At 67.8% G+C, this 227445-nt stretch carries 209 protein-coding genes, 4 tRNA genes and 2 pseudogenes (2 of these 215 cut by a window edge); 103 read left to right on the top strand and 112 right to left on the bottom strand.

The window, feature by feature from the left end; all coding sequences use genetic code 11:
• Nucleotides 1-244, bottom strand: the start of a protein-coding gene (locus ACPCUW_RS04115) for a GAP family protein (protein ID WP_423423710.1). It extends 437 nt beyond the left edge of the window; only the first 244 of its 681 coding nucleotides appear in the window; it begins with the start codon at nucleotides 242-244; the stop codon falls past the left edge of the window.
• A 168-nt stretch (nucleotides 245-412) separates the two neighbouring features.
• Nucleotides 413-781, bottom strand: a complete 369-nt coding sequence (locus ACPCUW_RS04110) for a DoxX family protein (RefSeq protein ID WP_423423709.1) — start codon at nucleotides 779-781, stop codon at nucleotides 413-415.
• A 176-nt stretch (nucleotides 782-957) separates the two neighbouring features.
• Here ACPCUW_RS04110 and ACPCUW_RS04105 point away from each other — a divergent pair, with 176 nt between their 5' ends.
• Entirely contained in the window at nucleotides 958-2181 is a 1224-nt protein-coding gene (locus tag ACPCUW_RS04105) for an oxygenase MpaB family protein (protein WP_423423708.1), read from the top strand.
• A gap of 23 nt (nucleotides 2182-2204) precedes the next feature.
• On the opposite strand, the gene ACPCUW_RS04100 is transcribed toward ACPCUW_RS04105, so the two are convergent.
• Both ACPCUW_RS04100 and ACPCUW_RS04095 read right to left on the bottom strand, forming a co-directional pair.
• The gene (locus ACPCUW_RS04100) at nucleotides 2205-3431 is read right to left on the bottom strand and encodes a cytochrome P450 (RefSeq protein ID WP_423423707.1); all 1227 of its coding nucleotides are present in this window, start codon (nucleotides 3429-3431) and stop codon (nucleotides 2205-2207) included.
• Nucleotides 3432-3474: 43 nt separating this feature from the next.
• The gene (locus tag ACPCUW_RS04095; RefSeq protein ID WP_423423706.1) at nucleotides 3475-4212 is read right to left on the bottom strand and encodes a hypothetical protein; all 738 of its coding nucleotides are present in this window, start codon (nucleotides 4210-4212) and stop codon (nucleotides 3475-3477) included.
• Nucleotides 4213-4374: 162 nt separating this feature from the next.
• Between ACPCUW_RS04095 and ACPCUW_RS04090 the strand changes: the two genes are divergently transcribed.
• Entirely contained in the window at nucleotides 4375-7662 is a 3288-nt protein-coding gene (locus tag ACPCUW_RS04090) for a BTAD domain-containing putative transcriptional regulator (protein ID WP_423423789.1), read from the top strand.
• On the opposite strand, the gene ACPCUW_RS04085 is transcribed toward ACPCUW_RS04090, so the two are convergent.
• From ACPCUW_RS04085 to ACPCUW_RS04070, 4 genes are all read right to left on the bottom strand, one after another.
• Nucleotides 7646-8413, bottom strand: a complete 768-nt coding sequence (locus tag ACPCUW_RS04085; RefSeq protein WP_063026675.1) for an ABC transporter permease — start codon at nucleotides 8411-8413, stop codon at nucleotides 7646-7648. The genes ACPCUW_RS04090 and ACPCUW_RS04085 overlap by 17 nt on opposite strands.
• Complete coding sequence (locus ACPCUW_RS04080) at nucleotides 8410-9354, bottom strand: ATP-binding cassette domain-containing protein (protein WP_423423705.1); 945 nt, start codon at nucleotides 9352-9354, stop codon at nucleotides 8410-8412. The genes ACPCUW_RS04085 and ACPCUW_RS04080 overlap by 4 nt, the downstream gene beginning before the upstream one ends.
• Nucleotides 9355-9440: 86 nt before the next feature.
• Nucleotides 9441-10454: an alcohol dehydrogenase catalytic domain-containing protein gene (locus ACPCUW_RS04075; RefSeq protein ID WP_423423704.1), complete on the bottom strand. Its 1014-nt coding sequence runs from the start codon at nucleotides 10452-10454 to the stop codon at nucleotides 9441-9443.
• 873 nt (nucleotides 10455-11327) lie between these two features.
• On the bottom strand, nucleotides 11328-12287 hold the full coding sequence (locus tag ACPCUW_RS04070) for a helix-turn-helix transcriptional regulator (RefSeq protein ID WP_423423703.1): 960 nt from the start codon (nucleotides 12285-12287) through the stop codon (nucleotides 11328-11330).
• Nucleotides 12288-12348: 61 nt separating this feature from the next.
• On the opposite strand from ACPCUW_RS04070, the gene ACPCUW_RS04065 reads away from it, so the two are divergent.
• Nucleotides 12349-13500, top strand: coding sequence for an epoxide hydrolase family protein (locus ACPCUW_RS04065; RefSeq protein ID WP_423423702.1), 1152 nt, complete (start codon nucleotides 12349-12351; stop codon nucleotides 13498-13500).
• A gap of 37 nt (nucleotides 13501-13537) precedes the next feature.
• Here the strand turns inward: ACPCUW_RS04065 and ACPCUW_RS04060 are convergent, their stop codons facing one another.
• The gene (locus tag ACPCUW_RS04060; RefSeq protein WP_423423701.1) at nucleotides 13538-14131 is read right to left on the bottom strand and encodes a TetR/AcrR family transcriptional regulator; all 594 of its coding nucleotides are present in this window, start codon (nucleotides 14129-14131) and stop codon (nucleotides 13538-13540) included.
• 69 nt (nucleotides 14132-14200) lie between these two features.
• Here ACPCUW_RS04060 and ACPCUW_RS04055 point away from each other — a divergent pair, with 69 nt between their 5' ends.
• The 5 genes and pseudogenes from ACPCUW_RS04055 (at nucleotide 14201) to ACPCUW_RS04035 (ending at nucleotide 16555) form a co-directional block, all read left to right on the top strand.
• Entirely contained in the window at nucleotides 14201-15094 is an 894-nt protein-coding gene (locus ACPCUW_RS04055) for an NADP-dependent oxidoreductase (RefSeq protein ID WP_423423700.1), read from the top strand.
• A 132-nt stretch (nucleotides 15095-15226) separates the two neighbouring features.
• A pseudogene (locus ACPCUW_RS04050) lies at nucleotides 15227-15481 on the top strand (class I SAM-dependent methyltransferase); the annotation flags it as partial.
• 74 nt (nucleotides 15482-15555) lie between these two features.
• A complete protein-coding gene (locus tag ACPCUW_RS04045; RefSeq protein ID WP_063012442.1) occupies nucleotides 15556-15813 on the top strand; it encodes a type II toxin-antitoxin system Phd/YefM family antitoxin in 258 nt (85 codons plus the stop codon).
• Nucleotides 15806-16075: a Txe/YoeB family addiction module toxin gene (locus ACPCUW_RS04040; RefSeq protein WP_063012445.1), complete on the top strand. Its 270-nt coding sequence runs from the start codon at nucleotides 15806-15808 to the stop codon at nucleotides 16073-16075. The genes ACPCUW_RS04045 and ACPCUW_RS04040 overlap by 8 nt, the downstream gene beginning before the upstream one ends.
• Nucleotides 16076-16138: 63 nt before the next feature.
• Nucleotides 16139-16555 (top strand): nuclear transport factor 2 family protein, encoded by a 417-nt coding sequence (locus tag ACPCUW_RS04035; RefSeq protein ID WP_197516721.1) that lies wholly within the window; start codon nucleotides 16139-16141, stop codon nucleotides 16553-16555.
• A gap of 10 nt (nucleotides 16556-16565) precedes the next feature.
• Here ACPCUW_RS04035 and ACPCUW_RS04030 read toward each other — a convergent pair whose 3' ends face one another.
• The 3 genes from ACPCUW_RS04030 to ACPCUW_RS04020 form a co-directional block, all read right to left on the bottom strand.
• Entirely contained in the window at nucleotides 16566-17507 is a 942-nt protein-coding gene (locus tag ACPCUW_RS04030) for a sigma-70 family RNA polymerase sigma factor (RefSeq protein ID WP_423423699.1), read from the bottom strand.
• 10 nt (nucleotides 17508-17517) lie between these two features.
• Complete coding sequence (locus ACPCUW_RS04025) at nucleotides 17518-18708, bottom strand: NAD(P)/FAD-dependent oxidoreductase (RefSeq protein ID WP_423423698.1); 1191 nt, start codon at nucleotides 18706-18708, stop codon at nucleotides 17518-17520.
• Nucleotides 18709-18917: 209 nt separating this feature from the next.
• Nucleotides 18918-19256, bottom strand: a complete 339-nt coding sequence (locus ACPCUW_RS04020; RefSeq protein ID WP_064907596.1) for a hypothetical protein — start codon at nucleotides 19254-19256, stop codon at nucleotides 18918-18920.
• 233 nt (nucleotides 19257-19489) lie between these two features.
• Here ACPCUW_RS04020 and ACPCUW_RS04015 point away from each other — a divergent pair, with 233 nt between their 5' ends.
• Nucleotides 19490-19690 (top strand): hypothetical protein, encoded by a 201-nt coding sequence (locus ACPCUW_RS04015; protein WP_423423697.1) that lies wholly within the window; start codon nucleotides 19490-19492, stop codon nucleotides 19688-19690.
• Nucleotides 19691-19961: 271 nt separating this feature from the next.
• Nucleotides 19962-21707: a pentapeptide repeat-containing protein gene (locus tag ACPCUW_RS04010; protein WP_423423696.1), complete on the top strand. Its 1746-nt coding sequence runs from the start codon at nucleotides 19962-19964 to the stop codon at nucleotides 21705-21707.
• A 62-nt stretch (nucleotides 21708-21769) separates the two neighbouring features.
• Here ACPCUW_RS04010 and ACPCUW_RS04005 read toward each other — a convergent pair whose 3' ends face one another.
• Complete coding sequence (locus ACPCUW_RS04005; RefSeq protein ID WP_423423695.1) at nucleotides 21770-22672, bottom strand: LysR substrate-binding domain-containing protein; 903 nt, start codon at nucleotides 22670-22672, stop codon at nucleotides 21770-21772.
• Nucleotides 22673-22822: 150 nt separating this feature from the next.
• On the opposite strand from ACPCUW_RS04005, the gene ACPCUW_RS04000 reads away from it, so the two are divergent.
• Both ACPCUW_RS04000 and ACPCUW_RS03995 read left to right on the top strand, forming a co-directional pair.
• Nucleotides 22823-23134 carry an EthD family reductase gene (locus ACPCUW_RS04000; protein WP_423423694.1) on the top strand — a complete coding sequence of 104 codons (312 nt, stop codon included), beginning with the start codon at nucleotides 22823-22825 and terminating at the stop codon, nucleotides 23132-23134.
• Nucleotides 23135-23568: 434 nt separating this feature from the next.
• Nucleotides 23569-24156 carry a hypothetical protein gene (locus ACPCUW_RS03995; RefSeq protein WP_423423693.1) on the top strand — a complete coding sequence of 196 codons (588 nt, stop codon included), beginning with the start codon at nucleotides 23569-23571 and terminating at the stop codon, nucleotides 24154-24156.
• Between the two features lie 243 nt (nucleotides 24157-24399).
• On the opposite strand, the gene ychF is transcribed toward ACPCUW_RS03995, so the two are convergent.
• Nucleotides 24400-25479: a redox-regulated ATPase YchF gene (ychF, locus tag ACPCUW_RS03990; protein WP_104367225.1), complete on the bottom strand. Its 1080-nt coding sequence runs from the start codon at nucleotides 25477-25479 to the stop codon at nucleotides 24400-24402.
• A 509-nt stretch (nucleotides 25480-25988) separates the two neighbouring features.
• Between ychF and ACPCUW_RS03985 the strand changes: the two genes are divergently transcribed.
• The gene (locus tag ACPCUW_RS03985) at nucleotides 25989-26426 is read left to right on the top strand and encodes a GlcG/HbpS family heme-binding protein (RefSeq protein ID WP_423423692.1); all 438 of its coding nucleotides are present in this window, start codon (nucleotides 25989-25991) and stop codon (nucleotides 26424-26426) included.
• 100 nt (nucleotides 26427-26526) lie between these two features.
• On the opposite strand, the gene ACPCUW_RS03980 is transcribed toward ACPCUW_RS03985, so the two are convergent.
• On the bottom strand, nucleotides 26527-26949 hold the full coding sequence (locus ACPCUW_RS03980) for a GlcG/HbpS family heme-binding protein (RefSeq protein ID WP_181064036.1): 423 nt from the start codon (nucleotides 26947-26949) through the stop codon (nucleotides 26527-26529).
• 100 nt (nucleotides 26950-27049) lie between these two features.
• Here ACPCUW_RS03980 and ACPCUW_RS03975 point away from each other — a divergent pair, with 100 nt between their 5' ends.
• The gene (locus ACPCUW_RS03975; protein WP_423423691.1) at nucleotides 27050-27511 is read left to right on the top strand and encodes a MarR family winged helix-turn-helix transcriptional regulator; all 462 of its coding nucleotides are present in this window, start codon (nucleotides 27050-27052) and stop codon (nucleotides 27509-27511) included.
• Here ACPCUW_RS03975 and ACPCUW_RS03970 read toward each other — a convergent pair.
• The gene (locus ACPCUW_RS03970; protein ID WP_064907585.1) at nucleotides 27484-28098 is read right to left on the bottom strand and encodes a TIGR03086 family metal-binding protein; all 615 of its coding nucleotides are present in this window, start codon (nucleotides 28096-28098) and stop codon (nucleotides 27484-27486) included. The two genes, ACPCUW_RS03975 and ACPCUW_RS03970, sit on opposite strands and share 28 nt — an antisense overlap.
• A gap of 100 nt (nucleotides 28099-28198) precedes the next feature.
• On the opposite strand from ACPCUW_RS03970, the gene ACPCUW_RS03965 reads away from it, so the two are divergent.
• Entirely contained in the window at nucleotides 28199-29152 is a 954-nt protein-coding gene (locus tag ACPCUW_RS03965) for a helix-turn-helix transcriptional regulator (RefSeq protein ID WP_423423690.1), read from the top strand.
• Between the two features lie 59 nt (nucleotides 29153-29211).
• On the opposite strand, the gene ACPCUW_RS03960 is transcribed toward ACPCUW_RS03965, so the two are convergent.
• Entirely contained in the window at nucleotides 29212-30153 is a 942-nt protein-coding gene (locus ACPCUW_RS03960) for a hypothetical protein (RefSeq protein WP_423423689.1), read from the bottom strand.
• Nucleotides 30154-30491: 338 nt separating this feature from the next.
• On the opposite strand from ACPCUW_RS03960, the gene ACPCUW_RS03955 reads away from it, so the two are divergent.
• From ACPCUW_RS03955 to ACPCUW_RS03935, 5 genes are all read left to right on the top strand, one after another.
• Nucleotides 30492-32777: a carbon starvation CstA family protein gene (locus ACPCUW_RS03955; protein WP_423423688.1), complete on the top strand. Its 2286-nt coding sequence runs from the start codon at nucleotides 30492-30494 to the stop codon at nucleotides 32775-32777.
• Between the two features lie 14 nt (nucleotides 32778-32791).
• Nucleotides 32792-32986 carry a YbdD/YjiX family protein gene (locus ACPCUW_RS03950; RefSeq protein ID WP_369829502.1) on the top strand — a complete coding sequence of 65 codons (195 nt, stop codon included), beginning with the start codon at nucleotides 32792-32794 and terminating at the stop codon, nucleotides 32984-32986.
• Nucleotides 32987-33355: 369 nt separating this feature from the next.
• Complete coding sequence (locus tag ACPCUW_RS03945; RefSeq protein ID WP_423423687.1) at nucleotides 33356-34999, top strand: AlkA N-terminal domain-containing protein; 1644 nt, start codon at nucleotides 33356-33358, stop codon at nucleotides 34997-34999.
• Complete coding sequence (locus tag ACPCUW_RS03940) at nucleotides 34996-35523, top strand: methylated-DNA--[protein]-cysteine S-methyltransferase (RefSeq protein WP_423423686.1); 528 nt, start codon at nucleotides 34996-34998, stop codon at nucleotides 35521-35523. The genes ACPCUW_RS03945 and ACPCUW_RS03940 overlap by 4 nt, the downstream gene beginning before the upstream one ends.
• Before the next feature lie 84 nt (nucleotides 35524-35607).
• Nucleotides 35608-37110, top strand: a complete 1503-nt coding sequence (locus ACPCUW_RS03935; protein WP_423423685.1) for a carboxylesterase/lipase family protein — start codon at nucleotides 35608-35610, stop codon at nucleotides 37108-37110.
• Here the strand turns inward: ACPCUW_RS03935 and ACPCUW_RS03930 are convergent, their stop codons facing one another.
• Together ACPCUW_RS03930 and ACPCUW_RS03925 are read right to left on the bottom strand one after the other, a co-directional pair.
• Nucleotides 37111-40476 carry an AAA family ATPase gene (locus ACPCUW_RS03930; RefSeq protein WP_423423684.1) on the bottom strand — a complete coding sequence of 1122 codons (3366 nt, stop codon included), beginning with the start codon at nucleotides 40474-40476 and terminating at the stop codon, nucleotides 37111-37113.
• A gap of 22 nt (nucleotides 40477-40498) precedes the next feature.
• Nucleotides 40499-41671 carry an exonuclease SbcCD subunit D gene (locus ACPCUW_RS03925; RefSeq protein ID WP_423423683.1) on the bottom strand — a complete coding sequence of 391 codons (1173 nt, stop codon included), beginning with the start codon at nucleotides 41669-41671 and terminating at the stop codon, nucleotides 40499-40501.
• Between the two features lie 120 nt (nucleotides 41672-41791).
• On the opposite strand from ACPCUW_RS03925, the gene ACPCUW_RS03920 reads away from it, so the two are divergent.
• Nucleotides 41792-42928, top strand: a complete 1137-nt coding sequence (locus tag ACPCUW_RS03920) for a DNA recombination protein RmuC (RefSeq protein ID WP_305779183.1) — start codon at nucleotides 41792-41794, stop codon at nucleotides 42926-42928.
• Nucleotides 42929-42986: 58 nt separating this feature from the next.
• On the top strand, nucleotides 42987-43871 hold the full coding sequence (locus ACPCUW_RS03915) for a DUF6542 domain-containing protein (protein ID WP_030518615.1): 885 nt from the start codon (nucleotides 42987-42989) through the stop codon (nucleotides 43869-43871).
• Nucleotides 43872-44194: 323 nt separating this feature from the next.
• Here the strand turns inward: ACPCUW_RS03915 and ACPCUW_RS03910 are convergent, their stop codons facing one another.
• A complete protein-coding gene (locus ACPCUW_RS03910; RefSeq protein WP_423423682.1) occupies nucleotides 44195-45202 on the bottom strand; it encodes a 4-hydroxy-3-methylbut-2-enyl diphosphate reductase in 1008 nt (335 codons plus the stop codon).
• A gap of 139 nt (nucleotides 45203-45341) precedes the next feature.
• Here ACPCUW_RS03910 and ACPCUW_RS03905 point away from each other — a divergent pair, with 139 nt between their 5' ends.
• The 4 genes from ACPCUW_RS03905 to ACPCUW_RS03890 all read left to right on the top strand — a co-directional run bounded on the left by ACPCUW_RS03905 (nucleotide 45342) and on the right by ACPCUW_RS03890 (nucleotide 48053).
• Nucleotides 45342-46118: a lipid droplet-associated protein gene (locus ACPCUW_RS03905; RefSeq protein ID WP_423423681.1), complete on the top strand. Its 777-nt coding sequence runs from the start codon at nucleotides 45342-45344 to the stop codon at nucleotides 46116-46118.
• A gap of 116 nt (nucleotides 46119-46234) precedes the next feature.
• Nucleotides 46235-47482, top strand: a complete 1248-nt coding sequence (gene xseA / locus ACPCUW_RS03900; RefSeq protein WP_423423788.1) for an exodeoxyribonuclease VII large subunit — start codon at nucleotides 46235-46237, stop codon at nucleotides 47480-47482.
• Entirely contained in the window at nucleotides 47479-47706 is a 228-nt protein-coding gene (locus ACPCUW_RS03895) for an exodeoxyribonuclease VII small subunit (protein WP_305779186.1), read from the top strand. The genes xseA and ACPCUW_RS03895 overlap by 4 nt, the downstream gene beginning before the upstream one ends.
• Nucleotides 47707-47708: 2 nt before the next feature.
• Nucleotides 47709-48053, top strand: a complete 345-nt coding sequence (locus ACPCUW_RS03890) for a VOC family protein (RefSeq protein ID WP_030518610.1) — start codon at nucleotides 47709-47711, stop codon at nucleotides 48051-48053.
• An 18-nt stretch (nucleotides 48054-48071) separates the two neighbouring features.
• Here ACPCUW_RS03890 and ACPCUW_RS03885 read toward each other — a convergent pair whose 3' ends face one another.
• A complete protein-coding gene (locus tag ACPCUW_RS03885; protein ID WP_063016961.1) occupies nucleotides 48072-48635 on the bottom strand; it encodes a DUF4245 domain-containing protein in 564 nt (187 codons plus the stop codon).
• Between the two features lie 184 nt (nucleotides 48636-48819).
• Between ACPCUW_RS03885 and glpX the strand changes: the two genes are divergently transcribed.
• Entirely contained in the window at nucleotides 48820-49866 is a 1047-nt protein-coding gene (gene glpX / locus ACPCUW_RS03880) for a class II fructose-bisphosphatase (RefSeq protein WP_063017010.1), read from the top strand.
• An 87-nt stretch (nucleotides 49867-49953) separates the two neighbouring features.
• On the opposite strand, the gene ACPCUW_RS03875 is transcribed toward glpX, so the two are convergent.
• Complete coding sequence (locus ACPCUW_RS03875; RefSeq protein WP_423423680.1) at nucleotides 49954-50943, bottom strand: hypothetical protein; 990 nt, start codon at nucleotides 50941-50943, stop codon at nucleotides 49954-49956.
• 561 nt (nucleotides 50944-51504) lie between these two features.
• On the opposite strand from ACPCUW_RS03875, the gene ACPCUW_RS03870 reads away from it, so the two are divergent.
• Together ACPCUW_RS03870 and ACPCUW_RS03865 are read left to right on the top strand one after the other, a co-directional pair.
• A complete protein-coding gene (locus ACPCUW_RS03870) occupies nucleotides 51505-54978 on the top strand; it encodes a beta strand repeat-containing protein (protein WP_423423679.1) in 3474 nt (1157 codons plus the stop codon).
• A 117-nt stretch (nucleotides 54979-55095) separates the two neighbouring features.
• Nucleotides 55096-56502, top strand: coding sequence for a class II fumarate hydratase (locus ACPCUW_RS03865; protein WP_104393299.1), 1407 nt, complete (start codon nucleotides 55096-55098; stop codon nucleotides 56500-56502).
• A gap of 61 nt (nucleotides 56503-56563) precedes the next feature.
• Here ACPCUW_RS03865 and ACPCUW_RS03860 read toward each other — a convergent pair whose 3' ends face one another.
• Entirely contained in the window at nucleotides 56564-57748 is a 1185-nt protein-coding gene (locus ACPCUW_RS03860; protein WP_423423678.1) for an FAD-dependent monooxygenase, read from the bottom strand.
• Between the two features lie 96 nt (nucleotides 57749-57844).
• On the opposite strand from ACPCUW_RS03860, the gene ACPCUW_RS03855 reads away from it, so the two are divergent.
• On the top strand, nucleotides 57845-58558 hold the full coding sequence (locus ACPCUW_RS03855; protein WP_063016968.1) for a TetR/AcrR family transcriptional regulator: 714 nt from the start codon (nucleotides 57845-57847) through the stop codon (nucleotides 58556-58558).
• 80 nt (nucleotides 58559-58638) lie between these two features.
• Nucleotides 58639-59082 (top strand): limonene-1,2-epoxide hydrolase family protein, encoded by a 444-nt coding sequence (locus tag ACPCUW_RS03850; protein WP_036505026.1) that lies wholly within the window; start codon nucleotides 58639-58641, stop codon nucleotides 59080-59082.
• A gap of 99 nt (nucleotides 59083-59181) precedes the next feature.
• Here ACPCUW_RS03850 and ACPCUW_RS03845 read toward each other — a convergent pair whose 3' ends face one another.
• From ACPCUW_RS03845 to ACPCUW_RS03835, 3 genes are all read right to left on the bottom strand, one after another.
• Nucleotides 59182-60039 (bottom strand): acyl-ACP desaturase, encoded by an 858-nt coding sequence (locus ACPCUW_RS03845; RefSeq protein WP_423423677.1) that lies wholly within the window; start codon nucleotides 60037-60039, stop codon nucleotides 59182-59184.
• 120 nt (nucleotides 60040-60159) lie between these two features.
• Nucleotides 60160-60753 (bottom strand): LGFP repeat-containing protein, encoded by a 594-nt coding sequence (locus ACPCUW_RS03840; RefSeq protein ID WP_423423676.1) that lies wholly within the window; start codon nucleotides 60751-60753, stop codon nucleotides 60160-60162.
• Nucleotides 60754-61009: 256 nt separating this feature from the next.
• Nucleotides 61010-62389: a PhoH family protein gene (locus ACPCUW_RS03835; RefSeq protein WP_030518600.1), complete on the bottom strand. Its 1380-nt coding sequence runs from the start codon at nucleotides 62387-62389 to the stop codon at nucleotides 61010-61012.
• A 302-nt stretch (nucleotides 62390-62691) separates the two neighbouring features.
• Between ACPCUW_RS03835 and ACPCUW_RS03830 the strand changes: the two genes are divergently transcribed.
• Nucleotides 62692-62964 carry a hypothetical protein gene (locus ACPCUW_RS03830; RefSeq protein ID WP_030518599.1) on the top strand — a complete coding sequence of 91 codons (273 nt, stop codon included), beginning with the start codon at nucleotides 62692-62694 and terminating at the stop codon, nucleotides 62962-62964.
• A 109-nt stretch (nucleotides 62965-63073) separates the two neighbouring features.
• On the opposite strand, the gene glyA is transcribed toward ACPCUW_RS03830, so the two are convergent.
• On the bottom strand, nucleotides 63074-64372 hold the full coding sequence (gene glyA, locus ACPCUW_RS03825; RefSeq protein WP_030518598.1) for a serine hydroxymethyltransferase: 1299 nt from the start codon (nucleotides 64370-64372) through the stop codon (nucleotides 63074-63076).
• Nucleotides 64373-64931: 559 nt separating this feature from the next.
• Complete coding sequence (locus tag ACPCUW_RS03820) at nucleotides 64932-66128, bottom strand: DUF885 domain-containing protein (protein ID WP_423423675.1); 1197 nt, start codon at nucleotides 66126-66128, stop codon at nucleotides 64932-64934.
• Between the two features lie 264 nt (nucleotides 66129-66392).
• On the opposite strand from ACPCUW_RS03820, the gene coaA reads away from it, so the two are divergent.
• Entirely contained in the window at nucleotides 66393-67325 is a 933-nt protein-coding gene (gene coaA, locus ACPCUW_RS03815; protein ID WP_063016977.1) for a type I pantothenate kinase, read from the top strand.
• A 27-nt stretch (nucleotides 67326-67352) separates the two neighbouring features.
• On the opposite strand, the gene ACPCUW_RS03810 is transcribed toward coaA, so the two are convergent.
• Complete coding sequence (locus tag ACPCUW_RS03810) at nucleotides 67353-67958, bottom strand: hypothetical protein (protein ID WP_305779192.1); 606 nt, start codon at nucleotides 67956-67958, stop codon at nucleotides 67353-67355.
• Nucleotides 67959-68051: 93 nt separating this feature from the next.
• On the bottom strand, nucleotides 68052-68846 hold the full coding sequence (locus tag ACPCUW_RS03805) for an isoprenyl transferase (RefSeq protein ID WP_063016981.1): 795 nt from the start codon (nucleotides 68844-68846) through the stop codon (nucleotides 68052-68054).
• A gap of 304 nt (nucleotides 68847-69150) precedes the next feature.
• Here ACPCUW_RS03805 and trhA point away from each other — a divergent pair, with 304 nt between their 5' ends.
• Both trhA and ACPCUW_RS03795 read left to right on the top strand, forming a co-directional pair.
• Nucleotides 69151-69774 (top strand): PAQR family membrane homeostasis protein TrhA, encoded by a 624-nt coding sequence (gene trhA, locus ACPCUW_RS03800; protein WP_064902154.1) that lies wholly within the window; start codon nucleotides 69151-69153, stop codon nucleotides 69772-69774.
• A gap of 105 nt (nucleotides 69775-69879) precedes the next feature.
• Nucleotides 69880-71391: an adenylate/guanylate cyclase domain-containing protein gene (locus ACPCUW_RS03795; RefSeq protein ID WP_036526294.1), complete on the top strand. Its 1512-nt coding sequence runs from the start codon at nucleotides 69880-69882 to the stop codon at nucleotides 71389-71391.
• Nucleotides 71392-71569: 178 nt separating this feature from the next.
• Here the strand turns inward: ACPCUW_RS03795 and ACPCUW_RS03790 are convergent, their stop codons facing one another.
• Nucleotides 71570-73648 carry a thioredoxin domain-containing protein gene (locus ACPCUW_RS03790; RefSeq protein ID WP_423423674.1) on the bottom strand — a complete coding sequence of 693 codons (2079 nt, stop codon included), beginning with the start codon at nucleotides 73646-73648 and terminating at the stop codon, nucleotides 71570-71572.
• Nucleotides 73649-73848: 200 nt separating this feature from the next.
• On the opposite strand from ACPCUW_RS03790, the gene ACPCUW_RS03785 reads away from it, so the two are divergent.
• Nucleotides 73849-74409 carry a hypothetical protein gene (locus ACPCUW_RS03785; RefSeq protein WP_423423673.1) on the top strand — a complete coding sequence of 187 codons (561 nt, stop codon included), beginning with the start codon at nucleotides 73849-73851 and terminating at the stop codon, nucleotides 74407-74409.
• A 267-nt stretch (nucleotides 74410-74676) separates the two neighbouring features.
• Nucleotides 74677-75207, top strand: a complete 531-nt coding sequence (locus tag ACPCUW_RS03780; RefSeq protein ID WP_423423672.1) for a class IV adenylate cyclase — start codon at nucleotides 74677-74679, stop codon at nucleotides 75205-75207.
• Between the two features lie 60 nt (nucleotides 75208-75267).
• On the opposite strand, the gene ACPCUW_RS03775 is transcribed toward ACPCUW_RS03780, so the two are convergent.
• From ACPCUW_RS03775 to mca, 15 genes are all read right to left on the bottom strand, one after another.
• Complete coding sequence (locus ACPCUW_RS03775) at nucleotides 75268-75564, bottom strand: gas vesicle protein K (protein WP_030518151.1); 297 nt, start codon at nucleotides 75562-75564, stop codon at nucleotides 75268-75270.
• A complete protein-coding gene (locus ACPCUW_RS03770) occupies nucleotides 75557-75808 on the bottom strand; it encodes a gas vesicle protein (protein ID WP_423423671.1) in 252 nt (83 codons plus the stop codon). The genes ACPCUW_RS03775 and ACPCUW_RS03770 overlap by 8 nt, the downstream gene beginning before the upstream one ends.
• Nucleotides 75805-76593, bottom strand: coding sequence for a GvpL/GvpF family gas vesicle protein (locus tag ACPCUW_RS03765; RefSeq protein ID WP_423423670.1), 789 nt, complete (start codon nucleotides 76591-76593; stop codon nucleotides 75805-75807). Before ACPCUW_RS03765 ends, ACPCUW_RS03770 begins: the two co-directional genes overlap by 4 nt.
• Nucleotides 76590-76988, bottom strand: a complete 399-nt coding sequence (locus ACPCUW_RS03760; protein WP_423423669.1) for a gas vesicle protein — start codon at nucleotides 76986-76988, stop codon at nucleotides 76590-76592. Before ACPCUW_RS03760 ends, ACPCUW_RS03765 begins: the two co-directional genes overlap by 4 nt.
• Complete coding sequence (locus ACPCUW_RS03755) at nucleotides 76985-77308, bottom strand: gas vesicle protein (RefSeq protein WP_423423668.1); 324 nt, start codon at nucleotides 77306-77308, stop codon at nucleotides 76985-76987. Before ACPCUW_RS03755 ends, ACPCUW_RS03760 begins: the two co-directional genes overlap by 4 nt.
• A gap of 28 nt (nucleotides 77309-77336) precedes the next feature.
• Nucleotides 77337-77564: a gas vesicle protein GvpG gene (locus ACPCUW_RS03750; RefSeq protein ID WP_063016993.1), complete on the bottom strand. Its 228-nt coding sequence runs from the start codon at nucleotides 77562-77564 to the stop codon at nucleotides 77337-77339.
• Between the two features lie 3 nt (nucleotides 77565-77567).
• Complete coding sequence (locus tag ACPCUW_RS03745; RefSeq protein ID WP_423423667.1) at nucleotides 77568-78329, bottom strand: GvpL/GvpF family gas vesicle protein; 762 nt, start codon at nucleotides 78327-78329, stop codon at nucleotides 77568-77570.
• On the bottom strand, nucleotides 78329-78742 hold the full coding sequence (gvpJ, locus tag ACPCUW_RS03740) for a gas vesicle protein GvpJ (protein WP_174553898.1): 414 nt from the start codon (nucleotides 78740-78742) through the stop codon (nucleotides 78329-78331). Before gvpJ ends, ACPCUW_RS03745 begins: the two co-directional genes overlap by 1 nt.
• Nucleotides 78739-79818 (bottom strand): SRPBCC family protein, encoded by a 1080-nt coding sequence (locus ACPCUW_RS03735; protein WP_423423666.1) that lies wholly within the window; start codon nucleotides 79816-79818, stop codon nucleotides 78739-78741. The genes gvpJ and ACPCUW_RS03735 overlap by 4 nt, the downstream gene beginning before the upstream one ends.
• Nucleotides 79819-79823: 5 nt before the next feature.
• A complete protein-coding gene (locus ACPCUW_RS03730) occupies nucleotides 79824-80438 on the bottom strand; it encodes a hypothetical protein (protein ID WP_423423665.1) in 615 nt (204 codons plus the stop codon).
• Nucleotides 80439-80610: 172 nt separating this feature from the next.
• Nucleotides 80611-80922 carry a hypothetical protein gene (locus ACPCUW_RS03725; RefSeq protein ID WP_423423664.1) on the bottom strand — a complete coding sequence of 104 codons (312 nt, stop codon included), beginning with the start codon at nucleotides 80920-80922 and terminating at the stop codon, nucleotides 80611-80613.
• Nucleotides 80923-81839: 917 nt separating this feature from the next.
• Nucleotides 81840-82751: an alpha/beta hydrolase gene (locus ACPCUW_RS03720; RefSeq protein WP_063017000.1), complete on the bottom strand. Its 912-nt coding sequence runs from the start codon at nucleotides 82749-82751 to the stop codon at nucleotides 81840-81842.
• 108 nt (nucleotides 82752-82859) lie between these two features.
• Nucleotides 82860-88313: a carboxyl transferase domain-containing protein gene (locus tag ACPCUW_RS03715; protein WP_423423663.1), complete on the bottom strand. Its 5454-nt coding sequence runs from the start codon at nucleotides 88311-88313 to the stop codon at nucleotides 82860-82862.
• A 324-nt stretch (nucleotides 88314-88637) separates the two neighbouring features.
• On the bottom strand, nucleotides 88638-89012 hold the full coding sequence (locus ACPCUW_RS03710; RefSeq protein WP_423423787.1) for a hypothetical protein: 375 nt from the start codon (nucleotides 89010-89012) through the stop codon (nucleotides 88638-88640).
• Nucleotides 89013-89017: 5 nt separating this feature from the next.
• A complete protein-coding gene (mca, locus tag ACPCUW_RS03705) occupies nucleotides 89018-89950 on the bottom strand; it encodes a mycothiol conjugate amidase Mca (protein ID WP_063017006.1) in 933 nt (310 codons plus the stop codon).
• A gap of 184 nt (nucleotides 89951-90134) precedes the next feature.
• On the opposite strand from mca, the gene ACPCUW_RS03700 reads away from it, so the two are divergent.
• Complete coding sequence (locus ACPCUW_RS03700) at nucleotides 90135-90632, top strand: DUF4307 domain-containing protein (protein WP_030518167.1); 498 nt, start codon at nucleotides 90135-90137, stop codon at nucleotides 90630-90632.
• A 275-nt stretch (nucleotides 90633-90907) separates the two neighbouring features.
• Nucleotides 90908-91402 carry a transcription elongation factor GreA gene (greA, locus tag ACPCUW_RS03695; protein WP_030518168.1) on the top strand — a complete coding sequence of 165 codons (495 nt, stop codon included), beginning with the start codon at nucleotides 90908-90910 and terminating at the stop codon, nucleotides 91400-91402.
• A gap of 176 nt (nucleotides 91403-91578) precedes the next feature.
• Here greA and ACPCUW_RS03690 read toward each other — a convergent pair whose 3' ends face one another.
• The 3 genes from ACPCUW_RS03690 to ACPCUW_RS03680 all read right to left on the bottom strand — a co-directional run bounded on the left by ACPCUW_RS03690 (nucleotide 91579) and on the right by ACPCUW_RS03680 (nucleotide 95473).
• On the bottom strand, nucleotides 91579-92727 hold the full coding sequence (locus tag ACPCUW_RS03690; protein ID WP_063017008.1) for a cystathionine gamma-synthase: 1149 nt from the start codon (nucleotides 92725-92727) through the stop codon (nucleotides 91579-91581).
• Nucleotides 92728-92831: 104 nt separating this feature from the next.
• Nucleotides 92832-93470, bottom strand: a complete 639-nt coding sequence (locus ACPCUW_RS03685; RefSeq protein ID WP_064923118.1) for a transglycosylase SLT domain-containing protein — start codon at nucleotides 93468-93470, stop codon at nucleotides 92832-92834.
• A 608-nt stretch (nucleotides 93471-94078) separates the two neighbouring features.
• Nucleotides 94079-95473, bottom strand: a complete 1395-nt coding sequence (locus ACPCUW_RS03680) for a cystathionine beta-synthase (protein WP_030518171.1) — start codon at nucleotides 95471-95473, stop codon at nucleotides 94079-94081.
• Between the two features lie 106 nt (nucleotides 95474-95579).
• Between ACPCUW_RS03680 and ACPCUW_RS03675 the strand changes: the two genes are divergently transcribed.
• The 4 genes from ACPCUW_RS03675 to ACPCUW_RS03660 all read left to right on the top strand — a co-directional run bounded on the left by ACPCUW_RS03675 (nucleotide 95580) and on the right by ACPCUW_RS03660 (nucleotide 98989).
• On the top strand, nucleotides 95580-96032 hold the full coding sequence (locus ACPCUW_RS03675) for a hypothetical protein (RefSeq protein WP_227462953.1): 453 nt from the start codon (nucleotides 95580-95582) through the stop codon (nucleotides 96030-96032).
• Between the two features lie 168 nt (nucleotides 96033-96200).
• Entirely contained in the window at nucleotides 96201-97073 is an 873-nt protein-coding gene (locus tag ACPCUW_RS03670) for an SGNH/GDSL hydrolase family protein (RefSeq protein ID WP_423423662.1), read from the top strand.
• Nucleotides 97074-97152: 79 nt separating this feature from the next.
• Nucleotides 97153-98373: an acetyl-CoA C-acetyltransferase gene (locus ACPCUW_RS03665; protein WP_063009423.1), complete on the top strand. Its 1221-nt coding sequence runs from the start codon at nucleotides 97153-97155 to the stop codon at nucleotides 98371-98373.
• Nucleotides 98374-98653: 280 nt separating this feature from the next.
• Nucleotides 98654-98989: a DUF1330 domain-containing protein gene (locus ACPCUW_RS03660; RefSeq protein WP_063009421.1), complete on the top strand. Its 336-nt coding sequence runs from the start codon at nucleotides 98654-98656 to the stop codon at nucleotides 98987-98989.
• A gap of 116 nt (nucleotides 98990-99105) precedes the next feature.
• Here ACPCUW_RS03660 and ACPCUW_RS03655 read toward each other — a convergent pair whose 3' ends face one another.
• Together ACPCUW_RS03655 and ACPCUW_RS03650 are read right to left on the bottom strand one after the other, a co-directional pair.
• Entirely contained in the window at nucleotides 99106-99957 is an 852-nt protein-coding gene (locus ACPCUW_RS03655) for a Bax inhibitor-1/YccA family protein (RefSeq protein ID WP_030518176.1), read from the bottom strand.
• Between the two features lie 128 nt (nucleotides 99958-100085).
• Complete coding sequence (locus ACPCUW_RS03650; RefSeq protein ID WP_423423661.1) at nucleotides 100086-101237, bottom strand: class I SAM-dependent methyltransferase; 1152 nt, start codon at nucleotides 101235-101237, stop codon at nucleotides 100086-100088.
• 72 nt (nucleotides 101238-101309) lie between these two features.
• Here ACPCUW_RS03650 and ACPCUW_RS03645 point away from each other — a divergent pair, with 72 nt between their 5' ends.
• The 3 genes from ACPCUW_RS03645 to ACPCUW_RS03635 all read left to right on the top strand — a co-directional run bounded on the left by ACPCUW_RS03645 (nucleotide 101310) and on the right by ACPCUW_RS03635 (nucleotide 103226).
• Nucleotides 101310-101900, top strand: a complete 591-nt coding sequence (locus ACPCUW_RS03645; RefSeq protein WP_104393322.1) for an AMIN-like domain-containing (lipo)protein — start codon at nucleotides 101310-101312, stop codon at nucleotides 101898-101900.
• A 53-nt stretch (nucleotides 101901-101953) separates the two neighbouring features.
• Nucleotides 101954-102499: a hypothetical protein gene (locus ACPCUW_RS03640; RefSeq protein WP_423423660.1), complete on the top strand. Its 546-nt coding sequence runs from the start codon at nucleotides 101954-101956 to the stop codon at nucleotides 102497-102499.
• An 85-nt stretch (nucleotides 102500-102584) separates the two neighbouring features.
• Nucleotides 102585-103226: a DUF305 domain-containing protein gene (locus tag ACPCUW_RS03635; protein ID WP_064902069.1), complete on the top strand. Its 642-nt coding sequence runs from the start codon at nucleotides 102585-102587 to the stop codon at nucleotides 103224-103226.
• A 132-nt stretch (nucleotides 103227-103358) separates the two neighbouring features.
• Here the strand turns inward: ACPCUW_RS03635 and ACPCUW_RS03630 are convergent, their stop codons facing one another.
• The 3 genes from ACPCUW_RS03630 to ACPCUW_RS03620 form a co-directional block, all read right to left on the bottom strand.
• On the bottom strand, nucleotides 103359-103646 hold the full coding sequence (locus ACPCUW_RS03630) for a hypothetical protein (protein ID WP_030518181.1): 288 nt from the start codon (nucleotides 103644-103646) through the stop codon (nucleotides 103359-103361).
• A 201-nt stretch (nucleotides 103647-103847) separates the two neighbouring features.
• The gene (locus ACPCUW_RS03625) at nucleotides 103848-105194 is read right to left on the bottom strand and encodes a lipase family protein (RefSeq protein ID WP_423423659.1); all 1347 of its coding nucleotides are present in this window, start codon (nucleotides 105192-105194) and stop codon (nucleotides 103848-103850) included.
• Nucleotides 105191-106321, bottom strand: coding sequence for an esterase/lipase family protein (locus ACPCUW_RS03620; protein ID WP_305779210.1), 1131 nt, complete (start codon nucleotides 106319-106321; stop codon nucleotides 105191-105193). The genes ACPCUW_RS03625 and ACPCUW_RS03620 overlap by 4 nt, the downstream gene beginning before the upstream one ends.
• 188 nt (nucleotides 106322-106509) lie before the next feature.
• Between ACPCUW_RS03620 and ACPCUW_RS03615 the strand changes: the two genes are divergently transcribed.
• From ACPCUW_RS03615 to ACPCUW_RS03605, 3 genes are read left to right on the top strand one after another with little or no spacing between them, the layout of a single operon-like run.
• A complete protein-coding gene (locus ACPCUW_RS03615) occupies nucleotides 106510-107739 on the top strand; it encodes a PucR family transcriptional regulator (RefSeq protein ID WP_423423658.1) in 1230 nt (409 codons plus the stop codon).
• 22 nt (nucleotides 107740-107761) lie between these two features.
• Nucleotides 107762-108997, top strand: a complete 1236-nt coding sequence (locus ACPCUW_RS03610; RefSeq protein WP_063009409.1) for a PucR family transcriptional regulator — start codon at nucleotides 107762-107764, stop codon at nucleotides 108995-108997.
• 11 nt (nucleotides 108998-109008) lie between these two features.
• Nucleotides 109009-109662 carry a hypothetical protein gene (locus ACPCUW_RS03605; protein ID WP_423423657.1) on the top strand — a complete coding sequence of 218 codons (654 nt, stop codon included), beginning with the start codon at nucleotides 109009-109011 and terminating at the stop codon, nucleotides 109660-109662.
• Here ACPCUW_RS03605 and ACPCUW_RS03600 read toward each other — a convergent pair.
• From ACPCUW_RS03600 to ACPCUW_RS03590, 3 genes are all read right to left on the bottom strand, one after another.
• Complete coding sequence (locus tag ACPCUW_RS03600; RefSeq protein WP_063009474.1) at nucleotides 109560-111086, bottom strand: amino acid permease; 1527 nt, start codon at nucleotides 111084-111086, stop codon at nucleotides 109560-109562. The genes ACPCUW_RS03605 and ACPCUW_RS03600 overlap by 103 nt on opposite strands.
• A gap of 88 nt (nucleotides 111087-111174) precedes the next feature.
• Entirely contained in the window at nucleotides 111175-112284 is a 1110-nt protein-coding gene (locus ACPCUW_RS03595; RefSeq protein WP_423423656.1) for a phosphotransferase enzyme family protein, read from the bottom strand.
• A gap of 47 nt (nucleotides 112285-112331) precedes the next feature.
• Nucleotides 112332-113696, bottom strand: coding sequence for a purine-cytosine permease family protein (locus tag ACPCUW_RS03590; protein WP_104406734.1), 1365 nt, complete (start codon nucleotides 113694-113696; stop codon nucleotides 112332-112334).
• Nucleotides 113697-113780: 84 nt separating this feature from the next.
• On the opposite strand from ACPCUW_RS03590, the gene ACPCUW_RS03585 reads away from it, so the two are divergent.
• Both ACPCUW_RS03585 and ACPCUW_RS03580 read left to right on the top strand, forming a co-directional pair.
• Nucleotides 113781-115085, top strand: coding sequence for a glycosyltransferase 87 family protein (locus ACPCUW_RS03585; RefSeq protein WP_081879853.1), 1305 nt, complete (start codon nucleotides 113781-113783; stop codon nucleotides 115083-115085).
• Between the two features lie 136 nt (nucleotides 115086-115221).
• Nucleotides 115222-116085 carry a hypothetical protein gene (locus tag ACPCUW_RS03580; protein WP_423423655.1) on the top strand — a complete coding sequence of 288 codons (864 nt, stop codon included), beginning with the start codon at nucleotides 115222-115224 and terminating at the stop codon, nucleotides 116083-116085.
• A 22-nt stretch (nucleotides 116086-116107) separates the two neighbouring features.
• On the opposite strand, the gene ACPCUW_RS03575 is transcribed toward ACPCUW_RS03580, so the two are convergent.
• On the bottom strand, nucleotides 116108-116932 hold the full coding sequence (locus ACPCUW_RS03575) for an alpha/beta fold hydrolase (RefSeq protein ID WP_063009399.1): 825 nt from the start codon (nucleotides 116930-116932) through the stop codon (nucleotides 116108-116110).
• Nucleotides 116933-117054: 122 nt separating this feature from the next.
• On the opposite strand from ACPCUW_RS03575, the gene ACPCUW_RS03570 reads away from it, so the two are divergent.
• Nucleotides 117055-117909: a DUF1266 domain-containing protein gene (locus ACPCUW_RS03570; RefSeq protein ID WP_063910627.1), complete on the top strand. Its 855-nt coding sequence runs from the start codon at nucleotides 117055-117057 to the stop codon at nucleotides 117907-117909.
• A 6-nt stretch (nucleotides 117910-117915) separates the two neighbouring features.
• Here ACPCUW_RS03570 and ACPCUW_RS03565 read toward each other — a convergent pair whose 3' ends face one another.
• Entirely contained in the window at nucleotides 117916-118797 is an 882-nt protein-coding gene (locus ACPCUW_RS03565) for a hypothetical protein (RefSeq protein WP_290049307.1), read from the bottom strand.
• Between the two features lie 268 nt (nucleotides 118798-119065).
• Between ACPCUW_RS03565 and ACPCUW_RS03560 the strand changes: the two genes are divergently transcribed.
• Nucleotides 119066-120070, top strand: coding sequence for a phosphatase PAP2 family protein (locus ACPCUW_RS03560; protein ID WP_064902079.1), 1005 nt, complete (start codon nucleotides 119066-119068; stop codon nucleotides 120068-120070).
• A gap of 239 nt (nucleotides 120071-120309) precedes the next feature.
• A complete protein-coding gene (locus ACPCUW_RS03555) occupies nucleotides 120310-121779 on the top strand; it encodes an MDR family MFS transporter (RefSeq protein WP_423423654.1) in 1470 nt (489 codons plus the stop codon).
• A 55-nt stretch (nucleotides 121780-121834) separates the two neighbouring features.
• Here the strand turns inward: ACPCUW_RS03555 and ACPCUW_RS03550 are convergent, their stop codons facing one another.
• Nucleotides 121835-123052 carry a cytochrome P450 family protein gene (locus ACPCUW_RS03550; RefSeq protein ID WP_423423653.1) on the bottom strand — a complete coding sequence of 406 codons (1218 nt, stop codon included), beginning with the start codon at nucleotides 123050-123052 and terminating at the stop codon, nucleotides 121835-121837.
• 227 nt (nucleotides 123053-123279) lie between these two features.
• On the opposite strand from ACPCUW_RS03550, the gene ACPCUW_RS03545 reads away from it, so the two are divergent.
• A complete protein-coding gene (locus tag ACPCUW_RS03545; RefSeq protein WP_063009391.1) occupies nucleotides 123280-124497 on the top strand; it encodes an acyl-CoA dehydrogenase family protein in 1218 nt (405 codons plus the stop codon).
• A 180-nt stretch (nucleotides 124498-124677) separates the two neighbouring features.
• Here the strand turns inward: ACPCUW_RS03545 and ACPCUW_RS03540 are convergent, their stop codons facing one another.
• Nucleotides 124678-125058: a DoxX family protein gene (locus tag ACPCUW_RS03540; protein ID WP_423423652.1), complete on the bottom strand. Its 381-nt coding sequence runs from the start codon at nucleotides 125056-125058 to the stop codon at nucleotides 124678-124680.
• 129 nt (nucleotides 125059-125187) lie between these two features.
• Between ACPCUW_RS03540 and ACPCUW_RS03535 the strand changes: the two genes are divergently transcribed.
• Nucleotides 125188-125904 carry a class I SAM-dependent methyltransferase gene (locus ACPCUW_RS03535; protein ID WP_423423651.1) on the top strand — a complete coding sequence of 239 codons (717 nt, stop codon included), beginning with the start codon at nucleotides 125188-125190 and terminating at the stop codon, nucleotides 125902-125904.
• Nucleotides 125905-125997: 93 nt separating this feature from the next.
• Here the strand turns inward: ACPCUW_RS03535 and ACPCUW_RS03530 are convergent, their stop codons facing one another.
• On the bottom strand, nucleotides 125998-126849 hold the full coding sequence (locus ACPCUW_RS03530) for an alpha/beta fold hydrolase (protein WP_423423650.1): 852 nt from the start codon (nucleotides 126847-126849) through the stop codon (nucleotides 125998-126000).
• Between the two features lie 206 nt (nucleotides 126850-127055).
• Here ACPCUW_RS03530 and ACPCUW_RS03525 point away from each other — a divergent pair, with 206 nt between their 5' ends.
• A complete protein-coding gene (locus ACPCUW_RS03525) occupies nucleotides 127056-127637 on the top strand; it encodes a DUF308 domain-containing protein (RefSeq protein WP_423423649.1) in 582 nt (193 codons plus the stop codon).
• Between the two features lie 171 nt (nucleotides 127638-127808).
• On the opposite strand, the gene ACPCUW_RS03520 is transcribed toward ACPCUW_RS03525, so the two are convergent.
• Entirely contained in the window at nucleotides 127809-128231 is a 423-nt protein-coding gene (locus ACPCUW_RS03520) for an endonuclease domain-containing protein (RefSeq protein WP_423423648.1), read from the bottom strand.
• 1047 nt (nucleotides 128232-129278) lie between these two features.
• Between ACPCUW_RS03520 and ACPCUW_RS03515 the strand changes: the two genes are divergently transcribed.
• The 3 genes from ACPCUW_RS03515 (at nucleotide 129279) to ACPCUW_RS03505 (ending at nucleotide 132579) form a co-directional block, all read left to right on the top strand.
• Complete coding sequence (locus ACPCUW_RS03515) at nucleotides 129279-130541, top strand: helix-turn-helix domain-containing protein (RefSeq protein ID WP_423423647.1); 1263 nt, start codon at nucleotides 129279-129281, stop codon at nucleotides 130539-130541.
• A gap of 872 nt (nucleotides 130542-131413) precedes the next feature.
• Nucleotides 131414-131710, top strand: a complete 297-nt coding sequence (locus ACPCUW_RS03510; RefSeq protein WP_423423646.1) for a hypothetical protein — start codon at nucleotides 131414-131416, stop codon at nucleotides 131708-131710.
• 155 nt (nucleotides 131711-131865) lie between these two features.
• A complete protein-coding gene (locus ACPCUW_RS03505) occupies nucleotides 131866-132579 on the top strand; it encodes a DUF3558 domain-containing protein (protein ID WP_423423645.1) in 714 nt (237 codons plus the stop codon).
• Nucleotides 132580-132620: 41 nt separating this feature from the next.
• Here the strand turns inward: ACPCUW_RS03505 and ACPCUW_RS03500 are convergent, their stop codons facing one another.
• From ACPCUW_RS03500 to ACPCUW_RS03480, 5 genes are all read right to left on the bottom strand, one after another.
• On the bottom strand, nucleotides 132621-133016 hold the full coding sequence (locus tag ACPCUW_RS03500) for a hypothetical protein (protein ID WP_423423644.1): 396 nt from the start codon (nucleotides 133014-133016) through the stop codon (nucleotides 132621-132623).
• Between the two features lie 12 nt (nucleotides 133017-133028).
• Nucleotides 133029-133520 carry a DUF3558 domain-containing protein gene (locus ACPCUW_RS03495; protein WP_423423643.1) on the bottom strand — a complete coding sequence of 164 codons (492 nt, stop codon included), beginning with the start codon at nucleotides 133518-133520 and terminating at the stop codon, nucleotides 133029-133031.
• Between the two features lie 160 nt (nucleotides 133521-133680).
• Nucleotides 133681-133754: transfer RNA gene (locus tag ACPCUW_RS03490), tRNA-Leu, on the bottom strand.
• A gap of 153 nt (nucleotides 133755-133907) precedes the next feature.
• Nucleotides 133908-134300 (bottom strand): hypothetical protein, encoded by a 393-nt coding sequence (locus tag ACPCUW_RS03485; RefSeq protein ID WP_195073589.1) that lies wholly within the window; start codon nucleotides 134298-134300, stop codon nucleotides 133908-133910.
• A gap of 12 nt (nucleotides 134301-134312) precedes the next feature.
• The gene (locus tag ACPCUW_RS03480) at nucleotides 134313-134804 is read right to left on the bottom strand and encodes a DUF3558 domain-containing protein (protein ID WP_423423786.1); all 492 of its coding nucleotides are present in this window, start codon (nucleotides 134802-134804) and stop codon (nucleotides 134313-134315) included.
• 160 nt (nucleotides 134805-134964) lie between these two features.
• On the opposite strand from ACPCUW_RS03480, the gene ACPCUW_RS03475 reads away from it, so the two are divergent.
• Nucleotides 134965-135492, top strand: a complete 528-nt coding sequence (locus ACPCUW_RS03475; protein WP_195073591.1) for a DUF6998 domain-containing protein — start codon at nucleotides 134965-134967, stop codon at nucleotides 135490-135492.
• Nucleotides 135493-135944: 452 nt separating this feature from the next.
• On the opposite strand, the gene ACPCUW_RS03470 is transcribed toward ACPCUW_RS03475, so the two are convergent.
• From ACPCUW_RS03470 to ACPCUW_RS03435, 8 genes are all read right to left on the bottom strand, one after another.
• Entirely contained in the window at nucleotides 135945-136649 is a 705-nt protein-coding gene (locus ACPCUW_RS03470; RefSeq protein ID WP_423423642.1) for a tyrosine-type recombinase/integrase, read from the bottom strand.
• A gap of 251 nt (nucleotides 136650-136900) precedes the next feature.
• Nucleotides 136901-136974 (bottom strand) — tRNA-Leu (locus ACPCUW_RS03465).
• Between the two features lie 56 nt (nucleotides 136975-137030).
• Nucleotides 137031-138506 (bottom strand): peptide MFS transporter, encoded by a 1476-nt coding sequence (locus ACPCUW_RS03460; RefSeq protein ID WP_063009369.1) that lies wholly within the window; start codon nucleotides 138504-138506, stop codon nucleotides 137031-137033.
• A 100-nt stretch (nucleotides 138507-138606) separates the two neighbouring features.
• On the bottom strand, nucleotides 138607-139554 hold the full coding sequence (locus ACPCUW_RS03455) for a Ppx/GppA phosphatase family protein (protein WP_030515253.1): 948 nt from the start codon (nucleotides 139552-139554) through the stop codon (nucleotides 138607-138609).
• On the bottom strand, nucleotides 139547-140140 hold the full coding sequence (locus ACPCUW_RS03450; protein WP_423423641.1) for a DUF501 domain-containing protein: 594 nt from the start codon (nucleotides 140138-140140) through the stop codon (nucleotides 139547-139549). Before ACPCUW_RS03450 ends, ACPCUW_RS03455 begins: the two co-directional genes overlap by 8 nt.
• Nucleotides 140137-140790, bottom strand: coding sequence for an FtsB family cell division protein (locus tag ACPCUW_RS03445; RefSeq protein ID WP_423423640.1), 654 nt, complete (start codon nucleotides 140788-140790; stop codon nucleotides 140137-140139). The genes ACPCUW_RS03450 and ACPCUW_RS03445 overlap by 4 nt, the downstream gene beginning before the upstream one ends.
• Nucleotides 140791-140916: 126 nt before the next feature.
• Entirely contained in the window at nucleotides 140917-142206 is a 1290-nt protein-coding gene (gene eno, locus ACPCUW_RS03440; RefSeq protein ID WP_063009361.1) for a phosphopyruvate hydratase, read from the bottom strand.
• Between the two features lie 164 nt (nucleotides 142207-142370).
• On the bottom strand, nucleotides 142371-143177 hold the full coding sequence (locus ACPCUW_RS03435) for a lytic transglycosylase domain-containing protein (protein WP_082976328.1): 807 nt from the start codon (nucleotides 143175-143177) through the stop codon (nucleotides 142371-142373).
• 156 nt (nucleotides 143178-143333) lie between these two features.
• Here ACPCUW_RS03435 and ACPCUW_RS03430 point away from each other — a divergent pair, with 156 nt between their 5' ends.
• From ACPCUW_RS03430 to ACPCUW_RS03400, 7 genes are all read left to right on the top strand, one after another.
• On the top strand, nucleotides 143334-144431 hold the full coding sequence (locus tag ACPCUW_RS03430; protein ID WP_423423639.1) for a TauD/TfdA family dioxygenase: 1098 nt from the start codon (nucleotides 143334-143336) through the stop codon (nucleotides 144429-144431).
• A gap of 25 nt (nucleotides 144432-144456) precedes the next feature.
• Complete coding sequence (locus ACPCUW_RS03425; RefSeq protein ID WP_195073599.1) at nucleotides 144457-145446, top strand: ornithine cyclodeaminase family protein; 990 nt, start codon at nucleotides 144457-144459, stop codon at nucleotides 145444-145446.
• A gap of 160 nt (nucleotides 145447-145606) precedes the next feature.
• Nucleotides 145607-146983: a Y4yA family PLP-dependent enzyme gene (locus ACPCUW_RS03420; protein WP_423423638.1), complete on the top strand. Its 1377-nt coding sequence runs from the start codon at nucleotides 145607-145609 to the stop codon at nucleotides 146981-146983.
• A 35-nt stretch (nucleotides 146984-147018) separates the two neighbouring features.
• Complete coding sequence (locus ACPCUW_RS03415; RefSeq protein WP_423423637.1) at nucleotides 147019-148065, top strand: PLP-dependent cysteine synthase family protein; 1047 nt, start codon at nucleotides 147019-147021, stop codon at nucleotides 148063-148065.
• Nucleotides 148066-148093: 28 nt separating this feature from the next.
• Nucleotides 148094-149488: an MATE family efflux transporter gene (locus ACPCUW_RS03410; protein WP_423423636.1), complete on the top strand. Its 1395-nt coding sequence runs from the start codon at nucleotides 148094-148096 to the stop codon at nucleotides 149486-149488.
• 133 nt (nucleotides 149489-149621) lie between these two features.
• Nucleotides 149622-150098, top strand: coding sequence for a pyridoxamine 5'-phosphate oxidase family protein (locus tag ACPCUW_RS03405; protein ID WP_030515243.1), 477 nt, complete (start codon nucleotides 149622-149624; stop codon nucleotides 150096-150098).
• A gap of 5 nt (nucleotides 150099-150103) precedes the next feature.
• Complete coding sequence (locus ACPCUW_RS03400) at nucleotides 150104-150403, top strand: MTH1187 family thiamine-binding protein (RefSeq protein WP_423423635.1); 300 nt, start codon at nucleotides 150104-150106, stop codon at nucleotides 150401-150403.
• A gap of 34 nt (nucleotides 150404-150437) precedes the next feature.
• On the opposite strand, the gene ACPCUW_RS03395 is transcribed toward ACPCUW_RS03400, so the two are convergent.
• From ACPCUW_RS03395 to ACPCUW_RS03380, 4 genes are all read right to left on the bottom strand, one after another.
• Nucleotides 150438-151106, bottom strand: coding sequence for a MazG family protein (locus tag ACPCUW_RS03395; RefSeq protein WP_423423785.1), 669 nt, complete (start codon nucleotides 151104-151106; stop codon nucleotides 150438-150440).
• Nucleotides 151107-151201: 95 nt separating this feature from the next.
• Nucleotides 151202-154816, bottom strand: a complete 3615-nt coding sequence (gene mfd, locus ACPCUW_RS03390; protein WP_423423634.1) for a transcription-repair coupling factor — start codon at nucleotides 154814-154816, stop codon at nucleotides 151202-151204.
• 245 nt (nucleotides 154817-155061) lie between these two features.
• Nucleotides 155062-155709 carry a TetR/AcrR family transcriptional regulator gene (locus ACPCUW_RS03385; protein WP_040721767.1) on the bottom strand — a complete coding sequence of 216 codons (648 nt, stop codon included), beginning with the start codon at nucleotides 155707-155709 and terminating at the stop codon, nucleotides 155062-155064.
• A gap of 217 nt (nucleotides 155710-155926) precedes the next feature.
• A complete protein-coding gene (locus tag ACPCUW_RS03380) occupies nucleotides 155927-156541 on the bottom strand; it encodes a TetR/AcrR family transcriptional regulator (RefSeq protein ID WP_063009351.1) in 615 nt (204 codons plus the stop codon).
• A 351-nt stretch (nucleotides 156542-156892) separates the two neighbouring features.
• Between ACPCUW_RS03380 and ACPCUW_RS03375 the strand changes: the two genes are divergently transcribed.
• From ACPCUW_RS03375 to ACPCUW_RS03355, 5 genes are all read left to right on the top strand, one after another.
• Nucleotides 156893-156963, top strand: a tRNA-Gln gene (locus tag ACPCUW_RS03375).
• Between the two features lie 201 nt (nucleotides 156964-157164).
• Nucleotides 157165-158655 (top strand): bifunctional UDP-N-acetylglucosamine diphosphorylase/glucosamine-1-phosphate N-acetyltransferase GlmU, encoded by a 1491-nt coding sequence (gene glmU, locus ACPCUW_RS03370; protein ID WP_063009349.1) that lies wholly within the window; start codon nucleotides 157165-157167, stop codon nucleotides 158653-158655.
• Nucleotides 158652-159632 carry a ribose-phosphate diphosphokinase gene (locus tag ACPCUW_RS03365; RefSeq protein ID WP_030515237.1) on the top strand — a complete coding sequence of 327 codons (981 nt, stop codon included), beginning with the start codon at nucleotides 158652-158654 and terminating at the stop codon, nucleotides 159630-159632. The genes glmU and ACPCUW_RS03365 overlap by 4 nt, the downstream gene beginning before the upstream one ends.
• 276 nt (nucleotides 159633-159908) lie before the next feature.
• Nucleotides 159909-160223 (top strand): hypothetical protein, encoded by a 315-nt coding sequence (locus tag ACPCUW_RS03360; RefSeq protein WP_051043132.1) that lies wholly within the window; start codon nucleotides 159909-159911, stop codon nucleotides 160221-160223.
• Nucleotides 160224-160284: 61 nt separating this feature from the next.
• Entirely contained in the window at nucleotides 160285-160920 is a 636-nt protein-coding gene (locus ACPCUW_RS03355) for a DUF2461 domain-containing protein (protein ID WP_423423633.1), read from the top strand.
• A gap of 27 nt (nucleotides 160921-160947) precedes the next feature.
• Here ACPCUW_RS03355 and egtD read toward each other — a convergent pair whose 3' ends face one another.
• The 5 genes from egtD to ACPCUW_RS03330 all read right to left on the bottom strand — a co-directional run bounded on the left by egtD (nucleotide 160948) and on the right by ACPCUW_RS03330 (nucleotide 166632).
• A complete protein-coding gene (gene egtD / locus ACPCUW_RS03350; RefSeq protein WP_064901795.1) occupies nucleotides 160948-161919 on the bottom strand; it encodes an L-histidine N(alpha)-methyltransferase in 972 nt (323 codons plus the stop codon).
• A complete protein-coding gene (gene egtC, locus ACPCUW_RS03345) occupies nucleotides 161916-162761 on the bottom strand; it encodes an ergothioneine biosynthesis protein EgtC (RefSeq protein WP_423423632.1) in 846 nt (281 codons plus the stop codon). The genes egtD and egtC overlap by 4 nt, the downstream gene beginning before the upstream one ends.
• A complete protein-coding gene (egtB, locus tag ACPCUW_RS03340; RefSeq protein ID WP_423423631.1) occupies nucleotides 162761-164098 on the bottom strand; it encodes an ergothioneine biosynthesis protein EgtB in 1338 nt (445 codons plus the stop codon). Before egtB ends, egtC begins: the two co-directional genes overlap by 1 nt.
• A gap of 70 nt (nucleotides 164099-164168) precedes the next feature.
• Nucleotides 164169-165455, bottom strand: coding sequence for an ergothioneine biosynthesis glutamate--cysteine ligase EgtA (gene egtA, locus ACPCUW_RS03335; protein WP_423423630.1), 1287 nt, complete (start codon nucleotides 165453-165455; stop codon nucleotides 164169-164171).
• A gap of 202 nt (nucleotides 165456-165657) precedes the next feature.
• Nucleotides 165658-166632: a zinc-binding dehydrogenase gene (locus ACPCUW_RS03330; protein WP_064901797.1), complete on the bottom strand. Its 975-nt coding sequence runs from the start codon at nucleotides 166630-166632 to the stop codon at nucleotides 165658-165660.
• A 142-nt stretch (nucleotides 166633-166774) separates the two neighbouring features.
• Here ACPCUW_RS03330 and ACPCUW_RS03325 point away from each other — a divergent pair, with 142 nt between their 5' ends.
• The 3 genes from ACPCUW_RS03325 to ACPCUW_RS03315 all read left to right on the top strand — a co-directional run bounded on the left by ACPCUW_RS03325 (nucleotide 166775) and on the right by ACPCUW_RS03315 (nucleotide 170327).
• Nucleotides 166775-167326 (top strand): TetR/AcrR family transcriptional regulator, encoded by a 552-nt coding sequence (locus tag ACPCUW_RS03325; RefSeq protein WP_030515229.1) that lies wholly within the window; start codon nucleotides 166775-166777, stop codon nucleotides 167324-167326.
• A gap of 18 nt (nucleotides 167327-167344) precedes the next feature.
• A complete protein-coding gene (locus tag ACPCUW_RS03320) occupies nucleotides 167345-168532 on the top strand; it encodes an aminotransferase class V-fold PLP-dependent enzyme (RefSeq protein ID WP_423423629.1) in 1188 nt (395 codons plus the stop codon).
• 148 nt (nucleotides 168533-168680) lie between these two features.
• Complete coding sequence (locus ACPCUW_RS03315) at nucleotides 168681-170327, top strand: fatty acyl-AMP ligase (protein WP_423423628.1); 1647 nt, start codon at nucleotides 168681-168683, stop codon at nucleotides 170325-170327.
• 3 nt (nucleotides 170328-170330) lie between these two features.
• Here the strand turns inward: ACPCUW_RS03315 and ACPCUW_RS03310 are convergent, their stop codons facing one another.
• From ACPCUW_RS03310 to ACPCUW_RS03295, 4 genes and pseudogenes are all read right to left on the bottom strand, one after another.
• The gene (locus ACPCUW_RS03310; RefSeq protein WP_393525825.1) at nucleotides 170331-171437 is read right to left on the bottom strand and encodes an ADP-ribosylglycohydrolase family protein; all 1107 of its coding nucleotides are present in this window, start codon (nucleotides 171435-171437) and stop codon (nucleotides 170331-170333) included.
• A 25-nt stretch (nucleotides 171438-171462) separates the two neighbouring features.
• Nucleotides 171463-172041 (bottom strand): aminoacyl-tRNA hydrolase, encoded by a 579-nt coding sequence (pth, locus tag ACPCUW_RS03305; protein WP_063009329.1) that lies wholly within the window; start codon nucleotides 172039-172041, stop codon nucleotides 171463-171465.
• Nucleotides 172042-172076: 35 nt separating this feature from the next.
• Nucleotides 172077-172685 carry a 50S ribosomal protein L25/general stress protein Ctc gene (locus tag ACPCUW_RS03300; RefSeq protein WP_063009327.1) on the bottom strand — a complete coding sequence of 203 codons (609 nt, stop codon included), beginning with the start codon at nucleotides 172683-172685 and terminating at the stop codon, nucleotides 172077-172079.
• 330 nt (nucleotides 172686-173015) lie between these two features.
• Nucleotides 173016-173102 (bottom strand): annotated as a pseudogene (locus ACPCUW_RS03295) (1-acyl-sn-glycerol-3-phosphate acyltransferase); the annotation flags it as partial.
• A gap of 165 nt (nucleotides 173103-173267) precedes the next feature.
• Here ACPCUW_RS03295 and ACPCUW_RS03290 point away from each other — a divergent pair.
• Nucleotides 173268-174887: a peptide chain release factor 3 gene (locus tag ACPCUW_RS03290; RefSeq protein WP_063023561.1), complete on the top strand. Its 1620-nt coding sequence runs from the start codon at nucleotides 173268-173270 to the stop codon at nucleotides 174885-174887.
• 207 nt (nucleotides 174888-175094) lie between these two features.
• Here the strand turns inward: ACPCUW_RS03290 and ACPCUW_RS03285 are convergent, their stop codons facing one another.
• Both ACPCUW_RS03285 and ACPCUW_RS03280 read right to left on the bottom strand, forming a co-directional pair.
• Complete coding sequence (locus ACPCUW_RS03285; RefSeq protein ID WP_036524295.1) at nucleotides 175095-175655, bottom strand: nuclear transport factor 2 family protein; 561 nt, start codon at nucleotides 175653-175655, stop codon at nucleotides 175095-175097.
• Nucleotides 175656-175744: 89 nt separating this feature from the next.
• A complete protein-coding gene (locus ACPCUW_RS03280) occupies nucleotides 175745-176617 on the bottom strand; it encodes a DUF4393 domain-containing protein (protein ID WP_030515219.1) in 873 nt (290 codons plus the stop codon).
• A 494-nt stretch (nucleotides 176618-177111) separates the two neighbouring features.
• On the opposite strand from ACPCUW_RS03280, the gene ACPCUW_RS03275 reads away from it, so the two are divergent.
• Nucleotides 177112-178434 (top strand): hypothetical protein, encoded by a 1323-nt coding sequence (locus ACPCUW_RS03275; protein ID WP_082856617.1) that lies wholly within the window; start codon nucleotides 177112-177114, stop codon nucleotides 178432-178434.
• Complete coding sequence (locus ACPCUW_RS03270; protein WP_423423627.1) at nucleotides 178431-179369, top strand: Abi-alpha family protein; 939 nt, start codon at nucleotides 178431-178433, stop codon at nucleotides 179367-179369. The genes ACPCUW_RS03275 and ACPCUW_RS03270 overlap by 4 nt, the downstream gene beginning before the upstream one ends.
• A 79-nt stretch (nucleotides 179370-179448) precedes the next feature.
• Here ACPCUW_RS03270 and ACPCUW_RS03265 read toward each other — a convergent pair whose 3' ends face one another.
• Nucleotides 179449-181251 carry an ABC-F family ATP-binding cassette domain-containing protein gene (locus tag ACPCUW_RS03265; protein WP_423423626.1) on the bottom strand — a complete coding sequence of 601 codons (1803 nt, stop codon included), beginning with the start codon at nucleotides 181249-181251 and terminating at the stop codon, nucleotides 179449-179451.
• 636 nt (nucleotides 181252-181887) lie between these two features.
• On the opposite strand from ACPCUW_RS03265, the gene ACPCUW_RS03260 reads away from it, so the two are divergent.
• Nucleotides 181888-182832 carry an LLM class flavin-dependent oxidoreductase gene (locus tag ACPCUW_RS03260; RefSeq protein ID WP_423423625.1) on the top strand — a complete coding sequence of 315 codons (945 nt, stop codon included), beginning with the start codon at nucleotides 181888-181890 and terminating at the stop codon, nucleotides 182830-182832.
• Nucleotides 182833-182901: 69 nt separating this feature from the next.
• On the opposite strand, the gene ACPCUW_RS03255 is transcribed toward ACPCUW_RS03260, so the two are convergent.
• Nucleotides 182902-183828, bottom strand: a complete 927-nt coding sequence (locus tag ACPCUW_RS03255) for a 4-(cytidine 5'-diphospho)-2-C-methyl-D-erythritol kinase (protein WP_030515215.1) — start codon at nucleotides 183826-183828, stop codon at nucleotides 182902-182904.
• Between the two features lie 285 nt (nucleotides 183829-184113).
• Here ACPCUW_RS03255 and ACPCUW_RS03250 point away from each other — a divergent pair, with 285 nt between their 5' ends.
• From ACPCUW_RS03250 to ACPCUW_RS03230, 5 genes are all read left to right on the top strand, one after another.
• Nucleotides 184114-184320, top strand: coding sequence for a heavy-metal-associated domain-containing protein (locus tag ACPCUW_RS03250; protein WP_423423624.1), 207 nt, complete (start codon nucleotides 184114-184116; stop codon nucleotides 184318-184320).
• Nucleotides 184321-185202, top strand: a complete 882-nt coding sequence (locus ACPCUW_RS03245; protein WP_423423623.1) for a hypothetical protein — start codon at nucleotides 184321-184323, stop codon at nucleotides 185200-185202. It begins immediately after the preceding gene.
• Nucleotides 185199-187436, top strand: a complete 2238-nt coding sequence (locus ACPCUW_RS03240) for a heavy metal translocating P-type ATPase (protein WP_423423622.1) — start codon at nucleotides 185199-185201, stop codon at nucleotides 187434-187436. The genes ACPCUW_RS03245 and ACPCUW_RS03240 overlap by 4 nt, the downstream gene beginning before the upstream one ends.
• Before the next feature lie 150 nt (nucleotides 187437-187586).
• Nucleotides 187587-187985, top strand: a complete 399-nt coding sequence (locus tag ACPCUW_RS03235) for a hypothetical protein (RefSeq protein ID WP_423423621.1) — start codon at nucleotides 187587-187589, stop codon at nucleotides 187983-187985.
• Between the two features lie 99 nt (nucleotides 187986-188084).
• The gene (locus ACPCUW_RS03230; RefSeq protein WP_423423620.1) at nucleotides 188085-188771 is read left to right on the top strand and encodes a VOC family protein; all 687 of its coding nucleotides are present in this window, start codon (nucleotides 188085-188087) and stop codon (nucleotides 188769-188771) included.
• 269 nt (nucleotides 188772-189040) lie between these two features.
• Here ACPCUW_RS03230 and rsmA read toward each other — a convergent pair whose 3' ends face one another.
• Nucleotides 189041-189922, bottom strand: coding sequence for a 16S rRNA (adenine(1518)-N(6)/adenine(1519)-N(6))-dimethyltransferase RsmA (gene rsmA, locus ACPCUW_RS03225; protein ID WP_423423619.1), 882 nt, complete (start codon nucleotides 189920-189922; stop codon nucleotides 189041-189043).
• A gap of 22 nt (nucleotides 189923-189944) precedes the next feature.
• The gene (locus ACPCUW_RS03220) at nucleotides 189945-191102 is read right to left on the bottom strand and encodes an alpha/beta fold hydrolase (protein WP_423423618.1); all 1158 of its coding nucleotides are present in this window, start codon (nucleotides 191100-191102) and stop codon (nucleotides 189945-189947) included.
• A gap of 220 nt (nucleotides 191103-191322) precedes the next feature.
• On the opposite strand from ACPCUW_RS03220, the gene ACPCUW_RS03215 reads away from it, so the two are divergent.
• Nucleotides 191323-192084 carry an SDR family NAD(P)-dependent oxidoreductase gene (locus ACPCUW_RS03215; protein ID WP_030515203.1) on the top strand — a complete coding sequence of 254 codons (762 nt, stop codon included), beginning with the start codon at nucleotides 191323-191325 and terminating at the stop codon, nucleotides 192082-192084.
• Between the two features lie 39 nt (nucleotides 192085-192123).
• On the opposite strand, the gene ACPCUW_RS03210 is transcribed toward ACPCUW_RS03215, so the two are convergent.
• Both ACPCUW_RS03210 and ACPCUW_RS03205 read right to left on the bottom strand, forming a co-directional pair.
• A complete protein-coding gene (locus tag ACPCUW_RS03210; RefSeq protein WP_064901815.1) occupies nucleotides 192124-193251 on the bottom strand; it encodes a resuscitation-promoting factor in 1128 nt (375 codons plus the stop codon).
• 196 nt (nucleotides 193252-193447) lie between these two features.
• The gene (locus ACPCUW_RS03205) at nucleotides 193448-194284 is read right to left on the bottom strand and encodes a TatD family hydrolase (RefSeq protein ID WP_423423617.1); all 837 of its coding nucleotides are present in this window, start codon (nucleotides 194282-194284) and stop codon (nucleotides 193448-193450) included.
• Between the two features lie 113 nt (nucleotides 194285-194397).
• Here ACPCUW_RS03205 and metG point away from each other — a divergent pair, with 113 nt between their 5' ends.
• Nucleotides 194398-195960: a methionine--tRNA ligase gene (gene metG, locus ACPCUW_RS03200; RefSeq protein WP_423423616.1), complete on the top strand. Its 1563-nt coding sequence runs from the start codon at nucleotides 194398-194400 to the stop codon at nucleotides 195958-195960.
• A 17-nt stretch (nucleotides 195961-195977) separates the two neighbouring features.
• Nucleotides 195978-196625 (top strand): TetR/AcrR family transcriptional regulator, encoded by a 648-nt coding sequence (locus ACPCUW_RS03195; RefSeq protein ID WP_423423615.1) that lies wholly within the window; start codon nucleotides 195978-195980, stop codon nucleotides 196623-196625.
• Nucleotides 196626-196701: 76 nt separating this feature from the next.
• Here the strand turns inward: ACPCUW_RS03195 and rsmI are convergent, their stop codons facing one another.
• On the bottom strand, nucleotides 196702-197547 hold the full coding sequence (rsmI, locus tag ACPCUW_RS03190; RefSeq protein ID WP_423423614.1) for a 16S rRNA (cytidine(1402)-2'-O)-methyltransferase: 846 nt from the start codon (nucleotides 197545-197547) through the stop codon (nucleotides 196702-196704).
• Between the two features lie 169 nt (nucleotides 197548-197716).
• Between rsmI and ACPCUW_RS03185 the strand changes: the two genes are divergently transcribed.
• Nucleotides 197717-199303 (top strand): dolichyl-phosphate-mannose--protein mannosyltransferase, encoded by a 1587-nt coding sequence (locus tag ACPCUW_RS03185; RefSeq protein ID WP_423423613.1) that lies wholly within the window; start codon nucleotides 197717-197719, stop codon nucleotides 199301-199303.
• A 12-nt stretch (nucleotides 199304-199315) separates the two neighbouring features.
• Here ACPCUW_RS03185 and ACPCUW_RS03180 read toward each other — a convergent pair whose 3' ends face one another.
• The gene (locus tag ACPCUW_RS03180; RefSeq protein WP_030515196.1) at nucleotides 199316-199681 is read right to left on the bottom strand and encodes a GntR family transcriptional regulator; all 366 of its coding nucleotides are present in this window, start codon (nucleotides 199679-199681) and stop codon (nucleotides 199316-199318) included.
• Nucleotides 199682-199687: 6 nt separating this feature from the next.
• Nucleotides 199688-200914, bottom strand: coding sequence for an arginine deiminase (arcA, locus tag ACPCUW_RS03175; protein ID WP_063009294.1), 1227 nt, complete (start codon nucleotides 200912-200914; stop codon nucleotides 199688-199690).
• Between the two features lie 147 nt (nucleotides 200915-201061).
• On the opposite strand from arcA, the gene soxR reads away from it, so the two are divergent.
• Nucleotides 201062-201622, top strand: a complete 561-nt coding sequence (soxR, locus tag ACPCUW_RS03170; protein WP_063009292.1) for a redox-sensitive transcriptional activator SoxR — start codon at nucleotides 201062-201064, stop codon at nucleotides 201620-201622.
• 7 nt (nucleotides 201623-201629) lie between these two features.
• Here the strand turns inward: soxR and ACPCUW_RS03165 are convergent, their stop codons facing one another.
• From ACPCUW_RS03165 to ACPCUW_RS03140, 6 genes are all read right to left on the bottom strand, one after another.
• On the bottom strand, nucleotides 201630-202526 hold the full coding sequence (locus tag ACPCUW_RS03165) for an SDR family oxidoreductase (RefSeq protein ID WP_064901808.1): 897 nt from the start codon (nucleotides 202524-202526) through the stop codon (nucleotides 201630-201632).
• Between the two features lie 84 nt (nucleotides 202527-202610).
• Nucleotides 202611-203738 (bottom strand): glycosyltransferase, encoded by a 1128-nt coding sequence (locus tag ACPCUW_RS03160; protein WP_423423612.1) that lies wholly within the window; start codon nucleotides 203736-203738, stop codon nucleotides 202611-202613.
• 98 nt (nucleotides 203739-203836) lie between these two features.
• Complete coding sequence (locus ACPCUW_RS03155) at nucleotides 203837-204883, bottom strand: GAF domain-containing protein (RefSeq protein ID WP_423423611.1); 1047 nt, start codon at nucleotides 204881-204883, stop codon at nucleotides 203837-203839.
• A 9-nt stretch (nucleotides 204884-204892) separates the two neighbouring features.
• On the bottom strand, nucleotides 204893-206707 hold the full coding sequence (locus ACPCUW_RS03150) for a putative bifunctional diguanylate cyclase/phosphodiesterase (RefSeq protein ID WP_051755924.1): 1815 nt from the start codon (nucleotides 206705-206707) through the stop codon (nucleotides 204893-204895).
• Between the two features lie 554 nt (nucleotides 206708-207261).
• Nucleotides 207262-207693, bottom strand: coding sequence for an effector binding domain-containing protein (locus ACPCUW_RS03145; RefSeq protein ID WP_030515189.1), 432 nt, complete (start codon nucleotides 207691-207693; stop codon nucleotides 207262-207264).
• Nucleotides 207690-208133, bottom strand: a complete 444-nt coding sequence (locus ACPCUW_RS03140; protein WP_030515188.1) for a GyrI-like domain-containing protein — start codon at nucleotides 208131-208133, stop codon at nucleotides 207690-207692. Before ACPCUW_RS03140 ends, ACPCUW_RS03145 begins: the two co-directional genes overlap by 4 nt.
• A gap of 460 nt (nucleotides 208134-208593) precedes the next feature.
• Here ACPCUW_RS03140 and ACPCUW_RS03135 point away from each other — a divergent pair, with 460 nt between their 5' ends.
• Together ACPCUW_RS03135 and ACPCUW_RS03130 are read left to right on the top strand one after the other, a co-directional pair.
• The gene (locus ACPCUW_RS03135; protein WP_063009455.1) at nucleotides 208594-209310 is read left to right on the top strand and encodes a uracil-DNA glycosylase; all 717 of its coding nucleotides are present in this window, start codon (nucleotides 208594-208596) and stop codon (nucleotides 209308-209310) included.
• 89 nt (nucleotides 209311-209399) lie between these two features.
• A tRNA-Ala gene (locus tag ACPCUW_RS03130) sits at nucleotides 209400-209472 on the top strand.
• A 68-nt stretch (nucleotides 209473-209540) separates the two neighbouring features.
• On the opposite strand, the gene ACPCUW_RS03125 is transcribed toward ACPCUW_RS03130, so the two are convergent.
• Entirely contained in the window at nucleotides 209541-210176 is a 636-nt protein-coding gene (locus tag ACPCUW_RS03125) for an NAD(P)-dependent oxidoreductase (protein WP_423423610.1), read from the bottom strand.
• Nucleotides 210177-210254: 78 nt separating this feature from the next.
• Between ACPCUW_RS03125 and ACPCUW_RS03120 the strand changes: the two genes are divergently transcribed.
• Nucleotides 210255-210827 carry a TetR/AcrR family transcriptional regulator gene (locus ACPCUW_RS03120; RefSeq protein WP_423423609.1) on the top strand — a complete coding sequence of 191 codons (573 nt, stop codon included), beginning with the start codon at nucleotides 210255-210257 and terminating at the stop codon, nucleotides 210825-210827.
• A gap of 2 nt (nucleotides 210828-210829) precedes the next feature.
• Here the strand turns inward: ACPCUW_RS03120 and ACPCUW_RS03115 are convergent, their stop codons facing one another.
• Together ACPCUW_RS03115 and ACPCUW_RS03110 are read right to left on the bottom strand one after the other, a co-directional pair.
• Complete coding sequence (locus ACPCUW_RS03115) at nucleotides 210830-211000, bottom strand: hypothetical protein (RefSeq protein ID WP_423423608.1); 171 nt, start codon at nucleotides 210998-211000, stop codon at nucleotides 210830-210832.
• 66 nt (nucleotides 211001-211066) lie between these two features.
• Nucleotides 211067-211696 carry a TetR family transcriptional regulator C-terminal domain-containing protein gene (locus tag ACPCUW_RS03110; RefSeq protein ID WP_423423607.1) on the bottom strand — a complete coding sequence of 210 codons (630 nt, stop codon included), beginning with the start codon at nucleotides 211694-211696 and terminating at the stop codon, nucleotides 211067-211069.
• A 33-nt stretch (nucleotides 211697-211729) separates the two neighbouring features.
• On the opposite strand from ACPCUW_RS03110, the gene ACPCUW_RS03105 reads away from it, so the two are divergent.
• Genes ACPCUW_RS03105 through ACPCUW_RS03095 form a run of 3 tightly spaced genes read left to right on the top strand, consistent with a single transcriptional unit; the run spans nucleotide 211730 to nucleotide 213754 of the window.
• A complete protein-coding gene (locus tag ACPCUW_RS03105) occupies nucleotides 211730-212251 on the top strand; it encodes a hypothetical protein (protein WP_423423606.1) in 522 nt (173 codons plus the stop codon).
• Nucleotides 212248-212700: an RDD family protein gene (locus ACPCUW_RS03100; RefSeq protein WP_423423605.1), complete on the top strand. Its 453-nt coding sequence runs from the start codon at nucleotides 212248-212250 to the stop codon at nucleotides 212698-212700. Before ACPCUW_RS03105 ends, ACPCUW_RS03100 begins: the two co-directional genes overlap by 4 nt.
• A 55-nt stretch (nucleotides 212701-212755) precedes the next feature.
• Nucleotides 212756-213754, top strand: coding sequence for a hypothetical protein (locus ACPCUW_RS03095; RefSeq protein WP_423423604.1), 999 nt, complete (start codon nucleotides 212756-212758; stop codon nucleotides 213752-213754).
• A gap of 156 nt (nucleotides 213755-213910) precedes the next feature.
• Here ACPCUW_RS03095 and ACPCUW_RS03090 read toward each other — a convergent pair whose 3' ends face one another.
• Both ACPCUW_RS03090 and ACPCUW_RS03085 read right to left on the bottom strand, forming a co-directional pair.
• Nucleotides 213911-214432 (bottom strand): MarR family winged helix-turn-helix transcriptional regulator, encoded by a 522-nt coding sequence (locus tag ACPCUW_RS03090; RefSeq protein ID WP_063009232.1) that lies wholly within the window; start codon nucleotides 214430-214432, stop codon nucleotides 213911-213913.
• Nucleotides 214433-214769: 337 nt separating this feature from the next.
• A complete protein-coding gene (locus ACPCUW_RS03085) occupies nucleotides 214770-215387 on the bottom strand; it encodes a hypothetical protein (protein ID WP_227463022.1) in 618 nt (205 codons plus the stop codon).
• Between the two features lie 364 nt (nucleotides 215388-215751).
• Here ACPCUW_RS03085 and ACPCUW_RS03080 point away from each other — a divergent pair, with 364 nt between their 5' ends.
• The 7 genes from ACPCUW_RS03080 (at nucleotide 215752) to ACPCUW_RS03050 (ending at nucleotide 225148) form a co-directional block, all read left to right on the top strand.
• A complete protein-coding gene (locus ACPCUW_RS03080) occupies nucleotides 215752-216345 on the top strand; it encodes an SDR family NAD(P)-dependent oxidoreductase (RefSeq protein ID WP_423423603.1) in 594 nt (197 codons plus the stop codon).
• Between the two features lie 292 nt (nucleotides 216346-216637).
• The gene (locus ACPCUW_RS03075) at nucleotides 216638-217000 is read left to right on the top strand and encodes a hypothetical protein (RefSeq protein WP_423423602.1); all 363 of its coding nucleotides are present in this window, start codon (nucleotides 216638-216640) and stop codon (nucleotides 216998-217000) included.
• Nucleotides 217001-217309: 309 nt separating this feature from the next.
• Nucleotides 217310-218074, top strand: coding sequence for an amino acid hydroxylase (locus tag ACPCUW_RS03070; protein WP_195049962.1), 765 nt, complete (start codon nucleotides 217310-217312; stop codon nucleotides 218072-218074).
• Nucleotides 218075-218136: 62 nt separating this feature from the next.
• Nucleotides 218137-222087, top strand: a complete 3951-nt coding sequence (locus tag ACPCUW_RS03065) for an amino acid adenylation domain-containing protein (RefSeq protein ID WP_423423601.1) — start codon at nucleotides 218137-218139, stop codon at nucleotides 222085-222087.
• Nucleotides 222088-222257: 170 nt separating this feature from the next.
• On the top strand, nucleotides 222258-222992 hold the full coding sequence (locus tag ACPCUW_RS03060) for an O-methyltransferase (protein ID WP_064901681.1): 735 nt from the start codon (nucleotides 222258-222260) through the stop codon (nucleotides 222990-222992).
• A gap of 156 nt (nucleotides 222993-223148) precedes the next feature.
• Complete coding sequence (locus tag ACPCUW_RS03055) at nucleotides 223149-224111, top strand: ferritin-like domain-containing protein (RefSeq protein ID WP_423423600.1); 963 nt, start codon at nucleotides 223149-223151, stop codon at nucleotides 224109-224111.
• 194 nt (nucleotides 224112-224305) lie between these two features.
• Complete coding sequence (locus tag ACPCUW_RS03050; RefSeq protein ID WP_423423599.1) at nucleotides 224306-225148, top strand: hypothetical protein; 843 nt, start codon at nucleotides 224306-224308, stop codon at nucleotides 225146-225148.
• 19 nt (nucleotides 225149-225167) lie between these two features.
• Here the strand turns inward: ACPCUW_RS03050 and ACPCUW_RS03045 are convergent, their stop codons facing one another.
• Nucleotides 225168-227445 carry the 3' portion of a M48 family metalloprotease gene (locus ACPCUW_RS03045; protein WP_423423598.1) on the bottom strand. 560 nt of this gene lie beyond the right edge of the window, so the window shows 2278 of its 2838 coding nt (coding positions 561-2838); its start codon lies beyond the right edge, outside the window; it ends in the stop codon at nucleotides 225168-225170.

The following is a 227445-nucleotide window of genomic DNA, read 5'->3' as shown; positions in this document are numbered from 1 at the left end:
GGCGTACGAGCGAGGTCGCGGTCGAGGCGTGATGGGGATGCAGATGCCGGCCCGCGGACGCGCCGATCAGCCAGGCCACCGCGGTGACGAGCACCGCGAACCCGCAGATCCGGCCGAGCAGGTATCCACTGCTCTTCGCCCGCGCCTGCCCCGACACCAGCATCAGCACCGCCACGATCAGCGGCAGTGGACTCACCGCGATCGCGGCGGCCAAGGGCAGGGTCCTCCCGATCACGGTGCCCATCCGCCGTTCCTTTCGGCCGCACGAGCGATTATTTGCCACAGGCTCGCTGCCATTCGGTCACGAGTTCCGAGCCACGACCGATTTCTGCAATCTACTTGGGGCTATAGGTAATTTCGAGGCACCATACCGAATTGCCGGCAATTCCCCAGCCGGAGTTTCGAACCCTGCTCACAACCACACGGTGGACAACCACGCGGCGACGACGGCCAGCGCCAGCAGGGCCACATTCAGGCCGATCAGCTTCACCTCGCCGCGGCGCAGATGCACGACGATCGCACCGACCTGCACCAGCGCCAATCCGATGGCGGCGACGAGCGCGAGAACCACGGCGATCCCGGTCAGCGGCGGCAGGATCAGCCCGGCCGCGCCGAGGACCTCGCTCGCGCCGATGCCTCGCACCAGGCCCAGCGGCACGGTGTCGATCCACCCCATCATCGGGCGCAGCCGGTCCTTCGACCGCAGCATCTTGATCCCGCCCGAGTAGAGGTAGAACACCGCCAGCAGCGCGCCGACGATCCAGTACGCGATCTCCACCATGACCTCCGATGACGACGAATGGTAAGCAGCATCATCCGCCGGAATCGGACGGCGTACAAAAGGAACATCGACCGAGACTCACGGTGGGACTGGGGGTCGCCGCTTTTGGTAGGGGGTCTTGCCAAAAGTCGATTTCTGGTAGAGGATCTTGCCAGATCTTCGACGAGGAGGACATCGTGACGCCGACCGTTCCGCTCCGGCACCCGAGCTCACCCCGGCCCGTCCCCGGGCCCGGTCTCGGCACGCTCGCCCGGATGCTCGGGCTCGGCGCACCGGGCCCGGCCGAATTTCGCGAACTGGGCGAGGCACTGACCGTCGGCGACCGGCCGATGGACGAGCTCGTGGACTGGATGTATCGCGAGGGCATGGCCACGACCCGGCCGCTGTTCGACCGCGCCCTGCGGGAGGGCATCGCCGCGGTACCGGATGCCCCGGCGCCCCTGCGCGAATTCTTCGAATACGTCGAAGCGGTACCCGAGTGGGTGGATCGGCGAAAGATCCGCCACGCGGAGCGCGTCTCCTGCCTGGGCGGCCGCGACGGGATCTACGTCGCCCGCGACATGTCGTTCCTGGGCGGATACCTGGCCTCCGGTTTCAACAAGACCCTGCTGCGCACCGGCGCCCTGGAAAAGGGCCCCGCCAAGCGATTCGCCGAGACCACGCAGTGGGCGATGGATGTCACCGCGGCCGGCGGAATGGCGCCGGGCGGCAACGGTTTTCGCTCGACCGTGCACGTCCGGCTGATCCACTCGCTGGTGCGCCGCCACGTGGCCGCCATGCCGGACTGGCGGGCCGAGGAGTGGGGACTGCCGATCAATCAGACCGATATGGCCGCCACACTGGTCGGCGCGCTGATCGCCCCGATGATCGGCGCCATCGGCATGGGCGTCGTGATCACGCCCCGCGACGCGGAGGCCATGGCCCACCTGGCCCGCTACGTCGGCTGGGTGATGGGTGTCGAGGAACGCTTCCTGCCCAACGACTTTCGCGACAGCGTCCGCATTCTCTACCACACGATGACCGCCATCACGAACCCGGACGACACCTCCCGCCAACTCGCGATCCCGATGCGTGACGAACCGCTCGGCTGGCACTACGACCGGCTGCCGGGACTGCGGCGGCGGATCGCCCGGTCCCAGCACCTGTCGATCGCGATGATGTATCTGGGCCCGTCCGCCATGAAACGACTCGGCCTGCCCAGTCGCACCCTGCCCTGGTATCCCGTGCTGCGCATACCCGTCAACCTCGCGCGGTCGGCGCGGGCCCGGCTGATCCCGGGCCAGTTCGAGCGCGTCGTCACCGAAGGCCGGGCCGCGCAACTGGCCTTCATCCGCACCCTCGCCGGACCCGATGCGGCTGTGATCGGCGGATCGGCCGAGCACATCACCCCGGCCGCCTGAATCGCCGCGCCCGACCGCTCCGGCTACTCCGCGACATCCGTCCACGTGACCGGAAGTTCGTGCACCCCATAGATATTCATATCGGTCCGCAACCTCACCGCATCGGCCGGGACAGCGAGGGCCAGGGTCGGGAAGCGGCGTAGCAGGCCGGCGAATCCGGCGCGCATTTCGATCCGTGCCAGTTGCTGACCGAGGCACAGGTGCATGCCGTGGCCGAAGGACAGGTGGCCGCGGGCCGTGCGGCGCACGTCGAGAGTGTCGGGTTCGTCGAAGCGGCGCGGGTCTCGGTTGGCGGCCAGCAGCGAGACGACGACGGTCGAGCCCTTGCCGATGGTTTCACCGCCCAGTTCGATGTCGTCGGTGGCGTAGCGGTAGAAGATGTCGGCGACGGAGAGATAGCGCATCAGTTCCTCGACCGCATCGGGAACCAGAGCCGGATCCGCGCGCAGTTCGGCCGCCTGCTCCGGATGCTCGAGTAGCGCGAATGTGCCGAGCCCCAACATATTCGCGGTGGTCTCGTGCCCCGCCAGCAGGAGCAGGAAGGCGATGCCGGTCAGCTCCTCGACGGTGAGGTCGTCGTGGCGGGCCAGGTCGGACAGGATGTCCTCACCCGGTTCGGCGCGCTTGCGGACGACCAGTTCGGCCAGATAGGACGTCAGCGCGCCGTAGGCCGCCATCTTCTCCTCGAGCGCCTGGTCCTTGACGAGGAACTTGGCCGAGTTGACCTGGAAGGTGTCGCGGTCCTCGTAGGGAACGCCGAGCAGTTCGCAGATCACCAGCGAGGGCACCGGCAGCGCGAACTCCGCCACCAGGTCGACCGGCGGGGTCAGCCGGGCCATCACCTCCAGTTGCCGCTCGACCACGTCCACGATGTGGTCTTCGAGCTGCTTCATCCGTTTGACGGTGAAGGCGCCGACGAGCTTGCGCCGCAATCGGGTATGGTCCGGCGCGTCCATCGCGATGAAGACGCCCGGGATCTGCGGCGACGGCTCGGTGGCGACCGGCATGCCCGGAATCTCGTATGGCACATGCAGAACGCCGATGTCCTGGCGCGAACTGAAGCGCGGGTCGGCCAGCAGGCTGCGCACCTCGTCGTATCCGGTGACCAGCCAGCCCTCGTGCCCGTCGGGGAAGATCATCGGGCCGACGGGGTGAGCATCACGCAAGCGGGTGATCTCGCGGGGCGGATCGAAGGGGCCCGCATCGCGTTCCATGGGCAGGCCGTGCGGGACGGGAACCGTTCGGGTCATGGCGTTTTCCTCTCGGGAGACGGATCGGCGGATATCGAGGGAACTAGGCGGCGGACGCGTGCTGGATGACGACGTTGCCGAGGGCGCTGCGCGCATACACCCGCACGGTGTGCTCGTAGTCCTGCGCACCGTCGACCGGCCCGAGTTGGTTGTGCACGGCGCCGCTCGCGACGGTGGTCTCCAGCCGCGCCGCGCTACCCGGACGGATGCCGACCTCCAGATCGCCCACCGAGGTCTCCAGCCGCAGCACACCGCGGGTGGCCTCGCCGATCCGGATATTGCCCTGGGCGGTCTTCGCGGTCACCGAACCGAGCGGACGCTCGACGACGATGTCCCCGGCCGACACCTCCAGCACGCAGTCGCCGAGTTCGCCGGCGCCGAGGATTCGGCCCACACCGGCGGTACCCCGGAAACCGGAACCGGTCGGCACCTCGACGGTCACCTCGATCGACGGGTTGCCGCCGAAGGGGGTGTAGGTTCGCCAGTCCTTCGGCGTCGTCACGGTCAGGGCGCCGTCGGCGAAATCGACCCGCGTCTGCTCGGCGGCGCGGACGTCGGCCTTCTTGGCCGCGTCGGCGGGACGGACCGCGACGACGGTGTCGGTGCGGTCGGAGGCGATGACAGTGACGGTGCCGGACAGCACCTCGACGGCGACGGCGATCGGTTCCGGGGTCTGGAAGGTAGGCATGGTGTTCTCCTGTGCTCTGCTGGGAATCGGGCGGCGGGATCGGGGGATCCGGCCGGTGAACCGGTCCGCGGCGCGGATCGCTGTGCTGTTCACGAGAACTACTGTCGCCAACCCGGCTGATATCGGGCTGATGCCGGGCTGACACGCCCGCTGACATACTGTTTCCGCTGGTCACCCAGGTCGATTCCGGTTTCTCCGGTGTTCTTGTCAGCCGTGGACCGGGCGATCTCACACGGGCCGGCCGACCACGGCAGAATGATCCGGGTGCGAATCGGGATGCTTGGAACGCTCGACATCCGGGCAGATGACGGTGAAGTGATCGAGGTACCGGGCGCCCGGTTGCGGGCGCTGTTGATCGCCCTCGCACTCGAACCCGGCCGCGCGGTCCCCAAAGCGACGCTGGTCGACTGGATCTGGGGTGAGCAACCGCCCGCCGACGCCGCGAATGCGTTGCAGGCGTTGGTTTCCCGGCTGCGCCGGGTGCTGCCGGACGGTTCGCTCGACGGGCAGGCGGGCGGCTACCGGCTGGCGGTGGATCCGAACGCGGTCGACGCGTTGCGGTTCGAACGGCTCCTCGATCAGGCTCGTGGCGGCGACGTCGTCCGGCAGACGCACCTGCTGCGCGAGGCCCTCGCGCTGTGGCGCGGGGCGCCGATGCAGGACATCGATATGCGCGACAGTCCGGCGGTCGAGGCGGTGGTCACCCGCTTCGAGGGGCTGCGGCTGGCAGCGCTGGAAGACCTGTACGAAGCGGAGATTCGCCTCGGGCGCGGACCGGAGCTGGTCGCCGAACTCACGGAGTTGGTGGCCCGGCATCCGGTCCGGGAACGACTGGTCGCCGCGTTGATGCGGGCCCTGGCCGCGGCGGGCCGCGGCGCAGAGGCCCTGCTCGTCTACCAGCGGGCCCGCGAAGCACTCGCCGACACCCTGGGTGTGGATCCCGCACCGGAACTGTCCGATCTGCACGTGGCCCTGCTGCGCGGCGAAGCGGGACCGCGAGACAGCGAACGCAAGACCAACCTGCGGGCCGAATTGACCAGCTACGTCGGCACATACGCCGACGTCGCCGCCGTGCGCGAACTCATCGCGAACCACCGGCTCACCACCTTGACCGGTCCGGGCGGCTCGGGGAAGACCCGGCTGGCGCTGGAAACCGCACGCACCCTGCTCGACGATCTGCCGGACGGGGCCTGGCTGGTGGAACTGGCGTCCGTCGGCGCCGGCGGTGACGTGGCGCAGTCGGCGCTGGCCGCATTCGGGCTGCGCGACGCACTGCTCGGCGGCGCACCGGACGCGGAACCGGTCGACCGGCTCGTCGCGGCGATCCGCGACCGCGAGACGCTGCTGATCCTGGACAATTGTGAGCACGTGATCGACGCCGCGGCGGCCTTCGCCCACCGGGTGCTCGGAGAATGCCGGGGCCTGCGGATTCTCGCCACGAGCCGCGAACCGCTCGGCATCACGGGCGAGGCGCTGTGGCAGGTGGCGCCGCTGGCGCTGCCGGACGAGGACGCCGGACCGGCCGAGATCGAATCCTCCCCCGCCGTGCAGTTGCTGCGCGACCGGGCCGGCGCGGTCCGGACCGATCTGGATATGACGAATCCCGCCACCCTGTCGACCATCGCGCGCGTCTGCCGTGCCCTCGACGGCATACCGCTGGCCATCGAGCTGGCCGCGGCCCGGCTGCGCACCATGTCCCTGGACCAGCTCGCCGACCGCCTCGACGATCGGTTCCGCCTGCTCACCGGCGGCAGCCGCACCGCCATCCCGCAGCACCGTACGTTGCGCGCGGTGGTCGATTGGAGCTGGGAACTGCTCACCGACGCGGAGCGGACGGTGCTGCGCAGGCTGGCGGTCTTCGCGGGCGGTGCGAGTCTCGAAGCGGCCGAGCAGATCTGCGCCATCTCAGACGCACCGGGGGAAGTCGAGCAGTGGGAGGTGCTCGACTTGCTGACGGCACTGACCGAGAAGTCGCTGCTGCTCAACACGGCCGACAGCGAACCCCGCTACCGGATGCTCGAAACGATCAGACAGTACGCATACGACCGCCTGGTCGCGGCCGGCGAATCGGAATGCGTTCGTCGGCAACATCTTTCGTACTTCACGACCCTCGCCGACACCGCGGAGCCGCATCTGCGCCGCGCCGAGCAGCTGGAGTGGCTCGCCAGGCTCGAGGCCGAACACGACAATATCGCGGCCGCCCTGCGTGGCGCGCTCGCCGACGACGACCCGGCGGGCGCGCTGCGGCTCGCGGCGGCCGCCGGCTGGTACTGGTGGCTCGGCGGGCACAAAGCCGAGGGGATGGAACTGATCACCGCCGCGGCACGAATCGGCGGGCACGAAGGCGGCAGCGAAGCATCACCACGCAGTGCCCTCGAGAGTGCCGCCGACACAACCGCACGAATCGGCGGGCACGAAGGCGGCAGCGAAGCATCACCACGCAGTGCCGGCGCCGCGGCGGAGACCGGCGACGACGAATTCCGGGCCAGGGTCTACGGCCTGATCGTGCATTTCATGAGTTCCGGGCCGAACGACGAGCACCAGGTCGCCGAATGGGTCCACAAGGCCTACCACCTCGGCCGGAACAGCGAATCCGACTATCCGCTCCTGGCATTCATCGGCGCCCTGCAACGCATGTTGCGCGGCGGAGACGAGTTCCTGACCGCCTTCGAACCGTTGCTCACCCACGACGATCCGTGGGTGCGTGCGCTGTCCCGGTTACAGGTGGGTAAGGCGCGGATCGCCCTCGGCTTCCCCGGCCGGGAGGCGGACGAGCATCTCGAGACGGCACTGGCCGAATTCCGCGCGCTCGGCGAGCGCTGGGGAATGTCGTTCGCCCTGACCGAGCTGGCGAACAGGATCGCCATGCGCGGCGAATTCGCCACCGCCTGCGCACATCTCGACGAGGCCATCGCGGTCGTCACCGAGGTCGGCGCCATCGAGGACGTCTTCCTGATCCGCGCGCGCCAGGCTCAATTGTATTGGCTGCTGGGCGATGCGGGGGCGAGCGCCGACGCCATGACCGAGGCGCAGCGGTACGCGGACCGGTCCGCCTGGCCGAACGCTCTGGCCGAATTCGCCTTCACCAAGGCAGAACTGGCCCGCTGGCAAGGCGATACGGAACAAGCCCGCCGGCAGATCGAGATCGCGACATCCATGCAGGGCGGCGACACCGACCGGAACTACGTCGACGCGTTGACGAACCATCAACTCGGTTGTCTCGCAACAGATTTGGATGTCGCGCGCCCACTGCACGCCGCCGCGTTGCGAGCCGCGACCGGCGCCGGCTACGCACCGCTCACCGCCTTGATGCTGGTGGGGATCGCGGATCTGGCGTCGCGGGCCGGACAGGACGAACAGGCGGTCCGGTTGCTGGCGGCCAGTGCCGCGGTTCGCGGACTGGTCGACCGGTCCCAGCCGGATGTGGAGCGGATCGAGCAGACAGCACGACGTCGCCTCGATGACCAGCGGTTCACCGAGGCGACGACGGAAGGGACACAAGCGAATTGGGAGGAATTGGCGGCGGCTACGCTCGCTTGTTGAACGTGGCACGCGACCAGAAGAATCCGACCACGGCGAATCCGGCGCACCAGGCGAGCGCGGCGGCGGTGTAGCCGCCGGACGGGTGTCCTTCGAGAAATCCGCGCAGTGATTCGATGATCGGCGTGAACGGCTGGTACTGCGCGAACTGCCGGATGCCCTGGCCCATCTTGTCGGCCGGCACGATCGCGCTGCTCACGAAGGGCAGCATGATCAGCGGCACCACGCTCATACCGGCGGATTCCGGCGTCTTCGCGGCCATTCCCAGCGCGACGGTGAGCCACGACGCCGCGAACGAGGTCGCGACCATGATGCCGATGGCGGCCAGCCAGTCCGTCGCACTCGCCGGCGGGCGGAAGCCCAGCGCGAAGGCCACACCGATGACGGCCGCGATGGCCACCAGGTTGGTCAGCATGGTCGCCGCCACGTGACCGATCAGGATCGCGCTGCGGGAGACGTCCATGACCTTGAACCGGTTGATGATGCCCTTCGCCATGTCGGAGCTCACCGACACCGCGGTGCCGGACAGTCCGTAGCTGATGGCCAGCAGGATCAAACCCGGTGTGGCGTAATCGATGTAGTGGCCGCCGACATCGAAGGCATTGCCGAAGACGTAGACGAAGATCAGCATCATCACGACCGGCATCAGTGCCGCGTTGAAGATGGTGACGGGAGTGCGGGCGATGTGGGTGAAGTTGCGGCCCAACATCATCGACGCATCGGACAGGGGTGCGGGCAGGGTGATCGTACTCATCGCGGGGAAACCTCCGTGGTCGCGTGACCGGTCAGGGAAAGGAAAACGTCGTCGAGATCGGGGGTGTGGACGGTGACCTCTTCGGCCTCGATCGAGGATTCGGCGAGCCGGTCCAGCAGGTGGCGCAGCGATTTCGTGCCGCCGTTGCCGGGCACGCGCAAGGTCAGCGCGCTGTCGTCGCGGGTGGCGCCGGGCAGGCTGTGCGCCGCCGTGTCCAGTTCCTCGGGTTGTGCGAACCGGAGCTGGATGTGGCTGCCGGGCACCAGGCGCTTGAGGTCGTCGGGGGTGCCTTCGGCGACGAGGCGGCCCTGGTCGAGTACCGCGATCCGGTCGGCCAGCTGATCGGCTTCCTCGAGATACTGGGTGGTGAGGAAGATCGTCACGCCCTCGGATGTCAACTCCCGCACGATGTCCCACATGGTGCGCCGGCTGCGCGGATCCAGGCCGGTCGTCGGCTCGTCGAGGAAGACGATCTGCGGTTTGGTGACCAGCGTCATCGCCAGATCCAGCTTCCGGCGCATACCGCCGGAGTAGGTCGCCGCCCGCTTACCCGCGGACTCCACCAGATCGAACCGCTCCAGCAGTTCGGCCACCACCCGCTTGCCGGCCTCCCCACGCAGGCGATGCAGCCCCGCCATCAGCCGCAGGTTCTCCTCCCCCGTCAGCAGATCGTCGACCGCCGCGAACTGCCCGGTCACCCCGATCGCCGCCCGGACGGCCTTGCCCTCGGTGGCCAGGTCGTGTCCCGCGATCCGAGCCGTTCCCCCGTCGGCCTTCGCCAACGTGGTCAACACGTTCACGGTCGTCGTCTTCCCGGCCCCGTTGGGGCCGAGCAGCGAGAAGATCGTCCCGGCCTCGATGGTCAGGTCGATCCCGTCGAGGATCGTCTTGTCCCCGTATGCCTTCCGCAACCCGTAGGCGGCAATTGCTGTGCTGTTCATGGGGACAACTGTGCGGTGGCCGGCTGATACGCCCCTGACGTCGGCCTGACACGATCGCTGATATGGAGTTTGCGCTGGTCACCGCATTACATCGTGAGGACCATACGGTAGCGGGCGCGGCCCTGCTCCATATCGGCGTAGGCCTGCGCCGCCTGCTCGAGCGGTAGTTCCTGAATGCGCGCGCGGACGCCCGATCGCACCGCGAACTCCATCGTTTCCTCGACATCGCGCGCGGTGCCGGACGGATGGCCGATGACGCGCAGGCCGGGGACGATCAGCTGCATCGGGCTGATGGGCAGTGGATCGGCCGTGACGCCGATGGTGATCAGTTCACCGCGCGGCTGCAGCCCGCCGACTGTATCGGCCATGGCGGCGGAATTGCCCGCCGTCGCGAGGACGACCGCCGCGCCCCCGAGTTCCCGCAATGCCTCGCCGACCTCGACCGCGGTCGAGTCGATGTAGTGGTGGGCGCCCAGCGCGCGGGCATCCTCGGCCTTGCCCGCACCGCGCGCTATCGCGATCGTTTCGAAGCCCATCGCACGCGCGAATTGAACGCCCAGGTGCCCGAGTCCGCCGATGCCGAGGATCGCGACGCGGTCGCCGGGCCGTGCCCTGCTCTCACGCAGGGCGTGGAAGGTGGTGACGCCGGCACACCCCATCGGCGCGGCCTCGCTGAACGAGAGCTCGTCGGGGATGCGGGCCGGCGCGTTGGCCGGGACCGTCACCGACTCGGCATATCCGCCGGGGTAGTGCCAACTGGGAACCCGCAGATTCACGCAATGAATGAAATCTCCCTGCCGGCAGGGAACGCACTCGCCGCAGTGCCCGCCGAACCAGCCCACCGCGACGCGGTCGCCGAGAGCGTAGTTGTCCACACCGTCGCCGAGTTCGGCGATGGTGCCCGCGATCTCGTGTCCCAGGGTGAGCGGCCAGGACATGCCGGGAAATCCGCCACCGGCGAACGCCCGATCCGTGCCGCAGACACCACACGCCGAGACCCGGATCCGCACATGGTCGCGGGGCGGCGCAGTGGTGTCGACCTCCACCACTTTCAACGCGTCACCGGCGGATCGGATGTGCACAGCCTGATGAGTGGACATCGGGAATCATCCTCACTTTCCTCGAAACGGTGATAACGACAACGGCGCTCATCGGCCAGTATCGCTGTTCACAACCGGTGGTTGCTCCACCGTTCGGGGTGAATCCGAGGTCTTCCGGGCGTGTGTCCGCCGTCGGCCGATGCCCTCGGCCGAGCCGACGATGACTCCCTCCGGTCCGCGAATCATGACGCGCCGCCGGACCGAAACTCATCTGCGGGTTCGGCGACGGGAAGAACGGCCGATCCGATGGCAGGCAGGAAACCCCAATTTCTTAAGCTTTGCTGTGAACAGAATCAGCCTCCGGAAAATGCATTCCCTGGGTTTCGCAGTCGATTGATTGGGTAAAGGCATCCCGGGGACGGGAGATCGGAATCAGCACGACGGCCAGGGGTTCCGTGCACCGGAATTACGCCGTCCGAATTTTCTGAAACGCCTCTCCAGCTGCGATTATGGTGCGACGACACGCTGCCGAGATTTCATCACCCGCATCGTCACCGAGGGCGGTTCTACAAATTCTGGACACATGACCGAATTACACGAACAGCCGACCCGAAGGCCGCCGGATGTGATCCGAACCATTTTTACGAAACGCTGCTAACAGCGCGCGACTCCGGGTCGATAAACGCCATACAACTGAAAATCGTATCGGAAAGAAATGATGTACCGACAACGACAGGAGAAGTCCGATGGACCTGTCCACCGCATTCAACCTCTTCCTCAGTGCACTCGGCATCAACCTCGGTGCGGGCGGCCAACTGGGCGCCGGCACCGGGTCGTCCTGAGCGCCCATAATCGAGCCGGGCCGGGCAGGGATGCACTCACCCTGCCCGGCCCGCCTTCGGCTGCACGGTACGGGTTGTTACGTGCCGCGATCTATCCACCTGCCGCGCGGGTGAATCGGCCCGCGAGTGCCCGTACGTGTTCCACCAGTTCCACCGGCGATTCGACCTCGAATTCCACATCGAGCATGCCGACCACCAGGGCCACCAAAGCATAGGAGTCCGAACCCATTTCGAGTCGGCAGGTGTGCTCGTCGATGGGGGTGACCAGACCTTCGATGCGGCCGGCGAGCCGCTCGGCCGGGACATGGACGCGCATGACCGACCGGTACGGCCACATCGCGAAGCCCATGGTGCGGCGCAGGTAGGCCACCACATCGCCGTCGGGCGACGGCCGGTGCGCGAAGCGCGGGCCGTTGGGCGTCCGCAGCGACATGCGGTCGACGCGGAAGGTACGCCAGTCGGCCCGGTCGCGGTCCCAGCCGACGAGATACCACCGATGGCTCCAATGCGCGATGCGGTGCGGCTCGACGCTACGCCGGGAGTCGTCGCCGGTGTGGCTGCGATAGTCGAAGCGCAGCGTCTCGGCGGCGCGGATGGCGGCGGATATGACGGTGAGCTGATCGGCGTCGACGGCGGGACCGGGGTCGTAGCGAGGCGGCATCGCGACCACCGCGCCACGCAGTGTGTCGACGCGGTGGCGCAACCGGGCCGGAAGTACCTGTTCCATCTTGGTGAGCGCGCGCAGCGAGGTCTCCTCGATGCCGGCGACAGTGCCGGTGGTGTTGGTCTGCAGTCCGATCGTGACGGCGACCGCCTCGTCGTCGTCGAGGAGCAGCGGCGGCAGTGACGCACCCGCGCCGAGTCGGTATCCGCCGACCGGTCCCAGCACGCCGTGCACCGGATATCCCAACTCGCGCAGCCGATCCACGTCGCGCCGGATGGTGCGGGTGGTGACGTCGAGTCGTTCGGCCAGTTCCGTTCCGGTCCAGTCGCGATGTGTCTGCAACAGCGACAGCAGCCGCAACAGCCGCGCCGGCGTGGTTTCGGGCATGAATCGATCATCGCGCATGTGTAGGACCGTTTCCGTCCTATACGGGACGGATGCTCTTCTCATGACCGATACGACGATCACCCCGTTCCGCATCGATATCCCGCAGGAAGACTTGGACGAACTGAATTTCCGGCTCGCCCGCACCCGTTGGACCGATGCCCTGCCCGGTGTCGGCTGGTCCTACGGCGTGGATCGCGACTACCTGATCGATCTGGCCGAGTACTGGCGCACCGGCTACGACTGGCGCGAACACGAGGCGAGGTTGAACAAGGTCCCGCAGTTCGTCACCGAAATCGACCGCCAGACAGTGCATTTCATGCATGTTCGCTCCCCCGAGCCCGACGCGACGCCGCTGATCGTCACGCACGGCTGGCCCAGCACGCCCGCCGACTTCCTCGACATCCTCGGACCGCTGACCGATCCACGCGCATACGGCGGGGATCCGTCCGACGCATTTCACGTGGTGGCGCCGTCGGTACCGGGATTCGGATTCTCCGGACCCACCCACGAAACCGGTTGGGACGTACCGCGAGTCGCGCGCGCCTGGGCAACGCTGATGGCACGACTCGGCTACGAACGCTACGGCGCCCAGGGCGGCGACTACGGCAGTCTCATCTCCCCGGCCCTGGGGCGGGTCGCACCGGACAAGGTGATCGGTGTGCATGTGAACGCGCTGGCCGACGCCGCGACCGCGAGCGGCTCCGGCCGGGAACTCGCCGACCTGTCGGAGGCGGATCGCGCGAAGGCGATCGCGAACCAGATGTGGTGGTACGGACACAACGGCTACGCGACCCAGATGGCCTTGCGGCCCCAGACCATCGCCTACGCCCTCAACGACTCACCCGTGGGCCAACTCGCCTGGAATCTCGAATGGTTCGTCGATTGGGATCCGACTGCCACCGATCAATCGCCGATCGACCGCGACATGATCCTCACCGATGTCACGACCTACTGGCTCACCGGCACCGCCGGCTCCGCGGCCCGGATCTACCGGGAGTCCGGGGCGTCGTGGGGCAGCAAGCCTGAGCCCTCGGGCGTGCCCACCGGGGTCGCGAACTTCCGGGGCGATCGGGCCGTGCGGGGCCTGGCGGAGGCGGCCAACACGGTCGTGCGCTGGAAGGAATACCCCGCGGGCGGCCACTTCGCTTCGCTCCAGGCGCCGGCGGAGCTTGTCGCCGATATTCGCGAATTCTTCCGTTCGGTCGCCGGCTGAACCCACCGGAGCCGATTCCGCGGCGGCACGTAATCGCTTATCCCGCAGCGGAATCGGCCCCGGTTGCGACCGCCCACGCTCCCTCGATCATCGCGAAGATCTCGTGCACCGCGGCATCCGGATCGGCCGACTCGCGGGCCAGAGAGTAGGCGTCGATCACGAATCTCGCGATCGTCCGGCAGGCCGTCGGGGTGCGGGCCGGTTCGGGGTCCGCGGCGATGGCCGCGGCCAGCGACTCGGCGTGCCGCAGCCGCATCGATTCCTCGTACTGCCGCAGGGCCGGCGATTCGTCGATCATGCGCCAGATCGGGTCGGCGCCGGCTGCCGTGCAATGTCGCACCAGCGCGAGGATCTCGCGACGCAGCGCGGGCACGAGCGGCTCATCCGCCGCCCGCTCGGCCACCGCCCGCGTAAGGCGCTGTTCGAAGTCGTCGTCGCGCTCGAATACCAGCGCTTCCTTCGAGGGGAAGTGGGAAAAGAGCGTGGTCACGGCCACATCGGCTTCCGCCGCGACATCCCGGATGCCCACCGCGTCGTACCCCCGCTCGAGGAAGAGCCGCAACGCGGTATCGGCGATCTTCTGGCGGGTCGCGGCCTTCTTCCGCTCACGACGTCCGGTCGGCGCAGTCACCTCTGGATGCTATCAACTATGAAAAGCTAACGACTGCAAAACACTAACGGTTAGTGTTATCGTCGCCGTATGAAGAAAGTGAGCTTCGCCGAGTTCGGCGGTCCGGAAGTCCTGCGACTCGTCGATGCCGAAGAGCCCCACGCGGGTCCCGGGCAGATCCGCATCGCCGTGCGCGCGGCAGGCGTGAACCCCGTCGACTGGCGGATACGCGAAGGCCAGTTCCAGCAGGCCCATCCCATCGAGTTGCCCGCCGGAGTGGGACAGGACGCGGCCGGCGTGGTAGACGAAATCGTCCAGGGCGTAACGGGTTTCGCGATCGGCGACCATGTCTTCGGCGAAGGTTCGAGCACCTACGCCGAGTTCGCGGTGCTGACCGCCTGGGCCCACATGCCCGACGGGCTCTCGTTCGACGAAGCGGCCGGCTACCCCTCCGTGGTCGAGACGGCGTTGCGCATCATCGGCCAGGTGGGCGTGCGGCCCGGACAGACTCTGCTGGTCAGCGGCGCATCCGGCGGCGTCGGATCGGCCGTGCTCCAGATCGCCCGCGAGCGCGGCATCACGGTCATCGGCACGGCCGGGGCGGCCAACCAGGACTATCTCCGCGGCCTCGGCGCCGCCGCCACCACCTACGGCGAGGGCTGGGTCGAGCGCGTGCGCCGACTCGGGCGTATCGACGCGGCCCTCGATCTGGCCGGCTCGGGCGTCCTCCGCGAACTCGTCGAACTGACCGGAGACCCACGGCGGGTGATCACCATCGCCGACCTCCGCGCACCCGAGTTCGGCATCCGGTTCTCCGGCGTAGCGGGAAGTATGCCGGACGCGCTCGGCGAGGCCGCCGATCTCATCGCGCGGGGAAGGCTGCATATCCCGGTGGAGCAGTCGTACACGCTCGCCGATGCCGCCGCGGCACACATCGACAGCCGGGCCGGGCACGCTCGCGGGCGCCGGGTCATCGCCGTATGAGCGTTCGAGAATCTCAGCGGCTCGGACGATCGGCGGGCGTATCGTGGCGTGACCACGGGAATCGTTCCCCGACAACGCAATAGCTCACATCCGTACCGGTGACAGCGAGCTACGGTGCAGACAAGGGAGACCATGACTTCCAGGCACGACGGAGACACCTGGGATCCGGCGACGGGCGTCGGTTCGACCGCCACCATGGCTGCGGCGGCCCGGGCGATTGCGACGCGCGCGGATCCGGAGCTCATCGACGATCCGTTCGCCGCACCGCTCGTCCGGGCGGTCGGCATCGACCTGCTCACCCGGCTCGCGACCGGCGAGACGCCGCCCGGCGACTTGGTCGAACAGGTATGGACCAGCGCCGGCCTGCTCGACACCGCGAGGACCCGCTCGCCGGCGATCGTTGCGTCACCCACCGCGTCGTCTTGTACGATATCTTGTACAAGATAGACGAAGGGGCCGCCATGACCGCATTACCGATCTCCACCGTGCGCCAACAGCTGTTTTCTCTGGTACAGCAGGTCAACGACGACCACGACACGGTCACCGTCGTGACGAAGAGCGGCGAAAACGCGGTTCTGGTCGCGGAATCGGATTGGAATTCCATTCAGGAGACGCTCTACGTACTCGCGACCCACGGCGGGGTTCGCTTGCTGGAGTCGGCGCGCGAAGCGCAACGAGGCGAGATCGAAGCGCGAGAGTTGCTGGACCCGGATGCCTGACCGGAAGCTGGTCTTCACATCCTACGGCTGGGAAACCTACTCGTCGTGGCTCACTCGGGATCGAACGGTTTTGCGGGCGGCGAACAAACTGATCACCGCAGTCCTCGCCGACCCTTTCCGAGGTATCGGAAAACCCGAGCCACTCAAACACCAGCTCGCCGGAAACTGGTCGAGGCGAATAACCCGGGAACATCGCTTGATCTACTACGTGACCGAGACCGAGATCGTCATCATCGGTGTGGGCGGACATTACGACGATTGATCGCCCATCACGACGTCGAATTCTCGCCAGCACGGTAAGGCGGCGAACACCAAGATCGTGGGCATGACGGCGGATGTGATGACCACCTTGCGAGCGTTCTACGCGGCCGAAGCGGCCTATCTCACGGAGGGGGCCGAGTTCGGGGAGATGGCTCGGCATCTGGCATCCGATGTCGTCATGTACCAGGCATCGAGCCTGCCCTACGGGGGCGAATGGCGCGGACACGACGGCTTCCGCCAGTTCATCGCCGCAATGGGCGACAGCTGGGACGGACTATGGTTCGACGACCAGCAGTTCCTCAGCGACGGCGACCGAGTCGTCGTCTACAGCCGGGGGCGCTTGCGGGCGCGCCGCACGGGACGCGAACTCGAAACCTCACTGCTGCAATGGATCAGCTTTCGAGACGGCCTCATCACCGAGTTCCGGCCGTACTATCACGACACCTCGGCGGTCCTGGCGGTGCTGGACGAGCAGGTGTAGGCCGCTCGTATCACCACGATTCGATCAGCGGGACATCGTGTTCCTGCCGCTGCCATTCCTCGGTGAGGCGGCCGAGTCGCTGCCGGGCGGCGATACCGCGCACGCCCGCGATCTTGTCGTCGCGGACCTCCAGGATCAGCACACCCACAACGCGATCGTCGAGCGTGGCGAGCATGGCCGGACAGGCGTTGACCACGGCGGCATGGATGGCGGGCGAGCCGCCGGCGAGTTTGCGCTTCGCCGGAGTCGGTTTGAAGCCGGCCCGCACCGCACTGGCGATCCGCTGCGGCGTCGCGTACCGGATGAATTTCGCGGCCCATCCCAGACCGGCGCCGTCGGAGATGCCGGTCGCGTCGTCGGTCAGCAGTGCCACCAGCTGTTCGGTCCGGCCCGAGGAGGCGGCGGCGACGAACGCGTCGACGATCCGGCGCGCAGTTGCCCGGTCGGTTTCGGTGGTCGTGCCGGCGGCGGCGATTCGACGTCGCGCCCGGTGCAGATATTGCTGACTCGCGGATTCGGTGATGTCGAGGATTTCGGCCGTCTCGGCGTGGCTGTACGAAAAGGCTTCGCGCAGTACGTAAACGGCACGTTCGATCGGCGACAGTCGCTCCATGAGCATGAGGACCGCCAGGGTCACCGATTCGCGCTGCTCGACGGTATCGGCCGGGCCGAGCATCGGGTCGCCGTCGAGCAACGGTTCGGGCATCCAGGCGCCGACCGCGCGTTCGCGCCGCGTTGTCGCCGAACGGAGGCGGTCGAGCGCCAGATTGGTGACGACCTTGGTCAGCCACGCCTCGGGCACCTCGACGTACCCTCGGTCGGCGGCCTGCCACCGCAGGAACGCGTCCTGCACCGTGTCCTCGGCGTCGGCGGCCGAGCCGAGCAGACGGTAGGCCAGCGAGGCCAGCCGATTCCGACTGGCCTCGAAACTCGCCACGGTGGCGGTATCCATGAGCACGACTCTAGGCGGCGACCACCGGCGCCGAGTTCTCTCGGGTACCGGCCCAGCGGTACTTGTGACTCGGCTTCCCGAAGGTCGGGTGGCTCAGGCTCCATGCGGCGGTGTCGAGAATTTTCGACTTGACGACCGCGGCCGGCCGGCCACACAGGGCCCACGACTTCGCGTGCGCGTCGTCGTCGACCAGCTGGAAGATCCCGTCCCTGCGACCGAGGCTGATGTGGTTGCCGACATACGACAGCGAGGTCGTCGGTATCTTGCGTCCGGTCCGGTCGCCGATGATCGCCGCGGTCGCCTGCATGCCGGTGAATCCGGCCGAAGCACAGGACATCGGCAACGGGCGGCCGTTCTCGCCGATGACGAAGACGCTGTCCCCGGCGACGTAGACGTCCGGATGCGAGACCGACCGCATCTGACGGTCGACGGTGATCTGACCGTTGGCGACCACCTCGAGACCGCTGGCGGCGGCGATCGGGTGGACGGCGAAGCCCGCGGCCCACACCGTCGCGTCGGACGTGAAGACGGTGCCGTCGGTCGCGACCGCGGCGTCCTTCCCGACGCGCCCGATCGTTGTCTGCTCGTGAACCGTGATGCCGAATCGGTCGAAGGCGCGCAGCAGATGACCGCGGCCCTTCGCGCCCAGCCAGCCGCCCAATTCACCACTGGTGACGAGGCCGACTCGAAGTCCCGGCCGTGATTCGGCCAGTTCGGTGGCGGCCTCGATCGCGGTCAGGTTACCGCCGACGACCAGCACTTTTCCGTCATCGCCCAGCTCGTCGAGACGGGCGCGCAGACGCAGGGCCGCCGGGCGCGCGGTCACGTGGAAGGCATGCTCGTGGACGCCGGGAACCCCTTGATCGGCGGCGGTACTGCCGAGCGCGTAGAGCAGTGTGTCGTATTCGAGCCGATCGAGGCCGCAATCGTCGGCGACAGTGACGGTCCGGGCCTCGACGTCGACGGCGGTCACCCGTGCCACGCGCAACCGGACGCCCGTACCCGCGAATATCTCCGCCAGCGGCCGATGGCGCAGTTCCTGCCCAGCGGCGAGCTGATGCAGCCGCAACCGCTCGACGAAATCGGGTTCGGCATTGACGACGGTGATGTCGAAGTCGTCGGCGTGCAGTTGGCGGGCCAGGTATCCGGCGCAGAAGGTTCCGGCATATCCGGCCCCGAGAACGACGATGCGGTGCTTCATGATTCGCTCCTGTCTGGTTCGCGTGCTGCCTGAACGAGACAGAGCGCGAATTTCTGACAGGACCAGACAGTGATCTGCGTCACTTTCCGTCGTCGCCGTGCGCCGGCATTTCACAGCGGCCTTCGAAGTGGTCTCTTCGCGTGGCGAACGGGAGGCCGAGCACCGCCCGCAGCCGCCTCGGCGGTAGGCGGCTACGGCGCGATCGTTGGTCAGTCCTTGCTCGCCGGTTCAACGGTCTTGCTGTCCCCGGCCGTCCGTTCCGCACGCTGCGCTTTGAGGTCGGCCTGCCACTTCTGGAAATCGGCCCGCATCGCATCGATCTGGCGTTCCAGGGCGTCCTGAGTGTCCGACCACCAACTCTGCGCGGCCTTCCGTAGGTCCGCGGCGGTCTTCTCGAACTCGTTTCCCTCGTTCTGAAGGGTCTCGCTCAGCTCCTCCCGCCGAGCCTGCAACGCGGTGCGACTCCGTTCCCGCGCCGCAGCGGACGACTCTTCGAACTGCTTCACCCGAGCGGCGAGATCCGTCAGCGATTCCGACAACGGCTTCATCTTCCTTGTCCTTTCGGATCGGTTCGACCCTCGACCGGGCCACCATTCGTCACTGTCGAGCGTGACGTCCCCGCCCGGCCCAACCAAGGGCAGAATGTCATCTGATATCCCGCGCTCGATACCGCTTCCGGTCCGGCCTGCATGCCGAAGCGCCCTTTCGGCGGCGAGCGCATGCTCCGGGCAGCACCGGGTATGCGCGAGACAAGAACAGTCGTCCGACGAGGAGTAATCCGATGTCAGGAGTTGCGGCCCACCTGGGACAGCGAATATCGGCAGCGGCACATTCTGCGTGGGCCATGGTCCACCACCCCCGCCGCGAACCGAACACCGATTTCGCCGCCGAACACCACTCGACCACGAGCGATCCCACCGGCGGCAAACAGCCCGGCGAACCCGAATCCTCGCCCCGCGGGCTCGGAGGCATGGACTTCTAGCGCCGCCGGCCCGGTGCTGAACAAATCGTGCAAACCGCCTCGCATTCGGCGGTTTTCGCGCATCAACGCGGAGGTTTGCACGAAAAGTTCGGGGCATGCCTGTTGTTGCGATAGTCGCGAGTGAAGTAGTCGTCGAGGCTCTCGAGTCGCCACCGGTTGCCGTGAAGGCCTCCGGACGGGTCTGGTGAACGCCGACGGCGGAGGAGGTCTCGCGCGGTGCCCGTTCCCACGCTCGATGGCGCTTACTTTCGGTATCGAGCAGAATCGTGCAGTGACCAGGAGGGTGAGCGCGTTTCGCGCACAGGCACATTCGAGAATGACCGCGCTGCGGGCGGCGTCGACCAAGGAATCCCGCGCGGCATTCAGCCGCCGGGCGGGACGAATACGGCTGTTCCCCGCAGTCACCGCAGCGCTGCTCGCCGGACTGGCTGTGGCCTTCGCGGCCTACGGATTCCTCCGCTGGCTCACGCCCGTCGATGAAACCAAGCAAGCCGCCGAAATCGATATCACTCGTGTCGCATTGACCGTTGTCGCCGGTGTCGGCGGCGTAGTCGCCCTGGTCATCGCCTACCGGCGTCAACGCGATCTGGAACAGAGCCGATTTGTCGAACGCTTCGGCGCCGCAGCCGCCCAACTCGGCGCGACGGATGTCGCGGTCCGAATCGCCGGGGTCTACGCGATGGCCGGTGTCGCCGACGAATCCGACGGCCTGCGCCGCCAGCAATGCATCGACGTGCTGTGCGGATACCTCCGCTTGCCCTACAGCCCGGAGCTCGGCGCCAACCACCAGAGCAAACTGGTCGTCAAACAGCACCGCGCGACGGCGGACAACACCCGCGCCGACGACCGGGAGCACCACCACGAATATCGGCACAATGACCGAGAAGTTCGCGCAACCATCCTCCGCGTCATTACCGACCACCTTCGGCCCAAGGCCGCATACAGCTGGTCGACAGTCGATTTCGACTTTCGCACGGCCTATCTCGAGAACGTCGACTTCAGCCGTGCACAGTTACTGGGTTCTGCGCGGTTCGGCGGCGCGACCTTCTCCGGCGACGCCTGGTTCGGTAGCGCCACCTTCGCCGGCAACGCCGAGTTCGACGACGTAACCTTCTCCGGCAATGCGTGGTTCGACAGCGTAACCTTCTCCGGCGACGCCCGATTCGGCAACGCAACCTTCTCCGGCAACGCCCGATTCGACGGCGCGACCCTGTCCGGCGACGCCCGATTCGACGACGCGACCTTCGCCGACCACGCCGCGTTCGCCGGCGCGAACTTCTCCGCCGACGCCCGGTTCGGCGGCGCGACTTTCGCGGGCGCCGCAGGATTCGGCGAGACGACCTTTTCCGGCAACGCCCGGTTCGACGGCGCGACCTTCACCGGCAACGCCCACTTCGACGGCGCCACCTTCACCGGCAACGCCCGGTTCCGCAACGTAACCTTTTCCGGCAACGCCCGATTCGACGGCGCGGCCTTCTCCGCGAATGCCCGGTTCGGCGACGCGACCTTCGGCGGCGACGCGGGATTCGGCGACGCCACCTTCGCCGGCAATACAGGATTCGACAGCGCGACTTTTTCCGGCGACGCCGAGTTCGGCGAGGCGACCTTCTCCGGCAGCGCCGAGTTCGGTGACGCAACCTTCGCCGGCAACACAGGGCTCGGCGGCGCCACCTTCGCAAGCGACGCAGGATTCGGCGACGCCACCTTCACCGGAAACGCTCGATTCGACCGAGTGAATTTCGCCGGCAATACATGGTTCGGCAGCGCGACTTTCGCCGCCGAGGCCCGGTTCGATCGTGTGACCTTCGCCGGCAACGCCCGGTTCGATGAGGCAGACTTCGGTAGCGGCACCATCTCGTTCGACGAACCGAGACAGTGGGGACCTCCGATACCTACATTCGACTGGAGCCAGGACCACAGTCGGAAGCCCGCCAACATCGAGCCTCAGAATTGGCCGCCCGCGGTGGCGGCACCAACTCTCTCGACAGGCTCAGCAAGTCGCCACCAGCAGCAATAGATGGGTCTCACGCACCACCGATGACACGCGGCCGATGTCGGTCTCGCGTGACCTCCTGCGCGTCAGTCCGGCAGCCAGTGCAGCTCGTGTGCCAGGGTTTTGGCGACGGTGCGCACGCGGCGGTGTAGTGGTGACTGCACGCGCGGGAGGACCAGGTGGATTGTCAAGGTGGGCGCGCCCAGCAGCGGTCGCCACGTGAGACCGGCCGGTTGTGTCGTGACCGCTACTTCACCGGCCGGAGCGAGGGTGAGCCCGTCGCGTAGGTCGCGCTGAGAGATATCGAAAGAGACTGCGGGCGTGATGAATCGGGGGCTCGGCCGGGTGTCGCGGAACAGTGCGGCGAGCTGATCGTGGATCACGGGGTTGGCCGCACGGTCGGGAAGTCGCAGCGGATACGCGGCCGCGTCGGCGATCTCGATCTCCGGGTGTCCGGCCAGCGGATGATGCTGCGCCAGTTGGACCCCGACGCGCTCGCGCCGCAGCAGGAACCGGCGCACGCCACGGCCCGGCTGTTCACCGCGAGTGATCCCCGCATCGATGCGGCCGTCGGCGACCGCTGGGGAGATCTCCGGTGTCGCCATCGGGACCGCGCCGACGTCGAGTCCCGGGCTGCTGCGAATGAGCTTGTCCACCAGGGCCGGTGCCGTCTCGGCTCCCGTGCTGAGGCTGTATCCGATGCGCAGCGTGCCCAGTTCACCGGCCCCCGCATTCCGGGCGGTGTCCCATGCCCGATCCAGCGCCGCCAGCGCGGGTGGCGCGGACTCCGCCAAAGCCGCACCGGCCGTGGTCAATACGACGCTACGCGTGTTTCGAACCAGCAGGCTCGTACCGAGTTCCGCCTCCAATCGGCGCATCCGGGCACTGAGTGCGGGCTGCGCGATACCGATCCGTGCGGCCGCGCGGGTGAAGTTCAACTCCTGCGCCAGCACCAGAAAGTACCGCAGGCTCACCGTATCCGGCGCCACATACCCTCCCTGCCGATTGATAACGATCCGTTCTGAGTCTATCCCGTTCCGGCCTTTCCCTCGACCATGCATCAAGCCCTAACCTGCGCATATGACGATTCAACCGACCGCGGTACCGGACACCGCAGCCACACACGCCGGGAGGCAGTCATGCACAAGTTGGTAGTCCTGTATCCCGAGCCCGCCGACCCCGACCACTTCCGCGACTACTACGTGACCAACCACCTTCCACTGGTCACGAAAATGCCCGGCCTGCTTGCCTGGCGCTACAGCTTCGACGTGGCGGCCCCGAACGGAGATTCGCCGTATTTCGCGGTCTTCGAAGCCGACTTCGCCGACGCCGCCGCCGTGGCCGCGGCACGGGCATCACAGCCCGGCCGGCGGGCGGCCGCCGATGTCGTCAACTACGCCACCGGCGGTGCGGTCGTCATCGACTATCCGGTGCACGACGGCACCATCTGAGGCAGGACCGCGCTCCGGGTCGCGTTCGGCCGAGCGTTGCGTCCTCGGGGCTCGACTCGCGTTCCGAAGCCGAATAACCTCTGCACGCACCCCACCGATCCAACCGATGCCGGCAGCGACCCAAGGCCGCCCCTCTGGCCGCATCACCCAGCTAGTGGACCCAAGTGCGCACCCATGCCGATTATCAAGTGGTGGTTGCCGAACGAACGTTGGTACCGTGCGGGTGATATCCCGGCGATCGTCGGGGTGGACCGCGACACGGGCACGACGCCGTCCACTCTCGGCTGCGCACTCGGCAGCAGATCGAGGAGGAGTGCGCGCATATGTCGATGGTGCGACGGTTCTGGATCGAATTCGACGTGCGGGACTGCCCTGCCCCATGGTTCGGAAAAGCTATCGGTGTGACCGGATTCGACGTGCGGGACTGTTTGTCGATGGCGGCAGATCTGGCGACCGACGGACCGTTGCCACCCGTGCGTCGAATCACGGTCGACATCTCACTGGCCGCGCCGCTGCCGCTGAATCCTCGCCATCTCGGAGTCCCGGTGTGGCGCGGCGTGTGGTACCCGCCGGTGAACCTCGGAACCGGACCGATCCGCGCCATCGACAGCAAAGGCGTATCCGGCGACTACCCGACACCAGTTCCGCCATCCCGCCGCCGAACGCGGACCGAAGAGCCCCTGCGCTCCATGTGGTGGGACGAAATCCCGCATTTCGATGCCCTGTGGTGGCCGCTGATGGACGTTCACCGCGACGGCAGAATGCGATATCACGCCCCGCAGGTGCGTGATATGTGCGTGAGGGATCCGACCTACGGGTTGCTGGTGCGCGAAGCCCTGGACTACATGATCGTGCGACGCCCGACACCGCAGGAATGGTTCGACCCGACCGGGATCAGGTTCGCCGACGAGCGGGAACTAGGCGAGTATCTGCGAGCCTTCCGCGACTACGTGGCCGGAATCCGCCCGGAGCCGATCTACCTTCCCGCCGGCGAACAGCTTTCACGCGACGCGCAACCATGACCTCCCGACGACGAGTGAAACCCCTTGGGACACGTCCTGCGACAGCCGCTGGGCACGCGCCTGAACAATGCGGACGCGCCGCAGCTCGGGACATCCGGCAATGCCGCTTACCGCGCTGACCGAACCGGCCATCGCACAGCACCGGCGAAACGACCGAGCGCCCGAATACCGGATGGGCCTCAGCAAAGTCTCTACCAGGAGCGATACATGCGCCGCCCCTACTTCTTCTCAGACGCTGATCCGCTATACGTTGAAGCGGAACTCGACCACGTCGCCGTCGTGCATGACGTAGTCCTTACCTTCCATCCGTACCTTGCCCGCGGCCTTGGCGGCGGACATGGAGCCGGCTTCGACCAGGTCGTCGAAGGCGACGATTTCGGCCTTGATGAAGCCGCGTTCGAAGTCGGTGTGGATGACGCCGGCTGCCTTCGGGGCGGTGTCGCCCTGGTGGATGGTCCAGGCGCGGGCCTCTTTCGGGCCGGCGGTGAGGTAGGTCTGGAGGCCGAGGGTGTGGAAGCCGGCTCGGGCCAGGGCGTGCAGGCCGGGTTCGGTTTGGCCGATGGATTCCAGCAGCTCGAGGGCGGACTCGGCGTCCAGTTCCAGGAGTTCGGCTTCGACCTTGGCGTCCAGGAAGACCGAATCCGCCGGGGCGACTGCGGCTTTCAGCTCGGCGACGCGCGCCTCGTCCGTCAGGACCGACTCGTCGGCGTTGAAGACGTAGAGGAAGGGCTTGGTGGTCAGCAGCGACAGTTCGCGCAGGAGGTCGGCGTCGAGCTTGTCGCGGACCGCGTACAGGGTCTTGCCCTCGTTGAGGAATTCCTGGGCCTGCTTGGCGGCGTCGGCCACCGGCTTGCGGTCCTTCTTGACCTTGGCTTCCTTGTCGAGGCGGACCACCGCCTTCTCCAGCGTCTGCAGGTCGGCGAGGATGAGCTCGGTTTCGATGACCTCGATATCGCTGAGCGGGTCGACCTTGCCGTCGACGTGGACCACGTCGTCGTCGGCGAAGACGCGGACCACCTGGCAGATAGCGTCGGCTTCGCGGATGTTGGCGAGGAACTTGTTGCCCAGGCCCGCTCCTTCGGAGGCGCCCTTCACGATCCCGGCGATGTCGACGAACGACACGGTCGCGGGGACGATGCGCTCGGAGCCGAAGATCTCGGCGAGCTTGTCCAGCCTCGGGTCGGGCAGCGGCACCACGCCGACGTTCGGCTCGATGGTGGCGAACGGGTAGTTCGCCGCGAGCACGTCGTTGCGGGTCAGCGCGTTGAACAGCGTCGACTTTCCGACGTTGGGCAGGCCGACGATACCGAGGGTGAGACTCACGAGTGCAAGAGTCTACGCGGCGCACGTTCGGCAACCGAATCTGCCCAGGTCGCGACCACCGGATGGAGTGTCCGGTATCCGGACGTGTTCTGTCACCCGCGCGGCTACTCAGAAAGTGGCGGGCAGCGCGAGCGCGCTCTCGATCGCCGCATCCAGAAACGCGAGAGTGTCACGGCGGCGTGTGAGCGGATTGCGATAGGAGCGGCACCCTCGGCGCCGCGCGTGCGGAGTGGAGGCTCTCGGCGATGATCGGCTGCCAACGCGGGTCGAACGACCGCAGCGCATAGCGGCCGGCTCCGCATTTGGAGGTCATCGTTCCGGTCGCGAGAACTTTGTGAAGGCGACTCACCCCGAGAACTGCCCTCGACCACAGGAACGAATCGGAAGACTCACTCACCGGAGCGCGCGTTCGCTCCGCTGTGCAGCTGAACAAACATACTCTGCCGCAACGGATTCGACGATCCACACCGCAGCCCGCACATGCGACCACACCGGGCTAAGGTCGTTTCATGGCGCAGATCCCTCGACTTCCCGGATTGGGCTTGGCCGATGCCGATTGGCTGGTGACCGCCGCGCTGGCGGTGGCCTCCGAACATCGATTTCCGCCGCTGGCGGTGGCGGTTACCGATGTGAGCGGTGCGGTGATCGCGCTGCGCCGGGCGGACGGCGGGATGCCGATGACGAGTCGCCTCGCGGTGGCCAAGGCGCGCACCGCGCTACTGACACTGCATTCGTCGGGACAACTCCCCCTGCCGGGTGAGATCGTCGACAGCATTCAGCATCTCTACGACGGTGATTACATTCCGTTCGCGGGCGGGGTGCTCGTCACCGAGAACGGGGTGATTCTCGGGGCCGCCGGGGCCTCGGGTGCGCATGCGACACAGGACGAAGAGGCCGTGCAGGTCGCCGTGCAGCGCTGGCACGAATATCGTTCGCACACAGCCTGATCGAGACGCTCGCACATGCTCTGGTAGCCGGCGACGCAGCGGGATCCGACCATGCGACCGGCACAGTTCCGCGCGTGGCACCACGCCCGCCGGCGTTCTGCTACACCGGGTCCGGCGTCGGCCGGGCACAAGCCAGCCCGAACTCGGCGCACTCGTCGTCCTGTTCGGGCCGACCGCCGCTGACCGCGACCGCACCCACCACGACACCGTCGCGACGGATCAGCCGAGAGCCCGCACCCACCACGATCGGCGTCGGCGACAGCTGATCGATTCGATCGAACAGGGCGGGCCACGCCGCCTGGAGTTGCTGCAGTTCACCGCCCTCGCGATGAAACAGGGCGACCCCGGCCGCCTTCGCGGGAGCGATCCGGGCCGACAGCGGTGGCGCACCGTCCATCCGGTCCAGCACTCGCACGTGTCCACCCTCGTCCACGACGGCCACGGTCACTCGGGCACCCAATTCCCCAGCGCGAGAGCGTATCCGAGTGCTGATGGCGTGCGCTTCATCCAGCGTGAGCAACATCTTCTCCACCTCCGATAATCGTTGGCTGTACCAACGGTTCGCCCAGGCGACGCTACCCCACATTCGTTGGCTCGTCCAACGAATCCAGTAGACTTCACGCATGGACGACACGCCCGCACGCCTGCGCGGCAAACCGAGCTGGCTGGTCAGCAAGACCGCCGCACTCGCCCAGCGGTGCATCGGAGAAGCCGTGTCGGCGGTCGGCGCCCGCGGCTACCATTTCTCGATTCTGGCCGCACTCGACGAGTTCGGGCCCGCCAGTCAAGTGGCGATCGGCCAGCGCTGCCGGATCGACCGCAGCGATATGCACGCCATGCTGGCCGAGCTCGAGGCGCAAAAATACGTTGCGCGAGAGCCGGATCCGGACGACCGCCGCCGCAACCTCATCACCCTCACCGCGGCCGGCGAGCGGCGACTGCACGAACTGGATGCCACGTTGACTGCCGCCCAGGACGAGATATTCGGCGAGCTGACGAAGGCGGAGCGCGAACACCTGGTCGAGCTGCTGACCCGCGTGCTGGACAACCGGCAGACTCAGACGCGCGGGTCGCGGCCGAGGTAGCGCAGCAGTGTGTCGACGGCGGTATCGCCGGGCTCGGCATCCAGCACGGCCGCGTACGCGCCCCACTGGCGCAGCGGTTCGATCAGATCGGTTGCGGCAGTGAGGAGATGGGTGGCCAGGGTGTCGGTCAGCGGAGACGGCCGGCCGGTGGCGACCGCGATGTCCCAGGCGTGGACGGCAGCATCCAGGGCGGCCATGACGGCGGCGACGGGGGTCGGGAGGACGCCGTGCGGGAGCGGGGTGGGAACGGTTTCGGCGTCGTCGGTGACGGTGGCCCAGGCGGCGGCGGTCTGCTCGATGGCAGCGGAGACAAGCTGTGTGCCGGTGCCGTCGAGCGAGCCGGAGGGGGCGAAGGGGTCGTAGGCGGGGCCGGTGCCCAGCCCCAGGGCCGCGGCGAAGGCGAGCTGATCACCGGCGGCGTGCTGCACGACCTGGGTGACGGTCCACTGCGAGCAGGGAGTCGGCAGGTCCCACTGGGCGGCGCCGATTCCCGCGACCGCGTCGGCGAGGGCACGGTAGGACTCGGCGACGACGTCACGCCAGACCGGGGCGAGAGCGGCGGCGGGGGAAACGGAAGTGCTGTTCATCGGAGGGCCTTTCGTTCTTCGTTTTCGGCGTTGAACTCAGGTTATGCTCCAATTAGGCTTGTTTTCTTCCTAATAATTCGCCGACGGAAAGCGCTTCGATGTGACCTCCACCACAACCCGTGTGCTGCGGCTGCTGTCGCTGTTGCAGGACCGCACCTATACCGGTCGGGAGCTGGCACAAAGGCTCGATGTCAGCGACCGGACTCTGCGTCAGGACATCGCACGGCTGCGGGAACTGGGGTATCCGGTCCATGCCGAGCGCGGTGCGGTCGGCGGCTATCGGGTCGGTCAGGGCAAGACCATGCCGCCGCTGCTGCTCGACGACGACGAGGCCGTCGCGGTGGCGGTGGCGATCGGCCTCGCCGAGGACGGCTCCACCGGGATCGCGGATATCGACGAGAACGTGGCGCGGGCGCTCGCCAAGCTGGAGCGAATTCTGCCGGTTCGGTTGCAGCGCAAGGTGACAGCGTTGCGCACGGCCACCGAGATCGGTCCCGCCACGACCGGCTCACGCGAACCCGATGCCCCCGTGCCGGCGCAGACTCTGGCCACCATCGCGTCGGCGATACGCGGTACCCGGGTCCTGAACGTCGACGGCGGACGCCTCGAGCCGTATCGGCTGATCAATTGGCAACGCCGGTGGTATCTCGTCGCCTACGATCTCGAAAGCCATTGCTGGCGCGCCCTTCCCGTGGCCTCCGTCGACGGCGTCGCGACCGGCTCCCACCACTTCGCGGCCCGCACGCTGCCCGATGACGATCTGGTGGCCTTCGTCCTGCGGGAAATCGCCAGGGCCGGTTGGCGAGTCCACGCCCGGGTCACGGTGCTGGCGCCCGCCGAGACCGTGATCGCGCGCATCAACCCGGCCGTCGGTGTGGTGGAAGCCGTCGACGCGCAATCGTGTGTGTTGTACACCGGTGCGGACACTCTGGAGACCATCGCGATCTACCTGAGCATGTTGATGATGGACTTCCGCGTCGACGAGCCGCCGGAACTCGTGGACCACATCCGGACACTGGGCCGTCGTTATTCGTCGGCTGTCCCGCCCGAATAGCGCTTCCGATGGCCCCCGGAAAGGGCCCGAGGACAGCCCTGTGAGGTGCCGATACGGCACTAACAGCGTTCGTACAGACGAACGAAGGGCTCCGCCTCGGCCGAAACTTTTCGGCCTGGATCCGGGCAACCGCCTACCAGGACCTCGAAGCGGAAGCCTTGGTGCCCGCGGAGGGTGTACTCGACCACGGCACCGGACCGAGCGAGGCGGGGAAGGTGCTGACCGGCCAACTGTGCGGCCTGCTCCGCACTGAACACCTCGCCCGCCGGCGGAAGAATCGCGACGCCCAGTGTGCGGCCACCCACACCGGGCGGGTCGTACACACGGATGTCGGCGAAGTACGGGAAAGGTTGATCGGTAACCAACCACTCCCACAACTCGAGTTCACTGTCGGACGGGAAGCGGGTACGGCGGCTCGTGCTCGAGTCGGGTCCCAGACTCGAGCCGACGATCGAGAGATCGTGGTAACCGGAGGCCACCGTCCAGTCACGGGCCGCCAGTTCGGGAAACTCGCCGGCGATCTTTCGCATCGCCGCGGTGGCGCTCGAGGGTTCGGTACCAGAACTCGCGGCCACGATGACCTTCTCGGCCGGGCCTTCGACGTTGGCCGCGTATGTTCCGCCGTCGCTCCAATGGATCTCGGCTCCAGGCCGGCTCGCCGACACTCGGGCCCAGGTGTTTGCTGCCTCGGCTTTCCTGGTGGTGTCGCCACCGAAACGCCAGGACGCGAAGTACGAGTCCGTCATCCGGACCATTTTCAGCACGGTCGAGTCGCCTCGGTATTGCGGCGGTAGCTGCTGGGTGGCCATCACGCGCACCACAGCCTCTGCCTGCGGGGCCGTTGCGTCGTCCTTCAACCGAACATCGAGGCCGGAGCTGTAGTCACCGTACCGGTGGTACTGGAACGTGTGCGATGCGTCGGCCACCCCCGGCAACGCCTGTATCGCGGATTCGATCGCCCGCGACCAGCTATCACGCTCGGCTTGGTCAGGCCCCTGCATCGGTCTCGAGCACCCGATCGCCGAAGCCGCTGCGAGCAGCATGGCGATCGCCGACAACACCGAACGCGCAGTCCTCACCCACCTATACAACCGCAGACCAGGTTCGGAGTTACGGATAGCACCCGCGTCCGGCCCGAACGACACGCGGCCACCTGCGGTTTCGCCTCGGACGCCGGGATCCGGTCCGATGAACAGTTTCTGAACGGAGTGCGGATCCCACAGTGGGCTCGCCCGATTCGGCGGGATTCCGCTACCTTGAGTCAGTTCCACCTGATGTCCGGGCGGGCGGGGAAACTCGTCGCCGATCGGACCTACACCAGCACGGGAGAGTAGCTCGCATGGCGACCATCGAATACCTCCGAACCGAGCCGGACCTGCCTCCCGTCGGGATCGTCGACCGCCGGCCGATCACGCCGGCCAAGAAGGCGATCTTCGCGGCCGTCGCCGTCTTCGGTGCGGTCGCCTGGGCGATTCTCGCCATCGCTCGTGGCGAGGACGTCAACGCGGTGTGGATCGTCATCGCGGCGGTGTGCACCTACATCATCGCCTACCAGTTCTACGCCCGGCTGATCGAATGGAAGATCACCACACCGCGCGACGACACCGCTACTCCGGCAGAGGAACTGGAGAACGGCACCGACTACATGCCGATGGACCGGCGGGTCCTGTTCGGTCACCATTTCGCCGCCATCGCCGGCGCCGGGCCGCTGGTCGGGCCGGTCCTCGCGGCGCAGATGGGGTATCTGCCGGGCACGCTGTGGATCGTGATCGGCGTCGTGCTCGCCGGTGCAGTCCAGGACTATCTGGTGCTGTGGGCATCGGTGAAGCGCCGCGGCCGCAGCCTCGGGCAGATGGCCCGCGACGAACTCGGTGTGGTGGGCGGTATCGCGGCGCTGATCGCGGTGCTGGTGATCATGGTGATTCTGCTGGCCGTGCTGGGCATCGTGGTGGTCAACGCGCTCGCCGCGACCAAGGGGGCCGACGGGCAGCTGCACGGCGGCAGCCCGTGGGGTGTGTTCTCGATTTCGATGACGATTCCGATCGCGCTGCTGATGGGCCTGTACCTGCGCTATGTGCGGCCGGGCAAGGTCGGCGAGATCTCCGTCGTCGGCTTCGCGCTGTTGCTGCTGGCCATCGTCTCCGGGCGCTGGGTGTCGGAATCCGGCTGGGGCCGTGACGTGTTCACCCTCTCGGGCACCACCATCGCGTGGATGCTGATCATCTACGGCTTCATCGCCTCGGTGCTGCCGGTGTGGCTGCTGCTGGCCCCGCGCGACTATCTGTCGACGTTCATGAAGGTCGGCACGATCGTGCTGCTGGCGCTGGGCGTGGTGATCACCATGCCGGTGCTGCACGCGCCCGCGGTCTCCCAATTCGCCGGCAACTCCAAGGGTCCGGCGTTCGCCGGCAGCCTGTTCCCGTTCCTGTTCATCACCATCGCCTGCGGTGCGCTCTCCGGATTCCACGCACTGGTCTCCTCGGGTACCACGCCGAAACTGCTCGAAAAGCAGTCGCAGGCACGGATGATCGGCTACGGCGGCATGCTGATGGAGTCGTTCGTCGCGGTGATGGCGATCATCGCGGCCAGCATTCTCGACCAGCATCTGTACTTCGCGATGAACACCGGCGGCCTCACCAGCGCGCAGGCCGCCGCCGACAAGGTGAACGCCCTCGGGCTCGGCGGCACACCGATCACCGCGAACGAGTTGAACCAGGCCGCTCACGACGTGGGTGAGCAAGCGATCTACTCCCGCACCGGCGGCGCGCCCACCCTGGCGGTCGGTATGGCCGAGGTGATGCACAACTTCATCGGCGGCGCCGCGATGAAGTCGTTCTGGTACCACTTCGCGATCATGTTCGAGGCGCTGTTCATCCTCACCACCATCGATGCGGGCACTCGCGTCGCGCGCTTCATGCTCTCGGACACGCTCGGCAACCTCGGCGGCCCGGCGCGCAAATTCAAGGATCCGTCCTGGCGGCCCGGAGCCTGGCTGTGCACGTTCGTCGTGGTCGCGGCCTGGGGTTCGGTGCTGCTGATGGGCGTGACCGATCCGCTCGGCGGCATCTACACGCTGTATCCGCTGTTCGGCATCGCCAATCAGCTGCTGGCCGCGGTCGCGCTGACGGTGGTACTGGTGATCGTGATGAAGAAGCGGCTGTGGAAGTGGGCCTGGATTCCGGCGCTGCCGCTGATCTGGGATCTCATCGTCACCATGACGGCCTCGTGGCAGAAGATCTTCTCCGGCGACAAGAACATCGGCTACTGGACCCAGCACCGCATCTACAGCGACGCTCGTGACGCCGGGAAGGTGCTGGCGCCGGCCAAGAGCATGGCCGATATGGACAAGGTCGTGCGCAACACGTTCATCCAGGGCTCACTGTCGATCATTTTCGCGGTGCTGGTGCTGATCGTGGCGGCGGTCGGTGTGATCGTCTGTGTGCAGGCGGTGCGCCGCGGCGGTGGGGCCACCACCGAGACTCCGGAGGTGCCGTCGAAGATCTTCGGGCCGTCGGGTTTCGTGACGACGAAGGCCGAGAAGGAGGTGCAGCGCGAATGGGCGGAGTACGAGCGTTCGGGCGCGGCGAAGGTCCCCGGCGCGGCGACACCGGAACCGGCTTCTTAGCAAGCGAATTCGCTGTGCTGCGGGCGCCGCTGCGCGCGGTCCGGGCGGGAGCCCGCTATATGAACGCGGTGCTCGGCGGGCAGGACTACCCGCGATATGTGGAACATCTGCGGCGTCGGCATCCCGACCGGCCGATTCCGACCGAGAGTGAATACTGGCGCGAACGGCACGCGGCGGCCGATCGCAACCCCGGGACCCGGTGCTGCTGAGCTCGCCCCGCCGATGATCGGCGGCGAGCCGGTCGACCGGGCAACCGGAAGCGGTTCCAGGCATCCGGCTCGCCTCGGCCGCCGCACCCCTCCAGCGAGCGTACGGTTCCGGTGCGATTCGCCAGTCCGCACGCGGCGCCGGTGGCCGAAACGTTCGCGTGTGATCTGCGACCAACCGTTCACACCTCACCCGCCCGCCCGGCCGACCCGAAAACCTTGCGACGCTGCGGAATAGGCCCTTTACGGCGGTTATATCCAGCTGCTCTCACCCAGCGCACCGTTGATAGCCGACGGCTATGTCGCTGAAACGTTGACCATCCGGGCTAGTTGTCTGATTCCCGCTAGCGCAGGCGGCCTCGGGCTGACAAGGTGGACTGCGTGAGTGTGAACGGTCTGGACTTCGAGCGCTGTTATCGAGCGGTGGCCACCCGCGATGCCCGTTTCGACGGGCAATTCGTCACGGCGGTGCGCACCACCGGAATCTACTGTCGGCCATCGTGTCCTGCTATCACTCCGAAGCGTACGAATGTCACGTTCCTCCCCACCGCGGCCGCCGCGCAGCAGAACGGATTCCGCGCCTGCCGCCGGTGCCTGCCCGATGCCGCGCCCGGCTCACCCCTGTGGAACACCCGCGCCGATCTGGCCGCGCGGGCGATGCGGCTGATCGCCGACGGCGTGATCGAACGCAGCGGCGTCCCCGGCTTGGCCGACAAGCTCGGCTATTCGCAACGGCAACTGACCCGGGTACTCACCGCCGAACTCGGCGCCGGTCCGCTCGCCCTGGCTCGCGCCCATCGCGCTCACACCGCCCGGCTGCTCATCCAGACCACGCGAATGCCCATGTCCGACATCGCCTTCGCGGCCGGCTTCGCCAGCATCCGGCAGTTCAACGACACCGTGCGCGAGGTGTTCGTGGTGAGTCCGACCGTGTTGCGCGAGGAGGCGCGGCGGCTACGCGGCGACGCACTGCCCGCCACCAACGGCGCCCTCACCCTGCGCCTGCCCTATCGCGAACCGCTCGACGCGAGCTGGCTCGAATGGTTCCTCTCCGCGCATGCCGTCCCCGGGCTGGAGAGCTGGGAGGACGGCGTCTATACGCGCAGCCTGCGCACTCCGCACGGGCATGCCACGGTGCGCGCGAGTATCCACCCCGGCCATGTGCGGGCGAGCCTGGCGCTGCACGATATGCGCGATCTGGCGCCGACCGTCGCGCGGATCCGGCACCTGCTCGACCTGGACGCCGATCCGGTCGGGATCGATGCCGCCCTCACCGAGGGCTTCGGGCCCGGGGCGCCGGCCATCGGCGCGGGCATCCGCGTACCGGGCTGCCTGGACGGCTCGGAGTTGTTGCTGCGCACCATGATCGGACAGCAGATCTCGGTGTCGGCGGCGACCACGCACACCGCCCGCTTGGTCGACGCGCTGGGTGAGAACGTCAACGGCCCGATGCCGCGCCTGTTCCCCACCGCCGAAGCCATCGCGGAACGGGGCGCCGACGTACTGACCGGACCGGCCCGGCGGACCGCCTCGATCGTGGGCGCCGCCCGTGCCCTCGCCTCCGGTGACCTGCGTCTGCATGCCGGCCGGACCGCCGCCGACGTCCGCCGCGATCTGCTCGCCCTCGACGGGGTCGGCCCGTGGACCGCCGACTACGTGACGATGCGCCTGCTCGCCGACCCCGACATCCTGCTGCACACCGATCTTGTGGTCCGGCAGGGCGCGGCCCAGTACGGCATCGATCTCACCGATACGTCGCGATGGGCGCCGTGGCGGTCGTACCTGTCGATGCATCTGTGGAAGCGCGCGCTCTCCGAACGCACCGCGGTGCCCGGCGCCGCAACCGCGCGAGCTGCCCTCGCACGCAACGGTGGATACCCCGCCGGCCGCGACGACGCCACCACCCGGCCCGCGCCCGCGCGCAGCACGCTCGACCGTCGTGGCGACGCCGCGCGCACCGGAGTCGCGGCCGCCGAGGCCGGCCGTCGCGCGGCCTATCTGGGCGCGCGGCGATGAGCACCGCCGATTATGCGACCGTCCCGACCCCGATCGGGCCGTTCACGGTCATCGCCGATGCCGACGGCGCGGTCCTGGCCTCCGGCTGGACCGCCGACGCGGAAGGTCTGCGCGGTCTCGTCCATCCGCGGCTGCGGCCGGACGTGTTGCGCCGCTACGATGCGCTGGACGAGCTCACCGACACCGTCGAGCGGTATCACCAGGGCGAGCTGGATGCCGTCGACGGAGTGGCGGTCCGGCAGGTGTCCGGTCCGTTCCTCGAACACGCGTGGTCGGTCCTGCGAGCGGTGCCGGCCGGCGCACCGATCACCTACACCGCCTTCGCCGTTCGGTCCGGTCGCCCGGAGGCCATCCGCGCCGCCGCCAACGCCTGCGCGCGCAATGCCGCCGCCCTCTTCGTTCCGTGCCACCGGATTCTCCGCACGGACGGCTCGCTCGGCGGCTTCCGCTGGGGGCTCGGCTGTAAGCGCTGGCTGCTCGCCCACGAGCGCGCGGCGCAGGACAGCGCCCACCTCGGCCGCTGAACGCTCTCCCAGGATCCCCCGCGCCGAACTCGTGTCGAACCCTCGCTTCGGCGGGCAGAATGCGGAACGACGAAGGAGTTCTGCATGGAAACGATCGTGTCGGTCACAGGTGGCAAGGTCCGGGGCAACACCGAGAACGCGGTGAGCACATTCCTCGGTATTCCCTATGCGGCCGCGCCCGTCGGTCCGGCCCGGTTCGACCTACCGCGGCCGGTTCCGGAGTGGGACGGCGTGCGCGATGCGCTGACCTACGGGGCGACCTGTGTGCAGTCGCAGTACCCCGCGCCGATCCACGCCCTGATCGGCAGCGACGGGCTGCCCGGAGACGAGTACCTGAACCTGAACGTGTGGACGCCCGAGGTCGGCGGCTCCGGTCTGCCGGTCATGGTCTGGATTCACGGCGGTGCCTTCACTCGCGGCTCCAACGCCCGGACCATGTACGACGGAAGTACGTTCGCCCGCGACGGGGTCGTGGTGGTGTCGATCAACTATCGGCTCGGGATCTCCGGCTTCGCCGCCGTGCCCGGCGCGCCGCTCAACCGCGGGCTGCACGATCAGATCTTCGCGCTGCGCTGGGTGCACGACAATATCGCGGCGTTCGGCGGGGATCTCGACAATGTGACCGTCTTCGGTGAATCGGCGGGCGGGATGAGCGTGGTCGATCTGCTGACCGCGGCTCCGGCGCGGGGACTGTTCCGTCGCGCGATCGTGCAGAGCGGCAACGGATCCGCGGTCGCCGAGGCCGAAGACGCGGTCAAGGTCGCCGAAAATCTCGCTCGCACACTGGGAATCGAGCCGACGGCGGCAGCCTTCGGCGAACTCGGACCGGATCGGCTGCGAACCGCACAGGACGCGGTGGCACTGGAGTTGATCACCAATCCCGATCCGAATCGGTGGGGCCGCACGATCATCGACCACGGTCTCGGGCTTCTGAGTTTCTTCCCGGTGATCGACGGTGAACTCATCGAGAACCGGCCGATCGATGTGCTGGAGCGCTCCACCGCCCACGCGGTGCCGTTGCTCATCGGCTGGACGGCCGAGGAATTCCGGTTCTTCACCTTTCCGACCGGCATCGCGGCCACGCTCACCGACGAGACGCTGGAGCCGGTGCTGTCCCGCTACGGCGTCGATCCCGCCGTGGTGCGGGTGTATGCCGAGCATCGGCCGCGGGCCACAGCCGCCGACCTGTTCGCGGCCGTGATCACCGACGTGGTCTTCCGCGACGATTCGATGCGCATCGCGGCGGCCAACGCCGCCGCCGGTGCGCCGACGCACGTGTACGAATTCGGCTGGCGCAGTGGGGTTCCCGATCTAGGTGCCTGTCACGTGCTGGAGATCCCGTTCGTCTTCGACAAACTCTCCGAGGCGCATCCGCTGACCGGACCGAACCCGCCGCAACCACTGGCCGACGACGTCCACCGGGCCTGGGTGGATTTCGCGACGCACGGCGACCCGGGGTGGGCGCCGTTCGGAACGGACCGGCAGGTGCGGATGTTCGACTTCCCGAGCTCGGCCACCGTGCCCGACCCGCACGCCGCGGAACTGCTGGCACTGCGCGAATCGGGGAGCAGATTGCGCCGCGGGTGATCAGGCGACGATCGTACGCAGCCGCGAGCCGGTCGGTTCCCGGATGACGTGGAGCCGGCTGGGGATGCGCTGTCGCATCTCGTCGACGTGGCTGACCACGCCGACAACCCGTCCACCCGAACGCAATTCGTCCAGTACACCCATCACGGCGTCGAGGGTATCGGCGTCGAGGCTGCCGAAGCCCTCGTCGATGAACAGGGTGTCCAGTACCAGGCCGCCGGATTCCGCCGCGACCACATCGGCGAGGCCGAGCGCCAGTGACAGCGAGGCCATGAAGGTTTCACCACCGGACAGGGTTTTCGCGGGACGGACCGCGCCGGTGTAGTCGTCGCGGATGTCCAGGCCGAGACCGCCGCGGCGCCCGCGCGGGCCGGCCGCATCGGAATGGACGAATTCGTATCGGCCACCGGACATCCGGCGCAGACGTGCCGAACCGGCGATCGCGACCTCTTCCAGTCGCGCGGCGAGCACATAGGAACGCAGGGACATACGGCGGTTGTTGGCACCGCGGCCCGCGACCACGTCGGCGAGACCCTCGAGTTCGGTGTGCGCCTGCTGCAGGGGGGCGATGCGGTCGGCCGCGGCCCACAGCTGACTGCCGAGTTCCTCGAGTTTGGCCACGCGGCGGGTGCTCTCGGCGTGCGCGGCGACCGCGGCGTCCAGCGCGCGGCGGGCCTCGGCCACGGCCGCCTCGACCTCGGTGAGGTCCACGGCGTCGGCATCGGCCGCGGCTCGGACCTCGGGTTCGGCCAGAACCGCTTCGGCGTGGGCGCGACGGCGGTCGGCGGCGACGAGCTCGGCCTCCATCTCCTTCTGCTGCTGCGGTGTACGGGTCGCGGCCGCAACGACTTTCGCGTAGGCCGCGAGCACGGCATGGTCGGGCGCGCCGGACGCGGGACGCTCGGGTTCCGGAGCCGCCGGCAGGTCGGCGGCGCGGGCGGTCTGTTCGACGCGGCGGGCGAGGTCGGCGAACTGGTCGTCGGCGACGGCGGCGTCGGTGCGGGCGGTGAGCAGATCCGTGGCGTCGGCGATGAGCGCGTCCAGCCGGGCACGGCGACGCTCGACCGTGCCGTCGGCGCCGGCCGCCACCCGGACTCGATCCGTCAGTTCGGCCAGCCGGCGGTCGGCGGCCAGGATGCGTTCCTGCACTGCGCTGGACCGGCTTTCGAGTTCTCGAAGGCGGCTGTGCAGTTCGGTTTCGGCGGTGCGCAGCCGCTCCACCTCGGCGCCGCGATCGGCGGCGGCGCTCGCCTTCTGCCGTGCGGAGCGGAACTGCTCGGTCGCCGCGTTCACGGCGGCGGCCAATTCCGCGGGGTCGCCGTTGCCGCCGCGCTCCCCGAGCAGTTCGATCCGGCGTTCCAGTTCCGTGCGACGGGTGAGGGCGCGGTCGCGTCGTTGTTCGGCGGCGCGTTCGGCCTGCACCGCCGCGTCCTCGTCGGATTTCGCGACAGTGACGGCGGTGGGCCGGGCGGGAGCCGGATGGTCGGCGGAACCGCACACGGTGCACGGCTGCCCTTCGACGAGTGCACCCGCCAGCTCCGCCGCCATTCCGGCGAGGCGACGTTCGCGAAGATCGAGGGTGCGCTCGCGCGCATCGGTATGGTCCGCCCGGGCTCGCTCGAATTCCTCGGTCGCTGTGGCCAGTTCCTTCCGCGTGCCCACGAGCTCGACCGCCGCCTGCGCCGCGGCGCGGGTTCGCTCGCATTCGCGTTCCAGACCCGGCAGCGCGGCCTTGGCATCCGCCGCCTCGCGCAGCGCCACCTCGGCCGATCGAATGGCCTGCGGCAACTGCTCCCTGCGCTGCGACAGCTGTTCCAGTTCTCGCGATACGGTGGCGTATTCCGTTCGCAGTCCGGCCAATTCGGCGGTCACGCGGACGGCCGACTCGGCGTCCGCGCGAACCTCTTCCAGCGAGCCGATATGCGCGGACCACCGTTGTACCGCGGCGTCGAGACCACGGTCCGCTCCTGCTGCATCGGTGCCCGAGTCGTCGAGTGCGCCGGCAACCTTCTGCCCGCCCGACCGGCCCGGCTGGTTCTGCGCACCCACATCGGAGCGAGTCCGGTTACCGCGCGACTCCGGCGCCGCTGCGGTCCGGACCAGATCGATGGAGAACAACTCCCATTCGATCGGTTCGTCCACCGCACCGGGCTCCTCCGGCAAGGGTGTCGTGGCAACCACACCGTCGTCGGCGGCGGTGCGACCGGTGTCCGGAATGGCCGGAATGGCGGAGAGCTCCTCGGCCATATCGGTATCCGCCAATTCGGCGGCAGCGAGCTCGGTTGCGGCCCATGTCGTTCCCGGAAGCTCGGCGGATTCGGGTTCGAGCAGGCGGACGGCCAGGCGTTCGGCCAGGTCGCGGGCTTCGTCGGTGCGGCGGCGCAGGGTGACCGCGGCCGTGCGGGCGTCGGCGAGCGCGGCCGCCACCGGCTCGACGCGGCGGGCGCGGTCCAGATCGGCCTGGACGCGATCGCGGGCGGGCGCGCCGGCGGCGTAGTCGTCGAGTTGGCGGCGGGCGATCGCGGCGCGTTCGCGACGCTCCTGAACCCGGCGGTGTTCCTCGGCAGCGGTGTGCCGCTGGGCCGAATCCTCTTGGCGGCGAGCCAAATCCGTCGCGGAGAGCTCGGCCTCGGCGCGAGCCTGCGCGAGGAGCTGCTGTGACCATTCCACGGCCTCGAGCGGCCCGACGGCTTCGGTGGCCCCCAGGCCGGCGGTGATCGCGACCTGAGCGATCAGGCGGTCGACGCTCTGGCGGTGATTGTCCAGTTGCGCGGCGCTCTCGCGTCGTCGCTGCGCCAGCCATTGCTCGGCCGTGCCGAAGCGTTCGGTGTCGAACAGCCGCTCGAGCAGCTTCTCCCGATCTTCGTTGTCCGAGCGCAGGAACCGCGCGAAATCGCCTTGCGGAAGCAGCACGACCTGGAAGAACTGATCGGCGCTCATCCCCAGCAGCCGGCTCACCTCGTCGCCGATATCGGGGATGCGGGACAGATGTTGCCCGCGCCCGTCGAGCCACTCCAGTGTCGCCGCGGCCTGTTCGGTCCGCATACCGGTGCCGCGCTTCTTCGGCCGCTCGAACTCCGGCGACCTGGTCAGGCGCAACCGGCGGCCGCCGAGCGTCGCCTCCAGCACCACCCGGGGCGCGGTCTGCGGATCGGCGTGGTCGGAATGCAGGCGTTTACTCTCGCCGCGGGCCCCCGGCACTCGGCCGTAGAGGGCGAAGGCGATCGCGTCGAGCACCGTCGTCTTCCCGGCGCCGGTATGACCGTGCAGCAGGAACAGCCCGTCGGCGCCGAGCTCGTCGAAGTCGACCCGCGCCGTCTCGGCGAACGGTCCGAAAGCCGTGAGCTCCAGCCGATGCAGCCTCATACGCCACCCGCCCGGGCGCCGGTCATGCCGACAACTCCGCCGAGGCCGCCACCACTTCGGAGACTGGTTCGCGCCGAGCCGCCGACAGTGCCTGCTCGATCAGCGCCATCTCCCCCGCTGTCGGTTCACCGCGCACATCGCTGAGGAAGCTGTGCGCGATCTCGCTGTCGCGGCGGCCGTGCACCCGCTCGCGGTAGCGCAATTGCGAATTCGCCTCCGGGCGGGTCCATTCCACATGCACCGCGTGCGGGAAGCGTCCGCGCAGCCGGCGCAGCGCGTCGACCGGGCGCGCGTGATCGGTGAGCACCGCCGAGACGTAATCGTGCTCGGCATCGGCATATTCGGCCGCGGACAGCAGCTCGTCCAGCACGCCGGTCAGCTGGCGCAGGCCTCGTACCACCGGAAGATCGTGGCGCTGCACCGATGCCAGCCCGTCGGCGTCCAGATCGACGATCCACACCGCCTTGCGATGCGAACGCTCCGCGAACGAATACGGCAGCGGCGAGCCGGAATACCGGACCGACTCCGACAACGTCTGCGGCGAATGCAGATGACCCAGCGCCACGTAGTCCATACCCTCGAACGCGCTGAGCGGCACCGTCTCCACACCGCCCACGGCGATCGAACGTTCCGAACCGGTCGCCTCGGCACCGACCACGAAGGCGTGTGCCAGCACCACGGTTCGCGGATCGCCGCGGCGTTGCCGGTCCGCACGGATACGGGCCAGCGCGGCATCCAGGATCTCGGCGTGCGAACGCGCCTGCGGCACATCCAGTTCCGCGCGGGTGATTTCGGGTTCCAGATACGGGATGCCGTAGCAGGCGATCGGTCCGTGCTCGTCGGCGAGCATCACCGGCCGGTCCACCTCCGCCACCGACGTGCGCAGATGCAGTCCGCCCGCCGCGGCGAAGCTGCCCAGGGCGCCCAGTCGCGTCGGCGAATCGTGATTGCCCGAGGTCGCGACGATCGTCGCCCCCGCGGCGCGAATGGCCTCGAAGCCCTTGTTGCACACCGCTATAGCGTCCGCGCTCGGAATCGACCGGTCGTAGACGTCGCCCGGCACCACGACCACGTCGACCTGCTGCGCGGTCACCAGCTCCGCCACCGCCTCCAGCGCACGCGCCTGATCGGCCAGCAGGTCGACACCGTGAAAGGTGCGCCCGATGTGCCAGTCCGAGGTATGCAGCATCCGCATGTGGCAAGAGGCTAAGCCATCTCACCGACAAGGTTGAATCGCTCCGGCGTGTCGACGAGTGGTGCTGGGGAATTGCCGGGATTCGCGAACTTGTCGGTGGGATAGGGCACTATCGGGCACATGACCGCACCGATGCTGTTCGCGTTGTTGTTGGTGTTCTGCGCGGGGGCCGGCCTCGGGTGGCTGGGGCACGCCGCCCGGGCGGGGCAGCGGGCGGCCGCGGCCGAAGCTCAACTCGCGGCGCTGCGGGAGAACGAACAGCTGCTGCGGCACTCACTCGGCGCCGCGAGCGCCGATGCGGCACGGCACAATTCGCAGGCCATCGGCACGCTGGTCGAGCCGCTACGCGAGGCGCTGGGCAGTTTGAACCAGCACATCCAGCAGGTCGAGCACAATCGCATCAACGCCTACTCCGGGCTGCGCGAACAGGTCGCGGGGATGCAGCGGATCTCCCAGCAGTTGTCCACGCAGACCGGTGAGCTGGTGTCGGCGCTGCGGGCGCCGCAGGTGCGCGGGCGCTGGGGGGAAATACAACTCGAGCGGGTTGTCGAACTGGCGGGCATGGCCAAACACTGCGACTTCGACACGCAGGTCACCGCGAGCGGCCGCGACGGCCTGATCCGCCCCGACCTGGTGGTCCGGCTGGCCGGTGACCGCCAACTGGTGGTCGACGCCAAGGTGCCGCTGACGGCCTATCTGGACGCCACCGGCGAGACGGATCCGCGCCGGCGCACCGAGCATCTGGCCCGGCACGCCAAACACCTGCGGGCGCATGTCGACCAGCTGGCCGGCAAGGCCTATTGGGAGGCCTTCGATCCCAGCCCGGAATTCGTGGTCCTGTTCATCCCCGGCGATCCGTTCCTCGACGCCGCGCTGACCGCCGATGCCGGTCTTCTCGAGTACGCCTTCGGCCGCAACGTGATCCTCGCTACACCGACGACTCTGATCGCATTACTGCGCACCGTCGCGTTCGGCTGGCGACAGGAAGCACTTTCCCGAGATATGGCAACCGTTCAGCAATTGGGTCGGGAGCTGTACAACCGGCTGTCCACCACGGGCAACCATCTCGACAAGCTCGGCACCCAACTCGGTAAGGCCGTCGACGCTTTCAACCACACAGTGGCGTCGATCGAATCCCGCGTGATGGTCACCGCGCGCCGGCTGCACGAACTCGATATCGGCGATCGCGCCGTACCGGCAATTGCTCCCGTCCAGTCGTGGCCACGCGCGGTAGGCTTCTCGGACACCAACGAGTAACTCCGGCAGCAGCCCGGCCTCGACACACGTTCCGGCCGCGGCAGATAGTGTGCTTCACGTGGCAGCTACCCAACGCGAGCGATCCGATGTACCCGCCTCGCACCTCTCGATCGTCCCGTCGGTGCCCGGCATCCCCGCCGGCGCCGCGGTATTGATCGCGGTGGCGTGCACTTTCATCGGATTCTTCATCGACTCCGGAAACAGCGGTAAGGAGCTGACCCATGTGTTCGCCGCGTTCTACATCATCGGATGTGTGATCGCGGCGTGCGTGGTGCGCTATCGCGGCCTGTTCACCACCATGGTGACTCCGCCGCTACTGCTGTTCATCGCCGTCCCGCTGGCCTATCAGCAGCTCACCGGGCACAGCTCGACCTCGGTGAAGGACATTCTGCTGAATCTGGCGATTCCGCTGGTGAACAGATTCCCGACCATGGCACTGGCGACGGTCCTGGTGCTGGGCGTGGGCGCCCTGCGAGTGTGGCTGTACCGCAATGCCGACACCACCGCGCGCCCTGGCCGGGAACGCACGCGCGGCAGCGACAGCTGGAATCCGCGCTCGGCCGCCGGCCGGGCTCGTCGCACGCGGAGCGAAGCCGGCGCCGAGGACACCCTGCGGCGCAGTTCCCGGGGTCAGAAGCGCGGGGCGGAGGCCACCAAGACCGCCAAGACTCCCAAGCGTGGCGATTCGGCCGCTCGCGGGTCCGGGGCGGCCAAGCGGAGCGCGGAGCCGGAACCCGCCCGCGCGGCGCGCCGCGCGGGCGGCAAGGTGGCCGAACGCCCGCCGCGCGTCTCCGCCGCCGCGGCCTATCCCCGCACGGGTGAGCGCACCCGGACCGCCGAACGCACGCGAGTCGCCGAACCGCAGCCCCGTCGCGGCCGGCCGCAGCCGCCGAGTGATGTGCCCCCGCATCCTCGGCCGAACGTGCGCTACCGCGACCGCTGAGCCGAACGTCGCGAGCGCCGAACCGGTTACGGCTGCGCCCGCAGTGGTCATCCCCGAATTCCCCACGCCCACTCATCGTCTCGATGGCGCGCGCCGTTACCGGTGCCGCAAGACAGCACGCTCCCAACGTCGTTCGAGGTCGGGAAGCAGCGGCATCGACGAGCCCCGCGCCCAGCTGAGCGACACGTCCCGGACGTGAACGGCGGCCGCATCGTCGGACGGCGCCGACCGTGCCGCGAGCGCCATCGCGACCGCCACGCGAGCGTCGCCGGACAATGGCACGGGCCCTGGCGTTGCGAGGGTCTCGTAGGACCCGCGCTCGCTCAGCGGCGGCCGGTGGTGCGCAGTTCGCGCGGGAGGGCGAAGACCAGGGTTTCGTTCGCGGTGGTGACGGGCTGGACCTCGCCGTAGCCGTGTTCGGCGAGCAGGTCGAGTACGCCACGCACCAGGATCTCGGGCACCGAGGCACCGGAGGTGACGCCGACGGTCCGCACGCCCTCGAACCAGGCCGGGTCGACCTCGCGGGCGAAATCGACCAGGTGGGACGCGCGGGCGCCCGCGTTCAGGGCGACCTCGACCAGCCGCTTGGAGTTGGAGGAGTTGCGGGAGCCGACGACGATCACCAGATCGCATTCCGGCGCCATCGCCTTCACCGCGACCTGGCGGTTCTGGGTGGCGTAGCAGATGTCGTCACTGGGCGGGTCCTGCAGATTCGGGAAGCGCTTGCGCAGCCGCTGCACCGTCTCCATGGTCTCGTCCACCGAGAGCGTGGTCTGCGACAGCCAGATCACCTTGTTCTCGTCGCGCACCTCGACGCCGTCGACCGCGTCGGGGCCGTCGACCAGCTGCACGTGGTCGGGCGCCTCACCGGCGGTGCCCTCGACCTCCTCGTGGCCCTCGTGGCCGATGAGCAGGATGTCGAAGTCGTCGCGGGCGAAGCGCTTGGCCTCCTGGTGCACCTTCGTCACCAGCGGGCAGGTCGCGTCGATGGTGTGCAGGTTGCGAGCCGCCGCGGACTCGTGCACCGCCGGCGACACGCCGTGCGCGGAGAAGACCACCACCGCGCCCTCGGGCACCTCGTCCGTCTCGTCGACGAAGACCACGCCGCGCTCGCGCAGGGTCTCCACCACGTGGCGGTTGTGCACGATCTCCTTGCGCACGTAGATCGGCGCACCGTGCTTCTCGAGGGTGCGCTCCACGGTTTCCACCGCCCGGTCCACACCCGCGCAGTAGCCGCGTGGTTCCGCGAGCAGCACCCGCTTGCCCGCGCCGACGCCGGCCGCATCGGCCGACCGGGCGATTCCGACATTCAGGGGGATAGCCGAGGACATGTCCACAGCTTACGTGCGCCGGCCGACGGGGAAAGTCCCGCCCGCGCACAGCGGGTGCGGCGGTGTGGCGGGACGCGCGAGAATGGAACACGTGAACTCTGTTCTTTGCATCACCGGCCGTTTCGGGCAGGCTAGGGACATGTTCCGACCTCCCTACCTGGCCCGGGTCGCCGCTGGGGCCGCCGTCTACGCCCTCGAGGAAACTCGCCGGTTACCCACTGTGGCAATCCATCTGCCGATCACGGCGATCAGCCAGTTGCTGCAGACCTCGATGCATCTGCAGCAGTTCGTGACCAGCCTCGCCCTCAAGGGTGACGAGGTCTTCGACAGATTGGCCAATCGCCCGGTGGAGCAGCCGGAATGGGCCACGTTCGACGAGGATCTCGACGACGAGCAACCGTTCGGCAGCGGCGATTTCGCTGCGCGGAGCGACAGCGATTTCGCCGCACGGCTCAGCCGCTTCGATCTGTTCGCCGAATCCGACCCGGCCGAAGGCGTCCCGGAACCGACGGCCTCGATCACCCCCTCGCCGACCAACGGCTATGCCGCATCTCACACTGCGGAGTCGGACACTACCGAAGCGGCCACCGCGGAAACGGTCGCAGCGGAGAGCACCGCCGCCGAGGCGGCCGACGCGGAGGCCACCGAGGCGACCGGCGAGGACACGGACACCACCGGAACGGGCACCGCCGGCACCGCGGCGTCCGCACCGGCGCAATCTCGCGGTGTGATCGAACCCGAGGTCGCCGGGCGGTACGACTACGCGAACATGACGCTGGCTCAGCTGCGGGCCCGGCTGCGCATGCTCAGTGTCGAGGAACTGGCCGACCTGCTGGCCTACGAGCAGCAGACCCTCGACCGGGCGCCGTTCGTGACCATGCTGACGAACCGGATCGCCACCGTGCAGGCCAAGTGACCGACTCACACGCCGACGCGCCGGCCGCCGGGGCCCGAGCCTCCGGGGAACCGGCGCGTTCTGCTGCCCGCCCCGCCAACTCGGCCGAACAGCCGTGGCCGGTGCGCACCATCGCGATGAAGGTCGCGCAGTGGATCGATCGACTGGGCAGCGTCTGGGTGGAGGGACAGATCACCCAGATCAATCTGCGGCCCGGCACCCGCACCGCGTTCCTGGTGCTGCGCGATACCGCCGCCGACATGTCGCTGTCGATCACCTGCGATCCGCAACTGCTGCGCGCCTCGGCCGTCCCGCTGCAGGAGGGCAGCCGGGTGGTGGTCTACGGCAAACTGTCGTATTTCACCGGCCGGGGCACGATCTCGTTGCGCGTCACCGAGATTCGACCCGTCGGTATCGGCGAACTGCTGGCCCGCATCGAACGGCTGAAGGCGCTGCTGGCGGCCGAGGGTTTGTTCGATCCGCGGCTGAAGCGGCCGATGCCGTTCCTGCCCAAGGTGATCGGCCTGATCACCGGCCGCGCCAGTGCCGCCGAGCATGACGTGGTGACCGTGGCCCAGCAGCGCTGGCCCGCGGTGCGTTTCGAGATCCGCAACACCGCCGTACAGGGCCCCACCGCGGTGCCGCAGATACTCGACGCGCTGGCCGAGCTCGACGATCACCCGGAGGTCGAGGTGATCGTCTTGGCGCGCGGCGGTGGCAGTGTCGAGGATCTGCTGCCGTTCTCCGACGAAACCCTGTGCCGCGCCATCGTTTCCGCGACCACCCCGATCGTCAGCGCGATCGGGCACGAGCCGGACAATCCGCTCTCGGACTACGTCGCCGATCTGCGCGCGGCCACCCCGACCGATGCGGCCAAAACGCTGGTCCCCGACGCCGCGGCCGAACTCGCCGGTGTCCGGGAACTGCGCGCCCGCTCGGCCGCCGCCCTGCGCGGCTGGGTCGATCGCGAGGGGCGCGCGTTGCAGCAGCTGCGGTCGCGGCCGGTACTGGCCGATCCGCTGCGGATTCTGGAGCAGCGCCACGACGAGATCGAGCGGCTGCGCACCGCGGCCCACCGCGCGGTCGAGAACTGCCTCACCACCCAGGCCACCACCGCGCGGCATCTGCGCGACAAGCTCACCGCGGTGGGCCCGGCCGCCACCCTGGCGCGCGGATACGCTGTCGTACAACGGGTTACCGGTACCGAAAGCCATGTCGTGCGCACCGTCGCCGACTCCCCGCCGGGCACGCAGTTGCGTATCCGGGTCGCCGACGGCGCGATCAGCGCCGCGGCCCTGGGCAGTCGGGCACTCGCGAATCCCCTGCCGGCTCAGCGGGTTACGGACCGGCCGGCACCGCCATCCGAACAGGAGGAGTCGTCATGACCGAGAGCGACGTCGCCGAAATCGCGACCTTCGGCTACGAACGCGCCCGCGACGAGCTGGTCAACGTCGTGAAGATGCTCGAACAGGGCGGAATGGACCTCGACGATTCGCTGGCCCTGTGGGAACGCGGTGAGGCGCTGGCCAACCGCTGCGAGGAACATCTCGCCGGAGCCCGCCGCCGGGTCGAGGACGCCCTGTCGCGGCGCGGCGCAGCGCAGGACTGAGCATGGACATTCGTCGTGTCGTCCCGGATCTGCGGGTCGCCGATATGGCTCGGGCGCGCGCCTTCTACCGGGCGCTGGGCCTGGACGAGGTGATGGATCTCGGCTGGGCGGTCGGGCTGGCCTCACCGAGCAATCCGACCGCGCAGATCCTGCTGATCGGCGCGAATGCCGATGAGCCGCAACCGGATATCAGCGTCGAGGTCGCCGATGTGGACGCCGCGCACGAGACGATGGTCGCCGCCGGAGCCGAGGTGGTCTACGCGCTGCGCGACGAGCCGTGGGGTGTGCGGCGATTCTTCGTCCGCGATCCGGACGGCACGGTGGTCAACGTCGTGAGCCACCGCTGAGCCACGGGGCGGCGATTCTCAGGGCTGCAGCGGGGCGGCGGCGTCGACGGCCTGCGCGAGCGTCAGATAGGCCGCCTCGTTCGCGGCGCCCTCGAGCAGCACGCGGCTCTGCCCGAAGTCGGAGATCCAGGCCGGCTCACTGCCCTGCACGTGGTAGACGGTCCACTTCTGGTTGCCCACCATCCGGGACCCGGAAGGACTGCGGGTGTCGACGATGTGGGCGGCCAGCGCGCTCTCGCTCGCATTGCTCTGGCTCAGCTGCAGGTAGGTGCCGTTGGAGGTGATGAAACCGACGGTGCTGACGGTGCCGCCACCGGTCCCGGTCACAGTGTCGCGACTACCGGAATTGGCCTTCCAGTCCGCCGGAACCGCGGGGTCGCGGATCGGGAAGGGCAGCGCCTTCGCGTCGTCGTGCAATGCCGACTGGACATCGAAATTCGGCACCTGACCGGGCGTGGGCCCGTGCGCGGAGAAGCTGCACTGACTGGCCACCGCGGCCAGCACCACGCAGATCAGTACCAGCGGGATCAGCGACCAGATCAGATCCCGGTAGTCGTTGAGGATGCGTGGTTTCTGCGACACGTCCCAAGTATCCACACGCGGCCGAAGCCGCCGAGCCTCGCCCTCCGGCCACGAGGCCGACATCACAGCCGCCTTCACCGGCGCGGACGCTCCTCCCGCGAAGTGGAACAGCAGTACCTGAATGGCCGATCCGACCGTTCTGCGACAATTCACGCAGCAAAACACAACTCGAGGAGGCACCGTCATGACGGCACCCACACCCGCAACCAGTCGCCGCCGCGAGGCCCCGGACCGCAACCTCGCACTGGAGTTGGTCCGGGTGACCGAGGCCGGTGCGATGGCCGCGGGCCGCTGGGTCGGCCGCGGTGACAAGGAGGGCGGCGACGGGGCGGCCGTCGACGCGATGCGGCAACTGGTGGCCACCGTCTCCATGCGCGGCACCGTCGTGATCGGCGAGGGCGAGAAGGACGAGGCCCCGATGCTCTACAACGGCGAGGCCGTGGGCGACGGGACCGGTCCGGAGGTCGACTTCGCGGTCGACCCGATCGACGGCACCACGCTGATGTCCAAGGGTTCGCCGGGCGCCATCTCGGTACTGGCCGTGGCCGAACGCGGCGCCATGTTCGACCCCTCGGCGGTGTTCTACATGGACAAGATCGCGGTCGGCCCGGAGGCGGCCGACGTCATCGATCTCTCCGTTCCGATCGCGGAGAATCTGCGCCGGGTGGCGAAGGCCAAGAATTCGCTGGTTTCCGACCTCACCGTCTGTGTGCTGGACCGGCCCCGCCACGCTCGCCACATCCAGGAGGTCCGTGACGCGGGCGCGCGCATCCGCCTGATCTCCGACGGCGACGTGGCCGGCGCCATCGCCTGCGCCCGTCCCGATTCGGGCACCGACATGCTGGTCGGCATCGGCGGCACCCCCGAGGGCATCATCGCCGCGGCCGCGCTGCGCTGTATGGGCGGTGCGCTGCAGGGCAAGCTGGCCCCCACCGACGACGCCGAGAAGCAGAAGGCGCTCGATGCCGGTCACGACCTCGACCGCATCCTGACCACCGAGGACCTGGTCTCGGGTGAGAACGTCTTCTTCTCCGCCACCGGCGTCACCGACGGCGACCTGCTGCGCGGTGTGCGGTACTACAGCGGCGGCGCCTCGACCCAGTCGATCGTGATGCGCTCCAAGTCCGGCACCGTGCGCATCATCGACGCCTACCACCGCCTGACCAAGCTGCACGAGTACGCCTCGGTCGACTTCGTCGGCGACGAGACCGCGATCCCGCCGCTGCCGTAATATCTGCCTCCGCTTCGCTCCGGCGAAGTCGACAGGGATCTGCCTCGACGGCGCTCGGGGGTGGGAGCGCAGTGCCGGACTCGCGCCTCACTGCGCCGATTCGATCAGCAGATACTCGAGGCGGGCAGTCTCGTCGCCGTCGTCCCCGACGTCGATGACGGCGACGAACTCGTGGTCACTGACTCGGCGCTGCAAGAGACTCCACGAGCTGGCGAGGTACCAGCTCGCCCCGGTGGTACCTCTCGGTCCCAAGCCGGCGCAGAAAATCCGGTATCGGGTGGGGTGCAGCGCCGGGCTCGTCCGCACTCGCGCGATGATGCCGATGCTGTGTCCTCCGCTCGGACCGAATCGGCTTCCGTCGGTCAACGCCAGTTGCTCCGATCCGGCGGCGCTGTCGTCGAGGGTGAACAGCCGCCGGTCGGCGGTGTCGAGATACCTCCGTGTGCATGCGTTTCCGGTCAGCCCGAAGGCGATGTAGGTCCGGTCGTCGTGCGCGACAACCTCCCGGTCGCTCCGGACATCGGCCGAGAGGCCGGTCCGGCGCTGAAGCATGGACAACACATACAGCAGTCCGCGAACCTCCCGCTCCGGCAATGCCGCCAGCACATTCAAGCGATGATCGGCCGCGAACGCGCGGAGTCGTCCCTCCACTGCGCACAGGTCGGCAGTATCGACCGCCTGGTGCGCCGGCACGGATCGCAGGGGCAGCTCCAGGGACGGGTAGACGAGAGTTATTCCGCCGGAAATCATCTCGGCGCCGAGAAACGCCTCGAGTTCGACGTCGATCACGGGACCCGTTTCGCGCGCTCCCGTGCCGAGGGGTGTGGCATCCGCCGTCCGAAACAGATTTTCGACCGTCCAGCCGGGGAACATCTCGGCCAGCACCCGACAGTGGTAGTCACGGGGAAGGCCGACCATCTTGCCCGAAAGCCACTGGTAGTACTGGGTCTTCGCCGGACCGTAGCCGGGCGGAATGGGTGGATCGAGGCGCGCGGCGCAGGTGTCGTACGCCACCAGGAAATCCGCGTGGCTGGTGAGATGCTGTTGCGCCAGCAGCATCTTCAGAACGGTAGCCAAGGAAACCCCCTTACCCCTGCAACCACCGCCCCCGCGGCGGCTCGATCGACAACCGCACCTCACGCGGGGCCGCCGACGCGTGCGGCAACCGGCTGGAAGCCGGTACTGCGCCGGCGCAGGTGCAGGAAATTCCGTTACCGATCCCGCCCATCACGACCACGATGAGCTGCGCGACCCTTTTCCGGGCACGGCGAACGCGATGATCCGCGTGTCCGCATACCGGGTGGTTGTCTTACTCGATCGGTGGCCCACTTTCCATTAAGCCCCCTAACACCGTTGGGCAGCAACGGATCTCCGATCCGTTTTCGTCCGTTTTCCACAACTGCCACGGACGCCCCGATCGTTCGTCCTCTCGGGGCACGGCCGCACCGACGCCGAAACACGCTGCGGCACAAGATGCTTGCTGATCTTGGAACAGGACGGAAGGCGATAACGGACGAAAACGAACCGGGCAGAGCGTCCCACAGCATGTTTCACGGACGTTAATTGAAGTAGCGGAAGCACAGAGCAACCCGGGCAGCTATCCGCGCTGCCCATCACAGCAGTCAGGAGGCAAATGCCGTGCCTACCATCACCTCACTCTCGCCGACGTCCGGACCTGTGACCGGAGGAACCAGCGTCACGATCACCGGTACCGGGTTCACCGGCCCCACTACCGTGCGATTCGGCGCTACCGCAACGACTTTCACGATCGATTCGCCGACGCAGATCACCGCGATCGCGCCTTCCGGATCCGTCGGTACCGTACAGGTCACCGTCACCACGTCGGCGGGCACCAGCAACGGATTGCCGTATACCTACCTCGCCGTTCCCGCGTTGAACAGCATCAGCCCCAGCCAGGGGTCGACCGCGGGCGGCACGACGGTCACGCTCACCGGGTCCGGGCTGACCGGAGTCACCGCGGTGAATTTCGGCGCCACACCGGCAACCTCGTTCACTGTGGATTCCGACACCCAGATCACCGCCGTCGCCCCCGCCGGCACCGGAATCGTATCCGTGACGGTCACCGGGCCCGGCGGCACAAGTAACCCGGTCACCTACGTCTACGTCGTCGTTCCGACCATCACCTCGATCTCCCCCACGTCCGGACCTACCGCGGGCGGAAACAACGTGACGATCACCGGAACCGGATTCACCGGCCCGTTGACGGTCCGATTCGGCACCACCGCAACGACATTCACCGTGAACTCCCCCACCCAGATCACCGCGGTCGCCCCGGCCCATTCCGCCGGGACCGTGCAGGTCACCGTCACCGGCTCGGGGGGCACCAGCAACGGTGTCGCCTACACTTACGCCGCGGTGCCCACCTTGACCAGCATCTCCCCCGCGTCAGGATCGGTAACGGGTGGAACCACAGTGGTTCTCACCGGCACGAATCTGACGGGCGCGACAGCGGTGAGTTTCGGTGGCACACCGGCAACCTCGTTCACGGTCAATTCCGCCACCCAGATCACGGCCGTCACCCCGGCGCATTCGGCCGGGACCGTGCAGGTCACGGTGACCACGGCGGGTGGAACGAGTAACGGTGTCGCCTTCACCTATGTCGCGGTGCCGACTCTGACGGCGATAGTGCCGAGCGCCGGTCCGGTTGCCGGCGGGACAACCGTCGTACTGACCGGCACGAACTTGACCGGCGCCACCGCCGTCATATTCGGCGCCACACCCGCAACCTCGTTCACGGTCAACTCCGCCACGCAGATCACGGCGGTCGCTCCCGCCGGGACGGCGGGGACGGTGCAGGTCACCGTCACCACCGCCGGCGGTACGAGTAACGGTGTCGCCTACACCTACGTCGCCGTGCCTACCCTGACCGCCGTCGCTCCCAGTTCCGGGCCCATCGCCGGCGGGACCACCGTCGTACTGACCGGCACGAACCTGACGGGCGCGACAGCCGTGAGTTTCGGTGGCACACCGGCAACCTCGTTCACGGTCAACTCCGCCACCCAGATCACGGCCGTCACCCCGGCGCATTCGGCCGGGACCGTGCAGGTCACGGTCACCAACGTGGGTGGTACCAGCAACGGCGTCGCCTACACCTACATCGCGGTACCCACCCTGACGACCGCAGTGCCGAACGTCGGCTCGGTAACCGGCGGCACCACCGTCGTACTGACCGGAACGAACCTGACCGGCGCCACCGCCGTCAACTTCGGCGCCACACCGGCAACCTCGTTCACAATCGACTCCCCCACTCAGATCACGGCCGTCGCCCCCGCCGGAACAGCGGGGACAGTGCAGGTCACCGTCACCACAGTGGGCGGAACCAGCAATGGCGTCGCCTACACCTACATCGCGGTACCCACCCTGACGACGGCCGTGCCGAACGTCGGATCCGTGACCGGCGGCACCACCGTCGTATTGACCGGCACCGATCTGACGGGCGCGACAGCGGTGAGTTTCGGTGGCACACCGGCAACCTCGTTCACGGTCAACTCCGCCACCCAGATCACGGCCGTGGCGCCGGCACATTCGGCCGGGACCGTACTGGTGACGGTCACCACCGTGGGCGGAACCAGCAACGGCGTCGCCTTCACTTATGTTCCCGTGCCTACCCTGACGACGGCAGTGCCGAACGTCGGCTCGGTAACCGGCGGGACGACCGTCGTATTGACCGGCACCGATCTGACGGGAGCCACGGGAGTGAGTTTCGGTGGCACACCGGCAACTTCGTTCACCGTCGACTCCCCCACCCAGATCACGGCCGTCGCTCCCCCCGGGACGGCTGGGACGGTGCAGATAACCGCGACCACTGCCGGTGGAACCAGCAACGGCGTCGCCTACACCTACATCGCGGTACCCACCTTGACGACGGTGGCGCCGAACGTGGGCGCGGTAGCAGGCGGGAACACGGTCGTACTCACCGGGACCGGCCTGACCGGCGCGACAGCGGTCGATTTCGGTGCCACTCCGGCATCGTCGTTCACCGTCGACTCCGCCACGCAGATCACGGCGGTCGCTCCCGCCGGGACGGCGGGGACGGTGCAGGTCACCGTCACCACGGTGGGTGGCACGAGTAACGGTGTCGCCTACACCTACGTCGCCGTGCCTGCCCTGACCGCCATCGCTCCCGATTCAGGGCCGATCGCCGGCGGCACCACCGTCGTACTCACCGGCACGGCGCTGGCAGGCGCCACGGCAGTGAATTTCGGCGCCACACCGGCAGCCGCGTTCACCGTCGACTCGCCCACCCAGATCACGGCGGTGACACCCGCCGGGACGGCCGGGACCGTACTGGTCACCGTCACCACCGCGGGTGGTACCGGTGACGGTGTCTCCTTCACGTATGTCGCGGCTCCGACGCTGACCGGGATAGTTCCCGGTTCAGGGCCGGTGACCGGTGGGACCGTCGTCACCCTGACCGGAACGAATCTGGCCGGCACCACCGCAGTCGCATTCGGTGCCACACCGGCCACCTTCGCCGTCGACTCGGCGACCCAGATCACGGCAATCGTCCCAGCCGGGACGGCTGGGACGGTGCAGGTAACCGCCACCACAGCGGGTGGCGTCAGCAACGGTGTCGCGTATGCCTATGTCGTGGTTCCTACCCTGATCGCGGCGGTGCCGAACGTTGGCCCGGTTGCCGGCGGAACGAACGTCGTGCTCACCGGCACGGGCCTGACCGGCGCCACAGCGGTGCATTTCGGTAGCACGCCGGCGACATCGTTCACCGTTGACTCCGATCTCCAGATCACCGCGGTAGCTCCCGCCGAGTCGGCCGGCACGGTGCTGGTCACTGTCACCACCCCAGGGGGAACGGTGGATGGTGTCTCCTTCACCTATGTCGCGGTGCCCACCCTGATCGCGGCGGTCCCGAATACCGGTTCGGCCGCCGGTGGGACAGTCGTCGTTCTGGCCGGAACAAACCTGACCGGCACCACAGCGGTGAATTTCGGTGCCACGCCGGCCACTTCGTTCGCCGTCGACTCCGATTTCCAGATCACCGCCGTCGCCCCGGCGGGGGTAGCCGGGACAGTGCAGATCACGGCCGCGACGGGTGGCGGAACCAGTAACGGTGTCGCCTACATCTACATCTGACACCGAACGCGGCTGGGCCGTCGGCGGGCTGTTGCCTGCCGGCGGCCCAGCCGCACTGTGCGAAAAGCCTCAGGCGTGGCAGCCCACTCGCTCCGCCAACCGGCTTAGTGTCGAGTTATGACCGACGACCAGACGCAGTACCGCATCGAACACGACACCATGGGCGAGGTCCGCGTTCCGGTGAACGCGCTGTGGCGGGCGCAGACGCAGCGGGCGGTGGAGAACTTCCCGATCAGCGGCCGCGGCCTCGAACGCGCTCAGATCCGCGCCCTCGGCCTGCTGAAGGCCGCGTGTGCGGCGGTGAACCGGGATCTGGGGCTGCTCGACGGTGTGAAGGCCGAGGCGATCATCGCCGCCGCGAACGAGATCGCCGAGGGCCGCCACGACGACCAGTTCCCGATCGACGTCTTCCAGACCGGCTCCGGCACCAGCTCGAACATGAACGCCAACGAGGTGATCGCGAGCCTGGCCGCCGCCCGCGGCATCACCGTGCACCCCAACGACGACGTGAACATGTCCCAGTCGTCCAACGACACCTTCCCCACCGCGACGCATCTGGCCGCCACCGAGGCCGTGGTGAAGGAACTGCTTCCGGCGCTGGATCATCTGCGGCTGCGACTGCTGGACAAGGCCACCGAATGGCGAACCGTGGTGAAGTCCGGCCGCACCCACTTGATGGACGCCGTCCCGGTGACGCTCGGCCAGGAGTTCAGCGGCTACACCCGCCAGGTCGAGGCCGGTACCGAACGCCTGGTCGCCGCGCTGCCGCGGCTCGGTGAATTGCCCATCGGCGGCACCGCCGTCGGCACCGGACTCAACGCACCCGCCGGCTTCGGCGCGAAAGTCGTTGCGGAACTGCGCAAGACGACCGGGCTGGACGAACTGTCCGAGGCCCGCAACCACTTCGAGGCCCAGGCCGCCCGGGACGGTCTGGTCGAGATCTCCGGTTCGCTGCGCACCATCGCCATCAGTCTCACCAAGATCGCCAACGATATCCGCTGGATGGGGTCCGGACCGCTCACCGGGCTCGCGGAGATCCAGCTGCCGGATCTGCAGCCGGGCTCCTCGATCATGCCCGGCAAGGTGAATCCGGTGCTGCCGGAAGCTGTTACGCAGGTCGCCGCCCAGGTGATCGGCAACGATGCCGCGGTGGCGTGGGGCGGCGGCAACGGCGCTTTCGAACTGAACGTCTACATTCCGATGATGGCCCGCAACGTGCTGGAGTCGATTCGGTTGCTGGCCAATGTGTCTCGCCTGTTCGCCGACAAGTGCGTGGCCGGCCTGACCGCCGATACCGAACGGCTGCGCCGGCTCGCGGAGTCCTCGCCGTCCATCGTCACACCGCTGAACTCGGCCATCGGCTACGAGGAAGCGGCCGCCGTCGCCAAACAGGCACTGCGCGAGAACAAGACGATTCGCGAGACGGTCGTCGATCGCGGATTGATCGGCGAGAAGCTGTCGGAGGAGGAGCTCGATCGCCGGCTGGACGTGCTGTCGATGGCGAAGGTCGAGGAACAGGACTGATCACACGGTCTCCGGATCCGGCCGCCGGGACGCGCCGGGAGGTCGGATCCGGAAGTGCGTTTCAGGCCGCCACCAGCGCCGGATAGTCGCGCAATTCGATGTCGTTGGCGGCATTGTCGGTGTACTTCAGCATCAGGTCGAACATGCGCGAGCCGAGGAACCAGTTGCGCATCCGGATCCCGCGGGCGGTGCGCGGTGCGAGGAAGCGGCCGGCGTTGCTGTTGCCCGCGATCTTGGCGTAGCGCTTCATCAGTTCGTCGTACCGCGCGAAGGCCGCGGTGTGGTCGCCGCCGGCCAGCGCCAGCTCACCGGCCAGCACATAGGCGCCGACCACCGCGAGCCCGGTTCCGAAGCCGCCCAGCGTATTTCCGTACGCGGAGTCGCCGACCAGCGCGATCCGGCCCGTGGTGTAGCGGCCCTTCATCCGGACCTGCCCGATCGAGTCCAGGTAGAAGGAGTCGAGTCCGGACAGTTCGGCCATCATCGCCGGGACCGGTCCCCCGGCTCCGGCGAAGGCCTCGGCCAGCGCCCGCCGCTGCGCCGCTTCGTCGCGCCGGTCGTAGCTGAGCCGATCGGCGGCGAACATGTACATGTGCGCGGCCTTGTTGCCGCCGCGGACCGCGAGCCGTCCGGGTTCGCTGTAGGCGAGCGAGCGGTTGCGCTGCCGCGGCCCGTTCGGATCGTGGCCCCAGCCGGCCGCACCGGCGGTGCAGTAGTAGTAGCCCAGGTGCTTGACATAGTCGGCCTCGGGACCGAAGGCCAGCGCGCGCACCCGGGAGTGGATACCGTCGCATCCGACCACCAGGTCGAAGGTGCGGGCGGACGCGTTCTCGAATTCCACCTCGACACCGGTAGCGGTCTCGCGCAGCGCGGTGACGGAATCGCCGAACAGGTATTCGCAGCGGTCCGCGGTGCGCTCGTAGAAGATCTCGGCCAGGTCCCCGCGCAGGATCTCGACATCGCCACCGGTGAAATCGCCTGACATGACGGCCAATTCGCGGCCCTCCGCGTCGGTGAGGACCATATCGGTCTTGCCGGTCTGCCGGCGGTGGATCTCCTCCCAGACGCCCATCCGCTCGAGCACCGTGCGGTGGGTCGCGCCCTTGAAGTCGACGGCCTGACCACCGGGCCGCAATTCGGGCGCCCGCTCGACGACGGTGACGGCGAAGCCGTAGCGCTGCAGCCAGTAGGCCAGCGCCGGGCCGGCGATGCTCGCACCGGAGATGAGAACTGTCGTATTCCGCATGAGGACCCCTCGGTCAGTAACTGTGTCTGTTGGACGCTAATTAGCGTATGTTGGACGCAGTTTTCCGTCAAGCCCGGATTCGGAGAGGATGGCGTCATGACCGGACCGACTGCCCACGAACTGCTGTGGGGTACTTCGCAGCGCCCCCGGCGTGGCCCCAAGCCGTCGCTGTCGTTGGAGCGCATCGTGACCGAGGCCATCGCGCTGGCCGATGCCGACGGGATGGCCGCGGTATCGATGCAGCGGCTCGCCGAGCGGCTGGGCTGCGCCAAAATGGCGCTGTATCGCTACGTGCCGGGAAAAGCCGAGCTCACCGCGTTGATGCTCGACTACGGCATGGGACAACCGCCGCAGGTCGAGGCCGCCGAATCCGACCCCGAACCCTGGCGCGAGGCGCTGCGGCAGTGGTCCTACACGATGTACGAGCGCTATCGGGCGCATCCGTGGACCATCGAACTCACCGCCGGCGCGCGGCCGCTCGGCCCGAACGAACTGGGCTGGATGGAGGCCGCACTGGCCCCGTTGGCCGGCACCGGTCTACGGGGCTCCGAACGCCTCGACACGGTGGTGCTGCTCAACGGCCACGTCCGCAGCCTGGTGCAGCAGACCGCCGCGACCGGCCCCGAACAGGCCGAAAGCGAGATGACCCGGCAGGTCGGCGAGGTGCTGGCCGCTCATGCCGACCGCTATCCCGAGGTCGTGGCCGCCTTCGCCGACACCCCCGCCGACGATCGCAACGCGGCCCTGAGCTACGGCATCGAGCGCATCCTCGACGGAGTGGCCGCGCTGATCGCCCGGCGCCGCGGCTGAACCGCGCCGAACACCCGACGACGAGCCGAAACGAGCCCGATCATCCCCCGTCCGGGCCCTCGCACGCCTACAGTCGGACTATGGCCGAATTACCGGAGCTACAACAGAACGCCGTGACCACGGTGCGCGAGTTCTTCGCCGCGATGGAAATGAGCGCGGTGAACGAGGCGCTGGATCTGCTGGATCCCGACATCGTCTGGAAGAACACGTCGCTGCCCGATATCCGGGGCATTCACCGGGTCGGCGCGGTGCTGCGCGGGCTCAGTCGCGATGCGTTCGGTTTCCGCGCCGATATGCACCACATCGCCGCGGAAACCGACGGCGCGCCCGCGGTCGAGGGCGAGACGGTGCTGACCGAGCGCACCGACTACCTGCGCATGGGCCCGTTGGAAATCGGGTTCTGGGTATGCGGCACGTTCGAACTCGTCGACGGCCGCATCACCCTGTGGCACGACCACTTCAGCTGGGAGAACTTCCTGCGCGGCACCGCGGCGGGGATCTGGAACCTGGTCCGCCGGCGCTGAGCACGCGCAGCCGAGCGGCGCCCGGGCGGACCGAGGATCCGCACCGGCCGGTGCTCGAGGTCGTGGTGCGCGCACCGGCACACCACGACCGTCGCGACATCAGCCGCGCAGGTGGGCGATCTCCGCCCGCGCCGCCTCACCGGTGGTACCGAAGTCGGTGCGCGAGAAGATGTTCCAGCGTTCCAGCAGAGGCGCGAAAACCAGCTCGCCGGCGCGCTTCGGTTCGTAGATGCCGGCCTCGGCCAGGACGTCGGTACTGTTGCGGCCGTCGCGCAGGGTGAGTTCGGGAACCCGGAACTCGGCGATCCGATCGGCGATCGCCCGCATGGCCTGATCCGGCACCAGGTCCAGCGCCGCGGCGACCAGATTGCCGAAGAACTCCGACTGCAATTCGTCGTCGAGCGCGATCCGGTCCGCGATCGCCGTCACGATCGGATTCTCTTGCAGCGCGGCGATATTGCGATGCCGCACGGCCGAGGCGGACTCCTCGAAGGCGCACAGCGCCAGCACATCGAGCAGATGCAGCGGCGGCCGGCGGAAGCCGGTGGTCATATGCTCCATCCGCGCGCGCTCGAGTTCGACCGGATCCAGCGCCCGCGTCACCATCAGATAGTTGCGGATGAGGATCTCGTGGCGGTTCTCCTCGGCTGTCCACCGGCCGACCCAGCGCCACCACGGCCCGGTGCGCAGGTACTTGCCGAGCTCGCGATGGTACGACGGCAAATTGTCGGCGATCAGCACGCTCACGGTGAGCGCAACCGTGGCAACCTCGCCCAGGGTGGCCTGTTCCGGATCCCAGTCGACACCACCGAGGAAGCCGAAATTGCGTCCGTCACTGAAGGGCACGTATTCGTGCGGCTGCCAGACCTGCGCCAGTTCGGTGTGGCGCCGGAGATTGTCTTCCACCGCGTGCGCGAGCGATTCCAGCAGCTCACGATCGGTCAACTGAGTTTGCACCCCGACAAGGTACCGGCTGCCCGGGCCGAACGGGGGAATTACGCGCGGACGTCGTGCGATACACAGCGGCGCGGCCCGCGAGACCGTGACGATGCCTCACCGCCGCGCCGCGCGGGTCGCCTACTTGGCGGTTACCGTGGTCTGCCGATCGGCGGAGTTCCAGGTGATCGTGCCGCCGGTGAAGTCGCTCTCCTTACCGGTCGGGTTGTCCTTCTCGTCGTTGGTCGGATAGCCGAGCTTGCCGTTCACGCCGCCGTTGCTCTCCCAGGCCGTGCGGATATCGCCCCACACCACGTGGGCGTCGGTCTGCTCGCTCCAGCAGATCGCACCGCCGGTGAACTCCTGACAGGAACCACCGTTGGGCCCCTGGACCGAGGCGCCGGTGGGCTCGCCGAGCGGGCTCTGCACACCGCCCATGTCGGTGTACTTGGTGAGGATGTGGCCGGAGACCGCGATCTCCTCGCCGTTCTGGGTCGCGATCTTGGTTTCCGTGGCCGCGGCAGCGCCCGGCGGCGTCTCGCCCGGCGTCATGGTGCCCGTAGCCATGGTTCCGGTAGCCATCGCGCCGGTGGTCTCGGCAGCACCGGCCTGGGTCGTGGTGGTCCCCGAGCTGTTGTTGTCGTTGTTGTCGTTACTGCAGGCGGCGGTGAACAGCAGCGCCGTCCCGGCGAAGGCCATCACAACGGCGGCGGAACGTCGAGCGAAGTGGTGCATGTTCATCCTCTCGGAAGGTGAAGGCAGACAGTGCCGCATGCGACACCGCCGACCCACAGGCCAGCGCTCGGCAATGATCCGGCGAACCTATCCGACACACCGACAATCACGCCGAGCAGGGTTCTTGCCGAAAGATACCCGCCACAGTGTGAGCTGAACCATATTCCGAATGTTTGCTGGGACACACCTTTTGCCGCCGAGGCGGTAGCGGAACAGGTCCGCTACCGCCTCGGGGTTTTCGCTCGGCCGGCCGCCGTCAGGCGTTGGGCCCGTATTCCTCCAGCATCTCGGTGACCAGCGCGGCGATCGGCGAGCGCTCGCTGCGAGTCAGCGTGACGTGAGCGAAAAGCGGGTGGCCCTTGAGCTTTTCGATCACCGCCGCGACACCGTCGTGGCGGCCCACCCGCAGGTTGTCGCGCTGAGCGACGTCGTGGGTGAGGACCACCCGCGAGCCGCTGCCCAACCGGCTGAGCACGGTGAGCAGCACATTGCGTTCCAGCGACTGCGCCTCGTCCACGATCACGAACGAATCGTGCAGCGACCGGCCGCGAATGTGGGTGAGCGGCAAGACCTCCAGCATGCCGCGGGCCAGCACCTCCTCCATCACCTCCGGGCTCGCCAGGCCATCGAGGGTGTCGAAGACCGCCTGGGCCCACGGACCCATCTTCTCGCTCTCACTGCCGGGCAGATAGCCCAGCTCCTGACCGCCCACCGCGTACAGCGGCCGGAAGACCACCACCTTGCGCTGAGAACGCCGTTCCAGCACCGCTTCCAGGCCCGCTGTGAGCGCCAGGGCCGATTTGCCGGTGCCGGCCTTACCGCCCAGCGAGACGATGCCCACACTCTCGTCCAGCAGCAGATCGAGGGCGATGCGCTGTTCCGCGGAGCGGCCGTGCAGGCCGAAGGCCTCCCGATCGCCGCGGACCAGTTGCACCCGCTTGTCCGCGGTCACCCGCGCCAGCGCGCTGCCCTTGGCGCCGAGCAGCCGAATCCCGGTGTGGCAGGGCAGGTCCCGGGCCTCGTCCAGATCGATGACCGAATCGGCGTAGAGCCGGTCGACGCACTCGGCGCCGACCTCGAGCTCGGTCATTCCGGTCCAGCCGGAGATCACCACGTCCTGGGCGTGGTATTCCTCGGCGGGCAAGCCCACCGCGCCCGCCTTCACCCGCAGCGGAATGTCCTTGGACACCAGCACTACTCGCTGCCCCTCGGCGGCGAGGTTGAGCGCACAGGCGAGGATGCGGGAATCGTTGGTGTCGGTGCGGAACCCGACCGGAAGCACCTCCGGGTCGGTGTGATTCAACTCCACCTGCAGCGTGCCGCCCTCGGTGCCGATCGGGACCTGCAGGTCCAACCGGCCGAATTCCAAACGCAGATCATCGAGATTGCGCAGGGCTTCGCGGGCGAACCAGCCGAGTTCGTGATGGTGCCGTTTGGCCTCCAGTTCGCTGATGACCACCAGCGGTAACACCACGTGATGTTCACCGAAACGCGTCATGGCCCAGGGGTCGGACAACAACACGGAGGTGTCGATCACGAAGGATTTGCGGGGCGAGGTGCCGGCTCCCTTTCCGGAGCCTCCGCTCTTGTCGGAGCGGGCTTTCGAGGGAGCGATGACGGAGCGTGCATCAGTCACGGTGGGCTCCTTTGTTGTCCGTGCCATACCCGCACGGACGTTCTCGCTGGGCCGGTCCGCCCTGGGGTCAAACGACCCGAGGGCCGGGTACCGGCCCTCTCGTACTGAGTTGCTCAGCCACGATCAGAACCTCCCGGACGAGCCACACCGACGCGGCTCGCACTTCGACGGTACTGCGATTTCGCGATTCCGGCTCCCGAGATGACAGGCGTGTCGATGAATAGGTAGTGAACGCCGACCGGTAGCTATCGGTCAGCTACGGAGTTGCCCGGCCACCCGGCCGAACCCGCTAGAGTCGCTACATGAGCGATGTGGCAGAGCTGGAGAAGCTGTCGTCGAAGGAACTGCACGACCGAGCGGTCAAGCACGCCGTCCGGCACGGCGACGTCAAGTTCCTGTGGCGGCTGCTGGAGCAGATTCCGGCGGCGGAGGCCGCCACCGGGAACATCGGTGAGAGCGAGGCGGACATCAAGTACGTGCTGCCGATGCTCGACGACTACATGCACTCCGGTGAGGGCGAGATCGCCGAGGCCTTGCGGCCCATGTACATCGAATACCTGAGCACCCGCGACTGAGCGCTGCCGGACCGACCGCGAAGCGAGATGCCCTGGCGGACAAGGGCACTCACAGATCGACCCCGGCGGCCGGGTCCGGCTACCGGGGTCGATCGCACTGCGGTACGGCTCAGCCGAGCAGCTTCCAGTCCTCCAGGCCGTCGTAGAGCGGGAAGTCCTGGGCCAGCTTGGACACTCGCGCGCGCAGGGCGGCGAGATCGGCCTTGCCCGCGAGCGCGGTGGCGATGATGTCGGACACCTCGGCGAATTCGGTGTCGCCGAAGCCGCGGGTGGCCAGCGCGGCGGTGCCGATGCGCAGGCCGGAGGTGACCATCGGCGGACGGGGGTCGAACGGAACGGCGTTGCGGTTCACCGTGATTCCGACCTCGTGCAGCAGATCCTCGCCCTGCTGGCCGTCCATCTGCGAGTTGCGCAGATCCACCAGCACCAGGTGCACATCGGTGCCGCCGGTCAGCACGGTGACGCCGTTACCGGCGACGTCGGCGGCGGTCAGGCGCTCGGCCAGGATCTTGGCGCCCGACAGGGTGCGTTCCTGGCGCTGCTTGAACTCCTCGGTACCGGCGATCTTGAAGGCGGCGGCCTTCGCGGCGATCACGTGCATGAGCGGACCGCCCTGCTGGCCCGGGAAGACGGCGCTGTTGAGCTTCTTCGCGTACTCCTGCTTGGCCAGGATCAGACCCGAACGCGGACCACCCAGGGTCTTGTGCACGGTCGAGGACACCACATCCGCGTGCGGCACCGGCGAGGGGTGCAGACCGGCGGCGACCAGACCGGCGAAATGCGCCATATCGACCCAGAGGTAGGCGCCCACCTCGTCGGCGATCTCGCGGAACGCCGCGAAGTCCAGGTGACGCGGGTAGGCCGACCAGCCGGCCACGATCACCTTCGGCCGGACCTCGCGCGCCTGCTTGCGCAGCTCGTCCATGTCGACGCGGTGGTCTTCCTTGCTCACCCCGTAGGCGTGCACCTCGTAGAGCTTGCCGGAGAAGTTGAGCCGCATGCCGTGAGTGAGGTGACCGCCGTGCGCCAGATCCAGGCCGAGCAGTTTCTCGCCCGGATTCATCAGCGACATCAGCACCGCGGCGTTGGCCTGTGCGCCCGAATGCGGCTGCACGTTGGCGAATTCGGCGCCGAACAACTCCTTGACCCGCTCGCGCGCGAGATTCTCCACCACGTCGACGTGCTCGCAACCGCCGTAGTAGCGGCGACCGGGATAACCCTCGGCGTATTTGTTGGTCAGCACGCTGCCCTGTGCCTGCAGCACCGCGCGCGGCACGAAGTTCTCGGAGGCGATCATCTCGAGGGTGTCGCGCTCACGGGCGAGTTCGCCCGCCATCGCGGCGGCGAGCTCGGGATCGAGATCGGCGAGCGACTGGGTGTTGACAGAGGGGGCGGTCGTCTGGGTCACGCGCACAGTCTATGTGGTGGCCCCCGGCCGCTCCGTTGTGCCCCGCACCGGTGCCGGGCGCGGCGACCTCGATACCCGCCGAGGCGTAATAGCGACTGCACACCGGCCCGTTGCGCCCCCATAAAACGGGGCTGCCCACTGTGTAAAAAAGGCGTAACATTCGCCGCGCTGTCGACGACTGTGACAGCGTCATCGACTCATTCGATCACATCAGGGGTTCACATGCTGTTTTTCACCGCGGGTACCGGTAACTCGATTCAGGACATGCTTTTCGCCATCCTGAAGTCCGCCTGCACCATCTCCTCCGGCGGCAACGCCGGGTGCGCGGGCTGGGGCGCGTAGTAGCACCGACACCCTTCGGCCGGGTTCGCGAGTCGGGGCGCGGATCCGGTCGGTGCATGAAATCGGATTTCCGGCGAATTGCCCGATAGCCCCGAACCGGATATTGCGATGCCGATCACGGTCGCCATTGTTTGCCGGGCTAACTATTTCCGCGTACTGACATCGCCGCCGAATGTCCGGGGCCGAATATTCCCCGATTCTCGCTACGGCGCGTACCTCACATCCTGCGCAGCGCCGCCGGCGTCAGCGGCTCGTCGAGCAGCCGGCCGAAGCGCGCCACCCGATCGTCGGTGTCGACCGCGCGATCCAGCCATCCGCCCAGTAGGCGATACCCCTCCACATAGGTGCTGATGTAGGCCCGCCACAGCGGCGAGGACAGAAAACGCAGGGACTGCCGCGCGCGCTCGGGTGTGGTCAGACTCCAGCGCTGCAGGAATTCGGCGACCTCGTCGGCACTGCGGCCGCGATCGTGCAGCAACAGCGCCGCATCCTGGCGGACCGCCAGCAGTTTCGCCGAGGCGCTCGACAGTCGTTGTGCGCGTTCGCCGTCGAATCGCAGGCCGAGGTCGGCGTAGATCTCCTGCGCCCAGATTCCCCAGTCCGGGCCGATGATCGATTTCAGCGCCAGATCCGCCAGCCCCTCGGCCATCAGGCATTGCGGCGTGTTCACCATGAACAGCGTCTGCTCGTCCTGTCCGGCGGCGACCAGCCCGGCCTCCTTGCGGCAGTGTTCGGTGTGGTGACCGGGATAGGCCTCGTGCGCGATCAGCGCCGGCAGCTGCGCCATATGTTGTTTGAGATCGGAATTGATCGCGACCCGGGACCGGAAATTGCCGAGGTAGTAGTTGAATCCCGACCACGGTTTGTCGCCGACGATCTCGTATTCCACCTGCTCGTGATCCGGCAGCGGATAGCGTTCGCGCACCAACTCGCGCAGTGCGCCCGAGAACGCCTGCACACATTCGGTGAGGCGCTGCGGCGGAATCTCGTCGGCGCGCCGATGTGCGGTCATCCGATCCAGCAGCGAGCCGTCACCGGCCAGCACCTCGTCGAGCTGCCGGTGCGCGTCCCGATAGTCCTCGACGTCACCGAGGGCGATATCGACGTCGAAATAGGACCGCACCTCCTCGATGAAGGAGATGTCGTCACCGGCGAACTTGCGTCCCGAGCATTCCAGCGCGCGCAGATGCGCCTCCAGGAATTCGGCGCGCTGCTCGCTCAGCCCGGCCTCGGGCAGTTCCTTGCGCAGGGCCGCCGCCCGGTCGGCCAGTTCGCGCGGCTGCGGCGCGGGCGCCGACTCCACGGCCCGGCGCAGCGCGGGATCGCCGGTGTAGGCGTCGACGAAGCCGGGTTCCAATCGGTCGAATGCCAGTCCCAGGCGCAGATATTCGGTGACGAGCGGATGCGCAGCCATGACATCCGACGATAGCCGCTTCCCCGTTCCCGGCCTCGTCGGCGACCGAAACCCGTCGGTCGAGAGAGAAATGTCACCCAGGGTTACCGGCGAGTAATAACACCCCGCGTTCGGTGCGGTGCCCACCCCGAGGAGAATTCGCCTATGCGAGGACTGTCGAGCGCATTTCACCGCGCCGGGCACGGCACACGTTCATCGGTGACGTCGTTACGGGTGGTGGCGCGCCCGCCCGGCGGGGGAACTCCGGACCGGGAGTGTGCGTAGGTGGCCCGGATGAGCGAGCCGAGTCCGTATGTCGAATTCGATCGCAAACAATGGCGCACCCTGCGTAAATCGACTCCGCTGATCCTCACCGAGGAAGAACTGATCGGCCTGCGCGGTCTCGGCGAGCAGATCGATCTCGAAGAAGTCGCCGAGGTCTATCTGCCGCTGGCCCGATTGATCCATCTCCAGGTCGCCGCCCGGCAGCGGCTGTTCGCCGCCACCGCGACCTTCCTCGGGGAAACGCATCCGGATCATCAGGTGCCGTTCGTCATCGGCATCGCCGGCAGTGTGGCGGTCGGTAAATCGACCACTGCCCGCGTTTTGCAGGCGCTGCTGGCGCGCTGGGATCACCATCCGCGCGTCGATCTGGTGACCACCGACGGATTCCTCTATCCCACCGTGGAGCTCACCCGGCGCGGCATCATGCACCGCAAGGGTTTTCCGGAAAGCTACAACCGGCGCAAGCTGCTGCGCTTCGTCACCGAGGTCAAATCCGGTGCGTCCGAGGTGTGCGCACCGATGTATTCGCATATCGCCTACGACATCCTGCCGGACCAGTTCCACTGCGTGCGCCAGCCCGACATCCTCATCATGGAAGGGCTCAACGTCCTGCAGACCGGGCCGCGGCTGATGGTTTCGGACCTGTTCGACTTCTCGATCTACGTCGACGCGCGCATCGAGAATATCGAGCGGTGGTATGTCGATCGCTTTCTCTCCCTTCGGAAAACGGCGTTCGCGGACCCGCAGTCGCATTTTCACCACTACGCGAAGTTCAGTGATTCCGAGGCGACCATCGCCGCCCAGGAGATCTGGAACGCCACCAACCGGCCCAATCTGGTGGAGAACATCCTGCCGACGCGGCCACGCGCAACTCTGGTGCTGCGCAAGGATTCCGACCACAGCATCAACCGGATCCGGCTGCGCAAGCTCTGATCCGGTTCCCTTCGACGAGTTGGCGAATCAGGCCGGCCAGGCCGCGTCCAGCCGTGCGGCGACATCGATATCGCGGACGGCCGCGATATGCGGTTTGCGAATCTCGTTGGCCACATAGCGGGCGACGAACCGGCGGATCTCGTGATCGACGCTGGCCAGCAGCCGCAGCAGTTGGCCGCGCCGGGTCGTGGTGGCCACATCGATGCGCACATCGCCCGGATGCGGTTCGGCGATATCGATGACGATCCGCAGCGGCGCCGCGGTGCGCACCGCCAGGTGGACGTGGACGAAGCCGGTGACCTCGAAGCGGTGGCGATCGACGGCCAGATCCAGCAGCAGATCGATATCGAGCGGGATCGCGAGCTCGAAACCGACGACCTCGCCGACCGAGCGCTCCAGCACCGGATCACCGAGCTGCACCCGCGCCGAGGCCTTCGCCAGATGCGCCGGGCCGACCCCGATCGGGCCGAAATCGAATGCGCTACCTGCCAATTGGGCGAAGACAGCGGATATGCGCTGTTCGGACGCCGCGTAGGCCACGAATCGCCGGCCGAATTCGGCATAGGTGACGTAGGGCACCGGCGCTCCGGCCACCTCCGTCGCACCACCCGGCCCGCCCCGCATCTCGCTCATGTTCGCGACGGTACGCGAGCACACGACCGGATCGGGGGATGATCATGCAATGCAACACATCCTGCGCCGGGCCGTTATCTGCGGCCCGCCCGCTCACACTCCGTAACGGCGATGTCGCGCGGCGTAGTCGCGCAGCGCGCGCAGGAAGTCGACGCGGCGGAACTCCGGCCAGTAGGCCTCGGTGAACCAGATCTCGGAGTAGGCGCTCTGCCACAGCAGGAAGCCCGAGAGCCGCTGCTCTCCCGAGGTGCGGATGACCAGGTCCGGATCGGGCTGGCCGGAGGTGTAGAGGTGCTGGCCGATGGCGTTGACCGTGATCGACTGCACCAGGTCCTCACCGGTCTCCCCGGCCGCGATCTCCTGCCGCACCAGCGAGCGCACCGCGTCGGCGATCTCCTGCCGGCCGCCGTAGCCGATGGCCACGTTCACGTGCACACCGCCGCGACCGTGCGTTTCGTCGGCCGCCTTCTGCATGCGGCGGGCGACATCCTCGGGCAGGCCCTTCAGGGACCCGACGATGCGCACACCCCAGTTGTTCTCCGGTGCGGACAGCTCCTCGACCACATCGGTGATCACCTCGAACAGGGTTTCCAGTTCGTCGGCGGAGCGGCTGAGATTCTCGGTCGAGAGCAGATACACCGTCACCATCTCGATGCCCTCGGCCTCGCACCAGCCGACCAGTTCGGCGATCTTCAGCGCACCGACCCGGTGGCCGTGGGTGACGTCGGTGAAGCCGTTCTCCCGCGCCCAGCGGCGATTTCCGTCACAGACGACCGCGACGTGGCGCGGATGCTGTTTGCCTGCCAGCTGTTTCGACAGCTGCGCCTCGTAGATGCGATAGGGCAGGTTGCGCACCTTACCGCTGAGCACCCGACTAGCAAGCTTCACGGCTGCCAACCTTATCCACCTCTCGCGTGCCGCCCGAGTTCTCCGCCAATTTCTGCTGCGCAGGAATGGCAGCGGACACCACGAATCAGTTCCCCGGTTCCGATCGACCCTATCGCGGCGGCGTCCGGCACGCGGAGCCTACTGCCGGTACAGTGGCTGAAGAACTAACCTACGCAACCGTAGGTTACTCAGGAGGGAACTAGTGTCCGAATCGGTGAGCTCGGCAAATCCGGTCCGCGGGGAGGTGTCCACACTCGAGCATCTGGCCGAGAAGGGGCTGCGCACCCTGGCCGTCAAACCGCGGATGCGCGGCTGGATCCACACCTACGCGGTCGGCGTCGCGGCCATCGCCGTGGCGGTGCTCGTCGCGTTCTCGGCCACCGTTTCCGCCACCGCGGGCTGGTCGACGCTGGTCTACGGCGTGACCGTCTGCGGCATCTTCGGCATCAGCGCGGTCTACCACCGGGTGACCTGGCAGTCCGCACGCACCCGCACCCGGATGAAGCGCGCCGACCATTCGATGATCTTCCTGTTCATCGCGGGCAGTTACACACCGTTCGCCCTGCTGGGGCTGCCCGGCCGCACCGGGATCACCCTGCTGAGCGTGGTCTGGGCGGGTGCCGTCGCCGGAGTGGCATTGAAGGTGCTGTGGCCGACCGCGCCGCGCTGGGTCGGGGTGCCGCTGTATCTGCTGCTGGGCTGGGCCATCGTGCCGGTCGCCGCGACGCTCACCCACAATGTGGGCGTCACACCGATGGTGCTATTGCTGATCGGCGGCATCGCCTACAGCGTCGGCGCGATCCTGTACGCCGCGAAATGGCCGAATCCGTGGCCGGAGGTCTTCGGTCACCACGAATTCTTCCACGCGGCAACGGTTCTCGCTGCCCTGTGTCATTACGTCGCGATCTGGTTGGTCGTATTCTCGTAGGGCAAGATCACCGGTAACCTGCCGCGGCCGTACGGGCGGGTTCTATGCTCGTTCGTGCTATACGTCCGAAACCGGTAATACCGAACCAGACCACTGCCAGGGGCTATGACCAGTCGACTCGTGCTCTGGGCCCTGCGTGCGCGCTGGGGCCTTTCGACGGTGGTGATGGTCTGCAATCTGGGCGGCCTCGCGGTCATCGTCGTCGAATTGTGGTTGAGCGGATTTCTCGGCAACCTCGGCGAGGACTGGCTCAGTGCCGTGGCCCAGACCGCGATCTATCCGGTGATCGGCGCACTGGCCGGCATCGTGCTGGCGGTGCGCGACCGGGTGTACTACTTCAGCTGGATCGATCAGACCCGCCGGCCCACCCGTCCCGAGGCCGAGCGACTACTGCGACTGCCCATCGCCATCACCGTGCGGGCGCTGGCCATCTGGATACCGGGTGTCGCGATCGCCACGGCCTTGTTCGCCCAGGTGGTACCCACCCGGGCCCTGTGGGCGATCGGGGCGATGTTCTTCCTGGGCGGGCTGGAGTCGGCGGGTTTCACCTTCCTGGTGGTGGACCGGCTCATCCGGCCGACGATCCCGGTGATCGCGCGGGTGCTCGGCGGTACCTCGCACTGGAGTGCCACGGTGCTCAACCGGCTGGTCATCTCCTGGGCGGTGGCCGGGGCGATGCCGCTGCTGATGTTGATCACCGTCCTCGGCGATCCGGTGGCCGACGCCACCGATCGGGTGCGGACCGCGCTGTACATGTCGCTGGTCGGCCTGCTGGTCGGGGCGCTGACCACCGCCACGCTGGCCCGGTCGGTGGCGGCGCCGCTGGGGACGCTGCGGCGGGCGCTGGACCGGATCGCGCGCGGGGAACTGTCCGCGCGGGTGCCGATCACGAGCGCCAGTGAGATCGGGCGCCTGGAACTGTCGGTGAACGAACTGGCCGAGAATCTGTCCGAACGCGAACGCATGCGCGACGTCTTCGGCCGCCACGTCGGCAACGAGGTGGCCGAACGCGCACTGGCCGGCGGCGTCGACCTGACCGGCGATGTGCGGGTGGTGACCGCGCTGTTCGTGGACGTGACCGGATCGGTCGAGATGTCGACCGAACTCGCGCCGCGCGAATTCGTCGATCAGCTCAATCGCCTACTGGCCGTGGTCGTCTCGGCCACCGAGGACAACGGCGGGCTGGTCAACAAATTCGAGGGCGACGCGGCGCTGTGCATCTTCGGCGCCCCGATCGCTCTGGGCGACAACGCGACTCCCGCCCTGCGCGCCGCGCGGCGCATCCGCGACGAGGTGGCCCTCGGCGGCGAATTCGATATCGGCATCGGCCTGGCGCGCGGCAGCGTCTTCGCCGGCGACGTGGGCACCGACACCCGGCTGGAATTCACCGTGATCGGCGACGCCGTCAACGAGGCCTCCCGGCTCACCACCGAGGCCAAGGAGGTCCCCCGCCGGATCCTGGCCAGCCAGGCCGTGATCGACGCGGCGACCGAATCCGAACGTTCCCGGTGGGTGCTCTACGACAAGATCCAGCTGCGCGGCCGCCGGGAGCCGACGGCGTGCTGGACCGATCGCAAACCGGTGGGACTGGGCGCGAACGCTCCGGTCGAGGAGTGAGGGCGGCTGCGCCGGGCCGGATACCGCGCACCCATCGTCACCACGTGAACCTCTCGCTACCTCCGATTCACGCCGTCGCCCACCTCGCACGCTCGGCTTCGGTACCGCGTAAGGCCGTCTGAGACCCGAATACAGCTGGGCGGCATCGAACGGATGCCGCTACCGGATCAGCGGCGCTTCACTCTCCCACCAGTGCTGTGCGCACCCGCTGCGGATCCGAGACCGGGAGATCGCAAACGGTGCCACGGCAGATGTAGGCCGCCGGGGCGCCTCCCAGTGCGGGGCGCTCGGTGAGCAGCGGCGCCGAATCTGCCTGTCCGGCAACGATGACCGCACCGCCAGGGGCGAAACGCCGTGCAGTGCCGAGCAGTTCGGCGCTAGCGTCGGCGTCGGCCGATTGCGAGATCGCGATCTGGATCGGCCCGGCCAGTGCCGCCTCGGCGACGCTGAGCCACTGGCCGCCGGAGCGCGGCGCACGGGCCAGCACGATGGCGCCTGCGTCGAGGGTGGCATCGGCCAGCGTGCGGTAACGGGCCGCGCGGTCCGGGGCACTCAGGGCGGAGGCGGTGAGCAGGGTTTCGGCGAAGGTGGAGGCCCCGGCCGGGGTCGCCCCGTCGAGCGGATCGCGCGGGCGGGCGACGAGTTCCTCGGCATCGACGGCCGTGTCGAACCAACTGCCGGGTTGTGCCGGGTCCTCGAAAAGGGTTGTGGCGGCGTCGATCAGCTGCTGCGCCCGGTCGAGCCAGGACAGTTCGCCGGTGGCCTGGTGCAGGGCCAGTAGGCCGGTCGCCAGCCACGCGTAGTCCTCGAGGACGGCGGGCGCGCTACCGGTCGCGCCGCCCAGTGAGGCGCGCATCAAACGGCCGTCGACGAGGTGCCGGTCCAGCAGGTACCGCGCGCACCGCGCCGCGGCGTCGACCCATTCCGGCCGGTCGTGGGCGGCACCGGCCTCGGCGAGGGCGGTGATCGCGATGCCGTTCCAGGCGGTGACCACCTTGTCGTCGCGCTCGGGTTGCGGCCGCCGGTCCCGCACCGCGCGCAGCCGCTGCCGGATGTCGTCGAAGCGGCGGGCGGCGGCGGGATCCTCGCCCGGCCCGGCGCCGGGATCGGAGTACCGGGTGAGCACGGAGGTGCCGTGTTCGAACGTGCCCTCGGGCGTCACGCCGAAAATCGTTGCGGCCCACGGGCCGTCCTCGGGACCGAGGGCTTCCGTGAGCTGCTGCGGCGTCCACACGTAGGTGGCACCCTCGATTCCGGGCGCCCCGGGTTCCACATGGGTGTCGGCGTCGAAGGCCGAGGCGAACCCGCCCTCGGCGGTCAGCAGATCGGTGAGCAGGAAGGCCGCGGTTTCCTCGGTGATCCGCTGCGGCAGTGGGTCGCCCGTCCCCGGTTCACCGCTCGCCTCCAGCCGCGCCAGATGCGCGTAGGCACGCAGCAGTTGGGCATTGTCGTAGAGCATCTTCTCGAAATGCGGAACCACCCAGGCGGCATCGACCGAGTAGCGCGCGAAGCCACCACGCAGCTGATCGTAGATTCCCCCGCGCGCCATGGCCGCGCAGGTCGCCGAAACCGCTTGCCGCGCAGCGTCTTCCCCGGTGCGCTCGTAATGGCGCAGCAGGCCCTCCAGCAGCGCCGAGGGCGGGAATTTCGGCGCCCCGCCGAATCCGGCGTAGCGCTCGTCGACATCGCGCAGCACCGTGGCGACCGCGTGCGCGAGCAACTCGGGCGTGACGGTCAACTCGCTCGCGGGCAGTCCGGCGCCCTGGTCCCGCAGCGCCTGCGCCACCTGACCGGCGGCCTGGTCGACCTCGGCACGGCGATTGGTCCAGGTATCGGCGACCGCCGTCAGCAGCTGGGTGAACGACGGCATACCGCCGCGCGGCGATTTCGGATAGTAGGTGCCGCAGTAGAACGGCTCCCCGGCCGGCGTGAGGAAACACGTCATCGGCCACCCGCCCTGCCCGGTCATCGCCACGGTCGCGGACATGTACACCGCGTCGATATCGGGCCGTTCCTCGCGATCGACCTTCACACAGACGAAATTCGCGTTCATCAGTTCGGCGGTGGCCGGATCGGAGAACGATTCGTGCGCCATCACGTGACACCAATGACAGGAGGCGTAACCGACCGACAGCAGGATCGGCACATCCCGCGACCGCGCCTCCGCCAGCGCCTCGGCGCTCCATTCCCGCCAGTCGACGGGGTTGTCGGCGTGCTGGCGCAGGTAGGGAGAAGTGGCGCTACCTAACCGGTTCATACGTTCACCCTACGGCCCTTCCGCCCCGGGACCCGGGCGATGGGCTCGCCAGGAGCAACGCACGGTCCAGTCAGCATTCCCATGCCAAGCTCCACGCCGAAGCGGCATTCCAACTCGGTGACCGCGCCAACCATGACCAACTCCGCGCGTGGTCACGGGGGACCCAGGCACTCGCGCATCGCTTCACACGGGACTTCGAGTTGGCCCGCGACGCGGCAGAGGACGGACTTCGCTATGTCAGCGCATCGACCGGTACGGCCGAGACACGCCTGCTGTGCAGCCTCGCGGCATCGGTAGCCAATCTCGGCGATTCAGAGCACGCCGCAGAATTGCTCGAGCAAGCCGACCGGGCGCGGGATAAGGGAGTCGACAACGACGAGATACCAGGACTGTTCACTTTCACCCCGGCGAAACAGATTTACTACCACGGATTTTCGCTCATGTGGGCTGATGACGCAAAGACCTTGAAACGCTCGGTCAAAGCGTCGGAAGAAGCCCTGCGCGCGTGGAAAAATCAGCGTTCACCCGGTGACGAGATGCTGACAACGCTCTACCTCGCCATGTCCAGCGCCCGACTGGGCGACCTCGACGCCAGCTTGGCCGCGATTTCGCCGGTCCTCGAACAGCCGATCGAGCATCATTTTTCATGGGTACGAAAGCGGCTCAACCAACTGGATAGCCTTCTGGCACAACACTTCCCGGATTCACAGGCGGCAGCAGAGGGACGCGAGGTGCTCAGCGTGTACGTGCACGCGGCGTGAAACGGTCGACATTTTTCGCTCAATCTGTTGCGATCAAAGCGCAGCCGGGCCAGATGCGGACCGGGCGAATCTGCTTGAAGTAGATGCGTCGTCCATCCGGCAGCCGGTACGCGGTCCGCGCACCGGACGCGCCTGCCGTGATAACTACTCCCTGAGCAGCCCACTACGCCGCGAGATCCTCACCTTGCGCGACACCGAGTACGACCGACTCGCCGCCCGGCGTGCCGGATGAACATCACTGTGACACAGCATGTTTGGAGACACACCTTGCCTATCGAGCACGAAGCCAAGATTCTCGGCATCGATCCTCGGACCGCCGAACGCAAAATTCTCGACAAAGGGGGAAGCAAGCTCGGCGAACAGTTCATGCGGCGCTACGTTTACGACATCACCCCCGGCGATGAATCCAAGTGGATCAGACTCCGCGACAACGGAAACGGCATCACGCTCGCCGTCAAGCACATCACCGACGATTCCATCGACGGCACTCACGAGGTAGAGGTCACCGTCAGTGACTTCACTGCCACCAACGAACTGTTGAAGCTGATCGGCTTCATGCCCAAGTCGTACCAAGAGACCAAGCGCGTGAGTTTCACTCTCGAAGGTGCCCAGCTCGAAATAGATAAATGGCCCCTGATTCCTCCGTATCTGGAGATCGAAGCAGCGACGACGGAGGACGTAATCCGTGTCGCCGAACTGCTCGGCTACGCGGAGTCCGACCTCATCGGCGAGAACACGATCAAGATCTACGCTCGCCACGGATTCGATCTGAATACCATTTCCGAACTTCGCTTCTGAGCGATCCGCCGGTCCGCACCCAACACTGGGACGCCGCGAGTTACCGTATCCGCAACCCGGTCACTCGGGCGGGGGCAGTAATGGCCCCAGGGGACCGAGGTCGATGTTGAGGTCTTCCGGGGTGAGGCCGAAGTGTTCGCGCAGTTCCGCCATGCGTTGTTCGAGCAGCATCAGCGTGGTGCCGATGCGTTCGACCTGGGTGTCGGTGAGGTCGCCGGCGTCCACGCGGCGCAGCGCCTGGCGCTCCATGAGCTGACGCAGCAGCTCCACCAGGGTGAGCACGAGGGTGACCAGTCCGCGTTCGACGGATTCCGGGTCGGTGTCGATACGCGGTGGGATACCGCCGAATTCAGTCATCGGCGTGCTTGTCGGGCGACGTGGACAGGGCCGGCGGAAACAGGGTGCTGATCGAGGAGATGAGGGCGCGCAGCGAGATCTGCACCAGATCCACGTCGGCGATGGCCAGTTTGATGTCGCCGGTGATGATCACACCGCCGGCCAGCACCCGGTCCAAGAGGTCCACCAGCGCAATACGCCGCTCGGCGTCGACGCCGCGATCGGGCGGTGTGGTGCCGGCCCGCGTCATATCGGCCCGCGTCATGTCGGCTCACGTTGTACGCCGGCGAACGAATACGGTGGCCACGGGCCGGTGAGTTCGAGCCGGATACCGGGAAATTCGGCGCCGAGCGCGTTCACGGTCGCCGTGAAGTCCTCGGTCCGGTCGTCGTCGACGAGGTAGGTGCCGTTGAGCACCATCCAGTCCCGGCGGCCGCTCACCGCCGGATCGGTCAGTGGCTGACATCGTCCGGCCGCGGCCCGGCGCAGCAACCGCTCGTGCACCTGCGCCGCCCGCTCGGCCGCGTCGCGTTCGACCGTCTCCTGCGCGGACAATTGCGCGCGCCGCCGGGCGAGATAGGCCGCGCCCGGCGTCATGGTGCCGGCTTCGGCCTTGGCCTCGGCCACGGCGGCGGTGAGGACGGCACGGTCGCCGTAGGCGCGCACTCCCCATTCGGTGCGCCCGCTCACCAATTCCAACGCCGCGGCGAAATCCGCTCGCCGTTCGTCGAGCAGCTCACGCACCCGGTCGTCGTCGCGAAAGACGGTGGCCAGCCGCAACGGTACGGCCGGGCCGCGCCGCACCACGGCCGAGACGACCGCGTCGTGTGCCCGCGCGGTCGCCTCCAGCCAGTCCAGGTCTTCGAAGTTCCGCCGCAGCGGCTCTTCGCCGAACACATCCCTCGGCACCGAGCCGACGATCGCGGTGAGATCGCCGGAAACGATCGTCCGCACCGGCTCCCCCGCGACTCCGGTCGGCGCGGCGGTTTCCGCCTCCTCGTCGCTGCGGGGCGCCACCGCGTACAGCCAGACCAGGCAACGATCCGTCACGATCGCTCTTTCCTCGACTCGCGCCCGCGCTCGATGGGCTGCCGGCGTTCGTTCGACGCCTCCAATTGGGCGATCCGCTCGCGCAATTCCCGGTTCTCGATTTCCAGGTCGCTGTCCTGCTTTTCCAGCGTGTGAGCCTTACTGCTGAGCCAGGGGTCGGTCTCCCACCAGTCGATACCCACCGCCTTGGCCGTCTCCAGGGACGCGACCACCAACCGCAACTTGATGGTGAGCAGTTCGATGTCGAGGAGATTCACCTGGATATCGCCCGCGATCACCAAGCCCTTGTCGAGGACTCGCTCCAGGATGTCGGCGAGATTGGTGGAGTGGTGCCCGCCCCCACCCCCGCCGCCATAAGGCTGCGGCGCGTACGACTCGCCTCCGACCACCGTCATCGCTGCCCCCTCGAGCCGATGTCGGTGCTGCCGCGGATGTAGCGCTTGGTTCTGCGGTAGGCCAGCAGGTTCTCGTCGAAATCGATCTCCACCTGATACAGCGCCATGATGTCCGCCGAGGAGGGGATCCGGCGATCCTCGAGCACCTCGATCTCCACCAGCCACCCGTCGTCGGTCGGCTCCACGCTCGTGACGCCCTGGAGGGGGTGCGATGTCAATTCCGCGAGGCATTCGACCGCCACCCCAGCGGCCTGCGCCGCGGTGAGTGGCGGTTGTTCGTCCGATGCCTGGGCATCGTCGGAGATGGTGTCGCGGGCCACGGGAGTCACTTCTTCCGGTCGGTCGGACCTACCTCGGACCGGTCATCCGATTCAGGATCTCTTGCTGCGCTTGCGCGGCCTCCTCCGCGGACAGCTCGCCGGCGGCCGCGGCACGGTCGATGTCCTCGAGCTCGCGCCGCAACCTCACGGGATCGTGCATTTGCTGTTCGACCTGCTCCTGGATCAATTCACTCAGCCAGATCACGCCACGAACCGGCGCGGCGGGAAGCAGGAGTATCGAAGAGAACAGACCCATGCCTCACTCCTTCGGTGCTCGCTTCGTCACGAAGTCGTAGGCGGCCATCGGCCCGAGCAGACTCAACTCCACCCGGCCGTCCCAGTCCGACATGAGCCGGCGCAACAACTCCTCCAACTCGTCCTGGCGGGCCGTTTCGATCAGTGCCGCGAGGTGCACGGCATCCTCTTCGTGGGTGGGGTCGCGCAGGTTGACCATCGCCTCGAGTTTCTCGAGTTCGGAAGCCACTTTGCGGGTGTCCTCGGCTCGCTTCGTCTCGATGGCTTGATTGATCATCTCGCCCAGCATGATTCGCTCGTTGCGGGTCGCATCCTCCGATTTCCCACGGATCTCGTCCCGGAGGCGTGCGGCGTCGGCATTCTCGTCGAGCAGTTCGCGCAAGATCGCATTCTCGACGTAACGTCCTCTGATAACGAACTGCACGCGCCCCTCGAGTTCCACCAGGGCCGCGTGGAATTCGTCTTCGTTCGCCTCGAGCAGTTCATTTTCCACCGCATCGGTGTCGGTCATGACCGCGCCGAACCGCAGCGGCAGCACGGGGGCCACCGCCGCGGACCCGTCGAGAAGTTTCTCGTGGGCGGTGAGGTCCTGGGGTGTGCCCAGGGGCCGATCGGAGGAAAGCGGGCTGACCAGCGCGGCGATGTCGCCGTGCCGCACGACCGTCACCTCACCCGGTGGATCGCCGACTCCGGTGGCGTGTGGCTGCGGCTCGACGTCGGCGGGCACGATGCCGTAGACGTAGACGGCTGTGGTATCGGCAGCCATCACCGCTCCTCTCGCTTGGAGGGCCGGTGCACCGTCTGCCGCTTCTCCTGCACATCGCCGAGGAAGTCCGCGACCTTCTGTCCGGCCGCATCGAGTGCGCCCTTGGTCTTGTGCTTGGCCGCGCCCTCGGTGACGTCGCCGACGATGTCGGTGATGCCCTTCGGTTCACTGGTCGAAATCTCCAGCCGGTTCACCGCTTCGGCGAACCGCAGATATGTGTCGACACTGGCGACCACGACGCGCGCGTCGATGGTCACCAATTCGATGCCCACCAGCGACACCCGGGCGAACGCGTCGATGACCAGGCCTTTGTCGAGAATGGTGTCGATTACATCGGCCAGGCTGGACGAATTCGGCCGGGCCATCGTGCCGGCTCCGCCTCCGCCCCCGCCTCCTGCGGGTTCGATCGTCATCTTCTTGCTCCTCCGCTCACACGTGGCCGGCGAGTGACCGAGCTCTTGCGGGCGGCCGTTCGGCGGCGAGGCGGCTGCGGTTCTTCCTCCTCGTCCCGATCGCTCCGATCCCGGTCCTGCTCGTCTTCCTCGTCCTCCTCGTCTTCTTCTGCCTCATCCGGTTCTTCGTCGGCGAAGGCTTCCTCGTCGGCGTTGTCCTCTTCGTGGTCCTCCTCGGCGGCCTCTTCTTCCTCCTCGCGTTCTTCCTCTTCGCGCTGTCGTGCCGTCTCGTCGTCTTCCACGACCTTGGCGTCGCGAATCTCGCCGTGCCAGCCGACGATGTCGTCGCTGTGCAGGACCGCATCAGTCATGACATGACGCTGAAAGTGCTTGAGCTCCAATCGGCATCGGCGCCCGGCGGCGCGCCAGATATTGGCGGTCTTCTCGAACACTCCCTGCGGGTGGTACTCGAGCACCACCAGGATGCGGGTGAGGTTCGGGGTGAGCTCGTAGAAGCCGACGGCACCGTCGATATAGCCCTTGGCGCCCTTGGAGCGCCAGATGATCCGCTCGAACGGAACCTGTTCGATGATGGTGGACTCCCAGGTTCGCCTCGACCAGAACACCTTGCCGGTCCAGCTGAGTTTCTCGTCGGAGACCTGCTCGACCTGCTCGAGCTTTTTCGTGAACTTCGGGAAGTCCGCGAATTGGGTCCACTGGTCGTAGGCCAGATCGATCGGCACGCCGACGTCGATCTCCTCGACGATATTGGTCAGCTTGAGCTTCTTCCCTCCGCCTCCTTTGCCACCACCGGTCAGCGAATTCTTGATCGATTGGAACGTCTCCCCCGCCGAGTGCTTGAGTTTGCTCATACCTCCGCTCATGACGGCGTGCAGTGGGGAAGCGCCGCCGGCCAGCTTGTCGACGCCGGTCACGGCCGCGAGGAGATTTCCCTCGCCACCCGCGTAGTCGTTCAACCGGCCGGCGGTCTTCGAGACCCGGTTCGACAGCCCTTCCACCGCGCGTTCGGCCAGCGTGCCCGCGAGGTTCTGCACCGATTGCTGGAGCGGGCTGGTCGGCTGAGCCGTTTTCGCCATCGCTCTCACCTCCTCGTGCGTCGCACGGGCGGTTCGTCGGAATCGGAGCCGCTGCGGCGTCGGCTGACCGAAACGGGTTTGCGTTCCGCGGATTTACGAGTAGTGGAAGTCCGAGAAGTCGTCTTCCGCGCGCGGGGGGCCGCGGACTTGCGTGTCCGCGGGGCGGGCGGCTCCCGGTCTTCTTCCCGGTCACCGGAATCGACTTCCTCGAGATCTTCGTCGGAGGACTCCACGTCCAGGACCTCGGGCTCGCCTTCGTCGTCCGGCTCGGCTGCCGGTGCTCGCTCGCGGTCCTTGCCCGACAAGAGGGAGTCGCCCGACAACAGGGACGAACCCTGCTGCAGCCGGGTGTTGAGTGAGTCGAGCTGATTGCTCGCAGCGGTCACGGCGGCGGACCGGGCCGCGCCCAGCAATTCGTCGCGAACGGTATCGGTGAGCTGCGTCAGATCCGCCGACGACTTGAGCAGCGATGTCCCCCGTTCCAGCAACTCACCGGGAATGTCCGACGAGCGTTTCGCCATCATCGCCCCCGCCACCCCCAGCGCGAACCGCATCTTGCGCGTGCGCCCCAACACGTAACCTATGCCCACCCCTATCGCGATACTTGTGCCACCTTTCATGGCCTTCTCCTGGTTTGCTCGACACGCCGACGCGGACGCACTGCCGCGGGATAGGTCGAGCGACGACACCCCGATGTTTGGAGTAAGCCACATCACAGAATGGCCTTACATCAGCGTATACCCAGCTATCGCTGTTGTCGGCCATTAGCCGGATAGGCTTCCGGCATATCGATCACTGCAGGTGCCGGGTACGCCGGCGCGGACGCAGCACGCGCACTGCTCGCCACCAGCCACGCGGTGTGGCGACGAACCGCACCGGCCCGTCGAATCGGTCCGTCGGGTCGACTTCGGATGCGGAGGTACCGGCCCGGCGGGCGGCCTCGTAGCGAGCCAGACCTTCTCGGAACGCGGCCGGGTCACCGCCGACGTCGGGGTGTTGGGCGCGCACGAAACGGCGGTAGGCCGCGCGGTCGGCGGCCGACCAACCGGCGCCCGCCGACGCCCTGCGCGATTCCCGGATCGGTTCGGGATCTGTGCTTGCCATCCCCTCCAGTATCACCACACCCATCGCGCCGAAACCGTGACCGTACGCGCTGTCCGAAATGGGTACTCCGTCGCCATGAACGACAGCGCGCAGATTCGACCGGTACCGATGCGGCGGCGGCCTTGGTTCGCGGATCTGGAAGAAGCCGAACGACGTGGCGCCCACGGCAATGCCGGACTCGGCTATTTCGATTGTGATTGCGAGATCTGCCACCGGCGGTTCCGGCCCGCAGCGGTCTGAAAATTCTTCGCGCCGTTCGGTTTTCGACGAGCAGTCCGATCGCCGAGGGTAGCCCTGGTGAGCGCCGCCTCGGCCGTAGTGATCTTGGGCGCCGGAACTCTGGCCCTGAAGTTCGTCCCCTCGACGAGCAGTCTCGTCCACGAGTATGCCGATTCCGCTCTCCCACAACTCGATTCGGCATCGATGCAGGCCGCGGTATCCAGCGCGCCCGACCGAGCAACGGCGGTTCTCACGCAGGTGAACGGACCCGTAGGACAGTGGTCCGGGACTTCCGGCGTCGCCGGCACGGCCACGAAAGCCCCGGTGCCGGTGGACGGGCGGTTCCGTCCGGGCAGCGCCGCGTCTACCCGATACCACTGCCCCGCAGACCGATACGACGATTCCCGGCCCCACCCCATACGGCTACGTAGCGCCGAGGGACGAGCGACAGTGGCCGAAGCCGGGCCTACTACAGCGCGGGCCTCATGCGGGTCACCTCGGCGAGCGGAGTGACGGTCTGGGGGGAAGACCGGCAGTACCTACGGTTACACGGACGGAATGTTCACCACCCGAGACCTCGGTCGCCGCCTGGTCTACTCCTTCACCCCGGTCACGGGTGGCGGCAACGATATGGCGGTCGTGAACCGGCTGATCTCGGCGGCGTTCGTTCCCACTGCCGGGAACCGTCGAGAACAGGCTCAGGCGCCGATACCACCGGCCAGTACGGGCCAGGAATCGTGGAGGTCCGCCTCGAACAGTCCCCAGGTGTGGGAGCCCTCGGGCCGGTCCACGAACACCGCCGGGATGCCGAGTTGCCCGAGCCGACCGGCGAAAGCACCGGTACACGCACTCGCGACGGCCTCCACCGGTGGGAAGGGCAGTCCCCGGTCGATACCACCCGGGATGCCGGACGCCGCCGACAGATAGATGGCCTTGCCGGCCAGGGCGCCGGCCCGCGCGAAGGCATCGTGTGCGGGCCACGCCCCGGTTCCCGGCAGGCCCCACATATTGCCCGGATTACCGCCGCCCCGCACGACCTGGGCACTCACCATCGCGATCCCGGCCGGATCGTTCGACCACGGGCACCCGCTGTAGGAGGCCACCGCGGCGAAGCGTTCCGGTGCCTGGATGGCGAGGTCCACCGCCGACGCCCCGCTCATCGACACCCCGGCGATCGCATTGCGGCCCGTGGTCCCCAGCTGGGCGTCGACCACATCGGGCAGTTCCTGGGTGAGGTAGGTCTGCCAGCGATTGCGGCCCATCATCGGGTCGTCGGCGATCCAATCGGTGTACATGCTGTTGGGCCCGCCGATCGGCATCACCACATTGACATGCTTGTCGGCGAAGAACGCGCGCACATCGGTGTCGTCCCACCAGGAGATGTTGTCCACACCGCCGCCGATGCCGGTGAGCAGATAGAGCGTGGGTGCCGGTCCGCCACCGGCCGCGCGGATCACCCGGTTCGTGATCACCCGGTCCATCGATGGCGAATAGACGTCCATCTCGACCGCCGCCGGACCCAGCGGATGTTCGCCCACCACATGCGCCGCCGGGTCAGCCGCGGCCGAACCCGCCGCGAAAGTACCCCCGGCAACGACCGCACACACCATTACGAGAAGTCGCGTGATTACCGTCACGACAAGGGACTACCCCGCCATGATCATCGCAACGCGGCCGAACCCGTGACCGGCCGCGGACGGCCGGTCACGGGCAGGAAATCAGCCGAGACGCGCCTCGATCGCCTCGATGATGCGCGGCCGCAGCTCGCGAGCGCTGATCACCGCGTCGACCGAGCCGACCTCGACGGCGCGGTGGATGTTATGTACCCGGTCGAACTCGGCGGCGACCTCGCCCAGCTTCTCCGCGCGCACCTGCGAACGGACCTCGTCGAGTTCGGCGGACAGCTCCGCGCGCTCGGTGCCCGACGCGTTCGCGACCCGCGACTCCAGTTCACGCACCCGCGAATCCGAGGCGGTGCGGGTGTTGACGTCACCGGCGAACACCACGGCCGCGGCCGGGGCGCCACCGAGCACCGAGGCGAACGAACCCTCCAGCGCGAGCACGGTCATATTCGGGTTCAGCGCCTTCGAGAACACCACGAACGCACCGCCGTGGTAGCGCGAGATCACGCAGAACACGATGGGCCCGCGGAAGTTCACGATCGCCCGGCCGATTTCGGCACCGTATTCGAGCTGCAGCTTGCGCATCGACTCCGGCGATCCGTCGAAGCCGGACAGATTCGCCAGCACCACCAGCGGGCGGTTGCCACTGGCCGCGTTGATCGCGCGAGCCGCCTTCTTCGACGACCGCGGGAACAGCGTGCCCGCGGTGTAGGTGTCGGGTCCGTCGGTGGACGGGAAGCCGCGCCGCGGCACACCCCGCGATTCGATGCCCAGCAGGCAGACCGGGATACCACCCACATGCGCGTCCTGGACGACGGCGGTCTCCGCATCGGCCATACCCGCCCAGCGCTCCAGCACGGCGTGGTCCTGGTCGGCCAGCGCCCGCATCACGGTGCGAATATCGAAGGGCTTCTTGCGATCCGGGTTCGCGGTCGCGGAGAAGATCTCGCCGACAGTCGTGAAATCGCTGTCCGGCACGTTGTGTGGGAACGTGCACACGTCGCGGTCGATCGGGTCGGTGGTCTGCGCGCGGCGCGGACCCTGCTCACCGGGAGCGATGTAGGTGTGGTCGTAGTGCGACATCAGCACATCGCGGGCTCCGGCCAGATTCGGCGCCCAGTACTGCGCCTGACCGTTGGGGCCCATCACGCGGTCGTAGCCGCCGATGCCGAAGTTGTCCTCGGCCGACACACCGCCGGAGAAGTCCAGCGCCTGCTTACCGGTCAGCACCATCGCCGAATCCGGGGTCATCACGAGGATGCCCTTGGTGTGCATGAGCATCGTCGCCTCGGCGTTCCAGTACGGCTGCGCGCCGACGTTGATGCCGGAGACCACGATGTTGATCTCGCCGCCGTCCTGGGTGAATTCGACGATGCGCTTGAGCGCCGCCGCCACCCAGTCCATGTTCTCGGTACCGGACTTCATCGAGATCCGGGCGCCGGAGGACAGCGCGTACCACTCGAGCGGCACCTCCATCTGCTCGGCCAGATCCAGCGCCGCGATCACCCGGCGGCACTCCGGCTCCGAGAGCGCGCCCAGCGACTTGGTCGGATCGCCGAGCAGCACCACCCGCGTGATGCCCTGCGGATGCCGGTCGGTCGGCGTGTTCACCACACCGGCGACCATCGCCGCGGTGTTGCGGCCCTTGGGCCGGTCGACCGGGACGAGGGTGTGCGCGGCGTCGAGGTCGTATTCGGTGAAAGTGCCGAGCAGACTGGTCAATTCGTACGGGTACACGGTGCCGCGGCCGGCGGCCCGCAGCACCTTCTGGCGGTACTCGTCGAGCGGTTCGACCGGATCGTCGGTGCGCTCGCCGACGGTGACCTCGGTGCTACCGGTGGCATCGAACCGGATGCGCACGACGAGCTTGACGAGCTCACCGGTCTGCGCATCGGGCTGACGGGCGATGAGCAGGATCTCCTCCAGCCCGGCGCCCGCGGTGGCCGGTTCGACGCGACCGACGATGGTGTCCAGTTCGGCGCGGGTCACATCCAGCGGCGGCCAGATGTAGAGCACGATCCGGTTGGTGTGGAAGCGCTTGGCCGACGGCCGCCGCGACTGTGCCCGGCGGATCGAATCGACACAGGTCGCGACCGTACTCTCGGCGGTCGGCAGCGACAGCAGCCGGCCCTCGTGGTCACGCAGCGCGGTCAGGTCGCGCACCTGCGCGAAGGCGATCAACCGCTCGTCGGCGGGGTTCTCCTTCGCGACACCGCGGAACAGGTAGACCTCCTCGTCGGAGGACGGCAGCCGGGTGAGATCGAACTTGCGCAGGCGGCGCATCTGCATCCGCTCGGCGATATAGGGGTGCAGGCCGCGGATCAACCGCTCCTCGGCCAGACCGGTCGCCGACGGGCGGAAGGTGAAGTGGTGGTGCATCACCGCGCCGTTGCTACCCGCGACGGTGGCCGTGATCCGATTCACCTGGTTGGGCAGCGACCGGGCGCCGAGCACCTCCTGCAGGGCGGCGGCCATCGCGTCGAAGTCCTCCGGCTGGTTCTCCCAGCCGAGGTAGATGTCGGCCTCGATGGAGGCGGCGCCGCCGGCCAGTTCGGTGAGCCCGCTCAGCACCGTGTCGAGCGAGTCGAAACTGACGGCCGCGGAGACCAGATTCACACCGCGGCGTTCGGCGACCACGAAGGTGCAGCCGTCCACCTCCTGGGTGCGGACGTCGGTCAGGCCCTTGTTGCCGTAGTACCGCCGGGTCAGCACCTCGAGCATGACGGTGTTGTCGGGGTTGCCCCGCACCAGCCGCTGGGCCAGCAGGCGTACCAGCGGTTCGGTGCTGCGCACCATCTCGGCGATGCGATCGGCGCGGTCGGCGGCGTCCGGATGCGCGTCCAGATGGCTCAGATGCTTGCGGACCGTGGTGTAGACGCGCGCGCGGTTGCGGCGCAGCAGCGGCTGGCCGTACCAGGCGTAGACCACACCGCGGGTGATGTCGGCGATCACCGGGAAGCGCACCTGGGTCGCGGCCACCAGCCGCTCCAGCGCCAGACCCACCGGTTCCTGCAGCACCCGATCCGGCACCGGCTCGCCCAGCCATTCGCGCAGCAGCGTGGTGACGACGGTGACCGTGTCGGACGGGCGCTGCTGGGCGAGGAAGATCCGGAAGACCGCGGCCTCGAGTTCCGGAGTGCGCTCCAGGTCGGTGACGCCGTAGTGCGCGAGCGCCTTCGACAGCTTGGCCCGGTAGGACTCCGGCAGTCCGGCCCGCTCGACGTCGAGACTCTGCAGATAGGTGTGGAAATATTCGCGGGCGCTGTGGACGTGGCCGTGGCCGGCGTCCTCACCCCAGAACTGGCTCAGCTCGGCGAGATCGGTGAAGACCTCGATCAGTTCCAGTTCCTCGGCGAGCGGGCGGCGGCTGTCCGCGATCGCCGCGCGGCGCGCGGCCAGGTAGTCCGTCAGGACACGGCCGCCGTCGTGCGGGTCGACGTCGAAACCGAGCAGCAGCCCGCGCAGATCCTCCTGGCCGCGCACGGTGCGCTCGTGGGCCAGCACCTCGGTGGGCGCGGTGGGCAGGTCCAGTTCGACCGACTCGACCGCGGCGGCCTCGTCGGCCTGATCGTCGTCGGCGATCGGTTCCAGCCGCAGCAGCGGCGCGCCGGCCTCGACCTGCGAGCCGACCGAGACGCTGCATTCCTTGAGGCGCGCCCTGAACGGCGACCGCAGCACGGTCTCCATCTTCATCGACTCGAGGACCAGCACGGGCGCGCCCGCCTCGACCTCGTCGCCGACCTCGAGCGGCTTGGCGACGACCAGCGCGGGCGCGGGCGAGCGCACGACACCGCCTTCGTCACGGCTCACCCGATGCGTCACGCCGTCGACATCCACCACGTGGGTGGGGCCGTGCGTGCCGGTGACCAGCCGATACCGGGTGCCGTTGACCACGATCTGACCGGTGTGGCGGTCGAAACGCTCGAGATCGACGTCCGCGGTGGCGATCTCGCCGGCCGCCTCGATGCCGATCCGGAATCGGTGCGCGCCGACTCGCGCGACCCGCAGGCGGTAGCTCGCGCCACGCAGCTTCAGGTCCAGCGGGCGGCCGCTCTCGTGCTGCACCTGCGGGCGGCCACCGGCGGCGGTGGACAGCAGCCGATGCCGCTCGGCCCGCTCCTCTTCCTCGTAGGCGTCGATGGCGGCGGCGGCCAAGGCGACCGCGGTGTGCCGCTGGGCCACCAATCGGCCCTCGCCGCGCACCCGGTCGATCCAGCCGGTGTCGGCGCTGGCGTCGATGACCTCGGGCTGGTCGAGCAGATCCAGGACGAAGCTCTTGTTGGTCGCGCCGCCCTCGATGATCACGCGGGTCTCGCCGACCGCGCGGCGCAGCCGGCCCAGGGCCTCTTCTCGATCGCGGCCGTAGGCGATGATCTTGGCGATCATCGAGTCGAAGTCGGCGGGGATGGTGTCGCCCTCGCTGACACCGGTGTCGACGCGGATACCCGGGCCGGCCGGCAGATCCAGCAGGGCGATGCGGCCCGGCGCCGGGGCGAAGTCGCGGTCGGGGTCCTCGGCGTTGAGGCGGGCCTCGATGGCGTGCCCGCGTTCGGCCGGCGGCTCACCCTCGAGCCGTCCGCCGGAGGCCACGTGCAACTGCGCCCGGACCAGGTCGAACCCGGTGGTGTACTCGGTGATCGGGTGCTCGACCTGCAGGCGGGTGTTGACCTCCAGGAAGGCGAACAGCTCGTCGCCGGGGTGGTAGAGGAATTCGACGGTCGCCGCGCCGCGGTAACCGACCGCCACCGCGAGCCGCTCGGCCGAGGCCTTGAGATCGGCGACCTGTTCGGGCCGCAGCACCGGCGAGGCGGACTCCTCGATGACCTTCTGATTGCGCCGCTGCACCGAGCAGTCGCGCACGCCCAGCGCCCACGCGGTGCCCTGACCGTCGGCGATCACCTGAACCTCGACATGGCGAGCGCCGGTGACCAGCCGCTCCAGGAAGACGACACCACTGCCGAAGGCGCGGGCCGCTTCCTGGCTGGTGCGCTCGTAGGCGTCGACCAGTTCGGCTTCGTTGGTGATGACACGGATACCGCGACCACCACCGCCGGCGGTGGCCTTCAACATCAGCGGATAGCCGATGTCCTTGGCCGCCGCGATGGCGGCGTCCAGCGTCTCGACCGCACCGCGGCTCCAAGGCGCCACCGGCACCCCGACCTCTTCGGCGATCAGCTTCGCGCCGATCTTGTCGCCGAGTTTGCGCATGGCGTCCGGGCTCGGACCGATGAACGTGATACCGATGTGCTCGCACAGTTCCGCGAAAGCGGGATCCTCGGCGACGAAACCCCAGCCGACCCAGACGGCGTCGGCCTTGGTTGCCACCAGCGCCTTCTCCAGCGCTTTCAGATCCAGGTAGGGGCGGGCGGAGGCCGGACCGAGGTCGTAGGCGATATCGGCCTCGCGCACGAACGTCGCGTTCCGGTCGACATCGGTGTACAGAGCGACGGTTTCGATCTGTCGCGCGGTCGCCGCGGCCAAATCTCGGACGGCGTGGATGAGGCGCATTGCGGCCTCACCCCGGTTCACGATGGCGATGCGGCTGAACACTCGCCGACTCCTTTCCACAGCGTAGGCCCGGTGCATGGGCAGAATTCGAGGTATCGCGGCTCCGCGTAGTGTGCACCTTTATTCCACGAATGTGTACGCCGTGCAGGGTTACCCGCACGTATCGTGTGGGATCCCATACGAGTCGTCCGGCCGATTCCCGCCGAAGCGCGGTATCGAGACATGCGTGAGCGAGCGCCGGGTCGTATGACCCGGGCAACATCGAAGCAGATCAGAGCATCAATCGACGTCGCCGCCCGCGGCCGTGACCGGCCTCGGATTGCGATTGCGCGGCGAATCGGCGACGACGCGGCGAATCAGCGGATCTCAGGAGGCCTTACCGGAGGTCGGCGGAGGGGTGGACGGACCCGAATCGCTGCGGCCGGATCCGTTGGCGGCGCCGTCGCGCGGCTGCTCCGCCCGATCGCCGCCTGCCGCATCGCCGCCTGCCGCCTCGTCATCTTCGCCGGCGACACCGTGTTCGGTGCCCTCGTCGGCTTCCTGGTCCGGTTCCGGATGTTCGCGGGAGAAGTCGGCGGGCAGCTTCTTGATGTGCTTGTTCATCGAGCGGATCAACAGCACCGTGCCGGCCAGCAGCACGAGGATGATCACCAGACCCAGCGGCGACGCCTTGCCGAATTCCGGACCGGTCGGGTTCGTGGTGGTGTTCTGAGCCAGCAGCGCGGTGTGCGCGTACAACATCGACATCATCGAACCGTGCCCTCGACCGCTCGGTCGGCGACCATATCGTCGGCGACCATGTCATCTGCCTCCGCATCGTCGGCGTCCCGGATTCCGGCGAACAGGTCGTTCTCCGGAATCGCGGTGCGCACCCGGGTCCTGGCCAGTTCGAATTCCTCGGTCGGCCACAACCGCTGCTGCATCTCCAGCGGGATCGCGAAGAACATGCCGTTGGGGTCGATCTGTGTGGCGTGCGCGCGCAGGGCCTCGTCACGCTGCGGGAAGTATTTGCCGCAGTCGATCTGCGTGGTCACCCGCGACATCACATCGCCGTGTTCCTGGGCGGCCTTGCGGATGCGTTCCATCCAGTCGCGCATCGGGAACGGCTCACCGATCCGGTCGTACTCGTCGGCGAAGGTCTCCAGCCGCTGCAGGCTGAAACCGTGGTTGTAGTAGAGCTTCAGCGGCGTCCACGGTTCGCCCGCGTCGGGGAAGCGCTCGGGGTCGCCGGCCGCCTCGAAGGCCGCCATCGACACCTTGTGGCACATGATGTGGTCCGGATGCGGATAGCCACCGTTCTCGTCGTAGGTGGTCATCACGTGCGGCCTGAACTCGCGCACCACCCGCACCAGGGCCTCGGTGGCCTCCTCGAGCGGCACCAGCGCGAAACTGCCCTCGGGCAGCGGCGGCAGCGGATCTCCTTCGGGCAGACCGGAATCCACGAATCCCAGCCAGCGGTGCTGCACGCCCAGTGCCTTCGCGGCGGCCGCCATCTCCTCGCGGCGGACATCGTCGATGCGATCGAGAATGCCCGGCACATCCATCGCCGGATTGAGGATGGAGCCGCGCTCACCCCCGGTCAGGCTCACGACCAGCACGTCGTCACCCTCCGCGGCATATTTCGCGGTGGTGGCGGCGCCCTTGCTCGACTCGTCGTCGGGGTGGGCGTGCACCGCCATGAGGCGCAGCGGCCGATCGAAGCTGCCGCTCACTTCTCGTTCACCTCGTTGCTCACCGTTTCACCTCATAGCCGTCCGCCGTGCCCGAGCGGCACGCGGGTGTCCGAACTGCATTCCCTATAGTTCCATCCGACGGTCTTTTGTTCCGACCTACCCCCTGATCGACCACGGGAGCAACCACATCATGAGCGAGGCGGCACCGCAGTCCGACCGGACCGATCCGGACGGGCGCACCGCCGACGCCGCGACCGGGGCGACGGGAGCAGGCAACGATCGGGTGTCGAATCGTTACGGAACCGGTCCCGTGCGCAACCGCCGCTGGGTTCCGATCGCACTCGGCATCGTGGTGGTGATACTCGGGCTGATCGTCGCCTATGTGGGTTATCGGCAGTACGGTCCCAAGGATATCGAGCCCGACCAACTCGGCTACGACGTCGTCGACGATTCCACGCTGACCGTGCACTTCAAGCTGACCCGCAAGCATCCGGAGCAGCCGGTGGTGTGCCTGGTACGGGGCATGGACACCGAGGGCAGCGAGATCGGGCGCCGCGAGGTGCTGATCCCCGGCTCGGACAGCGGAACCGTCGAACTCACCACCACGGTGCGGACCACCGCCCGGCCCGCCAACGGCAATATCTACGGGTGCAGCGATCAGGTACCGGCCTACCTGAAGGCCGGCTGACACCCCCACATTCAAGCCTTCTACCTGCACATATCCAATTCGTGCTAGAATGGCGCGAACACGGTTCCGAACGCTCGGAGCCGTGTTTGCTGCATTGACGGCCAGCGCTGCCGGTTCCCGGGCACACAATGCCCGCGCACCGTCGGGGTTCGAGGAACATCCCCCCGGATCGCTCTAGCCGTCGACTGTTGCTGTGCGCGGACACGTTCTCGCGCATGCGCGACGGGTATCACGGACCCCGGCACGCCGGGAACAACTACTAGGGAGTGATCGAGATGACTGAGACGCAAGTGACCTGGCTCACACCGGAGTCGCATGAGAGGCTCAAGAGCGAACTCGACGCGCTCATTGCCAACCGTCCGGTCATCGCGGCCGAGATCAACGAACGCCGCGAAGAAGGCGACCTGAAGGAGAACGGCGGCTACCACGCCGCGCGCGAGGAGCAGGGTCAGCAGGAGGCCCGCATCCGTCAGCTGCAGGAGCTGCTGAACAACGCCAAGGTCGGCGTCGCGCCGACCAAATCCGGTGTGGCGCTTCCGGGTTCGGTGGTCAAGGTCTACTACGACGGCGACGAAACCGACACCGAGACCTTCCTGATCGCGACCCGCGAAGAGGGCCTGGGCCGATCGGACCTGGAGACCTACTCGCCGAGTTCCCCGCTCGGCGGCGCCCTGATCGACGCGAAGGTCGGCGAGACGCGCGAATATCGCCTGCCCAACGGCAACATGATGAAGGTGACCCTGGTCAGCGCGGAGCCGTACCACAGCTGACGGGAAGGTGTCGTCGATGGACGCGAGCAGCGGCGGTGATACCACCGCGGCTGCGTTGCGCGCGCTCCTCGGCAGATTCGGCCGGGTCGGCAGCAGCCCGGCCGGATACCTTATATAGCTCTACCCACACGAACGGCCGCACCGATTCCGGTGCGGCCGTTCGTCGTTTCCCTGCGTCAGCCCAGCGCGCGCTCCACATCGGCGAGCAGATCGCTGATGTCCTCGATACCGACCGACAGTCGCACCAGATCCGCGGGCACCTCCAGTTCGGAGCCCTCGGTCGAGGCGTGGGTCATCGCGCCGGGGTGTTCGATCAGCGATTCCACTCCACCGAGCGATTCGGCGAGGGTGAAGATCTTGGTCCGCGCGCAGAAGTCGTGCGCGGCCTGCTTACCGCCGCGCAGCCGCACCGAGATCATGCCGCCGAAGCGGCGCATCTGCTTCTGCGCCACCGGATTTCCGGGATGTTCGGGCAGGCCGGGGTAGATCACCTGTGAGATGGCCGAGTGCTCGGCGAGGAATCCGGCAAGGGTCTCCGCGTTGTCGCAATGCCGATCCATCCGCAGCGCAAGGGTTTTGATGCCGCGCATGGTGAGGAAGGCGTCGGTGGGACCCGGAACCGCGCCGGCGCCGTTCTGCAGGAAGGCGAAGGCGGCGTCGAGTTCGGCGTCGTTCGTGATCAGCGCACCGCCGACAACATCGGAATGACCGCCCAGATATTTGGTGGTCGAATGCAGCACGATGTCCGCGCCGAGCAGCAGCGGCTGCTGCAGATACGGCGAGGCGAAGGTGTTGTCCACCACCAGTTTCGCGCCGCCGCCGTGCGCGACGTCGGCCAGTGCCGAGATGTCGCCGACGTTGAGCAGCGGGTTGGTCGGCGTCTCCAGCCACACCAGTTTGGTGTTGGGACGCAACGCGTTGGCGACCGCGTCCGGATCCGACACCGGGGCCACGGAGTATTCGATACCCCACTGCGTGAACACCTTGTCGATGAGCCGGAACGTGCCGCCGTAGGCGTCGTTCGGGATCACCAGGTGATCACCCGGGCGCAGCGTCGCCCGCAGCACACAGTCGGTGGCCGCCATCCCCGAGGAGAATGCCCGCCCGTAACTCCCGGATTCCAGCGCGGCCAGATTCGCTTCCAGCGCGGCGCGGGTCGGGTTACCGGTGCGGGCGTACTCGTAGCCGCCACGCAGCCCGCCCACGCCGTCCTGGGCGAAGGTCGAGCTCGCGTAGATCGGCACGTTCACCGCACCGGTCTGCGGGTCGGGATCGAACCCGGCATGCACGGCTCGTGTGGAGAACCCCAGCTGATCGTCGGTCATGCCGACCAGCCTAGATCCGTGCCGCCGCGGCGCTCGAGGCGGGAACCCCCGGCCGGGGATCGATGTGAGCGGGGTCATGCCCGCTCGGGCGCGGTCGCCTCGGCTCAGTACGCCGAGTTGACGTTGTCCATCGAGCCGTAGCGATGCGCTGCGTAGTTGCAGGCGGCCACGATGTTGGCGACCGGATCCCAGATGTCCCAGGAGGTGCCGTCGACGTGGTAGGCCGCGAAGGTCGGGTCGATGACCTGCAGCAGACCCTTGGACGGGATGCCCATGGCGGCGTTGGAGTCGTACAGGTTGATGGCCTGGGTGTTACCCGAGGACTCCCGCATGATGTTGCGGTAGATGCCGTTGTAGCTGCCCGGGATGCCGTGCGCGGCCATGATGTCGAGAGCGTTGTGGATCCAGCCGTCCAGGTTGTCCGGGTAGACCGGCGCCGGCGGGGGCGGCGGCGGAAGCGGCGCGGGGGCGGGCGCGGGAGCGGGAGCCGGCATCGGGGCCGGGATGGCGGCGGCGGGTGCGGCCGGCGCCGGGGCGGCCGCGGCGATGGGCTCGGCGGCAGCGGTGGGCTGGGTCTTCTCGGCGGCGGCGATCAGCGTGGATGCCAACGCGGCCGGCTTCACATCGTCGGTCTTGTGGCCACCGGCGGAGGTGATGGCGGCGAAAGCGGCGAGGGCCAGGGTGGCTGATCCGGCGGTACGCGCGACCGCCTTGGCTCTACTGCTTGTCGTGGTCTTCGACATTCGATGTTCTTCCCTACTGTGTGTCGGCCTCGGTGGCCTGCGGCAGGCAGCACTGGACCAGGGCGGGCCCCTGTGGGACTCACCTCGCGCACTGCATGCTTTTTTCGGATGACGATCCGGCTACTGACTCAGACTCGCGTCTGACAACCAACGAGGTCACAGGATGGTTGCGGTAGGTGAACGTAAACTGAACTGGAAATGAACAGACGGTGCGCCTACTCGCGTTTCGCATCGATTGCGACTTGCTATATAGCGCTGACCTGGGAATCCACGCCTCACGGGCACGTGCTGCGCATCACAGAAAAATAACGCGTGTCGTTGCGTTTGAGGGCGTTTTGTCCGCTTCTTCGAGCCTTTGGCAACTGTTCGGTAACGATCGATAACGCTTGGTAACCCCCGCCGTGATGCAGTCGATAGTCAGGGTTTGCGGACCGATCGGTTGCCCTCGGAGGGAGTCCGCGGGCGGCGCGGCACGGTGAACGGCCGGCAGATCCGGCGCCCGCGCCCCGGGGCACGTGGAAACGCGATCACCCGGCTCGCGTGCGCGGCCGGGTGATCGTGGCGAACTGTGCTGTTGGGCGAACTCGGCAGTTGGCTGCCGAACGGGATCAGTGTGTGGGCAGACCCGCCCCGCTGAGGAAGCCGAGCAGATCATGGCGGGTGATGACGCCGATCGGCTTGCCGTCCTCGACGACCATCAGCGCGTCGGTGGATTCCAGCGCCTTGGTCGCCGCCGACACCGGCTCGCCGGACCCGATCAGCGGGAACGACGGGCTCATATGCTTCGACACCGGATCGGTGAGATGCGCCCGGCCCTCGAACACCGCCGACAGCAGATCGCGCTCGGTGACGCTGCCGGCCACCTCGCCGGCCATCACGGGCGGTTCGGCGCCGACCACCGGCATTTGGGAGACCCCGTATTCACGCAGGATCTCGATCGCGTCGCGCAGCGTCTCCTGCGGATGGGTGTGCACCAGATCCGGCAGCGCGCCGGACTTGCCGCGCAGGACGTCGCCGACCGTCGGCTCGGTGGTGCTGCCGTCGAGCCGGGTCTGCAGGAAGCCGTAGGAGCTCATCCAGTTGTCGTTGAAGATCTTCGACAGGTAACCGCGGCCACCGTCGGGCAGCAGCACCACCACGACCGCGTCCGGATCGCGCTCGGCCACCCGCAGCGCCGCGACCACCGCCATACCGCAGGAACCGCCCACCAGCAGCCCCTCCTCGCGCGCGAGGCGGCGGGTCATCTCGAAGCTGTCGGCGTCGGAGACGGCGATGATCTCGTCGGGCACCGACGGGTCGTAGGCCGAGGGCCAGAAATCCTCGCCGACGCCCTCGACCAGATACGGCCGGCCGGTGCCGCCGGAATAGACCGACCCCTCCGGATCGGCGCCGATGACCTTGACCTTGCCGCCGGACACCTCTTTCAGATACCGGCCCGCACCGGTGATGGTGCCGCCGGTGCCCACACCGGCCACGAAATGGGTGACCGTACCCTCGGTGTCGCGCCAGATCTCGGGACCGGTGGTCTCGTAGTGGCTGGCCGGGCCGCCCGGGTTGGAGTACTGGTCGGGCTTCCACGCACCCGGGATCTCACGGGTGAGGCGGTCCGAGACGCTGTAGTAGCTGTCCGGATGCTCCGGCGGCACTGCGGTCGGGCAGACGACCACCTCGGCGCCATAGGCGCGCAACACGTTGCGCTTGTCCTCGCTGACCTTGTCCGGGCAGACGAAGACGCATTTGTAACCGCGCTGCTGGGCGACCAGGGCCAACCCCACCCCGGTGTTACCGGAGGTCGGCTCCACGATGGTCCCGCCCGGCTTCAGCAATCCCTGCTCCTCGGCGGCGTCGATCATCTTCACCGCGATGCGGTCCTTGGAGCTGCCGCCCGGGTTGAGATATTCGATCTTCGCGGCCACCACCCCGGAGTTCGGGCCCACCACAGAGTTCAACCGAACGAGCGGGGTATTTCCGATCAGGTCGACGACGTGGTTCGCGATACGCATAGCTACATCGTCGCAGAGCCGGGCGGACGACTTGCGTTTGGTACGGCGAGCGCTGCGTTTGATCCAGCGAGGCGATAGCGCTGCGGTTAGTATGCGGGGCGTGAGGATGCCGAAGACAGCTCGCGCCGCCGCCGTCGTGGCCGCGACCGTCGGGGCCGTGACCACCATCGCGTCCGCCTCGGCCAGCGCACAGACCGTCGAATTCCCCCAAACGCCGAGTGTCTTCTACGGCGGATTGTGCGGGGGCAATATCCGGACCTGGGTCGATACCAGTCCCGACTGGCCGGGGCGGGCGGTGTTCAACGTCCAGGCCCTGGCGATCCAGGGTGTGGGCCCGGGACAGTATCCGCTGGCCCCGCTGTGCAACGTCGACACCACGGTCGCGTGGCGCAACACCAACACCGGGGCGGCCGGCGAGTACCGGTTGAACGTCGTCTCCGGTATCTACGGCAGCATCCTGTACGCGGAGTTCCAGAACACCGGACCGGGTCATATCGAGGTCACGGTCACCACCAACAACCTCAACATTCCCGCACACGGCGCATTCGACGTTTTCTGACCGCACCGGACCCGTCCCTGGTCGGCGCGTCACACGCGCCGCATAATCGGTAGGACCGGACCGGGAGCGCGCCTGCGGCCGCACCGGATTCGCACCGCCTCGGGCGCCGAGCCCGCCGCGGAGGGTCCGGTCGGTGACAGCGTCGGATGCGAGACGGGAGGTTGGCGGGTGGCTTCCAGGACGTGGCGAACCGTCGCGGCGAGCGCGGCCGCCGGGGTGGCGGTCGGCTCGGGGGCGGGCACCGCGGGCTGGGCGACCTACCGCCTGCTGATGTCACAGGCCCGCGCGGCGCGCACCGTGATAGGCCGCGACACCTCCAAGCCTCCGGAGGCCGACGGGGTGTACACCCGCGAGTGCGGGGCCCCGCAGCCGTGGCGCGCGGGCGTGCCGTTCGACCTGCATCTGATGATCTTCGGCGATTCGACCGCCGCCGGAGTGGGCTGCGCCGACGCCGAACAGGTACCCGGCGTCCTGGTGGCCCGCGGTCTCGCCGATGCCACCGGATGCCGAATTCGCTTGAGTACCAAGGCGATATCCGGCGCCACCTCGAAGGGGCTGGCCGGCCAGGTCGACGCCATGTTCATCGCGGGCCCGCCGCCGGACGCCGCGGTGATCCTGGTCGGCGCCAACGACGTCACCAAGAAACATTCGATCTGGCGTTCGGCGCAGCGGCTGCGGCACGCGGTCGGACGCCTGCACGAGGCGGGCGCCGTCGTGGTGGTGGGCACCTGCCCGGATCTCGGCACCGTGGCCGCGATCCCGCAGCCGTTGAGCACGGTCGTGCACCGCTGGAGCGCGCGGCTGGCCCGAGCCCAGGTCGGTGCGGTCCGTTCGGCCGGTGGCACCCCCGTCGCGATGGGCGATCTGCTCGGCCACGACTTCCGCAGCACCCCGGAGGTGCTCTTCTCCGCCGACGGGTTCCATCCCTCGCCGGCCGGGTACGCGTTGGCGGCCCGGCATCTGCTCCCGGCACTGCTGCGCGAACTCGATGAACGGGATCAGTCCCGACCGGGTGTTCCGAGCCACACGGCGGCGACGTAGATTCGGGGTTGAATTTGTCGTACCCCTGTACCGAAACGGTCGGCTGACCGATTCGGCGACCTCGATATAAGGAGTCCTCATGCCAGAGGCCGTCATCGTTTCGTTCGCCCGCTCCCCCATCGGCCGCGCAGGCAAGGGTTCGCTGGTGACCATGCGTCCCGACGACCTCGCCACCCAGATGGTCCGCGCTGCCCTGGACAAGGTTCCGGCGCTGAACCCCGCCGACATCGACGATCTGATGCTCGGCTGCGGACAGCCCGGCGGCGAGGCCGGATTCAACATGGCCAAGGTGGTCGCCACCCAGCTCGGCTACGACTTCCTGCCCGGCGTGACCCTGAACCGGTACTGCTCGTCGTCGCTGCAGACCACCCGGATGGCGCTGCACGCCATCAAGGCCGGTGAGGGCGACGTGTTCATCTCCGCCGGTGTCGAGACCGTGTCGCGGTTCCCGAAGGGCACCTCCGACGGCTGGCCGGACACCCACAACGAGAAGTTCGCCGAGGCCGAGGCCCGTACCGTCAAGCGCGCCGAGGGCGGCTCCGGCGGCTGGACCGACCCGCGCGAGGGTGGCGATCTGCCCGACGTCTACATCGCGATGGGCCAGACCGCCGAGAACGTCGCCCAGTTCACCGGCATCTCCCGCGAGGACCAGGACCACTGGGGCGTGCGCTCGCAGAACCGCGCCGAGGAGGCCATCAAGGCCGGCTTCTTCGAACGTGAGATCACCCCGGTGACGCTGCCCGACGGCACCGTCGTCTCCACCGACGACGGCCCGCGCCCCGGCACCACCTACGAGAAGATCTCGCAGCTCAAGCCGGTCTTCCGTCCCGACGGCACCGTCACCGCCGGTAACGCCTGCCCGCTCAACGACGGTGCCGCGGCGCTGGTCATCATGAGCGACACCAAGGCCAAGGAGCTGGGCCTGACCCCGCTGGCGCGCATCGTGTCCACCGGTGTGTCCGGTCTGTCGCCGGAGATCATGGGCCTGGGCCCGATCGAGGCCGTGCGCAAGGCGCTGAAGATCGCCGGCAAGACCATCGACGACATCGACCTCTACGAGATCAACGAGGCCTTCGCCGTGCAGGTGCTGGGCTCGGCTCGTGAGCTGAACATGGACCTGGACAAGCTGAACGTCTCCGGCGGCGCCATCGCCCTCGGCCACCCGTTCGGCATGACCGGCGCGCGCATCACCGCCACCCTGATCAACAACCTGCAGACCCACGACAAGCAGTTCGGTCTGGAGACCATGTGTGTCGGCGGTGGCCAGGGCATGGCCATGGTCATCGAGCGCCTGAGCTGATCCGCCTCCCCGCGCCTTCAGCGGACAGGTGAGTGCCGCGAGATCTGCGTTGCGGGGCGGCGGGTGGGCGCCTGGCTGAGGTCTGGACGTGCCCGCCGAGTTACCCATGTGCTCACGAAATCAGTCGGCCGGTTCCGCACCGAAAGGTGGGGAGCCGGTCGATTGTCGTTGCGGGGCGGCGGGTCGAGTGACCCACTCATTACCCGGGGGGTAATCGACTTCACTACCGTGGCGCGGAAATATCAATGGCGTCAACACAACTCGGTTCGAGGAGTTCGAGATGCCTGCCTACGCTGTGGCCCACCTGCACGATGTGGATGTCAACGCCGAGATCGTGGAGTATCTGCGCCGGATCGACGGGACGCTGGCGCCGTTCGGCGGGAAGTTCATCGTGCACGGCGGACGGCAGCTGGTCGCCGAAGGCCCCACGGATGCCGTCGCGATCGTCATCGAATTCCCGGATTACGAGGCGGCACAAGCCTGGTACGCCTCGCCGGAATATCTGGAGATCCTGCCGCTGCGACTGAACAACGCGGGCGGAGTCGCGGTTCTGGCCGATCACTGCGGTGACGACCACGTCGCCACCGATGTGCTCCCGGCCGAACTGCTCGCCTGAATGTCGCCGCGGCGCACGGCCCGCGCGGAGATTTCCGCCACCTCCGAAACGCGACGAGGTGGCTGCCGGTGTGGCAGCCACCTCGTCGGTGTTCGGACCCGCTGTCGGGCGCGGGATCAGTCGTTCTGCAGATAACTCAGCAGGCGCAGGATCTCCAGGTACAGCCAGACCAGGGTGACGGTCAGGCCCAGGGCGACGCCCCACGCGGCCTTCTCCGGCGCACCGGCGCGGATCAGCTGGTCGGCGGCGTCGAAGTCGAGCAGGAAACTGAAGGCCGCGATCGCGATGCAGACCAGGCTGAAGATGATCGCCACGGTGCCGCCGTCGCGCAGGCCGAAGCCGCCGGGGGTGAAGAAGGCGGCGATCAGGTTGCCCAGCATGAGGACGATCACACCGATCATGGCGCCGACGAGCATGCGGGTGAAGCGCGGGGTGACCCGGATGGCTCCGGTCTTGTAGACCACGAGCATGCCGAAGAACACACCGAAGGTGCCCAGTACCGCCTGGGCGATCAGACCGCCGCCACCGACGCCACCGAATTCCACATTGGTGAACATGAACGACAGCGCGCCCAGGAAGAAGCCTTCGGCGGCCGCGTAGCTCAGCACGATGGCCTTGTTGTCCTGCTTGCGGCCGAAGGTGGCGACCATGACCAGCACGAAGCCGACCAGACCACCGACGATCACGAACAGCGGGGCCAGCGCGTGGTTGGCCGCGGTCGCACCGTAGGCGATGATCGCGGCGATGGTGACGACGCCGAGGGTGATGCCGGTCTTGGTGACGACATCGTCGATCGTCATCGGCCGGGTGGCCGGCGCCTGCTGATACGGCTGCTGGACACCGTACGGGCTCTGCTGTCCGTACTGCGCGAACTGCCCGGCGCCCGCTGCCGCCGAACCGAATCCCGCGTATCCACCGCCCTGTTGTTGCGGCAAATTTTTGAAGATCGGGTTACTTGTGGTGCGCAAGGTCCCGTGCCTTTCCGAAGTAGCGGTCCACGTCCGTCGTGTCCGTCTGAGTATCCAACGATCCGCTCCGGGAGCAAGTTCCCGAACCGGACATCAAATCGGACATATCAGACTGTACTGCCCGTAATCTACTCCCGCCGGGCGGTGTGCAGGCCACACACGGACCGAGTCACGGTGAATTTGCGATTACGCCCGACCACATCGGTCTTGCCGACCAGGCGGTCCATGACGCCACGATAGTTGAGATGGCTGTTGTATACGGTCCACAGCTCCCCGCCCGGGCGCAGTACCCGCCCGGTTTCGGAGAACATCTTGATCGCCGAGCCGGTGTGCACCGCGGCGCCGACATGGAAAGGGGGGTTGCACAGCACCAGATCGGCGCTGTGGTCGCCCACCGCCGCCATCGCGTCGTCGCGGACCACGGTCACCCGATCGCCGACGCCGTTCGCGGCGGCGGTGGCCCGGGCCGAGGCGACCGCGGCCGCGGACTGATCGGTTCCGACCACCGTGATGTGCGGGCGCGCCTTGGCCAGGGCCGTGGCGAGTATGCCGGTGCCGCAGCCGAGATCGATCGCTTCGCGGGCGTCGGGTTTCATCCGATCGAGGTGTTCGAGCAGAAAGCGGGTGCCGATATCGAGCCGCGGCCCGGAGAAGGCCGCACCGTGCGCCACCACCTGCAGGGCGAGTTCGTCGAGGTGGTCACGCAGCGGAAACTGCGGCGCTCCCGGCGTTTTCGGCCCGGTCGCCGTGATCGTCCGCGACTTCTGCCGGCCCCGGCTGGCCTGCACACTCGAAAAGCATTCCGCCAGTACGTCGTTCATCGCCGGCGTCAGATACTTGTCGCGACCCCCGGCGATCACGGTGACCTCCCGATCGGCGTATCGCGCGATCGTCTCGGCGATCTCGGCGAGCCCGGACAGCATGCGGGGTAATCGCAACAGCACGACGCCGACCCCCTCGAGCAGTTCCGGGCCGAGATCGTGCGAGGTGTAGCGGTCGGCCAGATCCATCGCGCGGGCATTGTTGGCCAGCGCCTGTTCACCGGTCAGCAGATCCTGGTGGACGCGGATGTCGCGCACATCGTGCGCGGCCGCCGCGCCGAGAGTCAGTGCGCCGTAACAGTCGTCGATCACCGCGACCCGCCCCGGTCCGGCCGCCGCGAGCACATCCGCGGCCGTGTCGAGGATCAGTCGGTCCGCCGCGTCGACGGCGTAGAGGTTCACCGCTTCCACATCCGGATAGCGCCGCAATCGGCTCAGTATGTCGTCGACCTCCAGCATTCTTACAGTGTGCTAGACCGTTGCCGTGTCGTCACCACGACCCCTGATGCCCGACGGCATACCATCGGCCCCATGCGTAACAGGCTGGCATTGACGATGGTGGCCGGGCTCGTACTGCTGGCGGGTTGCTCGGACGGCGACTCCACTCCGGCCACTCGAACGCCCATGCCGCCCGCGACCGGGGCGGTCACGGCGACCACGGAACCCGATCAGGCGCCGCCCTCGGGAACCTCACCGCAGCAGGCCGACCCGGCCACCGACACCCGGCTCACCGTGACCGATGTGCGCATCGGCCACCACGACGGTTACGACCGGGTGGTGTACCAGTTCGGCGGCACCGGCGGGGCGCCCGGATGGAATGTGCGATACACCGATCGCGCGGTGCAGAACGGCAGCGGCCGGGAACTGCAGATCGCCGGCACCTCCATCCTCGAGGTGCAGATCCTGGGCACCGCCTATCCCTGGGACAGCGGGGTGGCGCCCTACAGCGGCCCGAACCCGGCCACCGATCCGAGCGCGCCGGGCATCGCCGGTGTCTACGGGGCCCAGGATTACGAAGGCACCACACAATCGTTCATCGGCGTGAACGCCGACCGGCCGCCGTTCTCGGTGACCGCCCTGGACCGGCCCGTGCGATTGGTCGTGGACATCGCGACCGGATGATCTTCGCCACCCATACCGCCCGGGGGTAACCGAGGGATGCGTAGAATGGGGCCGTGCTCGCCATGGGTCGCCTCCGTCGCGCGCCCGGATTCGTCCGGGTGCTCGGTGTGCTGACCCTGCTGATCGGCGTCGCCGTCATGCACGCGGTGGTCTTCTCCACCGGGCATGCGATGGGCGCCGCCGTCGAGCCGACGGTAGCTTCGCCCGCTGTCGCGAATTCGCTTGCCGCCCCGGGTATTTCGCCGATGCCGCACGGCAGCCACTTCCCGGCCGTCACAGCGCCCGGAGGAGTCGCGGCGGCGGCCGCCCGAAACGAGCAAGCCCCGGCCGCGGACCGATCGCAGGCCACGCCGATGCGCACCCCCGCGATAGCCGACGGTTCCGACTGTGACGGCTGCACCACCCACGCCGGTATGCACGCCTGCGTTTTCGTGCTGGTGACCCTTGCGCTGGCCCTCGGCCTGGCGGTGATCGCCTGGCTCGGCGCCGCTCGGATACTCGGCGCCGGGCGCCTCGCGCGCTTCGAGCTGCGCCGCCGCACGCGACCACCGCCGTGGACCGTGCTCTCCCTGGCCGAATTGGCGATTCTGCGGATCTGACCGGCCCGCCGGATCGGCGTGCGAACGCGCGCGGATAACCGGCCCGACAGGTCCTCGCCCATCGCAATTCCCCAGGAGCACAATCATGTTCACTTCTCGTCTCCGCATGCTGCCGGCCGCCGCCCTCGCCGCGGCTGCCCTGATCGTCGCCGGTTGCAGCAGCGACAACTCCGGCGATTCGAATCCCTCGCCCTCGGCCACGTCGTCGCATTCGCCGATGGCCGACATGCCCGGGATGAATCACAACAGTGCACCGTCCACCGCGACCCGCACCGACTACAACGACGCCGACGTCAGCTTCCTGACGATGATGTATCCGCATCACGCGCAGGCGGTGGAGATGGCGAAGCTGGTGCCCGGCCGGTCGCAGAATCAGGAATTGATCACCCTGGCCGCGAATGTGGAAAAGGCGCAGGCCCCGGAGATGGAGCAGTTCGCCGCGCTGCTGCACAGTTTCGGCAAGCCCGCTCCGCAGGCGACCATGAACCATCCGATGAACGGCGTGATGACGTCCGAGCAGATGACACAGCTGCGCAACGCCTCCGGCGCCGATTTCGACCGGATGTGGCTGCAGATGATGATCGCGCACCATCAGGGCGCGGTGGATATGGCGAATACCGAGCTCGCCGACGGCACGAATGCCGACGCGAAGGCGCTGGCGCACAACATCCTCACCGCGCAGCAGGCCGAGATTCAGCAGATGCGCGGGATGCTCGGGCAGAACTGATCGCCCGCGGTCGCGCCGTTCGGCTCACCGGCCGTTCGGCTCGGCGGGTCGACGATGGCTCGCGGACGAGCTCGGAAAACACACGCATGCGGGTGTGCCGGCTATCCGGCACGCCCGCGTGGGTGGGGGCGGTCAGCTGCCGATGACGGCGTTCATGATGGTGCCCGCACTGGTCGCGACGCCACCGCCGATCATCGCGCCGGCCACCATCTTCGGCGACTCCAGCCCGCCGCCGTTCCACTTCTCCCAGGCGAAGCGGCCGCCACCGTAGGTGATGGCGGTGACGCCGGACAGCAGGACGAACCAGGTGAAGTAGCGGACCAGCTTCAGCAGTTTGTCCGCGGCCGGCGGAGTTTCCGGCGTGGGGTTGCCGACCTGAGCCAGCACGGTGGTGTACATATCGTGTACGGCGAGAACCATGCTCACGTTCGTTGTCCTCTCGGATGCTGAGGTGATGCCGGTACTGAGGTGATGCCGGTTGGAGCGCAGAGCATGCAGTGACAACTCGTCAAACAGATCCAATTGAACCGCACCGGCCGCCTCGCCCGCAGCCGGACACACCGCATTCGCGAAAGCGGCCGCTACCTGCGGTTCCAGGTCAACTGACCGGTCCGCCGACGATCATGGTCGCGACCGGCCGCTCCGCGCGACCGAGCCGGGCCGGGAGCGAGCCGCACCGACCTCGACACCCTCGGCCGCGTCGACCGGAGCCGCACCCCGGATCGGACGCCCGGTCAGCAGCCGCACGCTCAACGCGGCCAGTCGCCGGTGCCCCGCCAGCGCGCGCCGGGTCCCCGCGATCGACCACACCGTGCGCGTCCCGGGAGTCGTCGGACGTCCGGCGAACCGGTCGGCGAGCCAGTCGACCATCACCGGAATGGCCAGGAATTCCAGCGGCAGATGCGCGCTGAGCCGGTCGCGCAGATAGCCGATATCCGCCCCGGCCGCTTCGTAGCGCCGCACGAGGGCATCGACGTCGTCGACGGCGATCACCTCGTCGTGGACACCCTGCACGATCAGCATGGGCATGCGCGGCGCCCGGCGGCCGGGGAGGATATCGGCGAGAACCGTGCGCAGTGCCGCGGTATCCAGCAGACCGGGCAGTCCGCCCGCGGCGTAGCGCCCGACGTCGCGGCGGGCGAGCCGGGCCAGCAGCGGAAAGGTCGCCGACACTTCGGCTTCGGCCAGCATCGCCAGATAACGAGGCTGCAGCGCCGCCCGCAGCGCGGTATCCAGATCCGGATAGCCACGACGCAGCCCCGCCGTGAAGACCATGGCGAATCCGGCGAATACCGTGCCGTTCAGGCGCTCGAACGCCGCCCCGGGATCCCCGACCGGTGAGCCGGCCACGGCGCCGACGATATTCAGTTCGGGCGCATGGGTTTCCGCGAGCTCGGCGGCCCAGGCGGTGGCGAGGCCGCCGCCGGAGTATCCCCACAGGGCGATCGGTGTGCCCGAATTCAAGCCCAGCGGAACGAAATTCAGCGTCGCCCGGATACCGTCCAGCGCGCGGTGTCCCGGCTCCCGCGCCACCCCGAAGCGGCCCTCACTACCGCCGTGGTCGGGCACCGAGACCACCCACCCCCGATCCAGCGCCGCCGCGATCAAGGGAAGTTCGAGCTGCGGAATCGCTCCGATCGCCCGGGCGCCGCGCCGCAGCGCGTAGGACGGAAAGCACTGCGGTGCAACGGCATCGATCGCACAGTGGAAGGAGACCAGCGGCCGCCCGGGCGCACAGTCCCGGGGCAGCAGCACCGTGGTCACCGCCGCCTCGGCCGTCCCGTTCAGATCGCTCGTGCGATAGAGCAGCTGCCAGGCCGACATTCGCAGTGGCACGACACCGAAGGCCGCCAGCTCCACGACCCGGCTGCGCAGGATGGCGCCCGCCGGCCGCGCCTCGAAACCTTCCGGAGCCCGATGGAAGGGGTCGGCGTCCGGGCGCGGCGGCTGCGGCCGCCGGCCGCTCACAATCCACCCCCGCCGCCGACCAGCCACGGGTTGAAGCTGCAGCTCAGTGTCGGATACCGCTGCGGATCGAGCGCGTGCAGCGCGATCGAGAGCGCCCGCGGGGAATACATCATCGTCAGGTGATCGGACAGATCCTGTTCGCAGCCGTCCTGCAGGGTGATGTCGTCGACCGTGGCATCCGGACCGGCACGCAGCAGTGCCAGTTCCACCGGATTCATCACCTCGTCGTAGCGGGAGGCCACCACGGTGTACGCCACGCCGGGCACGGTGTCGCCGGCGAGGTTGAGCTGGTTCAGAAACGGCGAGCCGACGGCCTGCTGAATATTCGCGGGGCCGACCAGCGGACGGTAGAAGCCGAGGATATCGATACCCAGATTCGTGATGATCCGCCCCAGTGTGGCCATGCCCAGCAATGTCGTTCCGTGATGGGTGCCGCCGAAACTGACCAGCTGTCCGACCTTTTCGGCGCCGCCGTCGAATTTCAGATATTGATCGGCTACCGGCGCCCCCTGGGAATGCGCGACGATGTCGACGCGATCGGAATGTGTGGTAGCCCGAACCCGGTCGACGAAGGCGGCCAGTTGCCGCGCCGAATCCTCGATCGGCCCGACCGCATAACGTCCGGGAAGTACCGCACCGAGACCACCGCCGTCGAGAAGACCGGACCGTCCGTAATTGAAAGCGAAAATACAAAAGCCCGCCCGCGCGAGTTTCGGCGCCATATAAGCGAAACTGTCGTAGGCGTTGAGCCAGGTGCCGTGCACCAGCACGATCGGCTTCGGATGGTCGGCGCTCGGCACACAATCCCAGCGATTCGCGCCCGGCGGGGCGGCATCCGGATGCGTGAGCCCGTATCCGAATGCGGCCAGGTAGGAGGTCATTTCGGGACCTTCCCCCACCGCTTCGCTCGCGTGGCTGCCGACCCGGCCGCCGGAACCGGAACTGCTGCCGGTGTCCAGGATCGGCTGCGGCACATCGCCGTCCGCGGCGGGATGCAGACCCGCGGCGATCAGATCGGCCAGCTGCGTTTCCGGGGTGTCCGGCGGCGCCGCGGTCGCGGTTCCGGAACCGATGACGGCCGCGCAGATCAGCGCGGCGAGCGCCGGGATTCGATGTCGAAGCTTCATTGCTACCTTCCCTGCCGGCACACCGGAAATCGTTTTCGGCGGCCCACATTCAGCCTCATCGGCAGCGGCGGGAAAGTCACTGCACTCGGATACACAGATCCGGTGGCGGGATTTGTCGCCGGAAACGAATTCCGGTCGCGGCGCCGCGACCTCTTGCCGCAATCCATGTGGCCCGCGACAATCGGCGCATGCCGGTTGCCGTGAATTCCGCACCCTCGAGTCTCGCCGTGCGCATCCTCGAGCGCCTGCCGCAGTTCGCCGAACGCGTCCTGGCCTCCGGCCTGGGTACTTCCGCATCGGCCGCCGACTTGCCCGCGGACCATTTCGTCGAGGTGCTTCCGGCCATCTACGGATGCGCGCACGCCTTCCTGCACGCCATGGCGCAGCAGCGGGAATTCACCCGTGACGAGGTCGCCGCCTTCGTGCAACCGGTGATCGAGCGGCATGCGGAGGATCGGCTGCCGTTGCCGCTGCTGATGGAGGCGGTCCACCGCTCCGCGCAGCAGGTACTGCAGGAGGCGGTGGCGCTGAGTAAGCCCGCGGATGTCGACCAGCTGATCGAGTTCGGTTCGCGCACACTCGAATTGCTCATGCACATCAACCTGATCACGGTCGAGGGTTATGCGGCGGTCGAACACTCGATCTACCATCCGGAACGGGAGGCCAAGCGCGCCCTGTGCGCGGCGCTGGTGGGCGGACAGCCCGCCGAGGAGCAGGCGGCGCGCGCCGATACCGCGCTGGCCGAACGGTATTCGGTGCTGGCCGTCCAGGTGCGCACCGAACCGCAGCCCGTCGCGGCCGCGAATCTCGTTGTCCGCCGCCGCATCCGCATCCTGCAGCGCGTTCTGGATCGGGTGGCGGGACCGACCGCGCTGCACACCTTCGACGGGGACACCGCGGTCGTGCTGCTCCCCGGCGTTCGCGAGTGGCCGGAGAGCGCCGGCGCGGAGTTGGCCACCGAACTCGCCGAACAGTTCGGCGCCGATGTCCTCGTCGCCGAAACCCCGTGTATCAGGCGCGAATCCGTGCCGGAAGCGGCGAATCAGGCCGCGGAGGTGGCCCAGCTGGCACGCATGTCGGGGCGGCCGACCGGGATGTACCGACTCGACGATCTGCTGCTGGAATATCAGCTCACGCGGCCCGGGGTGGCTCGTGACCGGCTGGCCGAACGGATCGAACCGCTGCGCCGGACGCCGCATCTCATGGAGACGCTCGACGCGCATCTGCGCCACGGCTCCGACCGCAAGGCCGCCGCCGCCGAAATCCACATCCACCCCAACACTTTCAGCTATCGGCTGCGCCGCATAGAAAAACTCACCGGCGTCGACCCGAGCGATCCGAACGGATCGCGATTGCTGTCCGCGGCGCTGGTCGCCCATCGATTGCGTCCGGCGCCCGCCCGGCCGGTCACCTCCTGAGCAGTGAGAAGGTAGTACGACGATGAACGCCCGCCCCCGCCACGACGTCCGGGTGCTCTCCCGCCAACTGGTCGGGCATTTCGCCGAACATGTGGCCCCGTGCTCCACACTGCCCGGCGACGCCCTGCACGGCGACATCACCGCGGTGACCAGGGTCTGCCTGGAACTGACCGTCGACATCCTCGAGGGCCGGCAGCCGGACGAGAAGGTCGGGCGCCTGCAGCGCGCGGCCGCGAACTGGGCACGCGAGGGCATTCCGATCGATACCGTCCACCACGCGGTGCACGAGGGATTCCGGCTGGCCTTCGATCTGCTGCTCACCCAGACCGATCCGAAGCAGCGGCCCGAGAATCCGGCGCAGCTGCTGCTGCGGATTCTCGACACCATCACCCCCGCGGTCGCACTCGCCTATGTGCGCGAACATCAGGCCGCGGTCACCGAACACCACACCGCGGTGCACACGCTGGTCTCGGCGCTGCTGGCCGGGCACCCCACCTCGACGATGGCCCGGGCGAGCGGGATCGAGATCGAACCCGCGTATGTCGTGGTGGCGATGAGCATTCCGCCGCACCCCGACGAATCCCATCCCAACGTGGACGGGAAAGTGGTGGCGCGCCGCAAACTGCGCCGGTTGCAGACCGCACTGGCCAATCGCAGCGGCGGGCGGGTGCTGTCGTTGCTCAGCGTGGACGGCGGCACGATCCTGGTCCCGGAGGCGATGTTCGGCGAGGACGAACTCGACGAGCTGATCGCCGAACTGTCCGAGGCGGCGCAGGTCGGGCTCACCGCCACCGCGCTCGCGACGCCCACCGAGGAGATCTCCGCGGCCGCCGACCGCGTGCACGAACTGCTCGACACCGTGCTGCGGCTGGCGAGCCCGCCCGGGCTGTACCGCTTCGCGGATCTGGCGATGGAATATCAATTGACCCGTCCCGGACCGGGTTTGGAACGGCTGGGGACACTGCTGGATCCGCTCGACGACCACCCGGATCTGCTGGAGACCCTGCGGCGGCACATGGCCACGGGCCTGTCCCGCCGCCGCACCGCCAGGCAGTTGCAGGTGCACACCAATACCGTCGACTATCGGCTCAAACGGATCGGTCAGCTCACCGGACTGGATCCCTCGCAGCCGAGCGGCCTCTGGTATCTGCGCGCCGCGCTGGTCGCGCGCACGTATCGGGACGCGGAGGGACCGCCGGTGGCGGACCTCGCGGATCATTCGCCGGACGGTATGGGCAAAACGTTTGCTAGGAGGTAGCCTGTCTCGCGATGGCTACCACTGCGCAATTGCGGGCCGCGCTGGCGGTGCTCCGCGCCGATACCGACGAAGCCGCCGAGCAAGCCCGTATTTCGGAAATGTCCGGAACCGATTCGGCAGCGGTCGAACACGCCCTGCTCGCCGGTTTGCTGTACCGGATGATGGGCGATGACCTACGCCACTCCCTGACCGGCGCTCCCGATCTCACCGCACTCGAGGAACGGGCCCGCGCCGCCGGGCCGGGTACCGCGACCTACGCCACCGACGATCGGGAACAACGCGAGGAGCATTGCGCCCAGGCGCATTTCGAGGCGTACTGGCTCGCCCATCGGATCGCGGGACTGCACTTCACCACCGTGCCGTCGGCCCCCGCGCTGCAGGCGGCCGCGCATACCGCCGAGGCCACCCGCACGCTGCTGCGTATCCATCGCGATCTGCTGGACGCGCCGGATGCCGGGCACCCCGCCTGGGAGGTGGTGATCGACCAGCTCGATCGAGCCCGCGCCCTCGCCTTCGCGGCGTCTGCGGGTGCCCAGCCTCCGGATGACCAGCCCCCGGAAACTCAGCCTTCGGTAGCTCGGCCCTCGGTAGCTCGGCCTTCGGACGCCGCCGCGGGAGTGTCGGAGATCGGTGTCGAGCGCAGCACCGAATGCCGCACACCGTAGGTGAAATAGACGACCAACCCGATCACCATCCAGATCAGGAATCGCAGCCAGGTCTCCACCGACAGATTCAACATCAGCCACAGGCACGCCAGCACACCGAGAATCGGGATCAGCGGCACCAGCGGCACCCGGAATCCGCGCGGCAGATCGGGGCGGGTGCGCCGCAGGATGATCACACCGACCGACACCAGCACGAATGCGAACAGCGTGCCGATGTTCACCATTTCCTCGAGCGTGCCGAACTGCACGAATCCGGCCAGCACGGCACAGACCGTGCCCACGCCGATGGTGAGCGCAGCCGGAGTGCCGAAGCGCCCGGTCCGGGCCAGGCGACGCGGGAGCAGGCCATCGCGCGACATCGCGAACAACACGCGGGTTTGGCCCAGATACAGCACCATCACCACGGTGGTCAGACCGGCCAGCGCGCCGACGGAGATGATGTTCTTGGCCCAGGTGACCCCGTGCAGTTTGAACGCGGTGGCGAGGGTGGCGTCGTTGCCGGCGAGCTCGGTGTAGGGCACCATGCCGGTCAGCACCAGCGTCACGGCCACATACAGGATGGTGCAGATCAACAGCGAGCCAAGGATTCCGCGCGGCACATTGCGCTGTGGATTCTTCGTCTCCTCCGCGGTGGTGGCCACGACATCGAATCCGATGAACGCGAAGAACACCAGGCTGGCCGCGGCCAGCAGTCCGTACCACCCGAAGTTGCTGTCACCGGCGCCGGTCAGCCATTGGAACAGCGTCTGGTGCAGGCCCTCCCCGGTACTGCTGGGCTGAGACGGCGGAATGTAGGGCTTCAGATTCGACGGCTCGAAATAGGCCAGCCCCACCACGATCACCACAGCGATCACCGACAGTTTGATCGCGACCGCGATCGCAGACACCCGCGACGACACCTTGGTACCGATTACGAGCAGCACCATCAGGATGACGATCAACAGGGCCGCGCCCCAATCGAATTCGACCGACCCGAAATGCACGATCGGCGAGCGCGAGCCCATCACCTCACCCAGATACTGCGACCATCCCTTCGCGACAACCGATGCGGCGAGGGCGAATTCGAGGATCAGGTCCCAGCCGATGATCCACGCCGCCAGCTCGCCGAAGGTCGCGTACGAGAAGGTGTAGGCACTGCCCGCGACGGGGACGGTGGAGGCGAATTCGGCGTAGCACAGGGCGGTGAGTCCACAGGCGACGGCGGCGAAGACGAAGGCCAGCGAGACCGACGGCCCCGCCACATTGCCGGCCGTGCGCGCGGTCAGCGTGAAGATGCCCGCGCCGACCACCACGGCGACACCGAAGACGGTCAGATCCCAGGCGGTCAGATCCTTGCGGAGTTTGGAATGGGGTTCATCGGTATCCCGGATCGATTGTTCGACCGATTTGGTTCGCAGCAGACCACCCCACCGGGGGTTCGGCACCGATCCGGCCGTGTTCTGCGTTGGCGTCGGCTCAGCCACACCCGTCTCCTCCGTTGTCACCGATCCCCCGTGACCCGCAGACAGCAACCTAACAGCACTCGGCAGTCAGTCGTCGCAACATGGTCGTGAAGGCCTTGCCCTCGGCCGATGCGGCCCAAACCGAGCGACCGAGAAAGTAGTTACGGTAAGCGATCCGGGCATTGCGCACCTGCCGACGAGGCGGAATCGTGAGGAAGTAATCGATTTCGGACAATTCGTAGACGATGTGCACGAGCGGGAAGAGGTCGGACAGGACCTCGCGCTCCACCCGATGCAGCGGCCTGATCTCGCAGTAACCCCGCAGGAACGCGCCCAGTTGCCCGGCCTGCACCCGGGCCGGGCCGCCCGCGGCGATCGAGAGCCAGTCGACAGCGAAGCGTTCGATCGCGGTGGCGAGATCGAAGACGGCCACGGTCCGGTTCGCCAGGCCGAAATCCAGGACGGCGGTGACCCCGCCGTCCGACCAGAGCAGATTCGTGCCGTGCCAATCGTTGTGCGTCCACAGCGGGGGCAACGTCGCGACCGCGGCGGCGAGTTCGGATGCGGGGGCATCCGTCGCGCCCGGTAGATCCACCGGCGGTCCGGCCTGCGACCGCCCCGCGTCCGGGTGTGGCTCGGCGGCCAGGAATCGGCCGACCTCCGGGCGGGCGGCGACGTAGCAGTCGACGGCCGCGACCGGATCAGTGCACAGCCCGGCCAGCAACGGATGCGGCGGGCGCTCCGGTGCCTCGAATCCCACCGCGGCGAGGTGCAGGCGCGCGAGCATCGCTCCGGCCGCGGCCGCATCGGCGGCCGAGTGATAGGGGCTCCACGAGAAGTCGTCGCGGTACCGGTCCTCGCCTGCCCCGAGTTCCTGGATTTCGTAGGTGAACTCGCCGCGCTCGGTCGCCCGCACGCGAGGAATCGGAATGCCTTGTGCTCGAAGATGATTCATGAAGGCGTGTTCGGGGGCGAGGGTCCCGGGATCGCGCAGCGCCGAAGGCATCCGCTTCACCACGACTCGCGTTCCGTCACCCAGCCGCACCCGGGCCGTGGACGACAACGGCCGCCGGCTGCGCCATTCGATCACGGGTGTCGCGCCGGGCTCGGCGAACAGATCTCCCAGCTCGCCGGGAGTCAGCGGGGAGAATGCCGGTGCGGCCGACCCACTTTCGCCCATCGCGAAGACCTGATCGCCCGTCTCCGCGGACTCGTCTCCCGCCCGGCTCAGGACGTCCGCTCCGGCTCGGCCCGGGCGGGCAGCCGTTCGAGACGGGCCAGCACACCGGTGCAGGCGGCCGCGGCCAGGAACGAGTACAGCGAGGCGGAGGACCACCAGCCGGGATGCACACCGACGAGGTCCTGCACCCGCAGCCAGATCCGCGCCCACCAATCCACCGATCCCGGATTGAGCACCTGGTACACGACGAAGCCCAGCAGCCACGGCACCAGCAGGAGCGGACGGGCGGGAGCGTTCTCGGACAGATCCCACCCACGACGGCCGCGACCGAGGAAGAAGTCGACCACCAGCACCGCGCACAGCGGGACGAACACCGATCCGATCAGCAGCAGGAAATTCGAGAAACCGGTGAAGTCGTGCACCCCCAGCGCCAGCACGGTCGCGAGCGCACCCACCGCTGCGGCCAGGAAGCGCCGATCCACCCGCGGCAGCAGATTCTGCAGCGACATCGCGGTGGAATACACATTGGCGAACGACTGATCCGATTCCCGCAGCACGAGCACCGCGAAGAACAGCCATCCGGCCGCGACGCCGAGGAAGGTGTCGAAGATCCGGTCCGGATCACCGCCGGCCTGCAGTAGCGCGACGATGCCGAGCAGATAGCACCAGGTCTGCGCGATCGAATAGCCGGCCATCGTGGCCCCGGTAGCGGCGCGAGCGCCGCGGGCGTGGCGGGTGTAGTCGGCGGCCAGCGGGACGAACGACACCGCCACCGCCAGCGCGGTATCGACGCCGGGGAAGAATCCGCTCCACGACGTGCCGGTCACCGGCGGCAGCGGTTGGCGCAGGAACTGAATCGTGAACCAGCCCATGGCCACCGCCACCGCGACCGTCACGTACTTGCGCAGAATGCGCAGCACGTTCAACGGCCAGATCGCCATCGCCGTACACAACGCACCGGCCCCGACGATCACCGCACCGTGCGGCAGATTCCCGTGAGTGAGCGCCGCGACCCCGCCCGCGATCACGGTCAGCTCGAACACACCCCACCCGATGCACTGCACGATGTTGGCCACGGTCGGCACATACGACAGCCGGGTGCCGAACAGTCCGCGGAAGTTCGCCATCGCCGGCGCGCCGGTGCGCGCGCCCACCGCGCCGGCGGCCGCCACCATCGCGGTGCCCAGCACGGTTCCCACCGCGGTGGCGAGGACCGCCGCCGTGACCGGCAACTGGGGATGGCCGGCCGGTTGCAGCACGTAGAAGGCTCCGGTGAAGCCGATCAGGCTCACGCCCAGGTTGGCCCAGAACGCGGCCTGATCACCGAACGACAGGGTGCGCGGCGGAGCGTTCGTCAGCAGCAGCGGGGCCTCGGCCGAGCGGTCTCCCGGCTGCTCGGGCAGAGTCGTCATAGCGAATTCATGCTATCGGGTGCCTCCGGTGGAAATTCGCCCCCAGCTTCGCTCCGGCGCCCGCAGTCGGTAACCTCGTCCCGGATGGTTAGCGTCTCCACATCCGCCCGGCCGCTGTCGGGACCTCGCATGCCGGGAGCCCACCGCATCGGTCGGCTCGTATGGCTGGTTCCGGTACTGCTGGTCGCCCTGAGCGTGTTCTGGCTGTTGCGGCCCAGCTGGCCCCTGCAGCCGATCAAGCGCGAATTCATCGACCTCCAGGTGTATCGCCTGGGCGTGCAGGCGATGTGGGACGGCGCCGATATGTACGGCAGTCTGCCGAAAACCACGCTCGGGATCAGTCTGCCGTTCATCTATCCGCCCTTCGCCGCGGTGGCGCTCGGCCCCTTCGCACTGCTGCCGTGGAATGCCGCGGCGATCAGTTTCTTCGTGGTTTCCACGCTGGCGCTGGCGATCACGCTCTATCTGGTCGCCCGCCGGGTCTGGGGCAGCGGCGGCACCGAGGTGGTGCTGTGGGCCAGCGCCTGCGCGATTCCGCTGGGCATGCTGCTGGAACCGGTGCATTCGACACTGGATTTCGGGCAGGTCAATCTGCTGCTGATGGTGCTGGTCGCCGCCGACTGCCTGCCCAAACGCACCCGCTGGCCGCGCGGCGTCCTGGTCGGCATCGCCGCGGCGATCAAACTGACCCCGGCCGCCTTCGTCCTCTATTTCCTGGTTCGACGCGACTACCGCTCGGCGCTCACCGCGGCGATCACCGGTGCCGTCGCCACCGGCATCGCGTTCGCCCTGATGCCGCACGAATCGGTGAAGTACTGGTTCGGCGGGATGGGCAATGTCTCGGGCCTCAGCGGGTCGGCTTTCCGGACCAATCAGTCGATTCAGGGCGTGCTGTCACGCTTCCAGGTCCCCGAACCGGCCTTCACCGCCCTGTGGGCGCTGCTGAGTCTGGCGCTGCTGGTGCTGGTGGTGGCGGCGATGCGGCGCGCGGTCGCCGATCCGGCGCTGGCCCTGGCGTTCAACGCCGTCTTCACCCTGCTGGTTTCGCCGATCTCGTGGTCGCACCACTGGGTCTGGATCGCGCCGGGCCTGCTGGCCGCGGTCGGCGTCGCGACTCGGCTGCCGCGCCGGTCGGCGATGATCTGGTACGCGATCATCATCGCGACCGCGGTCGTGTTCACCATCGGCCCGCAGAACTGGGAACCCGGCGACAACAACCGCGAACTGGCCTGGACGCCGTGGCAGCATCTGGTCGGCGACACCTATGTGTGGCTGAGCGTGCTGCTGGTCGCCCTGTATGTCGTCACCGCACCGCGGCCCACGACGGCAGAACCGCTGCTGCCCGCGTCGTTGCGTTCGCTGCGCACCAAGGTGCCCACCGAGTCCTGAGCCGACACGCCGGGCGCAATCGATCGGTAAATCTCCGAGGCATCCTCCGCCGCCTGCCACCCGGCGTCGGCGACACACCACCGGCGATTTCCCAACACCCCTGCCACCCTGCACTTCCGTCGTACCGTAGATAAATATGGACGACAACACGCCGACCGCGGACGGTGATCCCACCCGCCCGGATCGGCAGCTGATCCAGCGACGAGAGCAAGCCTGGAGCAACTACCAGCAGGCTTGCGCCGATCTCGCCGGTACCCGGATCCGCGCCAATCTCGACGGATGGAAACGCTGGCTGCGCATTCTGCCCGGCGCGGCGGTCGATCAGGCCGAACGCCGCCGCGACGAGATCCGCGCCGAACTGGCGCGACATTGCGTCGGGGCCGACGACCGTCGGTGGGGCGTGCTGTCGGGCGGCGACACCGGCACCTTCGGCGGCTGTTTCGGACTCGAGCACACCATCGGTCAGCTCGCCGAGCGCTACGGCAAGGCCGATCCGCATTGGGTGCGCACCCTGCGCGACACAGCGCGCAGGACCACCGATATCCGTCCGCTCGCCGCCGACGGTGACCGCTCGGCCGTCAGCGATATCACCGATCGCGTGGTGCAGGCCGTCCGCATGGCGCCCGACGACGAGGCGCGACGCCGGCTCGTCGTGCACCTGCCCGGCGAGGTGCGCCCGGTGCCGGCGGATCCGGCGACGCTGGCCGGAGATCAGGGACCGGTCGCGGTCCAGTTCGAAATCTATGCCAGCACCGTCAAACTCGACCACATCGATGTGATTCCGCCGCTGCGCCGGATGGGCCTGGGCACCGCGACGCTGCGCCATCTGTGCCGCACCGCCGACGCCCACGGCATGCATATCGTCGCGCAGCTGGTCCCCACGTTCCGCGACGACGATTCGGCGGTCCCGATCCTGGCGCGCTGGTTCCGCGAGCAGGGTTTCGAGGTGACCGAACGCCTGGGCGGGCGGGTCGTGCGAGCACCCGCCAGCATCCCCTAGCCGGTCGTCGTGGCCGCGCCGATCACCGTGTGCGCGTGAGGAATTCACCGATCGCCGGGGCCAGTTCGGCGGCGACCGGATCGTTGCTCACGCCGGGCAGCTCCCGCAATTCGGCATTCGGGAGCACCTCGGCCATCTTCTTGGCCCCTTTGGTGAGCGCGGGGGCGGAACGATCGCCGATCAGCAGCAGGGTCGGCGCCGTGAGCGCGGCCCAGTCTTCCGGCTGAATGGTCTCACCGCGCGAAAACGGTTTCAGCACAGCGAAATCGTGGGCCGTCGAATCGGCGGTGGCCACCAGCTTCTTCCACACCGACGACATCCGCATGACCGCGACGACCAGTCCCGGCACACCCATCACCTTGGTCATGTAGTACCGGACCGCACCGCTGCGCTTGCCTGCCGCGACGCGCTCGCGCAATTTCTCCTCCGCGTCCTTGGGCGGCACGTGATCCTTCGGGTCGACCACGAACGGCGGTTCGAACGCGACCACGTCGGTGATTCCCGTGATCGCGCCCGAGCGCGCGGCCAGCAGTGCCAGGATCGCGCCCGAGCCCCAGCCGAACAGGGCGGCCGATCCGCCCTCGGCCTCGACCAGCGCGCGGATGTCGGCGATCTCGTTGGCGCTGTCGTAGACCCCCGGCGAGTCCGCGCTGTCGCCGCGCCCGCGCCGGTCGTAGTTGAGCACGCGCAGGCCGTAGTTCTCGGCCAGCGCCTGCGCCAGCTCGACGGTGTTGGGGACCTGCCGATAACCGAAAGCGCCGCTGATCAGCACAACGGTTCCCGCACTGCCGGAACCGATCCGGTCGAAGGCGATGGTGGTGCCGTCCTGCGACGTCACGGTCTGCATGTCCTACTCCTTCGCGGGCCGGGTTCGGTTCGAAAGTACGCGATGGGTTCACGAGCTCCGGCGGGGCCGGTCGGTAGGCTCGCACGGACAGTATTCACGGGCGAGGGGGTGCAGTGGTGACGATGGTCGCCGGACCGCACGGACTTCCGCGCGTCAGCGGATTTCCGAGTTCGGATTTCGATCCCGGCTCGGACAAATGGTCGGGTGTCGCGATCGGCGAGGATCGCATCCGGGCGCTGGCGATCGGGGCGTACTACGGCCGCAGCTGGAGCTCCTACAACGACACCGTCGCCTTCCAGCCGGAACACCCCGGAAGTTCGGAGACCCGGCGCGAATCCACCATCGAGGGCCTGCACGAATCGTGGGGTGTCGACAACGCCGAGGATGCGCGCGACACCATCGGCCGGTTGCTGAGCGGGATGCACGCACCGCTGTTCGCGATGGTGCATCCGCTGGCGACCGCGGCCGCCCAGGACACCACCCGCGTCGACCGCACCGGCCTCGCCGACAGCCACCGCGAATTCCTGCACACCGTGTCCGAGGTGCGCGGCTACCGTGGCGTCAACGGCATCGACCGCGATTACGACGCCTGGTTGCAGGCCATCAAATTCGGCATCGTCGACCGGCTACCGCAACCGCTCAACACCGATGCCACCGCCTGGGACCTCTCGCGCATCGTCTTCATCGCCCGCGCCGCGCACACCGCCGGATATCTGGACGAGGACGAGGCGTGGACGCTGCTGGGCCGCGCGCTCGCCAAAGCCCAGCAGCACTACCGCAATTGGCGGCAGTTCGCGGCCGGCTTCCTCACCGGCGCCATCTTCTGGGCGGCCACCCAGGACCTCGCCGCGGCGAAGGAACAGGTCGACGAACGCCGCTGGATGATCCGCGGCCTGCTGATGCGCCCGTCGAGTCCGTGGCGGCGGGTGGCGCTGCATCCGGGCGCGCCGGTATTCGGCCTCTCCCCGTTCCACTGACGGCGGTTACTGCGGCATCGCGCGCAGAATGCCGATGCCCTCCCATTTGAACTGCTCGGTGTCGACCATGCCGAGTTTGCGCCGCTCCACCAGCAACTGCCATTCGCCGAACAGGTCCAGCGACGACGGACGCGCCATCACGATGGAACCGTCGACATGTTCGATCTCGCAGGCCAGCCGCACGGCGCCGTCGACGCGCAGCAGATCCTCGGCCTCGGTGGAGACGAATTCCAGATCCGTGTTGCCGTCCGAAATGCGCAGCGTCGCCACCGATCCGGGCGGCGCGGCCACATCGGTGCGATCCAGCGCGGCCACCGGGAATTCGTAGGTGGCCCCGGCCGATACGAACAGCAGCCGCAGGGTGGTGATCACCACCAGCCCCGGCGCCCCGCGATGGCCGCACGGTGCGCATTCGAGGACGTATTCGTCCGGTCGGGCGTAGGCGTGCAGGGCCGCCAGCTCCCGCGCGCACATTTCCGGGGTGCGCATCCGCTCGGCCGCGCGCGACACATCTGGACGGATCGGACCGTACTGCCCCGGAACCGGCCGGGGCGGGGTCAGATTCGGCCGCTGCCGCACGATGCGCCGCATCTCGAGCAGATCGTCGCCGATCGCGCGGACCAGTGTGGCGGCCTGCGTGAACACCTCGGGTTCGAGGAAGATCGTCGCCGGATTGCGCCGGGTGGCAACGCCTTTGATCACATAGTCCGGCGCCCGGAAATACAGCAGGATCAGCAGGTCACCACTGTCTGCCTCGGCGAGGCAGGCGTCACGCAGATCGCAGACCCGCACATCCATGGCGACATCGTCGTCGACGCCCAGCGGCGTGGTGGTGATCCGCCCGTCGGCATATCTGACTGCGGTCCGACGCCCCCACACCTCCAGCACTGCCGCATCCTCCCGATCCGACCCGGTGAGACCTCATCGGGGACGGATTCTACCGAGAGACCCCCGCCGTTCCGGGTATCCGGCGAACGCCGATCAGAGGTTTCCGGCGAACATGCTCGCGAGTCCGGTGGCGGTCGCCACGGCGGTGCTGCCCGTCCTGAGTGCGGCGATGAGAAGTGCGTATGTGCTACTCCGGGACACCACATCCCCCGACACGCGAACCGGATGGATGTGTCCGGCCCGTGAATGTGGGTGGCACACTGGCCGAATGCTCGGTGTACAGCCGGAGACAACCGAAATCGCGGAGCCGACCAGCCAACGGCGGCTGATCCGCTACGCCGTGCGGTTCGCTTACCTGGCAGCACTGGTCGCGGCCTTGATCACCGGAGCACTACCCGGTGGCCGCGTGCAGGAAGCCGCGTGGATGATCGGCGGCGTTCTCGCCTTCACCGTCGACCGGCCCTGGCGCGAGCACATCCGGGTACTGACCGACTGGCTGCCGCTGATCGCGGCGCTCATGGTCTACGACTACACCCGCGACCTCGCCGACAAACTCGGCATGCCGCTGCGCATGCACGAACTCGTCACCGCCGATCGCTGGATGTTCGGCGGCACCCTGCCGACGATCTGGTTGCAGGACCATCTGGCCGGCGACGGCCAGCCCTCGTGGACGCCGATCATCGGCGTGGTCTACACGACGCATTTCATCCTGCCCTGGGCGGTCGCGGCGATCTTCTACGTCTACTCCCGGCCGCTGTGGGTCCGGTATATGCGCCGGATTCTGCTGCTGTCGTATCTGGCGCTGGTCACCTATGTGCTGGTGCCCGCGGCGCCGCCCTGGTACGCGGGGCGCGAAGGGGCCATCCCGGAACACGTGCGGCGCATATCCGGTTTCGGGCTCGGCGTGGTCGATCCCAACGTGAGCGCGCAATGGCTCGAGGACCACGGCAACTACGTCGCCGCCGTGCCCTCGCTCCACACGGCGTTCTCGGTACTGGTGGCCGCGACGCTGTGGCCGCTCACGCGGCACTGGTGGCTGCGCGCGATCCTGGTGATCTATCCCTGCGCGATGGGCTTCACCCTCGTCTACGGCGGCGAGCACTGGGTCTTCGATGTGCTGCTCGGCGGCGGGTACACGGCGTTCACGATCCTGATCACGCGCCTGTGGGAGAACTGGCGGGCGGGCCGGGCACTGTTCGGTCCGCTGCCCGCGACCGGCCGCGGTGACGGGTCGGAGGCCGTGGTGCCCGCGGCCCAGGCCACCACGGTGTGACGAGCGTCTCTCCCCTGCGCGCCCCACGGAACAGGCGCAGGTGAGCAGTCGTTTCTCGCGGCTATCAGTGCGGTTCGGCGCGAAAAACCATGTGCTCACGTGTCCGGTTCACCGGAATACTTGCGCGGCACCGATGAGTTGAGTGGGTCACGGTCGTCAGGTCTGGTGTGGCGTTCGAGGCACAGAGGAGTGGCTCGACGTCGGTCGGACATTCTGCGTCGCAACACCCGGAGGTACACATGCCCGCCGAACCAGTCCATCACCCGGCCGGACGAAGAACCCCCGCGGTGATCCGGCTGCTGGTCCTCGCGACCTTCGTGGTGATCCTCAACGAGACCATCATGATCAACGCGATCCCCCGCCTGATGAGCGATCTGCACGTCACCGAGCGGTCCGCGCAGTGGGTGTCGACCGCGTTCATGCTCACCATGGCGGCCGTCATCCCCGTCACCGGATGGTTCCTGCAGCGTGTCACCACCCGCCGCGCCTATGCGCTCGCGATGGGCGTGTTCCTCGCCGGCACCCTGTTGTCGGCCGCGGCGCCGTCGTTCGCGGTGCTGCTCGTCGGTCGCGTCGTACAGGCCGGTGGCACCGCGGTGATGATGCCGCTGCTCATGACGACCCTGATGACCGTGGTGCCCGAACACGATCGCGGCCGTGTCATGGGTAACGTCACCCTCGCCATCTCGGTCGCTCCGGCCATGGGTCCGGTCATCTCCGGCCTGGTACTCCAGATCGGTTCCTGGCGTTGGCTTTTCCTGCTGGTGCTGCCCATCGCCGGTGCGGTGACCTTCTTCGGCCTGCGGAAACTGGAGAACGTCGGCGAACCCGAGAGCGGCGCGATCGATTGGGCCAGTGTCGTTTTCGCGGCCCTCGGCTTCGGCAGCCTGGTCTACGGCCTCAGCCGGTTCGAGGTGGGCAACATCGTGATCCCGGCGCTGATCGTCGCCGCCGGCGTGGCCTTCATCGCGGTGTTCGCCGCCCGCCAGATCCACCTCCAGCGCACCGGATCTCCCCTGCTCGATCTGCGAATCCTGTTGTCCGGCACCTACACCAAGGCACTCGTGCTGATGGCGGTGGCCTTCCTGGCGATGATGGGCTCGATGATCCTGCTGCCGCTGTACCTGCAGAACCTGCGGTCGCTGTCACCGCTGGAAACCGGTCTGCTGGTGATGCCAGGCGGATTGGCGATGGGTCTGCTGGGGCCGACGATCGGGCGCCTGTTCGACCGCTTCGGCGGGCGCATGCTGGTGATTCCGGGTGCGGTCGGCATCGCGGCGGCCCTGGCCGGCTTCACCCGCATCTCGCTGACCATGCCGTACTGGCAGTTGCTGGCGCTGCACATCCTGCTGATGGTGTCGCTGGCCGCGGCCTTCACCCCGGTCTTCACCCTCGGTCTCGGCGCGCTGCCGCAGCATCTGTACTCGCACGGCAGCTCGATGCTCGGCACCCTGCAGCAGGTGGCCGCGGCGTTCGGCACCGCCCTGGTGGTCACGGTGATGACCGCCCGCGCCACCACCCTCACCGATCGCGGGATCGCACCGCTCGTCGCCCATCTGTCGGGTATGCGGCTGGCCTTCGGGATATCCGCCGGCCTGGCGCTGATCGTCATCGTGATGGCGGTGCTGCTGCCCAACCGCTCGGCCTCCTCGGCGGCGGTCGTCCTCGACTCCGAGGATGTCGAGGACACCGAGATGGTCCGCGGCTGACCACGGCCCGAAACGCCCGCGAGACAACCGGTCTCGCGGGCGTCGTCGTGTCGGCTCAGCCGCGATCGGCGCCGGGACGAACCGGTATCGACACCGGCCCCACGGTGAAGAACGAAGGCGTATAAGGGATTTCGGCGGGATCCACGGCGAGACTCAGGTCCGGGAACCGCCGGTACAGGCTCGCCAGCCCGAGCCGGCCCTCCAGCCGGGCCAGCGGTGCGCCGATGCAGTAGCGCGGTCCGTGCCCGAATCCGAGGTGCGGCCGCGGCGGGCGGGTGATGTCGAATTCGTCGGCGGTCTCACCGTGCTGCGCGGTGTCCACTCCGGTGGCTTGGTAGACGACGCCGACCGCCCTGCCCTTCGGAATCGGAACCCCGTCGATCGTCACGTCCTGCAGCGTGAATCGGAAACTCGTCATCATCACCGAGTGCCGGTAGCGCAGCGTTTCCTCCACGACGTCGGCCCACCGATCCTCCGCCTTCACCAGGGCCAGCTGGTCGGGATGCCGCCCCAGCGCGACGACCGCGTTCCCGAGCAGGTAGACGGTGGTTTCGTGGCCGGCGATCAACATCAGCCACAGAATGGCGACCAGTTCGTCCGTGGTGAGCCGATCGCCCTCGTCCCGCGCCCGGACCAGATCGGAGGTCAGATCGTCACCGGGCTCGCGCTGTTTGCGCTCGACCAACTCGTAGAGATAGCCGCGCAGCGCCACCTGCGTCGAGAACGCCTCCTCGGCCGAAATCTCCTGTGACAGTGAGGTCAACGTCCACTGCCGCAGCTGCGCCCGCTCCGATTCCGGTACGCCGAACAGCTCGCTGATCACCGCCATCGGCAGCGCGTCGCAGAACGCCGGCACCAGATCGACCGGATCCCCCGCGGCCGCCACACCGTCGAGCAGGCCGTCGATGATCGCCTGGATCCGCGGCTCCAGATCCCGGACCCGAGCCGGAGTGAATCCCTTCCCGACCAGGCCGCGCAGTCGCCGATGGTCCGCACCGTCCTTGGTCGACAGATGATCGCCCTGCACGATCGCCCGGAACGGCCAGTCCTCGGGGATCGAGCCGTCGTAGAGGGCGGGCCAGTGTTTCGGATCCCGGGCGAAGGTCTTGTTGTCGCCGGCGAGGATCTCCTCGACCGCCCGATGGGAGAGCGCGAGGTAGGCCGGAACCCCGCCGGGGAAGTCGACTTCGACCACCGGAGCGGTCTTGCGTAGGCGGAGGCAGGTATCGAGGGGACGTTCGTTCGCATCGGGAAAAGCAGGTCGATTCGTCATCACGGAACCCTTCGACTGTCGACGTGCCTGCGCACGCGAGGGATGAGACCTGTTGCCCGCGAGATCATCTCAGAATCGCGGTGCCGCGGGAGCCGGTCGAGCACCACTGGTGGGGAGAGTCGATTCCCTTCGGCTCGGGTCGCGCGCGCCGACGCGGCGGCCCTTCCGAATTAGAACGTGTTCTATATTCGAGACGACCGTTCAGGCGATACTCGGGAGTTGACGACATGTACAAGTGGTCCGACGAAGATCTGATGCTTCGCGACGCCGTGCGCGGCTTCATCAAGAAGGAGATCGAACCGCATGTCGACCGGCTCGAAAGCGGGGCACTGCCGCCGTTCGACATCATCCGCAAGCTCTATGCCACCTTCGGCCTCGACGAGATGGCGCGCGAGGGGCTGGCGAAATCGCTGGCCCGCGAGGAAGCCGGAACGCCGGGGAAGTCCGGCGGTTTCAGCGGTTCCGGCAGTATGGGCGTCATCCTCAACAGCGAGTTGGCCGGAGTGAGCCTGGGCCTCGTCGCGTCGATGGGCGTGAGCCTCGGCCTGGCCGTCGGCACCATTCGCAGCCGCGGCACCCTCGCGCAGAAGAAGCGCTGGCTGCCCGAGCTGGTGACGTTCGAGAAGGTCGGCGCCTGGGCGATCACCGAACCCGATTCCGGCTCCGACGCATTCGGCGGTATGAAGTCCTATGTCCGCCGCGACGGCGAGGACTACATCCTCAACGGCCGCAAGACCTTCATCACCAACGGCCCGTACGCCGACGTGACCGTCGTCTACGCCAAACTCGACGAGGAGGACGGCACCGATCGCCGCGACCGCAAGGTGCTGACCTTCGTCCTCGACAAGGGCATGCCCGGTTTCGTGCAGAGCGCGCCGTTCAAGAAGATGGGCATGAATTCGTCCCCCACCGGCGAATTGGTCTTCGACAACGTCCGCCTGACGCCCGACCGCCTGCTCGGCGAAACCGAGAATCCCGCCAAGGGCGACGGCAAGGACAGCGCCAAGGAATCCTTCGCCGCCGAACGCATCGGCATCGCCTCCCTGGCGCTGGGCATCATCAACGAATGTCACCGGCTCTGTGTCGATTACGCGAAATCGCGCACGCTGTGGGGCAAGGAGATCGGCCACTTCCAACTCATCCAGCTCAAGCTCGCCGAGATGGAAGTCGCCCGGATCAACGTGCAGAACATGGTCTTCAACGCCATCGAACGCACCGCGGCCGGCGAATCCGTCTCTCTCGCCGAAGCGTCCGCCATGAAGCTCTACTCCTCCCGCGCCGCCACCGAGGTCGCCATGGAGGCCGTCCAGCTGTTCGGCGGCAACGGCTACATGTCCGAGTACAAGGTGGAACAGCTTGCCCGCGACGCGAAGTCGCTGATGATCTACGCCGGCAGCAACGAAATCCAGGTCACGCACATCGCGAAGGGCCTGTTGAACGCGTGACCCGCAGGCCCCTGCCGCACCACCGGCTGGGGCCTGGGATCCGTTGCGCCCGGCTACGGCACCGAACTTTTCGTGCAAACCTCGGCGAGAATGCGAGAAAACCGCGCGATCGGGCGCGGTTTGCACGATCAGTTCACCGCCGGGCCACGGGCCCGGTCCGCGTGACCGGGGCCCTCCGCGTCAGATGCGCTGGTCCGCGAGCTGCACAACCAGGCAGGCGACGGCCAGGGGCAGGAACAGCCCCACGGCCAGATAGAAGGTCTGCGCATAGTCGGCGACGCGGATGTGGGTATAGGCCGCGCAGACGAAGTAGAGCACCAGGCCGATCGCGGCGGCCGTACCCACATACGGCACCCCGAGCACACCCAGCAGCAGGCCGGCCGCACCGGCGAGCTTCAAGGTTCCGATCGGAAAGGTGAGCCAGGACTGCGGAATCCCGGCGGTCTCCATCGCGGGCGCCAGCGTGGCCATGACCGGGGCGAATCTGGTGACGGCGGCGACCCCGGAGAAGGTGTTGGCGGCGATGGTGACGAGCATGACGGTCAGATAGGCGACGAACATCGGAGCCTCGCTCGGTCGACAATTAATACGGTTTCCCAACTATATCGTTTTCATACGATATGGGATAGAGTGGATTCGTACACCGAGCAGTCGCCACGGCGACGCTCTCACCCGAGCGGAGGACCGCACATGTCCGATGACCTCTCCGTATCCGGAATCGACCCCACGACGGTCGATTTCGAGCAGCTCTACAGCGGCGCCGCCCTGGCCCCCGGCCTTCGACTGGAGAAACCACCGTGGGATATCGGCCGCCCGCAACCGCTGCTCACCGCCATGGAACGCGCCGGCCGGATCACCGGCGAGGTGCTCGACGTCGGCTGCGGCCCGGGAGACACAGCCATCCACCTCGCCGAACTCGGCTACCGAGTGACAGGTCTCGACATCGCCCCCACCGCGATCGACCAGGCCCGCAGCCGCGCCGCGGGCCGAGATCTCCCCGTCACCTTCGCCATCGCCGACGCGACCACCCTCGCGGGCTACGACAACCACTTCGACACGGTGGTGAGCAGCGCCCTCCTCCACTGCCTCTCGCCCATCCAGCGCCGCTCCCACATCGCCGCCCTCGCCCGAGTGACGAAGAGGGGCGGCCGCCTGATCCAATTCAGCTTCGCCGCAACCGAACACGCGCGGCTGTACGCGCCGTACCCGCTGTCCGAGCCCGAACTACGCAGCGAATTCACCACACCGGACTGGAACATCACGACCCTGAGGCCGGAGTTCATCGAGGCAGTGAATCCGCCCGAGGAGATCCGAAAACTGTTCGCCTCGAAGGGTTTCCATCCAGACGTGGACGAGACCGGCGGGCTGCGACTCCCCGTTCACCTGCTGGAGGCGCAGCGCGCGTAACCGATCCGGTCGCCACCACCACGACATACTCGGCCGGTTGCCGGCGCGTCGTCCGATGCTCGCGTGGGAGTTCGGATCGAAGAGGACCCTCGCTCAGTGGGAGTCGCGGGCAGCCTGTTCGATCACCCCGGCCACCGCATCGGGGTGTGACACCGCGACGGAATGCGATGCGGCTACCTCGGTGACGTGGGCGTGGGCGCGTTCGGCCATGAACCGCTGTGCCGCGACCGGGATGTTCTTGTCCTCGGTCGTGATCACATCCCAGCTGGGCTTCTCTGTCCAAGCAGCCGCCGTGGTCGGCTCCTCGAGCGCGGACTGCGCGATCGGCCGTTGCGCAGCAGCCATCAGGGCCGCGCGGTCCGGGGCGACGTCGGCGGCGAACTGGTCGCGGAACTTGTCCTGCTGAATGTAGAGGTCTGTGCCGGTGCTGCCGTCGATATTCGTGATCGGCACGGGATCGAGCGTGCCCGGCAAGGTGGAACCTGGGAACCGATTGGTCAATCCCAGTGCTGTTTCCCCCGTCGCCGGCAGGAACGCCGCCACATAGACCAGGCCCTTGACCTGATCATTCCCGGCACCCGCCGCACTGATGACCGACCCGCCGTAGGAATGCCCGACCAGAATCACCGGCCCGTTGATATGGCTGATCAAGCCACGCAACCCGGTGGCGTCCGCGGCGGGCCCGCGGAGCGGATTCGCCGCGGCGACAACGGGATAGTGGTCAGCGCGCAGCTTCTCTATGACACCGTCCCAGCTGGAGGCGTCCGCGAACGCGCCGTGCTCCAGCACGATCGTCGGTTTCGGCGCATCCTCGCCGGGACCGGCCTGGGATGTCGTTTCGGCAGCGCAGGCAACGGCCACACTCCCCGCGACGACAACCGCCGCGACCGCCGAAACCGTCCGGACAACGCGCCGCCGCGTGCGGCCACGTCCGACTACGACCATGTGATTACGCCCTTCGACCAAGTGGTGCGGATATGCGTTCCACTCTGCGTGGCCGGCCCACAGCCAGGCATCCGTCGGATGACGCTGTCGGCGACGTAATCAGCCCCGGCCCCCGCGATTACGTCGTCATCAGCGTCATGCGACGGATGTCGCCGCCGGATTCCCGGACGACAGTGAGTTCTGTCGTTCCAACCGAGGAGAATCCGATGAGTACCCCCACCCTCGCTACCGCGAAAACCGAACGCGCCGCACTGATCCGCCTGTACGTGAGCCGCGGCGTGCTCGCCCTCGCATGGGCCGCCGTCTTCGCCGCCGCACACGAAACCCTCGATGCCCTCGCCGTCGCCTTGCTGGCGGCGTACCCGTTGATCGACGCCGTCTCGTCGCTGATCGACTACAAGGGGACCGATGCGGGCCCCGAACGCCGGGTAACCGCCTTCAACGCCGCCCTGAGCACCCTGGCAGCCGTCGCGGCCGGTACCGCCGCAATCACCGGCGGCGTAGGCCCAACCCTCGCCACCTTCGGCGCGTGGGCGGTCCTCTCCGGTGCGGCCCAGGTCGCCGTCGGCCTGTACCGCCGCCGCCCGGAACTGGGCAAACAATGGCCGATGTTGATCGCCGGCGGCCTGTCGTTCCTGGTGGGCCTGTTCTACATCGGCCAATGTTTCGGTGACGCACCGACATTGGATGTGTTGTCGGTATACGCAACCGGTGGCGGCGTCTTCTTCATCGCCCAGGCCGCGCTCCTGGTCTGGAAGGGACGATCGACTCCGGTTGTCGCCGAGTGATCCTCCGCGACTCCAGCCCTTGCTCACGTATCCGCACCCGATGCTCCGGATACGTGGGCAGACCCGCGGGGCGGATGCGGGCGGAATTCCTTGCGCGGCGCCGCGGGTTATCCGAGCGCTTTCCGGCCGCATGGATGAGCCAAGGCGTATCAGATGGCAAAGTAGTCCGCACTATCTGCGGCTTCTGCGCCTGCGTCGAATCACCCGCGCGGCCTCCTCGACGCACGCATCGAGGTACCTGTTCACATCGGCGGCGGCATATCGCAACACGACCCATCCGGCGCCCAGCAGGGCATTCTGACGCCGCCGATCAAGTCGGAATGTCAGTGCATCGCTGTGGAATTCACGACCGTCGATCTCGATGATCGTCCGCGACTGTTCATCGACGAGATCACCGATGTACTGTCCGATCCGCTGATTCAGGAGCAGACGAAGACCGCGCCGCGCCAGCGCGCGAGCGAACATTCGCTCCGGCTCCGAGGCGGCATCGAATGCGGCGCAACGCAAATGCTCCCGCAAATGCGCCGAGCCGTACTGGCCGGCGGTCAGGTCCGACAAGGCGGGGGCCACCGCACGGGCATGGTTGTCGACCATGCGGCCCGCCTCGGCGGCGGGCAGGATCGGCAGACAATCGAGCAACGTGCGGGACCGAGTTGTCACCGCAAACCCCCAGGCCTTATCGATCCAGTCGGACCGTAAATTGCGCCGGATCAACCGAAGCCACTCCGGCGTCGCTCGATATCGCGCCCGAGGCACAGTCGCCTCGACCGATTCGGGTTCCGGCAACATTCCCCACAGCCACGCCGCAGTGCGATGACTCAATACCGCCTCCGGCAACCATGCGATCACCGCCTCGCACCTGGTGCGCTGGGTAACCCTCCCGACCGCATAGATCCCCGGCAACACACGTGTGTATTCCCCGCGGCGACAGCGAGCGGTGAGCGTGGCCGCCGAGACTTCGCGCATCAACTCCGCCCTGGTTCGAATCACGATCACCGATGATTCCGGCCCGGTGACAGCCGAATCCGACGCTCACCTGGTCGAACGGCAGGCCTGTGGATCAGCACGCGCCTGTGGATGGGGCGAACAAATCGCGCAAACCTCCGCAAGAATGCGAGAAAACCGCACAATCAGGGTCGGTTTGCACGAATAATTCACCGTTCCTCGACGGTTGGAGCCGTGCAGGGAGTTCGGCCGGACCATGAAATCACCACCGACCGACTTCCGTACCGGCCGTTAGCGATGTCACCGACGATCGCAGAGCAGACAAGCGCACGATGTCCCTGACAGTCTCTCCCGCAATATATTTCGTCACCTGCCGGTCTGCGTGAAGCTTTCGGCCGAATGGGCGCCTTACCGCCGGGCTGGCGTCCGGATGTTCTCCATGCCTGACCCTCAGCTGTCCGAACGCATCGAAGTGCAACCGCGCCCGCGCCCCGCTGGATCGGCCTCCAGCGCGAAGTCGACAGGTGTTGCTTCGCGCTAACCAGCCCCGGCTCATCCGCCTGCTCCAACACCGTTGGGACCGGACATCCGGAGCCGTGGTACAGCGACGCGCGGCTTCGAAGCGGGGCCTCACGATCCCCGCGCATATCAACGGTCTTACTGCACGAACGAGCCGCTGGTCGTAGCGTGGTAACCATGGGTGTGGGGCAGAAATACGACGACAGCGGCATCCCGCCGAACGACCTCGGCCGCCGCCTGCGCGAAATCCGCGCCTGGCGCGGCCTGAGCCTCGAAGCCGCCGCCGGACTCGCCGGAATCTCCTACGGATACCTCGGAAAGCTGGAGCGAGGCGAGAAGTCGCTGGAGAACCGGCGCACCCTCGAGGCGATCGCGGCCGCACTACGCGTGGCGCCGAGCGAGTTCTCACCGGTGCCATGGCAAGCCGAGCACCCGAGCGCCAACGATGCGGCCTATGCCGGACTGGTCGCGATCGAGAACGTGCTCGACATCTTCGAACTGGGTGAAGACCCCGGGCTACCGATGCGGGAGTGGCCGGCCATCGCTGCGGACATCCAGCGGCTGATCGGACTGTCGCAGGGCACAGCGGATTACGCTGCGCAGGCGGAGTTGATGCCGAAGCTGCTCGGTGAACTGCATGCGGTTTATGTCCGTTCTCCCGTACATCGATGCGAAACCCTGATCGGGATGATCTGGTGCTATGCAGCTGCGATGTGGACGAGTAAGCGCCTCGGCGGCCGCGGCCTTCCTCTGCTGGCAGCCAAAGAGGCGCAGCACTGCGCCGAGGCTCTGGAATCGCCTGCGTGGCAGGGATTCACGGCATGGCTGCGCGGAGACGCAACAGGCGGATTGTCACGGCCGGAACAGTATCGGCGCGCCGTGCGCGTGGCCGACGAGTTGCGCCCACATCTCGATGACGATGATGTCGTGCAGGCGTACGGGATGCTCCATCTGTCCGCGGCCCTGGCAGCAGCCGTACAGGGCGATCGAGACACCGCCGAAACACATCTCGGCGAGGCCGACGACATCGCTCGACGCCTCGATACGGAGGTGGGCTCGTTCGGACATATGTTCTTCGGTCGCGCGAATGTCGGGATCTGGAAGGCCACGATCGGGAACGAATTCGGCGACAGCAGGAAGGTGGCCGATCAAGCGCACCGGGTGAACGTGGCTGCGCTGCCGAGCGCTTCGAGGCAGGCCGAATTCCACATGGAGATCGGCCGAGCACTTCTGACGGATCGCCGCCGGCGGGAAGAAGGAATCGCCACCCTGATGCGAGCGGAACGCCTTGCACCCCAACGCGTCCACGCCGACGTCTTCGTGCGGGAAGCGGTAGCCGACCAACTCCGCGCCGCCCGCCGCGATGCCGGCGGCCGCGAACTACGCGGCCTGGCATGGCGAATCGGCATCGCCCCGGACTCCGGCGAGATCCGCCGCTAACCCCGCACGGCGAACCCGAGCACCGTACCCAAGCGTTCCCCACACGTCGGGACCGAGCGCCGAGTCCGCACGTCGGCCTCAGCACGCCTCGACCGAACGCCGAGTCCGGCGCGCCGATGCCCTACATCGAGTTCGAATGCCGAGCCCGCACATCCGGTCCGAGTGGCGAGCCCGTACGCCGACCCGACACGCCGAATCCGAGCGCCGAGACTGAGCGACTGAGCGACTGAGGGAACCGCGACCTTTATGCCAGCGGAAACCTCGAGCCTCACCACGTCCATGCAGACGTCTTGGTGCGGAAGTCGACGCCGCCTGACACCGCCCCAACTCCGCGCCCCGCCGCGATGCCGGCGGTCGCGCCTACGCGGACTGACATGGCGGATCGGCATCGCCCCGGCTTCCGATAAGACCCGCCGCCGCCCTGCGCGCCGAACCCGACACGGCGAGTCCGAGCGCGGAGCCCGTGCCAACCCCGTTCGCCGAATTCGCGCGCCAGCCCCGTATGCCGAGTTCTGGAGTTGACCCGCCAACCATGTTCGAGCGTCGAATCCGCACGCCGATCCCACACGGCGCGTCCGAGCGCTGTACCCGAGCACCTAGCGCGCGCATTCCTCTGTCGCCCTTGTCCTTTCAGGACAGAAGACGCGCATTCGGCCTCATACCTTGAGCTACGGCCCCACCGCCGGGTCCGTAGCCGGCCGAACCCCGGCTCCTCGGCGGTGGTCGCCTTTACCGACCGAGGGGATGGAGGGGTGCGTCATGAAAGGCTGTGACTGGATCCTGTTGCTGCTCATCGCAGCACTGCTCGGACTGACCTTCGCGTTAGCGCGCCTACCCCTGCGAGGTGAACGCCGCCGCAAGGACTCCCAGCGGTGACGCCCGCTCATCCGATCGCGCTCGGCTGGGTACATCCCGAATCCACCGCCCCGGACTGGGACACCGCCCAAGTACGCCGCCTGGCCACCCGTCTCGGCTACCGCCTTGTGTGGGCCCCGGAATCCAGCCGCATCCCCCTGGTCGACCAGGTGCGCGCCATCGGCGCCGAAGCCGTAATCGCCCCGTCCACACATCATTTCGACTTCCTCACCCTGAACGCGGTGATGATGCTCGCCGACGTCGAAACCGTCCACCCAAGGCTGTCCTTCGCCCGCTGGGCCACCAGCGGCTAACCGAAACCACAGCCTCGCAGCCGCGGTCCGCTGTCGAAATGCCACGCGGGCGTGCCCATTGCCGCCCCCGCACACCGCGCAACCAGCTGTGTTGTGCCTTGGTCGTACTCGCACCTGCACGGCACGAACACAACCTCTCGATGATAGGGAGAACAATGAAGCCCGATTACCCTGCCTGGCGCATCGACCTCGCCGACAAGTGGGCGCAGCGCGCGCCGGCGGCAGTCGCGATCGCGATCACATGGGGCCTAAATGCGGCAGTCCGCTTCGTCGTACAAACAATCGCCGATGCACCCAAACCGCATGGGGGCGGTCCAGTTCAGGCTGATCTGTGTCCGAGTGGCGGAGTCGAGGAATCAATACGGCGACATGTCATAGCGACGGCGATATGCACAGCGTTGCAAGCGGCTGGGTACCGGCTTACCGCCGGAGCCACACCAACCGCCGCGACAACTGCTCTGTGGGATCCGTCTACCGGCATACCCGCCGATGCCTTGCGCGCGTCGAACGTCGATGCGTCGAGCAGCGAATCCGGAATCGCCGGTATAGAGCAGATCGGCTGGAAGATCTGCGGATGGCGTGGCCCCGAGTACTCGATCACCGTCTACTCGACCGCGCGCACCGTCGATCAGTTCGAGAACAAGCCCGGCAACGTCGATTTCACCGACGTGACGATCGCCGGCCGCAGCGGTAGGCAATTCAGGCTTGACGGAGCATCGAAACACCTCAACTGCAACGTCGTATTCGCTGCACAGCAGGGCGTCGTCCAACTTCAGGTACTGATCCGCGCAGCATTGGATAATCCGCCGGAACCCTGTGAACTGCTGGCACGAATCGGCGAGAACCTCGTCCCGTGGTTTCCCGAATAGGAAGTGCGACAAGGCAGTTCGGTCCAGAACGTCCAGTCCTTCTACTTCTGCGGCGCGGGGTTCTGGTCGATGATTCCGTTCAGTGTGGTCGAGTTCGTGTAGTCCTGGCCGGTGAGCCGAGCCAGCGAAATCGCCATGACCTCCCGCATATTCTTCACGGTCTCGATGTGGTCGGAAATGATTTTGTCGATGGAGTTGTCATCGCCGGTCGCCTGGAGCTTGAACTGCCCCTCGAGCATGTGCCCCATATCGAAGTCACCGAAGCCGGAAACGCTTTGAGCTCGCAGAACATAAATGTGGAGGTCCTGCAAATCCTCGATGCGCTTGTTGCACGCAGCCAGGCACTCACGAGCCACCTGCTCGTTATCGAGGTACAGATCACCGGACCTGGCCTCCGCTACGCGTTGCTGCCATGCCGAAAGATCACTACTTGCCATACCGCCCCCTTGCTACTTCGGAAACACCGGAACGAGCGACTCCCCAACGCTGGCCACGGTTTGGCACGGATCGATCGGATGGTCTTCGGCGAGCCGTCCGATCACCTGGAGCTGCACCGCGCCCTGCTGCGCACCGAAAACCACGTCACATTCGGTATCGCTACCCTGCCTGAACTCTGTGCCCGAACGACCAGCAATCGTCACGCTCTGTTGGCCGGTATTGCCCGTCTTGTTGGCGACCTCCGAAGCGGATTTGCCGGTGGAGTAGACGGTAATCGCGTACTTTGAGCCCTTCCATCCGCAAATCTCCCATCCGTGCTGGTGAACCCCCGCGATACCGGAATCCTTTGTGCTCGGGTCCACCTGCGCGGCCGTCAACGCCGAATCGGGAATCTGCGTACACGGATCCCACAGCGCCGCAGCAGCATCGCTCGTGGTCGAGGTAGCCGCACCGTCCGTAGTCGAGCTACACCCCGCTGTCATCACCGCCAGCACCGCCCCCATAGCGACCGCCACCCCTGCTACTCGTCGCCGCACCCGACGTCCTCCCGCTCGACAGACAACTTCGCTACGGACTATAGGACGCGGCAACGCACAACAAGGTTCCAAGTCCTCCCGCAGGGCCTCGACCAGGGCTCTGCGCCCGATCCACCGAACACCTTCTCGGTGCCCGGTCGGACTCGAACCGACACTGTCCGGATTTTAAGTACCTACGGCCCGCTATTGCGGCACCGCACCTACCTGCGCCAACCGTCGGCGTGCTGTCACATCACCGCAGGTGAGAGACACTAATTCGCCACCTTTTGCGCACCGCTGCGAACCTACTGCACACCGCTGACACCCCGCCTGTGGATGGCACGGGGGGTGGTGCAGTTGCACACCGCGCTACCGCTACTTCGGGGCCGGGTTCTGGTCCACGATGCCCTGCAGCGTGCTGGCGTTCGTATAGTCCTGACCGGCGAGCCGGGCCAGCGAGATCGCCATAACCTCCCGCATATTCTTCACCGTCTCCATGTGGTCTTGGAGGACTTCGGCAATGGAGTTATCGGTACCGCTGGCCTGCGTTTTGAACTTATCCTCGAGCTGGCGCGCCATATCGAAGTCACCGAAGCCCGAGACGTTTTCAACCTGCTGGACCAGTTTGGCAGTTTGCTCTAAGTCGTCTATACGCTTGTTACAGGCAGCCAAACATTCCCGCGCTACAGCCTCGTCGTCGAGATAGAGTTCTCCGGCGCGAGCTGCAGCCGCCTGCTGTTGCCATGCCGCAAGGTCGTTGCTCGCCACATTGCCCCCTTACTATTTCGGCAGTACCGGAACGATCGCTCCCCCCACACGAGCCAGCATGACACATGGGTCCTCCGGATTGTCCTCCGACAGCCGACCCAGCATCTGAAGCTGCACCGCCCCCTGAGCGGCAGGGAACACAACGTTGCATTGCGTGTCCCAACCAGAGGACCTGAATTCCGTTCCGGTGCGCCCCGCGATCGTCACGTCCTTCTGCCCGATGTTGCCAGATTTGCCCGCGATCTCTGCAGGTGCCTTGGCGGTCGAATAGACGCTGATCGCGTACTTCTTGGGGTTGCTGTCCCAAGCGCAGATCTTCCACCCATGCTGCTCCACACCGCCGATCCCCGACTGCTTCGTGCTCGGGTCCACCTGCGCCGCCCTCAAAGCCGAGTCGGGAATCTGCGTGCACGGGTCCCACAGCGCCGCCGTTGCATCGCTGGTCGTTGTAGTCGCTGTTCCGCCCGTAGTGGAACTGCATCCGGCCGTGATCGCAACTAGCACAGCCCCGATAGCGACCGCCACCCCTACTACTCGTCGCACTCGACGTCCTCCCGTTCGACCTACAAACCGCTACGAACCTATAGGACGCACGCCAGGCCGACGCGGTTCCCTTACAGCCAAGGCGAGATTTGTGTCGGTGCCACGGGGGCAAGATGCTCGTATGGAGATAGACCTCGCCAAGCTGACCGTGCCAGACCTTTTGAGGCTGTGGGCCGACAGCATGGCCGAGCTCAGGTCGCGGGACCTGATCCGTACCGGTAACAACCCTGTAGGCGATTTGGCCGAGGCTATCGCCTACGCTCATTACGGCGGCGAGCGCGGCTCGTTCAGCCAAAAGGGATGGGACATCCGCACCCCCGAGGGCGAGCGCATCCAGGTGAAAGGCATGAGAAGAACGCCAAACAACAAGCGCTCGAATCTAAGTGCTATCCGGGACACCGACTACGACACATTGCTAGCGGTGATATTCGATGAGAATTTCAATCTCGCAGATGCGTTCACGATGCCACGTCAAGCGGTAGAGGCAGCTTTCCCCCATCGCGCTTACATAAACGGGATCATCCCCCGCCTATCCAAGTCGCTCATGACGAGTGGACAGATCGCGAGGATCGACCTCCAACCGGCGTACGACCGCATCAGCAGGCCGCGAAAACAGTTCGACAGTTACCAGGAGCCTCCGGGTGTATGACCCGCGTGGATAGTGCTGTGCCCCAGCCATTTAGATACCTGCATAAAGTGCACGCCCGCCATCAATTGCATCACGGCGAAGGTGTGCCGCAAGTCGTGCAGGCGCACGCCGCGCGTCGCCGGTTTCGCCGGGGCGGTGGGCGTTGCGGGTACCTCGGGCGTGCTGACCGGGAGGCCGACGGCCGAGAGCGCGGGCCGGAAAATGCTCTCGTAAAAGGTGCCCCCGCAATCGGCTGCGACCAGTCCAGCGGCACGGCGTACCGCTGCCCGGCGCGGCGGTACCCGCCTCCGTTCTTGCGGCTAGGCCACAGGGCGCAGTGGACTCAGCCGAACGCGGGTACCGGATGGCTGCATCGGCGTCTGAGCCGCCGTGCAGGTAGGCATACGTGCGCGCAGCCAGCCACGGCGGTAGCGGCACAGTTCGCTTGCTGCGCTTGAACTTTGGGGTACTCGTCACCCATTGCTTGTTCTTGCGCGTCTTGTGCGGCGTACCTGTACCAGGCACCGAATGTGCTCGGGCGCGGTGCAGAATTCCAGGTCGCCCACTTCGAGTCCGGCGTTTTCGCTGGCGCGCAGCCCGGTATAGGCAAGGAACTCCACCATCAGCGCGTAGATGGGATAGCCCGGTAGCCACACCTCGGCCCCGCTGGGCGTCACAACCGGCTCGCCGGCCACGGCTGCACTGAGCCGCGCCAACTGTTCCGCGGAAAGCGGATTGTGTTCGAAGCCTTCGTGGTCCCCGGTAGCGCGGTGCGTGTCGAAGTCCACCCGGTCGGCCGGATTGGACGGTATGGCGTCGTGCCGGACGGCGTACTTCAGCACCCGGCCGAACACACCCCAGGCATGTTTCACCGTGGCGGCCGAGAGCGTGTCGCCCTGCGGGCCTTGCCGGGACTGCTGCCGTACGAGCGCGGTCAAGAACTCCTCGCAGTCGTGCGGGGTAATGCTGGCAATCGCCTTCGCGCGGAACGTTTTCAGCGCGTACCGCTGGAGGTACTTGCCGTAGTCGTCCAAGGTGCGCTGCTTCAATCGTCCCTGCGCCACCTTCAGTTGCAGGCTGTCCAACCAGGCCCGCGGGTAGTACCCGAACGGCAAGTCGCCCGCCCTGCGCGCTTCCGCCAGGGCGGTTGTGCCGGTGGTATGGCGTGCGGCATTCAACTCGTCGCGGCGAGCTTCGGCAGCCTCGCGGATGGGGTAGGTCTCCTGCTTCTGCTGTTTGCGCTCGTGCGGCCGTTCCGGGTCGACGGGTACCGGTAGGCCGAACTCATCGCATACCGGTTCCTTCCATGGGACGATGTACGCCTTTACCGGTTTGCCGTTGCGCCGGTCCTACGCGTGCGGGTGGCATGGGGGTGGCGTCAGCCCGGACGTTCTGGCACCAGAAAATGCCTCTACCTGCACCTTCTCGGTGCCCCCGGTCGGACTCGAACCGACACTGTGCGGATTTTAAGTCCGCTGCCTCTGCCAATTGGGCTACGGGGGCGGCTGGGATAGCGTACCTAAGTCGTACGTCCGTCTCGGAATTGTCCGGGGATTTGCTCAGTGCACGCCTTCCATCAAGCGGCTGACCTGCGGGGCTAGGAAGTAAACGACGATTCCCACTGCGATCGCGACCAGGCCGGTGATGCCGAAGTAGGCGACTTCGTGGCTGGTGTCGTAGAACTCGGACAGGACGCCGGACATCGAGGTGCCGATGCCGACGGAGAAGAAGTAAAGGGCCATCATCTGGGCTCGGAAGGCCTCGGGGGCGAGCTGAGTGGTAACCGCGAGGCCGATCGGGGACAGCAGCAGTTCGGAGATGGCGAAGCCGGCCAGGATCACGAAGACGAGCAGGGCGGGAACGGTTTTGTCCTCGAAGCCGGCCAGGGGGACGAACAGGAGGAACGATGCGCCCATCCCCATCACGCCGTAGGCGAACTTTCGGGGCGTGGTGGGGGCTCTGGTGCCCAGGCGGGTCCACATGAGCGCGAACAAGGGCGACAGCACGATGACCCAGATCGGTTCCTCCGAGCCGATCCAGCTCGCCGGCGCGGTCCAGCCGAACAGCGTCCAGTTCATCCGCTCGTCGGAGTAGACGGCCAGCACCGTGAAGATCTGCTGGAACAGCGACCAGAACACGGCGTTGGCGATGAACAGCGGTATGAAGGCCCGCACTCGGACTCGTTCCACCGCAACCACTTTCGGACTGGTCAACATCAATCCGAAATAGAGTATCGATACCGCCGCGATCACGCCGGTGGTTACCCACGACAGATTCGACAACCGGACCAGCCCGGTCCACATCGCGACGGCGACCACCACCACGAGGACCAGCACGAAGGCGATCACTTTCCCGATCTGGCTGCGCGGCAACGGGTTCGGCACTTCCCGCCCGTGGGTACCCAGATTGCGCCGGAAGATCACGTACTGGGTGAGTCCGAGCGCCATGCCGACCGCCGCCGCCCCGAATCCGTAGTGGAATCCGAGGTGGGTCTGCAGCAGCCCGGTGATCAGCGGGCCGACGAACGCGCCCAGATTCACGCCGAGATAGAACAGCGTGAAACCGCCGTCGGCACGCGGGTCACCCTTCTCGTAGAGCGTGCCCAGCAGTGAGGACGCGTTGGCCTTCAACGCCCCGGAGCCGAGCGCGACGAGCACCAACCCCACGCCGACACCGGTCAATCCCGGCAGCACCGCCAGCGCGATATGCCCGGCCATCACGACCACGCCGCCGTAGAAGACGGTCCGCTCCATCCCGAGCACCCGGTCGGCCAGCCAGCCGCCGAGCACGGTCGACAGATACACCAGCCCGCCGTAGGCGCCGACGATGCCCGTCGCGGTGGATTTCTCCAGCCCCAGCCCGCCGTCGGTCAGCGAGTAGTACAGGTAGTACCCGAGAATGGTGAGCATGCCGTAGAACGAAAACCGTTCCCACAGCTCGACTCCGAACAAATTGACCAGCCCGATGGGATGGCCGAATATCGTGCGTGTCTCCGGCGACGCCTGCTCTCCCGGGACGGGTTCCACCCTGCTCATGAGACGCAATTGTCCAGCAACGAGGGACGCCGATCGCACAAAACGCCGATCACGCGCCGAGGTCGCGGCTGCCCTCAGGCGGTGCCGCCTACGGCACGTCTCACGCGATCGACAGCGCGATCCCGTCGAGAATGTCGTGCTCGCTCACGATCAGCTCGGAGATCCCCGCCCGGCGCGCCAGCTCGTCGGCCAGCACCTCGGTGATCACCGCACCGCCGCCGATCACGTCCACCCGGCCCGGATGCATGGGGCCGAGAGCGGCGCGTTCGTCGTGGTTCATCCCGATCAGACGGTGACAGACCTGGCGGAGCTGATCGAACGTGAGACGGGTCAGATGCACCCGATCGGAATCGTATTCGGGCAGGTCCAGTGCGACCGCGGCGATCGTGGTCATGGTGCCGGCCACACCGACCCAGGTGCGGGCGCGTTCGACCGGAACCACGCCGAAGGCCTGGGCCAGCTGTTGTGAGGCGATGAATCGCGCGGACGCGACCTCCTCGCCGGTCGGCGGATTACCGTGCAGGCAGCGTTCGGTGATCCGCACACAGCCGATGTCGGCCGAGTAGGCCTCCTGTACGCCGGAACTGTCGCCGAGCACCACCTCGGTGGACCCGCCACCGAGATCGACGACCACGAACGGTCCTTCGGCACTGGACAATTCGCCGACCGCGCCCGCGAACGAGAGCCGCGCCTCCTCGTCGCCGGTGATCACCTCGGCCTGGGCGCCCGGCACCACGCGGCCCAGTTCCACCCCGGTCATAGTGAAGAAGTCGTCGCGGTTGCGTGCGTCGCGGGTGGCGCTGGTGGCGACCATCCGCACCCGGCTCACGCCGGTCTCGATCATGCGGTCGACGTAGTCGTGCAGGGCGACGCGGGTGCGTTCGATCGCTTCCGGATTCAGTTCGCCCGTGGCGTCGACGCCCTTGCCGAGTCGCACGATCCGCATTTCGCGGTGCACGTCGGTGAGGTGGCCGTCCGCGCCGACATCGGCGATCAGGAGCCGGATGGAATTGGTGCCGCAGTCGACGGCGGCAACCCGGTCACTCATCACTGTCTCCCGCATCGGTATTCGATTGGTACTGCTCGTATTTCGGCCAGTCCTGCGGAATCGCGGTGCCGCGCAGTCCGGTATCGGCGGCCAGCGCGACGGCCTCGTCACCGAGCGGATTCAGCCCCGGGCCCTTGGCCAGCGAATGCGCGATCAGCACATGCAGGCATTTGACCCGCTCCGGCATCCCGCCACCGCTGAAATCCGTTCCCAGCGACTCGATTTCGTCGCGCTCGGACAGGTAGCTCTCGTGCGCGGCGCGGTAGGCGGCGGCCAGTTCCGGGTCGGCGGCCACTCGGTCGGTCATCCCGCGCATCAGTCCGGCGGCCTCTTGCCGGCTCGCCTCGGCGGTCAGGCGCGGATCGGTGAGGTAGTAGAGCGTGGGGAACGGGGTGCCGTCGGGCAGGCGCGGCGCGGTCTTCACGACCGCCGGTTGGCCGTCGGGCGTGCGATAGGCGATCGCGAGGACCCCGCGTGGCTCACGGCCGAGCTGGCGGGCCACGATCTCGAGATCCGCCTCGGCGGGCGTACCCTGCTCGGCACGCGCCTCGCCGGTCGAGGGCTCGGGCGTAGCGGGGTCGGTCACCGGGGTTCTCCTTCAGGATCGGGCGGGGGCGGTGGAGGGGGCGGCGGGGGCGCCGGCGTGGCGGTGGGGGTGGGCTGGGGGTTGGACATACTGCGCCACAGCTGGGTGTACCAGGGGTCGGGGCGGCGCGCCTGACTCGTCGGCACCGGTACCGCGGGCTGCTCGATGCCGGGCACCTGCACGATGTAGGCGGTGTCGCCGGGCATCACCAGGCGCAGCCGGTCGCGGGCCTCGGAGCGGATGTAGGCGGGATCTTCCTGTTGTGCGCGGCGGTCGCGCAGCCGCGTCAGATCGTTTTCCAGATCGCGGCGCTGTTCGGCCAATTGCACCGATTCGGAACGCTGACTGAAATACGTGCGCATCGGTACGGCGAGGGTCAGCGCGAGCGCGCACAGCACCGCGGCCAGAATGACCGCCCGCCCGGTCGACAGCCCGAAAATCCGGCGATCGTGGCGATCCTCGGACTTCTTCGACTTCGCGCGCGTGGTGCGCGGTTCGGATTTCGTGCCGGCCGGGCGTCGTTGCGCGGCCCGTTTGCCGGCGGACGTGCGCGCGGAGCCGTTCGCGGCCCGCTCGGGCCGGGGCGACCGCGTCGAGCGGCGGTCACCGCGTCCTGCCGGACTGGTACCGCGCGCCCGTCGCTCCGTCATCCCCACACCTCGAAATCGCCTGCCTCCATAGCGGCGCTGCGATTCGACCGCACAGCGCAACGGTTCCGCGCGGTGACCGGCCGCTGTATCGACCGGCCCCGCACGCCACAACCGTTGACGAGGCTACTACCCCTCGAAGACGAACCGGGGGAATGCGACGTCACCGGCGTAGCGAGCCGAATCACCGAGCGCGTCCTCGATGCGCAGCAGCTGGTTGTACTTGGCGACGCGTTCGCTGCGGGCCGGGGCGCCGGTCTTGATCTGACCGCTGCCGACCGCGACCGCCAGATCGGCGATGGTGGTGTCCTCGGTCTCGCCCGAGCGGTGGCTCATCATCGACTTGTAGCCGTTGCGGTGGGCCAGCTCGACCGCGTCCAGCGTCTCGGTGAGGGTGCCGATCTGGTTGACCTTCACCAGCAGCGCGTTGGCGGCGCCCTTGGCGATACCGTCCTCGAGCCGCTCCGGGTTGGTGACGAACAGGTCGTCGCCGACGAGCTGAATCTTGTCGCCGATCAGGTCGGTCAGCGCGACCCAGCCGTCCCAGTCGTCCTCCGACAGCGGGTCCTCGATCGAGACGAGCGGGTACGCGCCCAGCAGGTCGTTGTAGAACTCGGCCATCTGCTCGGCGGTGCGCTCGGTGCCCTCGAACTTGTAGCCCGTTCCGGCGGTGTAGAACTCGGTCGCGGCCACGTCGAGAGCCAGCGCGACATCGCTGCCGAGGTTGTAGCCGGCCTTGCCGATCGCCGAGGCGATCAGGTCCAGCGCCTCGCGGGTGCCGCCGGCCAGATCCGGGGCGAAACCGCCCTCGTCGCCGAGGCCGGTGGACAGGCCCTTGGACTTCAGCTCGGCCTTGAGGGCGTGGTAGACCTCGGCACCCCAGCGCAGCGCCTCGCGGAAGGTGGGCGCACCGATCGGGGCGATCATGAATTCCTGCACGTCGACACTGGTGTCGGCGTGGGCGCCACCGTTGAGGATGTTCATCATGGGCACCGGCAGCACATGCGCGTTCGGCCCGCCCAGGTAGCGGAACAGTTCCAGGCCCGAGGACTCGGCGGCCGCGCGGGCCACCGCCAGCGATACACCCAGCAGGGCGTTGGCGCCCAGGCGGGACTTGTCCGGGGTGCCGTCCAGATCCAGCAGCACCTGGTCGACGGTGCGCTGCTCGACCGCGTCCAGGCCGATCACGGCCGGTGCGATCTCGTCCAGCACACCCTCGACGGCCTTGCGAACGCCCTTGCCGCCGTAGCGGTCGCCGCCGTCGCGCAGCTCCACGGCCTCGTGCTCGCCGGTGGAAGCGCCGGACGGCACCGCCGCGCGGGTCAGCGTGCCGTCGTCGAGAGCGATCTCGACCTCGACGGTGGGGTTACCGCGTGAATCCAGGATCTCGCGAGCTCCGACCTGTTCGATGATGGCCACGAAACGACACTCCTTCGGCTGCTGGCAATCAATTCGGGGGCCCTGCCCACCGCCGTCCACGAGCAGGTCGCACGGCGGGCCCGTGCGCCTGCGAGCCTAATGGGTACGGTCCGGACCGCACGACACAGGTGGGCACGCGGTCCCGGTCGCCGGGCGCGCGGTCGTCAGGCGCGGCGGCCGACGCTGTATGCCGCCGCCTTCGTCCGCACGGTCGCCATATAGGTAGTGGACTGGTTGTAGGTCAGCACCGCCTTCTGCCAGCCCTCCGCGGTGCGCAGATCGCCGCCGCTGGCGCACAGGTAGCGCGCGGCGGTCAGCGAGGCGTCGTCGATGCTGTCCGGATCCGCGCGACCGTCCCCGTTGGCGTCCACACCCCAGTGCTGCCAGGTTTCGGGCAGGAATTGGAACGGCCCCTCGGCGCGCACGTAGACCGGAGCGCCGGCGCGTGCGGTGGCCTCGTCGTCGAGAATCCTTGCGACACCGGGTGATCCGTCCAAGGGGATGCCGCGGATCGGCGGGCGGACCTCGCCGTCGGCATCCAGCGCGGAACCGCCGTGGCGGCCGTGCTTGCTCTCCACCCTCGCGATGCCCGCGATCGTGGTCCAGCCGATGCCGCAGTCGGGACGCGACCGGGCCATGACCTCGGCCGCGTATCCGTAGGCCTCGAGCGCGACCGTGGGGATGCCGAGCGCGTCCGACTGCGCTTGCGCCCAGTCACGCAACTGTTCGGCACTGCGACCGGGCGCATCGAGGTCGATCGGCGGAACCGGTGCGCCCGCACCGGGCGGAATTCCGTCCGGAATCGGGGGCAGGTTGTCGGTTCCCGCACATCCGGACAGCAGCGCGACCGCCGCGACGGCGGCGAACGCGAGGGGCCGGAATCCGGGGATGGTCGAACGCACGTTTCCATCATCCAGATTCGCGCGCGGATGGCACGCACCGTGACGGCGCACTCCACCCGACTCCGGCATACGAGCAGCTACCTTTCCCGCATCCATTCCATACCGAAACGCTATGTCCAGCGGCGTACTTTAGGTAAGCCTTGCTTAAGATCAACGGAGCGACTAACTTCGCAGTCCGAGTCTTCACCACCTGCTTCATCCCCATTGCGAGGAAGGGAACTCCTGGTGAAAAACGTTCTCCGCGAACGTAAGACACCCCAGCACGAAGAAATCGAACCGATCGACCGCCGTACGCTCGCCCCCGAAGCCGCGGCGGCCGTGTTCTGTTCGGCCGAAGAGATCGCGATCACACTCGACCGCATCCCCGGTGGTTCCGCGCCGATCCGCCGCACCCTCGCCGATCCGGCGCTGATCCGGCTCGTGGACGCCTACGCCGCCGAACTTCCGGCCGCGGTGCGCACCGCCCTGCGGCCGCCCGACACCCCCGCCGGTGCGACGATCATCGGCCGCCTGCCGGTGCGCGACGACGAACTCGGCCGCACGCCGCCCGACTGGACCCATGCCGCCGAACCGGCGTGCCCGGAGTCGTTTCGCCTGGATATCGCCCTGTTGCTGCTCGCCCGCTGCGCCGGCGAACCCTTCGGCTGGCAGGGCCAGCAGGGTGGGCGGCTGGTCAACAACATCCTGCCCACACCCGGCCACGAACACGAACAGTCCGGCGCCAGCAGCACCACGCTGCTGAGCCCGCACACCGAGGACGCCTTCCATCCCGAGCGCGCACATCTGCTGTTGCTCGGCTGTCTGCGCAATCCCGATCGGGTGGGTACCACCATCTCCTCGGTCCGCCAGGTGAACCTGGATGCGGACGGGCGCCGGCTGCTCGCCGAACCGACACTGCCGATCCTGCCCGACGTCTCCTACGGCGAGGATTTCGGCGAGCACCACCCCGCCCCGGTGGCCACCGTCGGCGCCGGTGACGGCGGGCCGACCCTGCGCTACGACCCCGCCTACACTCCACTCGACGACGCGGGGGCCGAATACCGTTGCGCCTACTCCCATCTCGGCGCCGAATTGGAACGAGTCTGTCACCGTGCGGTGTTGGAGCCGGGGGAGTTGCTGCTGATGGACAATGATGTCGTCGTGCACGGCCGGGTTCCCTTCACGCCCCGATACGACGGGACCGACCGCTGGCTCAAGCGGGTCAACATCCGGCTGGCACGCCGCCGCGCACCGGCCGAGTCCGGCGAAAGCGGATACGGACAGCGGACGGTACGGCCGTTCACGCCGAATCTCTTTGCGACACCGAGTATCTCGCCCCGATGAACCGACCAGTGAACCGAGGAACGCAGTGAGCAGCCGCCCCACCCCGTTGCGCGTACTCAGCCGCAGCGATCTCGCCGATGTCCCGATCGCGCCCAACGAGGTGGTGCGCGCCGTCGAGGACGCCTATCTGGCCCTGGCACAGGGTGATTCGGACAACCCCCGCAAGCTCAGCGTGGCGCATCCGGACGGCTGGTCGGTGGCGTACGCGATGCTCGGGCGCGACGGCCGCCGCCGGGTGGTCGCGATGAAGACCTCGTACAAATTCGATCCGAGCCACGACCGCAGCACCAAGCGCTACTACACCACCATCACCCTCTACGACGACGCGACCGGCACCCCGATCGCGATGATGGACTGCGCGCGGGTCGGCGCGCTGCGCACACCGGCGGTGTCGGCGCTGCTGGTTCGCGAGACGGTGCGGCCGGGCGCGCGCAGCGTGCTGCTGATCGGCACCGGCACCCAGGGCCGAAACGCCCTGCCGCACTTGCTCGCCGCGAATCCACAGTTGAACCGGCTGATGGTGTACGGCACCCACCCGGAGGGGCTGGAAGCGGTGGGCACCCACTTGCGCGCGCACGCGCCGCACCTGGATCTCGATGTGGTCGACGATCCGCGCGCCGCGGCGGCGACGGCCGATGTGGTGCTCGCGACCGCCGGGCCCGGCACGCAGGTCGCCCTCGAATCCGATGATCTGGCACCGGGTTCGGTGGCCGTGCTGGTCGGTTACGGACTGGCGCCGTCGACTTTGACCGATGCCGATCGGGTGGTCGCGACCAGTGCCGAACAGATGGCGCTGACCGGCACCGATATGGCCGGGCCGGACGGTCGGCTGCGGTCGGTGGACGCGGAACTGCCCGCGATTCTCGGACGTCGGGCGACGGCGCGCACGAGGCCCGACGAACGTCTGTTCGTCTACAACAGCGGCCTGGTCCTCACCGATATCGCCGTCGCGCACGCGCTGGCCGAACGCGCCATCGCCGAGGGCCGGGGCACGGAGGTGCCGCTGTGGGACTGACCGGGGCGCACACCCCTGGCGCTACGCGTTCGTCCCAGCCGCCCGCTACACCACGCGCGGGCCGCCCGGCGACAGCGCGGCGAGCGCGCCCATGCGGTATGCCCACTGCGCAAACAACTTTCGGTGACTCGAAGCGGTCGTCGGCCTCGGAGACGACGCGGTGACCGCGAGCCGGAGTACGCAGGCGCCCGACGATACGTCGACCTCTCCTTCGATCACGGCGCCGCCCCTCCCCGCTCACCGGGACGAGTGGGAGCGCCTACTGCTGGCCGACGCCCATCTGCTCGACGACATCGCCTACGCGGTCGGCGGCCCGTTCCACGTGCTGTACCCGGAGCGGGTAGGAGTCAACATCGACGGCTTCCGCGAGCAGTTCCGGCGCCACGGGGTGGATGGCGCGATCTACTACGGCAAGAAGGCCAACAAGTCCGCGGCCGTGGTGCGGGTGTGCGCCGAACACGGCGCCGGCGTCGATGTCGCCAGCGTCGGCGAGCTGAGTTCGGCTCTGGCCAACGGCATCCGGGGTCACGATCTGGTGGTGACCGGACCGGCCAAATCCGATGATCTGCTGTGGCTGGCCACCCGGCACGGCGCCCTGATCGCCGTCGACAACCCCGGCGAACTCGCCCGGCTCACCGGCCTCGGCGCCACCGCCCGCGTGCTGCTGCGGGTACTCCCGCCGGATTCGACCAGCCGATTCGGCATGACCGACATCGAGCTCGACACGGTGCTGCACCGCGCCGATCCGGCCCCGATCCGGGTGGAGGGGTTCAGCTTTCACCTCTCCGGCTACGACCCGATCGCCCGTTCGGAATTGGCGGCCGCACTGGTAGACCGCTGCCGGCACGCCCGCGTCCTCGGACATCCGGTCACCACCATCTCCATCGGCGGCGGATTCGGCGTCGAGTACCTGCCGGACACGGCCTGGCGCGCCTTCACCGAGGCACACGGTCCGCACTGGTTCCACGCGGACAAGACGTTCGATTCCTATTACCCCTACCACCAGCGTCCGGCCGGATCGGCCGCGCTGGCCGCCATCCTCGACCACGGCGACCTGGCGAAAGTTCTGCGCGCCCATGCTATTCGGCTCGCCGTCGAGCCGGGGCGCGCACTGCTGGACCGCGCGGGCAGCACCGTGTTCCGCGTTCAGGGCGTGAAAACGCGGACGGCACAGTCGATTCCCTACCAGCTGCTCACCGTCGACGGCACCAGCCTGAGCCTGTCCGAGCAATGGTTCGACAGCGAATATCTGCCCGACCCGGTGCTGTGGCCGATGCGGCCGGGTGCGGTGACTCCGGCCTGCGTCGGCGCCGCGACCTGCCTGGAATCGGACATGCTGAGCTGGCGGCGCATTCCGCTGCCACGTCCGGCCGTGGTCGGCGATCTGCTCGTCTACCCGAATACCGCCGGGTATCAGATGGATTCGAACGAATCGTCGTTCCACGATCTCCCCATCCCGCCGAAGGTGCTGCTGTCGAGCAGCCCGGACACGGATCCCGCGCAGCCGCCGCGGCTGCGCTGGGCGCTCGAACGATAGCCCCGTTTCCCCACCACAACCCCGAGGAGACTCGCATGCCGATCGTCACGCGCGTGACGGACCTGATCGGAAACACTCCCCTGTTCGAGTTGGCCGTCACCGACGGCGGCACTCGGCTGCTACTGAAACTCGAACAGTTCAATCCGACCGGCGCGGCGAAGATCCGGATGGCCCGCGAAATGGTGCTCGATGCCGAACGGCGGGGTTTGCTGAGAGATGGCGGACATATTATCGAGTCGACATCCGGGAATACCGGACTGGGACTGGCGGTGGTCGCGGCCGAACGCGGCTATCGATTCACCGCGGTCGTGGACCACCACGCCTGTAAGGACAAACTGCGCGCGATGCGAGCCATGGGTGCCGACCTCGTCTACGTCGCCGCCGAGGGCGACGACAGCCTGGCCACCTCCGCCCGGGAGGATCTGGCCGAGGCGATGGCGGCCGCGCGGCCGGACGCCTACTTCACCGAACAGCACAACAACGAGGCCAATCCGGTCGGCTACTACGCCGTCGCCGAGGAGTTGCTGGCCGACCTCGGACATGTCGACATCCTGCTGTCGGCGGTCGGCACCGGCGGATCGCTGTTCGGCACCGCGCGGCGGCTGCGCGACCTGGGCCATCCCGCGCGGGTGATCGGGGTGGAACCGGTCGGATCGATCGCCTTCGGCGGGCCGGGCGGACCGTACTGGCAGTCCGGCACCGGCACCCCGCCCGGCGCGACCGTCGGTACGGCCGTGGACTATTCGCTGCTGGACGAGGGAGTCACCGTCTCGGACGTGGACGCCTTCGCCACCGCCCGCGCGGTCGCGCAGCGTTCCGGTCTGCTCATCGGCGGATCGGCGGGCGGCTCGGTGTACGTGGCACTGCAGCGGCTCGAGGAATTCGAACCGGGCTCGACGATCGTCACCATCGTCTGCGACGGCGGCGAGAAGTATCTCGACACGGTCTTCGACGACGAATGGATGAGCGATCGCGATCTGCTCGATCGCACCGCCGAGCACGCGGTCACCGACCTGCTGGACCGCTACGCCCCCGGAGCCCCGGCCGCGTCCGAGGCACGAAATCTCGTGGGGGCTCGATGAATCCGGGCGATGCCCGGGAGGTCCGGGCATGACCGCCGCCACACCCCGCGGCGACGGACGCCGGCTGACGGCACTCGCGACGCCCATCGCGCTGACCCAACTGGCCCAGGTCGCGATCTCGACCACCAATATCGCGTTGATGGGCAGCCTCGGCGTCGACCAGGTGGCGGCCGGCGGGCTGGCACTGGTGTTGTTCAACCAGATCCGCACCATGTGCGTCGGGTTGATCACCGCCAGTGGCAATCAGGTGGCAACCGTGGTGAGCCGGGCCGAGAAGCAGCACCGCAGCCCCGAGCCCGAGATCCGCGATGTGGTCCGATCGAGCTTCCTCATCGCGACCGCGGCGGGGTTGCTCGGCGGTCTCATCCTGGTCGGCCTGGGCTGGTCGCTGCAGTGGCTGGGCCAAGACGCGGCGGTGCTGGCCGCGGCCCGGCCGATGATGGTGGCGCTAGCCCCCGGCCTGCTGCCGTGCCTGTGGTTCCAGGTATTGCGCCAGTACACCGTCGGCATGCAAAAGCCGCAGGCACTGCTGGTGGTGACGCTCGGCTCGGTGGCCTTGAACGCGGTGGTCGCGCTGGCGCTGATCCACGGCTGGGCCGGACTGCCCGCCCTGGGACTGACCGGCGTCGGCGTGGCGTCCTCGGTCGTCTTCCTCGTCACCTTCGCGGTGTTCTGGGTGATGGTGCGCCGCGACGCCGCGCTGGGGCCGACGCTGCCGATGCGGATGTGGCCGGTACGCCGGCCAACGGTCACCGCGGAACTGCGGCTCGGCGCGCCGATCGCCCTCACCTACGGCTCCGAGGCCGGCATGTTCTCGGTGCTGGCCCTGGCGATGGGCACGCTCGGCCCGGCGGCGCTGGCCGCGCACAACGTGGTGTATCAGCTCGTCTACATCGTGTTCCAGGTCGCGGTGGGGCTCTCGCACGGGGTCTCGATCCTGGTCAGCCGGGCCGTGGCCCGCGACGAGTTCCGCCGCGCCCAGAATCTGGCCTGGCTGGTGTTGCGGCAGGCGGCCGTGGTGGCCGCCGTGGTCGGCGTCCTGTACGTCGCGGCGCCCGATCTGGTGCTGCGTCCGTTCCTCACCGGCCGCGACGGGGCCACCATCGAGCTCGCGCACAGCCTGCTGCTGATCGCCGTCGTCCTGCAGTTCTTCGACGCCGCGCAGAACATCGGCAACGGCCTGCTGCGGGGAATCAAGGACACCCGGGCCGGATTCCGGTTGTCGCTGGTGGGTTATTGGATCGTCGGCCTGCCGACCGCGTTGCTGCTCGCCTTCCCACTGGGCCTGGGCGCGAGCGGCGTGTGGTGGGGTCTGACCGCGGGCCTGGCCGCGACGGCCGTGCTGATGCTGCGGCGATATTTCTCGCTGCTGCATCACCGCGAGGTCGCCGAACCCCGCCAGTTGGCCGACAGCCTCAACTGATCCGTACGCACCCCTACCACCAGTGCGGTTCACCTCGGCGGCTCGCACCCCAGCAAGTAAGCGGCACAACGGTTTACACTGGGGTGCCAGTCGCGGCCGATGCCGCCGCGTGAGCCGACCGTGAGGTGACGAGATGGTAGCCAGTGCCGGAGAACGTCAGCAGCCCGCGACCGAGCATCCCGAACTGGACATCCTGCCCACCTGGCCGCTGGACACCATCGCCGTCCTGGTGACCACCGATCCGTCGCCGCACGCGATTCCCGTGAGCTGGCCGGTGCGCGCCGACGATCGGCGAATCCTGTTGAGCCTCAAGTTCGATCGCGGGTCCCTGGCCCGGCTGCGCAAACGTCCCGACGTCGCGCTGCTGATCCTCGGCGGCGGCAATGTGGCGCTGTGCGCCCGCGGTCGCGCGCGGGTGATCGCCGATCCGATGCCCGGCGCCGAGGACTATGTGGCCGTTGCCATCGATGTCGAGGTGATCGACGACCACCGCCAGGGCGCGTTCGAGGTCGAGGCGGGCATCCAGCGCACGGTTCTCGACGAACCGGAACTCGAATACCTCCGCTCGCGTGTCGCCACCCTGCAGCAGATGGTCGACGCGAAGAATTGACGCCCATGATCGCCGCCTTCTCGGTCACCCCGCTCGGCACCGGCGCCGCTGTGGGCCGTGCCGTCGCCGAAGCCGTCCGCATCGTCCGCGCCAGCGGGCTGCCGAACGAGACCAACGCCATGTTCACCACGCTCGAGGGGGAATGGGACGAGGTGATGGCGGTCATCAAGCAGGCCTCCGACGCCGTCCTCGCGGTCGCGCCGCGCTGCAGCCTCGTGATCAAGGCCGATATTCGTCCGGGAGTCACCGGCGCCCTCACGTCGAAGGTCGAGACCGTCGAACGCTATCTCGCGGAAGGCTCCTGACCACCCGACACGGGCGAGCCGACCGGGCGCGACCTCACGGCCGGCGCTGCCGGTCCCGCAGCGAGTCGGCGAAGGTTTCCCAATGGGCGCGCCACTCGTCGGGACCCAGCGGTCCGCGTACGCCGCGGGTCCGCTCGGCCGCGTCCTCGGCGGCCCGGATTCGCGCCGCGAAGTCCAGCGTGGCCTTGCGGAGCCGCTCCTCGGCGCTTTCGGGTCCGCCCAGGTGAATCACCCGCAGCTCCTCCGGGACCAGATCCTCGGGCAATCCCGCCTTCGCGCTACGGGAGCGAACCTTCTCCGCCAGCGCCAGCGCGGGTTGCGCCATCGCGATCCCGTCCAGGCAGGAGCGGCGCGCCTTCTCGGTGAGTTTGCGTTCCTCCCAGGCCCTTTCCTGGGCGGCGACCTTCGCGGCCACATCCGCACCGGCGTCCACGACCGGATCCGACAGATGCGGACTGCGGTGCACCAGTTTCGCGACCAACGCCGCGGCCACATCGTCGACCGTGAATTCGCCTGCGGCCTGCGCGATCCGGGAATGGAACAGCACCTGCAGCAGCAGATCGCCGAGTTCCTCCTTGATCGTCTCCGCATCGCCGTGCTGGATGGCGTCGAGGAGTTCGTAGGTCTCCTCCAGCAGATACGGCCGCAGCGAGTCGTGGGTCTGGGTGACCTCCCAGCCACCGAAATCCCACAGCCGGTCCATGACCTCGACGGCCTCGGTCAGGCCGTGCGCGACCCGTGCGGAATCAGCCGCGGCGTCGTCGGTTCCGCCCGACGGGCGCTCGCCCCGGTCCTCGCTCACCCGACCGCGACCTCCGCGCCCATCGCGAGGTCGACCATGCCCTTCGGCTTGCCGTCGAGCGCCAGCAGCAGATCGGCGACGAACTGCAACAACTGCACATCGCGCACCCGCGCCGCGCCGACGCTGTCCTCCACCCGCGGCAACGGCAGCTGCACGATGCCCGTGGTGGGCCGGTAGTTCGCACTCGGATACAGCCGCTTGAGCCGCATCTGCTTCGAATCGGGCAGCTGCAGCGGCGACACCTTCAGCGTGGTGCCCGTGACACCGACCTCCTGGATGCCGTACTCGCGGCACAGCAGTCGCAACTTGGCGACCGACACCAACCGGCCGACCTCCACCGGCAGCGGGCCGTACCGGTCGACGAGCTCCTCCACCACGGCCGCGAGCGCCGAATCATCCTGTGCCGCAGCCAGTTTGCGGTAGGCCTCCAGCCGCAGCCGGTCGCTGGCGATGTAGTCGGGCGGAATGTGCGCATCCACCGGCAGGTCGATCCGCACCTCCTTGACCTCTTCCTCGGTCGTGATCGGCCGGCCGTCGGCGGCGGCGCGATAGGCCTCCACCGCCTCACCGACCAGGCGCACGTAGAGATCGAAGCCGACGCCGGCGACATGTCCGGACTGTTCGGCGCCGAGAACGTTTCCGGCGCCGCGGATTTCGAGGTCCTTCATCGCCACGGCCATACCCGCGCCGAGATCGGAGTTCTGCGAGATGGTGGCGAGGCGGTCGTAGGCCGTTTCGGTGAGCGGCTTCTCGGCCGGGTACAGGAAGTAGGCGTATCCGCGTTCCCGGCTGCGCCCGACCCGGCCGCGCAGCTGGTGCAGCTGCGAAAGTCCCAGAGCGTCGGCCCGTTCGACGATCAGCGTATTGGCGTTGGAGATGTCCAGACCGGTTTCGATGATCGTGGTGCACACCAGCACGTCGAACTCGCGCTCCCAGAAGCCCTGCACGGTCTTCTCCAGCGTGTCCTCGTTCATCTGGCCGTGCGCCACCGCCACCCGCGCCTCGGGCACCAGTTCGCGAATTCGCTTGGCGGCCTTGTCGATCGAGGAGACGCGGTTGTGCACGTAGAAGACCTGGCCGTCGCGCAGCAGTTCCCGGCGCACGGCAGCGGCCACCTGCTTGTCGTTGTAGCCGCCGACGTAGGTGAGGACGGGGTGGCGCTCCTCGGGCGGGGTGAGAATGGTCGACATCTCGCGGATCCCGGCCAGGCTCATCTCCAGGGTGCGCGGAATCGGCGTGGCCGACATGGTCAGCACGTCGACGTGGGTGCGCAGCGCCTTGATGTGTTCCTTGTGCTCGACGCCGAACCGCTGCTCCTCGTCGATGATCACGAGGCCGAGTTCCTTCCACCGCAGACCGGTCTGCAGCAGCCGGTGCGTGCCGACCACGATGTCGACCTCACCGGTGGCCATACCGTCGATCACCTCGCGCGATTCCGCCGGATCGGTGAAGCGGGACAGACCCTTCACCGTGACCGGGAATCCGGCGACGCGTTCGGCGAAGGTCTGCAGATGTTGCTGTGCCAGCAGCGTTGTCGGCACCAGCACGGCGACCTGCTTACCGTCCTGAACGGCCTTGAACGCCGCGCGCACCGCGATCTCGGTCTTGCCGTAGCCGACGTCGCCGCAGATCACCCGGTCCATCGGGACCGGGCGCTCCATATCGGCCTTCACCTCGGCGATAGCGGTGAGCTGGTCGTGGGTCTCGGTGAACGCGAACGCGTCCTCCATCTCCTGCTGCCACGGCGTATCGGGGGCGAACGCGTGGCCGGGCGCGGCCTGCCGCGCGGCGTACAACTGCACGAGTTCGGTGGCGATCTCGCGAACGGCCTTGCGCGCCTTGCGTTTCGTATTCGCCCAGTCGGATCCGCCGAGTTTGGAAAGACTCGGCATCTCCCCGCCCACGTAGCGGGAGAGCTGATCCAGCGAGTCCATCGGCACGTACAACCGGTCGCCGGGCTGGCCGCGCTTGCTGGGCGCGTATTCGATCACCAGGTATTCGCGCCGAGCGCCGCCGACGGTGCGTTCGATCATCTCCACGAACCGGCCGATGCCGTGCTGATCGTGCACGACCATATCGCCCGAGCTCAATGCCAGCGGATCGACCTGATTGCGCCGGCGGGCGGGGAGCTTCTTCCCCTCGCCGGGCGCGGTGACGCGGTTGCCGGTCAGATCGGATTCGGCGATGACGACCAGTTTCGCGTCGTCGAACACGATGCCGTCGTGCAGTGAACCGCACAGCACACCGACCAGCCCGCGCACCGGTTCGGCGCCCGGCTCGAGCGCCGCGGCCGGCACCTCGGCATCGGCGAGGCGTTCCTGAATGCGTTGCGCCGTACCGTGTCCCGCGACCACGATCACCGCGCGCCCACCGGTGGTCACGTGCGCGCGCAGCGAGGCGAAGACGGTCGCGACCAGTTCCTCCGAACCGCGGGCCGCCGGGGCCGACAGCACCGGCAGCACGATCTCCGCGGGGTCGTCGGCGGCCAGCGGGCTCAGCGTCCACCACGGCAATCCGCGCGACTCGGCACCGGCCCGCACGACATCGAGGCCGCGATACGCCGAGGACGCCAGATCCAGACCGTGCGCGCCCAACGGGGCCGAACCGCCGAAGGAGGCTGCCGTCCACGACGCCTCGAGGAATTCCTGTCCGGTGCGGACCAGATCGGCGGCGCGGGTGCGGATCTTCTCCGGATCGCACAGCAGCACATGCGACTGCGGCGGCACCACATCGGTGAGCAACTGGAGCTCGCCCGGCCGCAGCACCGGCAGCAGCGCCTCCATGCCCTCCACGGGGATGCCCTGCGCAAGCTTCTCCAGCATTTCGACCAGCGCCGCGTCGGCCGGGTTGTCCGCGGCCACCTTCGCCGCGGATTCGCGTAGGTCCTCGGTCAGCAACAGTTCCCGGCAGGGCTGTGCCACAACGAGATCCACCTCGACCTCGGTGAGCGAACGCTGGTCGGCGACCGAGAACGCGCGCAGTTCGCTGATCTCGTCGCCCCAGAATTCCACGCGCACCGGGTGATCGGCGGTGGGCGGGAAAAGGTCGAGAATGCCGCCACGGACCGCGAATTCGCCACGCTTGCCGACCATATCGGCGCGCTCGTAGGCGAATTCGACCAGCCTCGTGGTCAATTCGTCGAAATCGAATTCGGCGCCGACGCGCAGCACGACGGGTTCGATCTCGCCCAGTCCGGGGGCCATCGGCTGCATGAGCGACCGGACCGTGGTCACCACCACCTGCAGCGGTTCCGGATGGCCCGGATCCTCCGGATGCGCCAGCCGCCGCAGCACCTGCAACCGCCGGCCCACGGTGTCGGCGCTGGGCGACAATCGTTCGTGCGGCAGCGTCTCCCAGGACGGGAACAGCGCGACCCGATCGCCGATGATCTCGCTCAGCTCGACGGTCAGATCGTCGGCCTCCCGCCCGGTAGCGGTCACCACCACCAGCGGCCGCGCGGCCGCGACGGTCGCCGCCACGAACGGCCGGATCGCCGAGGGCGCGACCAGTTGCACCGAGGAGCGCCCGATCAATTCCCGAACCTGACTCAGCGCGGCATCGGCACCGGCCACCTCGGCCAGTCCCGCAAGAGGTGGGCGATGGCTCGGCATGAAAGAAACTCCCGGCTGCACAGATCTGCGAATCAGAGCGACCAATCGAGTCTATGTTTTCGGCCTCCGCTTCGCTCCGGCGGGGTTCTCGGCCCTCAGGCCTCGATTTGTCCCTCCTCCGCTCAGTCGCTGCGCTCCCTCGCTCCGTCAGTCCACAATCGAGGCGGCCGAGAACCACTCAGGCGCACATCTCGCGAATGCGGGCTCCGGCGTTCACAGGTACCGTCGTCTGACGTCGCGACCGATTACGGCACGTACCTGCGCAGCCGCCGGGCCGCGAATTCCCGGAAGTACGCCACCTTCTCGTCCGGCACGATCGAGGGCAGCAGGAAGTACCACATGCGTTCCATGCGCACCGCCATCTGGTCGATGGATTCGGTGCCGACGGCGGTGATGTGGACTCCGGCGGTCATCTCCTGCAGGAGAAGGCCGATGGTTTCGGGGTCGAGGTCGGGCTTGAGATCGCCCTGGGCGATGGCCCGCTCGGCGAGCAGTATCTGGGTTTCGCCCCAGGTCTTGGTGATGTTCTCGCCCGAGGCGCCGCGATAGTCACCGATCTGGTGCGTGAGTTTGAGCATCGCGCCCACCATCGGATCGTTCATGGTGAGGTCGGCGACGACGTAGGTGATGCCGATGGCGGCTTCGAGGGCGGGCACGCGCGGGTCGAAGAAGCCCTGGCAGGCGCCGCGCAGTCGTTCGTTGCCCTGGTCGACTACGGCGCGCGCGAGTTCTTCCTTGGATCCGAAGTGGAAGTACAGTGCGCCCTTGGTGACGTTGGATTGCGAGATGATCTCGCTGAGGCTCGCATTCGCGTAACCGAGTCGCAGAAAGACGTCGGCCGCGCCTGCCAGCACCGAATCGCGGGTGATTTCCGCACGCGCTTGCCTAGCCATCAGATCCGCCTGTCCTCAAACCAGCCATCCTGAAGTAGACCGATATCCCGAAGTTGACCGACATCACAGCTCGAACAGCACTTGAAGGATGGGTGAACCGTACCATCCGACCGGCCGTCGCCAGCGGAATCGAGCATTAAGACCAGTCTCCTTCGCAAACAATGGGCTAACCGTCCAGTTCGGTCCCCTATTACCCCCCCGGCATCGCCACCGCCGGTCAGCCGGGTGTCGCGCTCGGCCATTCGGAGGCCAGCTGCGGATCGGCCTCGAGGTGGGTGAGTCCGTTCCAGCACAGGTTCACCAGATGCGCGGCGACCACCTCTTTGGAGGGCTGCCGCTCGTCGAGCCACCAGGTGGCCGCGGTGGCGACCATGCCGACCAGGGCTTGCGCGTAGAGAGTGGCGAGACTGGTGTCGAAGCCGCGGCGTTCGAAATCGCCGGCGAGGATGTGCGCGACCTGGTTGACCGCCTCGTTCAGCAGGCTGGAATAGGTGCCGGCGGCGGCCGAGGCGGGCTGATCGCGCATCAGGATCCGGAAACCGTCGGTGCGCTCCTCGATATAGGTCAGCAGCGCCAGGGCGACCTGTTCCAGCCGGACGCGGGAGCGGTTCCGGGTCAGCGACGAGGTGATCATGTCCAGGAGCGTCGACATCTCACGGTCGACGACCACCGCGTAGAGCCCTTCCTTACCGCCGAAGTGTTCGTACACAACGGGTTTGGAGACCTGAGCGCGCTGGGCGATCTCCTCGATGGAGGTGGCGTCGTATCCGCGTTCGGCGAACAGCGCCCGCCCGATCTCGATCAACTGCTGGCGCCGCTGCGTTCCGGTCATCCGCGGGCGCGGCACCCGCGCCGCATCACCCGAAGTCATCGCTGCTCCCCCGCCTCTCTCCCCCGCCTCTCCGGGAATCTTGCCGGTCGTAGGTACCTGGAGATTTCTCGGCCGGGCCGGCGGTCGGCAACGCACCTGCGGTCAGGGCGTGCCCGACGAGTTACCCATGTGCTTTCGAAATCAGATGTTGCGTTGTGCAAATTTACCGGACCGCGACCGGGCCATCTCGCAGACCCGCGACCACGCGTGGGAAAATCTGCCCGCAATTCGCGGAGATGCGGGGAAACGTGCGAGGATATTGCGCGCATGCCGTGCGTAGTGGTGGGCCCGTAGGGTTCATCGGTGCGACGATCCGCCGTAGTGTAATGGCAGCACCACTGATTTTGGTTCAGTTAGTTCAGGTTCGAGTCCTGGCGGCGGAGCTGGCGATGGGGCTGTGACCTGCGTGAATATCGAGTGAAGCCCCGAGCCGGGGCCCGGGTCCGAGTGGACTAGGGTGTGGGCGGACGGCCAGCCGCCGGGCCCGCCGCAGGCCGGATCTGCGAAGGTCCGGCGCAGGCTGCGACAGCCGCAGGCCAAAGACAGCGCGTACCAGCACGATGACAGGCAGCCGAGGGAGATCCATGCCACAGCAGACCGCCGTCGTCGTTCTCGCCGCCGGTGCCGGAACTCGAATGCGGTCCAAGACACCGAAAGTGCTGCATTCGCTCGCCGGGCGCAGCATGCTCGAGCACGCCCTGCACGCGGCGAACGAGATCGACCCCACCGCCCTGATCACGGTGATCGGCCACGACCGCGAACAGGTCGGCGCCGCGGTGAATTCCGTTGCGGCAGAACTGGGTCGCGAGATCACCTCCGCGGTGCAGGAACAGCAGCTGGGCACCGGGCACGCGGTGCAGTGCGCCCTGACGGCGCTGCCCGCGGACTTCGCCGGCGACCTGCTGGTGACCTCCGCCGATGTGCCGCTGCTGGACGGGCACACCCTCTCGGCCCTGCTGGACGAGCATCGCAGTTATCAACCGCGTTCCGCGGTCACGGTTTTGACCTTCGTTCCGGAGGATCCGAACGGGTACGGCCGGATCGTGCGCGACGCCGACGGCGGTGTGCTCGAGATCGTCGAACACGCCGATGCCACGCCGGAGCAGGCGGCGATCAACGAAGTCAATTCCGGCGTCTACGTTTTCGACGTCGCCGTGCTGCGGACGATGATCAGCCGCCTGACGACCGCCAACGCCCAGCACGAGCTGTATCTGACCGATGTCCTGAAGCTGGCGCGCGAGGCCGGTAATCCGGTGCACGGCGCGCGTCTGGTCGACGCCGCCAAGGTCACCGGCGTCAACGACCGGGTGCAGATGGCCCAGGCCGCCCGCACGCTGAACCGCTACATCCTCGAGCGCCATATGCGCGCCGGAGTCACGGTCATCGATCCGGCCACCACCTGGGTGGATGCGAGTGTGCGCATCGGCCGCGACGCGGTGCTGCGCCCCGGCGTGCAACTGCTCGGCAATACCGTGATCGGCGAGGATGCCGAGGTCGGCCCCGATTCCACCCTGACCGATGTGCTCGTCGGCGAGGGCGCGAAGGTGGTCCGGACCCACGGCGAGGGCGCGACCATCGCGGCCGCCGCCACAATCGGGCCGTTTGCCTATTTGCGACCGGGGACCATCGTCGGCGAATCCGGCAAGATCGGCGCATTCGTGGAGACCAAGAACGCCTCGATCGGCGCGCATTCGAAGGTCCCGCATCTGACCTACGTCGGCGACGCCACGATCGGCGAATACAGCAACATCGGCGCATCGAGCGTGTTCGTCAACTACGACGGGGTGAAGAAACACCACACCGTCGTGGGTTCGCATGTGCGCACGGGCAGCGACACGATGTTCGTGGCGCCGGTGACCGTGGGCGATGGCGCATATTCGGCAGCGGGTACTGTGCTGCGTAGAAACGTTCCGCCGGGAGCGCTGGCGGTGTCCGGCGGAGCGCAGAAGAACATTGAGGGCTGGGTGCAGCGGTATCGTCCCGGGACGGCCGCGGCGCAGGCGGCGGCGGAGGCGATCGCGGCCGATGACAGAGCGAGTCAGGCAACCGAGCAAAAGGATGGCAACACAGAGTGACCGCGTTCTCCACCGATAACCAGAAGAACCTGATGCTGTTCTCGGGGCGCGCTCACCCCGAGCTGGCCGAGCAGGTCGCGAAGGAACTCGACGTCGCGATCACGCCGCAAACCGCCCGCGAGTTCGCCAACGGCGAGATCTTCGTTCGCTTCGAAGAATCGGTACGCGGCTCGGATGCCTTTGTGCTGCAGAGCTTTCCGGCTCCGCTGAACCAGTGGCTGATGGAACAGCTCATCATGATCGATGCGCTCAAGCGCGGTTCGGCCAAGCGGATCACCGCCGTCCTGCCGTTCTACCCCTACGCCCGCCAGGACAAGAAGCACCGCGGCCGCGAGCCCATCTCCGCTCGCCTGGTCGCCGATCTGCTCAAGACCGCCGGCGCGGACCGCATCATCACCGTCGACCTGCACACCGATCAGATCCAGGGCTTCTTCGACGGCCCGGTCGACCACATGCACGCGCTGGTCCAGCTGTCGGAGTACGTGCGCAACCACTACAGCACCGAGAACGTCACCATCGTCTCCCCCGACGCCGGTCGCGTGAAGGTGGCCGAGAAGTGGGCCGACGCGCTCGGTGGCGCGCCGGTGGCGTTCATCCACAAGACCCGCGACCCGCTGGTGCCGAACCAGGTCAAGTCGCATCGTCCCGTCGGTGACGTCGCGGGCCGCACCTGCATCCTGATCGACGACATGATCGACACCGGTGGCACCATCGCCGAGGCCGTGCGCGTGCTGCGCGAGGCCGGGGCCGGCGATGTGGTCATCGCCGCCACCCACGGCGTGCTGTCCTCCCCCGCGGCGGAGCGCCTGGCCTCCTGCGGCGCCAAGGAGGTCATCGTCACCAACACCCTGCCGATCACCGAGGACAAGAAGTTCCCCTCGCTGACCGTGCTGTCGATCGCCCCGCTGCTGGCGCGGACGATCCGCGAGGTCTTCGAGAACGGGTCGGTCACCGGCCTGTTCAACGGCTCCGCTTAAGCCGTTCCGCCTCTCCGCGTATTCAGCGTGTCGTCGGGTGGGCGGTGAGTTGGCAGTCGGTCTCGCCTTCGGGGCGTGTCGGCTTTCGGGGGTGCCCGGGGAGTTACCCATGTGCTTGCGAAATCAGTCGTTCCTTTGGATGTCTATCCTAAGGGGCGGCTGATTTTGTATTGGTCTTTGTTCTCTCCTCTTCTTTCGTGATCAGCGGTAGCGTTGGTCGTAGGGTGCACCGCGAATGTTGAGGGTGTGCCGGGCCTGCGAGAGAGGTGGGCACGGATGGCCGACGACGACACTTACCCGTTGATGGACGAGGTGTTCGAAATGGGCGATGACGAGCGCGAAGACCTGGATTACGACCTCGGTGACGATGAACAGGCCGACGAGATCCGCGAATATCAGCGCTACATCGACGATCCGCCCGACGACCTGGAGATCAGGTATCACGAGAACGACGACGACGGCCGCCTGGGGATTCGCAGCGAACTCGACCAGGAATGGACCCGCCGCCGGCATCGTCAGGAATTGCGCGACGAGGACGAGCGGCCCGCCGAAGTCGCCGCCATCGAGGTGGTCGACGAGCCGGGCGACTGAGCGGCGGCCGGTCGGAGCGGGCGCCGCGGAACATGTCCGCGGCGGTCGCTAAGTTGGCGGTATGAGCGGATTCGCAGGGTTCCCGTTCGCCGGGCTCGACTTCTACGAGGATTTGGAAGCCGACAACTCGAAGGCTTTCTGGACCGCCAACAAACACGTCTACGAACAGTCCGTGCGGGCGCCGATGATCGCGCTCACCACGGAACTGGAGAACGACTTCGGACCGGCGAAGATCTTCCGGCCGTATCGCGACGTGCGGTTCTCCAGGAACAAGGCGCCCTACAAGGACCATCAGGGCGCGGTGGTCCGTACCGCCCCCGGAGCGGGGTGGTACGTCCAGATCGGCGCGCCCGGGCTGTATGTGGCCGGCGGGGTGTACGCGCCCACGCCCGAGCAGCTCGCGCGGCTGCGCACCACCATCGACGACGAGGTGCGCGGCTACGAATTGCAGGCGCTGCTGGACGGTTTGGCGGCAGTCGGCTATGTGATCGGCGGGGAGCAACTGAAGACCCGTCCCAAGGGTTTCCCCGCCGACCATCCGCGCATCGACCTGCTGCGCCACAAATCTCTCGTGATCCACAAGGACTTCGGCGCACCGCCCTGGCTGGAAACACCGCGCGCCGCGACCGAAGTCCGAGCCGCCTGGGAAGACCTGCGGCCGGCCGTCGAGTGGCTGGCCGCGGTCATCGGCAACTGACCTCGGCGCAGAACCCGCGCCGGGCGATCAGCGTCGTTCGGCGAGGACCAGGGCGAAGCGGTCGTCCGGATCGGTCCACACCTGTTCGGTGGCGAATCCGGCGCTGTCCAGTTCCCGGCCGAGTCCGTCGACGCGGAACTTGGCCGAGATCTCGGTGCGCATCTGCTCACCCTGGGCGAAGTCCACGACCAGGTCGAGGTCGGCGACCGTGACCCTCATATCCCGGGTTGCCGCCAACCGCATCTCGATCCATTCGTTCTCCGCGTCCCAGTGGGCGATATGGGCGAAGGCGTCCGGGTCGAAGTCGGCATGCAAGCGAGAGTTCAACACGTGCAGGACGTTTCGGTTGAATTCGGCCGTCACTCCCGCGGCGTCGTCGTAGGCGGGCACCAGCACGGCCGGATCGGTGACCAGTCCGGCCCCCAGCAGCAGTTGCTCACCCGGCTCGAGCACCTGCTGAATGCCGGCCAGGAATTCGGCCCGCTCCTGCGGGACCAGATTGCCGATGGTGCCGCCCAGGAAGGCGATCATGCGGCGACCGCCGCGCGGGAGATTGTGCAGGGTTCGGGTGAAATCGCTGACCACCCCGTGCACCGCGAGATTCGGGAATTCGGTGCTGATCTGCTCGGCGGCACCGCGCAGCGCCGACACCGACACATCCTGCGGCACATAGGTCTTCAGCGGCCCCTCGGACAACAGCGCCGAGAGCAGCAGACGCGTCTTGGCGGCCGAGCCTGCGCCCAGCTCCACCAGTACCTCGGCCTGAGCGGTGCGCGCGATCTCGCCGACCACCCGCTCCAGTAACGCGCGCTCCGTGCGAGTCGGGTAGTACTCCGGCAGTTCGGTGATCGCTTCGAACAGTTCGCTGCCGCGCGCGTCGTAGAACCACTTCGGCGGCAGCGTTTTCGGATTCGCGGTGAGTCCGATCCGAGCGTCCGATCGCAGGGCTGCGTCGAGATCGTCGTCGGTGAGGTGGATGTCCAGCGTCGGTTCGATCATGTACGGGCCCTTTCGGATTCATCAGGTCCTGCGGAGAGAACAGGTTGTGCCGCGTCCAGCGGCTCGACCACGAGAAGGCCGGGCCGCACCGTCAGCAGCTGCCGGTCGGTAATCGCCTGCCAGCGCGGGTCGTCGTCGTACGGTTCGGAGGACACCACCGCGAAATCGTCGGCGACGAGCACCGACAGCGAATGGTGAACGGTTGTGGCCCAGAATGTTTCGCCGTCCCCGAGCAACAGGTTCAGCCGGGCACTCGGCGCCTGCGCCAGTACGGCGCGAACCGTCGCCGACACCGCGGCGGCGACCGCCCGGAGCCGGGCGTCGGACTCGCTGCGGCCTGCGAAGGTCGAAGACATCGCGCCGATTCCGTTCAACGCGGCACGCAGCACCACCCAGAGCGCGGCCGAATCGGTCGCGGATTCGGCATCCAGCAGATCCGGCGACCCGAACCGCGTTGCCACCGCGGGCAATACCGTGCGCCAGTTCTGGATCACGCCGTTGTGGCTGAACGCCCATCCGCCGTCGGTGAACGGAGCACAGGCCGTTCGCTCCACCGGCATACCGACCGTGGCCGAACGCACCGCGGCCAGCACCGCGGGCGAGGACAGCTGCGGCAGCACCTCTTCGACCGCGGGGTCGGTCCAGATCGGCGCGGGGTTGCGATAGCGGCTCGCGGTTCCTGCCCCGGTCCACCACGCGACTCCGAAACCGTCGGCGTTGACGGTTCCCCCGTGGCGCATATCGTCGGGCGCCCACGACTGGGTGCGCAGCGAATGCGTGCCACGGGTGAGCAGTTCACCGACCGGAGCCGGCGGTCCCAGATAGCCGAGATGTCGGCACATCAGCGCTCGTCCGGTCGCAGGTCGCGGGCGAGGCGGAAGCCGGAGAAGATCTGACGGCGGATCGGGTGGTCCCAGTTGCGGAAGGTGCTGCGGCAGGCGACCGGGTCGGTGCCGAAGGATCCGCCGCGCAGGACGCGGTAGTCACCGCCGAAGAACACCTCGGAGTATTCGCGGTACGGGAACGCGGCGAATCCGGGATACGGCTCGAAACCCGATGCGGTCCATTCCCAGACGTCGCCGATCAACTGATGCACCCCGGACGGTGACGCACCGGCCGGGTACGCGCCGACATCGGCCGGTTCCAGATGGCGCTGCCCCAGATTGGCGGTGGTCTCGTCGGGTTCGGCGTCGCCCCACGGATATCGCCGCGACCGCCCGGTGGCCGGATCGAACCGCGCGGCCTTCTCCCATTCGGCCTCGGTGGGCAAACGCTTCCCGGCCCAGTTGGCGTAGGCCTCGGCCTCGAACCAGCACACATGCACCACCGGCTGCTGCGGGCGCACCGGCGCCAGGGTGCCGAAAACCCGTCGCCACCAGCGGTTGTCGCTGTCTCGCTCCCAGAACTGGGGTGCTTCCAGATCGGCGTCCACACGATGGGCCCAGCCACGCTCCGACCACAGCTCGGGCCGGTGATAGCCGCCGTCGTCGATGAACGCCAGATACTGCGCATTCGTCACCGGCGCCGCGTCGATCGCGAAGCCGGGCAGCTGGACGCGATGTTCGGGGCGCTCGTTGTCGAGTGCCCACGAGTCAGACGAGGTGCCCATGGTGAATTCGCCTGCGGGAACGACGACTTCGTCGCCGACCGCGACGCGCGCGGCCGGTGCGGGCGCGGCTGTCAGCACCGCGACGCCCGCGCGCAGCTGATGGGTGGCCAGCATGGTCTCGTCGTGCTGTTGCTCGTGCTGGGCGATCATGCCGAAGGCGAAACCCCTGTCCACCAGACGGTTTCCCCGCAGCGGACTGGAATTCAGGACATCGAGCACCTTGTCGCGCACGGTGCGCACGTACCCGCGTGCCTGCACCGGATCCAGCAGCGGCAGCGCCGGACGGTCGGCCCGGGCATGCCGGAAGGCGTCGTAGAGGTGGTCGATATCGGCCCGCACCGGCTCACGCCCGCCGACATCGCGGACCAGCCACAGTTCCTCCTGGTTGCCGATATGCGCCAGATCCCACACCAGCGGGCTCATCAGCGGCGAATGCTGGGCAACCAGCTCGGCCTCGTCGACCGCCTCGGTCAGCACCGTCGTGCGGGCGCGGGCGCGGGTCAGGACCTCCGCGATCTGTGTGCGTAATCGCTCGGCCGCGGCGTGATCGGTTCCGATGTGAACGGTCATCAGTGCTCTCCCAAGGGTCGTGCCCGGCGGCCTCGTCGCACCGCAGCGAGGTGCGCGCCGCCGGTCGTACTCATTCGGCCGTCTCGGCGGGTGCGCAGCGGGCGACCTCCCCGTCCGGAATGCGCCCGCGGCGACATCGCCGCACCGCGGCCCACACCTGCTCGGCCGCCTCGTCGCTGCGGGCGTGTTCGGCGGCGAGAGTCAGCAATTCGACTGCGACGGAACGGATCTCGGGATCGGCCAGGCCGCAGCGGGCGGCCGAGGCCCATTCGTCGGCGACCGGCTCGGCCAGCGCGGTGGCCTCCGCGACGACCGCCGGCGCCGACATCAGCGCGTCCACGACGTGGATCGGCACCGACCACTGATCACCCGGCTGTGCGTCCAGATAGCGGACCTCGAGATGTCCGGCCGCCCGCACCGGGGGAAAGACCGTGGTCAGGTGGTAGTCGAGATCCTCGACCTCCGGGCGGCGGCCGATCTCGTCGTCGAGCGCACCACACAGCCAATCGGCGAAGGTCGCGCCCGGCGGCGCCGTCCAATCCGCCTCGGCCGGGCCACGCCGCACGCAGAGCAACGGGGTATCCAGCGCCCAGCGGCCGTACTCGGTGAGCGGATCGGCCCAGCTCCGCACCGGCGGCCGGGTGCGGGTGTGATCGAGCCGCAACCAGGTGCGCATCCGCTGCGACGCCCAGGCGCCGGTGGGAGCCCCGTGCAGACTCGGCGAACAGGCGAACGCCGCCACCAGGGCCGGGCCGACCGCGTACAGCGCGTTCCAGCGAGCCGCGATCTCCGCGGGATCGGCACCCGCGTCCACGCTGACCTGCGTGGCGGCGGTATTGCACATCATCAGCTTGCCGTACGGGCCCACCCCCGCGAAGGCCCGTTCCATCGCGCGATAACGCGGTAGGCGAAGCACCCGGCGGGCCCGCCGGCCGGCATCGGCGGCGGCGGAATACGTTCGGATGGATCGGGTTTCGAGGAGACCGGAGAGAAAGCGAGAATCCTCGAGCAGCCGGGCGCAGAGTTGCGCGGCATCGGCGAAGGGGGCGCTGGACAGTTCGATCTGACCACCGGGTTCGATGGTGATCCGGCTGCCACCGGGAAGTACTTTGGCGGGCGAATCGGGCGAAATAGACTGCGGGGCATAAGGACCCAGCGCATCCGCGAGCATCGACAAGCGCGGACGCGAATCCGGCGCCGACAGCTCCCCGCGAGCGGTGAGCCACTCCAGTTCGGCACCGATCAACGCCGGTGGGCCCTGTTTGAAACAGACACCTCCCACATATGCCTCCGCCGCGGCGCGCGAAGACAAACCGGCACCCAACCCGGCCGGCGCCTTGTCCACCGTTACCGCCATGCCAACCTCCGCTCGAGCCTGCGGGGGATCACCCACCGCGTTCCGCTCACCCTGAGCCCATGCCGGCGACAGTGCCGCATCGACCGAGTGCCGGTATTGCGTGTAGCAGTGCAACGAGAGACCGCGCCCGGTTCTTCCGTCGCTCGAACCAGGGTAGCCGCGCGCACCGACACAAAATCCGTCGAAATGGTGAACATGCCGGTCACGGCCGTACCACCAGCACCACCGCCCCCACCGAACGCCGCTGTTCCACTTCCCGATGGGCGGCCGCGGCCGCCGCGAGCGGCAGCCGGGCGTGGATCCGGGGCACCAGTTCACCGCGCACCGCCGCGGCGAGGGCCTGCTCGGCGTCCGCCCGCTGTTCGGCATCGGACTTGCGGATGACGACGCCGAGCGCACCGGTCACCGTCAGTCCCCGCCGAGCCACGCCGAGGGCGTCGAGGGCCGCCCAGTCGCCGGAGGCGAAGCCGTACAGGCCGATCCGGCCCGCACCGTCGGCGGCCGCCGCGAGGGCCTGCGCGGCGACCGCGCCGCCGACCGCGTCGAGCACGACGTCCACGCCCCGGCCGCCGGTGAGCGCGCGCACCCGCTCGGCCCAGTCCCCGGACCCGTAATCCAGGGCGTGATCGGCACCGAATTCCGCGACGGCGGCCGTCTTCGCCGCACTCGACACGCCGATCACCCGCGCGCCCGCGGCCTTCGCGGTCTGCACCAGCATCGAACCGATCCGGCCCGCGGCCGCGGTGACCAGCACCGTCTCCGCGGGCCGCACCGCCATCGCCGCGAGCAGACCGCGCGCCACCGCGCCGGATTGGAACACGGTGAGCGCGACCTCCGGATGCAGACCGTCCGGTACCGGGAAGGTATATGCCGCCGGGGCCAGGGCCAGTTCGGCGTATCCACCGGCCTGGCCGACCGTCGTCGCCACCACCGCCCGGCCGAGCAGCGCCGGATCGACGCCGGCACCGAGGCCGACGACCCGCCCGCCGACCTCCAGCCCGGGGATCCACGGCAGCGGTAGCGGATACCGGCCGGATCGCACGATCACGTCGCCGAAGGCCACACCGGCCCGCTCGACCTCCACCAGGACCTGCCCGGCGGCGGGTTCCGGTTCCGCGACTTCCGCCGGAACCAGCACCTCGGGATCGCCGAACTCCGTCACCCGTACAGCACGCATGGCATCTTCTCTCGTTTCGCAGGTAAGGTTTCCGCGAGACAATCTGTCTCGTTCCGAACGCACTGTCCAGCTTCCGAAACTTCCTGTGCCACGACAAGATTCATCTCGGCGGATCTGTCCCGAAACAGACAAGGAGCCGAAAATGTCTCAGCAGAACGTGCGCGTCGTCCGCACTCGCACCCTGCTGCGGCAGGCGTTGATCGAGGCGATCGAAGAGCGGGGCTTCGACCGGATCACGGTCGGGGAACTCACCACGCGGGCGATGGTCAGCAGGGCCGCGTTCTACCGCAACTATCGCGACAAATACGAACTCGTCGAGCAGATCTTCGACGAGGCGATGACGGAGATGACCGCCGGCGATCCGGACGCCGAGCGCTCGCCCGAACAGCGCTGGGCCGGCTTCTTCGCCCATATCGACCGCTATCACCGCCTGTACGCGGCATTGCTGGGCCGCAAGGGAAGTCCGTGGTTCACCGACCGCATGCGCACCACCCTCGCGGCCATGTCCAGTGCACATCTCCCGGGACAGTCCGCGACCGATTTCGTGCCCGGCATCGTCGGGGCGATGTTCGTCCAGTCGATCGTGTGGTGGCTCGACAACGGCCGGCCGTGTCCGCCGGAACAGATGGCCGCCGAGTCCGCGCGGCTGATCCGGGCCGTTCTCGGGACGGCGTCCGGCGGCGGTGGTTGGTGATGGCCTACCGTCGACAGGGTGCTCGATAGCGACCGCCTGCGCGCCGATATCCCCGCCTACGACACCGCCGGACCGCCGCCGGTCTTCCTCGACAGCGCGGGGTCCTCACTACCCCCGCGCGTCGTCGTCGATACCGTCGTCGCGCATCTGCGGCGGGAGGCCGAGATCGGCGGATATCGCGCCGCCTCGGAACGGCTCGACGATCTGGCGGCGGTCAAGACCGCGATCGCGTCGTTGATCAACACCGACGCCGCGGCGATCGCCCTGAGCGACAGTGCCTCGCGTTCCTGGTCGGATTTCTTCTACGCCGTACCGCTGCGGACGGACGATCGCATTCTGGTCTCGGGTTCGGACTACGCCAGCAATGTGATCGCGGCCCTGCAGCGGGCGCGGGCGGCGGGGGCGACCGTCGAGACGATTCCCAGCGACGACACCGGGCAGATCGACCTGGTGGCCCTCGACGCCATGCTCGACGACCGCGTGAAGATCGTGTCGCTACTGCACGCTCCCACCAACGGCGGCCTGGTCAACCCGGTTGCCGAGGCCACCCGCATCGCCCATCGCGTCGGTGCGCTGGTACTGCTGGACGCCTGCCAATCCGCAGGTCAGATCGATATCGATGTCGCGGAGCTGGGCGTCGACGCGATGTCGGCCACCGGCCGCAAGTGGTTGCGCGGCCCGCGCGGCACCGGCTTCCTCTACGTCCACCCCGACGCCTGCCGCGAACTCGAACCCAGCCGCCTCGATCTGCACAGCGCCGCGTGGACCGGACCCCAGGAGTACCGCGTGGCTCCCGACGCGAGCCGCTTCGAATTCTGGGAATGCGACGTGGCGGCGCGACTGGGCCTCGGCGCGGCGGTGCGGTATCTGCTGGATCTGGGGCCGGAGAACGTCTTCGCCGACGTGGCCGCCAAGGCGCGGCATCTGCGCGAGAATCTGCCGTCGATCCGGGGAGTCACGGTGCGGGACCTGGGAACCGAACATTCCGGCATCGTCTCGTTCACCGTCGACGGTGTCGATCCGAACGAGGTGCGCGAGAGCCTGCGTGCCGCAGACATCACGGTGACGGTCAGCTACCGTAGCTCGACGCTGCTCGACATGTCCGCGCGGCGGCTCGAGTCCGTCGTGCGTGCCTCGCCGCATTGCTTCGTCACCGTCGAGGAGCTCGATCGCTTCCTCGAGGCCGTCGACCGCCTCGCGGGCTGAGGCGGCCGAACCGAGTTCCGATTTTCATCGTGTTATTCGTAGTGCGACGCTGAAACGATCACGCTCCGGCGCCGGCTAACGCCGCGCCCGCGCACCGAGATAGTGCAGATGTGCCGACCGCCGGTCGGGTGGAGACGGGAGTTCGAGGGTGAGCCGGTTCACCGAGGAAATGTTCGCGACCGCACAACGTTCCCGCCGGGGGCTGATCACCGGGGAGCCGGAGGCGCCGCTACGCCGGGGGTGGGACGAGATCCACCGCCTCGCGCGACGGATGGCGGGCGGGCTCGCGGCGGCCGGGATCGAGCACGGCGACGCCGTCGGCGTGCTGGCGGGTATGCCCGCCGATATCGCGCCGGCGTGCCAGGCGATCTGGATGCGCGGGGCGTCGATCACCATGCTGCATCAGCCGACGCCGCGCACGGATCTGCAACTGTGGGCCCGCGACACCGAGACGGTGCTGCGGATGATCGACGCCCGCGCGGTGCTGCTGGGCGCGCCGTTCGAGGTGGCGGCGCCGCTGCTGGCCGAACGCGGTATCAGCGTGGTCCTGACCGACGACCTGGCCACCGGATCCGATACCGATCCGGTGCCGACCGAGGAATCCGATATCGCCCTGCAGCAGTTGACATCCGGTTCCACCGGATCGCCGAAGGCGGTGCGGATCACGCACGAGAACTTCTATGTCAACGCCTACGCCATGTTCGACCGGGTCAAGTTCCAGCTCGATCAGGACGTGATGGTCAGCTGGCTGCCGCTGTTCCACGATATGGGCATGGTCGGATTCCTCAGCGTGCCGATGCAATTGGGCGCCGAGGTGGTCTGTGTGACGCCGATGGACTTCCTGCGACGGCCGATCCTGTGGGCCGAACTGATCTCGAAATACCGCGGAACGGTCACCGCCGCACCCAACTTCGCCTACTCGCTGCTGACCCGCCGCTTGGCGCGCGCCGAGGACGGCAGCGTGGATCTGAGCAGTGTGCGGTACATGTGGAACGGCGCCGAACCGGTCGATCCCGACACCATGGAGGCCCTGGCCGCAGCCGGGAAACGCTTCGGGCTCAGCGCGTCCGCGCTCACGCCGGTGTACGGCATGGCCGAAACCACACTGGCGGTGTCGATTCCGGATCCGGGCGTCGGGCAGGTCGTCGACCTCGTCGACGCGGATCTGCTCGAAGCGCTCGGCAAGGCGATTCCGGTGACGGATGCCCCGGCCCACCACGGCAATCTGCGCCGCCTGCCTCTGCTCGGCCGGCCGGTGGACAATCTGGAGATCCGGGTGGTCGACGACGAGCACCGGCCGTTGCCGACCCGAACCGTGGGTGTGCTCGAGGTGCGTGGACCCGCGGTCACCGCGGGCTATGTGACCGTCGAGGGTTTCCGGCCCGCGCGCGACGCCGAGGGCTGGCTCGACACCGGCGATATCGGCTATGTAACCGAGGACGGTTCGGTGGTGGTCTGCGGCCGGATCAAGGACGTGATCATCATGGGCGGGCGCAACATCTTCCCGACCGATATCGAACGCGCCGCGCTGCGCGTCGCCGGCGTGCGGCCGGGCAACGCGGTCGCGGTGCGCCTGGACGCCGGGCAGAAGCGCGAGAGTTTCGCGGTCGTGGTGGAGAGCAACGACTTCCAGGATCCCGAGGTGGTGCGCCGGATCGAGCACGAGGTCGTGCACGAGGTCTTCAGCGCGGTCGGCGCCCGCCCGCGCAGCGTCACCGTGCTGGGCCCGGGAGCGCTGCCGAAGACGTCCTCGGGGAAGCTGCGCCGCTCGGCCACCGCGGCGCACCTGAACTGATCGTCACGAGAGTTGCTGCGGTACCGGATCTTCCGAGGCATCCAGCGGATAGCGGTCGCCGAGCGGGGTCCGGTCGCGGTACACGAAGGCGGCGACCAGATCGTCGGCGACGCGGGCCAGATCGTCGCGGCCCTCGACCGCACCGCACCAATCCAGCGGTAGCGCGTCGAGGCCGTGACGGGCGCCGAGGATGTTGCCGGCCACGGAACCGGTGGAGTCGGAATCGCCGGAGTGGTTGACCGACAACAGGAATGCGCGGCGCAGGTCCCCCGTCCGCTCGGCGTCCAACGCGCAGTAGACCCCGATGGCCAGGCATTCCTCGGCTACCCAGCCCGCCCCGACCTGTTCGACCCCTTCGGAGGTGGCGGCTCCCGCGTCCGCGGTGGCCACGGCCTTGCGCAGGGCGGCGGCGGTTTCCGCACCACCGGCGACCGCCTCGACCTGGCTCGTGGTGTCCTGCACCGCGGTTCGCAGATCGGCGCCGTCGACGAGCCGGTCGATCAGCGCGGCGAAGGCGCCGGCGGCCAGATATCCGGTGGGATGGCCGTGGGTGAGCTGGGCACACCGCGCCGACGCCTGGAAGGCGGCCTCGGGTCCGAGGGCGGCCAATCCGAACGGGGCGGACCGCATGACCGTCCCGCAACCCTTGGAGTCCTCGTTCACCGGACCCGGGACGCCGAAGGGATGGGGTTCGCGATAGCTCCGCGCCTGCCGATTCAGCCCGCCCATACACGCGTTGCCCGGTGCGCGCACCGCGTACAGATACGGCAGACTCGCCAGCCAGCCGTCGGGGCGTGCGTCGGGCGCGTGTTCGCGTTGGGTCCGCAGCCAGCGCAGATAGGCGCCACGCAGGGCGGGCGCCGGATCCGCGCCCGGCGCGCACCGCAACAGCCCCTCGGCGGTGAACAGCGTCATCTGGGTGTCGTCGGTGATCTGCCGGGGCGCGGATTCGTCTGCCGCCGGGGCGAATCCGGTGAGCCCGTCGGGACCGAACCGATCCCGGATCTGTTCCAGCTTCAGGAATTCGATCGGCCAGCCCAGCGCATCACCGACCGCCCCGCCCAGTAGCGTGCCCCGATACCGATCGAAAATCGTCGTGTAGTCCTGCACGGCCACCGATCTTCGCAGAGATCACTCAATGCAGTTGGTTCTGGGCGGTTTCCAGCCCCACCCGCAACAGCAACTCCACCGCGTCGGCGGTCTGTTCGACCAGTACCGGAACCTCTTTGCGCTCGGGCGCGGAGAACGGTTTGAGTACGAAATCGGCCGGATCCTGCCGGCCGGGCGGGCGGCCCACACCGAACCGGACCCGCAGATAGTCCTTGGTGGACAGGGCATTCGAGATCGAACGCAGGCCGTTGTGACCGCCTTCGCCGCCGCCGCGTTTGAGCCGGATGCTGCCGAAGGGCAGATCCAGTTCGTCGTGCACGACGATGACCTCGGTGGGCGGAACCGAGAAGAACCGGGCCAGCGCCGCGACGGGGCGGCCGGACAAATTCATGTAGGTACGCGGCTTGGCCAGCAGTATCTTGCGCCCGTCGAGCCGGGCCTCGAGCAGATCGGCGCCCGACTTCTTGTGCACGGTGAACCGGCCGCCGATGCGCTCGGCGAGCACATCGGCGACCAGGAAACCGGCATTGTGCCTGGTGCGCTCGTATTCGGGCCCGGGATTACCCAAGCCCACCACGAGCGCGGGGGCAGTAGATTCCGTCATCAGATTCCGTCATCGAAATCCGTTGAGCGACCGAATTATTCGGCGCTCTCGGCCTCACCCTCGGCCTCGCCCGCACCTTCGCCCTCGACGGCCTCGGCGGCCGGAGCGACGATGATGTTGACGATCAGGGCCTCCGGGTCACCGGCCAGGGTGGTGCCCTTCGGCAGTTCGATCTCGCCGGCGGTGATCTGGGTGCCGGCCTCGACGCCCTCGATCGAGATTTCGATGGACTCGGGCAGCTTCATGGCCTCGGCCTCGACCGACAGCACGGTGGCCTCCTGGGTGACCAGGGTTCCCGCGGCGGCATCGCCGGTGAGGACGACCGGCACGTCGACGACGACCTTCTCGCCGCGCTTGACGATCAGCAGGTCGGCGTGCTCGATGTAGCGGCGGATGGGGTGCACGACCACCGACTTGGTCATCGCCACCTCCTTCTTGCCGTCGATCTCCAGCTCCAGCACGGCGTTGGTGCCGTGCTCGCGCAGGATCGCGGCGAAGGCCTGGGCGTTGACCGCCAGGTGCTTCGGCGCCTCACCGTGGCCGTACAGGACGGCGGGAACGTTGCCGTCGCGACGGGTGCGGCGCGCGGCGCCCTTGCCGAATTCGGTGCGGGTCTGAGCTGCGAGGACGCTGACGTCGGACATGACTGAAATACTCTCCTACGGCTTTCCGGGGCGGACGGTGTGCTGGCCAGGTACTGTCCTGATTCGGACGGCCCTGGCGAAAGGGTCTGCTCGTCGGGCGATGACCGCACGACAACGGCCGGAAGCCGAGCCGCGTCGATCACGGTGTGCACTGGGTGCGACACCCTCGCCGAGACAACCTGAGAACAATAGCATGTAGCGGAAACCGCTTCCGCGCCGCACCCCGATGCGGTATTGCACGCCGAACGGACACCGGTCCATCGGTCGGCCCCGGCCGGTTCAGGCGGATTCGGCGCGGAAGTGCGCGGCATGGCAATCCACGTAGCGGCGGCCGGAACGCATCGCCACCCGGATCACCCCGGTGCGGCCGCGATAGACCCGGCCGTCCGGCGAGCGGGTCCCTTCCGGATGAATGCCCCCACCCCGCCGGATTCCAGCATCTCGACCGCCGCGCCATCGGATGCCCAGCACACCGGCCCTGACCGGCGGCTTTCCCCACAGCACTCGCCGCCCGGCGCCGGCCGGACGGGCCCGTTCCCGTATTCTGATGCTTTGCCCTGTCCCGCGAAGAGGAGCCGATCGGTGAATTCCCCCTCAGCCAGCACGACCACATCCGGGCGGGTGGCGCAGGAGGCGGAACGGCGGCGCACCTTCGCGGTGATCTCCCATCCGGACGCGGGTAAATCGACGCTCACCGAGGCCCTGGCCCTGCACGCGAAGATGATTTCCGAGGCCGGCGCCATCCACGGGAAATCCGGGCGGAAATCCACCGTTTCCGACTGGATGGAAATGGAGAAGGCGCGCGGTATTTCCGTCAGCTCGACGGCGCTGCAGTTCGAGTACGGCGAGTGCGTGATCAATCTGGTCGACACGCCCGGCCACTCCGATTTCTCCGAGGACACCTACCGGGTGCTGACGGCCGTCGACGCCGCGGTCATGCTCATCGATGCCGCCAAGGGCCTGGAGCCGCAGACCCTCAAACTGTTCCAGGTCTGCCGCCACCGCGGCATCCCGGTGATCACCGTGATCAACAAGTGGGACCGCCCGGGACGGGCGCCGCTGGAACTGCTCGACGAGATCAGCGAGCGAATCGGCCTGACCCCCACGCCGCTGTTCCTGCCGGTCGGCATCGCGGGTGATTTCCGCGGCCTGCTGCGCCGCGGTCCCGAGGGCGCCGCCACCGAATACATCCACTTCACCCGCACCGCGGGTGGCGCGACCATCGCGCCGGAGGAGTCGTATTCGCCCGAGCAGGCCGCCGCTCGCGAGGGCGAACCGTGGGAGACCGCGGCCGAGGAGAGCGAACTGCTCTCGGCCACCGGCCAGGACCACGATCAGGAACTGTTCCTCGCCGGGCAGACCTCACCGGTCATCTACGCCTCGGCAATGCTGAACTTCGGCGTGCGCCAACTGCTCGACACCCTGGTGGCGCTGGCCCCGCCGCCCGGCCCGCGCGCCGACGTCGACGGCGCACCGCGACAGCCGGCCGACCCGTTCAGCGCGGTCGTCTTCAAGGTGCAGGCCGGTATGGACGCCGCGCATCGCGACCGGCTAGCGTTCATGCGCATCGTCTCCGGAGAATTCGAGCGCGGCATGGTCGTCACACACGCCCAGACCGGACGCCCGTTCGCGACCAAATACGCGCTCACCGTCTTCGGCCGCGAACGCGCCACCGTCGACACCGCCTACCCCGGCGATGTGGTCGGTCTGGTCAACGCGACCGCCCTCGCCCCCGGGCACACGCTGTTCGTGGACAAGAAGGTGGAGTTCCCGCCGATTCCGTCCTTCGCGCCGGAACATTTCGCCACCCTGCGCGCGCGTAGCGCGGGCAAGTACAAGCAGTTCCGCAAGGCCATCGATCAGCTCGACTCCGAGGGCGTGGTGCAGGTGCTGCGCAACGATCTGCGCGGCGACGCCTCTCCGGTGCTGGCGGCGGTCGGCCCGATGCAGTTCGAGGTGGTCACCGCCCGCATGCAGGCCGAATTCAACGTCGAAACGCAGCTGGACTTCCTGCCCTATCAGCTGGCCCGGCGCACCGACGCCGCCTCCTCGCCGGAGCTGGACCGCCAGCGCGGCGTCGAGGTCTTCACCCGCACCGACGGCGTGATCCTGGCCCTGTTCAGCGACAAGTGGCGGCTGCAGTACATCGAGAAGGAAATGCCTGAGCTGACGCTGGAACCCCTCGTCGCGACGGCAGACTGACTGCGTGGCCGGACCACGCAGGACCCACCCGCCAGATCGCCGACCAACCGGTACCGGTTCACCATTGCGCATCGTAGACCTTGGCGGTTTTCGGCCCGCCTCGATTGTGGACCGACGGAGCGAGGGAGCGCAGCGACTGAGCGGAGGAGGGAAAAATCGAGGCCCAGGGGGCCGAAAACCCGCGTCGGCGAAGCCGACGCCGAAAATTCAGCCGATCGCCTCGTCCGGTTCTTCCTCGACCGACCCGCCCGGAGTGTCCTCGATATTCGACACCACGGCCGGTATATCGGGCACCGAACCCGGTTCACCGGTGATCACGCCCCACCGGCTGGCGGTCAGGCGCAGACTCGGCAGGTCCGACAGCGACAGCACCACCTCGTAGGTCCGCTCGTATCCGGTGTGGGCGATACGCCACTGGCCGTCGTCGCAGCGCACATACCGGTCGTTGTAGAACGCCGCCCCGCGCAGCAGCATGTTGTGACCGGGAATGAGCACGGTGTCGGCCAGGTACCAGGTGCCGGTCGCCGAATCGCCGTCGATATCGATCTCGGGATGGTCGCACCGATGTTCGGTGATGACGTGGGGCCCGAGGGTATTGCGCATGAACGCCAGGAACGCATCACGCGACTCGAACTGCAGGTACTCGCTGTAGGTCGCCGTCGCCTCCGGGATCATCGTGTCGGCGAAGTCTTCCCACGATTTGGTGTCGAGTGCTCTCAGGTACCGGAACTTCAGCCGGCTGATCGCGGAGACGGCATCGGAATCCATACCTCAACAATCCCACCGGATCCGGCGAATCTGCGCAGATCGGAAAATCTGTATCGTATCGCTACACAGCGTTGACCGGCGGCCGCGGGTCAGGACCCGTTGATGGTGAAGCAGGTCTTGCAGAAGTCCTCGCCGAATTCGGTGAGGCGCAAGCTCTTTCGCACAATCTTGGGCACCCGGCCGGCCTGCTTGAGCGCCGATTCCACGATCGGCTGGACCTCGAGCACCATATAACGGCTCAACACCACCGGATCGTCGGAAGTGGTCAGCAGACCGAGCCGGTTCAGGTTGATCAAATACAGCCGCGACCGGTCCGGATACCGCACGCCGGCCTGCTCCGGCACCGAGGTCAGATCTCCCGCGACCAGCTCGGAACCGATCCCCAGCGGCCGGTTGGTGCGCACGTCGACCGAGGGCTGCGGGCCGTTGATGGCCATGAACCGCAGAATCCGCGCCTCGTCCGAGGACAGCTGATCGAGAATGCGGTCGTAGGCCGGATGGACTTCCTCGGTGAAGTACACATCGGCCGAGCGCGCGAGCAGATTGTCGCCGCGGCGGCGCAGATCGACCAGGGTCGAGGACCGGACCAGCCCGCCGGTCGACGGGCCGGGCGCCTGGCCGTTGGTGGGGACGTAGCTGACGATCTCGCGCACCGAACCCTCGGTGACGCCGAGGACGCTGCGGGCGACGGACTGCAGTGCGGCTCCGGTGCGTTCGGCGATCTCGGTGGAGGATTCGCCGTCCAGCGCGGCCTGGGCGATCTGCTTGGTGACCTCGAGACCGGTGCCGACGGCCCACTGGCCGCCGCGGACCGCGGTCCCGGCTGCCAGGCCGGCAGCCCGGAAGACGCCGCGGATCATGCGGGCTTCGTTGCTGATCTGCCGCTTCTCCACGTCCGAGCTGCGTTCCACAGCGCGGGAACCGGGTCGGACCACATCCTGTCCGGTCCTGTCGTCTGTCACGTCATTCTCCGAATATCGCCAGGTGAACGAATCCGCTCACATATTCTTACCGCACCCCGAAGGCCACCGGCCATGTTCGGCGGCTCTCGGCCATGAGCGCCGACACCCGCACAGCGATAGCGGCATGAATGTGGTTCCGGTCATTCTTGCGGCTGCCGCTGTCCGGTGCGACATTCCGATCGCACGATGTGATCGAAGTCTCCGCCGATACGCTACCGTGTAGCGGCTTCCAACCCGAATTGGATGGCGACTTCCGCGGCGGCCTCCGTGGTTACGCAGGCTGCCGCCTCCGGCCGCGTCGCTACAGCCGCGGAATTGCATGGCGACCTCCACGGCGACCTCCGTGGTTACGCTCGCTGCCGCCTCCGGCCGCGTCGCTCCGGTCGCAATTGGACCCGTTTCCGGAATTCACAGTAAGGTTCGCCTGGCCGACGGGGTACGTTGTAGTGCCGGTGTGACGGCGGTCACCGGTAAGGGGTCGGCAGGAGGGTGTCGTGCTGGATAGTTTGCTGGGTTTTCACCCGACGATTTTGCTGGAACTGATCACGATCCCCCTCTTCACGGGTGTCATCGGCTATATCACCAACTGGACCGGCATCCTGATGCTGTTCAAGCCGCTACGCTTTCACGGGTTTCGGGTACCGGGTCTGAAATGGTTGTTCCCCTATCTTCCCAAGCGCATTCAGGTGCTGCCGCTGCTGCAGTACGACGGCCGCATGGGCTGGCAGGGAATCGTGCCCTCGCGCGCGGACAAGATGGCCTCGATCGCGGTCGACAAAGGGCTCTCGAAACTCGGCAGCGTCGCCGACTTCTATCGCGAACTGGAGCCCGATGAACTGGCCGCGCATCTGACCGATATGGCGCAGTCGCAGATCCGCGACATCGTCGAGGAGATTGCCCGCCGGGAACATCCGCAGCTCTGGTACAACCTGCCCGCGCAGGTCCGGGAGTTGGTACACGAGCGGGTCCGGGAACAACTTCCGGATATCCTCAAGGAACTGACCGACGAACTCGGGTCGAACATCGAACAACTGCTCGATGTCAAACAGATGGTGATCCGATATTTCCAATCGCGGCCGCAGTTGCTCAACACCGTATTTCAGGTGCTGGGTGCCAAGGAGTTGCGGTTCATGCAGAACTTCGGCTTCTATTTCGGCGCGCCGATGGGTCTGGTGCTCGTCGCGGTGCTGCATCTGACGCATTGGTCGCCGCTGGTGGTGCTGCCGGTCGGCGGTGTGATCATCGGCTGGGTGGTCAACTGGATCGGGCTCAACATGATCTTCGAACCCGCCTATCCGAAGTGGTGGTGCCCGTGGCGGCAGGGTCTGCTGATCAAGCGGCAGCCCGAAATCACCGAGGGCTATGCCGAATTGGTGGCCACCCAGATCATCACGATCGCCAATGTCGGTGACGAACTGCTGAACGGCCCGCGCTCGGACCGCACCATGCAGGTTCTCGAGGACACCCTGCGCCCGGCCACCGACCGCGCGCTCGGGCCGATGCGGGGGGCGCTGAAGTTCGTGATCGGCAGTCGCGACTACGCGACCCTGCAGAACCGCTTCACCGACGAGGCCAAATCGCTGGCACCGGCCGCCTTCGCCGATCCCGGATTCAACGCCCAGCAGAGCCGGCAGGTCAGCCAGTACATCGCCAAGCAGATGGCGGCGCTGAAACCGCCGGACTTCGTCGACATGCTGCGCGCGGCGATCAAACAGGACGAGTGGCTTTTGTTCGTCCATGGCGGTGTGCTGGGGCTCATCGCCGGTTACGCTCATCTTCTGATCTTCGGAACGGAAGTAGCGAACGTATGGCTGTGAGCGGATCCGCGCCGGAAACCGGTGACGGCGCCGAGTTTTCGATCGAATACGCCGAGGTGGTGGCCGAATCCGGCGCCGACGCGGCGGCCGGTACCGGTGCGACCGAAATCGAGACGGTCTTCCCCGACCCGGACGCACGCTCCACCGACCTCGTCGCGCGCCGGTCGGCCGAATTGATGCTGTCCGAGGATGCCCGCCCGGGCTGGGCGGGTCCCGTGCGCACCACGACCGGTGTGGTGCGGGTGGCGCTCTCCGCGGTGACCGAGGCCGCGGCCTGGGGCCTGGGCACCGCAGTGGGGGTGACGGCCACGGTGGTGCGCGGCAGCATGTCCGGGCAGCCGCCGCGGCATGTGCTCTCCGAGGCCGGCGAGCAGGTTCGCGACTCGGTGCGGCGGGCGCTCGGTATCGATGCCGCACCCGCGGGCGCCCCCACCGGCTCGGCGCCGAGCCTGCGCGATCGCGGCGCCGAACTGCTGCGCCGCTCGGCCGATGTGCACTGCGAGGACAGCGACCATCCGGCCTTCGCGCGCATCCTCGCCGAACTGGCTCCCGACGAGGCCCGGATCCTGCGCTTCCTGTACCTCGACGGGCCGCAGCCGGCGCTCGACATCCGCACCGGGCGGCCGTTGAGTTCGGGCACCCAGCGCATCGAGGTCGGCATGTCGCTGATCGGCGAGACCGCGGCGCTGCGCTTCCCCGACCGGGCGATCACCTATCTGACCAATCTGCGCCGCCTCGGCCTCATCACCGTCGACGGCGATCAGCTGGACAACCCGGCCCGCTATCAGCTGCTCGAATCACAGCCCGAGGTGCGGCGGTTGCTCAAGCGCGGATTCGGCACCAAGGTCGCCTACCGCAGCATCGCGCTCACCTCGTTCGGCACTGATTTCACCTGTGCGTGCCTGCCGGTGCCGCCACTGGGCCACGCGCTCTGAGGTTGCCACGCCGTGGCCGCTCGATCCGGCCGCCTTACGACGAACCGGTTCCGGCTGCACGGGCGCAGGCGCCTCCGGCCTACCCCACCTCTTCGGCGAGTTCCAACCAGCGCATCTCGGTTGATTCCTTCTCGGCCTGCACCTGCTTCAGTTCCGCGCCGAGGCTCACCAGCTTCTCCGGATCGGTGGCGGCTTCGGCCAGTGCGGTGTGCAGGCGTTCCTCCCGCTCGCCGAGTTTCTCCAGGGTCCGCTCCAGCCGGCCGAACTCCTTGCGCGCGGCGCGGTAGGCGGCGGAATCGGTTGCGGGAGCGGAAGTTTCGGTCGGCGCGGAGGTTCCGGAGGGGCGGCGTGCGATGTCGGCGAGGGCCGCGCGGCGACGCAGGTACTCCTCGATACCGCCGGGCAGATTGGTGAGCTTGCCGTCGCCGAACAGCGCCCAGGTGGAGTCGCTGATGCGCTCGATCAGATACCGGTCGTGGCTGATCACGACCAGGGTGCCGGGCCAGCCGTCGAGCAGGTCCTCGAGTTGCTGCAGGGTGTCGATGTCGAGGTCGTTGGTGGGCTCGTCGAGCAGCAGGACGTTCGGCTCACTCATCAGGATGCGGGTCAGTTGCAGGCGGCGGCGCTCACCGCCGGACAGGTCACCGACCGGAGTGCGCTGTTTGGCCGGTGTGAATCCGAGCCGTTCGGCGAGCTGCCCGGCGCTGATCTCCTTGTCTCCCAGCCAGGTTCGCTCGGCGACATCGGACACCGCTTGCAGCACCCTCATATCGGTGGGTAGATCGTCGAGTTCCTGCCGCAGCCAGCCGATCCGGACGGTCTGGCCCTGAATCCGCTTACCGGCCGCCGGTTCCGCGTCACCGGCGAGAGCGCGCAACAGGGTGGTCTTGCCCGATCCGTTCACCCCGACCAGGCCGACCCGCTCTCCCGGCGCCAACCGCCAGGTCAGATCGCGCACCAATTCGCGGCCGTCGGGGGTGGTGAGGGTGGCGTCCTCGAGTTCGATCACCACGCGGCCCAGGCGTTTCCGTGCGAAGGAGGCCAGCTGCACGGTGTCGCGCGGCGGCGGCACATCGGCGATCAGGGCCTCGGCGGCCTCGACCCGGTAGCGCGGCTTCGAGGTACGTGCCTGCGGTCCGCGACGCAGCCAGGCCAATTCCTTGCGGGCCAGATTACGGCGGCGCGCCTCGGTGGCATCGGCCTGGCGGGCCCGCTCGGCGCGGGCGAAGATCCAGTCGTTGTAGCCGCCCTCATAGCTTTCGACCTTGCCGCCCACCACTTCCCAGGTGCGGGTGGCGACGGTGTCGAGGAACCAGCGATCGTGGGTGACCACCACGAGTGCGCTGCGGCGCGCCAGCAGATGTTCGGCCAGCCACTGCACACCCTCGACGTCGAGGTGGTTGGTGGGCTCGTCGAGGACCAGCAGATCCAGTTCGCGCACCAGCGCGGCGGCCAGCGCCACACGACGGCGCTCGCCACCGGACAGGTTCGCGACCGAGGTGTCCATGCCCAGATCCGCGATGCCGATACCGTCGAGCACGCTGCGGATGCGCGGATTGGCGGCCCACTCGTGTTCGGCGACGCCGTCCGTGCGCGCGTCCTCGGCGAGCCCGGCCAGCACCACCTCGCCGACGGTGGCCCCTTCCGGCAGCACACCGCGCTGGGTCACGACCGCCATGCGCAGGCCATTGATCCGGCTCACCCGCCCGCTGTCGGGCTGCTCGAGCCCGGTCAGCACCTCGAGCAGTGTGGTCTTACCCCCGCCGTTGAGACCGACGACCCCGATCCGCTCACCCTCCTGCACGCCGAGGGACACGTTGTCCAGCAGCGGGGTGATTCCGAAGCTCTTGTGGACCTGCTCCAGATTGATCAGATTCGCCAAGGGGTCAGTCCTCTCCGAGTATGGCGGGGCCTCCGGGTGTGCCACGAGCTCGGCGGATCCGGCCGCGTCGCGCGCGCCGGCTGCGCTCCCGCAGCGGCGGGACCACGCCCGTCGGCTTCACCCGTGAAGATTACGGCACGAGGGTGCGCACTTCCGGCGCGGGTGAACCGGGCCCGAGCCCGCTCCCCCCCCCCCCGAATCACGCCGCCCCGACGGCGACCACCGGTTGTGCGTTCCAGGAAGCTCGCCGGACCGCATGCACGGGTCGATCTCCGGCTACACCGGCACGCGGATCTCGGAGCCACACGCAGACCGATCCTCCAGCCGCACGCGTACGCCCAGCTCGGGGCCACGCACGCGGGCGGCGGCGCGGTCACCACATGCACGCAGATCTCGGTTTCGCGTTCACCCGCTGCCACCCCAGTGCGGCCGTTTCCCTCCTCTGCGACGGACCGAACCGCAGTGGTACCGCGTGGCTGCACATGGATCGCGGTTGCGAAAAAGGTTGAGGCATAGGTACTCTGCGGGCAATCCAAATGGGCTCTCCAGAAGTATGGCCGTAGTGCGGGAGCCCCGCCTCGTGAGGGCGCGGAGTGGGCGGCGCTGATTTGTCGACCCCACATTCGGAGGATTCTCATGACCGACTCGTCATCCGCCATCGCCACCTCGTCACCCGGCGACCGTGCAGGCGACAGTTCCGGGCAGCCGGACGCACTGCGCACAGCCCACGGCGTGAAGGTCGGCATCGGGCTGCCGATCGCCGCCCCACAGTCACTCGTCGCATGGGCCGAGCGGGCCGAATCGGGCCCGTTCTCCACCCTCGGACTGCTCGATCGACTGGTCTACGACAATCCGGAACCCCTTGTGACACTTGCGCATCTGGCCGGTGCGACGCAGCGGATCCGATTGCAGACCGAAGTGCTCCTCGCGCCACTGCGGGAGACCGCGCTGCTCGCGAAACAGGTCGCCACCCTCGACCGGCTCTCGGGCGGCCGATTCACCCTGGGGCTCGGTGTCGGCGGCCGCGCCGACGACCATGAAGCGTCCGGGACGCAATTGCGCACGCGCGGAAAGCGATTGGACGAGCAGATCGCGACGATGCGCCGGCTCTGGTCCGGTGAACCCTACAGCGAGAATTGCGCCGTGATCGGCCCGCTGCCGCACACCTCCGGCGGTCCGGAACTGCTGTTCGGCGGATTCCAGCCCGCCGCGCTGGAACGCGTCGCACGCTGCGGCGGCGGATTCCTCGCCGCGGCCGCACCCTCGTGGGCGCCGGGCCTGTTCGACACCGTGCGGCGGTTCTGGCGCGACTACGATCGCCCGGGTTCACCGCGCATCGTCGCGCAGGTCAACGTGGCCCTGGGTCCGCGGCACATCATCGACGACGCCCACGCCGCCATGTCGGCGTACTACGCCTTCAGCGACTACGGCGCGAACATGGTCGAGGGCATGCTCACCACACCGGAGCAGATCCGCACGGTCACAAAGCAATTCGCCGATCTGGGCGCCGACGAAGTGATCTTCTACTGCTACGGGCGAGACCCGGAACAGGTCGACCGCCTCGCCGACACTCTCAGCTGAACGGTCGTACGTAGCTACCGGCCGGCGCCGACCCGCACGCGACGATCGGCGCCGGCTCGTCACGTCCGGTCAGTGACGCCCGTCGGCCAGCACACGCGCACCGGGCACCGGACCGGTCGCGGTGCGGACGCTGCGGCACACCCCGGCACCCGAGAGTTCGGCCGAAACCTCGACCGCATCGTCCTCACTACCGCACAGGAAGGCACAGGTGGGCCCCGAACCGGAGACGATTCCGGCGAGGGCGCCCGCCTCGACGCCGGCACGCAGGGTGCGGCGCAGGGCCGGATTCAGCGACAGGGCGGCGGCCTGCAGATCGTTGCCGAGCAGGGGCGCGAGCTGGGTGGGGTCGCCGGAGGCCAACGCCTGCAGCAATTCCTGCGGGTCGCCGAGGCGCGGCGGATCGCCGTTCTCGCGCAACCGGTCCAGTTCGCCGAACACCTTCGGCGTCGACAGCCCCTCCTTCGCCAATGCCAGCACCCAGTGGAAAGTGTTGCGCGACAACACCGGAAGCAGTTTCTCGCCACGGCCGCGGCCCAGTGCGGTGCCGCCGTGCAGCGCGAAGGGCACATCGCTGCCGAGTTCGGCCGCGACCTCGGCCAACTGGTCGCGCGACATCTCCAGCCCCCACAATTCGTTGAGCCCCACCAGCGTCGCGGCGGCATCCGCGCTGCCGCCGGCCATCCCCCCGGCCACCGGGATACCCTTCTCGATCTCGATCTCCACCAGCGGAGCGCGGCCGGCCAGATGTCCGAGCCGGACGGCGGCCTGCCACACCAGGTTCGTGCGATCGGTGGGCACCTGGGCGGCGCCCTCCCCGTGCACGGTCACGGCCAGCGATCCGGCCGGAGCGATCCGCACATCGTCGGCCAGCGACAGCGCCTGGAAGACCGTGGTCAGTTCGTGGTATCCGTCGCTACGCAGGTCATCGACCCCTAGATGAAGGTTCACCTTGGAGGGGGCGCGGACGACCACGGAACTGGGTACTACAGACAGCACGGGGCTAGGTTATCCGTCCGCGCGGCAAACGGTCGGTTTGCCGCGCGACGCGGGGCTCCCGCAGCTGGGGACTCGCCGGACACCGGCCGCCGCGCCAGGCAGCCGACGCCGAATTGCCGGCCGACGCCAGGCCGATTACCTGCGCAGACGGGTGTCGCCGGAGATGCGCGCCACCGCGGGCGAAATTCCCCGTCGCCCCCCTTGCGCCAGGTACCCATGGGGGGTATGTTCAGTGATGTCAGGGGATACCCCCTCACCGTATAAGAGCGAGCGAAGGAAGCGATCATGGCTACCAGCACCTACACCGTCACCGGGATGACCTGCGGCCACTGCGTGGCGTCGGTGCAGACGGAGATCGGCAAGATCGACGGCGTCACCAGCGTCGACGTAGACCTCGCCTCCGGTCGCGTCCAGGTCGAATCCGCCGCACCGCTGACGGACGCCGAAGTCGTCGCCGCCGTCGACGAGGCGGGATATCAGGTGGCGAGCTGAATGAACGACAGACTGAAGTTCGCGGCATTCGGCGGCGGACTGGTCGTGTTGTTCGGGGCCGCGCTCGGCATCGGCGCCCTGGTGGGCGATCCGGCCGAGCCGGCCCCCGGCCACGGCACCGGACTTCAGGCCACCCAGGAGGGATACACCCTCTCCGAGGTGAGCGCACCCACCGAACCTCAGACCCCCGGCACCCTCCGATTCCGGATCACCGGCCCCGACGGCGCACCGGTCACCCAGTACACCGATCTGCACGAGCAGGACCTGCATCTGATCGCCGTCCGCTCCGATACCACCGAATACCGGCACGTGCACCCGGTCCGCGACGACACCGGCACCTGGTCGATCGATTGGACGTGGGCCCAGCCGGGCACCTATCGCATCTTCGCCGATTCCCGGCCCGCGGCGGCGCCGGATGAACTGGTGCTCAGCCGCACCGTCACCGTGACCGGCGCGACCGCCGATCGGCCCCTGCCGCCGGTCTCGCGCACCACCACCGTCGACGGCTACCAGGTTCGCATGGACGGCGATCTCTCGACCGCCGGCGGCGAGGTGGGATTCACAGTCACCCGCGACGGGCGGCCGGTCACCGATCTGCAACCCTATCTGGGTGCCTACGGGCATCTGGTCGCACTGCGCGGGAACGATCTGTCCTACCTTCATGTTCATCCCGAAGGAGAGGTCGGCTCGACACCCGCCGGGCCGCGGGTCGCCTTCCACGCCCAAGCGCCCAGTACCGGCGCCTTCCGGCTCTACCTGGACTTCGCCCACGGCGGCGCGGTTCACACGGCGGAATTCACCGCCGAGGCGGTAGCCGGGCAGCAGAGCGGGCACCACGACAACGAGCACAACAACGGAGAGCACGGAGGAGGTCACCAATGAGCGCGCCCACGACAGAGCGCTCCGTCGAGCTGGATATCGGTGGCATGACCTGCGCCTCCTGCGCCGCACGCATCGAGAAGAAACTGAACCGGATCGAGGGCGTCACCGCCACGGTCAACTACGCCACCGAGAAGGCGAAGGTCAGCTTCCCCGAAACGGTGACGCCGGATCAACTCATCGAACGTGTCGTCGACACCGGCTACACCGCCACCGTCCACGACACGCGTCCCGCGCACACCGCTGCGGCCGAAAAGGTTTCCACCGATTCGCCGCTACGGCAACTGCGGCATCGGCTGCTGGTGAGCCTCGCGCTGGCGCTTCCGGTCATCGCCCTGGCGATGATTCCGGCGCTGCAATTCCGGAACTGGCAATGGCTTTCGCTGACGCTGGCCACGCCGGTCGTGTTCTGGGGCGGCGCCGCCTTCCATCGCGCCGCGTGGATCAACGCCCGGCACGCCACCGCCACCATGGACACCCTGATCTCGCTGGGCACCCTGGCGGCCTACTCGTGGTCGGTGTACGCGCTGTTCTTCGGCGATGCCGGAATGCCGGGTATGAAGCACGGCTTCAGCTTCGCTGTCGAGCGCTCCGCGTCGGCGTCGAACATCTACTTCGAGGTCGCGGCCGGTGTGATCGTCTTCATCCTGGCCGGGCGGTATTTCGAGACCCGTGCCAAGGAGCGGGCCGGTTCGGCACTGCGGGCGCTGCTGGAACTCGGCGCCAAGGATGTGGCGGTACTGCGCGACGGCGTCGAACACCGAATTCCGGTGTCGGAGTTGCGCGTCGACGATGTGTTCCTGGTGCGTCCGGGTGAGAAGGTCGCCACCGACGGTGTGGTCACCGACGGTAATTCGGCTATCGACATGAGCATGCTGACCGGTGAATCGGTGCCGGTCGAGGTGGGCCCGGGCGATCCGGTGATCGGCGCGACCGTCAACGCCGGCGGGGTGCTGACCGTGCGGGCCACCCGGATCGGCGCCGACACCCAGCTGGCGCAGATGGCCGCACTGGTGGAAGAGGCGCAGAACGGCAAGGCGCCCGTGCAGCGGCTGGCCGACCGGGTCGCCGGTGTGTTCGTCCCGATCGTGATCGCCATTTCGGTTGCCACACTGGGCTTCTGGCTCGGCAGCGGCGCCGCGGTGGCGGTGGCCTTCGGCGCGGCGGTCGCGGTGCTGATCATCGCCTGCCCGTGCGCGCTCGGCCTGGCCACACCCACCGCACTGCTGGTCGGCACCGGTCGGGGCGCCCAGCTCGGCGTCCTGATCAAGGGGCCGCAGGTGCTGGAATCGACCCGGCGCATCGACACCGTCGTGCTGGACAAGACCGGGACGGTCACGACCGGCACCATGTCGCTGGCCGAGGTCCACCCGGCCGAGGGCCAGGATCGCGACGAACTGCTGACCGTCGCCGCGGCGGTGGAACACGGATCCGAACACCCGGTGGCCCGGGCGGTGGTGCGGGGCGCCGCCGAACAGGGTCTGGCCGAGGAGCCGGTGCAGCAGTTCGTGAGCCACGGCGGTAAGGGCGTGCAGGGTCTGGTCGGTGAGCGCGCGGTCGTGATCGGCCGCACCGAACTGCTCGCGGATTGGTCGATCCCGCTGCCGGAGTCGTTGGCGCAGGCCAAGTCCGAAGCCGAGACCGCCGGGCGCACCGCGATCGTGGTGGCTTGGGACGGGCAGGCGCGCGGTGTGCTGGTCATCGCCGATGCGATCAAGGCCTCGAGCGCCGAGGCGATCGCGGACATGCGGTCGCTGGGACTGACGCCGGTGCTGTTGACCGGTGACAATGCCGCTACCGCGCGCACGGTCGCCGATCAGGTCGGCATCGACGAGGTGATCGCCGAGGTGCTGCCCGCCGACAAACTCGACGTGGTGAAGCGGCTGCAGGATCAGGGCAAGGTCGTCGCGATGGTCGGCGACGGCGTCAACGACGCGGCCGCCCTCGCCCAGGCCGACCTGGGCCTGGCGATGGGCACCGGCACCGACGTGGCGATCGAGGCCGGCGACATCACGCTCGTCCGCGGCGATCTGCGGACGGTCGGCACGGCCATCCGGCTCTCCCGGGCCACCCTGCGCACCATCAAGGGCAACCTGTTCTGGGCGTTCGGCTACAACGTGGCGGCGATTCCGCTGGCGGCGGCCGGACTGCTCAACCCGATGCTCGCGGGTGCGGCCATGGCCCTGTCGAGTGTGTTCGTGGTGAGCAACAGCCTACGGCTGCGGCGCTTCCGCTGAACGAATCCGCCGAATGTCCCGTCCGATCGGACGGGACATTCGGCGTTCCCGCCCCGGTCCGCCATACTTTCCGTCCGAAGAGAAGAATGCGCTGTCGCGTCGGCCTGTTTCCCAGCGACCGGCCGCGCACGAGGACAAGGCAGGGACCACATGAGCATCCTGTTCGGGATCGGTTTGGTGATCTGGTTCGTCAGCATCGCCGCGATGTTTCTCGCACGCGCCCTCGACGACCACAGACAGCAGGTCTTCCGGGCGAGCCTGGCACTGTGCGCGGTGGGATCGATACTCCTCGCCATCGGCACGCCCTTCGTCAGCGGCAATTCGATGAATAAGAACATCCTGGTCAGCGGCGGATTCACCGTGATGGCGTCCCTCTGCGCCTACTCGGTCCTGATCACCCGCCACCGCCCCGCCACTCCCCCGATACCGCTGCCGATCCCGTTCACCCCGCCGAGCGACAACCCCGCCGCCACCGCCGCGCCGGCACCCCGGTCACAAGAAGACTTGCCGACCGCAGACTCCCGCCCACACGATCCGAGTCGCATGTGATCACCACACCTTTGCCCGGGTCCGCCGCCTGACCTTGACGTTAACCGCGGTTCAGGTTTTAGCGTCGCAGGCGACCGTTTCCCACCGAAGGGCGCCGCGATGAAGATCCTCGAAGTCGAGCTCACCACAACACATCTCGACGCCACGGCGGAGTTCTACCGCGACGTGCTCGAGCTTCCGGTGATCGCGCAGCCTGACGGTGTTGTCGTCGAGATCGGCTCCAGCAGATTGAGGGTGACCGCGGGCGCTGCCTTCGACGGCGTGCACCATCTCGCGTTCGGCATTTCGCCACACGACTTCGACCTGGCCCGCCGTTGGTTGCGGCAGCGGACAAAATTGCTCACGGTCGGCAGTTCCGACACCATCGACGGCCCGAAGGGATGGGATTCTCGATCGCTGTATTTCCGGGGGCCGGACGGAATTCTGCTGGAACTGATTGCGCGCGAGGCCGATCGAGCGATCCCGGGCAGCCCCGGCGAAACCCCGCACCTGTTGTCGATCAGCGAGGTCGGCATCGGCGTGCCCGACGTCCGGCGGGCCGTACGCCACCTCACCGAGGCCTTCGAACTCCCGCCCTTCCCGCCACAACTATCCGAATTCGCCCCGATCGGCAGCCACGACGGGCTGCTCATCCTGGCCCGTTCCGGCCGAATCTGGTTCCCCACCGAGCAAGACGTCCCCGCCACCGGACCGGTATCGGTCCGCATCGAATCCGCCGGCCACAGCGAAAAGATCGCTCTGACCGACGAAGCCGTCGTTCGAGCCGGTGGACCGATTTCCGAATAGCGCCTGCATATTGCACGAAATACCGCATGAGCACGGCAAAGGTCCGACGGGCTGCAGCGCGGCCCACCGCACCGCACTTGCTGGTCCGGACTGGTGCCGGTCACGACCGCTCCCCATCCGTACCGGGGTGGTCGGCCCACGATGTGCTCGTCTGACTGCGGGTGCCACACCAATCGTGCAAACCTCGCCGGTTTTTGCGGTTTTCGCACATTTTGGTCGAGGTTTGCACGAAAAGTTCGGAGTCCGTCAGCGCCGAAGTCCGCTCAGGATCACCCCTGCTCGGCGAGGCGCACAAAGGCTGCTGTGTCGAGTGTTTCCCCCCGCGCGGTAGGCGCGATTCCCGCCGCGACCAATCGCCGTTCCGCCTCGGCGGGCGATCCCGCCCACCCCGCCAGGGCGGCGCGTAATGTCTTGCGGCGCTGAGCGAAAGCTGCGTCGATTACGGCGAACACGCGCTCGCGGTGGGCGGTGTCGAGCGACCACGGTGGGTCGGTGTAGCGCTCGATGCGGACCAGTCCCGACTCCACCTGCGGAACCGGCCAGAACACCTGGCGGCCGACGGCTCCCGCGCGGCGGACGGCGCCGAAGAATCCGGCTTTCACGCTCGGGACGCCGTAGATGCGGGAGCCGGGTTCGGCAGAGAGCCGGTCGGCCACCTCGGCCTGAACCATCACCAAAGCCGTTCGGATGCTGGGCAATTCGGCGAGCAGGTGCAGGAGCACGGGTACCGCTACGTTGTAGGGCAGGTTCGCGACCAGCGCCGTCGGCTCACCGGGGATATCGGTGGCCGACACGCGCAGCGCATCGCCGGGCACCACGGTAAGCCGGTCGGCGAGTCCGGTGGCGCGGTCGGACACGGTTTCCGGAAGATGCTGTGCGAGAACCGGATCCAGTTCCACCGCGACGACCCGGTCCACGACGTCGAGCAGTGCCAGGGTCAGCGAGCCGAGTCCGGGGCCGACCTCGAGCACCACGTCGTCGCATCCGACGCCGGCCGTGGCGACGATTCGCCGCACGGTGTTGGCGTCGTGCACGAAGTTCTGTCCGAGCTGTTTGGTCGGGCGCACGCCGAACCGTTCCGCCAGCACCCGCACTTCGGCGGGGCCGAGCAGTTCGGCCAGGCCACGGGCTTCGCTCACAGGTTCGGACACGCCCGACAAGGTATCAGTGCGGCTAGGGCCGGTACGGCGTGGACTGCACCCGCGCGACGAACGCGTCGATCGCCGCCCACATCTGCGGATTCAGGTCGCAGTGCTGCCCGGTGCCGACCACCGATTGCGAGTCCACGCCGTTCGCGGCCAACTGGGCGGCCAGCGCGGCGTGCAGCGGCGAGGGCACGGTGCGGTCGGTGGCGTTGAGCAGCAACAGGATCGGAGCGTCGTAGCCGCTCGTGGGCACGGCCAGATAGTCGGTGAGCGCGGCCGTGAACCGCGGGTCGCCCAGCGGCCGCGACAGCAGATCGCCCAGCGATGCGCCGTTGACCTGCGCGATCATCCCGTCCAGGCACAGGCTGCCGATCCTGTCGAGCAGTTGGCGCCCACGCGGGCTCAGATAGCTGTCGACGTCGATATCGGGCCGGGTTTCCCGCATTCCGACGAGCACTCCCGCGATGAAGGCGGTGCTGCCGTCGCCGATCTCCGGAATATTCGGCACCCACGGCCCGGCGATGGGCAGAACGTGCTCCAGATCCGATTCGGGGTCGACCGCGATGGTCCCGCGGAAGTCCAGGTCGGGCGCATAGCTCTGCTGGAGATGACCCGTACCCAGAGCGGCCTGACCACCCTGCGACGCACCGACAGCGATCCAGGTGCGCGACAGCTGCGGATAGGTCGCACGCGCTGCCCGCAGCAGGTCGATGGTCGCGGTCGCCTCGGACTGCCGTTCCAGATACGGATGCGGACCGGTGTCGAACGCACCCAGCCCGAGATAGTCCGGCGCGACCACCGCGAATCCCTTGGACTGGAAGTACTGCAGGATGCGGTCTTCCTTGGCGCGGCCGGACGGGTAGGGCGCGGTACCCGGATTCGAGATGCCGCTGCATCCCATGCCGAGCCCGCTCGTGCCGTGGTCGTAGGCCACCACCGGCCAGCCACCCGCGGGCGGTTCGCCCGGCGGAAGGAACACCGCACCGCTGGCGGGGACGGGCTCACCGCGCGAGGTCGTCGTCCGATAGTCGAGTAGCGCCGCCCCGGTCATACCGTGCCAGCCGTCCGGCTGCGCGGTGACCGACATCGTCGTTCCGGCCGGCTCGGCAATGGCGTCCGGCACCGCGACGACCGAGCCGAGCGCCAACGCGGTGAACAGGGCCGCGACCACAAGCGGCCACCGCATTCGAGCCGAACATTTCGACAACCGCATGGACACCTCACATCATCTGGGATCTGCTGATTTTACGGTGCACACACCGCACGGTCCGGAAATCCCCAGGCCGGGGCGTCGCGGAGCGTTGACGTCAATTGATACACGTTCTAGTTTCGGTGTACTCGCGGAACAGGCGGTGGCACATCAGGTCTCACCGCACCCGAAGCAGCAGGAGAGGACGGCCGCAATGATGCGCAGGCACGAGGGACGACGGGTGGTGGTGACCGGGGCGGGCTCGGGCATCGGGCGGGGCATCGTGGTGCGCATGCTCGCCGAGGGAGCGCATGTGGTGGGCGCCGACATCTCCGAGCCCGGACTGAAGGAGACCGTGGCGGAGGTGGGCGCGGATCGCGAGCGGCTCCATACGGTCACCGTCGACGTGGCCGATCCGGAATCGGTGCGCCCGGCCGTCGCCGCGGCCGTCGACCATCTCGGCGGATTGGACGTGCTGGTCAACGCGGCCGGAATCATGCGTACCGCGCACACCCACGAGATGGCGTTCGAGAGCTGGAATCAGGTGATCGGCATCAACCTCACCGGCACCTTCCTGATGATGCAGGCGGCCATCCCGACGCTGCTGCAGTCCGAACATCCGGTGATCGTGAACTTCTCCTCCACCGCGGCACTCGGCGCGAATCCGTATATGGCCGCCTATGCCGCCTCCAAGGGCGGGGTGAACGCGATGACCCATGCGGTCGCGCTGGAGTATTCACAGAAGGGCCTGCGCGCGGTGAACATCGTCCCGGGCGGAATCACCAGCGGAATCACCAACAATCTGCAAACCCCCGAAGACGCCGACTGGAACCTCTTCTCCCGCCTGACCGGCTGGCTCAACGGCGGCGCCCTGGGCGAACCCGCCGACGTCGCCGGCGTGGTCGCCATGGTCGCCTCCGAGGACGGCCGCTACATCACCGGCTCGGAGATCCGCGTCGACGGCGGCGCCCTGATGTGAACTTTCCGAGACCCCGCCGGAGCGGAGCGGAGGCCAAATTCAACTGATCCCCAAGCGACTCGTGCACGCGGGCCAGGCACCCCAGCCCTGCCGGGCCCGCGTCACCTCGGCGATGGCGATCTGCTCTTCCCGGGTGGCGAGATCCGGCCGCTCGGCGTACTTCAGTCCGCCCTGCCGGGACCAGGTGCTCTGGTCGAACTGGATACCGCCGAAATACCCGTTGCCGGTATTGATCGCCCAGTTGCCACCGGATTCACACTTGGCCAGCGCGTCCCAGACCGCGCCGTCGCGCACGGGCGGAACTTCGGTACCGGGCTTGGCGCCCTTGCGGACGGTCTTGGGCTGGGCGGGGACGACGACGGTATGCCCGACGGCCTCACGCGAGGTTTCCTTGCCGTTGACGATCGAGACGGCGTAGGTGACGTCCTGCACCCCGGCCTTGCCGGGATTCTCGACGACGGTCCGGCTCATGTTGAGGTCGGTGTCCTCGATGACGTTCTCGGTCGGGTCGAGAGGTTCGCGTTCGGTGACCTTCTCGGTGTGCTTGCGGGTGACGGTGATCTTCATACCGTCGTGCAGCGGGGTGACGGCTACCGGCTCCACGGTGTCCTCGCCGGTCAGCGGCACGCCCTGTACCTGCAGCAACTCCCCGACCGTCGGTGCCGCCAGCCGCACGTAGCTCATCGGTTCACCGTTGTCGGACAGCTGCACCGTGCGCGGGCTGGTGACGGCCAGCACGGCGCCCTGCAGCGGCAGCGGGGTGGGACGCGAGGGCGAGACGAAAACGTCGCCGGGCAGCTGCAGTTGAGTCAGTGCGTCGGCGACGGTGTACGCGGTGGTCCACACCTGTTTGGTCTTGCCGTCGAAGGTCAGCGAGAGCTGCCGGGCGCGATTGAGCGTGATGGTCGCACCGTTGACGACGTCGGCATCCCCGGACGGCGACACCGAGTCCTTACCGGCCAGCTTGTAGCCGCCGGCCTTGAGCACACCCTTCACACTCGCGGCCATGGTGGTGACGGTCGTGCGCTGACCGTCGACGACCAGGATGACGGTCTTGCGGCTGACGATCGCCAGACTCGCCCCGATGATCAGGGTGATCAGCATCGCGGCGATCGCCGCGTAGAGCAGCGGCGAGCGCGACGTGTTGATCCGCTGGAGAGCGGATATCCGAAACTCCGGCATGGTCACAATACGATAACGAGGGGGTCGGTCCCCGGCAACTACATGCCGTGGAACAGGGGATTTCCACATCACGATTCGATATCGACGATCCGGAAATATCACGACCGCGCAATCGTAAGTGAACTGGAGCACACCTCGCATTCCGGTCGCGAGTTATGTGACGTACCGCACGCGTGCGGCCTCAGCCCCGCTGCAACCGGTAGACCCGCTCGGCATTGGCGGTCGTGATCTCGGCCAGTGCCGCGGGATCCTGTTCGCGCAGTTCGGCCAGGGCGCGCACGGTGTAGGGCAGGCAGTACGGCTCGTTCGGCGCGCCCCGGAACGGGTGCGGCGTCAGGAACGGCGCATCGGTCTCCACCAGGATCTGCTCGTCCGGCACCAGCTTCGCGGCCTCGCGCAATTCGTGCGCGTTCCTGAAACTCACCGTCCCGGAGAAGCTGAGCAGATACCCCTCGGCCACACAAGCCAGCGCCATATTGGCGTCGGAGGAGAAGCAGTGGAAGATCACCGTGTCCGGCGCGCCCTCGTCCAGCAGGACCGTCAGCACATCGTGATCTGCCTCGCGGTTGTGGATCATCAACGGCTTCCCCAGCCGTTTCGCGAGGTCGATATGCCAGCGGAAGCCCTCCACCTGATCCTCGATATCGGCACAGCCGTCGAGTTTGCCGGGCCAGTAGTAGTCGAGCCCGGTCTCGCCGACGGCGACCACGCGGGGGTCGGCGGCCAGCTTCTCCAGTTCGGCCCGCGCCGCATCGTCCAGCGCGTTCGCCCGGGTCGGATGCAACGCGACCGCGGCGTACACACGCGGATCCCAGTGCGCGGCGTCGACGGCGAAGCGGGCGGCATCCAGGTCGTCGGCGATGGTCACCACCCGCCCGACACCGACCGCGGCGGCCCGATCCACCATGGCGGCAACCGATTCCGCGTCCTCGGCGCCGCAGGCATCGAGATGGGTGTGCGCGTCGATCAACGGCGACAGCGGTTCGGGCGGCTCGGGTGCGGGTCGTTTACCGGGCATCGGACCAGATTAGACACACCGCACCGACGGCAGGTGAACCCGGCGAGAGCGAGGAGTGGACGACGGGATATCGACGCGTGGGATTATCGGCGGCGGATTAGAGTGGACACACCATGAGCGCACCCGAACGCACGTCACCGGCCTTCTACATCACCACGGCGATCGCCTACCCCAACGGCGCGCCGCATATCGGCCATGCCTACGAGTACATCTCCACCGATACGCTGGCCCGGTTCAAGCGGCTCGACGGCTACGACGTGTTCTTCATGACCGGCACCGACGAGCACGGCCAGAAGGTGCAGCAGGCCGCGCGCGTCGCCGGCGTCTCCGTGGAGGAATACGCCGCGCGCAATTCGGATGTGTTCGAACGCATGGACAAGGCGCTCGACATTTCCTACGACCGATTCATCCGCACCACCGACGAGGATCATCTCGCCGCCAGCATCGCGATCTGGGAGCGCATGCAGGCCAACGGCGATATCTACCTCGACACCTATTCGGGCTGGTACTCGGTGCGCGACGAGGCCTTCTACACCGAGGAGGAGACCACCGTCACCGAGGACGGGACGCGACTGGCGACCGAAACCCGGACCCCGGTGGAATGGACCGAGGAGTCGAACTACTTCTTCCGGTTGTCGAAATATCAGGACCGGCTGCTCGAACTGTACGAGAACACACCGGATTTCATTCTGCCCGCCACCCGGCGCAACGAAATCGTCAGCTACGTGAAGGCCGGCCTGAAGGATCTGTCGATTTCGCGGACCACCTTCGACTGGGGTGTGCCGGTGCCCGGTGATCCGGCGCACGTGATGTACGTGTGGGTGGACGCGCTCACCAACTATCTGACCGGTGTCGGATTCCCGAATACCGATTCGGCCGCCTTCCAACGGTTCTGGCCGGCGAATGTGCACATCATCGGCAAGGACATCACCCGGTTCCACACCGTCTACTGGCCGGCCTTCCTGATGTCGGCGGGTATCGAATTGCCGAAACGCGTTTTCGTGCACGGCTTCTTGTTCAACAAGGGCGAGAAGATGTCGAAATCGGTCGGCAATGTGGTGGACCCGCTGGCGCTGGTCGACCAGTACGGCCTCGACGCCGTGCGGTTCTTCCTGCTGCGCGAAATCTCCTACGGCCAGGACGGTTCCTACAGCCACGACGCCATCGTCGGGCGGATCAACACCGACCTGGCCAACGAATACGGCAATCTGGTGCAGCGCAGCCTGAAGATGGTGGCGCGCGACTTCGATTCGACCGTCCCGACTCCCGGCGAATTCACCGAGGCCGACCGGGAGCTGCTCGATCGCGCGAACGGCTTGCTGGAGCGCTGCCGCACCGAATTCGACGGCCAGCAACTACATCTTGCGCTCGAGGCGATCTGGCTGACCCTCGGCGAGACGAACAAGTACTTCTCCGCACAGCAGCCGTGGGCGCTGGCCAAGTCGGGCACTCCCGAGGACGTGGCCCGCGAGGCGACCGTGCTGTACGTAACCCTCGAGGTGCTGCGGATCGTGTCGATCCTGGTGCAGCCGGTGATCCCGGGTTCGGCCGGGCGGATTCTGGACCAACTCGGCCAGACCGCGCGCACCTTCGCCGACATCGCCACACCGATCGAGGCCGGACTGGCCCTACCCGCGCCGGAGCCGGTGTTCCCGAAGTACATCGAACCCAAGTAGGGCGACCGGAGCCGGTTATGGATGCGGAATTCGCCGAGCGCCACCGCAGCGTTCGCGCCCAGGCGCTCGGCACCCCTCGGGGCCGTCTCATCGGCGCGATGGTCGAATGTGTCGGCGCCCGTGGCTTTTCCGCGACGACACTCACCGATATCGTCGCCCGAGCCCACGTATCGCGAAGCACCTTCTACGAACACTTCGGCAACAAAGAACATTGCTTCGTCGAGGCTGTCCACACGGGTATGGAGATGATCCGCACCCGGATCGTCGACGAACTGGCACAACTACCCCGGGATGCCGATCCGCGCTGCCGCATCGCCACTGTGATCACCACGTTCTGCGCGGTGATCGCGTCCGAACCGGATTTCGCGCGGCTGATCCTGGTGGAATCTCTGTTGGTCGGCGAAGCGAGCACCGACTTCCGGGACATGGCGCTGGACCGGTTCACGACCATGTACCGGAAATATCACGACAAGGCCCGCGCCGCCGACCCCGCGATACCGGAACTGTCGGACGAGCTGATCGCGCTGGTGCCCGACGCCATCGGCGAGCGCACCCGCCGTGTCCTGGTCCGCGACGGCGCACAGCGCGTACCCGAATTAGCGCCCACCTTCATCGAATTCGCCAACGCCGCACTGGGTTTGGCGCCGGCACCGGTGCACGCGTAGCGAGCGAGGCTCCTGCGCCCGCGCCGGGCACGGCGGCGACGGTGCCACCGAACCGCGGCAGGCGGGCGCCCCGGGACTATTCCGCGCGGGCGGCCAGGACCGCATCGTAGAGTTCGCGGCGCGACACCCCGCCCGCACGCGCGGCGACCTGTGCGCACGCGTCCTTGAGGCGAATTCCGTCGGCGACCAGTTCCTCCACCTCGTCCACCAGATCGACGGGATCGGCCGAGACCGGTTGCGCCCCTTCGACCACCACCGTGATCTCTCCGCGCGCACCCTCGACGGCCCATGACGCCAGCTCACCGAGTCCGCCGCGCACGACCTCCTCGTAGGTCTTGGTCAGCTCCCGGCACACCGCGGCCCGGCGTTCGGGGCCGAGGACCTCCGCCGCATCGGCCAGACAGTCGGCGAGCCGGTGCGGTGCCTCGAAGAACACCACCGCGCGCGGCTCGGTGACCAGGGTCGCGAGCCACTGCTTGCGCTGCCCCGACTTTCGCGGGGCGAAGCCGTCGAAGCAGAACCGTTCCATCGGCAATCCGGACAGGGCCAGCGCGGTGGTGACGGCCGAGGGGCCGGGCAGGCACGTCACCGGCAGATCCCGTTCGATACATGCCGCGACCATCCGGTAGCCGGGGTCGCTGACCGAGGGCATCCCCGCATCGGTGACCAGCAGGACCGTCTTACCGGACTCGATCTCGTCCAGCAACAACGGGATTCGCGCCGCCTCGACGTGATCGTAGAAACTCACCACACGTCCGGTGATCTCCACCTCGAGCGCCTTGGCCAGGGCCCTGGTCCGGCGCGTGTCCTCGGCGGCCACGACGTCCGCGCTCGCCAGGGCGTCGCGCAACCGCTGCGACGCGTCACCGATATCGCCCATCGGTGTCGCCGCCAGCACCAACCGCCCGTCGTGCTCGCCCATCGCCGTCCTTTCCACCGCCGCCCCACCATCCGGACCGGCCACCACGCACCCGCGCCCGGTCCGGGCAAACGCTACCCGGGTGCGCAATCGCGCCCGAGTCCGCAGGTGCGCCGTGCGGGTCGGCTCACCGCCGCGCAGCCCACCGCCGCACACCGCATACGATCGGAGCGTGACCCAGCTGACCGATACGCGACCGGCGATCGGCGCGGGCCCGGCCTTGTCCAGTCCGGCGCCGCTGCGCCCCGCACCCGATTTCGGACCGACCGACCGGGCCAGGGGCTGGCTGGTCACCATATTCCTGACGGCGGTCGCCGCGGTCACCCGGTTCACCATGCTGAACTACCCGACCGACGCCGGCACCCCGGTCTTCGACGAGAAGCATTACGCACCGCAGGCCTGGCAGATGCTCACCGGGGGCGGGGTCGAGGACAACCCGGCCTACGGGCTGGTGGTCCATCCGCCGGTCGGTAAGCAGATGATCGCGCTGGGCGAAGCGATATTCGGCTACACCAGCTGGGGCTGGCGCTTCACCGCGGCGGTCTTCGGGTCGCTGCTGGTCCTGCTGGTCATCCGCATCACCCGGCGGATGGCCCGGTCCACGCTGATCGGCGCGATCGCGGGCGTGTTGTTGATCGCCGACGGCGTGACGTTCGTGTCCTCGCGCATCGGCATGCTCGACATCTTCCAGGCGGTCTTCGTCGTCGGCGCCTTCGGCTGCCTGATCGTCGACCGCGACGAGATGCGGGCGCGCCTCGCCCGGGCCGACGCCGAGGGCCGAATAGCGCTGAACGCGTTCGGCCCGCGACTGGGGGTGCGATGGTGGCGGTTCGGAGCCGGTCTGCTGCTGGGATTGTCGTGCGGAACCAAATGGTCGGGCCTGTATTTCATCCTGTTCTTCGGGCTGATGACGGTGTGCTTCGATGTGGCCGCGCGCAAGGCCTACGGGGTGCCGCGCCCCTGGGTCGGTACGGCGGTCCGTGATATCGGACCCGCCCTGTATGCGCTGGTGCTGATTCCGCTGCTGGTCTATCTGACGTCCTATTGGGGCTGGTTCGCCAGCGAGGACGGCTACGACCGCTATTCGGTGGGCAATGCCGTGGGCGCCGGCGGCACCTGGTCGTGGGTGCCGGACGCGTTGCGCTCGCTGTGGCACAACCAGGCCGAATCGCTGAAATTTCATGAAAGCCTGACCAATTCGGCCGGTAACCATCATCCCTGGGAATCCAAGCCGTGGTCGTGGCCGATGGGTCTGCGCCCGATGCTGTACTACTACGCGGACAACGGCGTGACCGGATGCGGGCAGTCGGTCTGCGTGAAGGCCGTGATGCTGATCGGCACACCGGCGATGTGGTGGTTGTCGCTGCCGATGCTCGCCTGGGCGTTGTGGCGCACCGCGACCCGGCGCGACTGGCGGTACGCAGCGATGCTGGTCGGCTACGGCGCCGGGCTGCTGCCGTGGTTCGCGGATTTGGACCGGCAGATGTACTACTTCTACGCGGTTCCGATGGCGCCGTTCCTGGTGATGGGTCTGGCCCTCACGCTCGGTGACATCTTGGGCCCGGCACCGCTCGTGCGGGCCCGGTCGGGACGATGGTTCGCGCTGGCCGGCGAGCGCCGGAGCCTCGGACTACTCCTGGTATGCCTGTATCTGGGTCTGGTGATCGCCAACTTCATCTGGCTGTGGCCCATCCTCACCGCCCTGCCGATCACGCCGAGCAACTGGCACGACCACCTCTGGTTGCCCAGCTGGCGCTGAGGTCCGATCCGGCTACGGGGTCTCGCCCAGCGCGGCCCGCACGTAGCGCAGCGCCGCCTCGTCGTCGAGACCCAATCGGCGCACCGCGGCAACGTATTCGGTGGCCGCGCGCCCGGCCGCGTCGCGAGTCGGATCCCCGGAGGAGGCGATGAACGACCCGAGCCGGCCCCGGGTCTCGAGCACACCGTCCTGTTCGAGTTCGCGGTAGGCGCGTGCGACGGTGTTCGGCGCCAAGCCGAGCTGGACGGCGAGCGCGCGCACGGTCGGAATCTTGGTACCGGCGGTGAGTTCGCCGGATTGCACCCGGGCCACGATGCCCAGCCGCAGTTGTTCGTACGGCGGCACCGTCGATTGATGGTCGACCGGGATATCCAGCATCGGCTTTCACACCTCGTCACGCGACAGCGGGCAGGACAGGCAGCGGGGCCCGCCCCGACCGGAACCCAGTTCGGATCCCGGAATGGTCAGCACCTCGATGCCCGCGTCGGCCAGCCGTGTATTCGTATTCTCGTTGCGTTCATAGGCCACCACGACCCCGGGCGCCAGTGCGAGGGTGTTGTTGCCGTCGTCCCACTGTTCCCGTTCGGCGGTCACCCCGTCCAGCCCGGTGTCGATGACTCGGAGTTTGTCGATGCCCATCGCCTCGGCCGCGGCGGGCAGGAACGGGTCCGGCCCGCTCATCCGCACCGAATCGCCGTCGGCCCGAATAGTGAACGCGCGCAACGAATTCTGCACACCGGGGTACATGACCACCGCATCGCGGTCGACCATGGTGCACACCGTGTCCAGGTGCATGGTGGCCCGGTTCTGCGCGATCGGCACCACCAGCACGGTATGCGCGAGGGCGTCGTCGAAGAGACTGCGCGCCAAGGCTTCCGCCCCCGCCGGCGAGGTGCGCTCCCCTACCCCGATCGCGACCACACCGGGCGAAAGCAGCAGGACGTCACCGCCTTCCATCGGCGCGGTGTGCGATTCGTAGGCGCGGCGCACGCCGAGGAAGCGCGGATGGAACGCGTACACCAGATCGGTGAGCGAGGTTTCGCGGGCACGGGCCGGCAGCGCCAGTGAGGTGATGGCCACCTTGGGCCCCACCCAGAACGACGAATCGCGGGTGAACAGCAGATTCGGCAACGGATCGATGACGAAATCGGTGCCCTGGTGCATGCGCCGCACCAGTGAGGCGGCATCCGGTTCGAACGGCAATTCGTCGAAGGTCATGCCGGCCATGAGGGTTCGCGCCAGATCGGGTGCGGGCACCGCGCGCAGATAGGTCTTCAGATCCTCGGCCAGGGCGTAACCGATGCGGCGGGCGTCGACGGCCGCGGTGATGCCCATACTGCGTCCGGCGCCGCTGACCGCGAGCGTCTCGGTGAGCAGATCGGCGAGCAACAGCACCTCGACGCCGCGGCCGCGCAGCACGTCGGCGAAGATCTCGTGCTCCTGTTGAGCCCGCTCCACCCAGGGGATGGCGTCGAACAACAGTTGATCGTTGTTGCGCGGCGTGAGTCGGCGCAGCTCATCGCCCGGGCGATGCAGCAGTACCGCGCGCAGCGTCCCGACCTCGGTCGTCACGGAAAACGGTCGCGCCGGGGGCACAGCCTCTGGTCCCATATCCCGACCGTAATGGGCCGCCGCCGGGTTGGCACGGAATTGTTCGCCGACCGGGCCGGATCCGGCGCCCGACGATATCGGCCGCTGCGCGGCGGCGAAGTTCCCGGTTCTCGCCCGGCCGCCAAAAACCTGAAGTATCGTTGAGGTATGCAGCATACGACGTGGCAAGCCAAGGAGCTCACCCCCGGCCAACTGTCGGAACGCAGCGGCGTCGCGGTGTCGGCACTGCATTTCTACGAACGCGAGGGCCTGATCGCCAGCCGCCGCACCAGCGGAAACCAGCGCAGGTACTCACGGGAAACGCTGCGCAGGGTGGCATTCATCCGAATCTCGCAGCGCGTCGGAATTCCGCTCAGCGAAATTCGCAAGGCTCTCGACACCCTACCGGAGGGGCGCACCCCCAATCGCAAGGATTGGGAACGATTGTCGGTAACGTGGCGCACCGACCTCGATCAGCGCATCGAACAGCTCACCCGGCTGCGCAACAGCCTCACCGACTGCATCGGCTGCGGCTGCCTGTCACTGGGCAGCTGCCGCATCGTCAACTATCACGACCGGCTCGGCGACGAGGGCCCGGGCGCGCGCACCCTGGATGTGAGCATCGACTGCACGAAAGGCGAGGGATGCGAGAACCCGGCCTCGGCGAGCCGTGCGGACGTGGCCGAGGACGCCGACGTGACGGGGTGCGCCGAAAAGATGTGCGGATGAGTCCCGCTCAGCGCAGGAAGCGGTTGAACTGGTCGTTGGCGCGACGCATCGTGAACTCGTAGGGCCAGGCGAACTTTCGCGCCCACCAGTAGCCGAAGCGCACGTCGAACGAGGTGTAGACGAGGAAGCGATTCTTCTCGATGCCGCGGAAGATGGCTCGCGCGGCCTGGTCGGGTGAGGCCGCGTGCGACTGGAAACGCTTCACGTACCGCTGGATTCGCGGATCGTCGCGGTCCACACCGGCGATCTCGACGGTCTGCACCAGGTGGGTGTTCACCGCGCCGGGCACCACCAGATGCACCGTGATCCCGTGCCGGGCCAGATCGAAACGCAGCACCTCCGATACGCCGCGCAACCCGTACTTGCTGGCGCTGTAGGCCGCATGCCAGGGAAATGCCAGCAGCCCCGCGGCCGAGGACACGTTGACCAGCGCCCCGCCGCGACCGGCGCGCACCATCTCCGGCACGAAACTCTCGATGACGTGGATCGGGCCCATCAGGTTCACGTCGACCAGCGAACGCCAGTGCCGGTGCTCGAGATTCTCGACGGTGCCCCAGGCCGAGATGCCGGCGACGTTCATCACCACGTCCAGGCTGCCGTGCCGAGCGTGCACATCCTGGGCGAAGGCGGCGACCGCCTCGTACTCGCTGATGTCGAGAGCCCGCGATTCCAGCACCTTGCCGCCGGTGCGCCCGATCTCCTCGACGGTGTCCGCGAGTCCGGCGGCATCGATATCGGTGAGGACGAGTTCGGCCCCCTGCGCGGCGGCGGCGATCGCGGTCGCCCGACCGATTCCGCTGGCCGCGCCGGTGACCAGAGTCTTCTTGCCGCTCACGGACTTCAAGCGATCACGCACGCCGTTCCTCGAATGCTCTGCGGTGTGATGTCGGTGCTGGGCCGGCATCCGGACTGACTATCTCCGTTGCCCTGGAGCATACGTGTTCCCCGACACACCGCATCCGTACCGGGCCGCACGGGCACGTCACGGCTACGACAATCCGCGCAATACCGACAACATCCCGGCGACCGCGGCCGGCCACGGGAACTGTTCGGCCCGTGAGCGCGCGGCGCGCCGTCGCTGCGCCGCCGGACGGGCCAGCACATCGGTGACGGCCTCGGCGAAGGCCGACGGGTGATCGGCGGCCACGGCCCCGCATTCGGCGGTCACGATGTCGGCCAGCGCCGAGGAACGACTGGCCACCACCGGGGTGCCGGCGGCCAGCGCCTCGAGCGCCGCCAGCCCGAAGGTTTCGTGCGGCCCGGGTGCGAGCGAGATATCCGCACTGGCCAGCAGGGTCGCCAAATGCGTTCGGTCGTCGATGAATCCGGCGAAATGTACGCCCGGACGCCCGTCGGGCAGCGCGGCCACACCGCGCGCCTGCCGGACCAGCGCGTCGCGGCGCGGCCCGTCTCCGGCGACCACCAGCCGCACGTTCACCCCGCCTCGGCGCAGCTGATCCACGGCCTCGATACTGCGATCGACCCGCTTCTCCACCGACAACCGCCCGCAGTGCACCACCAGATGCGAGCCCCCGAGCCGCGCGCGCAGGGCCCGATCGTGGCGATGCGGCGCGAACAACTCCAGATCCACACCCAACGGGACGAGGGCGACATTCGGAGCGTCGATCCGGTCGAATTCCGCGCGGGCGAACGCGGTGGTGCAGACCACCATGTCGTAGTCGGCCGCGGTGCGACGATTGGCGACGTCGGCGGCCCGCCGTGCGACCGAGGTGGGCAGCACCTGGCCGAGCAACCGGTCGAGGCGCTCATGCGAGATCATCACCGACGCGACATCCCGGCGGCGGGCCCACCGCCCGAACCCGCGCAGCGTCAGCCGGTCCGACACCTCGAGCGCATCCGGCGCCAGCCCGGCCAGCAGATCGGCGACCCGATGGGGATCGGCCGCGCGATATCCGCCCGTCCACGGAATCCCCAATGCCGGCACGGTCATCCGCACCACACCGTTGGGCAGGACCTCCTCGTCCCGCCGCGCGCCCGGCACGATCAGCACCACCTCGTGCCCGGCCGCCACATATCCGGCGCCGAGATGATGCAGTGCGGTGCGAAGTCCGCCCGAACGCGGCCCGTAGAAGTTCGCCAGCTGAGCGATGCGCACGCGCCGATCGTTCCCGCCCCGCGAACCGGCGGGACGAACACCGGATGAATGCTCGCCGAAGGATGCACCAACCGCCCGCACCGCCCTGTCACGACGCGTCACCCAGCGGCGGGCCGGACTCGGATCATGCCGTGGGCGCGCTCGGACCCCAAGCGCGACAGCTCGGCGCGCACCGGAATCCATTCGGTGTCCACGAACCGCAGCCGAAACACGAGTTTCCTTGCCGGGGAGTCGATGTCGCCGGCGAATACGGCTGCGAACGCCGCCCGGTAGTCCCGCTGATCATCCGGATGCACGACCGGCCGTTCGGTGCTCCACCGTTCCAGCGGCGGTGGCGGCGGACTGATCCACTCGTACACCAGCCCCATCGCCAGTTCGACGAAGCCGACACCGGCGTCGGCCGACCGCGACACCGCCCGGGTGATCGCCAGATCGGTATCCGGGCGCGGCGGGCTGACGTCGGTGATCTCGTGCAGCAGCGCCCGGGTGACGTGCGCGGTGCGGGTCGAGGCGGCCAGGTGCGGATCCTCGCGATGCACCCGGATCACCAGCTGAAAGTTGCGCACAATCTCGTCGTCACCGCGAATCGCCAGCTCCCCCTGCCAGCGCCCGGCCGGGTCGGTGCCCGCCACCACCGCGGTGTAGGCCATCCGCTCGTCGAAGCGCACCATCCGCCCGAACACCTCCGGCGGCGTGCGCACCACCCGCACCTGGTCGGGGGCGCGGGCGAAGGCGAGTTCCTCCAGGCCGGGGCCGTGGTGGGCGAGTTCGGTATCGGAATCCCAGTCCCATGCCGCGACCGCGCGCCGCGGCGGGGGTCGCCGTCCCTCGGCGCCGACCCACAGCTGCACCCCGTGCACCGCCCCGAACGAACAGAAGACCGGCACCGCGATCGCGGTCCAGCCGCCCTCGGACAACACGATCCGGCCGTCGGCCGTGACCGCCCCGGACGGAACGGCCGCTGCCGCGGTATCGACGGCAGCGGCGGCCAGCGCGGAGGCACCCGCCCCGAGCGAGCGCCCGGCGCGCGACAGACTTGTCCATTCCCGGACGCGCGACCCGTCGGCGACGATGGTCGGACCACCCGCGGGCGCGAGCGTTTCCACCAGCAGCCATGGCGAACCCACGGATTCGGCGCCTGCCATACCGAGGAATCAGATCCGATGCGCCCCACGGGAAACCCGCGGGAGTTCGAGGTCGAGCGGGATCCGCCCCTCCGCCAGATGCGGTTCGGCCTCGTCGGCGGGCATCGGCCGCGCGATGAGGAAGCCCTGCGCCCGGTAGCAGCCCAGGCCGACCAGGGTGCGCGCGGCGACCGCCGTCTCCACGCCTTCGCCGACCACCCCGAGACCGAATGAACCGGCAAGTCCCACAATGGATTTCACGATCGCCAGATCGTCGGTACTGGCGCCGAGCCGCTGCACGAAACCGCGGTCGATCTTCACCGCGTCCACCGGCAGCGCCTTGAGATGCGACAGCGAACTGTAGCCGGTGCCGAAATCGTCGATCGCGATCTGCACGCCCATGCGCTTGAGTCCGCGCAAGGTCACCTGGGTGCGGGTCAGATCCGAGACCACGACGTGCTCGGTGATCTCCAGGCATACCGAACTGCCGTCGATTCCGTGCCGGCGCAGCACGTCCTCGACGCATTCCACGAAGTCCAGGCTCACCAACTGCACCGGTGAGACGTTGATCCGGATCACCACGTTCGAGGCCAGCCCGGCGCGCCGCCATTTCGCGAATTGCGCCAGGGCCGTGCGCAATACCCAGCGACCGAGTTCACCGGCCAGATTCGTCGCCTCGGCCACCCCGACGAACGCACCGGGCGGCAGCAGCCCGCGGGTGGGATGCTGCCAGCGCACCAGCGCCTCGAGCGCCACGATGCGCCCGGTCCGCAGGTCCACCTCGGGCTGATAGTGCAGCAGCAGCGAACCGTCGGAGACGGCGCCGCGCAGATTCAACTCGACGTCGTCCTGCAGTTCGAACTGCGCGCGCATGGCATCGGTGAACACCGCGACCCCGTTGCCCCCGCCGGATTTCGCCGACAGCAACGCGTGGTCGGCGCGGCGCAACAGATCCGCGACGGTGGTCTCGCCCGGCATGCCCAGCGCCACACCCACGCTCGCGCCGCGACTGACCGTTTCGCCGCCGACCGACACCCGGCGGGTGATCAACTGCTGAATCCGGGTCGCCTCGAGTTCGGCCGCGACCGGATCCACGGGTTTGGCCGGCACGATGACGAATTCGTCGCCACCCAGCCGCGCGATCATGTCGTTCGGATCGAGGTGTTCCTTCAGCCGCGCCGACAGCGTGCGGATGAAATTGTCACCGGCGGTATGCCCCAGAAAATCGTTGAGCGCCTTGAGCCGATCGAGGTCGAGGAAGAATGCGGCGACCGGTCCCGAACTGCCCGGACGCAGCCGCTCCTCCATATGTTCGAGCAGGGCGCGCCGGTTGGCCAGTCCGGTCAGGTCGTCGTGCAGGGCGATGTAGCGCAGCCGTTCCTCGGCCACCACCCGGGCCTGCAATTGCGCCAGCAGCGCCGCGATCGCCTTCAGGACGTTGATCTCCCGGGTGCTCCACTGCCGGTCGCCCCGTTTCATGAATCCGAGCAGTCCGGTCGGCTCACCGCGCGACATCAGCGGGACGGTCGCGGTCGTCACATCGCTCAGTCCGGAACGGCGAATCGTCTCCTGATAGTCGGAGAATTCCGGGGTGGGGCGGGCGATCATCGGTTCGGTGGCGTGTTCGACGGCTCGGAACACCGAATCGGCCTGCTCGAAATACACCACCCGCAGCGGGTCGGGGTCGGGCACGTCCTGGCGTTGCGGCCATTCGGCGACCAGGACCGTCGCCCGGCGTTCCCGGTCGGTATGGCGGACGAAACTGAAATCGACGTCGAAGTAGTCGACCAGTTTGGCCAGCACTCGTTCGGTCGCCGCCACCATCGTCGTGGCGTCGACACCCATCAACTCCGCGGCGACCTGGGTCACCAACGAGTCGAGTGTTCGCCGAGGCACCTTGTCTCCGATCGCGCTATCCACGGCATGTCAAGGGAAGGACGTCCACGCCCCGAGCGTCGATGAATTCGCCCTGAACCGACGCTAGTGTATCGACGTATTGCGATGAAATCGCGGTGAGTTCGCGGAGAGGTGCGGCGGAGAATTCGCCGAGGACCGCGACGGGGCCCGTCCGGCGGGGTCGCACAGGGTGGTCAGCAGCCATATCGTCGCAGCGCCTCCGGTGCGACATCCAGCCCAGTCATACGGTTCCTACTCTGTTGCTGCGCGGCGCGGCGCGATCTTTCGGCCACCTCCGCTCGGCATGCGGTACCGCCGGTGTCGGGTATGGCCACCTAGGGAAGTATCCGTCATCCCTCCGAAATTGACCAGACGTCCGGCAAATCTTCCGAAACCTGAGCGTGACGCGGGGTATCGATCGAGGTCATCCCCTCGGCTTCATACACCGCACAGAACAAAAAGACCGCCCGGTTCCCATTTGGTTACCCGTTGGCAACCGAAAATCACACCAGAATTGAGATGAACAACTCCAGCCGGTCGGGACCACGCCACACCTCGATCTCCTCGCGATAAGCGCGGGTGATCTCGGCCGACGCGGTGGCGTCGTCGACCTGAGCCCAGACGTCCTCGACCGGATCGTGATAATCACCGTTGGGTTCGAATCGGGCATATACGCCCTTCGGGACGCGAATCATCACATCGCCGACCGGCACCTGTTTCGGCGCCTGATATTCGTAGCTGACCAGCACGTTGTAATTTCCGGCCGGGTCGGGCACGTACACGGTGTAGAGCGGACCGCCGATCTCACGATCGCGCAGCCGGTCCCGCAGGAATTCGATCAGTTCGCTGTTGCTGACCTTGAAACTCGGCCGGACCCGCGGCACCACCAGACCGCCGTAGATGGCCGCGTCGCGGACCACGATCGAATACGTCATCGGGGGTCTACCGCCAGGTACAGATCGATCTTGTACGCGTGCGGATAGCATTCGAAATCCCCGGTGAAGGTGCGTTTGATCTGATTGTGTTCCTCGGCGTAGGCGATCTGGGTCCACAGGTCGGTCATGATCTGCGGGAAATTGCCGACAGCGGAGAAACGCGCATAGGCGCCGGCGGGCAGACGGGACACGATGTGCCCGCGCGTCACCCGGTCGAACGAGAGGCATTCGTAGCCGACGATCTGGGTGTTGAACGTGCCCAGATCGTGGGCGTAATCGGTATAGGAGCAGGCCAGCGGGCCGCCCAGTTCCTGATGCAGGACGGCGGCCCAGGCGGCCTCGAGATCACGATCGCGCAGTTCTCCGAGGGCACGTTTCGGACTGCGCACCGGTAGCCCGGCGACCCACGTCTCGTCCCGCTCGACGATTTCGAACTGCATGCAAGAACTCTCTCGATGTGATCGCGTTGGGCCGCGCAACCGGTGCTGCGGCGGACCGTCCGGCTGGAAACGCCATGCTATCAACATCGAAAGCTACGGACCTGCACGTCTGCTGCCGGGACAGCTGATCATCCGACCGGTCCGGTACCAGCGACCTGTCGGCTTTTCGACCGACAGCGGCCTCCGTCACGGGAATCGGGGATTCTCGTCGCCACCGCGAACACCTCGCGCCGGATCGAACGAATCGCCCACATGCCACGAATCGGCAGATACCGGACGGCGTGGCGTGGATCGCAAACGGTCAGCTATCGGAAGCGGTAGGTGTGACACGACCGCCACCGAACGGGCAGACTCGCAGGGGCATCGACCGAACGGAGGACCGATGGTGCGTCGCACCAGCCACAGCGAACCACCGAACGCCGGCGCGGCGGCATCCGCCGACTATCCCGACCTCGACACCATGGATACGGCACTGACCGAATGCCGCGCCTGCCCGCGACTGGTCGCCTGGCGCGAACAGGTCGCCCGCGAGAAGCGGGCCGCCTTCCGCGACGAAACCTACTGGGGCCGCCCGGTCACCGGTTTCGGCCCCGCCGACGCCGCCATGCTGCTGGTCGGCCTCGCCCCCGCCGCCCACGGCGGAAACCGCACCGGCCGCATGTTCACCGGCGACCGCAGCGGCGACGTGCTCTTCGCCTCCCTCTACGCCATCGGCGCCGCCACCCAGCCCACCGCCACCCGCCGCGACGACGGCCTCCGGCTGCTCGGCACCCGCGTCACCGCCCCCGTGCATTGCGCGCCCCCGGACAACAAACCCACCATCGACGAACGCGATCGCTGCCGGCACTGGCTGATCAACGAACTCGAATTACTCGCCCCGACAGTCCGTTCCGTCGTCGTCCTCGGCGCCTGGGGCTGGCAGGCGCTCATGCCCGCCCTCACCGCGGCCGGCTGGCAGGTCCCCCGCCCCCGCCCCCGATTCGGCCACGGCGTCCACTATTCGATCGACCCCGCCCGGCCCGGCCGCCACCGCCTCGAACTGTTCGGCAGCTACCACGTCAGCCAGCAGAACACCTTCACCGGCCGCCTCACCCCCGCCATGCTCCGCAAGGTCCTCAGCGAAGCCGCCACCACCGCCGGCCTCCACCTCACCCCACCCACCCCCGAACCCACCTGACCCCGCATTTCCCCACATCGACCAGCCGATTCGGAATCTCCGGCCCCCACCTGCTAAAGTTCTCCTCCGTTGGCCCGGAAACGAGCCGCGGGGCTATGGCGCAGTTGGTAGCGCGTCTCGTTCGCATCGAGAAGGTCAGGGGTTCGATTCCCCTTAGCTCCACAGAATACTGAAGCCGCAGGTCATAGACCTGCGGCTTCGTCGTTGTGCGGCATTGCCGGACATGTCGGTCAGCCGGCTACATGGATGTGGGGGCGGATAGTCTCGGGCCGGTCGATCAAGTCGATCATGCATGCCGCGAGATCGCTTCGGGTGATGCGAATTCCGAAGGTGACGTTGCGGTCGGTCGCGGTGCGGTACGCGCCCGTTGCCGGTTTGTCGGTCAGTTGCGGCGCACGGACGATGGTCCAGTCGAGGCGGGTGTGGCGCACCGCCTCCTCGGCGCGTGCCATGTCGTCGAGGCTGTGCCGCAACAGCCGCTGCAGGATCAGCGGTTTGACGGCATAGCGGGTGAAAGGGTCGTCGCCCGGACCGGCGACGGCCGCGCTGTTGCTGACGACGATCAGCCGACGCGCGCCGGTGGCTTCCATCGCCTGGCCGATCGACTTAGCCGCATCGGCCATCACGGTGGTCGGGCCCTGTTCCCGTGTCCCTATGGCGTCGAGCACCGCGCCGGCGCCGGCAACCGCGGGTTCGATCTCGCCCGGCTCCATGACGTTCGCGGTGATCACCGTCAACTTCGAATCGGCGGGCAGCGTATGGGCGGTGGCACGTACGACGGCGGTCACGTCATGGCCCGCGGCCAGTGCCTGTCCGACCAGATGCTTACCCGTGCGGCCGTTCGCACCGAAGACAGTTACTCGCATCGTGCACCTCGCTGGAGTTAGTGAATTTTCACTAACCTAGGTGGGTGAAGATTCACCAACTGTCAATCGGAGGCCACCATGAGCGCTCGGGACCGCATCTTGGACGCGGCGGCGGACATTATGCGTGAGCGTGGCGTCGCCCGTGCCACCACGAAGGAGATCGCCAAGGCGGCCGGTTATTCGGAAGCGTTCCTGTACAAGCAATTTCAGGACAAGGAGGACTTGATCGTCCATGTCCTGCGCGAACGCATGCCGACCGGATCCGTTCCCTCTCCGCGCCCGGGCGAGGCGACGGTCGCGGCCAACCTGGTCGACATCGCACGTGCCTTGACGGCCTTCTATCAGCAGGCGCTGCCGCTGTTCGGGGGACTGCTGGCCGAGCACACCCGGCTGGTAGCCCACCGAAAGGCGATGAAGCGCCACGGTGCCGGTCCGGGGCATGCCGTTGCCGGAATCAGCACGTACCTTCCCGCCGAACAGGAACTGGGCCGTGTCGACACCGCCGCCGACGTGGAGATGACCGCCGCGCTCCTCGACGGAACCTGCTTCCATCAGGCATTTCTGCACTACTACGCGGAAGGTCCTGACGCCGGCCCGATACCCGAGGACATCGTCTACCGCATGGCCCACACCCTGGCCCGCGCACTCTGACCTCACGAAATCCGCTCACGCGGCATGCCGGCAACTCGCCGGATTCGCGCAAATCCCGTCATGGCTTCGACCAGGTCGACGCCAACCGGCCTGATTCGAACCTGCGGGCCCTCGACCGTCAGGCTGTGCGGGTTGTGAAGCGTCAGGCACACTTCCGTATCGCCTGCGGCCATTTTGTTCGGTGTCGCACGAACACGGCTACGGCCCGGCACTGAACGCAAGGGTCACGAAGCGGGTGATCACCGTGGAGGCTTCGCCGGGTCTATGTCCCCGCGTGCCAGTTGCAGGAGGAGGCCCTCGACGAGGGACAGGAGTCCGCGTGCGGTGCGCAGCGCATCGTCGCCCGGTTGGCCGGTTGCCGTCGCGGGGAGGGCGGCCGCGATGGCGGCCGCGAGTCGATCGGAGCCGGCGGACAGGCGGGCCGACATCTCCGGATTTCGCGCGGCTCGGTTGACCACGGCGAGCCAGGCCATCACCTGGATGCGCCAGTTGTCATCGGGTCGAGGTTCGGCCGCGGCGATGGCTGCTCCGGGGATCATGCTCCGAAGTACCTCGCGCACAGTCGATTCGGCGTCGCGCGGCTCGGCGAGGGTGGTGAGTTGATCGACCAGCCGCTCGTCGAGCATCGGACCGGAGATTCCCCCGGACTTCGCCGGGCTCTCGGCTGCGATGCGCAACGCCTTCATCGCCTTCGCGGCGACCGGCGATTCCGGATGGCCGCGTTTCGACACCACCGAACGGATTCGCCGGATCTGGACCACCCCACCGGGGCTGGGCGGCGACACGCTGCCGACGTCCTGCCGGATCCGGCAGCGGGAACCACGCGCGCGGTCGGCCGACGTCCGCACACCGAATAACCCGAAAGGCATACCTATCCGGTATCGAGCGAGTTTGATGGTGATGTGGACGGCACCCCGATGTCGAGGCCGGTGAACCTGGTGGCGGGAGCCGCCGCGAGGGTCGGCGGAGCTGCTGGGCGCGTGCTGGGTTTCGGGTTCGGCGTCGCGCGGCGGGTGCCGGGCGTCGAGCCGGTGCTCGCGGAGCTGGAACAGCGGGGCGCGGACACCCTGGAGGCCGCCGACGACCTCACCGAACGGGTGCTGCGTGCGGTGGTCGGCAGGATCGTGCGGACCGCGGTCGGCGCTGTCGACCTCACGGAGCTCGTCGTCGACAACGTGGATCTCGACGCGGTGGCCGAACGGATCGATGTCGACAAGATCATCGGGCGGGTCGATCTGGTCGGGTTGGCCGACAGCGTGATCGAGGGTGTCGATCTACCTCGGATCATCCGCGAATCCACCGACTCGATGTCCGCGGAGGCAGTTCTCGGCATCCGGAGCCAGGGGATGCACGCGGACGATGCCGTCGCGGGGTTCGTCGGAAAGTTGCTCCGGCGAGCACCGTCCGAATCGGGCGCGGAGTGAGTGCCCCTGCGCACCGTCCCGCCGGCATCGTGACGCGGTCGATCGCATCGGGGGTCGACGTCGCCGTCGTCCTGGCGATCATGGCCGCGATCTACCTGTGCCTGGCGTTCGCTCGGCTGCTGTTCTCACCGCAGGATTTCACCTGGCCGGACGCCGGTGCGGTGATGTCGACGGGCATATTCATCGTGGTGTCGGTGCTGTATCTCACCGGATGCTGGGCCGTGAGTGGTCGCACCGTCGGCGCCGTGATGATGGGGCTGCGGGTGGTGACCCGCGGCGGCGAACTCGTGGGATGGCCGCGGGCTCTGGTGCGGGCGGTGTTCTGCGTGATGTTCGCGGTCGGATTGTTCTGGGTGGTGGTCGATCCGCGCCGGTATTCGCTGCAGGACATCGTTTTGCGCACCACGGTCGTGTACGACTGGCAGTCGGAGGCCCATTCGCCGGCTTAGGTGCGCAGGATCCGGCGACAACCGCCGATGCTCGAGCGAGCGCACCCACGATCGCGTGATCACCTATCCCGCTGCGGGTTTCGGTGATGTGGCCGGTGGATGTGCGATCGACGGAGTCGTCGGACGCGCCGACTTCGTCGGCATCGGAGGTTTCGTCGCCGACGTCGTGGTCGTTGTGGGCCTTGTCGATGTGGTCGTCCCGGGTGTCGTGGCGACCTCCGGCGACGTGGAAGTCGTCGAACTCGCCGCGATCGTGGTACTCGCGGATGCTGTCGCGGACTTGGTTGTCGTGCCCCTGGCTGCCGTCGTCGTGGTGCCGGCCGGTGCCGTAGTCGTGGTGGTCGACAGGGTGGCGGCCGGCACTCCCGTGGAAGGCAGAGTGGCGGTCGGCACCGTCGTGGCCGGCACAGTCGTGGTCGCCGTCCTCGGATCGGCAGTTACCGTCACCGTCGATGTCTCCACCGAAGTCGTAGGGGCCGTGGATATCGGTGGTGAGACGACCGCGCCCGGATCCGGCACGCCGGGCAAGATCTGGATCGAAAGGCTCGCAGTGGCAGAGAAACTCGCGCCGGCCGAGGCCGCCGTCGAGGTATCCGTCGTCGTGGATTCTGTCGCGGTGGCCTGGCCGGCACCGGGATCGATGGGATCCGCGGCCGGTGGCGCGATTCCGGAATCGGCGGTGGTGTCGGTACTGCCCGTGCCGTCGCCCGGTACGGAGATTTCGCTCGACGCGTCGGACATCGGGCTCGCGTTCACCGCGCCGGCTTCGCTGGGAACAGCGCCGCAGTCGAGAGTCTGCACGGCGGGTTCGCCGGGGTGCGACTGCGCCTCGTTGACGTGCGCCGGCGGGCCCGAATCCGCTCGCACCACGAGCGTTATCCCGATCGCCGTGGTCACCAACGCGGTGACCACTCCCGCGCGCGAGATCTGCCGCCGGAATCGTCCGCCCGACCGCGGAATTCGACGCCGAGACTCATCATCGATATCGGTTGCTGTCACTCGCTGTTCGCTGTTGTCGACGGTTCGCATCCGCCCACCGCTTTCTTCCTTGTGATGCGCCGACCGCCGGAACCGGTGCGCACACCGCCTCCGAAAACACGCCCGAGCGTCGGACGACGAATTCCGGCAGTTCCGCGAACAGCGAAACGCGCGCATTACGGCGTCGCCTCGCCGAACGGGCGGGGCATCTGCAAGGCTTCGCGCCCGGGTTTCAGGACCTCGAGTAGGGATCCACGTCGCGCAGTCGTTGCCGGTGGATTTGTTGCAGCTCACCCGCGCGGGTGAGAAAGTCGGCGATTATTTCGAGTTCGTGCGAGTCGTACCAGCTCGACAACATCTTGTAACTCTCGACGAGCATCGGCACGACGATTTCTCGTATGCGATACGCCGCGAGTTCGGTGGCCATCACTATCACGCGACGACGATCGGTCGGATGCAGCGAGCGGGCGATATAGCCCTGCTTCTCCAGCCGATTGAGCATGATCGTGACGCCGGCAGCCGTGATGCCGAGCCGTTCGGCCAGCAGTCCCGGCGTCGTCGACTTCTCGTCGTCGGCCAGCACGATTTCCAAAGCACGCCGGTCGGTTTCGTTCACACCCAGCACTCTGATCAATTCGCGGGCCAGGTCCTCGACGGTTCCGTGGTAGAACTCCAGGGCCCTTTTGAGTTCGACCGAGAGTCGGGCGGGTTCGGCTGTTCTCCGGGATCGCCGCCGGGCGATTGAAGCGGGCATGTGTGCTCCTGTCAATCGATTCGGACGACAGCCGAACCGCGGCTGACGAACATCACGAAAGCTGGCACCGCCGCGGCCGGCGAAGCGACCGTGGGCAGTGTCGGACATGCACTGTACGACACACCGACCCATGCGATACGGTGCATTTCAGAATTCGGTCCAACGGTTTCGGCGTACCCCAAACGTGAAGCGGGGCAACCACTATGAGGAACAGCAGTCACCCGTCCCGCCCGGGTGAAACCTGGACCGGGCTGCTGACACAACCCGGTCCAGGCATGTTCACCACCGGCCGCCGGCGCGGACACCGGCCGTCACGCCGTGGCCCCTGTCCGCGGAATCAGCTGACAGATGTGGTGGTGAGGGTCGGGGACGGATTCGGATAACACGAGGTCGCCACATTGCCGACCAAGGCGACGTTGGTCGTCATGGTCATACCGGGATTCGTGTAGCTGGTCCCCGCGTACTTGCTGGTGATCGGCGTGCCGGGAGTACCGGCGGTGACGTTGATGGTCACCGCCGGCGGCGTGAAGCTGGTACCGCCGGCGATCGGACCGGGCACGGTCAGAACGACATTCCCACCCGAGGTGGTGACGGTGCCGGCCACGGTCCCCCCGGAGGCGGTGGCCGAGACCAGTGTCGAATTCGCGGGAGTCGGGAAGGTCATCTTCAGGTTGCTGATGTTGTTCACCGTGAAGCCGGACGCCGAACTGGGCACCGACGAGGAACCCGGCGTGAGGGTGATGGCCACCGCCGAACCCGACGCCGCCGAACTCGGCGCGGTGCCGGTGACCGATGTGGTCATACTCGAGGTCTGGCCGATCCCGAGAATGGTGCCCTTACAGCTCCAGTTCACGCTGACCGGGGCGGCATTCGCCGGTGCCGCCAGACAAAAGACGGTGGCGACCGCCACGGGAGCGAGAACGCCGGCACGAACCAGGGAAGAGATCGATCTCATGACTAACTCCAGAAAATATCGAGCAACGGTACGACCGGATGTCGGACCGCAACACTGAGTTTCTAAAATATAGCTTCTTCTCATCTTTCCATGGTCGAAATCGCGTAATTAAAACGCGTCCAGAATTTCATTATCCGCTATTAATTATTCAGACTGGAAAGTTAATTTCCACAAGATTCTTTTCGTAAAGAGCGCAATTCCGCGCCGCATCTCTTCCTGCAATTCCCCCGAATACAACCTTCGACCTGAGAATATATCCCCCCGCGCCGACCGTCAGCTTTCCGGTGGTTACCGTTCACGACATCCGCCCGCGTGCCAGTGGCACGTGAGGCCGGTGCAAGAGCACGATGTCAGGGTTGCCGGCATGACATGGCACAGCGACTGTCGAGCCGAGGAGAAGACGATTCTGGTCACCGGCGCCAGTGCGGGCATCGGATACTTCGTCGCCGAGCAACTCGCCGCCGCGGGCGCCACGGTGGTGCTCGGGTGCCGCGACACCGTCAAGGCCGGCCTCGCGATCAGGGCGATCCGGAGGCGCGTTCCGCACGCTCGACCGCTCTCGGTGCCGTTGGACCTCGCGGACCTGCCCGCACTGCCCGCGACCGTCGACGCCCTCGGCGTCGAGCGCTTGGACGCGGTCGTACTCAACGCCGGAATACTCCTGTCGGCACCGCAGCGCCGGGTGAACTCGCGGGGACACGAAGCGATGTTCGCGACAAATCATCTCGGCCATTTCGCGCTGGTCGCACACCTGATGCCGAGGGGCCGGCACCGCGAGCATCCTCGCCCATCCCGGCGGCGCCCAGGACTCGCTCACCCCGTCGCGACCACCGCTGTTCGTCCATCCTCCGGCCCAGCGCCTGCGCGGCCTGCCCGCGGGCGTTGCGCTGCACGGCAAGCACGCGGGCGCCGAGAGCATCGTCCGAGCCACCCTCGATGCCGAGATCACCGGTGGTGAGCTGTGGGGGCCGAGGGTTTTCGGCCTTCGTGGACGACCGCATCGCGAAACACCCCATGGCCATATGACCGACGTCGACACCGCGGCCGAGCTCTGGGACGCCTGCGCCGACCTCACCGGGGTCGATCCGCTGAGGTGTCCGGCCCTACCCCGTTGACCCTGGCCGCGGCATTCGCCGACCTCAGCGACAGAAGACTCGCTCAGCAATGTGGCGGCAAACCGGGAGTTCCCCGCTCGCCGTGTAGTAGCTTGACTGATCACCGTTGTTCGCCCGAGAAGAGCGGAGGGGCCGATGCCGAACCTGCCCGCGGGAGGTTTACGGTGGCTCGCCGGGGTCTTCGTCCTGCTCCTCTCGGCGACGACCGTGGGGGCCGCGTCAGCCGGCGGCGATCCGGTGGATCGGGCGCCGGTCGCCGCGCAGGCCGCCTTGAACGTGTACTCACCGGCGATGGACCGGTCCGTCCCCGTACGGGTGCTGCGCCCGGCGGATACCTCGGCGCCCCACCCGACGCTGTATCTCCTCGACGGCGTCGAGGGCGGGGAAACCGGGTCGGGATGGCTCGACCGCACCGACGTGGCGACGTTCTTCGCCGACCAGAACGTGAATGTCGTGCACGATTCGTGGCCGATGTTCGCGGCCGTGATCGGCGCCTGAACATTGGTGAAGACGCCATGAAGATTTCGGGAGAAAAGCGACAGATCGGGCAGGAATCTTCCGCTTGCCGGACAACCCGTTTCACTTTTCGCGCAGGTCCGCGTACGGCGAAGAATCTTCACCCAATATTCCCCGAGCTGTATTGCGGGAAGCCGCGTTCTACTTTATGCTCGCCGCCTTCGCCGATTTGTTTGCAGGAAATAGCCGGGGGTACTCGCGCACACAGAACGCACCTATTGTCAGCGCCGATCGATTCCGAGTGGTGATGACCTGCGCACTTTAGGCAACTCGAGGAGAGGATTGATTGCGATGACGGTTGGTCTCGACGTTCGTTCCGAGCGTGAGCGCGTCGCCCGCGCATGCCGCCCCGGGCAGCCGTTGCCCGAATTCGTCTACAGCAGCGACGAAGACGCGCTCTGGTCACGGGTTTTCGCGACGCTTCGGGCCATGCACGAGGAACTGGGATGTGCGGAGTATCGTGCCGCCGCTCGCATCGTACAACTGCCTGCCGACCGGGTACCGCAGATGAGCGAGGTTTCCCGCACGCTTCGGTCCCTGACCGGTTTCGAGCTCGCACCGGCCATCGGAAGCCAGCCGGGCCGCCTGTTCTACGGCCCCATGGCCGACGGCATCCTGCACGCGACCCCGGACGTGCGGCCGGTGACCGAACAATCGTTCTCGCCCGATCCCGATGTCATCCACGAATTGGTCGGACATGCGGTGATACTCGCCGATCCGGAGTTCGCGGAACTGTATCGCTGCTTCGGCCGCGCCGCCAACCGTGCCACCTCCGACGAGGAGCGGGCCGCGATCGCGCGATTGTTCTGGTTCACCCTGGAGGTCGGCGTGGTCGCCGAAAAGGGTCATCCGCGCGCGTACGGCGCCGCGATTCTGTCCTCGGTCACGGAGATGGAGTCCTTCGTGCATGCGGATCTGCGAGAGTTCCGGGTCGAGGACATACTCACCAGCGATATCGACGACAGCATTTGCCAGCCCCTCCTCTTCGTCGCCGATTCGGTCGACCGGATGACGGCGGAAGTAGAGGGCTTTCTCCGGACGCGGGTCGGTTCGTGATGTCGCCTTCTCGCACAAACACTTTCGTCGATATCCTCGCCGTCGAGATTTAAGGAATTGCGGTGGTAGACCTCTCGAGTACCACGCGTCGTCACGACGGCGTGGCTCCGGACGCGGACTTCTTCGAATTGTCGGTAGCGCAGTCGGAACTGTGGCTGGCCCAGCAATTACATCCCTCGGTTCCGTTCTCCATCTCCCAATACACCGATGTGCAGGGCGAACTCGATCTGGGCCTGCTCCAGCAGTGCGCCCGCCGCGCCGCGCGCGAATTGCAGTCGCCGCATGTGCGATTCGCCGTCGTCGGGGGCCGACCGCGCCAATACCTCGACCACGAGCTGGACGCCGGATTCGACTGCATAGATCTGAGTGATCACCCCGATCCCGAACGCGCCGCCGACGAGTGGATGAGCCGGGATCATCATCGGGGCATCGACCTGACCGGCGACGACGTCACGAAGACGGTGCTGTTCACTCTCGGCCCCGGCCGTTATCGCTGTTATGCGCGCAGCCACCACATCGCCGTCGACGGTTTCGGCGCCGCTCGGATGTTGCAGCGAACGGCCGAATTGCATTCCGCCGCAACCGAAGGACGGCCCCCGGCACCGTGCCGGGCGGTGTCACTGACCGAGATCGTGGCGGCCGAGCAGCGGTATCGGTCCTCGTCCCGGTTCGCCGCCGACCGCGAATACTGGGGCAAGGAGCTGGCCGGCCTCGATCACGTAACGCGCCTCAGCGAGCGGTACGCGGCGCCCTCGGCACACCCTCATATCGCGCATGCAATTGTCGATGTGGAGGCCATGGCACGGCTCGACGCCGCAGCGCGGCGGTACGGCACGGGGGTGGCCGAGGTGCTGGTCGCGGCGGTGACCGCCTTTCTCGCGCAGATGACCGGTGATACCGATGTCACGGTGTCGCTGCCCGTCGCCGGTCGCACCACGGGAGCGCTGCGGCAGTCGGCCGGGATGGTCTCCAACGTGGTGCCGTTGCGAGTGCGGGGCGTGGCCGAGAGCACGGTGGGCGACCTCGTCCGCCAGGTGCGCCTGAACATGATCGGCGCGCTGCGCCACCAGTTGTACCGGCACGAAGACCTGCTCCGTGACCACGGCGTGGGCCGGGCCGGTCGCCACGGCTACGGCCCGCTGATCAACGTTCTCAGCCTGCCCGACAGCATCGACTTCGGCGCCGTTCGCGGTCGGACGCAACTGCTTTCGGCCGGCCCGGTGGAGGATATGGCGATCAGCTGCTACCGCTTCGGCGACGAGCCGTTCGTCGTCGACTTCCACGCCAACCCGGAGCTGTATCGGGCAGACGAAGTGGAGGGGTATCGGCAGCAGTTCATGGAGTGCCTGTCCCGATTCCTGTGGGCCGACGCTACGGAGAAGGTGTTCGCGGCTGTCGCCGGTACCCACACGATCGCCGCCCCGCAGCAGCGGCAGCACCAGCGGTTGCTGCCGGAGTTGCTCTCCGGCGGAATCGATGCCGGTGAACGGATCGCACTGAGTGGGCCGGACCGATCGGTGACCTATCGCGAACTCGACGAGACGACCGCGCAGTGGGCGCGCGAGCTGATCGCGCACGGAGCCGGGCCGGAAGTCGTTGTCGCGGTGGCGTTGTCCCGGTCGGTGGAATCGGTCATGGCGCTGTGGGCGGTCGCCCGGGCCGGCGCGGTGTTCTTCCCGGTCAATCCCGCCGATCCGCCGGCGCGCGTGTCGAAGCTGATCGCCGATTCAGGTGCGGCGCTGGGCATCACCCGCACCGAGTGGCACACGCCTCTGGAGAGCACCGCGGTCGATTGGCTGTTGCTCGACAGCGACGAGTTCACCCGTGCCGCCGCGGCCCGGTCGACCGCCGCGGTGACCGACGCGGATCGGATACGACCGCTGCGGGCCGCCCACCCGGCCTATCTGATCTACACCTCCGGATCGACCGGTGAACCCAAGGGAGTGCTGAGCACCCACGAAGGTCTGGCGACATTGGCCGACGATCTGCGCACCCGTAACCGCATCGGCAGCGATTCGGTGGTGTTGCAGGCACATTCACCGTTCTGCGATGCGTCGATGCTCGAATATCTCTCCGCGTTCACACCCGGAGCGAAGCTGGTGGCACTCGCGCCGGACATCATTGCGGGACAGCGGCTTTCGCAGGTGATGGAGGACGAGGGCGTCACCCATCTGGTGGTTACACCGGCCATTCTGGCGACGCTCGACCCGGACCGATTGCCGGCGCTGCGGACCGTCACCGTGGGCGGTGACAAATGCCCGCCGGCATTGGCCGAACGCTGGGCGGGCCGGCTCCCGATGTTCAACTCCTATGGCCCCACCGAGGCCACCGTCGTGGTGACCCAAACCGAACCGCTCGATCCGAACGCGCTCATCACGATCGGCCGCGGACTGCCCGGCGTGCAGACTCCGGTACTGGACGCCCGGCTGCGCCCGGCGCCACGCGGCGCCCGCGGCGAACTGTATCTCGCCGGGGACGCCTTGGCGCGCGGGTATCTCGGGCGGCCCGGAATCACCGCGCAGAGTTTCGTGGCAAATCCTTACGGAGAGCGCGGAACTCGGATGTATCGCACGGGTGACATGGTCCGGGAACAACCCGACGGCACGCTCGAGTACCTCGGCCGTGGCGATGTTCAAATCTCGCTGCGGGGGCAGCGCATCGAGCCGTCCGAGGTGGAGCGGGCGCTGGCCGCGGACGAGACGGTCGATCAGGCCGTGGTGCGGGTGTGGACGTCCGAGGCGCTCGGCGATCGGCTGATCGGCTATGTCGTCCCCACGGCGGCCGCGAAGGAGCACTTCGACCGCACCGCCGTCCTGGCGCGGCTACGCACCGTGCTGCCGCCCGGCATGATTCCGGCGATGCTGGTGCCGCTGCCCGAGATACCGATCAATCCGAGCAGCGGCAAGACCGATCGATCCGCGTTGCCGGATCCGCAGACGTTGCCGCGTCCGGCATTCCGCGCGCCGACATCGCCGATCGAGCGCACGGTCGCGGAGACCATCGCCGAGGTTACCGGGCAATCTCGGGTCGGCTTGGACGACAACTTCTTCGAACTCGGCGGCAACTCGTTGCTGGGCGTCGAGCTGTGCCGGCAACTGTCGGAGCGGACCGGCACGACGGTGACGATTTCCTCGCTGTTCACCCCGACGGTGCACACCTTGGCCGCCGCCATCGAGGCCACGGCGGCCGGCGGGAACAGCGATGTGGCGGTCGGCGGTTCGGCGCTGGAGCCGGTTCTTCCGTTGCGTGGCAGCGGTTCCGGGACTCCGCTGATCTGCCTGCATTCCGCCGTTCCGCTCTCGTGGTGCTACTCGGGTCTGCTGCGGTACGTCACCGACCGGCCCGTCTACGGTCTGCAGTCTCCGGCCGTCTCCGGGGCGTCGCGCAGGTACCACACCGTCGACGAGCTCGCCGAGGTGTATCTGCGCGAACTCACGCGCGTCCAGCCGGAGGGCCCCTACCACCTGCTCGGCTGGTCGCTGGGCGGGCAACTCGCGCACGCGCTCGCCGTCCGGCTGCGCGCCCGGGGGCACACCGTGGGACTGCTCGTGATGTTCGACAGCGTGGCCTTCGACGAGGGTGCGCCCCAGCCGGAACCGCCCGCCGTCCGTGATCTGGTCACCCACCTGCAGGGCAACGAGTCGGCCACCCCGGACACGCGGCCACTCACCCTGGACGAAGCTGTGGACGTGCTCGCCGACAGTCCCGGTCCCGGTCGCGGGTTGAGCCGTGAGCAGCTCGAACGCCTCCACCAGGGATATGTCGACAGTGTCGCCATGTCCACGAGCTACCGGCCCGCACGCTACGACGGCGATCTGCTGTATTTCTCGGCGACCGAAGGCATCACCGGCGAGCTGACCGGCGAGATGTGGCGGCCCTTCGTATCCGGGCAGATCACGCAACACCGCGTCGACGTCACCCATGCCCAGATGACCAACCCCGAGGCCCTCGCGGTCATCGGGCCGATCCTGGAGGCCGAACTGCATCGGCACGGCGAAGGGAAGAACAGATGAGCAAGCATTCCACTGCGATCGTGGCCGCCGCGGTGTCGGTTGCTTCGTCGATTCTGCTGGCCGCGCGCCGGCCGGCTGTGTTCGGTCTCCGTCTCCCGCGGTTGGCCCTGGCCGCCGTCGCGGCGGTCGCCCTGGCGATCGCCGCCAACGAGAGCGTGGGCAAACCGGTGATGTTCCTGCGATGGTCGTATGTGCGGTTTCTGTTCGGCCTCCGGCATATGGGCGCCACCTGGCAGGTCGGCGACGGCCGGGAACAGGCGCTGGCCGACTATGTGTGCGCGCATGCGCGAAAGGGCGACATCGACGACGTCATCCGGGCGATCGACGAGTTCTGCTACACCAAGAGTTACCTGATCAACATCGGTGACGAGAAGGGCCGGATCCTCGACCGGGCCGTCGCCGCCGCGCGGCCGCGGCGCCTGCTGGAGCTCGGAACCTATTGCGGGTACAGCGCATTGCGCATCGCGCGGGTCATGCCGGCCGATGCCGTGCTGTACTCGATCGAATTCAACGCGGCGAATGCCGCTGTCGCGCGGCAGATCTGGGATCACGCGGGCGTCGGCGAGCGGATCGTCGTCATCGTCGGCACCCTGGGCGACGACGGGAAGACGCTCGGCGCGCTGGGTAATGAGCACCAGTTCTCCCCCGGCACATTGGATTTCGCCTTCCTCGACCACGAGAAGGACGAATATCTTCCCGATCTCCGCCGGATCATGGATCAGGAGTGGCTGCGTCCCGGCTCGGTCGTGGTGGCGGACAACGTGAAATACCCGGGCGCCCCGGAGTATCGAGCGTTCATGCGCCGCCACGAGGGCACCCGGTGGACAACCCGAGAGCATCGGACGCATGCCGAATACCAGAAGGTGCTCAAGGATCTCGTGCTCGAATCGACCTATCTCGGTTGACCGGATCAGGACCGCCCGGCCGATCCACGACTGCCCGCTGCCGCGATCGCGTCAGCGCCGAACATGTTAATCGTCGGTTATGGCGGGTAGTCGCAGATATGGTGCAACGTTGCGCCCCGACCTGCTGCCGTCTATACGCCGAAGGACGAGATTCGCATGAGCACTCCCGATACCTCCACCCTGCTGGCCCAGCTGCGAGCTGTGCTGACCTTGACCAACACCGAGATCCAGGTGGCCGAGACCCGGATCGCTCAGGCCCGGACCGAGGCGGTTCGCCGGGAGCTTTCCGAGAACGCCGACAAGGGCCGCGCCCGCGCCGAGGCCATCGAGGCGGCCATCCGCGATCTGGGCAGTGTGCCCGAGGTGGTCGGCCCGTTCCTCGGCCGCGCGGTCGCCGCCATCAAGGCGATGGCCGAACAGGCTCAGCCGTTCGACGAGGCGCTGCTCGGCGACCTGGCGCTGGAGCACCAGCTGCTCGACCGCGCCCGCTACATCAAGGCCCTGGCGACCGCTGCGGGGCAGCGCGAGGTCGTGACGTTGGCCGACCGCCTGATCACCGCGCATTCGGCCACCGTGGAATGGCTGACCACCGTCCTGGCCGAGGACGCCCTCGGCGGACCGGCCGCGTTGCGCCGCACCGTTCTTCAGGCGGCGACGGGGACCGCGGTGAAACTGTTCAACCTGCCCGTCACGTGGTCGGCTCGCGGCCTGGATCGCGCGCTGGACTCCGTTCGCACCACCCCGCCGGCGCTCGGCGAGCTGCTCGCGCGGGGAGCCCACGCCGGTGATGTCGCCGTCAAGACGCTGTCGGCCTCGCGCGATGCCGCGCTCGAAACCGCCGAGCAGGTCACGCGCCACGAAGGCGCCGGTGCGGCCGCCGATGCGCTGCATTCGATCCGCGCCACCACGGGTGTTCTCGAACCCGGCGAGCTGCCGGTCGGCGACTACGACGAGTTGAACGTGTCCCAAGCCGTCGCCGCGGTGAAGGAGCTCACCGAGCCGGCCGACATCCGCGCGATCGTCGCCTACGAGGAAGCCCACAAGAACCGCCACGGCGTCGTGTCGGCCGCCCAGACGCGGCTCGCCGCGATCGCCCAGGAAGTGACCAGTCTGAGCTGACGGGCACTCCCCCGAAGGAGCTCGGTACTTCGTTCAGAGCTTTTCCGACCGACCGGCCGGCCCCGATTCCGGGCCGGCCGGTCGCGTTTCGAATCCGGTCGTCTTCTTCGTCTCACTTGTCATCGGTTGCACATACCCCCCTGGGGTATTAACGTTTCCGATGTCGGACGAGAACAGATCGAAAGGCCGGGACGATGACCACACACGCTCACCTCGAACACCATGGGGCACAGGCGAATCACGGGGCCCACGGCCCGCGCGAGCAGCATGCCGGGCACGAAGGCCACGGCGGGCACGCCGAACACGCCGCGCACGGTGGTGGGCTGCCGGGCGGACTCCAGATCACCCAGGACGGTTACACTTTGGCGCTCGCCGAGCCGATCCTCGCACCGGGTGAGGTCGACTTCCGGTTCCGGATCCTGGGGCCGGACGGCGCACCGGTCACCGAGTACACCGCGATCCACGATCGGGAGCTGCATCTGATCGTGGTGCAGCGGGAGCTGACCGGGTTCTGGCACGTGCATCCCGAACTCACCGCCGACGGCATCTGGACGGTGCAGCTGAACCTGCCGGCGGCGGGCGCGTATCGAGTCTTCACCGACATCGCCCCGCGCGCACTCGGCAAGACCATCACCCTGGGCGCGGATCTGGCCGTCACCGGGGCGTACGAACCTCGCCCGACACCCGCGGCCGAACGGACCGCGAAAGTCGACGGCTACGAGGTGACTCTCGACGGCGATCTGGTGCCCGGCGAGGGCCGCCTGCTCACCCTGACCGTGCGGAAGAACGGCGAGCCGGTCACCGACCTACAGCCGTATCTGGCGGCCTACGGCCATCTGGTGATCCTGCGGACGGGCGATCTGGCCTATGTGCACGTCCACCCGAACGGCGAACCCGGCGACGGCGTCACCGCCCCGGGCCCGGAGGTCACCTTCCACACCGCCGTCCCCGGCTCCGGAACCTACCGGCTGTTCCTCGATTTCGAGCACGGCGACGTGGTCCGCACCGCCGCGTTCACCCTGCCGACGATCGGGTGAGCGGTCTCGCATGCCCCGGTCAGCCGCCCGCCGCGGCGTCGCGGATCTCGTCGAAGTGGCGCAGGAGCGTCGCGTACGCGGCGTCGGCCGCGACGTACTCGGTCATCGATCGGTCGAACAGGGCGTCGTTCTTGTCGTCGAAACTGCGCCGGCAGTCGTCACCGGCGCGTTTCACCACGGCGAGCCATGTCGCCCAATCGGCCTGGGCCAGGTCGTCCGGAATCGGAACGAACGCGGCCGCACGGTCGGCGTCGGCGGCGATCGCGACACACAACGGCGCGAATATCTCCGGATCGACGGCGACCGTCGGCTGTCCCGCGGCAGCGCGCACGGCGGCCGCAGTAGCCGCTCGTAACCGTTCGTTGTCGTCGTGGAGCCGGTTGGCTTCGGCCGCGCCACCGACCCGAAGCCAGGCATCTATCCGGCGCGCCCGCGCCTCGGGGGTGGGCTGTGGTTCCCGCCCGAGTGCTCCGACGGCGGCCCCCTCGACATGTCCACGGTCGTAGAAAGAAATCGCGGTATTCGCAACCAGAGCGATCACCGCTCCGGCCGCGAGCACCACGACGACACCGCGCACAACCGCCGATCGCGGCAGCTCGGGCTCCGTGTCGAATCGCGGTGCCGTGGTCCGCGCTCGACCGGCGAGCCGACGGCCGGCCACGGCGACGGCCGCACCCAGCAGCGCGGCCACCGCCGCGAGGTAGATCGCGAGACCGAGGACGAACGGCACCTGCAACGTGACGACCATCCAGGCCGGGCCCGGTCGCCAGCGGCAGGTGTGGGCCATGACCCGCATGGGTGCGATACATCCGTCGGTCGCCGCGAGGACGAACAAGCCGGCCAGACCGACCAATCCGGCGCCGCCGGCGGCGGCGAGCCCCATGAGCAGCCGGAATCGCGCCGCGGTCGCCGACACTCCGATCGCCGTCAGCATGAGCACACAGCCGAGACCCGCGCTCAGCCACATCGGATAGCGGAACACCCACTCGTCGGGTAGCTGCCCGAACGGCGGCTGGTCGGGATGCAGTCGCGCCATGATCACCACAACGGTCAACCAGCACAGTCCACCGCCGACGACCGCACCCGCGGCGGCGTGCCGCACCGGCACGGCCCGGTGCACCACCGCTCCCGCGTCCGATGCGTCGGTGCGGGCGCGTCGCACCCATGCGGGCGGGAATGTGTTCCATCGCCGCACCACGGCGAGCAGCGGGAACAACCACAGAACGGAAGCGCCCACGAGTACCAGCGGTCTGTTGCCGAGGTCGGCGACGACCCAGAACCATCCCGGGGTTCCCGGCAAGGACAAATCGGGCGACCGCAGCGCCCCCCTCTGCAAGAGGAAAAGCCCGTTCATCCAGTAGCCGTACCACGTGCCGAACACGATCAGGGCCGCGGCGAGTCCCAGTATCCGCACCAGGCGCAGCGATCGGCCACGACTACCCCGAATCCAGATTTCGGCGCACTGGGTGACCCAGCTCGTGAATACCGGAGCACTGATCAGCAGGACGATCAGAATCTCGGGGTCGGGGGGCAAGAGTCTCACACCGGCAGTGCGGAAGGACAGCAGTTCGCCGACCGCCAGGCCCGCGCCGAGCCAGACGCCCGCAATCCATCCCGAGGGCACCGGCCGATCGATGAGAACCGCGTAACCGACCGCGCGCCAGAGGATGTAACCCGCGATGCCGACGACGAGTACAGCGGTTGTCCAGGTCGCCACCTCGGCCGTAGTGCCGGGACTCGACCAGATGGTCGCCTGAACATTCGCCACCTGCGCGGTGACTCCGGTGAGGAACATCGGGAGTGCGGTCGCGCCGAACAGTATTCCCGGGTCGTTTCGCCATCGACTGCGGTCGGACCAGTCGGGGTGCGTGCGCATCAGCCCCAGAAGGCGATGCCGGGCAAGGAGTTTCGGACGACGCGCGCCGGGTCGATCCCGCCATGCGAAGGCGGTATCCCCGGCGAGGCGCGCGGCGTCGATATCGGCATAGACCTCGCGGGTACGCAAGATGTCCGCCCGGACGAGATAAGTCAACGCGATGAGGACCACGACCCGGATCAAGCCACGCAACCCCAATTCCCATTGACTACGCCAGATATCGGGATGCTGGAACAGTGATACGGCCTGCCCGACAATGTTGGGTAGCAGCGCGCAGATCAGGAATGCGCGCCACAGCGCGACCGTGGCGTAGGTGATGTCCACGTCGCGATTGCGGATGTGCGCCAGTTCGTGCAGTACCACGTCGCGCAGCACGGCGGGCTCGGCGCCGCCCCGTGCGACCAGGCCGGCGTCCAGGCAT

The sequence above is a fragment of the Nocardia sp. AB354 genome (assembly GCF_049538315.1).
In the GTDB taxonomy this organism is placed as follows: Bacteria; Actinomycetota; Actinomycetes; order Mycobacteriales; family Mycobacteriaceae; genus Nocardia; species Nocardia nova.
The sequence above is the reverse complement of the archived record's forward strand: the minus strand, read 5'-3'. Positions and strand labels throughout refer to the sequence as shown.

Excerpts from the sequence above, each read along its gene's own strand:
- ACPCUW_RS03700 (WP_030518167.1), top strand. The coding sequence starts at position 90,135 with ATGAGCGAGGCGGCACCGCAGTCCGACCGGACCGATCCGGACGGGCGC.
- ACPCUW_RS03360 (WP_051043132.1), top strand. The coding sequence starts at position 159,909 with ATGGCCGACGACGACACTTACCCGTTGATGGACGAGGTGTTCGAAATG.
- ACPCUW_RS03910 (WP_423423682.1), bottom strand. The coding sequence starts at position 45,202 with ATGTCCTCGGCTATCCCCCTGAATGTCGGAATCGCCCGGTCGGCCGAT.
- egtC (WP_423423632.1), bottom strand. The coding sequence starts at position 162,761 with ATGTGCCGACATCTCGGCTATCTGGGACCGCCGGCTCCGGTCGGTGAA.
- ACPCUW_RS04030 (WP_423423699.1), bottom strand. The coding sequence starts at position 17,507 with ATGGATACCGCCACCGTGGCGAGTTTCGAGGCCAGTCGGAATCGGCTG.
- egtA (WP_423423630.1), bottom strand. The coding sequence starts at position 165,455 with ATGGCGGTAACGGTGGACAAGGCGCCGGCCGGGTTGGGTGCCGGTTTG.
- ACPCUW_RS03685 (WP_064923118.1), bottom strand. The coding sequence starts at position 93,470 with ATGTCGAAGACCACGACAAGCAGTAGAGCCAAGGCGGTCGCGCGTACC.
- ACPCUW_RS03550 (WP_423423653.1), bottom strand. The coding sequence starts at position 123,052 with ATGACGAATCGACCTGCTTTTCCCGATGCGAACGAACGTCCCCTCGAT.
- ACPCUW_RS03405 (WP_030515243.1), top strand. The coding sequence starts at position 149,622 with ATGGTAGCCAGTGCCGGAGAACGTCAGCAGCCCGCGACCGAGCATCCC.
- glmU (WP_063009349.1), top strand. The coding sequence starts at position 157,165 with ATGCCACAGCAGACCGCCGTCGTCGTTCTCGCCGCCGGTGCCGGAACT.
- ACPCUW_RS03560 (WP_064902079.1), top strand. The coding sequence starts at position 119,066 with ATGCTCGGTGTACAGCCGGAGACAACCGAAATCGCGGAGCCGACCAGC.
- ACPCUW_RS03150 (WP_051755924.1), bottom strand. The coding sequence starts at position 206,707 with ATGGGTGTCGACGCCACGACGATGGTGGCGGCGACCGAACGAGTGCTG.
- ACPCUW_RS04000 (WP_423423694.1), top strand. The coding sequence starts at position 22,823 with ATGCACAAGTTGGTAGTCCTGTATCCCGAGCCCGCCGACCCCGACCAC.
- ACPCUW_RS03530 (WP_423423650.1), bottom strand. The coding sequence starts at position 126,849 with ATGGTCGTAGTCGGACGTGGCCGCACGCGGCGGCGCGTTGTCCGGACG.
- ACPCUW_RS03515 (WP_423423647.1), top strand. The coding sequence starts at position 129,279 with ATGGGTGTGGGGCAGAAATACGACGACAGCGGCATCCCGCCGAACGAC.
- ACPCUW_RS03730 (WP_423423665.1), bottom strand. The coding sequence starts at position 80,438 with ATGAAAGGTGGCACAAGTATCGCGATAGGGGTGGGCATAGGTTACGTG.
- ACPCUW_RS03215 (WP_030515203.1), top strand. The coding sequence starts at position 191,323 with ATGCGCAGGCACGAGGGACGACGGGTGGTGGTGACCGGGGCGGGCTCG.
- ACPCUW_RS04065 (WP_423423702.1), top strand. The coding sequence starts at position 12,349 with ATGACCGATACGACGATCACCCCGTTCCGCATCGATATCCCGCAGGAA.
- ACPCUW_RS03445 (WP_423423640.1), bottom strand. The coding sequence starts at position 140,790 with ATGACGGAGCGACGGGCGCGCGGTACCAGTCCGGCAGGACGCGGTGAC.
- ACPCUW_RS03110 (WP_423423607.1), bottom strand. The coding sequence starts at position 211,696 with ATGCCTTTCGGGTTATTCGGTGTGCGGACGTCGGCCGACCGCGCGCGT.
- ACPCUW_RS03220 (WP_423423618.1), bottom strand. The coding sequence starts at position 191,102 with ATGCGGTGGCCGCTTGTGGTCGCGGCCCTGTTCACCGCGTTGGCGCTC.
- ACPCUW_RS03080 (WP_423423603.1), top strand. The coding sequence starts at position 215,752 with ATGACATGGCACAGCGACTGTCGAGCCGAGGAGAAGACGATTCTGGTC.
- ACPCUW_RS03905 (WP_423423681.1), top strand. The coding sequence starts at position 45,342 with ATGTTCCGACCTCCCTACCTGGCCCGGGTCGCCGCTGGGGCCGCCGTC.
- ACPCUW_RS03300 (WP_063009327.1), bottom strand. The coding sequence starts at position 172,685 with ATGTCCGACGTCAGCGTCCTCGCAGCTCAGACCCGCACCGAATTCGGC.
- ACPCUW_RS03710 (WP_423423787.1), bottom strand. The coding sequence starts at position 89,012 with ATGTTGTACGCGCACACCGCGCTGCTGGCTCAGAACACCACCACGAAC.
- ACPCUW_RS03545 (WP_063009391.1), top strand. The coding sequence starts at position 123,280 with ATGTACAAGTGGTCCGACGAAGATCTGATGCTTCGCGACGCCGTGCGC.
- ACPCUW_RS03555 (WP_423423654.1), top strand. The coding sequence starts at position 120,310 with ATGCCCGCCGAACCAGTCCATCACCCGGCCGGACGAAGAACCCCCGCG.
- ACPCUW_RS03590 (WP_104406734.1), bottom strand. The coding sequence starts at position 113,696 with ATGACGACTCTGCCCGAGCAGCCGGGAGACCGCTCGGCCGAGGCCCCG.
- ACPCUW_RS03630 (WP_030518181.1), bottom strand. The coding sequence starts at position 103,646 with ATGGTTCTCGCCGTACACGATATGTACACCACCGTGCTGGCTCAGGTC.
- ACPCUW_RS03395 (WP_423423785.1), bottom strand. The coding sequence starts at position 151,106 with ATGGACCGGCTGTGGGATTTCGGTGGCTGGGAGGTCACCCAGACCCAC.
- ACPCUW_RS04040 (WP_063012445.1), top strand. The coding sequence starts at position 15,806 with ATGCCTGACCGGAAGCTGGTCTTCACATCCTACGGCTGGGAAACCTAC.
- ACPCUW_RS03820 (WP_423423675.1), bottom strand. The coding sequence starts at position 66,128 with ATGGCTGCGCATCCGCTCGTCACCGAATATCTGCGCCTGGGACTGGCA.
- ACPCUW_RS03205 (WP_423423617.1), bottom strand. The coding sequence starts at position 194,284 with ATGCCCGGTAAACGACCCGCACCCGAGCCGCCCGAACCGCTGTCGCCG.
- ACPCUW_RS03955 (WP_423423688.1), top strand. The coding sequence starts at position 30,492 with ATGGCGACCATCGAATACCTCCGAACCGAGCCGGACCTGCCTCCCGTC.
- ACPCUW_RS03720 (WP_063017000.1), bottom strand. The coding sequence starts at position 82,751 with ATGGTGTGTGCGGTCGTTGCCGGGGGTACTTTCGCGGCGGGTTCGGCC.
- mca (WP_063017006.1), bottom strand. The coding sequence starts at position 89,950 with ATGGCGGTGCACGCCCACCCCGACGACGAGTCGAGCAAGGGCGCCGCC.
- ACPCUW_RS03830 (WP_030518599.1), top strand. The coding sequence starts at position 62,692 with ATGAGCGATGTGGCAGAGCTGGAGAAGCTGTCGTCGAAGGAACTGCAC.
- ACPCUW_RS03595 (WP_423423656.1), bottom strand. The coding sequence starts at position 112,284 with ATGGGCGAAAGTGGGTCGGCCGCACCGGCATTCTCCCCGCTGACTCCC.
- ACPCUW_RS03235 (WP_423423621.1), top strand. The coding sequence starts at position 187,587 with ATGAGCATCCTGTTCGGGATCGGTTTGGTGATCTGGTTCGTCAGCATC.
- ACPCUW_RS03570 (WP_063910627.1), top strand. The coding sequence starts at position 117,055 with ATGGTCGCCGGACCGCACGGACTTCCGCGCGTCAGCGGATTTCCGAGT.
- ACPCUW_RS03495 (WP_423423643.1), bottom strand. The coding sequence starts at position 133,520 with ATGGGGGCGGTGCTGGCGGTGATGACAGCGGGGTGTAGCTCGACTACG.
- ACPCUW_RS03115 (WP_423423608.1), bottom strand. The coding sequence starts at position 211,000 with ATGGCCGCAGGCGATACGGAAGTGTGCCTGACGCTTCACAACCCGCAC.
- ACPCUW_RS03415 (WP_423423637.1), top strand. The coding sequence starts at position 147,019 with ATGCCGATCGTCACGCGCGTGACGGACCTGATCGGAAACACTCCCCTG.
- ACPCUW_RS03930 (WP_423423684.1), bottom strand. The coding sequence starts at position 40,476 with ATGAGGCTGCATCGGCTGGAGCTCACGGCTTTCGGACCGTTCGCCGAG.
- ACPCUW_RS03385 (WP_040721767.1), bottom strand. The coding sequence starts at position 155,709 with ATGGCTAGGCAAGCGCGTGCGGAAATCACCCGCGATTCGGTGCTGGCA.
- ACPCUW_RS03975 (WP_423423691.1), top strand. The coding sequence starts at position 27,050 with ATGGACGACACGCCCGCACGCCTGCGCGGCAAACCGAGCTGGCTGGTC.
- ACPCUW_RS03980 (WP_181064036.1), bottom strand. The coding sequence starts at position 26,949 with ATGTTGCTCACGCTGGATGAAGCGCACGCCATCAGCACTCGGATACGC.
- ACPCUW_RS03940 (WP_423423686.1), top strand. The coding sequence starts at position 34,996 with ATGAGCACCGCCGATTATGCGACCGTCCCGACCCCGATCGGGCCGTTC.
- ACPCUW_RS03520 (WP_423423648.1), bottom strand. The coding sequence starts at position 128,231 with ATGGTCGACAACCATGCCCGTGCGGTGGCCCCCGCCTTGTCGGACCTG.
- ACPCUW_RS04080 (WP_423423705.1), bottom strand. The coding sequence starts at position 9,354 with ATGAACAGCACAGCAATTGCCGCCTACGGGTTGCGGAAGGCATACGGG.
- ACPCUW_RS03325 (WP_030515229.1), top strand. The coding sequence starts at position 166,775 with ATGTCTCAGCAGAACGTGCGCGTCGTCCGCACTCGCACCCTGCTGCGG.
- ACPCUW_RS03840 (WP_423423676.1), bottom strand. The coding sequence starts at position 60,753 with ATGCACCACTTCGCTCGACGTTCCGCCGCCGTTGTGATGGCCTTCGCC.
- ACPCUW_RS03660 (WP_063009421.1), top strand. The coding sequence starts at position 98,654 with ATGCCTGCCTACGCTGTGGCCCACCTGCACGATGTGGATGTCAACGCC.
- ACPCUW_RS03240 (WP_423423622.1), top strand. The coding sequence starts at position 185,199 with ATGAGCGCGCCCACGACAGAGCGCTCCGTCGAGCTGGATATCGGTGGC.
- ACPCUW_RS03285 (WP_036524295.1), bottom strand. The coding sequence starts at position 175,655 with ATGGATTCCGATGCCGTCTCCGCGATCAGCCGGCTGAAGTTCCGGTAC.
- ACPCUW_RS03120 (WP_423423609.1), top strand. The coding sequence starts at position 210,255 with ATGAGCGCTCGGGACCGCATCTTGGACGCGGCGGCGGACATTATGCGT.
- ACPCUW_RS03085 (WP_227463022.1), bottom strand. The coding sequence starts at position 215,387 with ATGAGATCGATCTCTTCCCTGGTTCGTGCCGGCGTTCTCGCTCCCGTG.
- ACPCUW_RS03645 (WP_104393322.1), top strand. The coding sequence starts at position 101,310 with ATGCGTAACAGGCTGGCATTGACGATGGTGGCCGGGCTCGTACTGCTG.
- ACPCUW_RS04110 (WP_423423709.1), bottom strand. The coding sequence starts at position 781 with ATGGTGGAGATCGCGTACTGGATCGTCGGCGCGCTGCTGGCGGTGTTC.
- ACPCUW_RS03135 (WP_063009455.1), top strand. The coding sequence starts at position 208,594 with ATGGATACGGCACTGACCGAATGCCGCGCCTGCCCGCGACTGGTCGCC.
- ACPCUW_RS03500 (WP_423423644.1), bottom strand. The coding sequence starts at position 133,016 with ATGGCAAGTAGTGATCTTTCGGCATGGCAGCAACGCGTAGCGGAGGCC.
- arcA (WP_063009294.1), bottom strand. The coding sequence starts at position 200,914 with ATGGGACCAGAGGCTGTGCCCCCGGCGCGACCGTTTTCCGTGACGACC.
- ACPCUW_RS03725 (WP_423423664.1), bottom strand. The coding sequence starts at position 80,922 with ATGGCAAGCACAGATCCCGAACCGATCCGGGAATCGCGCAGGGCGTCG.
- ACPCUW_RS03195 (WP_423423615.1), top strand. The coding sequence starts at position 195,978 with ATGGATGCGGAATTCGCCGAGCGCCACCGCAGCGTTCGCGCCCAGGCG.
- trhA (WP_064902154.1), top strand. The coding sequence starts at position 69,151 with ATGCGCGGCTGGATCCACACCTACGCGGTCGGCGTCGCGGCCATCGCC.
- ACPCUW_RS03620 (WP_305779210.1), bottom strand. The coding sequence starts at position 106,321 with ATGAAGCTTCGACATCGAATCCCGGCGCTCGCCGCGCTGATCTGCGCG.
- ACPCUW_RS03610 (WP_063009409.1), top strand. The coding sequence starts at position 107,762 with ATGAACGCCCGCCCCCGCCACGACGTCCGGGTGCTCTCCCGCCAACTG.
- ACPCUW_RS03850 (WP_036505026.1), top strand. The coding sequence starts at position 58,639 with ATGGCCGAATTACCGGAGCTACAACAGAACGCCGTGACCACGGTGCGC.
- metG (WP_423423616.1), top strand. The coding sequence starts at position 194,398 with ATGAGCGCACCCGAACGCACGTCACCGGCCTTCTACATCACCACGGCG.
- ACPCUW_RS03605 (WP_423423657.1), top strand. The coding sequence starts at position 109,009 with ATGGCTACCACTGCGCAATTGCGGGCCGCGCTGGCGGTGCTCCGCGCC.
- ACPCUW_RS04070 (WP_423423703.1), bottom strand. The coding sequence starts at position 12,287 with ATGCCCGAAACCACGCCGGCGCGGCTGTTGCGGCTGCTGTCGCTGTTG.
- ACPCUW_RS03380 (WP_063009351.1), bottom strand. The coding sequence starts at position 156,541 with ATGACCGGAACGCAGCGGCGCCAGCAGTTGATCGAGATCGGGCGGGCG.
- ACPCUW_RS04020 (WP_064907596.1), bottom strand. The coding sequence starts at position 19,256 with ATGAAGCCGTTGTCGGAATCGCTGACGGATCTCGCCGCTCGGGTGAAG.
- ACPCUW_RS03125 (WP_423423610.1), bottom strand. The coding sequence starts at position 210,176 with ATGCGAGTAACTGTCTTCGGTGCGAACGGCCGCACGGGTAAGCATCTG.
- rsmI (WP_423423614.1), bottom strand. The coding sequence starts at position 197,547 with ATGGGCGAGCACGACGGGCGGTTGGTGCTGGCGGCGACACCGATGGGC.
- gvpJ (WP_174553898.1), bottom strand. The coding sequence starts at position 78,742 with ATGACGATCGAACCCGCAGGAGGCGGGGGCGGAGGCGGAGCCGGCACG.
- ACPCUW_RS03865 (WP_104393299.1), top strand. The coding sequence starts at position 55,096 with ATGACCGACGACCAGACGCAGTACCGCATCGAACACGACACCATGGGC.
- ACPCUW_RS04085 (WP_063026675.1), bottom strand. The coding sequence starts at position 8,413 with ATGAGTACGATCACCCTGCCCGCACCCCTGTCCGATGCGTCGATGATG.
- ACPCUW_RS03055 (WP_423423600.1), top strand. The coding sequence starts at position 223,149 with ATGAGCACTCCCGATACCTCCACCCTGCTGGCCCAGCTGCGAGCTGTG.
- ACPCUW_RS04055 (WP_423423700.1), top strand. The coding sequence starts at position 14,201 with ATGAAGAAAGTGAGCTTCGCCGAGTTCGGCGGTCCGGAAGTCCTGCGA.
- glpX (WP_063017010.1), top strand. The coding sequence starts at position 48,820 with ATGACGGCACCCACACCCGCAACCAGTCGCCGCCGCGAGGCCCCGGAC.
- ACPCUW_RS03075 (WP_423423602.1), top strand. The coding sequence starts at position 216,638 with ATGCCGAACCTGCCCGCGGGAGGTTTACGGTGGCTCGCCGGGGTCTTC.
- ACPCUW_RS03330 (WP_064901797.1), bottom strand. The coding sequence starts at position 166,632 with ATGCGTGCTGTACGGGTGACGGAGTTCGGCGATCCCGAGGTGCTGGTT.
- soxR (WP_063009292.1), top strand. The coding sequence starts at position 201,062 with ATGCAGCATACGACGTGGCAAGCCAAGGAGCTCACCCCCGGCCAACTG.
- ACPCUW_RS03615 (WP_423423658.1), top strand. The coding sequence starts at position 106,510 with ATGCCGGTTGCCGTGAATTCCGCACCCTCGAGTCTCGCCGTGCGCATC.
- ACPCUW_RS03580 (WP_423423655.1), top strand. The coding sequence starts at position 115,222 with ATGGACGACAACACGCCGACCGCGGACGGTGATCCCACCCGCCCGGAT.
- ACPCUW_RS03050 (WP_423423599.1), top strand. The coding sequence starts at position 224,306 with ATGACCACACACGCTCACCTCGAACACCATGGGGCACAGGCGAATCAC.
- ACPCUW_RS04015 (WP_423423697.1), top strand. The coding sequence starts at position 19,490 with ATGTCAGGAGTTGCGGCCCACCTGGGACAGCGAATATCGGCAGCGGCA.
- ACPCUW_RS03890 (WP_030518610.1), top strand. The coding sequence starts at position 47,709 with ATGGACATTCGTCGTGTCGTCCCGGATCTGCGGGTCGCCGATATGGCT.
- ACPCUW_RS03245 (WP_423423623.1), top strand. The coding sequence starts at position 184,321 with ATGAACGACAGACTGAAGTTCGCGGCATTCGGCGGCGGACTGGTCGTG.
- ACPCUW_RS03180 (WP_030515196.1), bottom strand. The coding sequence starts at position 199,681 with ATGCTGGATATCCCGGTCGACCATCAATCGACGGTGCCGCCGTACGAA.
- ACPCUW_RS03140 (WP_030515188.1), bottom strand. The coding sequence starts at position 208,133 with ATGCAGTTCGAAATCGTCGAGCGGGACGAGACGTGGGTCGCCGGGCTA.
- greA (WP_030518168.1), top strand. The coding sequence starts at position 90,908 with ATGACTGAGACGCAAGTGACCTGGCTCACACCGGAGTCGCATGAGAGG.
- ACPCUW_RS03060 (WP_064901681.1), top strand. The coding sequence starts at position 222,258 with ATGTTCCTGCGATGGTCGTATGTGCGGTTTCTGTTCGGCCTCCGGCAT.
- egtB (WP_423423631.1), bottom strand. The coding sequence starts at position 164,098 with ATGACCGTTCACATCGGAACCGATCACGCCGCGGCCGAGCGATTACGC.
- ACPCUW_RS03525 (WP_423423649.1), top strand. The coding sequence starts at position 127,056 with ATGAGTACCCCCACCCTCGCTACCGCGAAAACCGAACGCGCCGCACTG.
- ACPCUW_RS03735 (WP_423423666.1), bottom strand. The coding sequence starts at position 79,818 with ATGGCGAAAACGGCTCAGCCGACCAGCCCGCTCCAGCAATCGGTGCAG.
- ACPCUW_RS03920 (WP_305779183.1), top strand. The coding sequence starts at position 41,792 with ATGACCGCACCGATGCTGTTCGCGTTGTTGTTGGTGTTCTGCGCGGGG.
- ACPCUW_RS03675 (WP_227462953.1), top strand. The coding sequence starts at position 95,580 with ATGCCGAAGACAGCTCGCGCCGCCGCCGTCGTGGCCGCGACCGTCGGG.
- ACPCUW_RS03475 (WP_195073591.1), top strand. The coding sequence starts at position 134,965 with ATGGAGATAGACCTCGCCAAGCTGACCGTGCCAGACCTTTTGAGGCTG.
- mfd (WP_423423634.1), bottom strand. The coding sequence starts at position 154,816 with ATGCCGAGCCATCGCCCACCTCTTGCGGGACTGGCCGAGGTGGCCGGT.
- ACPCUW_RS03410 (WP_423423636.1), top strand. The coding sequence starts at position 148,094 with ATGACCGCCGCCACACCCCGCGGCGACGGACGCCGGCTGACGGCACTC.
- ACPCUW_RS03460 (WP_063009369.1), bottom strand. The coding sequence starts at position 138,506 with ATGAGCAGGGTGGAACCCGTCCCGGGAGAGCAGGCGTCGCCGGAGACA.
- ACPCUW_RS03070 (WP_195049962.1), top strand. The coding sequence starts at position 217,310 with ATGACGGTTGGTCTCGACGTTCGTTCCGAGCGTGAGCGCGTCGCCCGC.
- ACPCUW_RS03260 (WP_423423625.1), top strand. The coding sequence starts at position 181,888 with ATGACCGACTCGTCATCCGCCATCGCCACCTCGTCACCCGGCGACCGT.
- ACPCUW_RS03745 (WP_423423667.1), bottom strand. The coding sequence starts at position 78,329 with ATGGCTGCCGATACCACAGCCGTCTACGTCTACGGCATCGTGCCCGCC.
- ACPCUW_RS03090 (WP_063009232.1), bottom strand. The coding sequence starts at position 214,432 with ATGCCCGCTTCAATCGCCCGGCGGCGATCCCGGAGAACAGCCGAACCC.
- ACPCUW_RS03855 (WP_063016968.1), top strand. The coding sequence starts at position 57,845 with ATGACCGGACCGACTGCCCACGAACTGCTGTGGGGTACTTCGCAGCGC.
- ACPCUW_RS03400 (WP_423423635.1), top strand. The coding sequence starts at position 150,104 with ATGATCGCCGCCTTCTCGGTCACCCCGCTCGGCACCGGCGCCGCTGTG.
- ACPCUW_RS04035 (WP_197516721.1), top strand. The coding sequence starts at position 16,139 with ATGACGGCGGATGTGATGACCACCTTGCGAGCGTTCTACGCGGCCGAA.
- ACPCUW_RS03635 (WP_064902069.1), top strand. The coding sequence starts at position 102,585 with ATGTTCACTTCTCGTCTCCGCATGCTGCCGGCCGCCGCCCTCGCCGCG.
- ACPCUW_RS04075 (WP_423423704.1), bottom strand. The coding sequence starts at position 10,454 with ATGTCCACTCATCAGGCTGTGCACATCCGATCCGCCGGTGACGCGTTG.
- ACPCUW_RS03665 (WP_063009423.1), top strand. The coding sequence starts at position 97,153 with ATGCCAGAGGCCGTCATCGTTTCGTTCGCCCGCTCCCCCATCGGCCGC.
- ACPCUW_RS03760 (WP_423423669.1), bottom strand. The coding sequence starts at position 76,988 with ATGACGGTGGTCGGAGGCGAGTCGTACGCGCCGCAGCCTTATGGCGGC.
- ACPCUW_RS03230 (WP_423423620.1), top strand. The coding sequence starts at position 188,085 with ATGAAGATCCTCGAAGTCGAGCTCACCACAACACATCTCGACGCCACG.
- ACPCUW_RS03810 (WP_305779192.1), bottom strand. The coding sequence starts at position 67,958 with ATGAGCGAGATGCGGGGCGGGCCGGGTGGTGCGACGGAGGTGGCCGGA.
- pth (WP_063009329.1), bottom strand. The coding sequence starts at position 172,041 with ATGACGGAATCTACTGCCCCCGCGCTCGTGGTGGGCTTGGGTAATCCC.
- ACPCUW_RS03680 (WP_030518171.1), bottom strand. The coding sequence starts at position 95,473 with ATGCGTATCGCGAACCACGTCGTCGACCTGATCGGAAATACCCCGCTC.
- ACPCUW_RS03165 (WP_064901808.1), bottom strand. The coding sequence starts at position 202,526 with ATGCCGGCCCAGCACCGACATCACACCGCAGAGCATTCGAGGAACGGC.
- ACPCUW_RS03145 (WP_030515189.1), bottom strand. The coding sequence starts at position 207,693 with ATGACGTATTCGATCGTGGTCCGCGACGCGGCCATCTACGGCGGTCTG.
- ACPCUW_RS03795 (WP_036526294.1), top strand. The coding sequence starts at position 69,880 with ATGACCAGTCGACTCGTGCTCTGGGCCCTGCGTGCGCGCTGGGGCCTT.
- xseA (WP_423423788.1), top strand. The coding sequence starts at position 46,235 with ATGAAGGTCGCGCAGTGGATCGATCGACTGGGCAGCGTCTGGGTGGAG.
- ACPCUW_RS03455 (WP_030515253.1), bottom strand. The coding sequence starts at position 139,554 with ATGAGTGACCGGGTTGCCGCCGTCGACTGCGGCACCAATTCCATCCGG.
- ACPCUW_RS03860 (WP_423423678.1), bottom strand. The coding sequence starts at position 57,748 with ATGCGGAATACGACAGTTCTCATCTCCGGTGCGAGCATCGCCGGCCCG.
- ACPCUW_RS03435 (WP_082976328.1), bottom strand. The coding sequence starts at position 143,177 with ATGCCGGAGTCGGGTGGAGTGCGCCGTCACGGTGCGTGCCATCCGCGC.
- ACPCUW_RS03960 (WP_423423689.1), bottom strand. The coding sequence starts at position 30,153 with ATGCAGGGGCCTGACCAAGCCGAGCGTGATAGCTGGTCGCGGGCGATC.
- ACPCUW_RS03895 (WP_305779186.1), top strand. The coding sequence starts at position 47,479 with ATGACCGAGAGCGACGTCGCCGAAATCGCGACCTTCGGCTACGAACGC.
- ACPCUW_RS03505 (WP_423423645.1), top strand. The coding sequence starts at position 131,866 with ATGAAGCCCGATTACCCTGCCTGGCGCATCGACCTCGCCGACAAGTGG.
- egtD (WP_064901795.1), bottom strand. The coding sequence starts at position 161,919 with ATGATCGAACCGACGCTGGACATCCACCTCACCGACGACGATCTCGAC.
- ACPCUW_RS03535 (WP_423423651.1), top strand. The coding sequence starts at position 125,188 with ATGTCCGATGACCTCTCCGTATCCGGAATCGACCCCACGACGGTCGAT.
- ACPCUW_RS04025 (WP_423423698.1), bottom strand. The coding sequence starts at position 18,708 with ATGAAGCACCGCATCGTCGTTCTCGGGGCCGGATATGCCGGAACCTTC.
- ACPCUW_RS03155 (WP_423423611.1), bottom strand. The coding sequence starts at position 204,883 with ATGGCAGGCGCCGAATCCGTGGGTTCGCCATGGCTGCTGGTGGAAACG.
- ACPCUW_RS03970 (WP_064907585.1), bottom strand. The coding sequence starts at position 28,098 with ATGAACAGCACTTCCGTTTCCCCCGCCGCCGCTCTCGCCCCGGTCTGG.
- ACPCUW_RS04045 (WP_063012442.1), top strand. The coding sequence starts at position 15,556 with ATGACCGCATTACCGATCTCCACCGTGCGCCAACAGCTGTTTTCTCTG.
- ACPCUW_RS03540 (WP_423423652.1), bottom strand. The coding sequence starts at position 125,058 with ATGTTCGTCGCCTATCTGACCGTCATGCTCGTCACCATCGCCGCCAAC.
- ACPCUW_RS03935 (WP_423423685.1), top strand. The coding sequence starts at position 35,608 with ATGGAAACGATCGTGTCGGTCACAGGTGGCAAGGTCCGGGGCAACACC.
- ACPCUW_RS03585 (WP_081879853.1), top strand. The coding sequence starts at position 113,781 with ATGGTTAGCGTCTCCACATCCGCCCGGCCGCTGTCGGGACCTCGCATG.
- ACPCUW_RS03775 (WP_030518151.1), bottom strand. The coding sequence starts at position 75,564 with ATGACTGAATTCGGCGGTATCCCACCGCGTATCGACACCGACCCGGAA.
- ACPCUW_RS04100 (WP_423423707.1), bottom strand. The coding sequence starts at position 3,431 with ATGACCCGAACGGTTCCCGTCCCGCACGGCCTGCCCATGGAACGCGAT.
- ACPCUW_RS03770 (WP_423423671.1), bottom strand. The coding sequence starts at position 75,808 with ATGACGCGGGCCGATATGACGCGGGCCGGCACCACACCGCCCGATCGC.
- ACPCUW_RS04090 (WP_423423789.1), top strand. The coding sequence starts at position 4,375 with ATGATCCGGGTGCGAATCGGGATGCTTGGAACGCTCGACATCCGGGCA.
- ACPCUW_RS03925 (WP_423423683.1), bottom strand. The coding sequence starts at position 41,671 with ATGCGGATGCTGCATACCTCGGACTGGCACATCGGGCGCACCTTTCAC.
- ACPCUW_RS03985 (WP_423423692.1), top strand. The coding sequence starts at position 25,989 with ATGGCGCAGATCCCTCGACTTCCCGGATTGGGCTTGGCCGATGCCGAT.
- ACPCUW_RS03790 (WP_423423674.1), bottom strand. The coding sequence starts at position 73,648 with ATGAACCGGTTAGGTAGCGCCACTTCTCCCTACCTGCGCCAGCACGCC.
- ACPCUW_RS03995 (WP_423423693.1), top strand. The coding sequence starts at position 23,569 with ATGGCGGCAGATCTGGCGACCGACGGACCGTTGCCACCCGTGCGTCGA.
- ACPCUW_RS03575 (WP_063009399.1), bottom strand. The coding sequence starts at position 116,932 with ATGCAGACCGTGACGTCGCAGGACGGCACCACCATCGCCTTCGACCGG.
- ACPCUW_RS03690 (WP_063017008.1), bottom strand. The coding sequence starts at position 92,727 with ATGACCGACGATCAGCTGGGGTTCTCCACACGAGCCGTGCATGCCGGG.
- ACPCUW_RS03250 (WP_423423624.1), top strand. The coding sequence starts at position 184,114 with ATGGCTACCAGCACCTACACCGTCACCGGGATGACCTGCGGCCACTGC.
- ACPCUW_RS03650 (WP_423423661.1), bottom strand. The coding sequence starts at position 101,237 with ATGCTGGAGGTCGACGACATACTGAGCCGATTGCGGCGCTATCCGGAT.
- ACPCUW_RS03750 (WP_063016993.1), bottom strand. The coding sequence starts at position 77,564 with ATGGGTCTGTTCTCTTCGATACTCCTGCTTCCCGCCGCGCCGGTTCGT.
- ACPCUW_RS03355 (WP_423423633.1), top strand. The coding sequence starts at position 160,285 with ATGAGCGGATTCGCAGGGTTCCCGTTCGCCGGGCTCGACTTCTACGAG.